The 203,378-nt window shown below is 60.1% G+C and carries 188 protein-coding genes, 4 tRNA genes and 3 pseudogenes (1 of these 195 only partly in view); 108 read left to right on the top strand and 87 right to left on the bottom strand.

Annotation, left to right across the window (positions count from 1 at the left end; translation table 11 throughout):
- Window positions 1–431, bottom strand: the 5' portion of a protein-coding gene (locus ACM6G4_RS24940; RefSeq protein ID WP_414914821.1) for a DNA-3-methyladenine glycosylase. 268 nt of this gene lie to the left of the window's left edge; the window shows 431 of its 699 coding nt (coding positions 1–431); it begins with the start codon at window positions 429–431; its stop codon lies beyond the left edge, outside the window.
- Window positions 432–620: 189 nt separating this feature from the next.
- On the opposite strand from ACM6G4_RS24940, the gene ACM6G4_RS24945 reads away from it, so the two are divergent.
- From ACM6G4_RS24945 to ACM6G4_RS25005, 13 genes are all read left to right on the top strand, one after another.
- On the top strand, window positions 621–1,892 hold the full coding sequence (locus ACM6G4_RS24945) for a glutamate-5-semialdehyde dehydrogenase (RefSeq protein ID WP_414914822.1): 1,272 nt from the start codon (window positions 621–623) through the stop codon (window positions 1,890–1,892).
- 1 nt (window position 1,893) lies between these two features.
- A complete protein-coding gene (nadD, locus tag ACM6G4_RS24950; RefSeq protein WP_056728867.1) occupies window positions 1,894–2,583 on the top strand; it encodes a nicotinate-nucleotide adenylyltransferase in 690 nt (229 codons plus the stop codon).
- Window positions 2,584–2,656: 73 nt separating this feature from the next.
- A complete protein-coding gene (gene rsfS / locus ACM6G4_RS24955; protein WP_007975896.1) occupies window positions 2,657–3,151 on the top strand; it encodes a ribosome silencing factor in 495 nt (164 codons plus the stop codon).
- Window positions 3,152–3,160: 9 nt separating this feature from the next.
- Complete coding sequence (rlmH, locus tag ACM6G4_RS24960; protein WP_008052376.1) at window positions 3,161–3,628, top strand: 23S rRNA (pseudouridine(1915)-N(3))-methyltransferase RlmH; 468 nt, start codon at window positions 3,161–3,163, stop codon at window positions 3,626–3,628.
- Window positions 3,629–3,638: 10 nt separating this feature from the next.
- Window positions 3,639–5,534 carry a penicillin-binding protein 2 gene (gene mrdA / locus ACM6G4_RS24965; RefSeq protein WP_056728865.1) on the top strand — a complete coding sequence of 632 codons (1,896 nt, stop codon included), beginning with the start codon at window positions 3,639–3,641 and terminating at the stop codon, window positions 5,532–5,534.
- A 31-nt stretch (window positions 5,535–5,565) separates the two neighbouring features.
- The gene (rodA, locus tag ACM6G4_RS24970) at window positions 5,566–6,669 is read left to right on the top strand and encodes a rod shape-determining protein RodA (RefSeq protein ID WP_056728863.1); all 1,104 of its coding nucleotides are present in this window, start codon (window positions 5,566–5,568) and stop codon (window positions 6,667–6,669) included.
- Between the two features lie 17 nt (window positions 6,670–6,686).
- Entirely contained in the window at window positions 6,687–7,697 is a 1,011-nt protein-coding gene (gene mltB, locus ACM6G4_RS24975; protein WP_223542019.1) for a lytic murein transglycosylase B, read from the top strand.
- On the top strand, window positions 7,697–8,707 hold the full coding sequence (locus ACM6G4_RS24980) for a septal ring lytic transglycosylase RlpA family protein (RefSeq protein ID WP_056728859.1): 1,011 nt from the start codon (window positions 7,697–7,699) through the stop codon (window positions 8,705–8,707). The genes mltB and ACM6G4_RS24980 overlap by 1 nt, the downstream gene beginning before the upstream one ends.
- A gap of 185 nt (window positions 8,708–8,892) precedes the next feature.
- Window positions 8,893–10,050, top strand: coding sequence for a D-alanyl-D-alanine carboxypeptidase family protein (locus tag ACM6G4_RS24985; protein ID WP_056728857.1), 1,158 nt, complete (start codon window positions 8,893–8,895; stop codon window positions 10,048–10,050).
- An 83-nt stretch (window positions 10,051–10,133) separates the two neighbouring features.
- Window positions 10,134–10,409 carry a DUF493 domain-containing protein gene (locus ACM6G4_RS24990; RefSeq protein ID WP_056728855.1) on the top strand — a complete coding sequence of 92 codons (276 nt, stop codon included), beginning with the start codon at window positions 10,134–10,136 and terminating at the stop codon, window positions 10,407–10,409.
- On the top strand, window positions 10,409–11,056 hold the full coding sequence (gene lipB / locus ACM6G4_RS24995) for a lipoyl(octanoyl) transferase LipB (RefSeq protein ID WP_056728853.1): 648 nt from the start codon (window positions 10,409–10,411) through the stop codon (window positions 11,054–11,056). Before ACM6G4_RS24990 ends, lipB begins: the two co-directional genes overlap by 1 nt.
- A gap of 25 nt (window positions 11,057–11,081) precedes the next feature.
- Entirely contained in the window at window positions 11,082–12,080 is a 999-nt protein-coding gene (gene lipA / locus ACM6G4_RS25000; protein ID WP_414914883.1) for a lipoyl synthase, read from the top strand.
- Between the two features lie 174 nt (window positions 12,081–12,254).
- Complete coding sequence (locus ACM6G4_RS25005; RefSeq protein WP_414914823.1) at window positions 12,255–13,202, top strand: S66 peptidase family protein; 948 nt, start codon at window positions 12,255–12,257, stop codon at window positions 13,200–13,202.
- 95 nt (window positions 13,203–13,297) lie between these two features.
- Here the strand turns inward: ACM6G4_RS25005 and ACM6G4_RS25010 are convergent, their stop codons facing one another.
- The 5 genes from ACM6G4_RS25010 to leuS form a co-directional block, all read right to left on the bottom strand.
- Window positions 13,298–14,620: a lytic murein transglycosylase gene (locus tag ACM6G4_RS25010; RefSeq protein ID WP_414914824.1), complete on the bottom strand. Its 1,323-nt coding sequence runs from the start codon at window positions 14,618–14,620 to the stop codon at window positions 13,298–13,300.
- 61 nt (window positions 14,621–14,681) lie between these two features.
- The gene (gene arfA, locus ACM6G4_RS25015) at window positions 14,682–14,846 is read right to left on the bottom strand and encodes an alternative ribosome rescue factor ArfA (protein WP_414914825.1); all 165 of its coding nucleotides are present in this window, start codon (window positions 14,844–14,846) and stop codon (window positions 14,682–14,684) included.
- 130 nt (window positions 14,847–14,976) lie between these two features.
- Window positions 14,977–16,014 (bottom strand): DNA polymerase III subunit delta, encoded by a 1,038-nt coding sequence (gene holA / locus ACM6G4_RS25020; RefSeq protein WP_414914826.1) that lies wholly within the window; start codon window positions 16,012–16,014, stop codon window positions 14,977–14,979.
- Window positions 16,015–16,053: 39 nt separating this feature from the next.
- Window positions 16,054–16,659, bottom strand: a complete 606-nt coding sequence (gene lptE, locus ACM6G4_RS25025; RefSeq protein ID WP_414914827.1) for an LPS assembly lipoprotein LptE — start codon at window positions 16,657–16,659, stop codon at window positions 16,054–16,056.
- An 87-nt stretch (window positions 16,660–16,746) separates the two neighbouring features.
- On the bottom strand, window positions 16,747–19,353 hold the full coding sequence (gene leuS / locus ACM6G4_RS25030; RefSeq protein ID WP_414914828.1) for a leucine--tRNA ligase: 2,607 nt from the start codon (window positions 19,351–19,353) through the stop codon (window positions 16,747–16,749).
- 281 nt (window positions 19,354–19,634) lie between these two features.
- On the opposite strand from leuS, the gene ACM6G4_RS25035 reads away from it, so the two are divergent.
- On the top strand, window positions 19,635–19,955 hold the full coding sequence (locus ACM6G4_RS25035) for a hypothetical protein (protein ID WP_008052397.1): 321 nt from the start codon (window positions 19,635–19,637) through the stop codon (window positions 19,953–19,955).
- Window positions 19,956–20,060: 105 nt separating this feature from the next.
- Window positions 20,061–20,822, top strand: coding sequence for a YdcF family protein (locus tag ACM6G4_RS25040; protein ID WP_056728841.1), 762 nt, complete (start codon window positions 20,061–20,063; stop codon window positions 20,820–20,822).
- An 82-nt stretch (window positions 20,823–20,904) separates the two neighbouring features.
- Here ACM6G4_RS25040 and lnt read toward each other — a convergent pair whose 3' ends face one another.
- From lnt to miaB, 5 genes are all read right to left on the bottom strand, one after another.
- Window positions 20,905–22,428 carry an apolipoprotein N-acyltransferase gene (lnt, locus tag ACM6G4_RS25045; protein ID WP_056728839.1) on the bottom strand — a complete coding sequence of 508 codons (1,524 nt, stop codon included), beginning with the start codon at window positions 22,426–22,428 and terminating at the stop codon, window positions 20,905–20,907.
- A gap of 8 nt (window positions 22,429–22,436) precedes the next feature.
- Window positions 22,437–23,276 carry an HlyC/CorC family transporter gene (locus ACM6G4_RS25050; protein WP_027924283.1) on the bottom strand — a complete coding sequence of 280 codons (840 nt, stop codon included), beginning with the start codon at window positions 23,274–23,276 and terminating at the stop codon, window positions 22,437–22,439.
- 5 nt (window positions 23,277–23,281) lie between these two features.
- Window positions 23,282–23,776, bottom strand: a complete 495-nt coding sequence (gene ybeY, locus ACM6G4_RS25055) for an rRNA maturation RNase YbeY (protein WP_414914829.1) — start codon at window positions 23,774–23,776, stop codon at window positions 23,282–23,284.
- Window positions 23,769–24,776 carry a PhoH family protein gene (locus ACM6G4_RS25060; protein WP_056728837.1) on the bottom strand — a complete coding sequence of 336 codons (1,008 nt, stop codon included), beginning with the start codon at window positions 24,774–24,776 and terminating at the stop codon, window positions 23,769–23,771. Before ACM6G4_RS25060 ends, ybeY begins: the two co-directional genes overlap by 8 nt.
- 215 nt (window positions 24,777–24,991) lie before the next feature.
- Window positions 24,992–26,320 carry a tRNA (N6-isopentenyl adenosine(37)-C2)-methylthiotransferase MiaB gene (gene miaB, locus ACM6G4_RS25065; RefSeq protein ID WP_056728835.1) on the bottom strand — a complete coding sequence of 443 codons (1,329 nt, stop codon included), beginning with the start codon at window positions 26,318–26,320 and terminating at the stop codon, window positions 24,992–24,994.
- Window positions 26,321–26,456: 136 nt separating this feature from the next.
- Between miaB and ACM6G4_RS25070 the strand changes: the two genes are divergently transcribed.
- Window positions 26,457–26,786, top strand: coding sequence for a DUF1820 family protein (locus tag ACM6G4_RS25070; protein WP_056728833.1), 330 nt, complete (start codon window positions 26,457–26,459; stop codon window positions 26,784–26,786).
- A 198-nt stretch (window positions 26,787–26,984) separates the two neighbouring features.
- Here the strand turns inward: ACM6G4_RS25070 and ACM6G4_RS25075 are convergent, their stop codons facing one another.
- The 4 genes from ACM6G4_RS25075 to ACM6G4_RS25090 form a co-directional block, all read right to left on the bottom strand.
- Window positions 26,985–27,539: a tetratricopeptide repeat protein gene (locus tag ACM6G4_RS25075; protein WP_056728831.1), complete on the bottom strand. Its 555-nt coding sequence runs from the start codon at window positions 27,537–27,539 to the stop codon at window positions 26,985–26,987.
- A 225-nt stretch (window positions 27,540–27,764) separates the two neighbouring features.
- A complete protein-coding gene (hemL, locus tag ACM6G4_RS25080) occupies window positions 27,765–29,048 on the bottom strand; it encodes a glutamate-1-semialdehyde 2,1-aminomutase (RefSeq protein ID WP_056728829.1) in 1,284 nt (427 codons plus the stop codon).
- 28 nt (window positions 29,049–29,076) lie between these two features.
- Window positions 29,077–29,700: a thiamine phosphate synthase gene (gene thiE / locus ACM6G4_RS25085; RefSeq protein WP_150726971.1), complete on the bottom strand. Its 624-nt coding sequence runs from the start codon at window positions 29,698–29,700 to the stop codon at window positions 29,077–29,079.
- A 30-nt stretch (window positions 29,701–29,730) separates the two neighbouring features.
- Window positions 29,731–30,528, bottom strand: a complete 798-nt coding sequence (locus ACM6G4_RS25090) for a hydroxymethylpyrimidine/phosphomethylpyrimidine kinase (RefSeq protein ID WP_008052407.1) — start codon at window positions 30,526–30,528, stop codon at window positions 29,731–29,733.
- Between the two features lie 304 nt (window positions 30,529–30,832).
- Here ACM6G4_RS25090 and ACM6G4_RS25095 point away from each other — a divergent pair, with 304 nt between their 5' ends.
- From ACM6G4_RS25095 to ACM6G4_RS25110, 4 genes are all read left to right on the top strand, one after another.
- The gene (locus ACM6G4_RS25095) at window positions 30,833–33,217 is read left to right on the top strand and encodes a 7TM diverse intracellular signaling domain-containing protein (protein WP_414914830.1); all 2,385 of its coding nucleotides are present in this window, start codon (window positions 30,833–30,835) and stop codon (window positions 33,215–33,217) included.
- Window positions 33,218–33,291: 74 nt separating this feature from the next.
- A complete protein-coding gene (locus ACM6G4_RS25100) occupies window positions 33,292–34,941 on the top strand; it encodes an acyl-CoA dehydrogenase family protein (protein WP_414914831.1) in 1,650 nt (549 codons plus the stop codon).
- Window positions 34,942–35,058: 117 nt separating this feature from the next.
- On the top strand, window positions 35,059–36,558 hold the full coding sequence (gene amn / locus ACM6G4_RS25105; RefSeq protein WP_177336502.1) for an AMP nucleosidase: 1,500 nt from the start codon (window positions 35,059–35,061) through the stop codon (window positions 36,556–36,558).
- Window positions 36,559–36,628: 70 nt separating this feature from the next.
- Window positions 36,629–37,264 carry a pseudouridine synthase gene (locus ACM6G4_RS25110; RefSeq protein WP_223542014.1) on the top strand — a complete coding sequence of 212 codons (636 nt, stop codon included), beginning with the start codon at window positions 36,629–36,631 and terminating at the stop codon, window positions 37,262–37,264.
- On the opposite strand, the gene ACM6G4_RS25115 is transcribed toward ACM6G4_RS25110, so the two are convergent.
- Together ACM6G4_RS25115 and ACM6G4_RS25120 are read right to left on the bottom strand one after the other, a co-directional pair.
- Complete coding sequence (locus ACM6G4_RS25115; RefSeq protein ID WP_007937369.1) at window positions 37,259–37,468, bottom strand: DUF2788 domain-containing protein; 210 nt, start codon at window positions 37,466–37,468, stop codon at window positions 37,259–37,261. The genes ACM6G4_RS25110 and ACM6G4_RS25115 overlap by 6 nt on opposite strands.
- Before the next feature lie 239 nt (window positions 37,469–37,707).
- On the bottom strand, window positions 37,708–38,187 hold the full coding sequence (locus ACM6G4_RS25120) for an Lrp/AsnC family transcriptional regulator (protein ID WP_007937367.1): 480 nt from the start codon (window positions 38,185–38,187) through the stop codon (window positions 37,708–37,710).
- 450 nt (window positions 38,188–38,637) lie between these two features.
- Here ACM6G4_RS25120 and ACM6G4_RS25125 point away from each other — a divergent pair, with 450 nt between their 5' ends.
- The gene (locus ACM6G4_RS25125) at window positions 38,638–39,678 is read left to right on the top strand and encodes a DUF6515 family protein (RefSeq protein ID WP_414914832.1); all 1,041 of its coding nucleotides are present in this window, start codon (window positions 38,638–38,640) and stop codon (window positions 39,676–39,678) included.
- Here the strand turns inward: ACM6G4_RS25125 and ACM6G4_RS25130 are convergent.
- Both ACM6G4_RS25130 and ACM6G4_RS25135 read right to left on the bottom strand, forming a co-directional pair.
- Complete coding sequence (locus ACM6G4_RS25130; RefSeq protein WP_056728817.1) at window positions 39,672–40,568, bottom strand: cation diffusion facilitator family transporter; 897 nt, start codon at window positions 40,566–40,568, stop codon at window positions 39,672–39,674. The two genes, ACM6G4_RS25125 and ACM6G4_RS25130, sit on opposite strands and share 7 nt — an antisense overlap.
- A 40-nt stretch (window positions 40,569–40,608) precedes the next feature.
- Entirely contained in the window at window positions 40,609–41,028 is a 420-nt protein-coding gene (locus ACM6G4_RS25135; protein WP_056728815.1) for a hypothetical protein, read from the bottom strand.
- A gap of 100 nt (window positions 41,029–41,128) precedes the next feature.
- On the opposite strand from ACM6G4_RS25135, the gene hrpB reads away from it, so the two are divergent.
- Complete coding sequence (hrpB, locus tag ACM6G4_RS25140) at window positions 41,129–43,645, top strand: ATP-dependent helicase HrpB (RefSeq protein WP_414914833.1); 2,517 nt, start codon at window positions 41,129–41,131, stop codon at window positions 43,643–43,645.
- Between the two features lie 50 nt (window positions 43,646–43,695).
- On the opposite strand, the gene ACM6G4_RS25145 is transcribed toward hrpB, so the two are convergent.
- On the bottom strand, window positions 43,696–44,043 hold the full coding sequence (locus tag ACM6G4_RS25145) for a DUF6124 family protein (protein WP_223542013.1): 348 nt from the start codon (window positions 44,041–44,043) through the stop codon (window positions 43,696–43,698).
- Between the two features lie 619 nt (window positions 44,044–44,662).
- Between ACM6G4_RS25145 and ACM6G4_RS25150 the strand changes: the two genes are divergently transcribed.
- From ACM6G4_RS25150 to ACM6G4_RS25165, 4 genes and pseudogenes are all read left to right on the top strand, one after another.
- Window positions 44,663–47,425, top strand: coding sequence for a glycoside hydrolase family 19 protein (locus ACM6G4_RS25150; protein WP_414914834.1), 2,763 nt, complete (start codon window positions 44,663–44,665; stop codon window positions 47,423–47,425).
- A complete protein-coding gene (locus tag ACM6G4_RS25155; RefSeq protein ID WP_223542011.1) occupies window positions 47,418–48,194 on the top strand; it encodes a hypothetical protein in 777 nt (258 codons plus the stop codon). The genes ACM6G4_RS25150 and ACM6G4_RS25155 overlap by 8 nt, the downstream gene beginning before the upstream one ends.
- Before the next feature lie 8 nt (window positions 48,195–48,202).
- Window positions 48,203–49,438, top strand: a complete 1,236-nt coding sequence (locus tag ACM6G4_RS25160; RefSeq protein WP_414914835.1) for a hypothetical protein — start codon at window positions 48,203–48,205, stop codon at window positions 49,436–49,438.
- Between the two features lie 20 nt (window positions 49,439–49,458).
- Window positions 49,459–49,590 (top strand): annotated as a pseudogene (locus ACM6G4_RS25165) (helix-turn-helix transcriptional regulator); the annotation flags it as partial.
- A 31-nt stretch (window positions 49,591–49,621) separates the two neighbouring features.
- Here the strand turns inward: ACM6G4_RS25165 and ACM6G4_RS25170 are convergent.
- Window positions 49,622–50,551: a LysR substrate-binding domain-containing protein gene (locus ACM6G4_RS25170; protein WP_414914836.1), complete on the bottom strand. Its 930-nt coding sequence runs from the start codon at window positions 50,549–50,551 to the stop codon at window positions 49,622–49,624.
- 226 nt (window positions 50,552–50,777) lie between these two features.
- On the opposite strand from ACM6G4_RS25170, the gene ACM6G4_RS25175 reads away from it, so the two are divergent.
- From ACM6G4_RS25175 to ACM6G4_RS25195, 5 genes are all read left to right on the top strand, one after another.
- Window positions 50,778–52,268 carry an aldehyde dehydrogenase gene (locus ACM6G4_RS25175; protein ID WP_414914837.1) on the top strand — a complete coding sequence of 497 codons (1,491 nt, stop codon included), beginning with the start codon at window positions 50,778–50,780 and terminating at the stop codon, window positions 52,266–52,268.
- Window positions 52,269–52,289: 21 nt separating this feature from the next.
- Window positions 52,290–53,660, top strand: a complete 1,371-nt coding sequence (locus ACM6G4_RS25180) for an aspartate aminotransferase family protein (RefSeq protein WP_056728808.1) — start codon at window positions 52,290–52,292, stop codon at window positions 53,658–53,660.
- A gap of 464 nt (window positions 53,661–54,124) precedes the next feature.
- A complete protein-coding gene (locus ACM6G4_RS25185) occupies window positions 54,125–55,111 on the top strand; it encodes an ABC transporter substrate-binding protein (RefSeq protein ID WP_056728804.1) in 987 nt (328 codons plus the stop codon).
- A gap of 8 nt (window positions 55,112–55,119) precedes the next feature.
- Window positions 55,120–55,923, top strand: coding sequence for an ABC transporter permease (locus tag ACM6G4_RS25190; protein ID WP_414914838.1), 804 nt, complete (start codon window positions 55,120–55,122; stop codon window positions 55,921–55,923).
- Window positions 55,911–56,744 (top strand): ABC transporter ATP-binding protein, encoded by an 834-nt coding sequence (locus ACM6G4_RS25195; RefSeq protein WP_046041715.1) that lies wholly within the window; start codon window positions 55,911–55,913, stop codon window positions 56,742–56,744. The genes ACM6G4_RS25190 and ACM6G4_RS25195 overlap by 13 nt, the downstream gene beginning before the upstream one ends.
- Window positions 56,745–56,861: 117 nt before the next feature.
- Here the strand turns inward: ACM6G4_RS25195 and ACM6G4_RS25200 are convergent, their stop codons facing one another.
- Both ACM6G4_RS25200 and ACM6G4_RS25205 read right to left on the bottom strand, forming a co-directional pair.
- On the bottom strand, window positions 56,862–57,941 hold the full coding sequence (locus ACM6G4_RS25200) for an endonuclease/exonuclease/phosphatase family protein (protein WP_414914839.1): 1,080 nt from the start codon (window positions 57,939–57,941) through the stop codon (window positions 56,862–56,864).
- Between the two features lie 66 nt (window positions 57,942–58,007).
- Window positions 58,008–58,682, bottom strand: a complete 675-nt coding sequence (locus ACM6G4_RS25205; RefSeq protein ID WP_414914840.1) for a YciC family protein — start codon at window positions 58,680–58,682, stop codon at window positions 58,008–58,010.
- Between the two features lie 178 nt (window positions 58,683–58,860).
- On the opposite strand from ACM6G4_RS25205, the gene ACM6G4_RS25210 reads away from it, so the two are divergent.
- The 3 genes from ACM6G4_RS25210 to ACM6G4_RS25220 all read left to right on the top strand — a co-directional run bounded on the left by ACM6G4_RS25210 (window position 58,861) and on the right by ACM6G4_RS25220 (window position 60,850).
- Complete coding sequence (locus ACM6G4_RS25210) at window positions 58,861–59,622, top strand: DUF2076 domain-containing protein (protein ID WP_414914841.1); 762 nt, start codon at window positions 58,861–58,863, stop codon at window positions 59,620–59,622.
- A gap of 120 nt (window positions 59,623–59,742) precedes the next feature.
- Complete coding sequence (locus ACM6G4_RS25215; RefSeq protein ID WP_007990686.1) at window positions 59,743–60,222, top strand: NYN domain-containing protein; 480 nt, start codon at window positions 59,743–59,745, stop codon at window positions 60,220–60,222.
- A 22-nt stretch (window positions 60,223–60,244) separates the two neighbouring features.
- On the top strand, window positions 60,245–60,850 hold the full coding sequence (locus ACM6G4_RS25220) for a PolC-type DNA polymerase III (RefSeq protein ID WP_056728794.1): 606 nt from the start codon (window positions 60,245–60,247) through the stop codon (window positions 60,848–60,850).
- Window positions 60,851–60,987: 137 nt separating this feature from the next.
- On the opposite strand, the gene ACM6G4_RS25225 is transcribed toward ACM6G4_RS25220, so the two are convergent.
- Window positions 60,988–61,440 (bottom strand): Lrp/AsnC family transcriptional regulator, encoded by a 453-nt coding sequence (locus ACM6G4_RS25225; RefSeq protein WP_007990688.1) that lies wholly within the window; start codon window positions 61,438–61,440, stop codon window positions 60,988–60,990.
- Between the two features lie 165 nt (window positions 61,441–61,605).
- Between ACM6G4_RS25225 and yedA the strand changes: the two genes are divergently transcribed.
- Complete coding sequence (gene yedA / locus ACM6G4_RS25230; RefSeq protein ID WP_223542006.1) at window positions 61,606–62,538, top strand: drug/metabolite exporter YedA; 933 nt, start codon at window positions 61,606–61,608, stop codon at window positions 62,536–62,538.
- Between the two features lie 78 nt (window positions 62,539–62,616).
- On the top strand, window positions 62,617–63,957 hold the full coding sequence (locus ACM6G4_RS25235) for a DEAD/DEAH box helicase (protein WP_150726987.1): 1,341 nt from the start codon (window positions 62,617–62,619) through the stop codon (window positions 63,955–63,957).
- Window positions 63,958–64,074: 117 nt separating this feature from the next.
- Here ACM6G4_RS25235 and ACM6G4_RS25240 read toward each other — a convergent pair whose 3' ends face one another.
- Both ACM6G4_RS25240 and ACM6G4_RS25245 read right to left on the bottom strand, forming a co-directional pair.
- On the bottom strand, window positions 64,075–65,316 hold the full coding sequence (locus ACM6G4_RS25240) for a TIGR03862 family flavoprotein (RefSeq protein ID WP_414914842.1): 1,242 nt from the start codon (window positions 65,314–65,316) through the stop codon (window positions 64,075–64,077).
- Window positions 65,317–65,510: 194 nt separating this feature from the next.
- The gene (locus ACM6G4_RS25245; RefSeq protein ID WP_414914843.1) at window positions 65,511–66,431 is read right to left on the bottom strand and encodes a histone deacetylase; all 921 of its coding nucleotides are present in this window, start codon (window positions 66,429–66,431) and stop codon (window positions 65,511–65,513) included.
- A 78-nt stretch (window positions 66,432–66,509) separates the two neighbouring features.
- Here ACM6G4_RS25245 and ACM6G4_RS25250 point away from each other — a divergent pair, with 78 nt between their 5' ends.
- The 3 genes from ACM6G4_RS25250 to ACM6G4_RS25260 all read left to right on the top strand — a co-directional run bounded on the left by ACM6G4_RS25250 (window position 66,510) and on the right by ACM6G4_RS25260 (window position 68,642).
- Window positions 66,510–67,079: a GNAT family N-acetyltransferase gene (locus tag ACM6G4_RS25250; protein ID WP_056728786.1), complete on the top strand. Its 570-nt coding sequence runs from the start codon at window positions 66,510–66,512 to the stop codon at window positions 67,077–67,079.
- Between the two features lie 103 nt (window positions 67,080–67,182).
- Window positions 67,183–68,052, top strand: a complete 870-nt coding sequence (gene tesB, locus ACM6G4_RS25255) for an acyl-CoA thioesterase II (protein WP_056728784.1) — start codon at window positions 67,183–67,185, stop codon at window positions 68,050–68,052.
- Window positions 68,049–68,642, top strand: coding sequence for an HAD family hydrolase (locus ACM6G4_RS25260; RefSeq protein WP_095942027.1), 594 nt, complete (start codon window positions 68,049–68,051; stop codon window positions 68,640–68,642). Before tesB ends, ACM6G4_RS25260 begins: the two co-directional genes overlap by 4 nt.
- A gap of 54 nt (window positions 68,643–68,696) precedes the next feature.
- Here the strand turns inward: ACM6G4_RS25260 and ACM6G4_RS25265 are convergent, their stop codons facing one another.
- The 4 genes from ACM6G4_RS25265 to ACM6G4_RS25280 all read right to left on the bottom strand — a co-directional run bounded on the left by ACM6G4_RS25265 (window position 68,697) and on the right by ACM6G4_RS25280 (window position 72,940).
- Window positions 68,697–69,656 (bottom strand): alpha/beta hydrolase, encoded by a 960-nt coding sequence (locus tag ACM6G4_RS25265; RefSeq protein ID WP_056728780.1) that lies wholly within the window; start codon window positions 69,654–69,656, stop codon window positions 68,697–68,699.
- Window positions 69,657–70,550 carry a neutral zinc metallopeptidase gene (locus tag ACM6G4_RS25270; RefSeq protein WP_056728778.1) on the bottom strand — a complete coding sequence of 298 codons (894 nt, stop codon included), beginning with the start codon at window positions 70,548–70,550 and terminating at the stop codon, window positions 69,657–69,659.
- Between the two features lie 226 nt (window positions 70,551–70,776).
- A complete protein-coding gene (locus ACM6G4_RS25275; RefSeq protein ID WP_414914844.1) occupies window positions 70,777–71,208 on the bottom strand; it encodes a hypothetical protein in 432 nt (143 codons plus the stop codon).
- Window positions 71,192–72,940, bottom strand: a complete 1,749-nt coding sequence (locus ACM6G4_RS25280; RefSeq protein ID WP_414914845.1) for an FAD-dependent oxidoreductase — start codon at window positions 72,938–72,940, stop codon at window positions 71,192–71,194. The genes ACM6G4_RS25275 and ACM6G4_RS25280 overlap by 17 nt, the downstream gene beginning before the upstream one ends.
- Window positions 72,941–73,115: 175 nt before the next feature.
- Here ACM6G4_RS25280 and ACM6G4_RS25285 point away from each other — a divergent pair, with 175 nt between their 5' ends.
- The 4 genes from ACM6G4_RS25285 to ACM6G4_RS25300 all read left to right on the top strand — a co-directional run bounded on the left by ACM6G4_RS25285 (window position 73,116) and on the right by ACM6G4_RS25300 (window position 76,992).
- Window positions 73,116–73,892, top strand: coding sequence for an IclR family transcriptional regulator (locus ACM6G4_RS25285; protein WP_414914846.1), 777 nt, complete (start codon window positions 73,116–73,118; stop codon window positions 73,890–73,892).
- Between the two features lie 238 nt (window positions 73,893–74,130).
- A complete protein-coding gene (locus ACM6G4_RS25290; RefSeq protein WP_414914847.1) occupies window positions 74,131–75,186 on the top strand; it encodes a Gfo/Idh/MocA family protein in 1,056 nt (351 codons plus the stop codon).
- A 2-nt stretch (window positions 75,187–75,188) separates the two neighbouring features.
- Entirely contained in the window at window positions 75,189–76,004 is an 816-nt protein-coding gene (locus ACM6G4_RS25295; protein WP_414914848.1) for a sugar phosphate isomerase/epimerase family protein, read from the top strand.
- A 109-nt stretch (window positions 76,005–76,113) separates the two neighbouring features.
- Window positions 76,114–76,992, top strand: coding sequence for a DMT family transporter (locus ACM6G4_RS25300; protein ID WP_008052441.1), 879 nt, complete (start codon window positions 76,114–76,116; stop codon window positions 76,990–76,992).
- Between the two features lie 63 nt (window positions 76,993–77,055).
- On the opposite strand, the gene ACM6G4_RS25305 is transcribed toward ACM6G4_RS25300, so the two are convergent.
- On the bottom strand, window positions 77,056–78,393 hold the full coding sequence (locus tag ACM6G4_RS25305) for an MFS transporter (protein ID WP_056728768.1): 1,338 nt from the start codon (window positions 78,391–78,393) through the stop codon (window positions 77,056–77,058).
- A gap of 350 nt (window positions 78,394–78,743) precedes the next feature.
- Here ACM6G4_RS25305 and quiC point away from each other — a divergent pair, with 350 nt between their 5' ends.
- A complete protein-coding gene (quiC, locus tag ACM6G4_RS25310; RefSeq protein ID WP_414914849.1) occupies window positions 78,744–80,645 on the top strand; it encodes a 3-dehydroshikimate dehydratase QuiC in 1,902 nt (633 codons plus the stop codon).
- 102 nt (window positions 80,646–80,747) lie between these two features.
- The gene (locus ACM6G4_RS25315; protein ID WP_056728764.1) at window positions 80,748–81,425 is read left to right on the top strand and encodes a TetR family transcriptional regulator; all 678 of its coding nucleotides are present in this window, start codon (window positions 80,748–80,750) and stop codon (window positions 81,423–81,425) included.
- A gap of 36 nt (window positions 81,426–81,461) precedes the next feature.
- Here ACM6G4_RS25315 and ACM6G4_RS25320 read toward each other — a convergent pair whose 3' ends face one another.
- The 3 genes from ACM6G4_RS25320 to ACM6G4_RS25330 form a co-directional block, all read right to left on the bottom strand.
- Window positions 81,462–82,316, bottom strand: coding sequence for a shikimate dehydrogenase (locus ACM6G4_RS25320; protein ID WP_414914850.1), 855 nt, complete (start codon window positions 82,314–82,316; stop codon window positions 81,462–81,464).
- A gap of 5 nt (window positions 82,317–82,321) precedes the next feature.
- Window positions 82,322–82,762, bottom strand: coding sequence for a type II 3-dehydroquinate dehydratase (gene aroQ / locus ACM6G4_RS25325; protein WP_056728761.1), 441 nt, complete (start codon window positions 82,760–82,762; stop codon window positions 82,322–82,324).
- A gap of 140 nt (window positions 82,763–82,902) precedes the next feature.
- Window positions 82,903–83,814: a LysR substrate-binding domain-containing protein gene (locus ACM6G4_RS25330; RefSeq protein ID WP_414914851.1), complete on the bottom strand. Its 912-nt coding sequence runs from the start codon at window positions 83,812–83,814 to the stop codon at window positions 82,903–82,905.
- 226 nt (window positions 83,815–84,040) lie between these two features.
- Between ACM6G4_RS25330 and ACM6G4_RS25335 the strand changes: the two genes are divergently transcribed.
- Both ACM6G4_RS25335 and ACM6G4_RS25340 read left to right on the top strand, forming a co-directional pair.
- Window positions 84,041–84,469 carry a hypothetical protein gene (locus tag ACM6G4_RS25335; protein WP_046041741.1) on the top strand — a complete coding sequence of 143 codons (429 nt, stop codon included), beginning with the start codon at window positions 84,041–84,043 and terminating at the stop codon, window positions 84,467–84,469.
- Window positions 84,466–84,912, top strand: coding sequence for a DUF2442 domain-containing protein (locus ACM6G4_RS25340; protein ID WP_414914852.1), 447 nt, complete (start codon window positions 84,466–84,468; stop codon window positions 84,910–84,912). Before ACM6G4_RS25335 ends, ACM6G4_RS25340 begins: the two co-directional genes overlap by 4 nt.
- Window positions 84,913–84,965: 53 nt before the next feature.
- Here ACM6G4_RS25340 and trmA read toward each other — a convergent pair whose 3' ends face one another.
- Entirely contained in the window at window positions 84,966–86,045 is a 1,080-nt protein-coding gene (gene trmA, locus ACM6G4_RS25345; protein WP_414914853.1) for a tRNA (uridine(54)-C5)-methyltransferase TrmA, read from the bottom strand.
- On the bottom strand, window positions 86,042–87,337 hold the full coding sequence (locus ACM6G4_RS25350; protein WP_056728755.1) for an NCS2 family permease: 1,296 nt from the start codon (window positions 87,335–87,337) through the stop codon (window positions 86,042–86,044). The genes trmA and ACM6G4_RS25350 overlap by 4 nt, the downstream gene beginning before the upstream one ends.
- Before the next feature lie 222 nt (window positions 87,338–87,559).
- Here ACM6G4_RS25350 and ACM6G4_RS25355 point away from each other — a divergent pair, with 222 nt between their 5' ends.
- Together ACM6G4_RS25355 and ACM6G4_RS25360 are read left to right on the top strand one after the other, a co-directional pair.
- Window positions 87,560–88,006: a DUF4879 domain-containing protein gene (locus tag ACM6G4_RS25355; RefSeq protein WP_056728990.1), complete on the top strand. Its 447-nt coding sequence runs from the start codon at window positions 87,560–87,562 to the stop codon at window positions 88,004–88,006.
- A 68-nt stretch (window positions 88,007–88,074) separates the two neighbouring features.
- Window positions 88,075–88,626, top strand: coding sequence for a DJ-1 family glyoxalase III (locus ACM6G4_RS25360; protein WP_414914854.1), 552 nt, complete (start codon window positions 88,075–88,077; stop codon window positions 88,624–88,626).
- 6 nt (window positions 88,627–88,632) lie between these two features.
- Here ACM6G4_RS25360 and ACM6G4_RS25365 read toward each other — a convergent pair whose 3' ends face one another.
- Complete coding sequence (locus tag ACM6G4_RS25365) at window positions 88,633–89,883, bottom strand: MFS transporter (RefSeq protein WP_414914855.1); 1,251 nt, start codon at window positions 89,881–89,883, stop codon at window positions 88,633–88,635.
- A 393-nt stretch (window positions 89,884–90,276) separates the two neighbouring features.
- On the opposite strand from ACM6G4_RS25365, the gene ACM6G4_RS25370 reads away from it, so the two are divergent.
- The 3 genes from ACM6G4_RS25370 (at window position 90,277) to ACM6G4_RS25380 (ending at window position 92,991) form a co-directional block, all read left to right on the top strand.
- The gene (locus tag ACM6G4_RS25370) at window positions 90,277–91,713 is read left to right on the top strand and encodes a cytochrome ubiquinol oxidase subunit I (protein WP_056728752.1); all 1,437 of its coding nucleotides are present in this window, start codon (window positions 90,277–90,279) and stop codon (window positions 91,711–91,713) included.
- Window positions 91,714–91,716: 3 nt separating this feature from the next.
- Window positions 91,717–92,724, top strand: a complete 1,008-nt coding sequence (gene cydB, locus ACM6G4_RS25375) for a cytochrome d ubiquinol oxidase subunit II (protein ID WP_056728750.1) — start codon at window positions 91,717–91,719, stop codon at window positions 92,722–92,724.
- 99 nt (window positions 92,725–92,823) lie between these two features.
- A complete protein-coding gene (locus tag ACM6G4_RS25380) occupies window positions 92,824–92,991 on the top strand; it encodes a DUF2474 domain-containing protein (protein ID WP_082563037.1) in 168 nt (55 codons plus the stop codon).
- Between the two features lie 64 nt (window positions 92,992–93,055).
- On the opposite strand, the gene ACM6G4_RS25385 is transcribed toward ACM6G4_RS25380, so the two are convergent.
- On the bottom strand, window positions 93,056–94,180 hold the full coding sequence (locus ACM6G4_RS25385; protein ID WP_056728749.1) for a methyltransferase: 1,125 nt from the start codon (window positions 94,178–94,180) through the stop codon (window positions 93,056–93,058).
- 175 nt (window positions 94,181–94,355) lie between these two features.
- Window positions 94,356–95,069, bottom strand: coding sequence for a helix-turn-helix transcriptional regulator (locus ACM6G4_RS25390; RefSeq protein ID WP_056728747.1), 714 nt, complete (start codon window positions 95,067–95,069; stop codon window positions 94,356–94,358).
- Between the two features lie 303 nt (window positions 95,070–95,372).
- Here ACM6G4_RS25390 and ACM6G4_RS25395 point away from each other — a divergent pair, with 303 nt between their 5' ends.
- Window positions 95,373–96,149 carry a ferredoxin--NADP reductase gene (locus tag ACM6G4_RS25395; protein ID WP_056728745.1) on the top strand — a complete coding sequence of 259 codons (777 nt, stop codon included), beginning with the start codon at window positions 95,373–95,375 and terminating at the stop codon, window positions 96,147–96,149.
- Between the two features lie 44 nt (window positions 96,150–96,193).
- Here the strand turns inward: ACM6G4_RS25395 and mscL are convergent, their stop codons facing one another.
- A complete protein-coding gene (gene mscL / locus ACM6G4_RS25400) occupies window positions 96,194–96,607 on the bottom strand; it encodes a large-conductance mechanosensitive channel protein MscL (protein WP_056728743.1) in 414 nt (137 codons plus the stop codon).
- 610 nt (window positions 96,608–97,217) lie between these two features.
- On the opposite strand from mscL, the gene radA reads away from it, so the two are divergent.
- Window positions 97,218–98,585: a DNA repair protein RadA gene (radA, locus tag ACM6G4_RS25405; protein WP_223541998.1), complete on the top strand. Its 1,368-nt coding sequence runs from the start codon at window positions 97,218–97,220 to the stop codon at window positions 98,583–98,585.
- Window positions 98,586–98,624: 39 nt separating this feature from the next.
- Here the strand turns inward: radA and ACM6G4_RS25410 are convergent, their stop codons facing one another.
- Window positions 98,625–98,993: a PilZ domain-containing protein gene (locus ACM6G4_RS25410; protein WP_414914856.1), complete on the bottom strand. Its 369-nt coding sequence runs from the start codon at window positions 98,991–98,993 to the stop codon at window positions 98,625–98,627.
- Window positions 98,994–99,153: 160 nt separating this feature from the next.
- Here ACM6G4_RS25410 and ACM6G4_RS25415 point away from each other — a divergent pair, with 160 nt between their 5' ends.
- The 3 genes from ACM6G4_RS25415 (at window position 99,154) to yjiA (ending at window position 102,570) form a co-directional block, all read left to right on the top strand.
- Entirely contained in the window at window positions 99,154–101,220 is a 2,067-nt protein-coding gene (locus ACM6G4_RS25415) for a carbon starvation CstA family protein (RefSeq protein WP_090451508.1), read from the top strand.
- 15 nt (window positions 101,221–101,235) lie between these two features.
- Window positions 101,236–101,433, top strand: coding sequence for a YbdD/YjiX family protein (locus ACM6G4_RS25420; protein ID WP_007895266.1), 198 nt, complete (start codon window positions 101,236–101,238; stop codon window positions 101,431–101,433).
- A gap of 162 nt (window positions 101,434–101,595) precedes the next feature.
- Window positions 101,596–102,570 (top strand): GTPase, encoded by a 975-nt coding sequence (yjiA, locus tag ACM6G4_RS25425; protein ID WP_414914857.1) that lies wholly within the window; start codon window positions 101,596–101,598, stop codon window positions 102,568–102,570.
- Window positions 102,571–102,686: 116 nt separating this feature from the next.
- On the opposite strand, the gene ACM6G4_RS25430 is transcribed toward yjiA, so the two are convergent.
- The 4 genes from ACM6G4_RS25430 to glyA form a co-directional block, all read right to left on the bottom strand.
- Window positions 102,687–103,370 carry a GntR family transcriptional regulator gene (locus ACM6G4_RS25430; RefSeq protein ID WP_414914858.1) on the bottom strand — a complete coding sequence of 228 codons (684 nt, stop codon included), beginning with the start codon at window positions 103,368–103,370 and terminating at the stop codon, window positions 102,687–102,689.
- A gap of 25 nt (window positions 103,371–103,395) precedes the next feature.
- Window positions 103,396–104,100, bottom strand: coding sequence for a FadR/GntR family transcriptional regulator (locus ACM6G4_RS25435; protein ID WP_414914859.1), 705 nt, complete (start codon window positions 104,098–104,100; stop codon window positions 103,396–103,398).
- Between the two features lie 69 nt (window positions 104,101–104,169).
- Window positions 104,170–105,483, bottom strand: a complete 1,314-nt coding sequence (locus ACM6G4_RS25440) for a C4-dicarboxylate transporter DctA (protein ID WP_056728732.1) — start codon at window positions 105,481–105,483, stop codon at window positions 104,170–104,172.
- 273 nt (window positions 105,484–105,756) lie between these two features.
- A complete protein-coding gene (glyA, locus tag ACM6G4_RS25445; protein ID WP_056728729.1) occupies window positions 105,757–107,010 on the bottom strand; it encodes a serine hydroxymethyltransferase in 1,254 nt (417 codons plus the stop codon).
- Window positions 107,011–107,269: 259 nt separating this feature from the next.
- Here glyA and ACM6G4_RS25450 point away from each other — a divergent pair, with 259 nt between their 5' ends.
- A complete protein-coding gene (locus ACM6G4_RS25450; RefSeq protein WP_414914860.1) occupies window positions 107,270–109,621 on the top strand; it encodes a glycoside hydrolase in 2,352 nt (783 codons plus the stop codon).
- Window positions 109,622–109,632: 11 nt separating this feature from the next.
- On the opposite strand, the gene ACM6G4_RS25455 is transcribed toward ACM6G4_RS25450, so the two are convergent.
- Window positions 109,633–113,481 (bottom strand): EAL and GGDEF domain-containing protein, encoded by a 3,849-nt coding sequence (locus ACM6G4_RS25455; protein WP_414914861.1) that lies wholly within the window; start codon window positions 113,479–113,481, stop codon window positions 109,633–109,635.
- A 276-nt stretch (window positions 113,482–113,757) separates the two neighbouring features.
- Between ACM6G4_RS25455 and ettA the strand changes: the two genes are divergently transcribed.
- Both ettA and gdhA read left to right on the top strand, forming a co-directional pair.
- Complete coding sequence (gene ettA / locus ACM6G4_RS25460; RefSeq protein ID WP_223541993.1) at window positions 113,758–115,422, top strand: energy-dependent translational throttle protein EttA; 1,665 nt, start codon at window positions 113,758–113,760, stop codon at window positions 115,420–115,422.
- A gap of 378 nt (window positions 115,423–115,800) precedes the next feature.
- Window positions 115,801–117,138, top strand: a complete 1,338-nt coding sequence (gene gdhA / locus ACM6G4_RS25465; RefSeq protein WP_414914862.1) for an NADP-specific glutamate dehydrogenase — start codon at window positions 115,801–115,803, stop codon at window positions 117,136–117,138.
- Here gdhA and ACM6G4_RS25470 read toward each other — a convergent pair.
- The 3 genes from ACM6G4_RS25470 to ACM6G4_RS25480 form a co-directional block, all read right to left on the bottom strand.
- Window positions 117,135–117,629 carry a GreA/GreB family elongation factor gene (locus ACM6G4_RS25470; RefSeq protein WP_056728721.1) on the bottom strand — a complete coding sequence of 165 codons (495 nt, stop codon included), beginning with the start codon at window positions 117,627–117,629 and terminating at the stop codon, window positions 117,135–117,137. The genes gdhA and ACM6G4_RS25470 overlap by 4 nt on opposite strands.
- 355 nt (window positions 117,630–117,984) lie before the next feature.
- Window positions 117,985–119,838: a DUF4105 domain-containing protein gene (locus tag ACM6G4_RS25475; protein WP_414914863.1), complete on the bottom strand. Its 1,854-nt coding sequence runs from the start codon at window positions 119,836–119,838 to the stop codon at window positions 117,985–117,987.
- Window positions 119,839–119,931: 93 nt separating this feature from the next.
- Window positions 119,932–120,420: a DUF3015 domain-containing protein gene (locus tag ACM6G4_RS25480; RefSeq protein WP_008052053.1), complete on the bottom strand. Its 489-nt coding sequence runs from the start codon at window positions 120,418–120,420 to the stop codon at window positions 119,932–119,934.
- 278 nt (window positions 120,421–120,698) lie between these two features.
- Between ACM6G4_RS25480 and ACM6G4_RS25485 the strand changes: the two genes are divergently transcribed.
- Both ACM6G4_RS25485 and ACM6G4_RS25490 read left to right on the top strand, forming a co-directional pair.
- Window positions 120,699–123,137 carry a Lon protease family protein gene (locus ACM6G4_RS25485; protein ID WP_056728717.1) on the top strand — a complete coding sequence of 813 codons (2,439 nt, stop codon included), beginning with the start codon at window positions 120,699–120,701 and terminating at the stop codon, window positions 123,135–123,137.
- Window positions 123,138–123,378: 241 nt separating this feature from the next.
- The gene (locus tag ACM6G4_RS25490) at window positions 123,379–123,720 is read left to right on the top strand and encodes a hypothetical protein (RefSeq protein ID WP_008052055.1); all 342 of its coding nucleotides are present in this window, start codon (window positions 123,379–123,381) and stop codon (window positions 123,718–123,720) included.
- 6 nt (window positions 123,721–123,726) lie between these two features.
- Here ACM6G4_RS25490 and ACM6G4_RS25495 read toward each other — a convergent pair whose 3' ends face one another.
- Complete coding sequence (locus ACM6G4_RS25495) at window positions 123,727–125,556, bottom strand: hypothetical protein (RefSeq protein WP_056728715.1); 1,830 nt, start codon at window positions 125,554–125,556, stop codon at window positions 123,727–123,729.
- 172 nt (window positions 125,557–125,728) lie between these two features.
- Between ACM6G4_RS25495 and ACM6G4_RS25500 the strand changes: the two genes are divergently transcribed.
- The 3 genes from ACM6G4_RS25500 (at window position 125,729) to ACM6G4_RS25510 (ending at window position 127,459) form a co-directional block, all read left to right on the top strand.
- On the top strand, window positions 125,729–126,217 hold the full coding sequence (locus tag ACM6G4_RS25500) for a TIGR00645 family protein (protein ID WP_007970904.1): 489 nt from the start codon (window positions 125,729–125,731) through the stop codon (window positions 126,215–126,217).
- Window positions 126,218–126,429: 212 nt separating this feature from the next.
- Window positions 126,430–126,720 (top strand): DUF6482 family protein, encoded by a 291-nt coding sequence (locus tag ACM6G4_RS25505; protein ID WP_046041769.1) that lies wholly within the window; start codon window positions 126,430–126,432, stop codon window positions 126,718–126,720.
- A gap of 121 nt (window positions 126,721–126,841) precedes the next feature.
- Complete coding sequence (locus ACM6G4_RS25510) at window positions 126,842–127,459, top strand: FKBP-type peptidyl-prolyl cis-trans isomerase (protein WP_008052058.1); 618 nt, start codon at window positions 126,842–126,844, stop codon at window positions 127,457–127,459.
- A gap of 134 nt (window positions 127,460–127,593) precedes the next feature.
- Here the strand turns inward: ACM6G4_RS25510 and ACM6G4_RS25515 are convergent, their stop codons facing one another.
- From ACM6G4_RS25515 to ACM6G4_RS25525, 3 genes are all read right to left on the bottom strand, one after another.
- Entirely contained in the window at window positions 127,594–127,851 is a 258-nt protein-coding gene (locus tag ACM6G4_RS25515) for a hypothetical protein (RefSeq protein WP_008052059.1), read from the bottom strand.
- A 204-nt stretch (window positions 127,852–128,055) separates the two neighbouring features.
- Window positions 128,056–128,397: a zinc ribbon domain-containing protein YjdM gene (locus ACM6G4_RS25520; RefSeq protein ID WP_008028840.1), complete on the bottom strand. Its 342-nt coding sequence runs from the start codon at window positions 128,395–128,397 to the stop codon at window positions 128,056–128,058.
- Between the two features lie 166 nt (window positions 128,398–128,563).
- A complete protein-coding gene (locus tag ACM6G4_RS25525; RefSeq protein WP_056728713.1) occupies window positions 128,564–129,532 on the bottom strand; it encodes a polyprenyl synthetase family protein in 969 nt (322 codons plus the stop codon).
- A 239-nt stretch (window positions 129,533–129,771) separates the two neighbouring features.
- Here ACM6G4_RS25525 and rplU point away from each other — a divergent pair, with 239 nt between their 5' ends.
- The 5 genes from rplU (at window position 129,772) to ACM6G4_RS25550 (ending at window position 133,531) form a co-directional block, all read left to right on the top strand.
- The gene (gene rplU, locus ACM6G4_RS25530; protein WP_003176051.1) at window positions 129,772–130,086 is read left to right on the top strand and encodes a 50S ribosomal protein L21; all 315 of its coding nucleotides are present in this window, start codon (window positions 129,772–129,774) and stop codon (window positions 130,084–130,086) included.
- Window positions 130,087–130,121: 35 nt separating this feature from the next.
- Complete coding sequence (gene rpmA / locus ACM6G4_RS25535) at window positions 130,122–130,379, top strand: 50S ribosomal protein L27 (RefSeq protein WP_003281574.1); 258 nt, start codon at window positions 130,122–130,124, stop codon at window positions 130,377–130,379.
- A gap of 195 nt (window positions 130,380–130,574) precedes the next feature.
- Window positions 130,575–131,798 (top strand): Obg family GTPase CgtA, encoded by a 1,224-nt coding sequence (cgtA, locus tag ACM6G4_RS25540; protein WP_008052064.1) that lies wholly within the window; start codon window positions 130,575–130,577, stop codon window positions 131,796–131,798.
- Between the two features lie 137 nt (window positions 131,799–131,935).
- Complete coding sequence (proB, locus tag ACM6G4_RS25545) at window positions 131,936–133,054, top strand: glutamate 5-kinase (protein ID WP_056728709.1); 1,119 nt, start codon at window positions 131,936–131,938, stop codon at window positions 133,052–133,054.
- 12 nt (window positions 133,055–133,066) lie between these two features.
- Window positions 133,067–133,531, top strand: coding sequence for a CreA family protein (locus tag ACM6G4_RS25550; RefSeq protein ID WP_056728707.1), 465 nt, complete (start codon window positions 133,067–133,069; stop codon window positions 133,529–133,531).
- Between the two features lie 122 nt (window positions 133,532–133,653).
- On the opposite strand, the gene rpsT is transcribed toward ACM6G4_RS25550, so the two are convergent.
- Entirely contained in the window at window positions 133,654–133,932 is a 279-nt protein-coding gene (rpsT, locus tag ACM6G4_RS25555) for a 30S ribosomal protein S20 (RefSeq protein WP_020798646.1), read from the bottom strand.
- A 252-nt stretch (window positions 133,933–134,184) separates the two neighbouring features.
- On the opposite strand from rpsT, the gene murJ reads away from it, so the two are divergent.
- The 6 genes from murJ to ispH all read left to right on the top strand — a co-directional run bounded on the left by murJ (window position 134,185) and on the right by ispH (window position 141,635).
- Window positions 134,185–135,723, top strand: coding sequence for a murein biosynthesis integral membrane protein MurJ (murJ, locus tag ACM6G4_RS25560; protein ID WP_414914864.1), 1,539 nt, complete (start codon window positions 134,185–134,187; stop codon window positions 135,721–135,723).
- A gap of 129 nt (window positions 135,724–135,852) precedes the next feature.
- Window positions 135,853–136,791 (top strand): bifunctional riboflavin kinase/FAD synthetase, encoded by a 939-nt coding sequence (gene ribF / locus ACM6G4_RS25565; RefSeq protein ID WP_056728703.1) that lies wholly within the window; start codon window positions 135,853–135,855, stop codon window positions 136,789–136,791.
- 13 nt (window positions 136,792–136,804) lie between these two features.
- The gene (ileS, locus tag ACM6G4_RS25570) at window positions 136,805–139,636 is read left to right on the top strand and encodes an isoleucine--tRNA ligase (protein ID WP_414914865.1); all 2,832 of its coding nucleotides are present in this window, start codon (window positions 136,805–136,807) and stop codon (window positions 139,634–139,636) included.
- Window positions 139,629–140,141, top strand: a complete 513-nt coding sequence (gene lspA, locus ACM6G4_RS25575) for a signal peptidase II (RefSeq protein ID WP_056728699.1) — start codon at window positions 139,629–139,631, stop codon at window positions 140,139–140,141. The genes ileS and lspA overlap by 8 nt, the downstream gene beginning before the upstream one ends.
- A 7-nt stretch (window positions 140,142–140,148) precedes the next feature.
- The gene (gene fkpB, locus ACM6G4_RS25580) at window positions 140,149–140,586 is read left to right on the top strand and encodes an FKBP-type peptidyl-prolyl cis-trans isomerase (RefSeq protein ID WP_172435403.1); all 438 of its coding nucleotides are present in this window, start codon (window positions 140,149–140,151) and stop codon (window positions 140,584–140,586) included.
- 101 nt (window positions 140,587–140,687) lie between these two features.
- Window positions 140,688–141,635: a 4-hydroxy-3-methylbut-2-enyl diphosphate reductase gene (ispH, locus tag ACM6G4_RS25585; protein ID WP_056728697.1), complete on the top strand. Its 948-nt coding sequence runs from the start codon at window positions 140,688–140,690 to the stop codon at window positions 141,633–141,635.
- On the opposite strand, the gene ACM6G4_RS25590 is transcribed toward ispH, so the two are convergent.
- Window positions 141,604–142,143, bottom strand: a complete 540-nt coding sequence (locus ACM6G4_RS25590; protein WP_056728695.1) for a GspH/FimT family protein — start codon at window positions 142,141–142,143, stop codon at window positions 141,604–141,606. The genes ispH and ACM6G4_RS25590 overlap by 32 nt on opposite strands.
- A gap of 130 nt (window positions 142,144–142,273) precedes the next feature.
- On the opposite strand from ACM6G4_RS25590, the gene ACM6G4_RS25595 reads away from it, so the two are divergent.
- Genes ACM6G4_RS25595 through thiO form a run of 7 tightly spaced genes read left to right on the top strand, consistent with a single transcriptional unit; the run spans window position 142,274 to window position 146,356 of the window.
- Window positions 142,274–142,747: a GspH/FimT family protein gene (locus tag ACM6G4_RS25595; protein WP_056728693.1), complete on the top strand. Its 474-nt coding sequence runs from the start codon at window positions 142,274–142,276 to the stop codon at window positions 142,745–142,747.
- Window positions 142,744–143,193 (top strand): type IV pilus modification protein PilV, encoded by a 450-nt coding sequence (gene pilV / locus ACM6G4_RS25600; protein WP_056728691.1) that lies wholly within the window; start codon window positions 142,744–142,746, stop codon window positions 143,191–143,193. Before ACM6G4_RS25595 ends, pilV begins: the two co-directional genes overlap by 4 nt.
- On the top strand, window positions 143,190–143,897 hold the full coding sequence (locus tag ACM6G4_RS25605; RefSeq protein WP_056728689.1) for a PilW family protein: 708 nt from the start codon (window positions 143,190–143,192) through the stop codon (window positions 143,895–143,897). The genes pilV and ACM6G4_RS25605 overlap by 4 nt, the downstream gene beginning before the upstream one ends.
- Before the next feature lie 10 nt (window positions 143,898–143,907).
- Entirely contained in the window at window positions 143,908–144,387 is a 480-nt protein-coding gene (locus tag ACM6G4_RS25610; protein ID WP_056728687.1) for a PilX N-terminal domain-containing pilus assembly protein, read from the top strand.
- Entirely contained in the window at window positions 144,374–144,784 is a 411-nt protein-coding gene (locus ACM6G4_RS25615; protein WP_414914866.1) for a hypothetical protein, read from the top strand. The genes ACM6G4_RS25610 and ACM6G4_RS25615 overlap by 14 nt, the downstream gene beginning before the upstream one ends.
- Window positions 144,785–144,798: 14 nt before the next feature.
- Window positions 144,799–145,200 (top strand): type IV pilin protein, encoded by a 402-nt coding sequence (locus tag ACM6G4_RS25620; RefSeq protein WP_414914867.1) that lies wholly within the window; start codon window positions 144,799–144,801, stop codon window positions 145,198–145,200.
- Window positions 145,201–145,255: 55 nt separating this feature from the next.
- On the top strand, window positions 145,256–146,356 hold the full coding sequence (gene thiO, locus ACM6G4_RS25625; protein ID WP_056728681.1) for a glycine oxidase ThiO: 1,101 nt from the start codon (window positions 145,256–145,258) through the stop codon (window positions 146,354–146,356).
- Between the two features lie 81 nt (window positions 146,357–146,437).
- Here thiO and ACM6G4_RS25630 read toward each other — a convergent pair whose 3' ends face one another.
- From ACM6G4_RS25630 to ACM6G4_RS25645, 4 genes and pseudogenes are all read right to left on the bottom strand, one after another.
- Window positions 146,438–147,775, bottom strand: coding sequence for a sigma-54-dependent transcriptional regulator (locus ACM6G4_RS25630; protein WP_056728679.1), 1,338 nt, complete (start codon window positions 147,773–147,775; stop codon window positions 146,438–146,440).
- Window positions 147,772–148,074, bottom strand: a pseudogene (locus tag ACM6G4_RS25635) (hypothetical protein); the annotation flags it as partial. The gene ACM6G4_RS25630 and the pseudogene ACM6G4_RS25635, both read right to left, overlap by 4 nt.
- A 46-nt stretch (window positions 148,075–148,120) precedes the next feature.
- Entirely contained in the window at window positions 148,121–148,354 is a 234-nt protein-coding gene (locus ACM6G4_RS25640) for a PP0621 family protein (RefSeq protein WP_056728677.1), read from the bottom strand.
- A 126-nt stretch (window positions 148,355–148,480) separates the two neighbouring features.
- A complete protein-coding gene (locus tag ACM6G4_RS25645; protein WP_056728675.1) occupies window positions 148,481–149,503 on the bottom strand; it encodes an outer membrane protein assembly factor BamD in 1,023 nt (340 codons plus the stop codon).
- Between the two features lie 151 nt (window positions 149,504–149,654).
- Between ACM6G4_RS25645 and rluD the strand changes: the two genes are divergently transcribed.
- The 7 genes from rluD to ACM6G4_RS25680 all read left to right on the top strand — a co-directional run bounded on the left by rluD (window position 149,655) and on the right by ACM6G4_RS25680 (window position 154,749).
- Window positions 149,655–150,617, top strand: a complete 963-nt coding sequence (rluD, locus tag ACM6G4_RS25650; protein WP_008052092.1) for a 23S rRNA pseudouridine(1911/1915/1917) synthase RluD — start codon at window positions 149,655–149,657, stop codon at window positions 150,615–150,617.
- On the top strand, window positions 150,614–151,339 hold the full coding sequence (gene pgeF, locus ACM6G4_RS25655; RefSeq protein ID WP_414914868.1) for a peptidoglycan editing factor PgeF: 726 nt from the start codon (window positions 150,614–150,616) through the stop codon (window positions 151,337–151,339). The genes rluD and pgeF overlap by 4 nt, the downstream gene beginning before the upstream one ends.
- Before the next feature lie 130 nt (window positions 151,340–151,469).
- Window positions 151,470–154,034 (top strand): ATP-dependent chaperone ClpB, encoded by a 2,565-nt coding sequence (gene clpB, locus ACM6G4_RS25660; protein WP_223541988.1) that lies wholly within the window; start codon window positions 151,470–151,472, stop codon window positions 154,032–154,034.
- A gap of 301 nt (window positions 154,035–154,335) precedes the next feature.
- Window positions 154,336–154,411 (top strand) — tRNA-Asn (locus ACM6G4_RS25665).
- Between the two features lie 9 nt (window positions 154,412–154,420).
- Window positions 154,421–154,497: transfer RNA gene (locus tag ACM6G4_RS25670), tRNA-Pro, on the top strand.
- Window positions 154,498–154,502: 5 nt separating this feature from the next.
- Window positions 154,503–154,578: transfer RNA gene (locus tag ACM6G4_RS25675), tRNA-Lys, on the top strand.
- A gap of 94 nt (window positions 154,579–154,672) precedes the next feature.
- Window positions 154,673–154,749 (top strand) — tRNA-Pro (locus ACM6G4_RS25680).
- Between the two features lie 115 nt (window positions 154,750–154,864).
- Here ACM6G4_RS25680 and ACM6G4_RS25685 read toward each other — a convergent pair.
- From ACM6G4_RS25685 to ACM6G4_RS25700, 4 genes are read right to left on the bottom strand one after another with little or no spacing between them, the layout of a single operon-like run.
- Window positions 154,865–156,163 (bottom strand): NAD(P)/FAD-dependent oxidoreductase, encoded by a 1,299-nt coding sequence (locus ACM6G4_RS25685; RefSeq protein ID WP_056728670.1) that lies wholly within the window; start codon window positions 156,161–156,163, stop codon window positions 154,865–154,867.
- Between the two features lie 60 nt (window positions 156,164–156,223).
- Window positions 156,224–156,397 carry a DUF3094 domain-containing protein gene (locus ACM6G4_RS25690; protein WP_007970531.1) on the bottom strand — a complete coding sequence of 58 codons (174 nt, stop codon included), beginning with the start codon at window positions 156,395–156,397 and terminating at the stop codon, window positions 156,224–156,226.
- A gap of 53 nt (window positions 156,398–156,450) precedes the next feature.
- Window positions 156,451–156,978 carry an MOSC domain-containing protein gene (locus tag ACM6G4_RS25695; RefSeq protein ID WP_056728668.1) on the bottom strand — a complete coding sequence of 176 codons (528 nt, stop codon included), beginning with the start codon at window positions 156,976–156,978 and terminating at the stop codon, window positions 156,451–156,453.
- Window positions 156,975–157,601: a DUF1780 domain-containing protein gene (locus ACM6G4_RS25700; RefSeq protein ID WP_007970534.1), complete on the bottom strand. Its 627-nt coding sequence runs from the start codon at window positions 157,599–157,601 to the stop codon at window positions 156,975–156,977. Before ACM6G4_RS25700 ends, ACM6G4_RS25695 begins: the two co-directional genes overlap by 4 nt.
- A gap of 219 nt (window positions 157,602–157,820) precedes the next feature.
- Between ACM6G4_RS25700 and ACM6G4_RS25705 the strand changes: the two genes are divergently transcribed.
- Genes ACM6G4_RS25705 through ACM6G4_RS25715 form a run of 3 tightly spaced genes read left to right on the top strand, consistent with a single transcriptional unit; the run spans window position 157,821 to window position 161,673 of the window.
- A complete protein-coding gene (locus ACM6G4_RS25705; RefSeq protein WP_414914869.1) occupies window positions 157,821–159,164 on the top strand; it encodes an aromatic acid/H+ symport family MFS transporter in 1,344 nt (447 codons plus the stop codon).
- A 3-nt stretch (window positions 159,165–159,167) separates the two neighbouring features.
- Window positions 159,168–160,388, top strand: coding sequence for a benzoate/H(+) symporter BenE family transporter (locus ACM6G4_RS25710; RefSeq protein ID WP_414914870.1), 1,221 nt, complete (start codon window positions 159,168–159,170; stop codon window positions 160,386–160,388).
- A 16-nt stretch (window positions 160,389–160,404) separates the two neighbouring features.
- Window positions 160,405–161,673: an OprD family porin gene (locus ACM6G4_RS25715; protein ID WP_414914871.1), complete on the top strand. Its 1,269-nt coding sequence runs from the start codon at window positions 160,405–160,407 to the stop codon at window positions 161,671–161,673.
- A 9-nt stretch (window positions 161,674–161,682) separates the two neighbouring features.
- On the opposite strand, the gene ACM6G4_RS25720 is transcribed toward ACM6G4_RS25715, so the two are convergent.
- Window positions 161,683–161,925: a DUF2790 domain-containing protein gene (locus tag ACM6G4_RS25720; protein WP_056728659.1), complete on the bottom strand. Its 243-nt coding sequence runs from the start codon at window positions 161,923–161,925 to the stop codon at window positions 161,683–161,685.
- A gap of 110 nt (window positions 161,926–162,035) precedes the next feature.
- Between ACM6G4_RS25720 and ACM6G4_RS25725 the strand changes: the two are divergent.
- A pseudogene (locus ACM6G4_RS25725) lies at window positions 162,036–162,158 on the top strand (LysR family transcriptional regulator); the annotation flags it as partial.
- Between the two features lie 71 nt (window positions 162,159–162,229).
- Window positions 162,230–162,919 carry an energy-coupling factor ABC transporter permease gene (locus ACM6G4_RS25730; RefSeq protein ID WP_414914884.1) on the top strand — a complete coding sequence of 230 codons (690 nt, stop codon included), beginning with the start codon at window positions 162,230–162,232 and terminating at the stop codon, window positions 162,917–162,919.
- A gap of 35 nt (window positions 162,920–162,954) precedes the next feature.
- On the opposite strand, the gene yacG is transcribed toward ACM6G4_RS25730, so the two are convergent.
- The 4 genes from yacG to ACM6G4_RS25750 are packed head-to-tail and all read right to left on the bottom strand — an operon-like array spanning window position 162,955 to window position 165,863.
- The gene (gene yacG / locus ACM6G4_RS25735) at window positions 162,955–163,155 is read right to left on the bottom strand and encodes a DNA gyrase inhibitor YacG (protein WP_007970539.1); all 201 of its coding nucleotides are present in this window, start codon (window positions 163,153–163,155) and stop codon (window positions 162,955–162,957) included.
- Window positions 163,152–163,775 (bottom strand): dephospho-CoA kinase, encoded by a 624-nt coding sequence (gene coaE / locus ACM6G4_RS25740; RefSeq protein WP_046041800.1) that lies wholly within the window; start codon window positions 163,773–163,775, stop codon window positions 163,152–163,154. The genes yacG and coaE overlap by 4 nt, the downstream gene beginning before the upstream one ends.
- Window positions 163,772–164,644, bottom strand: coding sequence for a prepilin peptidase (locus tag ACM6G4_RS25745; protein ID WP_414914872.1), 873 nt, complete (start codon window positions 164,642–164,644; stop codon window positions 163,772–163,774). The genes coaE and ACM6G4_RS25745 overlap by 4 nt, the downstream gene beginning before the upstream one ends.
- A 1-nt stretch (window position 164,645) precedes the next feature.
- Window positions 164,646–165,863 (bottom strand): type II secretion system F family protein, encoded by a 1,218-nt coding sequence (locus tag ACM6G4_RS25750; RefSeq protein ID WP_056728653.1) that lies wholly within the window; start codon window positions 165,861–165,863, stop codon window positions 164,646–164,648.
- A 226-nt stretch (window positions 165,864–166,089) separates the two neighbouring features.
- Here ACM6G4_RS25750 and ACM6G4_RS25755 point away from each other — a divergent pair, with 226 nt between their 5' ends.
- Window positions 166,090–166,512 (top strand): pilin, encoded by a 423-nt coding sequence (locus ACM6G4_RS25755; protein WP_414914873.1) that lies wholly within the window; start codon window positions 166,090–166,092, stop codon window positions 166,510–166,512.
- A gap of 300 nt (window positions 166,513–166,812) precedes the next feature.
- A complete protein-coding gene (locus ACM6G4_RS25760; protein ID WP_056728649.1) occupies window positions 166,813–167,169 on the top strand; it encodes a BON domain-containing protein in 357 nt (118 codons plus the stop codon).
- A gap of 271 nt (window positions 167,170–167,440) precedes the next feature.
- Here the strand turns inward: ACM6G4_RS25760 and ACM6G4_RS25765 are convergent, their stop codons facing one another.
- From ACM6G4_RS25765 to dksA, 15 genes are all read right to left on the bottom strand, one after another.
- A complete protein-coding gene (locus tag ACM6G4_RS25765) occupies window positions 167,441–170,431 on the bottom strand; it encodes a DUF748 domain-containing protein (RefSeq protein WP_414914874.1) in 2,991 nt (996 codons plus the stop codon).
- Between the two features lie 60 nt (window positions 170,432–170,491).
- The gene (locus tag ACM6G4_RS25770; protein ID WP_414914875.1) at window positions 170,492–171,508 is read right to left on the bottom strand and encodes a class I SAM-dependent rRNA methyltransferase; all 1,017 of its coding nucleotides are present in this window, start codon (window positions 171,506–171,508) and stop codon (window positions 170,492–170,494) included.
- Window positions 171,509–171,602: 94 nt separating this feature from the next.
- Window positions 171,603–172,472: an oxygenase MpaB family protein gene (locus ACM6G4_RS25775; protein ID WP_414914876.1), complete on the bottom strand. Its 870-nt coding sequence runs from the start codon at window positions 172,470–172,472 to the stop codon at window positions 171,603–171,605.
- Window positions 172,473–172,523: 51 nt separating this feature from the next.
- Window positions 172,524–174,461, bottom strand: coding sequence for an acetate--CoA ligase (gene acs / locus ACM6G4_RS25780; protein WP_056728642.1), 1,938 nt, complete (start codon window positions 174,459–174,461; stop codon window positions 172,524–172,526).
- A 237-nt stretch (window positions 174,462–174,698) separates the two neighbouring features.
- The gene (pgi, locus tag ACM6G4_RS25785; RefSeq protein WP_056728640.1) at window positions 174,699–176,363 is read right to left on the bottom strand and encodes a glucose-6-phosphate isomerase; all 1,665 of its coding nucleotides are present in this window, start codon (window positions 176,361–176,363) and stop codon (window positions 174,699–174,701) included.
- 224 nt (window positions 176,364–176,587) lie between these two features.
- Complete coding sequence (gene panD / locus ACM6G4_RS25790; RefSeq protein WP_003228271.1) at window positions 176,588–176,968, bottom strand: aspartate 1-decarboxylase; 381 nt, start codon at window positions 176,966–176,968, stop codon at window positions 176,588–176,590.
- 194 nt (window positions 176,969–177,162) lie between these two features.
- A complete protein-coding gene (gene panC, locus ACM6G4_RS25795) occupies window positions 177,163–178,023 on the bottom strand; it encodes a pantoate--beta-alanine ligase (protein WP_056728637.1) in 861 nt (286 codons plus the stop codon).
- Window positions 178,020–178,820: a 3-methyl-2-oxobutanoate hydroxymethyltransferase gene (gene panB / locus ACM6G4_RS25800; RefSeq protein WP_056728635.1), complete on the bottom strand. Its 801-nt coding sequence runs from the start codon at window positions 178,818–178,820 to the stop codon at window positions 178,020–178,022. Before panB ends, panC begins: the two co-directional genes overlap by 4 nt.
- 276 nt (window positions 178,821–179,096) lie before the next feature.
- A complete protein-coding gene (folK, locus tag ACM6G4_RS25805; protein WP_414914877.1) occupies window positions 179,097–179,582 on the bottom strand; it encodes a 2-amino-4-hydroxy-6-hydroxymethyldihydropteridine diphosphokinase in 486 nt (161 codons plus the stop codon).
- A 3-nt stretch (window positions 179,583–179,585) separates the two neighbouring features.
- The gene (locus ACM6G4_RS25810) at window positions 179,586–180,986 is read right to left on the bottom strand and encodes a polynucleotide adenylyltransferase PcnB (RefSeq protein ID WP_056728631.1); all 1,401 of its coding nucleotides are present in this window, start codon (window positions 180,984–180,986) and stop codon (window positions 179,586–179,588) included.
- 735 nt (window positions 180,987–181,721) lie between these two features.
- Entirely contained in the window at window positions 181,722–183,161 is a 1,440-nt protein-coding gene (locus ACM6G4_RS25815; protein WP_056728629.1) for a sigma-54-dependent transcriptional regulator, read from the bottom strand.
- Between the two features lie 22 nt (window positions 183,162–183,183).
- Window positions 183,184–186,138 (bottom strand): sensor histidine kinase, encoded by a 2,955-nt coding sequence (locus tag ACM6G4_RS25820; protein ID WP_162252433.1) that lies wholly within the window; start codon window positions 186,136–186,138, stop codon window positions 183,184–183,186.
- Complete coding sequence (locus ACM6G4_RS25825) at window positions 186,122–186,298, bottom strand: hypothetical protein (protein WP_003176118.1); 177 nt, start codon at window positions 186,296–186,298, stop codon at window positions 186,122–186,124. Before ACM6G4_RS25825 ends, ACM6G4_RS25820 begins: the two co-directional genes overlap by 17 nt.
- Window positions 186,299–186,375: 77 nt before the next feature.
- Window positions 186,376–187,269, bottom strand: a complete 894-nt coding sequence (gene gluQRS / locus ACM6G4_RS25830) for a tRNA glutamyl-Q(34) synthetase GluQRS (protein WP_056728625.1) — start codon at window positions 187,267–187,269, stop codon at window positions 186,376–186,378.
- 121 nt (window positions 187,270–187,390) lie between these two features.
- The gene (dksA, locus tag ACM6G4_RS25835; RefSeq protein ID WP_008053890.1) at window positions 187,391–187,831 is read right to left on the bottom strand and encodes an RNA polymerase-binding protein DksA; all 441 of its coding nucleotides are present in this window, start codon (window positions 187,829–187,831) and stop codon (window positions 187,391–187,393) included.
- Between the two features lie 334 nt (window positions 187,832–188,165).
- Here dksA and ACM6G4_RS25840 point away from each other — a divergent pair, with 334 nt between their 5' ends.
- The gene (locus ACM6G4_RS25840; RefSeq protein WP_056728623.1) at window positions 188,166–189,338 is read left to right on the top strand and encodes a pyridoxal phosphate-dependent aminotransferase; all 1,173 of its coding nucleotides are present in this window, start codon (window positions 188,166–188,168) and stop codon (window positions 189,336–189,338) included.
- Entirely contained in the window at window positions 189,338–190,057 is a 720-nt protein-coding gene (gene sfsA, locus ACM6G4_RS25845; RefSeq protein ID WP_056728622.1) for a DNA/RNA nuclease SfsA, read from the top strand. The genes ACM6G4_RS25840 and sfsA overlap by 1 nt, the downstream gene beginning before the upstream one ends.
- On the opposite strand, the gene ACM6G4_RS25850 is transcribed toward sfsA, so the two are convergent.
- The 4 genes from ACM6G4_RS25850 to ACM6G4_RS25865 all read right to left on the bottom strand — a co-directional run bounded on the left by ACM6G4_RS25850 (window position 190,047) and on the right by ACM6G4_RS25865 (window position 193,245).
- Window positions 190,047–190,364, bottom strand: a complete 318-nt coding sequence (locus ACM6G4_RS25850) for a Rieske (2Fe-2S) protein (protein WP_056728620.1) — start codon at window positions 190,362–190,364, stop codon at window positions 190,047–190,049. The two genes, sfsA and ACM6G4_RS25850, sit on opposite strands and share 11 nt — an antisense overlap.
- A gap of 370 nt (window positions 190,365–190,734) precedes the next feature.
- A complete protein-coding gene (locus ACM6G4_RS25855) occupies window positions 190,735–191,007 on the bottom strand; it encodes a TfoX/Sxy family protein (RefSeq protein ID WP_008053897.1) in 273 nt (90 codons plus the stop codon).
- Window positions 191,008–191,252: 245 nt separating this feature from the next.
- Complete coding sequence (locus ACM6G4_RS25860) at window positions 191,253–191,597, bottom strand: pentapeptide repeat-containing protein (RefSeq protein ID WP_056728618.1); 345 nt, start codon at window positions 191,595–191,597, stop codon at window positions 191,253–191,255.
- Between the two features lie 91 nt (window positions 191,598–191,688).
- Complete coding sequence (locus tag ACM6G4_RS25865; RefSeq protein WP_414914878.1) at window positions 191,689–193,245, bottom strand: AAA family ATPase; 1,557 nt, start codon at window positions 193,243–193,245, stop codon at window positions 191,689–191,691.
- 116 nt (window positions 193,246–193,361) lie between these two features.
- On the opposite strand from ACM6G4_RS25865, the gene mrcB reads away from it, so the two are divergent.
- The 9 genes from mrcB to msrQ all read left to right on the top strand — a co-directional run bounded on the left by mrcB (window position 193,362) and on the right by msrQ (window position 203,232).
- A complete protein-coding gene (gene mrcB, locus ACM6G4_RS25870) occupies window positions 193,362–195,680 on the top strand; it encodes a penicillin-binding protein 1B (RefSeq protein ID WP_056728615.1) in 2,319 nt (772 codons plus the stop codon).
- Window positions 195,681–195,696: 16 nt separating this feature from the next.
- Window positions 195,697–196,434 (top strand): hypothetical protein, encoded by a 738-nt coding sequence (locus ACM6G4_RS25875; protein WP_056728613.1) that lies wholly within the window; start codon window positions 195,697–195,699, stop codon window positions 196,432–196,434.
- Complete coding sequence (locus ACM6G4_RS25880) at window positions 196,434–196,769, top strand: YqcC family protein (protein WP_056728612.1); 336 nt, start codon at window positions 196,434–196,436, stop codon at window positions 196,767–196,769. The genes ACM6G4_RS25875 and ACM6G4_RS25880 overlap by 1 nt, the downstream gene beginning before the upstream one ends.
- Window positions 196,770–197,252: 483 nt before the next feature.
- Window positions 197,253–198,977, top strand: coding sequence for an acetolactate synthase 3 large subunit (locus ACM6G4_RS25885; protein ID WP_414914879.1), 1,725 nt, complete (start codon window positions 197,253–197,255; stop codon window positions 198,975–198,977).
- Between the two features lie 2 nt (window positions 198,978–198,979).
- Window positions 198,980–199,471: an acetolactate synthase small subunit gene (ilvN, locus tag ACM6G4_RS25890; RefSeq protein ID WP_003176102.1), complete on the top strand. Its 492-nt coding sequence runs from the start codon at window positions 198,980–198,982 to the stop codon at window positions 199,469–199,471.
- A gap of 45 nt (window positions 199,472–199,516) precedes the next feature.
- A complete protein-coding gene (gene ilvC, locus ACM6G4_RS25895; protein ID WP_003228216.1) occupies window positions 199,517–200,533 on the top strand; it encodes a ketol-acid reductoisomerase in 1,017 nt (338 codons plus the stop codon).
- Window positions 200,534–200,677: 144 nt separating this feature from the next.
- The gene (pssA, locus tag ACM6G4_RS25900) at window positions 200,678–201,535 is read left to right on the top strand and encodes a CDP-diacylglycerol--serine O-phosphatidyltransferase (protein ID WP_414914880.1); all 858 of its coding nucleotides are present in this window, start codon (window positions 200,678–200,680) and stop codon (window positions 201,533–201,535) included.
- Between the two features lie 63 nt (window positions 201,536–201,598).
- Window positions 201,599–202,612 (top strand): protein-methionine-sulfoxide reductase catalytic subunit MsrP, encoded by a 1,014-nt coding sequence (gene msrP, locus ACM6G4_RS25905; RefSeq protein WP_414914881.1) that lies wholly within the window; start codon window positions 201,599–201,601, stop codon window positions 202,610–202,612.
- On the top strand, window positions 202,612–203,232 hold the full coding sequence (gene msrQ / locus ACM6G4_RS25910; RefSeq protein ID WP_414914882.1) for a protein-methionine-sulfoxide reductase heme-binding subunit MsrQ: 621 nt from the start codon (window positions 202,612–202,614) through the stop codon (window positions 203,230–203,232). Before msrP ends, msrQ begins: the two co-directional genes overlap by 1 nt.
- Window positions 203,233–203,378 lie beyond the last annotated feature (146 nt).

The raw sequence follows: 203,378 nt of genomic DNA on the forward strand, positions 1-203,378 counted from the left end.
AGTTTTTGTGACGGGCGAGGGCGGCCCTGGGCATCGGGATTGTTCAATAGCATCTGTGCAAGGCTGGCAGGCCCGCTCAATTGATCGACCCACGGGTAGGCGGATTTGATCAGCACGGCGTTACCTGGACCCTGGGCACTGAAGTTCAGTGAATCGCCGCCCCGGGCGTAATACATATAGATGTGGCCGCCATCCAGAAACAAAGCCTTACGTTTTTCTGTGTAGCCGAGGGACGCGTGGCTACCCTTTTCTGCACAGTAATAGGCTTCGGTCTCGATGATCCTGGCGCTGAGCCACAGGTCACCAACCCGATGGCGAATGACTTTGCCCAGTAAGTCCCGGGCCAGAATTTTCGCGTCACGGTCGAAAAACGCGTCCGGGAGGCCCGTGGGCAGGCTCACGGCGGACGTTCGAACAGTCAGGTTGGACATGATGACCGGCATTTGTCAGGGCTGAATGAGTCGTGATGATAACAATTTGCAGCTTAATCCCGGCTGAACATCGGCAAATTGCCCTCCATTTCGACCATCCGCCTGTCACCGCTGTTAGTCAGTGGGCGCGACAGCTATAATCTGTCGCTTTACTCTTTACCAAGACCTAATCAAAGACCACGCCAGACCATGACTGAGTCCGTTCTTGACTATATGACCCGCCTGGGTCGCGCTGCCCGCGAAGCTTCCCGCGTGATCGGCCGTGCCAGTACCGCGCAGAAGAACCGCGCCCTGCAGGCCACCGCCAACGCGCTGGACGCTGCCCGCGCCGAGCTGACGGCGGCCAATGAACAGGATTTGGCCGCCGGTCGTGCCAATGGTCTTGAGCCGGCCCTGCTCGAACGCCTGGCGCTGACCCCGGCGCGTATCGACGGCATGATCGTCGGCCTGCGTCAGGTAGCGGCCCTGCCGGACCCGGTAGGCGCGATCCGCGACATGAGCTTCCGTCCGTCCGGTATTCAGGTCGGCAAGATGCGTGTGCCGTTGGGCGTGATCGGAATCATCTACGAGTCGCGGCCGAACGTGACCATCGATGCCGCGAGCCTGTGCCTGAAGTCCGGTAACGCAACCATCCTGCGTGGCGGTTCCGAGGCGATTCATTCCAATCGCGCCATCGCCGCCTGCATTCAGCGTGGCCTGGCCGAGGCCGATCTGCCGGCCGCGGTGGTGCAAGTGGTCGAAACCACCGATCGCGCTGCCGTCGGCGCGCTGATCACCATGCCTGAGTACGTCGATGTCATCGTACCGCGCGGCGGCCGTGGCCTGATCGAGCGCGTCAGCCGTGATGCCCGTGTCCCGGTGATCAAGCACCTGGACGGCATCTGCCATGTTTACGTGAGTGAGCATGCCGACCTGGCCAAGGCCCAGCGCATCGCGTTCAACGCCAAGACTTACCGTTATGGCATCTGCGGAGCCATGGAAACGCTGCTGGTGGATCAAACCGTCGCCAAGGAGTTCCTGCCGGCGATGGCTGCCCAGTTCCGCGAAAAAGGCGTCGAGCTGCGCGGTTGCGAGCGCACCCGGGCGATCATCGAGGCCGTGCCGGCCACCGAGCAAGACTGGAGCACCGAGTACCTGGCGGCAATTCTGTCGATCCGCGTGGTCGACGGACTGGACCAGGCCATCGAGCACATCAATCATTACGGCTCCCATCACACCGATTCGATTGTCAGCGAACACCAGGGCGACACCCGGCGTTTCGTGGCTGAAGTCGATTCCTCGTCGGTGATGATCAATACCCCGACATGCTTCGCCGATGGCTTCGAATACGGATTGGGTGCCGAGATCGGCATTTCTACTGATAAGCTGCACGCCCGCGGCCCGGTGGGCCTCGAAGGACTGACCTGCGAGAAGTACATCGTGGTCGGCGACGGGCAGCTGCGCGGACAGGAGCCGGTCTGACTTGGGCGACTTCGACCCGTCAGCCCCGGTCACTGCCAGCGAGCCAGCCCCTCGCCGCATTGGCGTGCTGGGCGGAACGTTCGACCCGGTGCACATCGGCCATTTGCGCGGTGCGCTGGAAGTCGCCGAAACCCTGGCCCTCGATGAGTTGCGCCTGACACCCAGTGCCAGGCCGCCCCATCGGGACAAGCCGCAGGTGTCGGCAAAAGACCGTCTGGCGATGGTCGAGTGCGCGGTGGCCGGTGTGGCGCCGTTGGTGGTGGACGCCCGCGAATTGCAGCGGGACAAACCGTCCTACACCATTGATACCCTGGAACTGATGCGCGCCGAACTGGCCGAATCCGACCAGGTTTTTCTGCTTTTGGGCTGGGACGCTTTTTGCGGCCTGCCCACTTGGCACCGCTGGGAAGAGTTGCTCCAGCATTGCCATATCCTGGTGTTGCAACGCCCGGATGCCGACAGCGAACCGCCGGATGCCTTGCGCAACCTGCTGGCAGCGCGCTCGGTGAGCGACCCGCTGGCCCTCAAAGGGCCGAGCGGACAGATTGCATTCGTCTGGCAGACACCGCTCGCGGTATCCGCCACCCAGATCCGTCAACTGCTGGCCAGCGGTAAGTCGGTACGTTTCCTGGTGCCCGACGCGGTCCTGGCCTACATCGATGCGCACGGTCTGTACCGTGCGTCGAACTGAATAGGAGTGCCTCAAGGCACGTGGCAACAACGTGTATTGAAGCGCCCGAACATACGAGCAAAACGAGTTTTATATGACGAGCAACAACGAAAGCAAAGTAAAACGCAAAGGCACATTCAAGAGTGCCCCGTTGCCGGAAAAGGTCCTCGCCGCCGAGCCGCCTAAAGGCGACGAGCTGGTCAAGATCGCCGTAGCCGCCCTGGAAGACGTCAAGGCCCAGGACGTGCTGGTGATTGATGTTCGCGACAAGCAGAGCATCACTGACTACATGATCATCGCCACCGGTACCTCCAACCGCCAGATCGGCGCGATGCTGGACAAGGTTCGCGAGGCCGTCAAAGCCCTGGGTATCAAGCCGCTGGGTGAAGAAGGCAAGGGCGACAGCGACTGGGTGCTGTTGGACATGGACGACGTGATCGTTCATATGATGACCTCCAACGCCCGTCAGTTCTACGACCTGGAGCGCCTGTGGAAAGGTGCCGAGCAGAGCCGTGCAGCCGATGGCAAGCACCACAGCCCTGAAGTTGGTCACGAGCACTTCAACAAGCTCAACAAAGACCAGGAATAAGGGACCGCTGTGCGACTGCGACTGATCGCCGTCGGTTCACGCATGCCCAAATGGGTGGAAGAAGGCTGGCATGAATATGCCAAGCGTCTTCCGTCCGAGCTGGCGCTGGAACTGGTGGAAATTCCGCTCAATACCCGTGGCAAGAACGCCGACGTGGCCCGTTTCATCCGCCAGGAAGGCGAAGCCATGCTGGCCAAGGTCGGGCCGAACGAGCGGATTGTCACTCTCGAAGTCCATGGCAAGCCCTGGAGCACCGAGCAACTGGCGGTCGAACTCGATCGCTGGCGGCTGGACTCACGCACCGTCAACTTCATGGTCGGTGGCCCCGAAGGGCTGGCGCCGGAAGTCTGTGCGCGGGCTGACCAGCGCTGGTCGTTGTCGCCGCTGACCTTGCCGCACCCGCTGGTGCGGATCCTGATCGGCGAACAGATGTACCGTGCCTGGACCGTGCTGTCCGGTCACCCTTACCACAAGTAGTTCTGCCCCCATGTCCCAGCCGATCCGCATCAAGGACCACGAAAAAGACGCCCGTCTGGTGCGTGGGCGCGTCGTGTTCGGGGCAATTGCGGTGGTAGCGCTGATTGGCGTACTGATCGCTCGCCTGTATTTCTTGCAAGTGATCCAGTACGAGTACCATTCGACCCTGTCGGAAAACAACCGCGTCCATGTGCAGCCGATTCCACCCACTCGCGGGCTGATTTTCGACCGCAATGGCGTTGTGATTGCCGACAACCGGCCCAGTTTCAGCCTGAGCATGACCCGCGAGCGTTCTGGCGATTGGCAGCAAGTACTCGACGTGATCGTCGAAGTGCTGGAACTGACACCCGAGGACCGGGTGATCTTTGAGAAGCGCATGCGTCAGGGGCGTCGGCCGTTCGAGCCGGTGCCGATCCTGTTTGAGCTGACTGAAGAGCAGATCGCGCGAATTGCCGTGAACCAGTTCAGGCTGCCGGGGGTGGAAGTGGTCGCGCAACTGGTTCGTCACTATCCCCAGGGCGCGCATTTTGCGCACTCGGTGGGCTACATGGGGCGGATCAACGAGAAAGAGCTCAAGTCTCTGGACCCGGTCAGTTATAGCGGCACCCATCAGATCGGCAAAACCGGCATCGAGCGCTTTTATGAGCCGGAGCTGCATGGTCAGGTGGGTTACGAGGAGGTCGAGACCAACGCTCGGGGCCGTGTATTGCGGGTGCTCAAGCGCACCGAACCGGTTTCCGGCAAAGACATCGTCCTGAGCCTGGACATCAAATTGCAGGAAGCCGCCGAAGCCGCGCTCGGCGGTCGTCGTGGTGCGGTGGTGGCCCTGAACCCGAAAACCGGCGAGGTGCTGGCGATGGTCAGTCAGCCGAGCTTCGATCCGAACCTGTTCGTCACCGGCATCAGCTCCAAGGCCTATTCCGAACTGCGCGACTCCATCGACCGGCCGCTGTTCAACCGCGTATTGCGCGGTCTGTACCCGCCGGGTTCGACCATCAAGCCTGCTGTGGCGATTGCCGGTCTGGATTCGGGCGTGGTGACGGCCTCGACCCGGGTGTTCGACCCCGGTTACTACATGCTGCCCAACTACGATCACAAGTACCGCAACTGGAACCGCACCGGTGATGGTTTTGTCGACCTCGACACGGCGATCATGCGTTCCAACGACACTTACTTCTATGACCTTGCCCACAAGCTGGGGATCGATCGGTTGTCGTCGTATCTGTCCAAGTTCGGTATCGGTCAGAAGGTTTCCCTGGACATGTTCGAGGAATCGCCGGGTCTGATGCCGACCCGCGAATGGAAGCGCGCGACCCGTCGCCAGGCATGGTTCCCGGGCGAAACGCTGATTCTCGGGATCGGTCAGGGCTACATGCAGTCGACCCCACTGCAACTGGCCCAGGCCACGGCGCTGGTGGCCAACAAAGGCATCTGGAACCGTCCTCACCTGGCCAAGACCATCGAAGGCGAGAAACCGGTGGATCAGAACCCGATGCCGGACATTATCCTGCGCGATCCGTCTGACTGGACCAAGGTCAACCACGGCATGCAGCAGGTGATGCACGGCGCCCGCGGGACCGCACGCAAGGCTTCGATCGGTGCGCAGTACCGTATCGCGGGCAAGAGTGGTACGGCCCAGGTGGTCGCGATCAAGCAGGGCGAGAAGTACGACCGCTCCAAGGTTCAGGAGCGCCACCGCGACCACGCCTTGTTCGTGGGCTTCGCCCCGGCGGACGATCCGCAGATTGTGGTGTCGGTGATGGTCGAGAACGGTGAGTCCGGCTCCGGCGTCGCCGCGCCAGTGGTGCGTCAGATCATGGACGCCTGGTTGCTCGACCAGAACGGGCACCTCAAAGCCGAATACGCCAGCCCTACTAGCGCGGAGGCCACGGCCCGTGATGAATAATTTTGATCGCATGCTCTCCAGTGAGGATGTGATGCGTCGCCGTGCGACGCTGCTACAACGCCTGCACATTGACGGCCCGCTGCTGATCCTGCTGCTGACCCTCGCCGCCGGCAGCCTGTTCGTGCTGTATTCGGCCAGCGGCAAGAGCTGGGATCTGCTGGGCAAGCAAGCCACTTCGTTTGGCATCGGCCTGGTGTCGATGATCGTCATCGCCCAGTTCGAGCCGCGATTCATGGCACGCTGGGTGCCACTGGGCTACGTGGTCGGGGTGATGCTGTTGCTGGTGGTGGACATCATGGGCCACAACGCCATGGGCGCTACCCGCTGGATCAATATTCCCGGGGTGATTCGCTTCCAGCCCTCGGAATTCATGAAGATCCTGATGCCGGCGACCATTGCCTGGTATTTGTCCAAACGCACATTGCCGCCCCAGCTCAAACATGTGGGCGTCAGCCTGATGCTGATCGGCGTGCCGTTCATTCTGATCGTGCGGCAACCGGACCTGGGCACTTCGCTGCTGATCCTGGCCGGCGGCGCATTCGTGCTGTTCATGGGTGGCCTGCGCTGGCGCTGGATCCTCAGCGTGCTGGCCGCCGCCGTTCCCGTGGCGATTGCCATGTGGTTCTTCATCATGCACGACTACCAGAAGCAGCGAATCCTGACGTTCCTCGACCCGGAGAGCGATCCGCTCGGTACCGGCTGGAACATCATCCAGTCCAAGGCCGCCATCGGCTCCGGTGGTGTGTTCGGCAAGGGCTGGTTGCTGGGTACCCAGTCGCACCTGGACTTCCTGCCGGAAAGCCATACCGACTTCATCATTGCGGTACTGGGTGAAGAGTTCGGCCTGGTGGGGATCTGCGCGCTGTTGCTGATCTACCTGCTGTTGATCGGCCGCGGCCTGGTGATTACTGCCCAAGCGCAGACATTGTTCGGCAAGTTGCTCGCGGGCAGCCTGACCATGACGTTTTTTGTTTATGTTTTCGTCAACATCGGTATGGTCAGTGGCCTGTTGCCGGTGGTGGGGGTGCCGTTGCCTTTCATTAGCTACGGAGGAACTTCGCTGGTAACGCTACTGTCAGCGTTTGGGGTTTTGATGTCGATCCATACCCATCGCAAGTGGATCGCGCAGGTTTGAATAAGGTGAAATTTTCAATGCAAGTAATGCGTGGCTGGGCGACTCGATACGCGCCATGGGTCGGCCTGGTAAGCATCCTTGGCACCATGCAGGAAGCGTTGGCCGGCGACTACGAAGGCTCACCCCAGGTGGCCGAATTCGTCGGTGAAATGACCCGCGACTACGGTTTCGCCGGTGAGCAATTGATGGGCGTGTTCCGCGAGGCCGAGCGCAAGCAGTCGATTCTGGACGCCATCTCGAAACCCGCCGAACGGGTTAAGCAGTGGAGCGAATATCGCCCGATGTTCATCACCGATGCGCGCATCGCCCGGGGTGTGGATTTCTGGCGTCAGCACGAAGCGGTGCTGGCCCGTGCCGAGCAGGAATACGGCGTGCCGGCCCAGGTGATTGTCTCGATCATCGGCGTTGAAACCTTTTTCGGCCGTAATACCGGAAATTTCCGGGTGATCGATGCCTTGTCGACCCTGGGTTTCGACTATCCTCCCCGTGCCGAGTTTTTCCGCAAGGAGTTGCGTGAGTTCCTGCTGCTGGCCCGTGAAGAGCAGGTCGATCCATTGACGCTCAAAGGCTCCTACGCCGGCGCAATGGGATTGCCGCAATTCATGCCGAGCAGTTTCCGCGCCTATGCGGTGGATTTCGACGGTGATGGCCATATCAACATCTGGACCAACCCGGACGATGCCATCGGCAGTGTCGCCAGTTACTTCAAGCGTCATGGCTGGGTTGCAGGCGAACCGGTGGTCAGCCGCGCCGATGTCCGTGGCGATCAGGTCGACGAAGGTCTGACCACAGGAATCGAACCGACGAAAACCGTCGGGGAGTTGCGAGCCCTGGGGTGGTCAAGTCATGATGCGCTGCGCGATGATATGCCGGTTACTGCGTTCCGCCTGGAAGGCGACAATGGCCCCGAGTACTGGATGGGCCTGAAGAATTTTTACGCGATCACGCGATATAACCGCAGCGTGATGTACGCCATGGCCGTACATCAACTGTCTGAACAGCTGGTCCAAGCACGGGGCGTCAAGTAATGCGGGCATTGCCTATCAATAAACCCCTGAAGCTGATGGCATTCGCCGCGCTGGCAGTGCTGGTCGCCAGTTGTTCGACCAGCCGCGCGCCAGCCCAGAAGACCAGCACCGCCGCCGTGCGCACGACGCCGGGGCTGGACATCAACCGCGCCCACAAGGATGGCGCGCCATGGTGGGATGTCGATGTTTCGCGCATCCCGGACGCCACGCCGACCCTGCATACCGGCCCGTACAAGGCCAACCCGTACACCGTGCTGGGCAAGACATACTTTCCGCTGCAAGAGTCCAAGACCTACGTGCAGTCGGGCACGGCGTCCTGGTACGGCACCAAGTTCCACGGTCAGAACACTGCCAACGGCGAAGTGTATGACCTGTACGGCATGAGTGCCGCGCACAAGACATTGCCACTGCCAAGCTACGTCCGGGTGACCAACCTGGACAACAACAAGAGCGTGATTCTGCGAGTCAACGACCGCGGTCCGTTCTACTCGGACCGGATCATCGACTTGTCCTACGCTGCCGCCAAGAAGCTCGGTTACGCCGAAACCGGCACGGCGCGGGTCAAGGTCGAAGGCATCGACCCGCAGCAATGGTGGGCCGCCAAGGGCCGTCCGGCACCATTAATGCTCAACGAACCGAAAGTCGCGCAGAATAGCGCCCCGGTGATTACGGCTTCGGCCGGTACCGTTGAGCAATGGACACCGCCGCCGCAGCAACACGCCGCCGCGGTGGTGCCTGTGCAGCTTGATGCAAAAAAAAACGCTTCTGCATCAGCCTCTGGCCAGTATCTGCAGGTGGGCGCGTTCGCCAACCCGGACGCTGCAGAACTCCTGAGATCGAAGCTCAGCGGGATGGTGAGCGCTCCGGTGTTCATCAGCTCGATCGTGCGCAATCAGCAGACCCTGCATCGGGTTCGCCTGGGCCCGATCGGATCGCCGGGTGAAATCCAGCAGGTGCAGAACAGTGTCCGGCTGGCCAATCTCGGTTCGCCAAGCGTTGTGACTGAGTAATACGTAGGACTTGATTGACGGTTCATCTGCGGTTTTGGGGGGTGAACCAGGTTGTTGGCTCTTCGAAGAACAAAAGCCCGGCAAAGGGTGATTGGAGTGAGCAACTGAACACGCGATGACTCGTTAGAAAGTCATCTGATTAGTTTTGCCCTTGGGCAGTTTCCATTAGCGATTTCGAGAGACGGATGAACATCACCACCTTTGCCAAACGCCTGTTCCTGCTAGTCCCGCTGCTTCTCTCACCCGCCGCATTCGCGGTCGAGATGATGCCTTCGCCACCACAACTGGCCGCCAAGGCCTATGTGCTCATGGATGCCAGCAGCGGCAACGTGCTGGTCGAGAACAATGGTGACCAGCGTCTGCCACCGGCCAGCCTGACCAAGCTGATGACCGCGTACATCGCGACCCTGGAAATCCGTCGTGGCCAGATCGGCGAAAACGACCCGGTAACCGTCAGCGAAAACGCCTGGCGTACCGGCGGTTCGCGGATGTTCATCAAGGTCGGCTCTCAGGTCACCGTCAGCGACCTGCTGCACGGCATCATCATCCAGTCGGGCAACGACGCCAGTGTTGCGCTCTCCGAGCACATCGCCGGCAGCGAAGACGCGTTCGCCGACATGATGAACAAAACCGTTGGCGACCTGGGCATGACCAACAGCCACTTCATGAACCCGACCGGACTGCCGAACCCGGAGCACTATTCGTCGGCTCACGACATGGCTGTGCTGGCTCGCGCGATCATCCACGAAGACCCGGCTCACTACGCGATCTACTCGCAGAAAGAGTTCTTCTGGAACGGCATCAAGCAGCCGAACCGCAACCTGCTGTTGTGGCGTGACAAGACCGTCGACGGTCTGAAAACCGGCCACACCGACGAAGCCGGCTACTGCATGGTGTCCTCGGCCGTACGTGATGGCATGCGCCTGATCGCCGTGGTCTTCGGCACCAATAGCGAAGTGGCCCGTGCCGCCGAAACCCAGAAGCTGCTGACCTACGGTTTCCGTTTCTTCGAAACCCAGACCTTCTACCAGAAGGGCACCGAGCTGGCTCAGGCTCCAGTCTGGAAAGGTTCCACCAACCAGGTCAAGGCTGGCCTGGCGCAAGACCTGACCATGACCCTGCCAAAAGGCCAGCTGAAAAAGCTCGCTGCCAGCATGACCATGAACCCGCAGCTGATCGCGCCAATCGCCAAAGGCGACGTGATCGGTAAAGTCGAAGTCAAACTGGACGACAAGGTGGTGCACAGCGCCGATCTGATCGCCCTGGATGGCGTCGAAGAGGGTGGTATCTTCCGCCGCATGTGGGATAGCATCCGTCTATTCTTCTACGGCTTGTTCAACTGATAGTGTGCACCTGCATGGCCCTGCGCTGATCCGGCGCGGGGCTTTGCCGTCGCCACGGCTTACGCTTACGAGGCCGTTACGCCATGACCGATACCGAAGTAAAGGCGCCAAAGATCGAGTTCCCTGCCAATGATTACCCGGTTAAGGTGATCAGCGACACCGGCGTGGGCAACAAGGACAGAATCATCGACATCGTCAGCAAGTACGCCAAGATCAATGATGAGCGTATTGACGAGCGCCAGAGCAGCAACGGCAAATACACCACGATTCAGTTGCACATCGTCGCGACGGACCAGGACCAGCTGTACAACATCAACAGCGAACTGCGGGCAACCGGTTTCGTGCACATGGTGTTGTGATGTCAGGCACGCTGGGCTTTCGTGAACTTGGCCAGATGGCTTACGAGCCGGTCTGGCACGCCATGCAACGCTTCACCAACGAACGCGGCAGCGATGCCGCCGACGAGATCTGGCTGGTGGAACACCCTGCGGTGTTCACACAGGGCCAGGCCGGCAAGGCCGAGCACCTGCTGCTTCCCGGTGATATCCCGGTGGTGCAGGTTGACCGTGGTGGTCAGGTGACCTACCACGGCCCCGGCCAGTTGGTGGCTTATCTGCTGCTGGACGTGCGCAAGCTCGGATTTGGCGTGCGCGATCTGGTCAGCCGGATGGAGCTCTGCCTGATCGAGCTACTGGCCAGTTACGGTGTCACCGCCGTGGCCAAGCCCGATGCACCGGGTGTCTACGTCGACGGGGCGAAAATCGCCTCCCTGGGTCTACGGATCCGCCACGGCTGTTCCTTTCATGGCCTGGCCTTGAACGTGGACATGAACCTGGAACCGTTTCGACGGATTAATCCCTGCGGCTATGCCGGGCTGGCGATGACCCAGCTGAGCGATCACGCAGGATCGATTGAATTTGCCGAGGTAAGTGCCCGGCTGCGCGCGCAGCTCGTCAAACACCTCGACTATGCTGAGCAGACGACCCTGACGGGCGGAATCGACTGATATGACTACTGATGCAGTGCAAACCATGATCCCGACGCTCGATGTCTCCGAGCGCCCGGCCCCGCGTCCCAAGGTTGAAGCGGGCGTCAAGCTGCGCGGCGCCGAAAAGGTTGCACGCATCCCGGTAAAGATCATTCCCACCACCGAACTGCCGAAGAAACCAGACTGGATTCGTGTACGCATCCCGGTTTCGCCGGAAGTCGACCGCATCAAGGCCCTGCTGCGCAAACATAAGCTGCACAGTGTGTGCGAAGAGGCGTCCTGCCCGAACCTGGGCGAGTGCTTCTCCGGTGGCACCGCGACTTTCATGATCATGGGTGACATCTGCACCCGTCGCTGCCCGTTCTGCGATGTTGGCCACGGTCGTCCGAAGCCACTGGACGTCAACGAGCCGGAAAGCCTGGCCATTGCCATTGCCGACCTGCGCCTGAAGTACGTGGTGATCACCTCGGTGGACCGCGACGACCTGCGTGACGGCGGTGCCCAGCACTTTGCCGACTGCATCCGTGAAATCCGCAAACTGTCGCCGAACGTGCAGCTCGAGACCCTGGTCCCGGACTACCGTGGTCGCATGGACGTCGCACTGGAAATCACCGCTGCCGAGCCGCCGGATGTGTTCAACCACAACCTGGAAACCGTGCCGCGCCTGTACAAGGCTGCGCGTCCGGGTTCGGACTACCAGTGGTCGCTGACCCTGCTGCAACGCTTCAAGCAGATGATGCCGCACATTCCGACCAAGTCCGGCCTGATGCTGGGCCTGGGCGAGACCGACGAAGAAGTCATCGAAGTCATGAAGCGCATGCGCGAGCACGACATCGACATGCTGACCCTGGGCCAGTACCTGCAGCCGTCCCGCAGCCACTTGCCGGTGCAGCGCTTCGTGCACCCGGACACCTTCGCCTGGTTCGCCGAGGAAGGCTACAAGATGGGCTTCAAGAACGTTGCCTCGGGTCCGCTGGTACGCTCCTCGTATCACGCTGACGAACAGGCCAAGCTGGTCAAGGCCGAGCTGATGTCGTCCTGATCGACGCAATGAAATGAAAAGCGCCCGCACGGCATCCAGCCTCGCGGGCGTTTTTTTGCCTGGCCTACGGCAATGGCTGTTTTTTCCTGCAACCTGCGGGGCAACGGTTCCTCTTCTGTTTGTCCCCGTTCCTGACTACTGTGTGCTGAAGATTTCACGCAGGGAGATTCACGGATGACCGCTCGACCGACCCACACCCTTTGCCCTCATGCTCCCGTCCCGGCACTGCCGTCGGAAGGCATGATCGGCGTTATCGCACCCGCCGGTCCCGCGCCGCTGGACACCGACAAGGCGGTGCAATGGATGCGTGCCCGGGGTTATTCACTGAAATTGTTTCCCGGGGTCTACGAAAAAAACGGCTACCTGGCCGGGAGCGACGAAGTGCGACTGGGCGACCTGCATGCAGCGTTCGCCGACAGCGAGGTGGATGCCATCATCTGCCTGCGCGGTGGTTACGGCACGCCGCGGCTGCTCGATCGTATCGATTTTGATTTGCTGCGTGACAACGCCAAGCCGTTCGTCGGCTACAGCGACATCACCGCTTTGCATTTGGCGATCAGTCGTTATGCCGGCTTCGTGACCTTTCATGGTCCGTTGCTCAATGCCGATCTGCTGGGGGGCAAGCAAATACCTACCGAGTCTTCGTTCTTCAACATGCTGCGCGGGCAGGTGAGGGCGGGCGCGGTGCTGGCTCATCCAGTGGCTTACCCGCTGACCACGATCGAGCCGGGCGTGGCTCATGGGCGCTTGCTCGGAGGCAATCTGGCCATGATCGCCGCGACCATGGGCACGCCCTACGAGATTGATGCCGAGGGCGTCATTCTGGTGATCGAGGACATCAACGAGCCGCTGTACCGCATCGACCGGTTGCTGACCCAGCTGCGGCTGGCTGGCACCTTGCACAAGCTGCGCGGCGTATTGGTCGGGGACGTGGCGGGGGTTGAGGTGGCAGCGCTGGACAGGTTGCTCAAGCAGACCTTCGAGCCATTGAAAATTCCTGTGCTGTCCGGGTGGCGCAGTGGGCATTGCGACCCGAACCTGACGCTGCCCATGGGCGCATTGGTCAGGCTGGATGCCGGGAACAAGGAATTGGTGCTGGAGCAGGATGTGGTAATCAGGTAAGTCGCGAATATCTTGAAAAGATCGCAGCCTGCGGCAGCTCCTACGGGGTTTTGTGTACACCCGTAGGAGCTGCCGCAGGCTGCGATCTTTTGCTTTTAACGGTTACGCAATCCTTCCAGCAGCTTGTGCGTCGGATACCCGTCCGCCGGCCAGCCAAACGACTGCTGGGCACTGCGGATCGCCTTGCGGGTATTGGCGCCGATGATCCCGTCGGCGGTACCGGCGTCATAGTTTTGCGCGCTCAGCAGGTTCTGCAGCTCGATCCGCTCGGTGCGGCTCAGAGGCAGGTCATCCTTTGGCCAGGTGCCGCTGATCAGGCCTGCGCCATTGAAGCGTTCCGACAGCAGGCTAACCCCCAAGGCGTAGGACGACGAATTGTTGTACTTGAGGATCGCGCGGAAGTTATCGAGCACCAGGAAGGCCGGGCCACGGTAGCCAGCCGGCAGCAGCAGGGCCGCGGACAACTGCTCGGAGCCTGCCGGGACCTGGCCACCGTTGGGCAGCGTAACGCCCAGTTGGCGCCACTCGGCGACACTCTTGCGAATCGTGCCATCGGCCAGCACGTAGTTGAAGCCGCCCGGCAGCTGGACTTCAAAGCCCCACGGCTGACCTCTCTGCCAGCCGGAGCTTTGCAGGTAATGCGCGGTCGAGGCCAGGGCGTCAGCCGAGCTGCCCCAGATATCGCGACGGCCGTCGCCGTCGAAATCGACGGCGTGGGTGTTGTAGGTGGTCGGGATGAACTGGGTCTGGCCCATGGCGCCGGCCCAGGATCCGAGCATCTTCTCGGGTTCGATGTCGCCTTGTTGCAGAATTTGCAGGGCCGCGATCAACTGCGCGTGGGCGAAGCCGGGGCGGCGGCCTTCATAGGCCAGGGTCGCCAGTGAGTTGATCACCGACTTGCTGCCCTGGAACTGCCCAAAGTTGCTTTCCATGCCCCACACCGCCACCAGCGCCTGGCGATCGACGCCGTAGCGCTGCTCGATGCCTTGCAAGATGTCGGCGTACTGGTCGATCAGCGACTGGCCTTTGCGTACCCGCAGCGGCGACAAGGCGCCGTCCAGGTATTCCCACACCGGTTTTGCGAATTCCGGTTGGCTGCGATCGGCACGAATCACACTGGGATCGAAGCTGACATTGGCGAAAGCGCGATCAAACAGATCGGCGCGGATACCGGCGGCCAGGGCATCCTTGCGGAAACCCGCCTGCCATTCGGCGAAAGTCTGGGTCGGCTGGATGTCGAGGTTCTCACCGGTCGGAATCACTGGCGGAACAACCGCCGGGGCGGTGGCGACAGGAAGTGTCTGAAGCGGCTGAGCGTCGGCTGCGGTCGGTTTTTCCGCACAGGCGACAAGCAAAACTAGGCTGGAGGCAGCGATCAATTGGCGCAGGTGCCAACGACGGGAAAGACAAAAGGGCATGCACGGGTCCAGGGAATACGAATCAGGTACAGACCTTAACATGTCGAAGGGGTGTTCTGCTTTACGCAGCCAGAAAGTAAGAAGCCTCCCAGTTGTCAGACTGGAAGGCTTCGCGGCGGTAACTGCCTTTGCCCTTGGCCGGGCGTTCCTTGCGGCTGCGGAACAATGGCTGGGCGATGATGGATTTGGCCTTGTTGGGGCCATGCGTTGATGGCTTTTTGCTCATGATGATGCCTCGCAAGTGAGTGGTTTTTGCGGGGCAAATCATCGGCCGAAGTTCGGGATCTGTCTAGTCCCTACATTGTGTAGGACCTTTCATTGATCTTGATAGCGATGTGGTTTCTGTGGCGAGGGGGCTATTCAGCGGGCAATGTCAGACGCTGCCCGGCCATCAACAACGTCAACCGGCTCAAACTCATCCACGGCGAACCGGCCGCCTGGCCTTTGATCTGCGCATCAATGCGTTGCGCTTCGAGCAGCAGTTGCGCCCAGCGTTGGGCCGAGTAGCGTTGCAGGGCCTTGTTCACCAACGGTTTACGTTTGTCCCAGACTGGCGGTTTGGCCTGGCTGAAGGCCTTGTCCAGGGGGGTGCCCTGGCTGTATTGCAGGGAAATATTGGCCAGCAGGCGCAACTCCCGGGCCAGGGCCCAAAGAATCACCGGCGGCTCGACGCCTTCACCGCGCAACCCTTCGAGCATGCGCAAGGCGTGGGCGGCTTCGCCATTGAGCACCGCATCGGTCAGGCCAAAGACATCGAAGCGCGCACTGTCTGCCACCGCAGCCTGCACGGTTTCAACGGTGATCTGACCGCCTTCGGCCATCAGCTTGAGCTTTTCGATTTCCTGGGCGGCGGCCAGCAAGTTGCCCTCGACCCGTGCCGCGATCAGCTCAACGGCGTCCTGGCTGGCGGAAAGCCCGGCCTGGGACAAACGTTGGCGGATCCAGCTTGGCAACTGGGCGACATCGACCGGCCAAATCTGCACGAACTGGGTCTGCGGCCCTTCGACCAGCGCTTTGCCCCACTTGGTTTTCTGCGCGCTGCCATCGAGCTTCGGCAAGCTGATCAGCAGCACGGTGTCCTCGGCCGGGCGCGAGCAGTACTCAATCAGCGCGGCAGCGCCCTTGTCGCCGGGTTTGCCGGAAGGCAGGCGCAGCTCCAGCAGGCGCTTTTCGGCGAACAGCGACATGCTGGCACCGGCTTGCAACAGAGTCCCCCAGTCGAAACTGGCGTCGGCGGCAAATACCTGGCGTTCATCGAATCCCTGCTGACGGGCGGCAGCGCGAACAGCGTCGGCCGCCTCCTGGCACAACAACGGGTCATCGCCGCTGATGATATAGACCGGCGCAAGGGCGCCTTGCAGGTGTTTGGCGAGTTGGGCGGGAGCGAGCTTCATAATAGAGGGCGAACGGGGCGCCTGGGCGCCCCGTAAGTCTTACTGCTGCGGCAGTTCGACAGGCGACTGACGCGGGGTTTGCGCCTCAGCCTTCTTTGCCGCTTCCAGTGCAGCGGCGTCAGCCTTGGCCCTGGCTTCGGCAGTCTGCTGCAACTGATCCAGTTGGCCTGGGGTCAGTTGTTCCAGGCGCAGCATCATGCGCTGGACCATCTCCCGACGGCCTTCTGTCCGGGCCGTTGCGGCTTCCTGGTCAGAGCCCACCAGGTTGTTGCCGTCGTGCATATAGATCTTCTGCACTTCAAGCTTGTCACTCAACAGGGGCAGATCGCCGCGACCGCGGATGTCGTAGCTCAGCACGGTGGTGACCTGGTACTCGCCAGCACGACCGGCGCCTGCGTAGCTGATGATACGCTGGCTTTCCTGCTCATTGGTCAGCACCAGTTTGTACGGAGCGCCGGTATAGACCTTGACGCCGCTGCCCTCCAGTGCCTGGCGCAACTGGGTAACGGTTGGGCCATAAGCGTTACGGGCGCTCAGGTCGAGCTCCTTGATCGCCAGTACATTGGTGCCGGTGCCGCGCAGCTGGAAACCGCAGGCGCTCAGCAGAACCGCGAGGCCTATCACCAGCAGATTGCGTTTGATCATCTTGTTGCTCCCCTTGAAACCATGTGGGCCGATCAGGCGGCCCGAAAGGTTTTACTCGGCGCCAGGCTCACCTGGCGCCTGATCCAATTAGCTGGCGACGATATTGACCAGTTTCCCGGGCACTACGATCACTTTACGAATGGTCAGACCGTCGACGAAGCGCAACACGTTCTCGTTGGCACGGGCGGCGGCTTCGACTTCTTCACGGCTGGCACTGGCCGGCATTTCGATGTGGCCACGCAGCTTGCCGTTGACCTGAATCACCAGTTGCAGGCTGTCCTGTACCAACGCGCTGTCATCCACCACCGGCCAGCCGGCGTCGATCACAGGTTCAGCGTGCCCCAGTTGATTCCACAGCTCGTGGCTGATGTGCGGCGTGATCGGAGCCAGCAGCAGAGTCACGGTTTCCAGACCTTCGTGAATCAGGGCGCGATCCTGGTCGGTGCCTTGCGCGGCTTTTTCCAGTACGTTCATCAGCGTCATCACCTGAGCGATGGCGGTGTTGAACTTGTGGTTCTGGCCAACATCCTGGCTGGCTTGCTTGATGGCCAGGTGGATCGAGCGACGAGCGGCTTTCTGCTCGTCATTCAGGCTGGCGACGTCCAGTTTGCCCGGCAGGCCCTGAGTGACGTGGGCTTGAGCCAGGCGCCAGACGCGCTTGAGGAAACGGTGCGAACCCTCTACGCCGGAGTCGGACCATTCCGCGCTCATGTCAGGTGGCGAAGCGAACATCATGAACAGGCGGCAGGTGTCTGCGCCGAACTGGTCGATCATCGACTGTGGGTCGACGCCGTTGTTCTTCGACTTGGCCATCTTCTCGGTGCCGCCGATTTCCACCGGCAGGCCGTCGGATTTCAACTTGGCGCTGATAACCTTGGCTTTGCTGTCACGCTCAAGCTCGACGTCCGCCGGGTTGAACCAGGTGTAAGCGCCATTGGCTTCGCGGCGATAGTAAGTCTCGGCGATCACCATGCCCTGGGTCAGCAGGTTCTTGAACGGCTCGTTGGAGCTCACCAGGCCTTCGTCGCGCATCAGCTTGTGGAAGAAGCGCGCGTAGAGCAGGTGAAGAATCGCGTGTTCGATCCCGCCGATGTATTGATCCACCGGCAGCCAGTGGTCGGCGGCCGATTTTTCCACCAGGCCGCCTTCAAAGTGCGGCGAGGCATAGCGGGCGTAGTACCACGAGGACTCGACGAAGGTGTCCATGGTGTCGGTTTCACGCTTGGCAGGCTGGCCGCATTTAGGGCAGCTGCACTCGTAGAACTCGGGCATGCGCGCCAGTGGCGAACCGGCGCCGTCGGGTACGACGTCTTCCGGCAGCACGACAGGCAGTTGATCTTCCGGTACCGGCACGTCACCGCAAGTGTTGCAGTGGATGATCGGGATCGGGCAGCCCCAGTAACGCTGGCGGCTGATGCCCCAGTCGCGCAGGCGGAACTGGGTACGCGAGGCGCCCAGCTCTTTCTTGATCAGCGCGACTTCGATGGCGTCGAAGGCGCCTGCGAAGTCGAGGCCGTCGAACTCGCCGGAATTGATCAGCGTGCCGTGCTCGCCGTAGGCGTCTTGCCATGGCGCCGGGTTGCTGTCACCGGAACTGGTCTGCACCACGGATTTGACCGGCAGGTTGTACTTGTGGGCGAATTCGAAATCGCGCTCATCGTGGGCCGGAACCGCCATCACCGCGCCGTCGCCGTAGTGCATCAGCACATAGTTGGCGACCCAGACCGGCAGTTTTTCCCCGGTCAGCGGATGTTCGACGAACAGGCCGGTCGGCAGGCCTTTTTTCTCCTGGGTGGCGACGTCGGCTTCGGCCACGCTGCCGCCCTTGCATTCAGCGATGAACGCTTGCAGCTCTGGATTGTTCTGTGCGGCCAGGGTAGCCAGGTGGTGTTCGGCGGCCACGGCGACGTAGGTCGCGCCCATCAGGGTGTCCGGACGGGTGGTGAAGACCTTCAGCGCGCCGGTTTCGCCGATGGAATCGACGTTGTACGGGAACTGCACTTCCATGCCGCGGGATTTGCCGATCCAGTTGCGCTGCATGGTCTTGACCTGTTCAGGCCAGCCAGTCAGCTCGTCGAGGCTCTCCAGCAACTCATCCGCGTAGGCGGTGATCTTGAAGTAGTACATCGGGATTTCGCGCTTTTCGATCAGCGCGCCGGAACGCCAGCCGCGACCGTCGATCACCTGTTCGTTGGCCAGGACGGTCTGGTCGACCGGGTCCCAGTTCACGGTGCCGCTTTTCTTGTAGATCACGCCTTTTTCGAACAGGCGGGTGAACAGCCACTGTTCCCAGCGGTAGTAATCGGGCTTGCAGGTGGTCACTTCGCGCGACCAGTCCACCGCAAGGCCCAGGCTACGCAGCTGGGACTTCATGTAGGCGATGTTTTCGTAGGTCCACTTGGCGGGCGCTACGTTGTTCTTCATCGCGGCGTTTTCCGCCGGCATGCCGAAGGCGTCCCAACCCATGGGTTGCAGAACGTTCTTGCCCTGCATGCGCTGATAGCGGGAGATCACGTCGCCGATGGTGTAGTTGCGCACGTGCCCCATGTGTAGCTTGCCGCTGGGGTAAGGGAACATCGACAGGCAGTAGTAAGTCTCCTTGCCTGGCTGTTCACTGACTTCAAAGGACTTTTGCTCGTCCCAGAACGACTGGGCGGCGGCTTCGATTTCACGGGGCTGATATTGTTCGTGCATGGCTACTTTTGAACTGAATAGGGGTGGCCTAATCCTCTTCAATGCAACGCTGGACGCTGATCACGCCGCATTGGCGTTTTCGATGTCCAGCCGAGCTGGAAGTGGAGTTACAGGAAGCGCCGTAGCATACATGACCGCGCTCTACCGAGGGAAACCCTGATTGCTGCCGCGCGTCTCGCGAAAACCGCCGCGAGGGCCGTTGGTCGCGGCGCTCAGCCGGTTTGTTCATGGAGGCTAAGCTCTAACTGGGGAGTTGGTCTTATCTTCCAATGAGGTGAGGGATGGTTGAGTCACAGCAAAAAGCTACGAAACCGGAGCTGTACGAAAGACTGATCGATCGTTTGGCCCTGGCCCTGGAAGCGGCAAGAACTGCTGGCCGGTTGCGTGACGTACGCCCTCTGGAGCTGGAACTGCGTGGCCTCAGCCCCGCAGAGTTTGCACTGGTCAAGGCGTATCTGGATCGCAGTGAGCGTGAGACGCACGGATGCTTGTCAGAGGCGGTAAAGCAACTCGACGCACCACGTTCGGCCAAGATCATCTGGCTCAAGGACAAGGTTCCCGGCAGAGACGCGGTAAAGGTCCGGTCTTTGCAGTTCAAGTAAGACGCAGAGCCATGCTCCATGGTTTTTTTGAAGCATAGTCCTCCTGTATTGATTGTCGCATCGCGCCAACCCACTTAGGCTTCGGGCATCTCCAGGAGATGCTCGATGCCTTTTCGTTATTTTTTAAAACAACTTCTTTTGCCCCCCGGCATTCTATTGCTGCTGCTTTTACTTGCCTGGTGGTTGCGCCGCTCAAGGCCAAGGCTCGCCGGTGTGTGCTTTGCACTGGGGTTGGGTGGCCTTTGGCTGATGAGCCTGCCGGTGGTGGTGCAGTGGAGTGCCGGCCTGCTCGAGCGTGAGCCACCGCTGGCTCGCGGCGAATGGGCGGTGCTGGGGCAGCGCGCGGACGCCATCGTTGTCCTTGGTTCCGGGCGCGAGCGCGGTGACGCGGCCTGGGGCGCCGACCAGCCCACGGGTGTCGGCCTGGAACGCCAGCGGTTTGCCGCGCGGCTGGCCAAGGCTTCCGGCCTGCCGGTACTGACCAGCGGCGGCTTGCATTACGGCACCCCGCCAAGCGAAGCGCAGATGATGGCTGACTCCTTGCGCGACGATTTTGGCGTGACCGTGCGCTGGCAGGAAGGACGCAGTCGCACGACTTGGGAAAATGCCCGGTTCAGCGCCGAGGTATTGCTGCCACAGGGCATCAAGCGCGTGGTGCTCGTGACTCATGCCGGGCATATGCCGCGAGCGGTCTGGAGTTTCCGCAAGGCCGGGTTTGAGGTGGTGCCGGCGCCGGTAGGGTTTCTGGGCGGCGACAATGCGCGGCCACTGGGTGGCTGGATGCCGGAGTACAAGGCGATCTGGCAGAACGGGCAATTGATGAACGAGGCGGTGGGGCAGGTCGGTTATTCGTTGTTTTACCGGTAAAGATCAAAAGATCGCAGCCTGCGGCAGCTCCTACAGTTGGAATGCAATCCCCTGTAGGAGCTGCCGCAGGCTGCGATCTTTTCTAGACAGTCTTGGCCATCCGGCTCGCAATCAGCGCCCAGCCAAACAACAACACGCAGAGAATGAGCAATGGCCACGAGCGCCATTCCAGGTACGGCGTGAGGTTGTGCATCGGCACCACTTCGCCATACAGGATGCCGCGTTCGAACTGCGGGATCTGATCGGTAATCTGACCGAACGGGTTGATCAGGCCGGATACGCCGTTGTTGGTGGCGCGGATCATCCAGCGGCCGGCCTCCAGCGCACGCATCTGCGCCATCTGCAGGTGTTGCAGCGGACCGATGGAGGTGCCGAACCAGGTGTCGTTGCTGATGGTCAGCAACAGGTCACTGCGGGCGGCAAGGCTCGCGGCGAATTCCGGGTAAACCACTTCATAACAGATGTATGGCGCGATCTGATAACCCTTGGCTTGCAGCAGCGGCTGGTCAGCCGGGCCGCGAGCGAAGTCCGACATTGGCAGGTCGAAGAAGGCGATCAGCCCGCGCAGCACATCCTGCAGCGGAACATATTCCCCAAACGGCACCAGTTTTTGCTTGAGGTAAGTGCCGTCGCCTTCGCCGACAACGGTGATGCCATTGAAGAAGCGCTTCTCGTGGTGGACCTCCATGCGGACCGGGACGCCGGTAATCAGCGCCGATTTACGCTCGGCCGCGAAGCTGCCCATCATGTTCAGGTAACCCTCGGCGGACTCCTTGAGCACCGGGATTGCCGTTTCCGGCCAGATGAGAAGATCGGCGCGCCTGGAGCTGAAACTCATGTCGCGGTACAGCGCCAGTTGCGCGTTGAGCTGCGCCGGATCCCACTTCATGCTTTGTTCGATGTTGCCCTGAATGGCGGCGACGCTCAGTGGCGGGCCCGACGGGCTGGTCCAGGCGTGGTGCTTGAGCGCCATGCCGAGCAGCCATGGACCGACCAGCAGCAATGCACCGGCAGCGATGAAGCCTTTGCGCCCCGTGCGAACCAGGCGCAAGCCGTTGTAGATCAACGCTGCTGTCAGGGCCAGGGTGAAGGAAATCAGCCACATTCCGCCGATAGGCGCGAGCCCGGCCAGGGGGCCGTCGAGCTGACTGTACCCGGAATACAGCCACGGGAAGCCTGTCAGGAACCAGCCGCGGAAGGCTTCCTGGCCGACCCACAGCGCTGCGAAAGCCAGAGCGTCGGCCAGCGGCGCTTCATTTCGGCGCAGCCAACGCGCCCAGATCCAGGCGGGCAGGGCAAAGAACCAGGCAATCGCCGCCGTGAAGAGCAGCATCAGGAAACCGGCCAGCAATACCGAGGCGCCGCCGAAGTGGTGAATGCTGTAGTAGATCCAGCTGGTGCCGGCACCGAACAGGCCGAAACCGAAACACCAGCCGCGACCCAGTGCCTGACGTGGGCTCAGCTCGCGCAGGCCGGCATAGAACAGGCCGACGGCGAGCAGTGCCAGTGGCCAGATATCGAACGGCGCCAGGGCCAGTGTGGTGATTGCACCGGCCGCCACGGCCAGCAGGTTACCGGGCCAGCCGGGGCGGGTTGTCCAGCGCATTTCAATCCTTAGCGAGCAATGGGCGTCAGGCGAAGCAAGTGAATCCGACGGCTGTCGGCGTTCAGGATGCGGAAGCGGTAGGGGCCGATTTCAGTGATTTCGTTACGTTTTGGCAAATGCCCGAACGCGCTCATCACCAGGCCGCCAACGGTGTCGAACTCGTCGTCGGAGAATTCGCTGTCGAAGAATTCGTTGAAGTTCTCGATTGGCGTCAGGGCCTTGATCAGGAAATCACCGCTGGGCAGCGGCTTGATGTAGCTGTCTTCTTCGACGTCGTGTTCGTCTTCGATGTCGCCGACGATCTGTTCCAGCACGTCTTCGATGGTCACCAAACCAGCCACGCCGCCGTATTCGTCGATGACGATGGCCATGTGGTTGTGGTTGGCGCGAAACTCGCGCAGCAGCACGTTGAGGCGCTTGGATTCCGGCACGAAGGTGGCCGGGCGCAACAGGTCCTTGATGTTGAAGCTGTCGCCGTTTTCCTTGAGGATCAACGGCAGCAAGTCTTTGGCCAGCAACACGCCCATCACGTCATCGTGGCTTTCGCCGATCACCGGGTAGCGGGAGTGGGCCGAGTCGACCACGGCAGGCAGGAACTCGCGGGGTGTCTGGGTCGCCTTGATGCTGACCATCTGCGAGCGCGGGACCATGATGTCCCGGACCTGCAAGTCAGCCACCTGGATGGCGCCTTCGACGATGGCCAGCGCTTCGCTGTCCAGCAGTTTGTTCTGGTGTGCATCGCGCAGCAACTCCAGCAGCTCCTGGCGGTTTTTCGGCTCGTGGGCAAAAGCCTGGGTGAGCTTACCCAGCCATGACTTCTGCCCGTTGCTCGATCGATCTTCGCTCATAGCGATTACTCTGAATCCTTTGTTGTTTCGGTAGGGAGTGCGTCAGTTTCGTCGTCCGCGTACGGATCGGGAAAGCCCAGTTCTGCAAGCAACGTTCGTTCCAGTGCTTCCATTTCTTCGGCTTCCTCGTCATCAATATGGTCGTAACCAAGCAGATGCAAGCAGCCGTGAATCACCAGGTGTGCCCAGTGGGCCTTGAGTTCCTTGCCCTGTTCAGCGGCTTCGCGCTCGACCACGGCCACGCAGATCACCAGATCGCCCAGCAGCGGGATGTCGAGGAACTCATCCGGCACGTCGGCCGGGAATGACAAGACGTTAGTTGCGTAGTCTTTTTGCCGCCAGGTGTGGTTCAGCTCGCGTCCTTCGGCTTCGTCGACCAGACGAATGGTCATCTCCGAGTCGGCGGTGCGCTGGCGCAAAGCCAGCTCGCACCACTGGCGGAATTCGGCTTCGCCGGGGGCGTCGGCTTCGGTGGCGATTTGCAGGTCAAGCTCAAGCATCGCGGCGGCTGTCCTTGGCGGCGGCATCATCGGCCGCTTTGGTTTCGAAGCGCTCATAGGCTTCGACAATCCGCTGCACCAGTGGATGGCGCACGACGTCCTTGGGCTGGAAATGGGTGAAGCTGATCCCTGGCACATCCTTGAGCACTTCAATGACGTGGTGCAGGCCGGACTTGGTGCCGCGTGGCAGGTCGACCTGGGTGATGTCCCCGGTGATGACGGCCGTGGAGCCGAAGCCGATCCGGGTCAGGAACATCTTCATTTGCTCGACCGTAGTGTTCTGGCTTTCGTCGAGAATGATGAAGCTGTTGTTCAGTGTACGGCCGCGCATGTAGGCCAGCGGCGCGACTTCGATCACCTGGCGCTCGATCAGCTTGGCGACGTATTCGAAGCCGAGCATTTCGTAGAGCGCGTCGTAGAGCGGGCGCAGGTACGGGTCGATTTTTTGCGACAGGTCGCCGGGCAGGAAGCCGAGTTTTTCACCCGCTTCGACTGCTGGGCGAACCAGCAGGATGCGGCGAATCTGCTCGCGCTCCAGTGCATCCACCGCGCAGGCCACGGCCAGGTAAGTCTTGCCGGTACCGGCCGGGCCGATGCCGAAGTTGATATCGTTACCGAGGATTTCCTTCACGTAGCGCACTTGATTCAAGCCGCGTGGGCGAATCATGCCTTTCTTGGTGCGCAGGGCCACGGAGGGTTCGGCGGGGGAGTGGTTGTCCAACTGCTCGACGGCCGATTCCTGCAGGAACAGGTGCACCATGTCCGGCGACAGCTCGGTACCCTTGGTTTCCCGGTACAGGCGGCGCAGGAGATTTTCCGCGGAGGTGGTGTGTTTGGGTTCGCCGATCAGCTCGAACTGGTTTCCGCGATTGCGGATCTCGATGGTCAGGCGCTGTTCGATCAAGCGCAGGTGCTCGTCGAATTGCCCGCACAGATTGGCGAAGCGACGAGCTTCAAAAGGCTCGAGGATGAAGCGATGTGGTTCTATAGGTGCGTTCAAGGTCGTATTTAGCCGCCCTGGGGCAATAGTGATGAATCAAGGATAGCGCCAGTGAGCTGGGTGCGAAAGCTCTTATATAGACCAAGTTAATTCACTGGCCTGGCGCTGTTCCTGTGGGAGCTGGCTTGCTCGCGAAGAGGGTGTCTCAGTCGACAATCATTTAACTGACACAGCGTTTTCGCGAGCAAGCCCGCTCCCACAAGGGGGATGCGGTGTTACTGGATCAGCGAGCCCCGCAGCGAGTGCGGCTGCGCGGCATCGATGTGCACATCCGCGAACTGGCCGATCAGGGTCGGATTGTCGCAGCGGAAGTTGACGATACGATTATTCTCGGTCCGGCCCTGCAGCTCGCCCGGGTCCTTTTTCGAGTAATCGGTCACCAGGATCCGCTGGATCGAACCGACCATTTGTCGGCTGATCTCGAAACCTTGCTGGTTCAAGCGATGTTGCAGTGCGTTCAGGCGTTCTTTTTTCAGCTCTTCCGGAGTGTCATCGGCCAGGTCGGCGGCCGGAGTGCCCGGGCGCTGGCTGTAGACGAACGAGTAGGAAAAGTCGAAACCCACGTCGGCAATCAGCTTCATGGTTTGTTCGAAATCTTTCTCGGTCTCGCCCGGGAAGCCGACGATGAAGTCCGAACTGATGCAGATCCCCGGTACGGCGGCGCGCAGCTTGCGCAGTTTGGATTTGTATTCCAGCGCGGTGTGGTTGCGCTTCATCGCCGCGAGAATGCGGTCCGAGCCCGATTGCACCGGCAAGTGCAGGTGTTTGACCAGCTCCGGCACGTCAGCGTGGGCCTGGATCAGGCTGTCGGAGAACTCCAGCGGGTGTGACGTGGTGTAGCGGATGCGGTCGATGCCGTCGACCGCGGCGACCACGCGGATCAGCTCGGCCAGATCCGCCAGGCGCCCATCATGAGTCGTCCCACGATAGCCGTTGACGTTCTGCCCCAGCAGCGTCACTTCGCGCACGCCGTTTTCGGCCAGGTGAATGATCTCGGCAAGCACGTCGTCGAACGGCCGGCTGACTTCTTCGCCGCGGGTGTAGGGCACCACGCAGAACGTGCAGTACTTGCTGCAACCTTCCATCACCGACACGTAAGCGCTCGGGCCGTCGATGCGGGGCTCGGGCAAATGGTCGAATTTTTCGATTTCCGGGAACGAGACGTCAACTTGCGGCAGCTTGCTGCTGCGCGCGGCGTCGATCATTTCCGGCAGGCGGTGCAGGGTCTGCGGGCCGAAGACCACGTCGACGTACGGCGCGCGATCACGAATGGCCGCGCCTTCCTGGCTGGCCACGCAACCGCCGACGGCGATCACCATGTCCGGGTTGGCCAGCTTCAGTTCGCGCCAGCGACCGAGTTGGGAATAGACCCGGTCCTGTGCACGTTCGCGGATCGAGCAGGTGTTGAGCAGGATCACGTCGGCGTCTTCAGCGCGGGCGGTGACTTCCAGGGCCTGATGTTCGCCCAGCAGATCGACCATGCGCGAGCTGTCGTACTCGTTCATCTGGCAACCGTGGGTTTCGATGTAAAGCTTCTTGGCCATGGAATAGAGTCATCACGTGATTCAAAGAACCGCGCATTATAGGGAACATGTACCCAGGTTCCTACCGCTGCGCGTCCGATGGCTATGCTATAGTTCGCGCCCTCATTTTTATCCCCCGATGTGTTGCTCGCCTGCCATGACCAAACGTGAAGCTCCAATCTACAAGGTGATTTTCCTCAACCAGGGCCAGGTGTTCGAAATGTATGCCAAGCAGATCTATCAAAGTGATCTGTGGGGCTTTCTGGAAGTGGAAGAGTTCGTCTTTGGCGAGCGCACGCAAATGGTCGTCGATCCGAGCGAAGAAAAGCTCAAGGCTCAGTTCGAAGGCGTGGTGCGCAGTTTTGTGCCAATGCATTCGATCGTGCGCATCGATGAAGTCGAGCGTATGGGCACACCAAAAATCAGCGAAGCCCGTGGCGCGGTCGGCAATGTCATGCCGTTTCCGATGCCGATGCCTGAGAAGTAAGCAGCTAGGGCTAGAGAGGCTTGTTGTGGCGAGGGAGCTTGCTCCCGCTCGGCTGCGAAGCAGTCGCAAGACCGAAATGCGCGGTGTGCCAGGCAGAGTGTGATTGCAGGATTTAGGGCCGCTTCGCGCCCCAGCGGGACGGTGCGGCGGTCCGACAAGCTCCCTCGCCACAACAAGCCACCCCGCAGTCAGAAGTGCTCAGGGCAGTGGCGCGAAAGGCGTACGCCCGTCAGCGCTTTGCAATTCCATCAAATATTTACGGAAAATTTGCCCGAGCACCTGGGTCGCAAGCTCCAGTTCTTCGCGGGGCATTTTCTCGGTGACTTCGTCGGCGGTGTCCAGGGCGTCTTCGGCGCCGTTGACCGCTGCCATCTTCAGCAGGATGTACGCCTGAACGTTATTGGCCGGCACGCCTTCGCCGTGGAAGAACATGGTGCCGAGTTTGAATTGTGCCTGGGCGTGGCCTTGCAGCGAGGCTTTTTCGAAATAGCTCAGGGCCTGATTGAGGTCGCGCGGCGTGTTTTTGCCTTCGTAGTAGAACTCACCCAACTCGTATTGCGCTTGCGCATCCCCTTCTTCCGACGCTTTCTGGCAGGCGGCGAGCGCCTGTTCCAGGTCTTGCGGCTGGGTATTGAGGGTGCAGCGACCCATCGCTGGGATTAACAACGAGTTGCCGCCTGCTTGTGCGTGCGTGAGCAGGGGCTGAAGAAGCAACAGGCAGCCCAGTGCAAGGGTGCGGCCGGTGCGGTTCATGGGAATCGACTTACCTCTGAAGGGCGCGCGGACCCATCGAGGGGATCCAATAAGCGCGCATTATGAAATAAGCAGGGCCAACCTTACAAAGTCTTTACTCGTTTTTCTGCTGCGCGGGAAATTTATCGCCCACTTTGCGGGGGATTATTGGCAGACGAGCAGGAAAAATCGTGGGAATGCCGGCGAAAGCTGACGCTGGCAAGGGCCAGCGTCAGCATTTGAGCGTTACTTCAAGGCCGCGAAGGCGCGCTCGGCGGCGTCCAGGGTCAGCTTCAGTTCAGCTTCGCCGTGGGCGATCGAAGTGAAACCGGCTTCGAATGCGCTCGGAGCCAGGTACACGCCACCTTCGAGCATCAGGTGGAAGAAGCGACCGAACAGGGCTGCGTCGCTGGCCATGACGTCATCGAAGGTGACGATGTCGTCGGCACCGCTGAAGTACAGGCCGAACATGCCGCCGGCCTGGGTGGTCACGAACGGAATGCCGGCCGCATCGGCGCGCTGTTGCAGGCCGTCGAGCAGGCGAGTGGTGTAGTCGGTCAGCTCGGCGTGGAAGCCCGGGCGGCTGATCAGGCGCAGGGTGGTCAGGCCGGCTGCCATCGCCAGCGGGTTACCGGACAGGGTGCCGGCCTGGTAGACCGGGCCCAGCGGGGCGATGCGCTGCATGATTTCGCGCTTGCCGCCAAAGCAGCCGACCGGCATGCCGCCACCGATGATCTTGCCGAAGGTGGTCAGGTCTGGCGTCACGCCGTAGTACGCCTGGGCACCGCCGAGGGCGACACGGAAGCCGGTCATGACTTCGTCGAAAATCAGCACCACGCCGTGCTTGTCGCACAGGGTCCGCAGGCCTTCGAGGAAGCCCGGTGCCGGCGGTACGCAGTTCATGTTGCCGGCCACTGGCTCGACGATGATGCAGGCCACGTCCTGGCCGACTTCGGCGAGCATGGTTTCTACCGCGTCGATGTCGTTGAACGGCAGGGTCAGGGTGTGTTTGGCGAATGCCGCCGGTACACCGGCCGAGCTCGGTACGCCTTGGGTCAGTGCGCCGGAGCCGGCCTTGACCAGCAGGCTGTCGGAGTGACCGTGGTAGCAGCCTTCGAACTTGATAATGCTGTCGCGACCGGTGAAGCCGCGGGCCAGGCGAATGGCGCTCATGGTCGCTTCGGTGCCGGAGCTGACCATGCGCACCATTTCCATCGACGGCACGAGGGAGCAGACCAGGTCGGCCATCTGCGTTTCCATCTCGGTCGGGGCGCCGTAGGACAGACCGTGCTCAAGCTGTTTACGCACCGCGTCCAGTACGTCCGGGTGACTGTGGCCGAGAATCATCGGACCCCAGGAACCGACGTAATCCACATAGCGCTTGTCGTCTTCGTCGGTGACGTAGGCGCCTTCGGCGTGCTTGAAGAACAGCGGCGTGCCGCCGACGCTCTTGAACGCGCGAACCGGCGAGTTCACGCCACCGGGAATGTGTTTCTGGGCATTGGCAAACAGGGTTTCGGAACGAGACATGATCGGGCTCTCAAATCAGATTTAAAGCTTAAATAGAAAACAATTCGTTGAAGGCGCGGGCGCGGCGGGTCACTTCAGCCGTGCTCTCGGCGCCGAACAGGCCATGCACCACCGCCAGCAGATCGACGCCATGGGCCACCAGTGGGGCGGCGTTATCCAGGGTGATACCGCCGATCGCGCAGATCGGCAGGTGCAGCTGTTTGCGGGCCTGGTCGAGCAGGTCGAGGCTGCAGGTCGGTGCACCGGGCTTGGTGTTCGAATTGAAGAAGCGGCCGAAGGCGACATAGCTGGCGCCTTCCTTGGCGGCCTGTTCGGCCAGTTCGAGCTGCGCGTGGCAGGTCGAGCCGATGATCGCCTGGCGCCCGAGCAGTGCACGGGCCGGGGTCAGCGGGCCGTCGGTCTGGCCCAAGTGCACGCCCACGTTCAGGCGTGCCGCCAACTCGGCGTCGTCATTGATGATCAACTGCGTCTTGTAACGTTCGCACAGCCCGCGCAAGGCTTCGGCCTCACGCAGACGGCGGGCTTCGTCGCTGCTCTTGTCGCGGTATTGCAGCAAGGTGACGCCGCCTTCCAGCGCCGCCTCCACGTACTTGAGCAACTTACCGTCCAGCAAATGGCTATCGGTAATGGCGTACAGGCCACGTAGTTTCATCGGACAAGCCTCACCGCATACGAATAGAAGTTACGAACAGAAATCCAGCGGCAAACGGCGCGGCACGAACTGGCCTTTGCCCAGTTGCTCGGCATCACGCAGGGTGCGCCACGTGTAGTTAAGCGCGGTCTGCACGGCGCTGGCGAGGTTTTCGCCCTGGGCCAGACGACCGGCCAAGGCACTGGCCAGGGTGCAACCGGAACCGTGATAACTGCCCGGCAAACGCTGGCAGGTATAGGTTTCGCGCAGGCCATCGCGGCTATACAGGCGGTTGTGGATTTCGGTTTCGTCGCCGTGGCCGCCGGTGATCAGCAGGTGTTTGACGAACGGCAAGAGTTTTTCAGCGCACTCGTCCGCGGTGCCTTCGGGCAGTTCGGCGAGGATGCGGGCTTCGGGAAGGTTGGGGGTCGCAATGATCGACAAGGGCAGCAGACGCTCGCGCATGGCGTAGCCGACTTCGTCCTTGCCCAGGCGTCCGCCGCCGCCGGCGCGCAGCACCGGATCGCAAACCACCGGCAAATGCGGGTGCGCCGAAAGCAGTTCGACCACGGTGTCGACCATTTCCAGGGAACCGAGCATGCCCAGTTTGACCGCCGCGACTTCGGAGTCGTTGAGCACGGCATTGGCCTGGGCCAATACCCACTCACGGTCAAGGACGCGGAAGTCCGTGACATTGACGGTGTCTTGCACGGTCAGGGCGGTGACGGCCGGAGCCGCATGGCAACCCTGAGCGAGCAGGGCTTCGATATCTGCCTGCAAGCCGGCGCCACCACTTGGGTCGTGGCCGGAGAGACAGAGGACAACGGGGCGAGAGCTGTAGATATTCATGGTGCGCGAGCTTACCACCAAACCTGTTTTCCGGGTGTTGTGGCGGTGTGTTTGGTCGATACATTGTGGCGAAGGGGACAGCACCCTTGCCTGGATGATTTTCCTGCCATTGATAATCGTTCAGTTATGTCGCTGAAATGCCCGTCCTAGAGCCTTTTCAGGAAAAATTTCAATGGTGTTTAATGGCCATCAACGGCTATGCTAGAGTGGATCCAAACCAATAACAGGTGATGCCGGTTTTACGTCTGCTCAAAAGGAATGGGGGGCTTCCTGACAGAACCGGACAGGCCACGCTGGGGCTTCAATGCGCTATTTGCTGATGTTGCTGTTGTGTTTGCCCCTCCTGGCAAACGCCGTCGAGTTCGATGAGTTCACTCAAAGCCTCCCCTTGGGCCGAACCCTGCAGGTCTATGAGGACGCAACTGGTCAGGCGACCATCGCGGATATCCGTGCGCAAGCGGCGGCCGGCAACTTCAAACCGCACCACAAGGACACGCTCAACGCCGGGTACTCGCGTTCGGTGTTCTGGCTGAAAATCGACCTGCATTACCGTCCGGCCAATCCGGCGGCGCAAAGGACCTGGCTGCTGGAACTGGCCTATCCGCCCCTCGATCGCCTCGATCTCTATTTGCCCGATGCGGCCGGCAACTATCAGTTGGTCAGTCAGACCGGCGATGCCTTGCCCTTCACCAGCCGCGAGATTCGTCAGAACAATTATCTGTTCGACCTGACGTTCAAGCCCGATCAGGCCGAAACCGTATTCATGCGCTTGCAAAGCGAAGGCTCGATCCAGGCGCCGGTCACCTTGTGGTCGAGCACCGCCTACCTCGAGGAGCAGCCCGTGCGCCTCTATGTACTGGGGCTGATCTACGGCGTACTGCTGGGGATGCTGGTCTACAACCTGTTCATCTACCTCAGCGTGCGCGACACCAGTTACCTCTACTACATCTTCTATATCGCCTCGTTCGGCTTGTATCAGCTGTCGGTAAACGGTGCGGCCGTGCAGTATTTCTGGCCGGACAATCCATGGTGGGCCAACGCCGCAACGCCGTTTTTCATCGGCTGTGCCGGGCTGTTCGGCAGTCAGTTCGCCCGCAGTTTCCTGCAAATGGCAACCCACAGTCGCTGGCTCGACCGCCTGTTGCTGGCGCTGGTTGGCTTCGGTGCGCTGGTGGTCGGCCTGTCATTGATGACCAGCTACGCCCTGGCCTTGCGCCTGGCCACGGCCCTGGCGCTGACGTTCACCGTGGTGATTTTTGCCGCCGGGATCTTTGCCTGGTTGCGCGGCCTGCGGGTGGCGCGGTATTTCATCATTGCCTGGTCGGCGTTTTTGCTCGGCGGCATCGTCAATACGCTGATGGTGCTGGGTTACCTGCCGAACGTGTTCCTGACCATGTACTCCAGCCAGATCGGTTCGGCCATTGAAGTGGCGCTGCTGTCCCTGGCGCTGGCCGACCGCATCAACGCCATGCGCGAGCAGCAGGCTCAGACCCTGTTCGACGCCAGCCAGAAGCTTGAAGTCCTCAACCAGCAACTGGCCCGCAGTAACAAACTCAAGGACGAGTTCCTTGCCACCCTGACCCACGAATTGCGCACGCCCATGAACGGTGTGATCGGTTCGCTGGAACTGATGCAAACGGTCGAGATGGACCCGGAGCTCGAGCAGTACCAGCAGACGGCGTCTGGATCGGCGCGGGACATGATGCGCATGGTCAACGGCATCCTCACCCTCACCGAATTGCAGGCCGGCAAACTCAAGGCCTCGGCCGACACCTTCAGCTTGCGTGGCATGGTCGAGGCACTGCGCACGCAGTTCGAGGGCAATGCGTCGGGCAAGTCGCTGGACTTCAAGGTCGATGTCGCGCCAGGTGTGCCGGATCGTTTGCGCGGCGACAACGTCAAGATCGCGCAGTGCCTGGAATGCCTGCTGGATAACGCCATCAAGTTCACCAAGGTCGGCGGCCTGGCCCTGCGGGTGACCGGCAAGACCATTGAGCCCGACCGGCTGGCGTTGACCTTTGCGGTGATTGACACGGGCATTGGTTTCACCGATTTGGGGGAGGCCACGATGTATCAACGGTTCTTCCAGCTCGATGGCTCGATGACCCGTGAATACGGCGGCCTGGGTGTTGGCCTGGCGATTTGCCGACAGTTGGTCGAGTTGCTCGGTGGACGCCTGACACACCGCTCCGAGCCAGGACGCGGCAGCCGGTTTCAGCTGGATGTGGAAGTCGGGCTGCCGGTAGTCGAGCGTCCGGTGACGCCATTGATGACCCGGGACTTTCCGCGCCTGCGCTTGCCTCAGGATTGTGCCGTGCTGTTGGTGGATGACAACGACATCAGCCAGTTGGTGATGCGCGGCATGTTGCTCAAGCTGGGCTTTCGCGTACGTACGGCCGACAGCGTCGATGCTGCTCTCGATCTCCTGCAGCGCGAAGTGTTCGACGCGGTGCTGGTCGATTGTCAGTTGCCGCTATTGGGCGGTGAGTCGGTGTGCTGCCGGATCCGCGCGTTACCTGGTTATGCCGAACTGCCGTTGTTCTTGATCGCCCTGAACGGTGACCGTGAGCGCTGCCCGACCGGCGCGGTGATTGATCACTTGAACAAGCCGGTGAAATTCGAGGAATTGCAGGCCGCGCTCTACCGCCGTGTACTTTGTTTGCAGCAGGGCGAAAGCGCCGGAAGTTAGGCGGATATGACACTTTGATCGGCCGAGGGGCGGTGATTAACTGATGTCAGTTGGCCGACCAAAGGAGCCCTGTCATGAACCTGCATCAGTTCGCCGAAACCCACGAAGTCACCAACCAGCCACCGTCACTGGACGGCGCCAACCTGTACCGCATCGATTTGCCGTTGCAGGAGTGGTCGCGGCGGTTCGGGGCCGGTTGGGCCGAGTCGCGGATCGACGCCTATGGCGCACTGGCCGGTGGCCCGTTGATGGAAGCCGGGTTCCTGGCCAATCAGAACAAGCCGGTGTTCAACAGCCATGACCGGTTTGGTCATCGCATTGACCTGGTGGAGTTTCACCCGGCTTATCACGAACTGATGCGTACGGCGGTTGAGCATGGCTTGACCTCTTTGCCCTGGGCTCATCCGCAGTCCGGCGCCCACGTGGCCCGCGCTTCCATGACTTACCTGCACAGCCAGGCCGAGGCCGGCAGCGGCTGCCCGTTGACCATGACCTTCGCCAGCGTTCCGGCCATGCGCCTGCAACCGGACCTGGCGCAAAAGTGGCTGCCGAAAATCCTCGCCACCGAATACGACCCGCGTAATGTCGGCATGGCCCACAAGGCCGGGGTCACCATCGGCATGGCCATGACCGAGAAGCAGGGCGGCACCGATGTGCGGGCCAATACCACCAAGGCGTATCCGGTCGGTGCCAGCGGTCCGGGCCAGGCCTATGAACTGGTTGGGCACAAATGGTTTTGCTCGGCGCCGATGTGCGACGCCTTCCTGACTCTGGCGCAGACCGACAAGGGCCTGACCTGTTTCCTGTTGCCGCGCCATCGTCCGGACGACACGCGCAATCAGTTCTATATCCAGCGCCTGAAGAACAAGCTCGGCAATTGTTCCAACGCCTCCAGCGAAGTGGAGTTCCGTGGCGCACTGGCGTGGATGGTCGGTGAAGAGGGCCGTGGCGTTCCGACGATCATCGAGATGGTGGCCATGACCCGCTTCGATTGCATGGTCGGCTCCAGTTCACTGATGCGCCAGGCGCTGACCCAGGCCAGCCATCACTGCGCTCATCGTTCGGTTGGCGGCAAACTGCTCAGCGAACAGCCATTGATGCAGAACGTGCTGGCGGATCTGGCGCTGGAAAGCGAAGCCGCCCTGGCCTTGAGCCTGCGCATGGGCCGGGCGCTGGATCATCTGGACGACTCGCAGGAAGCCAAATTCGCCCGGCTGGTGACGGCGGTGGGCAAGTACTGGATCTGCAAACGGGCGCCGGCGATGATCAACGAAGCGGCCGAATGCATGGGCGGTGCGGGTTATGTCGAAGACAGCATCCTGCCGCGCCTCTACCGTGAGGCACCGGTGAATTCGACCTGGGAAGGCTCCGGCAACGTGCAGTGCCTCGATGTGCTGCGTGCCCTGTCGAAAGAACCGGGTGTGCTCGATGCACTGTTCAGCGAGTTGGGCGATGGCCATGGCGACAAGCGCCTGGCTTCACACATCAATCAATTGCAGGCGGCCTTCAAGGACACCAGCGACATTCAGTACCGTGCCCGGCAACTGACTGAGGACATTGCCTTGGGGCTGCAGGCGAAGTTGTTGCTGGAAGCCGGGAATGCGGTGGTCAGTGATGCGTTTATTGCCAGTCGACTGAATGGTGGCGGCCGGGTGTACGGTGCATTGCCACGCGGGCTGGATGTGGAAGCGATTGTCGCTCGTTCGACTCCACAAGGCTTCTGATCGGTCAGAAGATCGCAGCCTGCGGCAGCTCCTACGGGTGCACGACGAGCCCTTGTAGGAGCTGCCGCAGGCTGCGATTTTTTTTGGCTGTTCCCGTGAAGCGACGATGCAGGCAAGATGAAGGTCTGCAAGTCAGAACACAGGATGCTGATCGTGACCGAAGCTTTTATTGTCGTTCAAACCGCCGAGCAAGCCGTGGACCGGCTCGCACACTTGCACAATCGTGCAACCACCGCGTTGAGCCAGGCGCTCAAGCGTTACCTCAAGGATCGCGTCGAGCCCGATGCCGAACAGCGCTCGATGTTCCGCTATCCCGAATTGCGCCTGACCTACCACTGCCAGGGCGAAGTCCCGCAGACCACCCGTGCCTACGCCAAGGTTCAGTTGCCTGGCACCTACAGCGTCACCGTCACCCATCCCTCGGCTTTTCGTAAATACCTGCTGGAGCAGCTCGTTCCGTTGATGCACGACTTCACCGTGACTGTGGAAGTCGGTGTCAGCCAGCAGAACATTCCGTATCCGTATGTGGTCGAGCAGGGCGATGAGCTGGCGGGTTCCGGTGTCACTGCCCCCGTGTTGGCGCGGGTGTTCCCGAGCACTGACCTGTCGGCGGCGACCGATGGCATTGCCGATGGTCTGTACGATTGGGAAAACACCGATCCGCTGCCCCTGGCGCTGTTCGATGCCGCGCGGGTGGATTTCTCCCTGCGCCGACTGGTGCATTACACCGGCAGCGACTGGCGGCACGTGCAGCCGTGGATTTTGCTGACCAACTATCACCGCTACGTCGACCAGTTCATCGTCCATGGCCTGGAGCAACTACGCAGCGATCCGCGTTTTGTGCGCATGGTCCTGCCGGGCAACGTGATCATCGAAAAGAGCATGGATCACGGCGAAGCCTCGGCGATTGCCGCCGGGGTGGTCTGGCACCGCTACCAGATGCCGGCCTATCACCTGATCGCCAGCGATGGCCACGGCGTGACCCTGGTCAACATCGGTGTCGGCCCGTCCAACGCCAAGAACATCACCGACCACCTGGCTGTATTGCGTCCGCATTGCTGGCTGATGATCGGTCACTGCGGCGGCCTGCGTCAGTCGCAGACCATTGGCGATTACGTGCTGGCCCACGCCTACATGCGTCGCGACGGCATTCTCGACCGGGTGGTGCCGCCGAACATTCCGATTCCGGCGTTGGCCGAAGTGCAACTCGCGCTTCAGCAGGCGGCGGCCAACGTCACCGGCGAGAAGGGCGACGAACTGAAGAAGCGCCTGCGTACCGGTACTGTGCTGACCTACGACGACCGTAACTGGGAGCTGCGCTGGGCGCAGGAACGGCCGCTTATCAACCTGTCCCGCGCCGTGGCGGTGGACATGGAAAGCGGCACGATTGCCGCGCAGGGTTATCGTTTGCGGGTGCCATACGGCACGTTGCTGTGCGTTTCGGACAAGCCGCTGCACAGCGAAATCAAGCTGCCGGGCTCGGCCAACGCCTTCTACGAGCGCGCGGTCAGCCAGCACCTGAAGATCGGTATCGAGGCGGTGGATCTGTTGCGCACCGAACTCAACTCGCTGCACTCGCGCAAGCTGCGCAGCTTCGACGAGCCGCCGTTCCGCTGATTTGTCGATGGTCATTTAACGGTCGGGCTACTAGCATTAGCAGCCCTGACCGTTAGATGTTGTTTTGCCCATGTCGCGTCCATCTCGTCCACCTTCCCGCCGCTCTGGCGCGAAACCCTCTCCTTCAGCCCCGCGCCGTGTCGCCAAGGCACCACCGGCCGAGCCGAAGCTGATCCTGTTTAACAAACCTTTCGATGTGCTGACGCAATTCAGCGACGGCGAAGGGCGCGCGACCCTCAAGGATTACATTGATGTACCGGGAATCTATCCGGCCGGACGGCTGGACCGCGACAGCGAAGGCTTGTTGCTGCTGACCAACGACGGCCAGCTTCAGGCGCGGATCGCCGACCCGAAACACAAGCTGGCCAAGACCTATTGGGTACAGGTCGAGGGCGAGCCGAGCGCCGAGCAGTTGCAGCGCTTGCGTGACGGCGTCGAATTGAATGATGGCATGACCTTGCCCGCCGAGGCGCGGCAACTGGACGAGCCCGAGCTGTGGCCGCGCAATCCGCCGGTGCGTTTTCGTAAAAGCGTGCCGACCAGCTGGCTGGAGTTGGTGATTCGCGAAGGGCGCAACCGACAGGTGCGGCGCATGACCGCTGCGGTCGGGTTGCCGACCTTGCGTCTGGTGCGGGTCAGGATCGGTGACTGGACGATCGAGGGGCTCGATCAGGGCCAGTGGAAGGAAGTGCCGGCGCGCTTATAACGTGCCGGATTCGATCAGGCCGATCACCACGCTCTTGATCACGAACGCCGCCACGCCCAGGCCCAGCACGAAGAACAAAATGAACGAGCCGAAGCGCCCGGCCTTGGACTTCTTCGCCAGATCCCAGACGATGAAACCCATGAAAATGATCAGGATGCTGACCAGTCCGGTCATCATCCATTCTTCGAATACGGCAGGATCCATCGAACATCTCCAGCGCGGGCGTGGCTAAAAGGGCGCGGGGAGTATACGCCTCAGCGAGTACGCACTGTATTGACCTGCGTCGGTGTGTCGCAGTCATTCGTCGCCCGGTCTGACAACCGACCTGCTCTTGTAGGAGCTGCCGAAGGCTGCGATCTTTTGATTTTGCTGCTAAGAAAAGATCAAAGGATCGCAGCCTCGTTTCACTCGACAGCTCCTACAGGCGCCTACAGAAGTGCTACTCAGCTACGCAGATGAGTCAAAGGCAGTTCGGTGCTGTTCAAAACCTGATTCAACACAAAACTCGAGCGCACGCTGGTCACGCCTTCAATCCGCGTCAGATGCCCCAGCAACAGTTTCTGGTAGTGATCCATGTCCGGCACCACGACCTTGAGTTGATAGTCGGCATCCATCCCGGTCACCAGGCTGCATTCGAGCACTTGGGGCAGGGTGCGGATGGCCGCTTCGAAATTCTCGAAACGCTCCGGCGTGTGACGGTCCATGCCGATCAGCACGTAAGCGGTCAGGCTCAGGCCGAGCATCTTGCGGTCGAGCAGGGCTACCTGGCGGGAAATGTAGCCGTCGTCTTCCAGTTGCTTGACCCGCCGCGAACACGGCGAAGGCGACAGGCCGATGCGCTCGGCCAGCTCCTGGTTGGAGATGCGTGCGTCGCGCTGCAATTCCGCCAGAATACTCAGGTCGTAACGGTCGAGCTTGCTCATCAAACGGTCCTTTGTCGTAACTATTGCGGAGGATTATGTATCCGGGGTTAAAAATTGCGCAAGTGATGTTTAATTCAGCAATCTTCGCAATCCTCTGCCGGCGCTCCCGGCCTATTCTTATCACTAGAATCACTGCTCGGACAAACAGTCCAGTGCGGCTCGCCGAATCAGGCCCGCCGCGGTCGCCACCCCCACCGGGGATGTGCCGACCCCCGAGCTACACACTGTCCAGAAGACGGCGTGAGGTGAGCCGACGCCACAAGTGTCGAGCCAGGACGAAGTTCTCTAAGGGGAGGCCGACGGGTCTCCCCTTTTTCTTGCGTGGAATTTGCTGCCGTGAATTAAAGAGCAGGCCTCAATAAATAAGTTGCGTGACTGATAACCTGTCGCAGAACCGGCCACTGCTTTCCCAGTCTTATGTACAGGCCCTTACCCGCAATGAGGAACAGCATGAAATCGCGCATCTGGCGTTTGGCCGGTGTTGGTTTGTTGTGTGTCAGTGTCTCTGCGCAAACGATGGCTGATGAGCAGCAAAATCGTGGCCATGATGGCGGGCAACACGGCCAGGGTGGGCATCAGGGCGATAACCAGGGCCATGGCGGCAACCAGCCACATCCGCAAAACGGCCAGCAGCAGAATCAGCCCCGTGCGCAGAACAACGACAATCGCCAGTACGAGCACAGCGGCCAGGATCAACGTCAGGACAATGACCAGAGGCAGAGCCGCCCAGCACCGGACTACAACAGCCGGGTGCGCTCGCCGCCGCCTCCGCCGCAGATGCCGGCCACTGACATGCCGATCCAGCCACGCCCCGACACCGTGGGCCAGACCCGGGAGCCGCCGCACGGTTACGACCAGAATCAACCGCGTCGCAACGATTACAACAAGCACTGGAATGGCTACATAGGCGCGCCGTCCAATGACACGCATTGGGAGGGGCGTCCGAGTGGGCGCGGCAACGGCTGGGGGCCTGGTCCCAAGTATCGTCCCGGCCATGTGATCGACCGCTTCCCCGAGCGCGACTACCGCGTGCCTTACCGTGGCATGGATTATTACTATTCCGGTGGCTACTGGTATCGCCCGCTGGGCCCGCGTTACGTGGTGGTGGAGCCACCGCGGGGGATTCGTGTCAGGTACCTGCCTGATTACGCCGAGCAGGTGTGGATCGGTGGGGCGCTGCTGTTCCTGGCGGCAGGTTCCTATTACGCCTATCAGCAAAGCACTCAGGACTACGTCGTGGTCGAACCGCCGGTTGGCCAATCGCAACCTCCAGCCGGCAACAGTGGTTATGACGTGGAGGCGTATCCAGCCAACGGTCAGTCGCCGGAACAGGTCAGTCGGGATGGTTACGAGTGTTATCAATACGCGGTGCAGCAGAGTGGATTCGATCCACGAACCGCCACCTACCAGCCAGACCCGTCGGTGGTGCAAGCCTACCGACAGGCCCAGGGTGACTGCCTGAGCAGTCGCGGTTATCAGGTGACTTACTGATCCCGGGCGGCTTTTACCACTTCCTGCGGGTCGGCGTGCACCAGCACTTCGGCCCGCGGGTAGGCGGTGTGAATCGCCGCGGCAGCCTGATCGCTGATGCCGTGGGCCACTGACAGCGTCAGTTCCCCCGGCAGCTCCAGATGCAACTGCACGAACCACTGGTTGCCGGAGATCCGTGTGCGCAGGTCATGGGCCCCCAACACGCCGGGCACGCTGCACGCCAGTTCCAGCATGTGCTGGCTGACCTCCGGCGGCAGTTCTTCATCCATCAACACCGCAAAGCTTTCCCGGGCGATCTGCACTGCGCTCCAGAGAATGTAGGCAGCGATGCCCAGACCGAACCAGGGGTCGACCTGGTGCAGTCCAAACCCGGCGAACACCAGTGCGATCAGAATGCTGCCGTTGAGCAACAGGTCCGAACGGTAGTGCAGCGAGTCGGCCCGCACGGCGTTGGAGCCCGTGGCCTTGATCACCCGATGTTGCAGCGACAGCAAGGCCAAGGTCAGGACGAGGGAGAAGACAATCACGCCGATACTGATCCACGGCGCGCCGACCGGTTCGGGATGTTTGAGTCGATCATAGGCCTGCAACGCGATCAGTACCGCACTGCCGCCAATGAACAGCGCCTGGGCCATGCCCGCCAATGACTCGGCCTTGCCGTGTCCGTAGCGATGATCATTGTCGGCGGGGCGCAGGGCGTAATGCACCGCCAGCAGGTTGAGCAATGACGTGACACCGTCGAGTGTCGAGTCGGTGAGCCCGGCGAGCATGCTCACTGAGCCGCTCAGCCACCAGGCGATGGCTTTGGCGACGATCAGGATGCACGCCACCGCCACCGAGGCACGGGTCGCCAGCCGCAGCAGGCGGGCGTGTTCGGAGCTGGAGGTCATAGGGGCCATCGTTCCTTGAGAGTCCTTTCGTGCGTAGGGATTACGCGGCGGGTTGCAGGCCGAACATCGCCAGTTGTTGAGAGCTGCCTTTACTCTGGATCAGGCGTGGATCGTCCAGCGGGAAGCTGCGGCCCAGTTCGCTTTCCAGAATAGTCTGCAACTTGCGGTTATCGACCTTGCCGTCGGGACCGATAGCGTCCTTGAGCTTTTGCGGGTCGACCTGGGCGGTCTTGCCTGGCTCGAAGTAAATCGCGCCGGTGGCGAAGTCCACGGCAAACGCAATCAGGCCGGGGATGATGTAGAACAACAGGCCCACGGCGTCGAGCGCGGCGATGGCCGGGTCGATCTTGCCTTCGATCTGGCCACGTCGATCAGGGTAGAAGATCGACCCGCAGGCGGTCACTTGAGTCAGCAAGGTTGCGACCAGAACACCGCCAATCAGGCGAAAGGGAGCACGCATATGAAATCTCCTGAGTAGAACGCCAAGAACGTTACTGGTTAGAGCCCAGACTACGCCAAACAGTTCGCCGTTATACTCGCCGCTCTGTTTTGGAGCCAGCATGATTTCTTTGCCGATCGATGAAGTTTTACCCGCCCTGCGTGAAGCCCTCGCTACACGCCACGAAGCCGTGCTCGAAGCGCCGCCCGGCGCCGGTAAAACCACCCGCGTGCCTTTGGCCTTGCTCAACGAGTCGTGGCTGGCCGGTCAGACCATCCTGATGCTCGAACCCCGCCGGTTGGCCGCGCGCGCAGCGGCTGAACGGCTGGCCAGTGAGCTGGGGGAGAAGGTCGGCGAAACCGTGGGTTATCGCATTCGGCTCGACAGCAAGGTCGGCCCCAACACCCGTATCGAAGTGGTCACCGAAGGCATCCTCACCCGGCGTTTGCAGGATGACCCGGCGCTCGAAGGCGTGGGTCTGCTGATCTTCGATGAATTTCACGAACGCAGTCTCGACGCTGATCTGGCGCTGGCCCTGAGCCTCAATGGCCGCGAACTGTTCCGTGACGATCAGCCGCTGAAAATCCTCTTGATGTCTGCCACGCTCGAAGGCGAACGCTTGGCCGGGTTGCTCGACGACGCGCCGATCCTGCGCAGCGAAGGGCGCATGTACCCGGTGGCGATGCGCTGGGGGCGGCCGTTCCAGGCCGGTGAATTCATCGAGCCGCGTCTGGTGCAGACCATCCTCGAAGCCTTGGACGACGAGACCGGCAGTGTGCTGGTGTTCCTGCCGGGGCAAGCAGAAATCCGCCGCGTGCATCAGCAACTGGCCGATGCCTTGGGCGAAAACACTCAGGTCCTACTGTGCCCGTTGCACGGTGAACTGGACCTCGCGGCGCAACGGGCAGCCATCGATCCGGCACCGGCGGGCAAGCGCAAAGTGGTGCTGGCCACCAACATCGCCGAGACCAGTTTGACCATCAATGGCGTGAGGGTCGTGATCGATGCCGGGCTGGCGCGGGTGCCGCGTTTCGACCCCGGCAGCGGCATGACCCGTCTCGATACCCAGCGCATTTCCAAGGCCAGTGCCACCCAGCGCGCTGGCCGGGCCGGGCGACTGGAACCGGGCGTGTGTTATCGCTTGTGGTCCCAGGACCAGCACGAGCAACTGGCGGCCTATGGCAGTGCGGAAATACTCTCGGCGGACCTCGCCGGGCTGGCCTTGCAGCTTGGTCGTTGGGGCGTGACGCCCGGGCAACTGGTGTGGCTCGACGTGCCGCCGGCCGCCGCTTATGCACAGGCTCAGGATTTGCTCGAACGCCTGGGGGCGCTGGAAGGGGAAGTGCTGACCCGCCATGGTCAGGCCATGGCCGAACTGCCGGCGCATCCGCGCATCGCGCATTTACTGTTGCGTGGCCAGGCGCTGGGGCTGGCGGACATGGCCTGCGACGTCGCGGCACTGCTCGGCGAGCGCGATATCTTGCGCGGTGCCGGGGCGGACCTGCACAGCCGACTGGCGCTGCTGTCCGGCGAAGAGCGTGCTGCACGCGGCGCGCAGGGCGGGGTGCAGCGCGCACGGCAACTGGCGCGGCAATATCGTGGTTACCTGCGTGGCAAAGCCTCGGAGCCGGTCAGCGATCCCGACCATCCACGCTGGCTCGGCGCCTTGCTGGCGCTGGCCTATCCCGACCGGGTCGCCCAACAACGGCGTGCCGGTGGCGCGGAATACCGTTTGGCCAACGGTCGTGCGGCACTATTCGCCGAAGCCGACAGCCTGATGAAGCAAGCGTGGCTGGTGATCGCCGATCTGGGCAGTCGCCAGGGCCAGCGTGAGGAGCGGATTTACCTGGCGACGGACTTCGATCCGGCGCTCTTCGATTCAGTGCTGGCCGAGCAGGTGCGCTGCGTCGATCAACTGGATTGGGATGAGCGCGAGGGCGTGCTGCGGGCCGAGCGTCAGCGCAAGGTTGGCGAACTGATCCTCAGCCGCGAGCCACTGACCGGCCTCGACGAAACCGCCCGTAGCCAGGCGCTGGTTAACCTGGTGCGGCGCAAAGGCCTGGAGCTGTTGCCGTGGACCCCGGAACTGCGTCAGTGGCAGGCGCGGGTCGCCTTGTTGCGGCAACTGGACCTCGCCGCCAAGGGCGAGAGCGAGTGGCCGGATGTCAGCGACGCGGCATTGCTCAAGAATCTGGAACACTGGCTGATGCCGTATCTGGGCAAGGTTTCTCGGCTCAGTCACTTCGCCAACCTGGACTTGTCGAGCATCGTCCACAACCTGCTGCCGTGGCCGCTGCCGCAACGGCTGGACGAGCTGGCGCCGCATCATTTGAGCGTGCCCTCGGGGTCGTCGATTCGTCTGGACTACAGCGAACAGCCGCCGATTCTGGCGGTGCGATTGCAGGAGTTATTCGGTCTGGCCGAAACCCCGCGCATCGCCGGCGGCCGGCAGGTGGTCAAGCTGCACCTGTTGTCCCCGGCAAGGCGACCGGTGCAGGTGACTCAGGACCTGGCCAACTTCTGGCGCAGCACCTATGCCGAGGTGAAGAAGGATTTGAAGGGGCGGTACCCGAAGCACTACTGGCCGGATGATCCGCTGGTGGCGGAGGCGACTGCGCGGATAAAACCGCGCAAGTAATCGCAGCGCGATAACGTATGAGCTGCCGCAGGCTGCGATCTTTTGCTCTTCTACTCAGGCGGATCGACCCGGTCCAGCACCCGGTTTACCGCCAACTCGCCCAGCATGATGACTTGCGCGATACCCAACAGCGTATTGCGACTCGATCCCTCTGTCCGGTCCGCCAGATCCATCGTCATGACATTGGCCGAGGCCAGTGATTCGCAGGCGTGAGCCAGCAGGGTTTCACTATCGAGTTCCGGATTGACGATGAACATCGTGCAGAGTTTGCGCGGAGTGGCCTGGATGTCGGCGGCAGAGGGGATGCGTTCGGACCGCTCGTGGGTATTGTTTGAGTCGAGTGCTTCTGAAAGTTTTGCCGGATCTGCGTCCGGGGGATTCGGTGTTGGTTTGTTCATAAGTGCTTCCCTTTAGTAGTTGGGCCGCACCATCTCGCTACTACACGAAAGGGTGGCAGCTGTGCGCAAGTTAGTAGACCGGCAAGGGTAAGCAAAAACCGGCGCGCCCGAGGACGCCATGCGCACAGCTACCATCAAGTGCAGGCGAATACCTGACTGATAATGCTCATGCGACCGCTATAACCTTGGCCGGGCTACTAAACCCGATCACTGACCATCAGTGACGCGAATCAAGTTACCGAGCGACCCCAGGGCGCACAAGCCGGCGGATTCTGGCGTAACCGTAGGCAACGACGCAAGGTGATGTAGCTTTCTTGAAATGACCTTGAAGGCGTTTAAAAAAGTAGTTGCTCGCGCGCAAAACCGCTGCGAACAAAAGCCGAAAGCCCCTCGCCACATCCAGTCGACAAGTCCATACAAAACCTGACAGACCAGGCGCGCCGCCATCCCGGACCCATCCTACGTGCTTTCGGGACATTTCCTATTTCAACGTTTACCAGCTTCCAGAAAGCTGTCGGACCGTCATCGCTCTGAATTGATCGAGCATAAAATCCGATGTTCTGGGACGTACGCATTTCTCTGGTTGACCCCTTTTGGAAAACAAGGAGCGACATACAACATGGCCAGCGTTCTTTCTCGACTTTTTGGACTCCACAAGTACGACGCTACTTCGCGGTCTGATGCACCGCAGATCCCAAACTCGCCGGTGCCTGATATACGTCCTCTCCTCACATCGACGGCGGCAGAGCCCACCACCCATACACTGCGACCCTTGGAAAACTGGAGCCATCCGTTCCAGGACACGCGCGATTCCCTGAGGCAACTGACCCACCTGGCCAACGCGGTGGCCGGCTACTACCCACTCGGACGCGGCGGCCTGTGGCACGGCGGCGTGCACTTCGACAGCGGCACCGCCGGTACCCTGGAGCAATCCAGCGTGCATTGCCTGGCCGACGGCGAAGTGGTGGCCTACCGCATCGATACGCAGTCGCCGAAAACCGCTTACTTCGCCAACGATCGAACGGTCGAGAAGCCCTTTTCGCGCAACTTCGTGTTGGTTCGCCATCACCTTCAACCGCCGAAGATCGAAGGCAGCCCGGACACTCCACCAAGCCTGATTTTTTATAGCCTCTACATGCATCTGCAGGATTGGGCGACGTACCAGAAGGATTCCACTCTCGCTCGCCCAAGATTCTGGCCCGAGCGTCCGACCTTTCGCGTCAAGCAGACGGCGAAGGACGTCTTTCCCGACCGGCCTGAACAGCGTGGTCTGAACGTGCGCAATAAGTTGAATGGCCAGGTAATCGATGTTCTGCCGAGAGGCGCCGAAGTGGCTATCAGCGGCACCGGACAATTTCGCGAGTTGGAGAGCAGCCTGGGACCGGCCAAACTGCTCAACCCCGATGGCTCTATCAAGGGCTATCTCTCTACTCAGGTGCTCAAACACCCAGACCGCAAAGAAACCCGCATCAGTTCGTCGAAGCAGACAGTCAACGTCCGGGCCGAACCGGTGATTGCCGATAACGTAATTTTCGATTTACCGGTTGAATCGGAAGTCACGGTCAGTGGCGAAGGCGAGTTTCGCAAGCTTGAACGCATCAACCAGTATGTGCATTTTGACTCGCTGGAAGGTGCCATTGAGCCGGTAGCGACAGATCAGATCGTGGTGCTTGACCAGCCTGTCGCAATCAAGGCCGGTGACCTCATCGGCCATCTCGGCCTGTATCAGGACGGCGGCGCGAATCAGCCGGATAAGAAGCTACACCTGGAAACCTTCAGTGGTGATGACGTCGAGGAATTCATCGAAGCCAGTCGATTGTGGGCCCAACGCCTGCCGGAGAAAGACAGAACCTGGCTGAAGTTCGCCAAGGGCGCACCCGTGGTGGCGCACGAAGGAAATGTCACCGCTGCACAATTGCAGGCGTCGAGTACTTCCAGCCCGGTCAGTGCTGCCGATTTGTTGGTCCCCAGGAAGTTGCTCGATGATCTGCCGGCGGACCGAAAAATCCAGGTGCCCGCGACTCCGACGCGCAAAGCTCGTACCTGGTATCACCTGAAACATTTGCTTCACGACGCCGACAACAACCTTCTTGATGGCTGGGTGTGTGAAGAGCCAGGCGTAACGCCTTGGGTCAGTCCTTGGGCTTGGGAAGGCTATGGCGTCATCATCGACTACAGCAGACCCAAACATTTGCTGGCCTCTTTTCTCAACGCCATTGGCCGTTTCAGCGACGAGGAACGCGAGCGCTATCGTTCCATTGCCGAAAAAGACGACAAGGGCCCGATGAAAAGCCGGTTGTACGAAATCATCGGTCGCAACCCCGACGGCACGCTAATGGTCTCTGAATTGCTGGCGGCCCTTGAGCGACCGGCTCATGCTCAGTCGATTTCGCAGATGGTCCTTTACAAGGAAAGCGAGTGGTTTCAGCAGCCCAAGATATGGGACGCACTGGATGAATTGCTCGGCCATAGCGGCTCGACACCGCATTTGAATTGGCTGGCGGAAAAGCAGCGGATTGCGCAGATGGGGTGGTGGCGGGAAGTTGCGGAGAAAGTGGGGTTGCCTTCTTGGGGGAGTGCATATCACTTTCATCCGATTGGGTTGTTTGGTCACTTCGCGAACACTGTAAACGGAATGCTGAACTGCAAAATATGCGGCACTACGCTCACATTAACGAAAGATTTTTTGAGCGAAATATGCGGCAGCGAAGTGAACCCGCTTTTCATCAGTGCAATGGTCGAAGCATCTAAAAAACTATTCAATAAATACGGGCTAGATAGCTGTGAGCAAATCACGCATCTGCTAGCGCAAGCAAAGAAGGAGACTGGCGGGTTTTTACATTTTCGAGAGTCGTTGAACTACTCTAGGCGAACATACACTGCCGCCAAACTTTATAGGTTATCTCCGACTGTAATTAATGCGGGTTTTTCTAGAAAAGGGCTTTCCTTCGCAAGTGATGAAGAAAAACTGAATTGGATAGATGAACATCTTATAGGTAACGATGCAGCTTACGGCTTGCACTGTTATGGCAATGCTGAACAGCCAGGGAAAGATTTTAGAGGGCGAGGGTTGATCCATCTCACTCATTATGAAACCTATAAGAAATGTGCCAGAGATACAGGGCTGCCGATTGACTCTAACCCAGAGCTCATGGAGAAAGATTTCGCCGTTGCTATAGAAACAGCACTGTGGTTCTGGAAGGTAAGTCGTATAGCAGCGATTGCGGAAGATCCGTCCCTAAATGGGGACGTCGGCGTTACCGCGGTGACTCGCCCCATAAATATCGGATTGGCAGGTTTGCCTGATCGTCAAAAATACAAGCGGGAGATTACTAAAAAATTCAATGCTCATTTTGATAGTAGGTGTAAAAGAAATGATTAAGTTAATTATATTTTTTGGTTGTTTGCTTGGGTCGACGGCAATAGCGAGTAATGAAGAGTGCAGTGCAATTGGCCTTCGGGAAGCTTATAGCTCTATAGATGTACATGGGGTGAAAGCATGTTTCGTCTACACAAAAGCAGAGGTGCAACCCGAGGGGCAGTTGTCCCGTGATCCTGATGAAATATCCCTTTATTCAGTTATTCCATCTGAAAGCCCAAAGTTTATTTATGAGTTTCCATACGCGGGTACGGAAGGAACAATCACCGACGCTTTTTTTCTTCCAGTTGGTGGGGGTGGCGAAGAAATGCTGTTCGTTATCCATCGCATGGAAACGCCAAGAGCCTGGGATCCGGTAAGTGATATTTACGACGTAAGTGTTATTAGGTTGGAGGACGAAACTTTACTTCTTGACCGAAAGCGTACACGTTTTTTTGATCTGGGTGGGGATTCTGTCGATGAACAAGGACGATCAACGTATATATATCCGTACAAAGACAAGAAAAGTGTTGAGGCGGTAGTTGGTTCGCCATTGTTTAACACCATCATTGCTGACAAAGAAATAACAGGTACCATTATAGAGAAAACATTTCTTTTTGATGGCGGTTCTGAGCCGGAGCAGCAGAGTCAAACTAAGATGTACTTAATCGATGGCGACAGAGTCGTGGTGACGGATTCGACTGCCGGATGGTGCAAGATTTCCTACCAAGCAAAGATAAAGACAATTACTAAATGGGCACAGTGTAAGTCGATAAACTTTTCGGCGACCTAGGTGAATCCATGCCAATTAGACTGGATAAAATGCCTCCTCCTGCCGTACGTCCTCAACCACCTCAATTTTTGATTTGGATGGGCCTGTTGTTGCTGTGTTGTTTGCTGGGCGTCGGAGGAACACTGTTGTTCGGCGACGAAACCTTATCCCAGCGGCCTTCGGATTTCTGGAGCCTGGCCTTGGGCATTCCAATCCTGGGTTGGTGCGTGCTGGGATTCGGGCGAGTGCTGTTGTACGCCGGTGAACAGGGGGCCGCCGATGGCTGGGATAACGCTCGCGAAGAAGACTTGAGTCGGAAGATGCGTCAGGGGCGCCGCTCGCAACAGGTGCTGGGCGTGAGCGTGCAGACTGCTCTTGAAGAGCCTGCGGATGATCCGGAAATACAACTGGATGCTCTGCTGAGTGGGACGACGGCGCTGAGATCACAAGCGTCCAGGGTGGATGGAGCAACATTGCGCCATAGTTGTTTATCCTGCGATGCAGATGAAAATCCGGAAGAAATATTGCTGAGTATATGGGCGCAGACGCTCGCCGACCTGGCACCCACTTTGGCGCAGTTGCCCGCCGATCAACCATTGGCCCTGTTGCTGGACGTCGATACCGCTTTGCCGGAGCACCAATGGCGCCGAGTGTGGCGACAGGCATGGCGCGAATCCGGCATTCGCCAGCCTGCAACCCCCGTCGAGGGTCGCGGGTTGGCCGCACTGGACCACTGGCTGGACCAGCGTATCGGTGATCGGGCGTTACTATTGGTGTTGGCCGTGCAGTTTGCGCCGCAGCAGCCGGATGGCACGGCGGAAGTTGCGGTCGGGTTGTTGTTTGGCAACCGTCTGACGCAGGCCACGTTATCGCCGATTGCTTTTCTGCACCGCCCGGAGCAGGCGCGCGAGCCCACCTCCGATGACCTGCTTTACGCTACGCGCCAGGCGATTGGGTGGGTGCCGCTTGAATCGAGATCAGTCGAGCAGGTTTGGCGAGCGGGTGTTGATGCGCGAGGGGCGGGCGCCATTGCAGGCGTGATGTCTGAAATACCCATGTCAGTGAATAGGCCGGGATTGTGCAACCTCGATGCAATGCTGGGTCATCCAGGCTGCGCTTCGCCTTGGTTGGCTGTCGCTGCCGGGACGCAGGCGATTCGGTGCGGTGCCGGGTCGCAGTTCATTTACAGTGGCGGCGCGGCTGCGGCGGGTCTATGGGGTACGGTGTTGATTCCGGTGTCACCACTTTTGAAGCAGGCGTCTTGAACGTCGTTCTGCCAGTCAGTTCTTTTGCCTGCCAGATGAACATCTCACCGGAAAGCGTGCGCATGTACCGCAAAAACCGGTACCTGAAACTGGAAGTGGGATCGCAGTCGGAGTTGTTTGCGCTGTTTATCGGGTGGTTGTGCTGGCATTAAAAAGTCAAAAGATCGCAGCCTGCGGCAGCTCCTACACGGACGGCGTTGAGCTTTCGGATTTGGCGGTCAGTTGTTCGCGGCAGTAGTCGGCGAACAACTGCGCCGGCTTGGTCAGTTGCCCACGCTTGAGCCATGCCGCCACCAGCCCGGAACCGGTGACGTCCTCGGCGATGTCCACGCACACCACTTTCTGCCCGTCGTAGGTGCACTCCGAATGCGGCTTGGTCACCAGGATCGAGAACCCGAATCCCTGGCCAACCATGCCCCGCACCATCTCGATCGATGGCGAGCTGAAGGCGATGCGCGGGGTCAGGTCCAGCTCTTCGAACAGGCTGACGAAGTAGGTCCGGCTCGGCTGCACGTCCAAAAGAATCATCGGTTCCAGGCACAGGTCCCGCAATGACACCTGCGCCTGATGGGCAAAGCGGTGATCCGCCGGCAACAACGCATAAGGTCGTTGCGCCGGCATCAGCGGTTCGGTCGCGATGGTGCCGTCCAGGTCGTGTTCGTAGAGGATCGCCAGATCGAAGGCCCCGGAGGTCAGGCCCTGCACCAGCTCTTGTTGCTCACCATCGCGAATGCGGATTTCTACCCCCGGGTACAACGCCGAAAATCCTGCGATCAATTGCGGCAGGTACAGCGGCGCGACGGTTTCGAAACAGCCGATATCAATCTGCCCGGAGACCACGTCGTTGTCGGCCAGGGCGTTCTGCTCGAACTCCTTGGCCATGCGCAGCAGTTCCTGTGCCTTGCGGTAGAAGCGTGCACCGCTGGGGGTCAATGACACGCCCTGTGCATGATGGCGGATCAGCAGTTGCACGCCGAAACTGTCTTCCAGCCCTTTGATGGCCGTGGAGATCGAAGGCTGGGCGATGTACAGCTTGCGCGAGGCCTCGGCAACGCTGCCGCACTCGACTGTTGTGATGAAGTATTTCAGTTGACGCAGATTGTAGGCAGCCACAGCAAACCTCGGGGGAGAACGGATCAGGCATCCTGGCAATTTGCGCGCCACCCCTATCCGCTCGGGTGGCGATTTGTTGTGTTTGAACAATAACCACATGCTGCGCCAGAAGGGAGATTGGCTACGTAGTTTTTTCTTGGCCTGCGAACACATTTTTACTGGTTTTCCACCGCTCGGGCCTGAGCGACTATCCAATACACAAGAATGTCCTCTGGAGCATCTGAACGTGTTCGAGCTTGAGTATTGGCAACGCAAGGCCGCTTCCCTGCGGTTTCCCGACCAGGCCGTGATCGGCGGCCAGCGCCGCGCGGCGCAGTCGGGGCAGACCTTCGCCGCGATCAACCCCGCCACCGGGCAATGCCTGGCCAACGTTGCCGCCTGTGGTGAAGAAGATGTGAACGCGGCGGTGCACAATGCGCGGCAGGTCTTCGAGGCTGGCACCTGGGCTGCGCGCTCGCCGACCGAACGCAAGCAAGTGCTGTTGCGCCTGGCCGACTTGATCCTGGAAAACCGTGAAGAATTGGCGCTGCTCGATTCGCTGAACATGGGCAAGCCCGTCACCGATGCCTACAACATCGACGTGCCGGGTGCCGCAGGCGTGTTCCGCTGGTACGCCGAAAGCCTCGACAAACTCTACGACCAGATCGCCCCCAGCGCGCAGAACGTGCTGGCAACCATTACTCGCGAAGCCCTCGGCGTGGTGGCTGCCGTGGTGCCGTGGAATTTCCCTCTGGACATGGCGGCGTGGAAACTCGCCCCGGCCCTGGCCGCCGGTAACTCGGTAATCCTCAAACCGGCCGAGCAGTCGCCGTTTTCCGCCCTGCGCCTGGCTGAGCTGGCGCTGGAGGCGGGGATTCCGGCAGGCGTCCTCAACGTACTGCCGGGCCTCGGCGAGCAGACCGGCAAAGCCCTCGGCCTGCACCCGGACGTCGATTGCCTGGTGTTCACCGGCTCCACCGAAGTCGGCAAATATTTCATGCAGTACTCGGCCCAGTCGAACCTCAAGCAGGTGTGGCTGGAGTGCGGCGGAAAGAGTGCCAACCTGGTGTTCGCCGATTGTCAGGACCTGGATCTGGCCGCGGAAAAAGCCGCGTTCGGCATCTTCTTCAATCAGGGCGAAGTCTGCTCGGCCAACTCGCGGTTGCTGGTGCAGCGCTCGATCCATGACGAGTTCGTCGAGCGCCTCAAGGCCCAGGCCGAACGCTGGTTGCCGGGCGATCCTCTGGACCCGTCGAGCGCCGCCGGGGCCATCGTCGACAGCCGGCAGACCGCGCGGATCATGAAGTTCATCCAGCAGGCCGAACAGCAAGGCGCGACTAAGGTTTGTGGCGGTCGGCAGTCGATCTTCAACGGCTCGGACAACTTCATCCAGCCGACGATTTTCACCGGTGTGACCCCGGACATGCCGCTGTTTCGCGATGAAGTGTTCGGCCCGGTGCTGGCGATTACGCCATTCGACGACGAGGCCCACGCCTTGCAACTGGCCAACGACAGCGTCTACGGTCTGGCGGCTTCGCTGTGGACCGACGACCTCAACCGCGCCCACCGTGTGGCGCGACAATTGCGGGCCGGTACGGTGTCGGTCAACAGCGTCGATGCGCTGGACGTGACCGTGCCTTTTGGCGGCGGCAAGCAGTCGGGTTTCGGCCGCGACCTGTCCCTGCATTCATTCGATAAATACACCCAGTTGAAGACCACCTGGTTTCAATTGCGCTGATAACAAAACGGAGAACTGGCGATGACCACACCACGTGACACCCGCGACTACCAGGCCGCCGACGCTGCGCACCACATCCATGCATTCGTCGATCAAAAAGCCCTCAACGACGAGGGGCCACGGGTGATGGTCCGTGGCGAACGCCTGCACCTGTGGGACAACGATGGCCGGCGTTACCTCGACGGCATGTCCGGGCTGTGGTGCACCAACCTCGGTTACGGGCGCAAGGACCTGGCCTTTGCTGCGAGCCAGCAACTGGAGCAACTGCCGTACTACAACATGTTTTTCCACACCACCCACCCGCAGGTGATCGAGCTGTCCGAGCTGCTGTTCAGCCTGCTGCCGGCTCACTACAGCCACGCGATCTACACCAACTCCGGCTCCGAGGCCAACGAGGTGTTGATCCGCACGGTGCGTCGTTACTGGCAGGTGCTCGGCAAGCCCGAGAAGAAAATCATGATCGGTCGCTGGAACGGTTACCACGGTTCGACCCTGGCCGCGACGGCGCTGGGCGGCATGAAATTCATGCACGAAATGGGCGGCATGATTCCGGACATCGAGCACATCGACGAGCCGTACTTCTTCGCCCACGAAGGCAACCTGACACCGGCGGAATTCGGTCTGCGCGCGGCCCAGCAACTGGAAGCGAAGATCCTCGAACTGGGTGCGGACAAGGTCGCGGGCTTTATCGCCGAACCGTTCCAGGGCGCCGGCGGCATGATCTTCCCGCCAGAAAGCTACTGGCCGGAAATCCAGCGCATCTGCCGCAAGTACGACGTGCTGCTGTGCGCCGATGAAGTGATCGGCGGCTTCGGTCGCACCGGCGAATGGTTCGCCCACGAGTACTTCGGTTTCGAGCCGGACACCCTGTCCATCGCCAAGGGCCTGACCTCGGGCTACATCCCCATGGGCGGTTTGATCCTGTCGAAGAAAATGGCTTCGGTGCTGGTGGAGCAGGGCGGCGTGTTCGCCCACGGCCTGACCTATTCCGGGCACCCGGTGGCGGCGGCGGTGGCGATTGCCAACCTCAAGGCATTGCGTGACGAAGGCGTGGTGACGCGGGTCAAGGACGACATCGGCCCGTACCTGCAACAGTGCCTGCGCGAAGTGTTCGGCAAGCACCCGTTGGTGGGTGACATCCAGGGCACCGGCATGGTCGCGGCGTTGCAACTGGCCGAAGACAAATCCACTCGCAAGCGCTTTGCCAACGAGAACGACATCGCCTGGCGCTGCCGCACGATCGGTTTCGAGGAGGGGGTGATCATTCGCTCTACCCTTGGCCGGATGATCATGGCGCCGGCGTTGATTGCCAGTCGTGAAGAGATTGATGAGCTGATCGCCAAGACCCTGAAAGCGGTGGATCGTACGGCGCAGGAATACGGCCGGCTCTGATCTTGCTGGAAGGTCCTGCGGACCTTATCGCGAGCAGGCTCGCTCCTACATTGGATTTGTGTCGATCATCGGAAACGAGGGCGACATAGACCCCTGTAGGAGCGAGCCTGCTCGCGATTGCGACAGACATAAAAGATCGCAGCCTTCGGCAGCTCCTACAGGGGATCGCATTCCAATGTAGGAGCTGCCGAAGGCTGCGATCTTTTGCTGTTCTCAAGCTTTGCACCCACCTCGGGCATCCCCGCCCACAGCGCCCTTTCGCGGTGCGCGCTAACCAGTTTTTTCATCACTCGCATCCACATATTTCCTCGTTTTCCTAAGCCCTCCCATGGGCCAACATCGATCTCGCCAGCCCGCCGAATGCTGCCCGCCGAAGGGTCCCACAGAGACCACAGGTCGCAGCCGATTCAGGGCTCGCCGTACTGCCCATGACAAAACTAAATCAACAGCTTTGGGAGTGCTCCATGACCAAGTCCTTGCTCACCCGCTTCACTTATCCGCTGGCGGTCACCGCCATCGCCGCGACGGTTGCCACCAGCGTCCAGGCCGGCACTCTGTCCATCGGTCATACCACCTGGGTCGGCTACGGCACCCTGTACCTGGCCCAGGACCTTGGCTACTTCAAGGAAAACGGTTTGACCGTCGAATTGCCGGTGGTCGAGGAAGCGGCGATGTACATGGCTGCACAAGCGTCCGGCGAGTTGTCGGGCTCGGCGTCGACCATCGACGAGGTGCTCAAGTACCGTCCGCAATTCTGCTTCAAGGCCGTGGCCGCGCTGGACGACAGCCATGGTGGCGACGGCGTGCTGGTAGGCAAGGACATCAAGAGCCTGCAGGAACTCAAGGGCAAGGCCGTTGCGGTCAACGAAGGTTCGACCTCGCAGTTCTGGCTGTCCTATCTGCTGAAAAAACACGGCATGAGCATGAGCGACATCACCGTGCAGAACATGACGGCCGACGACGCCGCCACCGCGTTCATCGCCGGTCGCGTACCCGCCGCCGTGACCTGGGAGCCGCACCTGTCGATGGTTCGCGACAAAAAGCAGGGCAAGGTGCTGATCGACAGCAGCAGCACACCGGGGGTGATCGTCGATGTGGTCGCACTGAATTGCAGCGTGATCGAAAAACAGCCGGAAGACGTCAAGGCCCTGGTGGCCGGTTTGTACAAAGCCGTGCAGTACACCAAGGATCATCCGCAGGAAGCCTACAAAATCATGGCCAAGGGTGTCGGCGGTTACCTGGCCGATCCGAAGGAGCTGGAAGCCGCAGCGCAAGGCGTGCGTTTCTACGATCAGGCCATGAGCGAAAAACTGCTGGGCTCGCCGGGCAAGCCGGGTGACAGCGCACCGCTGATCAAACTGGCCAACGAGACCGCCAGCGAGCTGCAGGGCAAGCCCTACAACGTCAGCAATGACGACCTGATCGACAACCGTTTCGTCACCCCGCTCTAGGAGGCTGCATGTTCAAGCGCAATTCATGGCTGAGCCGTTGCATTACGCCCAAGACCGGTTTGCCGGTCTCGGTGATCTGGAGCGCGAACGGCCTGGCCTGGGTGCTGCTGGTCGGTCTGTGGGCCGGCTTGTCCTACGGTGGCGTGGTGCCAGGCATGTTCCTGCCGACGCCGGGCGCGGTGGTCGAGGCCGCCGTGCGGTTAGGCCGCGACGGCACCCTTGGCCAACATGTGTGGGCCAGCGTTGAAGTGGTGATGGTCGGTTTCATCGTGTCGTCCCTGGTGGCGGTGCCGCTGGGACTGTTGATGGGCAGCTTCCGCATCGTCCAGGCCTTTCTTGAGCCACTGGTGAACTTCATTCGCTATCTGCCGGTGACCTCCTTCGTGCCGCTGTTCATCCTGTGGATCGGCATCGGTCTGGAGCAGCGGGTGTCGGTGATCATCTTCGGCGTGTTCTTCCAGCAACTGGTGATGATCGCGGACGTGTCCAAAGGCATCTCCAAGGACCTGATCAACGCCTCCTACACCCTCGGTTCCAATCGCCGCGATGCAGTGCTGCATGTGATCGCTCCGGCTTCCCTGCCAGGTGTGCTCGACACCTTGCGCGTGACCATGGGCTGGGCCTGGACTTACCTGGTAGTGGCTGAACTGGTCGCCGCTTCCAGTGGCCTGGGTTACCTGAGCCTCAAGGCCATGCGTGGCTTCCAGGTGGATGTGATTTTCCTCGCCATCGCGATCATCGGCCTGCTGGGCCTGGTCACCGATCAACTGTTCCGTTTCCTACGCCTGAGGATCACCGCATGGGCTCAGTAACCGCCGCCACTCATCGTTTTACCGCGCCTCATGCTGCCCCAGTGAACGCGCCTCGGCTGAAGGTGGACAAGGTCAGCCTGAGTTACAAGAAACCCGATGGCGGTACCTTTACCGCCTTGGAGGAAGTGTCGTTCGAGGTGCCGGACCAGCAATTTGCGGTACTGGTCGGACCTTCGGGTTGCGGCAAGTCGAGCCTGCTGTACCTCACCGCCGGCCTGGCCGAACCGACCTCGGGCGAGATCTACGTCGGCGGCCAACAGGTGGAAGGCCCCGGTGCGGACCGTGGCATGGTGTTCCAGAGCTACACGCTGTTCCCGTGGCTGACGGTGCGGCAGAACGTCGAGTTCGGCCTCAAGCGCCGCGGCATGCCGGCGGCGCAACGCAAGGACATCGTCGACTACTACGTCAATGAAGTGGGCTTGAGCGGCTTTGCCGACAACTACGCCAAGCAGTTGTCCGGCGGCATGATGCAGCGCGTCGCCATTGCCCGCGCGCTGGCCAATGATCCGCAGATCCTGCTGATGGACGAACCCTTCGGCGCCCTCGACAGCCAGACGCGCCTGCAAATGCAGCAGTTGTTGCTGCGGGTGTGGGGCAACAGCAAAAAGACCGTGTTGTTCGTGACCCACGACATCGACGAGGCGATTCTGCTGGGTGACCGGGTGTATGTGATGGGCGCCAGGCCAGGGCGGATCAAGCAGATTCTGGATGTGCCGATCGAACGTCCACGCAACCTCGATATGGTCATGGAGCGCTCGTTCATCGAGATGAAGCGCGAGATCTTCGGGCTGCTGCATGATGATCTGGAGGAGGTGCATTAAGTCGCAAATGCACACCCCCTGTAGGAGCTGCCGCAGGCTGCGATCCTTTGATTTTGATTGCTGGTATGGCTGAAGATCAAAAGATCGCAGCCTGCGGCAGCTCCTACAGGTTATGCGTTAAGGTGCAGCCGGCAATAGGAAGCGGGCAATCACCGGCAGATGATCGGAGATACGCAATGTATCGTCCTGCCGCACCATGGCCTCGACCCTTTTGATCCGCGGACTGTAGAACAGGTAATCAACGGTCCGGTCCGGTCCGTTCAGCCCGGGATCGTTCGGGTAATGGGTCAGCCAGCGTTCGCGGTCGATACCACTGGCTTCGTTGTTGGTCGGGATCATCGGATACTTGTCCCACAGGATGTGCAACGGGCTGTCGGCGGAGTAGGGCGCGCGTTGTGCGTCGGACAGGCGTCGATACTGGCCCAGCGGCAACAGGTTGAAATCCCCACCGATCAGCCACGGCGTGCCACGGCTTTCGAGTTTATCGAGGGCCCTGGCCACGGCGTTCACCTGGTTTTGCAAGGTGTTGTCGGCTCGATTGGCGCGGTCCAAATGGGTATTGAGCACCGCTATTTGCCCGCCATCACTCAAGGGCAAGTAGCTCACCAGCAAGGCGTCTTTGGGTTTGAATTGGCGGCTGAGCGGATTGCCCGAGGCGACGGGTAGTTGCAGGCGTTCGGCATGTTCGATCCGGTAACGGCTCAGGGTCGCCAGTTGCCGGCCGACACTGCCGAAGATGTGCGGGTTCGGTACGAAGTCGGCCTTCCAATCGAACGCGCTGGCGCCACAGGGATACAAGTCGGCAAGCCGTTCCTGCAGCAGTTTGAACTGCTGCTGGTAATCGCTGGCCTTGGCGCCGTCGTCCAGTTCCTGCAACAGCACGATGTCCGGTTGTTCGTCGCGAATCACCCGCGCCACTTCGTCGAGGCTGAAGGCCATGTCTTCCGCTGTGGGACGTTCGTCGGCACCGGCGGCCAGGTCATTCCAGAATACGTAGCGCTTGCCGGCCAGGTACTGGACGTTCCAGGTCATCACCTTCAACGCCTGCCCGGGGACCAGGGAAGGGGCCTGGGCACTGCAACTGACTGGCAACACTTCTTTGGCGTCGGGGCGCCAGGTCAGGCTGTATATCATCGCGGTGATCAGGCCGGTCACGATCAGCAGGCCCAGCAGGGTGTAGCGCAGTAGACGGGTCATGGCTCGGCTTATTAGCGTTACAGGATTGCTCCCGAGCATACCCGAGAGCGATGGTCGCGCCCAAGGTCAGAGCGAGCTGTCATTTCTCTCGGGCAACGGGTTGATCAGCATGAACAATCGGAACAGCACCACGCTGGTAAACAGCTGCAGGAAGCTGTGGGCGCTGTCGATCAATAGTGAGACCACCGGGTTCTGAGGTTCCGGGTACGCCGCCAGCGTCACGCCCTTGAGCAGCCACAACGGTCCCATCACACACAGAATGCACAGCAGAATGCGCAGGAAGTGACCGCTGGTCAGGCGCAGGCTTTCCTTCATGGCCGCCAGCGGCGCCAGGCCGCGCAACACCAGCAGGTATTCGCCAAACGCCAGGGTCACCATCAGGTAGATACCCGGCAGGAAATACAGCGACAGGCCCAGCAGAATCAGCACGGTATTGAGCGCCGTCAGCAGGGCGAAGCGCGGCCACAGGTAGGCGGACCTGGACAGCAGCTCGCGGTTGCTCGGCGATTCGCCTCGGCTGCGGGCGTCGAGAAACAGAATCAGCGCGGCGGTGTACAGCGGATACACCAGCAAGCCGACAATCACGCTGATGCCGGGGAAACTGTCCGGCTCGGTGGAATGGTCGACCACTTGTTGCAGCAGTGCCTCAAGCATCACCAGCGGCAGGCACAGTTGCACGATCTGGCCCAGATTGCGCTTGAAGAAATACAGGGAGTCACGCAGCACATCTAACGGATTCATCAGTTGGTATCGCAGGTTGGAAGCAGTGGCCCACTTTAACCGATCAAGCGCAGGGGGAAGCAAACGTAAACGTTCGGTAAAGGACATTGAAACATCTTGTTTCAGCCTCCATTAAGGTCGAGCACCTTATCCTCATTGGATAAAGGCAACGATTTCCCCGGCAATCTACGAGGTCGCCATGAACAGCGAAGAACAAACCCTGATCGATGGACTGTTTTCCCGGCTGCAACAGGCCGAAACGGACTCAGCCCCGCGCGACGCCCAGGCCGAGGCGCGGATCAAGGAACACCTGACGCGCCAGCCCGCGGCAGGTTATTTCATGACCCAGGCGATTCTGGTGCAAGAGGCGGCGATCAAGAGCCTCGATGAGCAGAACAAACAACTGACCCGGCAAGTCCAGCAATTGCAGGCCGAACTGCAACAGGCCAAGGCCCAGGCGACCCCGGCTCCTGCGCCGAGTGGCGGTGGCTTTTTGTCGAGCATCTTTGGCGGCAACTCCCGCGAGCCACAGCCCGCATCAACCCAGAGCGCACCGCCGTCGAACGGTGGCTGGCGTGAGCCGGGACGCTCGTCGTTCGGTTCGCAGCCGCCACAGCAGAACATTCCACAACAGGGCTATGCACCCCAGCAGCAGGCTCCGGCAGCGGCCGGCAGCAGTTTTCTCGGTGGCGCGCTGAAAACCGCCGCCGGCGTGGCGGGTGGCGTGATGCTGGCACAAGGCATCAGCAGCCTGTTCCATCACAATCAGCAACCGGAAGTCGTCGAAGTCATCAAGGAAGAGCCGGCCCAGGTCAACGACCAGGGCAACAGTGGCTGGGGCGATGACCAGCGCATGGCCGGTAACGATTCCAGGAGCAACGATCAGGGCGGATTCAGCGACGCCGACTACAGCGATGACAGCTCATCGTTCTTCGGCGGCGACGACGATTCCTTCGTCTGACCTGTGGCGAGGGAGCTTGCTCCCTCGCCACATAGCTGATTATTCGCGGAACAATCCTTCGGGCTGGCATACTGGGCGACTTTTCGGGCCTGGTGCCTGATTCAGCCTCGAGGAAAGCCGGTGAAAAAAATCGCAGTGTTCGCCGATGTCCAGAACCTCTACTACACCGTGCGTCAGGCCTATGGTTGCCACTTCAACTACGCCGCACTGTGGGCTGACATCAGCAAACAGGGCGAGATCGTCGAAGCCTACGCCTACGCCATCGACCGTGGCGACAGCAAACAGCAGCAGTTCCAGCAGATCCTGCGCAACCTCGGTTTCACCGTGAAGCTCAAGCCGTACATCCAGCGCAGCGATGGTTCGGCCAAGGGCGACTGGGACGTGGGCATCACCCTCGACATCATGGATGCCGCCGACCATGTCGATGAAATCGTCCTGGCCTCCGGCGACGGTGATTTCGACATGCTGCTCGAACGCATCATCAGCAAACATGGGGTGCAAGCGGTGGCCTACGGGGTACCGGGCCTGACGGCCAACTCGCTGATCCGCGCCGCCAGCCGCTACGTGCCGATCGAAGGCGCGTTGCTGCTCAAGAATTGATTTTTACGGAGTTGAAACAGGTTTGGAACGCATAGCAGTCATCGACTTTGAAACCACCGGGATCTCCCCGAGCAGCAGCTGCCGGGCTACGGAAATCGCCGTGGTGATCCTTGAACAGGGGCGCATCGTCGAGCGTTACCAAAGCCTGATGAATGCCGGCGTGCGCGTCCCGGCCTTCATCGAACAACTCACCGGCATCAGCAACGCCATGCTGCGCACCGCGCCGTCGGCGGAGCAGGTGATGAATGAAGTGAATGAATTCGTCGGTACCACGCCATTGCTGGCGCACAACGCCGCGTTCGACCAGAAGTTCTGGGACTTCGAGCTCGGACGAATCAAACGCACCCGCTTGCAGAACTTTGCCTGCTCGCTGCTATTGGCCCGACGCCTGATGCCCGCCGCGCCGAACCACAAACTCGGCACCCTCACCACGTTCGCCAACTTGCCCCACACCGGCAAGGCCCACCGGGCGATGGCCGATGCCGAGATGGCGGCCAACCTGACGGCGCACCTGGCGGACGAACTGCGGCACAAGCATGGCTTGCGCGAGCTGTCCCATGATTTGCTGTGCAAGTTGCAGAAAGTGCCGGCGGCGAAAGTGGGCGAGCACCTAAAGCGTTATCGCTGATCCCGAAAACACCGCATAACCCCTGTAGGAGCTGCCGAGTGAAACGAGGCTGCGATCTCTTGATCTTGATCTTTAAAATCAAAGTCAAAAGATCGCAGCCTCGTTTCACTCGGCAGCTCCTACGGTCCCAAAGAAAGCTATTTGCCATTGCCTTCGATGTGCCCCAATGGCACCCGCTTCTCTATCGCACTCGACAACACAATCGACGTCTTGCTGAAGCCAAACGTGGCGATCCGGTTGATCAGTTCTTCCAGCTCCGGCATTGAGCCCACCGCCGCTTGCATGATCACGCACGGGTCGCCGGTCACCCGATGGCACTCGGTCAATTGCGGGATTTTGATCAGGTCGTCGTAGGCTTTCTGGTTACCGTGCTGGTTCAGGCGCAGTTCGATCACGCACTGGATCGGCAGGCCGAGCTTGGCCATGTCGACCTTCGCCTGATAACCGGTGATCACGCCGCTGGCTTCGAGCTTGGCCACGCGCTCGGCCACGGCCGGGGCAGACAGGTTGACCTTGCGCGCCAGGTCCGCGTAGGACGCACGACCGTTTTCCAGCAGGGCGCTGAGCAGCATGCGGTCGTACTTATCCATCGGGGTGACTCCTGAAAATGGCCAGCTTTCGAAAACATGGTTTATAGCGCTGAACTCCGTGTTTTGAAAAGTGTACTGGCGCTTTAAACAGGTTTTGTAACTTATTTTCCGACGCTGGCCTTTCTAGAATAGCCGTTCACTTGTCCTTGCCTGTGAGCTGCCCCCATGTCCGGCCTTCGTCGCTTTCCCTTACCCTTGATCGCTGCCTTCTTCGCCTTGTATGTGATTTGGGGCTCGACTTACCTGGTGATCCGCATCGGCGTGGAGTATTGGCCGCCACTGCTGCTCGCCGGCATCCGTTTCGTCATCGCCGGGACCTTGATGTATGCCTTCCTGCGCTGGCGCGGGGCGCCGGCACCGACCTGGGCGCAGTGGAAAGCTGCCGGGATCATCGGGATCTTGTTGCTGGCGTGCGGCAACGGCGCGGTGAGCGTGGCCGAACACACCGGCGTTGCTTCCGGTGTCGCGGCACTGGCAGTGGCGACGGTGCCGCTGTTTACCTTGCTCTGCGGATATTTCTGGGGCGCACGTAATACCCGTCTCGAATGGGCCGGGATTGTGCTCGGGCTGATCGGCATCGGCATGCTCAACCTCGGTTCCAACCTGCAATCGAGCCCGCTGGGTGCGGCGTTGCTGATTTTTGCGGCGGCGACCTGGGCCTTTGGCTCGGTGTGGAGCAAACATTTGCCATTGCCTCAGGGCGCGATGGCCAGTGCTGTGGAAATGCTGGTGGGCGGTGTGGTGTTGCTGATTGCCAGCGCAGTCAGTGGTGAGCAGCTGGAAAAGGTGCCGCCGATCGAAGGCTGGGCCGCGTTGGCGTATCTGACCGTGTTCGGTTCGATCATCGCCTTCAACGCCTACATGTATCTGTTGAAGCATGTGCGTCCGGCGGCGGCCACCAGTTATGCCTACGTCAACCCGGCGGTGGCGGTGTTGCTGGGGATCGTGTTCGTTGGCGAGACCATCGGCATCGAAGAAGCCCTGGCGATGGCGGTGATCATCAGTGCCGTGGTGTTGATCGGCTTGCCACAATGGCGCCGCACGCCAGAACGGCCAGTGGTGGTGACGGCAGTACCGACAGAATCCCGTGTGAATTAGGGTAAACTGCGCGGTATTGCATCTTGTTTTGCACACTTGTTTTGAACAACCCGCGCTGAATTTTCCTACGGTACTCCCATGACTTTCGCCACCCTTGGCCTGATCGAACCCTTGCTGCGCTCCCTCGAGACGCTCGGCTACCAGACACCGACGCCGGTTCAGGCGCAAGCCATTCCGGCAGTGCTGGCCGGTCGCGACCTGATGGCCGCCGCCCAGACCGGCACCGGCAAGACCGCCGGTTTCGCCCTGCCGCTGTTGCAACTGCTGGCCATGGAAGGGCCGAAAGTCACCGCCAACTCGGTTCGCGCGCTGATCCTGGTACCGACCCGCGAGCTGGCCGAGCAGGTTCACGAAGCCGTGCGCCAGTACGCCGAAAACCTGCCGCTGCGCACCTACGCGGTATACGGCGGCGTCAGCATCAACCCACAGATGATGAAACTGCGCAGCGGTGTCGACCTGTTGGTGGCGACCCCGGGCCGCTTGCTCGACCTGTTCCGCCAGAACGCGCTGAAGTTCAACCAACTGCAGACCCTGGTGCTGGACGAAGCCGACCGCATGCTCGACCTGGGCTTTTCCGAGGAGTTGGCGAACATTTACCGCGCTCTTCCAAAGAAACGTCAGACGCTGCTGTTCTCCGCGACCTTCTCCGACGACATCCGCCTGCTGGCCGGGCAAATGCTCAACGATCCGCTGACCATCGAGGTCAGCCCGCGCAACGTTGCGGCCAATACGGTCAAGCAATGGATCGTGACGGTGGACAAGAAGCGCAAGCCGGAACTGTTCGTGCACCTGATGCGCAAGGGCAAGTGGAAGCAGGTGCTGGTGTTCGCCAAGACCCGCAACGGCGTGGATGCGCTGGTGGATAAACTCCAGGGCCTGGGCATCAACGCAGACGGCATCCACGGCGACAAACCCCAGGCGACTCGTCAGCGCGCACTGGATCGTTTCAAGGCCAGTGAAGTGCAGATCCTGGTCGCTACCGACGTGGCGGCCCGTGGCCTGGACATCGAAGACCTGCCGTTGGTGGTCAACTTCGATTTGCCGATTGTCGCTGAGGACTACATCCACCGTATCGGTCGTACCGGCCGCGCGGGCTCGACCGGCGAGGCGATTTCCCTGGTCTGCGCCGATGAAGTGAATCTGCTGTCGGCCATCGAGATGCTGACCCGCCAGACCTTGAAGCGGCAGAACGAGCCGGACTTCGAACCTGAACACCGCGTGCCGGACACCGATGCCAGTGGCCAGGTCGTCAAGAAGCCGAAAAAACCGAAGAAGCCCAAGGCTTCCGGTGGTGGCGGTGGTAAACGCAATCTGGGGCGGTGGGTTGATAGCGGAGAGGTTGCGCCAGCGGAACCTTCGATCAAGCCTGTGCGCAAAGTGCCGGTGTTCAATACCGGGCCGCGCAAGCGTAAGCCTTGATTTACCTCTGCGTCTGTTAGGCCGCCTTCGCGAGCAAGCCCGCTCCCACACTGGATCTGTGTTGTTCACAAATCCCCTGTGGGAGCGGGCTTGCTCGCGAAGGGCGCGCCTCGGTCTTCAGCCCTTGCGCTGCAACCATTCCACCATCCCCAACCCCGCCGCTCGCCCGCTGGCGAAACACGCGGTCAGCAGATAGCCGCCGGTCGGCGCTTCCCAATCGAGCATTTCCCCGGCGCAAAACACGCCAGGCAGTTGCTTGAGCATCAATCGCTCATCCATCGACTCGAACAACACACCGCCAGCACTGCTGATGGCCTCATCCAGTGGTCGGGTTTTCACCAGCGTCAGTGGCAATGCCTTGATCGATTTGGCCAGCAAGGCCATGTCGGCAAAGCAATCGGCGCTGGCCAGTTCACGCAATAGCGCCGCTTTTAGGCCATCGATGCCCAACTGACTGTGCAAGTGCTTGGCCATGGAACGCGATCCCCGCGGCTTGCTCAACGCCGCTTGAACTTTATCCACAGGCCGGCCGGGCAACAGGTCCAGATGAATGGTTGCCGAGCCGTGCCGGTTGATTGCCTCGCGGATCGGTGCCGACAGGGCGTAGATCAGACTGCCTTCGATTCCGGTGGCGGTAATCACACATTCGCCAAGTCGCGGCACGTCATCGTTAAGGCCGATGGCGATGTTTTTCAGCGGCGCACCGGCGAATTTGCTGACCATCAATTCGCTCCAGGCCTGCACCTCGAAGCCGCAATTGCTCGGTTGCAATGGCGCCAATCCTACAGCCAGTTGCTCCAGTGCCAGCATCCATGCGCCGTCCGAACCCAGGCGCGACCAACTGCCGCCACCGAGGGCGAGCAGGGTGGCATCGGCTTGCACGGTTTTTTCGCCTTCCGGGCTGTCGATGCGCAGTCCGCCACGCTCGTCCCAGCCGAGCCAGCGGTGGCGGGTGTGGATAACTACGCCGCTGTCGCGCAGGCGCTTGAGCCAGGCGCGCAGTAGTGGCGCGGCCTTCATGTCGGTGGGGAATACCCGGCCGGAACTGCCGACGAAGGTCTCGATGCCCAGGTCATGAATCCACTGGCACAGCGCTTCGGCACCGAAGCCACGCAGCAGCGGGGCAATCTGCGGGGCGCGTTCGGCGTAGCGCGAGAGAAACGCCGGGTAGGCTTCGGAGTGGGTGATGTTCATGCCGCCAACGCCGGCCAGCAGGAATTTTCGTCCGACCGAGGGCATGCCGTCGTACAGGTCGACCTTGATCCCGGCCTGACTCAACACTTCGGCCGCCATCAGACCGGCGGGGCCGCCGCCGATGATGGCGACGTGAGGGGGAAGGGGTGACGAGAATTGGGTCATGGGATGCGCTGCGGTCTGACGGGATAAGCCGGGCATTCTACCAGCCCCGTCCCCACAGGGATGATCGGTGTATTGGAGGGCTGGTTAAAAAACAACCACCGTTCTGTAGCCTATACGCAGCATGGGCTACAGGCCCTTTCACTCAGGTTATCCACAGGCAGTTCCACAGGCATTGTGGGTAACGCATCCACAGCTCAGTGACAACCTGATGACTGCCAGACGCGCTGCGCGCTGTGATGGAGGATGCCGTGACGGCGGGCCAGGGCCTGGCGATCCTTGCTGTAGCCGCCGCCGATCACCCCGACCAGCGGAATGTCGCGGCCCAGGCAATGGCGCATCACGCTTTCATCGCGGGCGGCGACGCCTTCGTCTGTCAGATTCAGATAACCCAGGGCGTCGTCCTTGTGCACATCGACTCCGGCGTCATACAACACCAAGTCCGGCTGGTAGAGCGGCAACAGGTAGTTGAGTGCATCGTCCACCACCTTCAGGTAGTCGACATCGCCCATGCCGTTGGGCAGCGGAATGTCCCAGTCACTTTCGGCCTTGCGTGCGGGAAAGTTCTTCTCGCAGTGCAGGGAAACGGTCACCGCTTCCGGAGTGTTGTGCAGTATTCGCGCGGTCCCGTCGCCCTGATGCACATCGCAATCGAAGATCAGCACCCGATTCACCCGACCACTTTCCAGCAGGTAATGGCTGATCACCGCCAGGTCATTGAAGATGCAGAACCCGGCCGGGTAGTCGTAGTGCGCATGGTGGGTGCCGCCCGCCAGGTGGCAGGCCAGGCCATGCTCCAGCGCCTGCTCGGCTGCCAGCAACGAGCCGCCCACCGCCCGCACCGTACGCCGGGCCAGGGCTTCGTTCCAGGGCAGGCCGAGGCGGCGCTGGTCTTCGCGGGATAATTCGCCACTCATGTAGCGCTCGATGTATGAAGGGTCATGGGCGAGGGCGAGAATCTCTGCGGGACACAGTTCCGGGCGCAACAGGTCGGCATCGCGGGTCAGGCCGCTGTCCACCAGGTGATCGCGCAACAGGCGGAACTTGTCCATGGGGAAGCGGTGATCCGCCGGAAACTCGGGGCTGTAGTCTTCGTGATAAATCAGCGGGAGCGGCATGATGATTTCATTCAGGAATGAGAGAAGAATCCTACCAGCGTTGTAGACTTGCGGCATGCAAACGGAGGGCGGGGAGCAATGGAGCCAATACTGGAACTTGAAAGCGCCCGGCTGCTGTTGCGCCAGTGGCGCGATGAAGATTTACCTGACTTTGCGGCGATGTGTGCCGATCCGCAGGTGATGCGCTATTTCCCGGCAACCTTGAGCCGACTGGAAAGCGCATCATTGATCGGGCGAATCCGTGGTCATTTCGCCGAGCACGGTTATGGTCTCTGGGCTTTGCAGCGCAAGGACTCTGGCCAGTTCATCGGGTTTACCGGGCTTGGCGTAGTCGGTTTCGATGCACCCTTTACCCCGGCCACGGAAATCGGCTGGCGCCTGGCCCGCGAGCACTGGGGGTTGGGTTACGCCAGTGAAGCGGCGTGGACCGCTCTGCGCTGCGGGTTCGACCGCTTACCGCTGAAAGAGGTCGTGGCCTTCACTACGCAAACCAACCTGCCGTCAGAGAAAGTCATGCAGGCCATCGGCATGCACCATGATCCGGAAAATGACTTCGATCACCCGCGACTCGACGTCGATCATCCGTTGCGTCGGCATGTGCTGTATCGCATCAGCCGGGAGCAATGGCTGCAAACCTTACATGGATAACCTGGCACGGACGTTTACAATGGCCCCATGGGTAGAGTCCAGAAACTGAATCGAGCGTTGCAGCCAAGGCTGCGCGGCAATGTTTTGCGTGAGGAGCATCTGAATGAGCCAAGTGTTGGATGATCTGGTCGACCTGCTGACCCTGGAACCGATCGAAGAAAACCTGTTCCGTGGCCGTAGCCAGGATCTGGGCTTTCGTCAGCTGTTCGGTGGTCAGGTACTCGGTCAGTCGCTGTCGGCGGCCAGTCAGACGGTGGAAGAGGCGCGCCATGTGCATTCGATGCACGGCTATTTCCTGCGACCGGGCGATGCCGGGTTGCCGGTGGTGTATCAAGTTGACCGGGTGCGTGACGGTGGCAGTTTCAGCACGCGCCGGGTGACGGCGATCCAGAAGGGCCACCCGATCTTCACCTGTAGTGCGTCGTTCCAGTACGACGAAGAAGGCTTCCAGCACCAGTCCGAAATGCCGCAAGTGGTCGGTCCGGAAAACCTGCCATCGGAGCTGGAGATCACCCAGCAGCGCGCGCACCTGATCCCCGAGAAAATGCGCGAAAAATTGCTGTGCCCTAAGCCGATCGAATTTCGCCCGGTGACCGAGAAAGATCCCTACAACCCGCTGCCCTCCGATCCGGTCAAGTACGTCTGGTTCCGCGCCGACGGGGCGTTGGCCGATTCGCCGGCGCTGCATAAATACCTGCTGGCCTATGCCTCGGACTTCGGTCTGCTGGTCACCTCGATGCAGCCCCATGGCAAAACGGTCTGGAACAAGGACATGCAGGTGGCCAGCCTCGATCACGCGTTGTGGTTCCACCAGGATTTGCGTGCCGATGACTGGTTGCTTTACGCAATGGATAGTCCATGGGCCGGCAACTCCCGTGGATTCTCCCGTGGCAGCGTGTTCAACCGTGCCGGACAATTGGTGGCCTCGGTCACCCAGGAAGGCTTGATCCGTCATCGCAAGGATTGGGCATGAGCCTGGCCGACGTGCGTCACTGGGTGTTCGACATGGACGGCACCCTGACGGTGGCCGTGCACGACTTCGCGGCGATTCGCGTGGCATTGGCGATCCCTGCCGAACACGACATCCTGACCCACCTCGCCGCACTGCCGGCCGATGAAGCCGCAGCCAAACATGCGTGGCTGCTGGAGCATGAGCGGGACCTGGCCCTCGGTTCGCAACCGGCACCGGGTGCGGTGGAATTGGTGCGCGAACTGGCCGGGCGCGGTTATCGCCTGGGCATTCTCACGCGCAATGCCCGGGAGCTGGCACATGTCACGCTGGAGGCCATTGGCCTGGCCGACTGCTTTGCGCTGGAAGATGTATTGGGCCGCGATGATGCGCCGCCCAAGCCGCATCCGGGCGGGTTGCTGAAACTGGCCGAAGCGTGGAAGGTCCCGGCGAGCGAGATGGTGATGGTTGGCGACTACCGCTTCGATCTTGATTGTGGGCGGGCGGCGGGAGCGCGGACTGTATTGGTGAATCTGCCGGATAATCCATGGCCGGAATTGACTGATTGGCATGCGGCGGATTGTGTCGAGTTGCGGCAGATGCTGTTGGCTTGAGTGCTTCGTTGCCTGGTCAACCGCTTTCGCGAGCAAGCCCAGGCACTACAAGAGTCATTGCCCAAACAACGCCTTCTGCCCCTCCGGCGATGTAAACATCCCATCCCCATCATGTCCGACCCCGGGCACTTCAATCAGTTGCTGCTTCAACCCTTGCGGTTGCAACCGCTTCAGATAATCGAAGTAGTAACGCCCGCGGGCCAATCGAGACGGTCCTTGCGCTTTGGCCTCACAACTCTTGTCCAGCGCCGGATGGTTCGGATCGATGTCCTGCTGCCCCAGCAGGTAAACGACTTCACGCTTGAGGTAACTTTCCTGCAACTGCGCGGCGGTTTGTCCTTCGGCGTAGGCCGGTAAATCCGCCAGCCCGTACTTCCAGCGATTGAAATTCGGGCAACCGGCGTGGCTGAACGCTACCGGTCGACGCTCATCGAAATAAGCGTAGGAGGACGGATTGGCGATCACGTAGCGCACCTGCACGCCGGCCGCATCGAGCTCGGATTGCGCGTGGCCGAGCAACGCATAGCGCTGAACCACCTGCGCGCCACCGGAGTGCCCGGCGATGACGATTTGCTTCACATCCGGAAACTGCTGATGGTCACCCAAGCGGGCGATGATTTCGTCGAGCGCCGCGTAGGAGCTCAGCCGAAACGGTGCCGTGGATTCGCCGCCGGCCATCCATTCATTGCCTTGCCAGCGCAAAACGGTGTCGGCCACCGGATGGACCGCAACGTCAGTTTCATTGAGGAATTGCGGGGCGATCACCAGGGTCGTTGCGCTTTGCCCGGCCAGTTCGGCGGCGTGCTCACCGCTCTGCAGGTAGGTTTGCGCGTTGCGCAAGCGACCATGGAGGATGATCAGCACCCGTTCGATTTTTGCCGGGGCGGGGCTGATGCCCACCGCGATTTCACCTGACTTCAACAGCAGGCGCCCTGAGCTGAGTTCCTTGACCCCAGGCTCGGCGGCCTGGGACGTTGCGCAAGTAAACAGAACAACCAACAACCACTTCTTCATTTACAGATTTTTCGCCGCAAAGGTATCGCACTGGCCAACCTGGCCTTGGGCGAAACCGGTTTTGAACCAGCGCACCCGTTGCGCTGACGTACCGTGGGTGAACGAGTCCGGGACTACACGGCCCTGACCCTGCTGCTGCAAACGATCGTCACCAATGGCGTTCGCGGCATTCAGTGCTTCTTCGATGTCGCCCGGCTCCAGCCAGTTCAGGCGCTTCTGCGCATTGTTGGCCCAGACGCCGGCCAGGCAATCGGCCTGAAGTTCCTGGCGAACCAGCAAACCACCGTCGCCCTCCATCTGCCGGCCTTGCTGGCGTGCGGCCTGAATTTTCGCGGACACCCCGAGCAAGGTCTGCACATGGTGTCCGACTTCGTGAGCGATCACGTAGGCCTGGGCGAAGTCGCCCGCAGCGGAAAAGCGTTGGGACATTTCCTGGAAGAACGCCATGTCCAGGTAGACCTTCTGGTCGGCCGGGCAATAGAAGGGGCCGGTCGCCGAGGTGGCCAGACCGCAGGCCGAATTCACGCGGTTGCTGAACAACACCAGGGTCGGGTCCTTATATTGGCGGCCGGCCTGCTGGAATATCGCGCCCCAGGTGTCTTCGGTGTCGCCGAGGATCGAGCGCACGAATTCAGCGCTCTCATCATTGGCCGGCGGTGCCTGGCGACTCTGGTTGGTGGCGGGCGCCGATTGCTGCTCCATTTGCCCGGTCAGTTGTCCGAGGATTTGCAACGGATCCTGGCCGGTGATCCAGCCGATGCCGACAATCAAGAGGATCGCCGTCAGGCTCAGGCCCTTGCCACCGCCAAAACGCATGCCGCCGCCACCGCCGCCAACATCATCGCCCCGGGCGTCGACCACGTTGTCGCTGCGTCGGCCTTTTTTCCATAGCATGTGGGAATCCTCTTCTGTTCCGGGTAAAGCTCTGTGCGATGAGTGTTGCTGCCAAGTGGGAGGGGCGCCAGTCCGGCCGTCCGTCTTTTTTCCGCGCACAGGTCAATTCCCGGCTACCCGTGAAGGGCTGCCGAGAAGGTTTCAGGCTTGTATTGAACACGGATAACCCATCGAATTCCGTAGGACGATGGTTTTTTATCGTGAGGGCGATCGCCGGTCTTGCGGATTATTCGTCGAACGCATCCCATCCCGGCGCAAAGTCGGGGCTGACCTGACGCTGGCGTTTGGACAGGCTGGCGATCAAGGCACGGTCTTCATCATCCAGTCGCACATCCATCGCCGCGAGATTGGCCAATTGATTGGACTCGCTGCTGGCCTTGGGCGCCAGGCCTTGCTCCCTGAACGACACCAGGGTTTCTATGGTGCGCGGCAAATCCCAATCGGTGGATGGCCAATGGAGCATGAACAGGTCGACGTATTCGCTGCGCAGGCTTTGAGGCAGGTCTTCGTTGTTGTAGGCCGCTGCCGTGTCGATGTGCCGGTAACCCAGAGCCAGAGCCTGCTCCACGGCACGGGTGCATTCCTCGCCGAGCATTGGCCAGGTGCCGAGGCCGAGTTTCGGCATGTTCAAACCCTGTGCGTTAACGATGTGCTGCATGGTCGATCTCCTTTTCATAAGCCGTGACGCCTGCGATGTGGCGCGCGGCGATGTAGCCGAACGTCAGCGCCGGGCCGAGATTGATGCCGCCAGCGGGGTAGTGACCGCCCATGATGCTGGCCATGTCGCCGCCCGCCGCGTACAGGCCGGCGATGGGTTGTGCCGCGCTATCCAGGACCTGGGCATGTTGGTTGACCTTGAGCCCGGCGAAGGTGCCGAAGCAGCCCGGCTGGACTTTCACGGCATAGAAGGGGCCTTGTTCGATCGGCGCGACGCATGGGTTGGGTCGTTGCAGTGCGTCACCCTGCTTGCGGTTGTAAGGCGTGGAACCACGACCGAACTGCGGGTCCTCACCGTTGCGCGCGTGGCGGTTGTAGTCCGACACGGTGCTGCGCAAGCCAACCGGGTCGATGCCGCAGGCTGCAGCCAATTCCTCAAGGGTGTTGCCGGTTTTCAGATAGCCGCTGCGGATGAAGGATGACAGCGGCACCGGAAATGGCCGAGAGATGCCCAGGCCATATCGACGCTGAAAGCCATGGGTGCAGATCAGCCACGACGCCACTTCTTCACCCGGCGGGGCGGCGGCGACCATGGCCGTGACGTAGTCGTAGTAGCCGTTGGCTTCATTGACGAAGCGCTGGCCGTTGCTCAGCACACCGATGATGCCGGGTTTGCCCCGCTCGATGATGTGCGGGAAGTGTCCCGTGCTGCCGTCGCTGTGCGGCACTTGCGAAACCGGCGCCCAAGCGACGGCGGACGCCATGTCGCTATTGACCCGGGCACCGGCACTTTCGCCCAGGCGCAGGCCATCGCCGCAAACGCCGAGGGGCGGCAAGGCCAGATGTTCATGCCCGGTCGGTGTGCGGGGGAACAGTGCCTTGCGGCGTTGGATGTCATTGGCGAAACCACCCGCGGCGAGCACCACGGCCTTGCGTGCATGGATGCGCACCGAGCCTTTGGCGGTGATGACCACTGCACCTCGTACCTGATCATTCTCGCGCAGCAATCGGCTCACGGGCGCTGATTCCCAGAGCAACACGCCGAGGTCATCGGCGGATTTCGCCAGGCGTGCCACCAAGGCCACGCCGTTGACCAGCTGCATCGCCCGGCCATGCATGGCGAGATCGAACAGGTGCCGGCTGAAACGCCGCGTAACGTGCCAGGCCGCCGACAGCGAACGGGTCAGGTTGAGGAATGCCGTGAGGTCCGCCCCCGCCATGATCGGCATGCCCATGAACGATGTTTCCCGCATGGTTTTGCGCAGGCGCTTGAGTAGCGCGCCGACTTTTCGTGCGTCGTAAGGGGCGGCGATCACCGATCGTCCTCCGGTGCCGGCCCCGGGCGTGTCGCCATGAATGTCGGCGATGGCGTTGCCGTCGGCGAACTGCAGCGAGGTGTGCTGCTCGAAGAACGACACCATCCGGGGGCCGGCTTCCAGGAAAGCGCCGATCATCGCCGGATCAAAGCGCTCGCCCAGTTCGTGTTTCAGGTAAGTGCGCGGCAGTTCAACGTCTTCGACAATGCCCGCGCGCCGGGCCAGCGGGTTGCAAGGGACCCAGGCCCAGCCACCGGACCAGGCCGTGGCACCGCCGAACACCGGGTCTTTTTCCACCACTATGACTTTCAGCCCATGCCACGCGGCGGTCACGGCCGTCGACAGTCCCGCCGCACCGGAGCCAACAATCAGCACATCGCAGTCGATGTCGGGAAGAAAGTGCGCTTCGGCAGGCATTGTTTGAGCTCCGGTGTTCTATTATTTTGGAATCTGGTTCCAGAAAATATAAGAATCGGGTGAGGTCGAACAAGTCTGGAGGGTGTAAAGCGGGCGGTTATCGAACGCTCAGTTCCAGATTTCGCATTCGTGTGGTTGTCTTCTAGAATCGAGCAAATTTTGCGTGGAAGCGACCATGGCTGGCAGTCAGATCGAACGTGTTTTCAGTGTGCTCGAAAGCCTCACCAGCGATCCCCGTGGCCTGCCGATGCAGACCCTGGCGGAGCAACTGGACATCCCCAAGAGCGCGACCCATCGCCTGCTGGCCGAGCTGATCCGCCTCGGTTATGTGCGGCAGAATCCGGATAATTTGCGTTATCACCTTTCGACCAAACTGGTGGCGATGGGCTTCCGTTACCTGTCGAGCAGCGGTGCCGACATTGTGCAGCCGGTGCTTGACCGCCTGGCGCAGGAAACCGGCGAACTGGTGCGCCTGGGCGTGATCGACGGCGAGCGTCAGATCTGGATCGCCAAATCCCAGGGCGCGCGCTCCGGTCTGCGTTACGACCCGGACATGGGCCGCGACGCGCCGTTGTTCTACACCGCCTCGGGGCATGCGTGGCTGGCGTGCATGAGCGATGCCGAAGCCTTGTCGCTGGTGGAGCGGCAGGGCGCGCAGGTGCCGGAACATGTGGGGCCGAACGCGCCGCGCTCGAACATCGAATTGCTCGAACGCCTGCGTCTGGCGCGGGAGCAGGGCTATGCCTGGGTCGAGGAGAGTTCGGCGGTGGGCACTTCGGCGATTGCGGCAGTGGTGCGCCATCCCGCCGATGGGCGGGTGATCGGGGTGCTCAGCATCGCCGGGCCGAGCGCGCGGATGCCGGGAGCGCGGTTGCATGAGCTGGCGCCGTTGTTGCTGGCTTACACCGAGGAGTTGTCGGCGGCGAGTCTGGCGTCGGAGTTGTTCAACTAAGGCCTGCGCAAATCGACTGTGGGAGGCTTGCTCGCGAATGCAGTGGGTCATGCGATCTGGATGGCGACTGACACACCGCATTCGCGAGCAAGCCCGCTCCCACATTTTGAACAGTGTTCAGCCTGAGAAGCTGTGCGCTGTTCGAACACTTTCAGGACAGGTCTGTGTAAGAATCTGGAACCAGGTTCTAAATTATTGGAATTCATCGCTCCAATAACACTCACAAGAGGACCGTATCTTGAATTCGCCACTTCGTATCGCCCTGATCGGTGCTGGCAACATGGGCCAGCAGCACTACCAGCATCTGCAATCCCTGACTGAAGCGACGTTGTGCGCCATGGCGGATCCCGGACCGCAGGCGGCCAGTCTTGCGGCGCAATGGGGCGTAGCCTGTTTCGCCGATCATCGTCAGATGCTGGAGCAGGCGAAGCCAGACGCTGCCATCGTCGCCAATCCGAACACGCAGCACGTCAGCACGGCCCTCGATTGCCTCGCGGCCGGCGTGCCGGTATTGCTGGAAAAACCGGTGGGCGTGCACCTGGATGAAGCCAGGGAACTGGTGGCTGCCTCGAAGGCCAGTGGTGTTCCGGTACTGGTCGGACATCACCGCCGGCACAATCCGCTGATCGTCCGCGCCCACGAACTTGTCCACAGCGGCGCACTGGGTCGGTTGACCACGGTCACGGCGCTCTGGCAGTTGCGCAAGCCCGACAGCTATTTTGAAACACCCTGGCGCCGCGAGGCGGGTGCGGGGATGTTGTTGACCAACCTGATCCACGACCTCGATCTGCTGCGGCACTTGTGCGGTGAAGTGCGTCAGGTTCAGGCCATCACCAGCAATGCCATTCGCGGGTTTGCCAACGAGGATTGCGCGGCGGTGTTGCTGCAATTCGACAGCGGCGCACTGGGCAGCCTGACCGGCTCCGATGCGGTGGCTTCGCCCTGGAACTGGGAGCTGGATTCGGGGGAGAACCCGGTGTATCCGCGTCATCCTGATCAACCGTGCTACTTGCTGGCCGGAACGGGTGGGGCGCTGAGCATTCCGCAGCTTAAACGCTGGCACTACAGCGAAGTAGACGGCGGCTGGCATCAACCGTTGCTGGCAACCCAGGAAAGCTTCAGTGCCGATGAAGCCCTGCGTTTGCAGTTGCAGCACTTCGTGCGCGTTGCGCGGCGGGAGGTCGAGCCGCTGGTGAGTGCCGCCGATGCCGCGCGAACATTGGCGCTGATCGAGGCTATCCGCGAAGCCGCCGAAACCGGGCGTGCCTGCGCGCCATCCTTGATCGAGGGTTGAGCATGAGCGAGCGCATCTTCTCCCTGGCCAGCCTGACCGTGCTGGAGTTGTCACCGCCCGACATGGTCGAGGTCGCCGCGCGGGCCGGCTACAGCCATGTCGGCTTGCGTCTGGTACCGGCGACCCCGGAGGAGCACCATTTTGCCCTGGTGGCCGACCACGAATTGCGGCGCCAGACCCTGGCGCGTCTGCGCGATACCGGTATTCGGGTGCTGGACGTCGAAATCCTGCGGCTCAAGCCGGAAACAGTCGTCGCCGATTTCGAAAAAATCCTCGCGGTGGGTGCCGAGTTCGGCGCCAGTGAGTTGTTGGTAGCCGGCAACGATCCTGACGAACAGCGGCTGACGGAGCGTTTTGCCGAGCTCTGTGATCTGGCGGCAACCTATGGGCTGCACCCGCATCTGGAGTTCATGCCCTGGACCGATGCGCGCAATCTTCAACAGGCCACGCGGATCGTGGAAAACGGCGGGCGTGAAAACGGCGGCGTATTGGTCGACGCCTTTCACTTCGACCGCTCTGGATCGCGGCTGGAAGAACTGGTCAAAGTTGCCCCCTCACGGTTACGGTATGCACAGTTGTGTGACGTCGCAGGACCGCGACCAGCCGACATGGCGGAGATCTTGCGTCAGGCGCGTAACGAACGGCGTTTCCCTGGTGACGGCGATTGTGACCTGCAAGGGTTGTTGCGCGGTTTGCCGGCTGACATTCCATTGAGCCTGGAGATTCCCACCGTACAGTTGCTGGAGCAGGGCGTGAGTGGATTGGACCGGGCGCAGATGGCGCTGGATAAAACCCGGGAATTGTTGGCGCGGTTGTAAGCGCTGCTGTGTATTGATCGCGGGCAGGCGACGCCTTCCACATGCTCTAGGCTGACTGTGTGGAAGCGTCGCTTGCCTGCGATGTTTTGACTTCAAGTAAGGAAACCCCATGACCGTCAGCACCCCGCTTTCCGGCGTCAATCAGCCCTTCAAAGGGATCCTGCTGATCGTTGTCGCAACCTTCCTGTTTTCCAGCCACGACGCCTTTTCCAAATACCTCTCCGGCTTCTATCCCATCGTCATGGTTGTCTGGGCGCGCTACGTGGTTCACACCTTGTTGATGGCCGGGATTTTCCTGCCGCAGTCCGGGCTGCGGGTGCTGCGTACCAAACGGCCATTACTGCAGGTGATCCGGGCGCTGTGCCTGTTGGGCACCAGTCTGTTTTTCACCACGGGGCTGATGTACATCCCGTTGGCCGAGGCCACGTCGGTCAACTTCCTGGCTCCGGTATTGGTCACCGCGCTGTCGGTACCGCTGCTTGGCGAGCGGGTGACGCGGGGACAATGGCTGGCGGTGATTTTCGGTTTCAGCGGGGTGCTGATCATCGTTCACCCCGGGGGCGATCTGTTTACCCCAGCGGTGTTGCTGCCGTTCTGCTCGGCGCTGTTTTTCTGCTTCTATCAACTGCTGACGCGCAAGCTCAGCGAGATCGACAGCCCGACCACCAGCAACTTTTTCGCAGGCCTGTGCAACACGCTGGTGATGAGTGCGCTGGTGCCGTTCTTCTGGCAGACGCCGAACCTGGTGCATGGCGCGATGATGCTGGCGCTGGGGGCCTGCGGGATGACGGCTCACCTGTTCCTGACCCAGGCTTTCCGCCTCGCGGCACCGGCACTGCTGGCACCGTTCAGCTATTGCCAGATCATCTTCGCCGGCCTCTTGGGCTGGCTGCTGTTTTCCCACACGCCGACACTGACCACCGTGCTCGGCATTGCCGTGATCTGCTGCAGCGGGTTGGCGGCGGCCTGGCAGCAAAGCCGCCGCTAAGCGGCGGCAAAACGCAGGCAAAAAAAAGCGCAGACCCGAGATCGGGCCTGCGCCGAGGGAACATCAGTCTTCTACTTTCGGAATCTTGCGCGGTGCCATGAAGTACATCCAGGTCAGCGCAATGAAGTACATCGCTGGAATCATGGTGAACAGCACGGTGTAGTTGTTGTTGGTGATGGTCAGGATGTGGCCGACCAGTTGGGTCATGAACATCCCGCCAATCGCCGCACACATGCCGCCGAAGCCGAACACCGTACTCATCATGTGCTTGGGCGTGTAGTCCATCACCAGGCTCCAGATGTTCGCGGTCCAGGCTTGGTGCGCGCCGATGGCCAGGGAGATGGCGGCCACCGCGACCCACAGGTTGCTGGAACCGGCCGCCATGATCACGCCGATGATGCAGCAGGCGAACAGGAACATGGACATCAGTCGCGCCTTGATCGGGTTGACGCCGCGACCGATCAGGAACGAAGAGAGAATGCCGCCGCCAACGCTACCGAAGTCGGCAGTGAGGTAGATGATGATCAGCGGGATACCCATCTGGGTGACGTTGATGCCCAGGTTGTATTGCTGGTTGAGGAACGGCGGCAGCCAATACAGGTAGAACCAGAACACCGGCGCGGTGATCGAGTAGGCGAGGGCGAAGGCCCAGGTGCCACGCATGCGCAGGATTTTCGAGAACGGTACGCGGGTTTGTTCCGGTTCGACTTCGTTCTGGATGTAGTCCAGCTCCGACTGTTTGACGCTTGGGTGATCTTCCGGGTTGAAGTACTTCAGGCCCCAGAACAGCAACCAGATCCCGCCCAGTGCCGACATGCACAGGAACGCGGCCTGCCAGCCCCAGACGTGCAGGATCAGCGGCAGCAGCATCGGGGTGAACATCGCACCGACGTTGGTGCCGGCGTTGAAAATGCCGGTGGCCACGGCGCGCTCGCCGGCCGGGAACCACAGGCGCGTGGTTTTCACGCAGGCCGGGTAGTTGGCCGCTTCGGTCAGGCCGAGGATGAATCGGCAAACCATGAAGCCGACCGCCGAAGTGGCCAGGCCGTGGGCGCCGGTTGCCAAGCTCCAGAGCAGTACCGCGCAGAAGAACACACGCTTGACGCCAACCCGGTCGATCAGGCGGCCTTGCAGCACGAAGCCGATGGCGTAACCGACCTGGAACCAGAAGTTGATGTTGGCGTAGTCCATCGCCGTCCAGCTCATTTCCTTGGCCAGGATAGGCTGCATCACGCCCAGGGCGGCGCGGTCGATGTAGTTCAGGGTGGTGGCGAAAAACACCAATGCCAGCATTCCCCAACGGGTTTTGCCGACCGCCATGGCGCCGCGGATTTTGTCGCCGATGCCACCGGCAGTGGTGTTCATGGCCGGAGCCATGCGTGAGCTTTGGGAAGGAATCATCTGTACCACCCGTTTTTTGAATTTGTTATTTGGTGTTTTGGACATCGCGGCCGGTGCTGCGTGTCCGGACTTAATGTGAGGACGATGTTGGGCAGTGGACAAAAAATCGTCAATTCGCCAATCACCATTTTGTTCGATAATCGAACACAAAACTAACTGGGTAGTACACTTTAAATTGCTGTGTAAGTCTGTCGGCCCAATAATTCTCGCAAGACAAACGCTACCCACGTAGGAGCTGCCGAAGGCTGCGATCTTTTCCTCGATCAACATCAAAAGATCGCAGCCTTCGGCAGCTCCTACACAAGCGTGCAACGCCCCTAACAAGATTGCCTCCACCGGGAGCCGAAAACATGCAGCGTTCCATTGCCACCGTATCCTTGAGCGGTACCCTGCCGGAAAAACTCGAAGCCATTGCCGCCGCCGGTTTCGACGGCGTCGAGATTTTCGAGAACGACCTTCTCTACTACGACGGTAGTCCGCGGGAAATTAAACAGATGTGCGCCGATCTCGGGATCGCCATCACCCTGTTTCAACCGTTCCGCGATTTCGAAGGTTGCCGCCGCGATCGTCTGTCGCGCAACCTGGAACGCGCCGAGCGCAAGTTCGACCTGATGCAGGAGCTGGGCACTGACCTGGTGCTGGTGTGCAGCAACGCCTCGGCCGAGTCCATCGGTGATGAGCAGATTCTGGTCGATGACTTGCGACTGCTGGCTGAGCACGCCGGGGCACGTGGCCTGCGCATCGGTTACGAAGCGCTGGCCTGGGGCCGGCACGTGAACACCTGGCAACAGGTGTGGAACATCGTGCGTCAGGCCGATCACCCAAGCCTCGGCGTGTTGCTGGATAGCTTTCACACCCTGTCGCTCAAGGGCAATCCAAGTGCTATCGCCGAGATTCCCGGCGACAAGATTTTCTTCGTGCAAATGGCTGACGCGCCGATCCTGGCCATGGACGTGCTGGAGTGGAGCCGGCATTTTCGCTGCTTCCCGGGCCAGGGTGAATTCGATTTGCCGGGGTTCCTCGCGCCGATCATCAAGAGCGGCTACACCGGACCGCTGTCGCTGGAAATCTTCAACGACGGTTTCCGCGCCGCACCACCACGGGCCAACGCCGCCGACGGCTTGCGTTCGTTGCTGTACCTGGAAGAGAAAACCCGCGAGCGCCTGGCCCGGGAAGCCAAGCCCGCGGCCAACGCCGGGATTCTGTTCGAAACGCCCAAGGCCAGCGAGTACAACGGCATTGAGTTCCTGGAGTTTGCCGTGGACGAAAGCCTCGGCGCCAAGCTCGCCCATTGGCTGGAGCGACTGGGTTTCGTCAAGGCCGGGCAGCATCGTTCCAAGAGCGTTAGCTTGATGCGTCAGGGCGATATCAACCTGATCCTCAACTCCGAGCCTTACTCGTTCGGTCACAGTTTCTTCGAGGCCCACGGCCCTTCGTTGTGCGCTACCGCCGTGCGGGTCAAGGACAGTGCCAGCGCGCTGGCCCGTGCCGTGGCCTACAAGGGCCAGCCCTATCGCGGGCTGGTCGGCCCCAATGAACTGGAACTGGCGGCGGTGCGTGCGCCGGATGGCAGCCTGATCTATCTGGTGGACCAGGATGCCGACGTCTACGGCACAGACTTCAATCTGCTGGCGGATGCGCCGGTCAGTGGTGGCCTCAAGCGCATCGACCACATGGCCATGGCGCTGCCGGCCGACAGCCTCGACAGCTGGGTGCTGTTCTATAAGAGCCTGCTGGATTTCGAGGCCGACGATGAAGTCGTGCTGCCGGATCCTTATGGTCTGGTGAAGAGCCGTGCCTTACGCAGCCGGGACAGTTCGATCCGTCTGCCACTGAACATTTCCGAGAACCGCAACACCGCAATCTCACACGCGCTGTCGAGTTATCGCGGCTCTGGCGTGCATCACATCGCGTTTGATTGTGATGACATCTTTGCCCAGGTCAGCCGTGCAAAAGAGGCAGGCGTGCCGCTGCTGGATATCCCGCTCAACTACTACGATGATCTGGCGGCGCGGTTCGATTTCGACGACGAGTTCCTCAGCGAACTGGCCTACTACAATGTGTTGTACGACCGCGACGCCCAGGGCGGTGAGCTGTTTCATGTGTACACCGAGCCGTTCGAAGGGCGCTTCTTCTTCGAGATCATCCAGCGTAAAAACGGTTATGCCGGCTACGGCGCGGCCAACGTCGCGGTGCGCCTGGCGGCCATGGCCAAATCCCGTAGCGGCGCATTGCGCCAGGCGAAGTTGTAGGTAATTCGTAAACGCGGGATTAAACGTGGGCCGCGCGGCTTCCTTCACCGTGCCGCGCGGCCCATAATCGCCAGCCTGTGCAGTGATGGCCGTGAGCCCGCAATGACAATGACTTCAGAACTCCCCGCAGCCTCCGTAGAACCTGGTGCCGAGCCGCGCAAGAGTCGCAAGAACAACCCGGAAAAGACCCGCGAAAACATCCTGCAGGAGGCGATTGTCGAATTCGTCCAGCAGGGGCTTTCCGGGGCTCGTGTCGATGCCATCGCCGAGCGCATCCACACCTCCAAGCGCATGATCTATTACTACTTCGGCAGTAAGGAGCAGCTCTACGTCGAGGTGCTGGAGAAACTCTACGGCGATATCCGCAACACTGAAAATCGCCTGCACCTGGCAGAACTGGCGCCGGTCGAAGCCATTCGGCGGCTGGTGGAGTTCACCTTCGATCACCATGATCGCAACGTCGATTTCGTGCGCATCGTCAGCATCGAGAACATTCACAACGCCGAGTATGTGAAGCGCTCCGATGCGATCAAGGCGATGAACAACACCATCCTCGACTCACTGGGCGAGATTCTGCGTCGCGGCGCCGAGCAGGGGGTGTTCCGTACCGGTCTTGATCCGCTGGATGTGCATCTGCTGATCAGTTCGTTCTGCTTCTATCGCGTCTCGAACCGCCACACCTTTGGTGAGATTTTTCAGATCGACCTGCCGGACGAACACATCAAGCAGCGTCATCGGGAGATGATTTGCGAGTCGGTTCTGCGGTACCTGCAAGCCTGAGGCGAGGTGAGGGGGTTGCCCCCTCACTTCACTCATTCAGTCATTCATGCTCTGGAAATGCTCAAGCATCCGCTGGGCATCCGGCACCACGCCGCTGAACAACTCGAACGCCTTCACTGCCTGAAACACCGCCATGTTGCCGCCGTCCAGCGTCCGGCAACCAAGGGCGCGGGCGTTGCGCAGCAGTTCGGTTTCCAGCGGGAAGTAGACGATCTCCGCTACCCACAGTTCGGCTCGCAGCAACTCTACCGGCACTGGCATGCCCGGCAGCTTTTTCATGCCCATCGGCGTGGTGTTCACCAGGCCATCAGCCTGGGCCATGGCCTTGGCCAGGTCATACCCGGCCACCGCTCGAGCGACGCCGAAATGCTGATTGAGATTGTCAGCCAGATCCTGGGCGCGGCGGATGTCCACGTCAAAAATGCTCAGCTGTTGTACGCCCTCGCTCAACAACGCGTGGGCCACCGCCGCACCTGCGCCACCGGCGCCCATCTGTACGACACGTTCAACGGCAACACCCTTCAAGCCCCGACGAAAACCTTCGGCAAAGCCCAGGCAATCGGTGTTGTGGCCAATGCGTTTGCCATCCTTGAGCACTACCGTGTTGACCGCACCGATACCGCGGGCCTGCGGCGAGAGTTCGTCGAGCAGCGGGATGATCGCCTGCTTGCATGGAAAGGTGATGTTCAGCCCGGTGTAGTTCATGCGCTCGGCAGCCATCAACAGGTCGGGCAGGGCGTTGCTGTCGAGCTTCAACTGATCAAGATCAATCAGGCGATACAGGTAGCGCAGCCCCTGGGCATCGCCTTCATGTTCGTGCATGGCTGGTGTGCGGGAAGCCTGGATGCCGGCGCCAATCAGCCCGGCGAGTATCACGTGGTTCTGAGTCACGGCGATCACCCCTTCAAACGATGACTGAAGTGTTCCAGCGCCAGGCGATAGCCATGACTGCCAAAACCGGCCATCACCGCCGTTGCAATGGCGGATACGAACGAGTGGTGGCGGAAGGGTTCGCGGGCGTGGACGTTGGACAGGTGGACTTCGATCACCGGCAGTTCGCTGGCGACCAGGGCGTCGCGGATGGCGACCGAGGTGTGGGTCCACGCGGCAGGATTGATGATGATCCCGGCACAGCGACCGCGGGCGGCGTGAATCCAGTCGAGCAATTCGCCTTCATGGTTGGTTTGGCGAAACTCCACTGCCAGGCCGAACTCTTCGGCGCTACGTGCGCACAGGGCCGAAACGTCTGCCAGGGTTTCGTGGCCGTAAGTCGCCGGTTCACGGGTGCCGAGCAGGTTCAGGTTCGGGCCGTTGAGCACCAGAACGATAGGGGACATCGCAATCTCTCCGCTTATTATTTTTGGAATCGGCCGAGAATTTCGGCCTGTGGAGATAAATTGTACTAACTAGTTAATTTGGTCAATTGGAGTGAGGGCACGCGGGCGGGTTGTGGGCGGTGATCGGACACTTTCGCTGTTCAGCGCGGCAAATGCTCCACCAGAAAATCAATGAACGCCCTCAAGCGCAGCGGTACATGGCGACTTTGCGGGTACAGCAAGGTAAACGGCCGCGAACGCCCGCCATAGGGCTTGAGTACCTCCACCAGCGAGCCGTCGGCCAGTTCCTTTTCCACGATAAAACGATAGGTCTGAAACAACCCCGCCCCGTGTTTGGCCAAGGTGACGCCACCCAATACATCGTCAGAGCAACTGAGGCTGCCCTCGGCCAGAATCTCCCGGGGCACGCCCTCATCGTTGAACAACCAGGCAATGCGCCGACCGCTGCTGGGCAATTCGTATTGAATGCACTCGTGGTGTTCGAGGTCGTCGAGGGTTTGTGGAGTGCCGGCCCGTTTCAGGTAGTCAGGTCTGGCGATCATCACCAGGGCGGCATCTTCCAGCGGGCGGGCGATCAGGCCGGAATCCGGGATGGCTCGCACGCGAATTGCCATGTCGTAGCCTTCGCCGACGAAATCGATGTTGCGATTGCTGATGTGCGATTCGACCTTCACCGCCGGATAACGCGCCCGAAATTCGGGCAGCAAAGGCAGGATTCGATGATGCGCGTAGGTGGTTGGAATACTGATGCGCAAAGTACCGGACGGCACTTGCTGCTGGCCCATCACCTCGCGCTGGGCCTCGATCAGTTGCGCCAGGGCCAGGCGGCACTCCTCGTAATAGCGGCGGCCACTGTCAGTCAGCTTCACGCTGCGGGTGGTGCGCGCGAACAGGCGCACGCCCAGGCGTTCCTCCATGCGCGACACCGAACGGCTCACGGCCGCTGGGGTGACACCCGCCACCAGCGCCGCGGCAGTAAAACTGCCGGCCTCGGCGGCCAGGCAAAACAGCTCAATGCTGCCCAACTGAAGATCGTCGAATTGTCGCTGCATGATTGATTACACCGGGGATCAGATGAAGGGGCTTGATCAGTATTTATCAGGTGCCAGCGCCGTAATGAAAGGATTTCTTACCATTGCGCGCGGTGTTCCGCAGGGCTGGGTAACGGCAGGACACTAGTCTGAGGACGGAAGAAGTGATTCGACGGCCATTGCCAACGGTCGGATTTTCCAGAGAATGTCGAATCCTCGGATTCATTAACCTAACGGATGGGTTAGCATGAAGGTATGCAATTACAAAGGACTGTCGGTAGTGATCATGTTGCGAGACGAGCATTGTCCGCCTCATGCGCATGTGGAGGCCGGTACGTGGAGTGCGAGATTCAGGTTCTGCTTTTGGCACAACGGTGTCGAGCTCTGGGATGTAGTTCCGCTTTCGCGTCGGCCACCGTTGGCGGTGCTTGAGGGATTGCGCCAATCGCTCCAGCAACCTGCCCATTTGCGGCGCGCCCGGGGCATCTGGTGGCGAAAGTTACAAACGGCCTGTCTTGATAATCAATTGTGGGACTGGCAAAGCAACGAAGTCGTTGTGGTGAAAAGGGTTGTCAGTACCACCAACATGATTGGATCGGCTTGCTACGAACCCGAATCGAACAAGACGTTGCTGTCCCTGATAGGCACACAGGAAGGTGTGGAGATCGAGTTATGAAAACGATAAAAGCCAAGGTTCAGGCCGATAATCCCGTAACGGAAAGTAGCCTGGACAAAGCCATTGAACGTGGCGAATTACGTAGAAAAAATAGCCTGCAGGCGACAGCGGTTACCTACCAGCCCCCCTGCCTGGCTGTCAGCTTCGAAGACGGCAGCGGCGTATTGTTGCCCGTGGCCAACTATCCGGAGTTCGATGATTTTGAGGGCGGGGACTTCGCCAGTCTGACTGTCGGCTATGCGGGTACTGCCCTATGCCATGAAGGCAAGGACCTGCATGTATCGATCGCCGGGATGATTTCAGCGAGCAAGCCGCTGATGGCCATGGCGGCCTCGGTCGTCGCTTCGCGCAATGGTCGCCAGAGCAGCGCTGCAAAGTCTGAAGCCGCGCGGGCCAATGGCAGGAAGGGCGGGCGCCCGCGCAAGGTCGATGTTGTCTTGTAGGTACCCACAAAAAAGCCGTCGTGAAGACGGCTTTTTTGTACCTGGCAGGAGCATCAACGCCGGGTCAGCATCACCCCGGATTCCATGTGATGAGTCCACGGGAACTGGTCGAACATCGCGCATCGGGTGATGCGGTGGGTGTCGTGCAGTTGGGCGATGTTGGCTGCCAGGGTCTCCGGGTTGCAGGAGATGTACAGGATGTTGTCGAAGCGCCGGGTCAGCTCGCAGGTGTCCGGGTCCATGCCGGCGCGGGGCGGGTCGACGAACACGCTGCCGAACTCGTAGCTCTTGAGGTCGATGCCGTGCAGGCGGCGGAACGGACGCACTTCGTTCAGGGCTTCGGTCAGCTCTTCGGCGGACAAGCGCACCAGGGTGACGTTATCCACCGCGTTTTCGCTGAGGTTGCTCAAGGCCGCGTTGACCGAGGTCTTGCTGATTTCGGTGGCCAGCACTTTGCGCACGCGGGTGGCGAGGGGCAGGGTGAAGTTGCCGTTGCCGCAATACAGTTCCAGTAAGTCGTCGCTGCGATCGCCAAGCGCGTCGTATGCCCAGTTGAGCATCTTCTGGTTCACCGTGCCGTTGGGCTGGGTGAATGCACCTTCGGGCTGGCGATAGCTGAAGGTGCGGCCGCCGACTTCCAGCTTCTCGACCACGTAATCGTGACCGATGACTTCGCGCTTGCCCTTGGAACGGCCGATGATGCTGACGTTCAGGTCCGCCGCCAGTTTCGACGCCGCCGCATGCCAGTGCTCGTCCAGCGGGCGGTGATAGCACAGGGTGATCATCGCGTCGCCGGCCAGGGTGGTCAGGAACTCCACCTGGAACAGCTTGTGGCTCAGGGGCGCACTGGCTTGCCACGCTGCCTTGAGCTTGGGCATCAATTCATTGATGCGCAGGCTGGCAATCGGGAACTCTTCGATCAGGATCGGCGTGCGTTTGTCTTCCTGGGAAAACATCGCGTAGTGACGCTCGCCGGCTTCACGCCACAGGCGGAACTCGGCGCGCAGGCGAAAGTTTTTCAGCGGCGAATCGAATACGGCTGGCTCCGGTGCATCGAACGGGGCCAGCAGGTCACGCAAGCGCGTGACCTTTTCTTCGAGCTGAACGGCGTAGGCCTGGGAATCAAAAGTCATGCGTTGAACCAACCCAGCTTGATCACGAACAGAATCGACAGGATCACCAGCGCCGGGTTCAGCTCACGGCCGCGACCGGACATCAGCTTGATGGCGGTCCAGGAAATGAAACCGAAGGCGATGCCATTGGCGATGGAGTAAGTGAACGGCATTGCCAGCGCGGTGATCACCACCGGCGCGGCGACGGTAATGTCGTCCCAGTCTATTTCGGCCAGGCCGGATGTCATCAGCACGGCGACGAACAGCAGTGCCGGTGCGGTGGCGAAGGCCGGAACGCTGGCGGCCAGTGGCGAGAAGAACAGCGCCAGCAGGAACAGGATCGCCACCACGACGGCAGTCAGGCCGGTGCGGCCGCCGGCACTTACGCCCGCGGCGGATTCGATGTAGCTGGTGGTGGTCGAGGTGCCCAGCAGGGAACCGGCCATGGCGGCGGTGCTGTCAGCGATCAGCGCGCGGCCCATTTTAGGCATATGGCCGTCCTTGCCCATCAGGCCGGCGCGCTTGGCTACACCGATCAGGGTGCCGGAGTTGTCGAACAGATCGACGAACAGGAAGGCGAAGATCACGCTGACCAGACCTATGTCCAGCGCACCCTTGATGTCCAGTTGCAGGAAGGTCGGGGCCAGGGACGGTGGCATCGACATCACGCCGCCGAACGGGGTGAAGCCCATCACGATGGAAATGATGGTCACCACCAGAATGCCGATCAGCACCGCGCCGCGTACGGCAAGGGCTTCGAGGGCGACGATCAGGGCAAAACCGAGGGTAGCGAGGATCGGAGCCGGTTGTTTCAGGTCACCGAGGCCGACCATGGTCGCCGGGTTGCTGACCACGATGCCGGCGTTGTGCAGGGCGATCAACGCCAGGAACAGACCGATACCGGCGGCAATCGCCGAGCGCAGCGGCAGCGGGATGCTGTTGATGATCCATTCACGGATGCGGAAGATCGACAGCAGGAAGAAGCACACCGCCGAGATGAACACCGCACCCAGCGCCACTTGCCAGGTGTGACCCATGTGCAGGACCACGGTGTAGGTGAAGAAGGCGTTAAGGCCCATACCCGGTGCGAGGGCGATCGGGTAGTTGGCGATCAGGCCCATGGTCGTCGAGCCGATGGCGGCGGCCAGGCAGGTGGCGACGAACACCGCGCCCTTGTCCATGCCGGTCTCGCCGAGGATGCTCGGGTTGACGAACAGGATGTAGGCCATGGCCAAAAAGGTCGTGACGCCCGCCAGAATCTCGGTCCGCACGTTGGTGTTGTGTGCCTTGAGTTGAAACAGCCTTTCCAGCATGTCTGCTCCCCGTGGCGCGCCGGGCGCCGTGAATGTATCGACCTCAACAGCAAAGCACAGGCAGCAGAACGCGCCTGGAAATTACTGTGGGCCGGAAAAAGCCGCGCATCATACCAGTAGCTTGGGAATATGGCTGCTTTGGCGGTGATCGTCGTCGATGTTTTGCGACAAGGCCAAGTGCGCCATACTGCGCGCTGGTTTTTTTGGGGGGATGGGTCCTGCATGAAAAAGTGTCTGGTTGCCGCCTCCGGTGCATGGATGGCATTGATTCTTGGGGTCCAAATGGCCGTGGCGGCCTCGGCGCCACCGCTGACGCAATTGAAAGTGCTCAAGGTCGCGTCGCCGTCCTGTGGTGTCGAGAACATCGACGAAGGGCAAACCCGGACGCGCTGCGATCACAATGGCCCGAACATCATGGTGTACGTGCTGGAAGTGGGTTACGGGCGTGAGGCCCATGTCGCCCTCGACGGTTTCGACGTGAACGGCACACGGACAGCGGTTTGCGCGTTCAAGAACGGCAACCTGACCAGTTGCACCGCCGGGGAAAAAACCGTCGGCTATTTGTATGCCCTCGATCTGGCGGGCAAGCAGGAAGGCACGCTGACCTTCAGCGATACCTCGATCAATGCCCCCGGCAACACGATGTCGACGCAGCTTTACATCAAGTAATCACAGGTCTCGAACACGGGGCGGGAAAGCTGACTACGCTTAAATGATCATTCCGTGGACAGCGCCTGATGACCTTTAGAGCCTTGATTGCCCTCGCCGAGGGCACCGACGACCTGCAAACCGTGACCCTGATCGACGTACTGCGCCGTGCCAAGATAGAAGTGGTGGTGGCCAGTATCGAAGGGCGGCGCATGCTCACCTGCGCCCGGGGCACTCGCCTGACGTCCGATGCGATGCTGGTGGATTTGCTGGCACAACCCTTCGACCTGATTGCCTTACCCGGTGGTGCGGTGGGTTCGCAGCACCTGGCAGCACACCAGCCCCTGCAGCAATTGATCAAGGATCAGGCGGCGGCCGGTCGCCTGTTCGCCGGCATCGCCGAAGCGCCCGCCGTGGCACTGCAGGCCTTTGGCGTATTGCGTCAACGGCGCATGACCTGCCTGCCCACAGCCAGCCATCAACTGTCCGGTTGTACCTTTGTCGATCAACCGGTGGTGGTCGACGGCAATTGCATCACGGCCCAGGGCTCGGCTGCCGCATTGGCATTTGCCCTGGCGCTGGTAGAGCAACTCTGCGGTAAAGCCATACGTACGGCGTTGGAGGGGGAGTTGCTCGTTTAGAGAGCGTCAGACTTTCGCCTCTTCCTTCTCTTCATCTTTAGCCACGTGCATGCGATCGCGGCTCGCCAGAGTCGGGAACAGTTTGACCCACATCCCGGTCACCACCAGCGTACCGATCCCGCCCATGACCACCGCTGGCACAGTGCCGAACCAGTGGGCGGTCAGGCCCGATTCGAATTCGCCCAACTGGTTCGAGGCACCGATGAACAGACCATTGACGGCGCTGACCCGGCCACGCATTTCGTCCGGGGTTTCCAGTTGAACGAACGAGGCGCGGATCACCATGCTGATCATGTCTGCCGCGCCCAGCACCACCAACACCGCCAGGGAAAACCAGAACGAGGTCGACAGGCCGAAGGCGATGGTTGCCACGCCGAAGATGCCTACGGCAGTGAACATCACCCGCCCGACGTTGCGTTCCACGGCAAACCGCGCCAGGAACAGCGACATCAGCAGCGCGCCCACCGCCGGTGCCGAGCGCAGCAGGCCCAGCCCCCACGGGCCGGTCAGCAGAATGTCCTTGGCGAACACCGGCAGCAGCGCCGTGGCGCCACCTAATAGCACCGCAAACAGATCGAGGGAGATCGCCCCGAGAATGTCCGGACGACTGCGGATGAAGCGAATACCCGCCAGCAGCGAATCCAGAGTGGCCTTGCCCTTGTTGAGCGGGGTTTGCCGGGCCGGCAGGTTGAGCATCAGCGAACAGGCGATGACATACAGCAGCACCGTCGGGCCATACACCCAGACGCTGCCGAAGGCGTAGAGCAAACCGCCGAGGGCCGGGGCGACGATGGTGGCCGATTGCTGAGCCGATTGCGCGGCGGCGACCGCTCGGGGAAACAGCGCGCTGGGCACGATACTGGGCAGCAGGGCCTGGGTGGTGGGCATTTCAAAGGAGCGAGCCGCACCGAGCAGGAAGGCCAGGATAAAGATCATTTCCCGGGTGACATGGTCGGTGGCGCTGCCGATGGCCAGCGACAGGGCGATCAATGCCTGCAAGGACTGGCAGATCGCCGCGACCTTGCGCCTGTCATAGCGGTCGGCGACGTGCCCGGTGTGCAGCATGAACAGTACGCGCGGGGCGAACTCGACCAGGCCGACCAGACCCAGGTCGAGCACGTTGCCGGTCAATTGGTACAGGTTCCAGCCGATGGCTACGGTGAGCATCTGGAAGCCGCTGGCGGTAAATACCCGGGCCAGCCAGAACGCGAGAAAAGGGCGATGGTGACGTAACAGCAAGGGCTCTTGGCTGGGCATCTGCGGGGAAATCTGGGGAGAGGGGAACGGCGAGATTATCACCAACCTGTAACAAAAAGTTGCCGTGACAAAAAAATTAGTTAGCCAGACATCGATTTTCTCCAGGTTCCCACGGGGAATGTGTTGCTGGCGATGACAAAAGCCGTGAGGCAACTTGTCACGCGGCAAAAGACCACGCGGTTCATCCCCGAAATTGGGACTACTCTTTCAACGTTGATTGATCCAGGTCAAGACCCACAAAAGGAATTGATCCGGCGGCCGCAAGGCCAGACTCCCTGCGTTGTGATGCGTGCAAAAAGAAGAACAAACAGAGATTCGCCACACTCCATATCCGTGGGGGCCGTGGGTGCAGGCTTCCAGCCAGCAGCCGTACTACCTGACAGAGGAAGACTTATGTTCGGTTTAGAGGCACTTGATCTCGCCCGAATTCAGTTCGCGTTCACCATCTCGTTCCACATCCTGTTTCCGGCCATCACCATCGGCCTGGCGAGTTACCTGGCGGTACTCGAAGGCCTGTGGCTGAAAACCCATAACGACACCTACCGTGACCTCTACCATTTCTGGTCGAAGATCTTTGCCGTCAACTTCGGCATGGGAGTGGTTTCGGGCCTGGTAATGGCCTATCAGTTCGGCACCAACTGGAGCCGCTTCTCGGATTTCGCCGGTTCCGTGACCGGGCCGTTGCTGACCTATGAAGTACTCACGGCATTCTTCCTCGAGGCCGGGTTCCTGGGCGTCATGCTGTTTGGCTGGAACAAGGTCGGGCGTGGCCTGCACTTCTTCGCCACCGTGATGGTGGCCATCGGTACGTTGATCTCCACGTTCTGGATTCTCGCGTCCAACAGCTGGATGCAGACCCCACAGGGCTTCGAAATCGTCAACGGTCAGGTCATCCCCACCGACTGGCTGGCGATTATCTTCAACCCTTCGTTCCCGTATCGCCTGATGCACATGGCCACGGCAGCCTTCGTCGCCACGGCATTCTTCGTCGGTTCTTCCGCGGCCTGGCATTTGCTGCGCGGCAAGGACAACCCGGCGATCCGCAAAATGCTCTCGATGGCCATGTGGATGGCATTGATCGTCGCGCCGATCCAGGCGGTCATCGGTGATTTCCACGGTCTCAATACGCTCAAGCATCAGCCGGCGAAAATCGCCGCGATCGAGGGGCATTGGGAAAACAAGGGCAACGAGGCGACGCCGCTGATCCTGTTCGGCTGGCCGGACATGAAGGAGGAAAAAACCAGATTCGCTGTCGAGATCCCGTACCTGGGCAGCCTGATCCTCACGCACTCCCTGGACAAACAGGTGCCGGCGCTCAAGGAGTTCCCGCCTGAAGACCGGCCGAATTCGACCATCGTGTTCTGGTCGTTCCGGGTCATGGTAGGCCTGGGCATGCTGATGATCTTCACCGGTTTGTGGAGCCTGTGGCTGCGCAAGCGCGACACCCTCTATACCTCGCGGCCGTTCCTGTACCTGGCATTGTGGATGGGGCCGTCCGGCCTGATCGCGATCCTCGCCGGCTGGTTCACCACGGAAATCGGCCGTCAACCATGGGTGGTCTATGGCCTGATGCGTACGGCGGATGCGTCGTCCAACCATAGCTTCATGCAGATGAGCATCACCCTGATCCTGTTCGTCGTGGTTTATTTCGCGCTGTTTGGCGCCGGTCTTGGCTACATGATGCGCCTGGTGCGCAAGGGGCCGAAGATCGACGAAGGCAAGGAAACCAACGACGGTGGCCCCGGCCAGAAACGCACACCGGCCCGTCCGCTGTCGGCCGCCGACGACGATCACGCCGATGCCGGCCAAAGCCTGACCAAGGAGATTTGAATCATGGGTATTGATCTTCCGCTGATCTGGGCCGTGATCATCATCTTCGGCATCATGATGTACGTGGTCATGGACGGTTTCGACCTGGGCATCGGCATTCTCTTCCCGTTCATTCCGGGCAAGACCGATCGCGATGTGATGATGAACACCGTCGCCCCGGTCTGGGACGGCAACGAGACCTGGCTGGTGTTGGGGGGCGCGGCGTTGTTCGGCGCGTTTCCTCTGGCCTATTCAGTGGTGCTCTCGGCGTTGTACCTGCCGCTGATCCTGATGTTGATCGGGTTGATCTTCCGCGGCGTGGCCTTCGAGTTCCGCTTCAAGGCCAGGGACGACAAGCGTCACCTGTGGGACAAGGCGTTCATCGGTGGTTCGGTCACCGCGACGTTCTTCCAGGGCGTTGCGCTTGGCGCGTTCATCGATGGGCTGCCGGTGGTCAACCGGCAGTTCGCCGGTGGTTCGCTGGACTGGCTGACACCGTTCACGATGTTCTGTGGTGCGGCGCTGGTGGTGGCGTATGCCTTGCTCGGATGTACCTGGCTGATCATGAAGACCGAAGGCAAATTGCAGGAACAGATGCATGACCTGGCACGACCATTGGCCTTCGTGCTGCTGGCGGTGATCGGCATCGTCAGTATCTGGACTCCGTTGGCCCACACGGATATCGCCGCTCGCTGGTTCACCATGCCGAATCTGTTCTGGTTCATGCCGGTGCCAATCCTGGTGCTGGTGACAATGTACGGCCTGATCCGCGCCGTGGCCCGCAACGCGCACTACACGCCGTTCCTGCTGACCCTGGTGCTGATCTTCCTCGGTTACAGCGGGCTGGGCATCAGCCTGTGGCCGAACATCATCCCGCCTTCGATCTCGATCTGGGACGCCGCCGCGCCGCCGCAAAGCCAGGGCTTCATGCTGGTGGGCACGCTGTTCATCATCCCGTTCATCCTGGGCTACACCTTCTGGAGCTATTACGTGTTCCGCGGCAAGGTCACCCATGAAGACGGCTATCACTAGTCTGCTGCACAACGAACCTGTGGGAGCGAGCTTACTCCGGGCGGCGTTCCGACGATGGCGTCGGATGCGACGCCATCAATCTTGAAGAGGATTGACGTTATGGCTGCAAAACATTCCCTGCACGACATTGAAGAAGCCGAAAAAAAGCCGCTGTGGCAGCGGCTCGGCTGGTTGGCCCTTATCTGGGTCGGCAGCGTGGGCGCCTTGTTCATCGTCGCCAGCCTGATGCGTATGTTCATGAACGCAGCCGGCCTGACCACGCACTGACATCTCTCCCGTGGCCTAAGGGCACGGATTTACGACCCTCCGACCGGAGGGTTTTTTTTGCCTGTTACTTGCGTGCCTTGAGGATCACGAATTTCGGGTTGGCCGCCACTTGCTCGACCCCCCGGAACAATCGCGCCAGCTTGCTGTGGTAGCCCAGGTGACGATTGCCGACGATGTACAGCGCGCCGCCCACGACCAGCGCTTCGCGGGCCTGCTGGAACATCCGCCACGCCAGGAAGTCGCCCACCACCTGTTGCTGGTGAAACGGTGGATTGCACAGTACGACGTCGAGCGATTGCGGTTCCTGGCCGGCCAGGCCATCGCCGGCGCGCACGATCACTTCCCGTTCACCCAAGGCTGCGCGCCAGTTCTCGGACGCCGATTGCACCGCCATGAATGACTCGTCCACCAGCGTGTAGTGGGCCTCGGGGTTTTGCAGGGCGCTGGCGATGGCCAGGACGCCGTTACCGCAACCGAGATCGGCGACTTGCGCCGAGCCGAGGTTTTTCGGCAGGTGTGGCAAAAATGCCCGGGTGCCGATGTCCAGGCCTTCGCGGCAAAACACATTGGCGTGGTTGAGCAGTTCGATAGCCGGTTCATCGAGTCTGTATCGCGTTGGGTAAGGCGACACTGCTGGCGTTTTGTCCTGAGCCGTGGCAATCAATAACCGCGCCTTCTTCACCGCCAACGAGGCTTGCACGGGGCCGATGTAACGCTCCAGCAAGTCGCCCGCCGCCCGGGGCAGATGCTTGATCATGGCTGCGGCGACCACTTGGGCGCCGGGTGCCAGTTGGCCTTGCAGGCGAATCAGTTGTTCTTCCAGCAGGGCCAGGGTTTTCGGTACACGGATCAGAACGCAGTCGAACGGCCCGGCAATGGCTTCGCTGGCGGGTATGCTCGGCACCGCATCAAAGGCCAGGCCGTTGCGCACCAGGTTCTTTTCCAGACCCTGCGTGGCCAGGAACGAATCACCGCTGCTGACCACTCGCACCTTGCCCGCCAGGCTGGCCGCCAGCGCGCCGAAACTGTCATTGAGCACCAATACCCGGGTGTCCGACGCCGGCTGCTGTTCGGCCAGGTGATTGAGCAGGTATTCATCGGCCGCATCGAAAGCTTGCAGCGGTTCGTTCTGCTGTTCGGGCTGGCGGATCAGGTCGAGGCTGGCGAAGGGTGTTTCGAGCAAAGGCATGGGGCGGGGCTCTGGGTAATCTACGGATGTCCCGCTGCCCGAAGGCGTTGGAGCGGGCGGAGCCGTCCGAGTGAACTGCGTCGTGACGGTCTACACGCCATCACTCAGGAAGGACCGCAAATGGTACGTTTTTTTTGCCTGGATTACCCGCAGGTTTTCTCGCGGGCGGGCGCTTTCAGATGGCTCCGGACCGGGCCGCGGCGATGACTGCCGCAATCTTGTTATTGACGCCGAACTTCTCGATAGCCCTGTGCACATGAAAATTGACGGTGCGTTCACTCAAACTGAGAATCCTGGCAATTTCATAGGCCGTCTTGCCATCGGCTGAGAGTTTCAATACTTCGAGTTCCCTCCGTGACAAGGGGGGAGCCTGGGGGCGAGCCGGTTTTTCCGGGTGCATTGCGAGCGCCAGTGCGTGCAAATGGCGGCTGATGAATACCGAGAATCCAAGATGCTCGTACAGCTCATAGGCTGAAATCGGGCAGTGGCTTCTGGCCAGGCTGAGAATACTGCGCAGGCCGGTTTCCTCATCGTGGATCCCCTGGGACCAGCCATGCTGCAAACCTTGTTGCTGCAGCAACTGCCATAGCCATGGCGTCCTGGAAAAAAGCTCTTCGCTCCAGAGAACGGGCAGCGTTGAGTGATTGCAATGCGCTATTACCGGGTCTATTTGCGTGACGTTGTTTTTTTCATATTGAACGTTCCACTCATGGGGAAAATTGTTCAGGTTCACCGTACTGGCGTCGGCTCCGACTGAGTTAGAAGTAACTGAAAATCCACAAAATTTATATCCAAGGTTTCTAACGAAGTTGAGCGCGATTCGATAGGCCGTATTGATCTCTTGCGTGTGCGCCAAATGATTGAGCTGTGACTCCTTCCAAATCTCCATAGTATTTTCTCCATGTGCGTATTGTCCGTTGGCAGTATTGGATCCGAAATGCGGCACGTCACGGAGTGTAGGACAGTTCTTACAGAAATGGTCCGACAATTTTGCTCTTTTGACTGTTGGGAAAGTGTGTTGAAGGTTCTTAGACAATGGAGGTGTTATAAGATGTCGTGTGGCATTTTGTAATCATTGATGTATGTCGCATTTGGTAAACAGTCTTTGGTATGGATTAATGTCACTACAAATTGTCGGTGGTTACGCCGCTTTCTTTGCGGGACACTGGGGCATCTTCGATTGGAGCCTTCCATGTCCGTCAGTGAAGAAAAATTTACCCGTCAGACCCTGCTTGAGGTTCATCCCCTGACCCAGAGCCTGTTTACCTTGCGTGCCACCCGGGACGCAGGGTTTCGGTTTCGGGCGGGGCAGTTTGCCCGATTGGGTGTCACCAAGGCTGACGGCAGCACGGTATGGCGCGCCTACTCCATGGTGTCCTCGCCCTATGACGAGTTCCTCGAGTTCTTTTCAATTGTCGTACCGGGCGGTGAGTTCACCAGCGAGCTCAGCCGCCTGGGGGTTGGCGATGCATTGCTGGTCGACCGCCAGGCGTTCGGTTACCTGACGCTGGACCGTTTTGTCGATGGGCGCGATCTGTGGCTGTTATCCACAGGCACGGGCATCGCGCCGTTCCTGTCGATACTCCAGGACTTCGAAGTCTGGGAGCGATTCGAGCGGATCATCCTGGTCTACAGCGTTCGCGAAGCCCGGGAACTGGCTTATCAGGAGCTGATCGCCGGGCTGGCCCAGCGTGATTATCTGGCAGAGTACGCACACAAACTGCAATTCATCACCACGGTCACTCGTGAGCAGCATCCCGGTTCATTGAACGGGCGGATCACTACGCTGATTGAAAACGGCGAACTGGAGCGCGCGGCGGGTGTTGCGCTGACCCCTGAGCATTCTCGGGTCATGTTGTGTGGCAACCCGCAGATGATCGATGACACGCGCAAGCTGCTTAAACAGCGGGACATGCACTTGAGCCTCAGCCGGCGCCCCGGCCAGGTGGCGGTAGAAAATTTCTGGTAAAAAAAACGGCGCCTCGAAGGCGCCGTACTTTTTTGCCAATGCCGTCAAGGCCGGTTGTTCTGGGCCTTGAGCAAGTCGCGGATCTCGCCCAGCAACTCTTCTTCCTTGGTTGGAACCGGCGGCAGGCTAGGGGCCACGGCCTCTTCGCGCTTCAGGCGGTTGATGGCCTTGACGCCCATGAAGATCGCGAAGGCGACAATGACAAAGTCGATGATGGTCTGGAAGAATTTGCCATAAGCCAGGACTACCGCCGGAGTCGCGCCGTCCGCTGCCTTGAGCGTTACGACCAGATCAGTGAAGTCCACGCCACCGATCAGCATCCCGATTGGCGGCATGATCAGGTCACCGACAAACGAGGTAACGATCTTGCCGAAGGCCGCACCGATAATGATGCCGACGGCCATGTCGACCACGTTGCCTTTGACCGCGAAGGCCTTGAACTCATTTAGCACGCCCATAGGTTATTTCCTTGTTACAGATGAGATTGATGAGCGCAGTGTAAATCAGCAAATCGCATTCTGCTCGAATCAACTGCCTGCCGTGCTTGCAGCAATCGACGGCGGGTGATGTTGAAAAACGCACCGATTGATCTCAACTGTGGGGTGGCCAGGCCTTTTGCGGTGTTTTGCATACGACGTTTTTCAGCGATATGGCTTCTATGTGTGAGCGAGCCAGGGTCAAGGGACTATCCCTGGATCGGGACGTTAAGTTAATCGGGTAGTTAGAAGTCGGCGGGTGGAATGTGGACTGTTTGGTTAGTTTCGGGGTTGGCAAGTTGCGTATTTTTCTTGGTTAATAACCGCGCATTATGTAGGTGTATTTGAGGTTGTGTTTTAAATGTGTAAATGAATAAGGTTTGTATAGGTTTTCAAGTTGCGCAATAGAGCTTGTCTCTAGAGTTTGTTGGTTATATTGAACAAAAAACTTATACAAGGCTTGTAAGTGAGTGTGTATCAATCTGTCTGAGTTTAATGAGGCTGTTTGAAGTCACCAAAAGGGTTGCGAAGTATCCGGCCGCACTCGCGCGCTTCAGCTGAGCTATCATCGCGTTTTTTTCCGGGAGTTCCGATGGCCAAGGCCAAGCGCATGTACGGCTGCACCGAGTGCGGCTCAACCTTCCCCAAATGGGCCGGCCAGTGCGGTGAGTGCGGAGCCTGGAACACGCTCACCGAAACCATGGTGGAAAGCGGCGGGGCAGCCGCCCCCAGCGGTCGTACCGGGTGGACCGGCCAGCAGGCGCAGATCAAGACCCTGGCCGAAGTCAGTGTCGAAGAAATTCCGCGCTTCTCCACCGCTTCCAGCGAGCTCGACCGGGTTCTGGGTGGCGGTCTGGTGGATGGCTCGGTGGTGCTGATCGGTGGCGACCCCGGCATCGGCAAGTCGACCATTCTGTTGCAAACCTTGTGCAACCTCGCCAAGAGCATGCCGGCGCTGTACGTCACCGGCGAAGAATCCCAGCAACAAGTGGCCATGCGTGCGCGGCGCCTGGGGTTGCCCCAGGATCAACTGCGGGTCATGACCGAAACCTGCATCGAAACCATCATTGCCACGGCTCGTCAGGAAAAGCCCAAGGTGATGGTGATCGATTCGATCCAGACGATCTTTACCGAGCAACTGCAATCGGCACCGGGGGGCGTATCCCAGGTGCGTGAAAGCGCGGCGTTGCTGGTGCGTTACGCCAAACAGAGCGGCACAGCGATTTTCCTGGTGGGCCACGTCACCAAGGAAGGCGCGCTGGCTGGCCCTCGGGTGCTGGAACACATGGTCGACACCGTGCTGTATTTCGAAGGCGAGTCCGACGGGCGCCTACGTTTGTTGCGGGCAGTGAAGAACCGTTTCGGTGCGGTCAATGAACTGGGTGTGTTCGGCATGACCGACAAGGGCCTGAAAGAAGTCTCCAACCCCTCGGCGATTTTTCTGACCCGTGCCCAGGAAGAAGTCCCGGGTAGCGTGGTGATGGCAACCTGGGAAGGCACGCGGCCGATGCTGGTGGAGGTTCAGGCGCTGGTGGACGACAGCCACCTGGCCAACCCCCGTCGGGTCACGCTGGGGCTGGATCAGAACCGGCTGGCAATGTTGCTGGCGGTGCTGCACCGCCACGGTGGCATTCCGACCCACGACCAGGACGTGTTTCTCAACGTGGTCGGCGGAGTCAAGGTGCTGGAAACGGCGTCCGACCTGGCATTGATGGCGGCGGTGATGTCCAGTTTGCGCAACCGGCCGTTGCCCCATGATCTGCTGGTATTCGGTGAGGTCGGGCTTTCCGGTGAGGTGCGTCCGGTGCCGAGCGGTCAGGAGCGCTTGAAGGAAGCCGCCAAGCACGGGTTCAAGCGGGCCATCGTGCCCAAGGGCAATGCGCCGAAGGAGGCGCCGGCTGGGTTGCAGATTATTGCTGTTACGCGTCTGGAGCAGGCGTTGGATGCATTGTTCGAATAGTTTCTGGTCAATACACAACCCCGTGGGAGCCCGCGGCTTCTAGATTTCGATCAGCGCACCCAACTCTCGCTCCAGCTCCCGCGGATCAGCGAGATTGAGCTCGATCAATCGCCGCAGGCGTTCGATGGACTCCAGACTGATGTGCAGGCAGACAAAGCCGAGTTGGCCATGGTCGTCGTGGGCCAGTTGCACATCCATGGTGATGTCGGCCTCTTCGCTCAGATGAATGTCGACCAGGAAATCCTGCTGTGGATTGCCCAGCCAGGGATCGGGTCGCTCGATCAGCAAGCCCTTGAGCGACAGGTCGATCAACTTCACCGGCCACGTTGACTCACCCTGGCTCAGCTCGGTTCGGGCATCGAACGCAATACGTTTGAAGCGGCGACGTTCGGCAGGGTGCTCGCTCATGGCGCGATCCTCGGAAATGTACGCTGACTATAGACCCGCATGATCAGAGGCTGCCAGCGCGTGCAGGTGTCTAGACCAATGTCGGGGTATGGTCTTTGCCGTCAGGAGCGCTAAACTCGGGGTGGCTGTCTTTCTTGTCCACTCTGGCTGGAATAATAAAATGAAAAATAATAATAGCCCGCTACGCCATTTGCCTTGGCTGGTGCTGGCAATCGTAGGTGCGTGCGCCCTGGGTGTCGTGGCATTGCGCCGAGGCGAGGCAATCAACGCCTTGTGGATTGTGGTCGCTGCCGTGGCCATCTATCTGGTCGCCTACCGCTACTACAGTCTGTTCATCGCTAACAATGTCATGCAACTCGATGCGCGACGGGCCACTCCCGCTGTGCTCAATAATGACGGTCTGGACTACGTTCCAACCAACAAGCACATTCTTTTTGGTCACCACTTTGCGGCCATCGCTGGCGCGGGACCTCTGGTCGGCCCGGTATTGGCGGCGCAGATGGGCTACCTGCCCGGCACGCTGTGGCTGATCGCCGGCGTGGTGCTGGCCGGTGCCGTTCAGGACTTCATGGTCCTGTTCATGTCCACCCGCCGCAACGGGCGTTCCCTGGGGGACATGGTCCGTGAGGAAATGGGCCGCATCCCCGGCACCATCGCGCTGTTCGGCTGCTTCCTGATCATGATCATCATCCTCGCGGTGCTGGCACTGATCGTGGTCAAAGCCCTGGCCGAAAGCCCTTGGGGGATTTTCACGGTGATGGCGACCATCCCGATCGCGATGTTCATGGGCATCTACATGCGCTACATCCGCCCGGGTCGTATCGGTGAGATCTCGGTGATCGGCGTATTGCTGCTGCTGGGTTCGATCTGGCTCGGCGGGCAGATTGCCGCGGATCCGGTGTGGGCCAAGGCGTTCAGCTTTACCGGTATCCAGATCACCTGGATGCTGATCGGCTACGGTTTTGTCGCGGCGGTACTGCCGGTGTGGCTGATCCTGGCACCGCGTGACTATCTGTCGACCTTCCTGAAAATCGGCACCATCGTCGCCCTGGCCATCGGCATCCTGGTGACCATGCCCGAGCTGAAAATGCCGGCCCTGACCCAGTTTGTCGACGGCACTGGCCCGGTATGGAAGGGCGGTCTGTTCCCGTTCCTGTTCATCACCATCGCTTGTGGTGCGGTATCAGGTTTCCACGCGCTGATTTCCTCCGGCACTACGCCGAAGCTGCTGGATAACGAAACCAACGCCCGCTACATCGGCTACGGCGGCATGCTGATGGAATCGTTCGTGGCGATCATGGCCATGGTTGCCGCTTCAGTGATCGAGCCTGGCGTGTACTTCGCCATGAACAGCCCGGCGGCCGTGGTCGGCGGTGATGTGGTGGCCGTTGCGACAGCCGTCAGCAACTGGGGCTTTGCGATTACCCCGGAAGCCCTGCAAGCGGTGGCCCACGATATTGGTGAAACCACCATCCTGGCCCGTGCCGGTGGTGCGCCGACCCTGGCGGTCGGTATCGCGCAGATCCTGCACAGTGTTCTGCCGGGCGAGAACACCATGGCGTTCTGGTACCACTTCGCGATCCTGTTCGAAGCGCTGTTCATCCTGACTGCCGTGGATGCCGGCACCCGTGCCGGGCGTTTCATGCTGCAGGACTTGCTCGGCTCCTTCGTTCCGGCGCTCAAGCGCACCGAATCCTGGACCGCCAACCTGATCGCCACCGCCGGTTGCGTGGCCATGTGGGGCTGGTTGCTGTACCAGGGCGTGATCGATCCGTTGGGTGGCATCAATACCCTGTGGCCACTGTTCGGTATCTCCAACCAGATGCTGGCCGGTATCGCGCTGATGCTCGGCACCGTCGTGCTGATCAAGATGAAACGCCAGCGTTATGTCTGGGTCACCATGTTGCCAGCCGTATGGCTGTTGATCTGCACCACGACAGCGGGCTTCATCAAGCTGTTCGATGCCAACCCGGCGATCGGCTTCCTGGCCCTGGCGAAGAAATACAGCGATGCCCTGGCCAACGGCCAGATCCTCGCCCCGGCCAAGGACATCACCCAGATGCAGCACGTGATCTTCAACGCCTACACCAACGCAACGCTGACCGCGCTGTTCCTGTTCGTGGTGTTCAGCATCCTGTTCTATGCACTCAAGGTCGGTATTGCCGCCTGGGGTAAAAAAGAGCGTACGGATAAAGAGTCGCCATTCCAGGCGCTGCCGGATGCGTAACCAGAGGATTGCAGCATGTTCAATGACTTGAGTCGCCTCGGTAAATACCTCGGACAGGCCGCGCGCCTGATGGTCGGGATGCCCGACTACGACAACTATGTCGAGCATATGCAGACCAAGCACCCGGATAAACCGGTGATGAGCTATGAGATGTTCTTTCGGGAGCGTCAGGAAGCCCGTTACGGTGGCAAGGGTGGGCCGAAGTGCTGTTGATCCGGATTGCGGGTTAACAGCAAAACCTGTGGGAGCGAGCCTGCTCGCGAAAGCGGTGTCCCAGTCAGCCTATTTGTTGAAGCTGACGGCCCCTTCGCGAGCAGGCTCGCTCCCACATTTGTTTTGTGTTGTTTATCAGTTTTGTGAAACTGGAGATCAATTTTGTCCTCTCCCATCCCCGTAACAATCCTCAGCGGCTTCCTCGGCGCCGGCAAGACTACCCTGTTGCGTCACCTGCTCAAGGCCGAGCACGGTCTGAAAATTGCCGTGATCGAGAATGAATTCAGCGATGCCGGTATCGATACCCAGTTGTTGGGCGATGAGCCGGTACAAGTGATGACGCTGTCCAACGGCTGCGTCTGCTGCACCATCCACACCGACCTGACTAAAGCGCTTTATCTGTTGCTCGAGCGTCTGGACCGGGGCGACATCGCCTTCGACCGCCTGGTGATCGAATGCACCGGCCTGGCTGATCCGGCACCGGTGGCGCAAACCTTTTTCATCGACGAAGAGTTGCGTGAGCGCTATATCCTCGACGGCATCATTACCCTGGTCGACGCGGCACATGCAGACCTGCACCTGACCCAGACCATCGCCCAGGCGCAGGTCGGATTCGCCGACCGCTTGCTGGTGAGCAAGCGCGACCTGGTGGACGAAGCGACCTTCACCGCGTTGAGCGAACGCCTGACCCGCATCAACCGGCGTGCGCCGATCCGCATGGTTGACCACGGCAAGATCGACCTGGCCGAGTTGCTCGATGTGCGCGGTTTCAACCTCAACGCCGACCTCGGTGGCGGCGTGAGTTTGCGCCCGGTCAGCCAGGCAGCTCCGTCTATCGACCGCATTTCCAGTCTGGTGCTGCGCACTGAAAAACCGCTGGATATCGACAAGCTCAGCGAGTTCATGAACGAACTGCTGGAGGAGCATGGCAAGCAGTTGCTGCGCTACAAAGGCGTGTTGAGCATTCTTGGTGAATCCCGTCGCATGGTGTTTCAGGGGGTGCTGAAGCTTTATGGTTTTGACTGGGATACCGAGTGGGCGGAAGACGACGTGCGCGAAAGCGTGATCGTGTTCATTGCCGATGACTTGCCGGAAAAAAAGATCCGCGAGGGGTTTGCGCGGGTGGCTGCGCAGTAACGTCAAAAATTGCAGTGAGCCCTGAGCCGCCATCGCGAGCAGGCACGCTCCCACACTTGAAGTGCAGTTCCCTGTGGGGGCGAGCCTGCTCCGGGCGGCGTTCCGCCGAAAGCGGACTAACCTGCGGCACAGTTTTGGCCCAGTACTGATGCAGGACTCAGCAACAAATCTTCCAGGTAATCCAGATACCGGTTGAGCGCGACTTGGGCCGTCGCGGCATCGCCTCGCTCCAGCGCATCCAGAATCTCCATGTGCTCCACGCAATATTCCTTCTGCTGCAGATCAATCTGCGCAATCGCCAAGGAAGTCAGCGGTACCAGGCTCTCAAGGAAATGCGCTAGCGGTGCATTCCCCGCCATTTGTGCCAACTGCAGATGAAACTCTCCCGACAAGCGAATCGCCCGGCCACGCTCGGTGCACTGATGCTCGTTATCGACCAGTGTCCGCAGGCGCTTCAAGTCTTGCGCGCAGGGTCGCTGACACGCCAGCCGCACCAGCATGATCTCGGCCAGGCGCCGGGCGTGCAGTGTCTGCCGGGTCTGCTCGGCATCAAGCTCGGCGACGCGGGGACGATGGTTGACCCGAAGGATGATGATCTGCTGGTGGGACAGCCGCGTCAGCACATCACGCATGTCGCTGCGCCTTGCACCGAACATCTGCGCCAGGCTTTCTTCGGTAAAGCGACTGGCCGAATGGATGCGCTGTTCGAAAATGGCATCGAGGACACGCGAATACAGATCATCCACCGAAGGGCGGACGGGCAGGGTAGCGAGCGTTTGTGGCGAGGCGAAGCTGTTCATGGCCAATCTCCAGTTCGAAGAGGTTTCAACTGCCGAGGTTGTCTTCCGGGATGTTCAGTTCGATGCCCATGCGCTGGCCTTCGCACAAAATGTGCCGGCGCATCTCGGCGCTGGCCTGGGCGCTGTTCTTATTGCGGATCGCGCGCACCACGGCTTCGTTTTCTTCAAGGCGTTCAGCCAGATGCTCCGGGGAGTTGCGCAACACTTCGGCGCTTTGCTTGAGGGCATTGCTGGTTTGCTGGACCACGCTCTGGAAGATCGGGTTCGACGTCAGCGTGAACAGCTCTTCGTGGAACGCGATGTAGGCGCTTACGCCAGCTTCACTGTCATTGGCCTCCAGGGCTTCGCGCATGTCCATCAGGGTCAGGCGCAGTTGCCCGACCTCCTTGCTGCTGATGGACTGCGCCACGAGGCCGACGATGAACGGTTCGAGCGTGTAGCGCAGTTGCAGCACGTCTTCCAGGCTCGCTGCGGCCACTGCACTGTCATGCGCCTGGTTGTCAGCGAGATTGGCTTCGAGCACCACCACGCCTTTGCCCGGCATCGAACGCACCAGGCCAAGGGTTTCCAGGACGATGACGGCTTCACGCAGGCTCGGGCGGCTGATACCCAGCTGTTCGGCCAGTTCACGTTGCCCCGGCAGCATTTCGCCGGAGCGCCACTGACCTCGGGCCAAGGCGGCCCGTAGTTTTTCCACGACTGAAGTTACGACGGTCGACGAGGTAATCACTGTTCGCTCCATGAGCATTTAAAAGTGGTGAAGATGTGCCGGCCAAGGCGAGGCCGGCACACCGTTGATTCAGAATTCCTGCTGATGTGCCGGTGCAATCGGTTTTCTTGGCTGGAAGGTATAACCCGCCTGGCCCGAAAGTACCTTGTTCGCCCGCTGCACATCGATGTCCTTTTCCCATCGCGCGATGGCGACGGTCGCCACGCAGTTACCGATCAGGTTGGTCAGCGCCCGGCCGATCCCCATGAACCAGTCCACGGCCAGCACCAGCACCAGGCCCACCACCGGAATGGCCGGAATGGCTGTCAGGGTGGCCGCCAGAATCACCAGCGCCGAGCCCGGAATACCGTGGGCCCCCTTGGAGGTGATCAACGATACCAACAGAATCGTCAGCAGGTCGGTCATTGCCAGCGGCGTGCCGGTGGCATTGGCGATGAACACGATGGCCAGGGTCAGGTAGATCGAGAAACCGTCGAGGTTGAACGAGTAACCCGTTGGAATCACCAGCCCGACCGTCGAACTGCCGATGCCCAGGTGCTCAAGCTTGCGCATGATTTGAGGCAGCACAGCGTCGGACGAAGCGGTGCCCATGACGATCAGCAGTTCTTCGCGCAGGTACTTGAGCAACGGCCACATCTTCAAGCCGGAGAGGCGCATCACCAGGCCGAGAATCAGCGTCACGAAAGCCACGCAGGTCAGGTAGAACAGGCCGACCAGGCTGCCCAGGTGTTGCAGCGAGTCCAGGCCATACTTGCTGGTGGTGAAGGCGATCGCACCGAACACACCGATCGGCGCCAGGCGCACGATCATGCCCATGATGCGGAAAATCACGTGGCTGAGTTCATTGATCAGCCGCGAAATGCCCGATGCCGCCTCGCCCACCAGATTCAGCGCACTGCCGAACAGCACAGAGAACAGGAGGACTTGCAGGATGTTGTTATCGGCAAAGGCACCGATCACCGACGTCGGAATCAGGTCCATCAGGAACTGTGTGGTGGTGTGCATGTGCTGGCCGCGCTGGGCAATGTCGCCCATGTCGGCTGCGGAAAGCTGCTCCAGGTGAATGTTCGCGCCGCTGCCGATACCGGTGCTGAAGGCAAACACCAGACCGATCACCAGAGCGATGGTGGTCAGGATTTCAAAGTAGATCACCGATTTTAGGCCGATACGGCCGACCTTCTTCAGGTCGCCGGCACCGCTGATGCCGCTGACCACTACGCAAAATACAATCAAGCCAATGAGCATTTTGATCAGCTTGATAAAACCGTCACCGAGCGGTTTGAGCTGAGCGGAGTATTCGGGAAGGGTCAGCCCACAGACGATGCCGAGCACCAGTCCGAGAACCACTTGGAGGAAGATTGAACGCGAGCACCATCTGAGCATGGGAGGAATCCTGGTCGGTGTCCTGGCTGCCGTGTGCGGAGCACATCAGATTCAGGACTTAATTATTGTGGTCTTACCGGTATGTCCAGTGCAGGCGCAGTCTAGGCGCTATTTTTGGGTGTTCGCAAGTAAAAATTAGAGAATTGGCATGACCGGTCTTACCAGTTGGTGAGTGAGCCCGGTTTAGAGCCTTTCCCCCGACTGAATAAAAAACGGGCGAAAAAAAACCGGCCATCTCTGGCCGGTTTTTATAGCTACGGTTTAACGGGCTGATTAAGCGCCGTACACCGGCAGCTTCTTGCAGATGGCCTTGACCTTCTCACGAACGGCATCGATCACCGCTTCGTTGTTCAGGTCAGCCAGGATGTCGCAGATCCAGCCGGCCAGTTCCTTGCACTCTGCTTCCTTGAAGCCACGAGTGGTCACAGCCGGGGTGCCGAAGCGCAGGCCGGAGGTGACGAACGGGGAACGTGGATCGTTTGGCACGGAGTTCTTGTTCACGGTGATGAACGCTTTGCCCAGCGCGGCATCGGCGTCTTTACCGGAGATTTCCTGCTTGATCAGCGACAGCAGGAACAGGTGGTTCTGAGTACCACCGGAAACCACGTCGAAACCGCGCTCGATGAACACGCTGGCCATGGCCTGGGCGTTCTTCACCACTTGCTGCTGGTAAACCTTGAACTCAGGCTGCAGCGCTTCCTTGAAACAGATCGCCTTGGCCGCGATCACGTGCTCCAGAGGACCACCCTGAGCGCCCGGGAATACGGCGGAGTTCAGCTTCTTCTCGATATCGGCGTTGGCGCGAGCCAGGATCAGGCCACCACGTGGACCGCGCAGGGTCTTGTGGGTGGTGGTGGTCACGACGTCAGCGAATGGAACCGGGTTCGGGTAGACGCCAGCGGCGACCAGACCGGCCACGTGGGCCATGTCGACGAACAGGTAGGCACCTACTTTGTCGGCGATTGCACGGAAGCGCGGGAAGTCGAGGATCTGCGAGTAGGCAGAGAAACCGGCCACGATCATTTTCGGCTTGTGCTCAACGGCCAGGCGCTCGACTTCGTCGTAGTCGATCAGGCCGTTGGCGTCGATGCCGTACTGGATGGCGTTGTACAGCTTGCCCGAAGACGAAACGCTGGCACCGTGGGTCAGGTGACCGCCGTGGGCCAGGCTCATGCCCAGGATGGTGTCGCCGGCCGACAGCAGGGCCAGGTAAACGGCGCTGTTGGCTTGCGAACCGGCGTGCGGCTGAACGTTGGCGTAGTCGGCGCCGAACAGCTCTTTGGCGCGGTCGATAGCCAGCTGCTCGACGATGTCTACGTACTCGCAACCACCGTAGTAGCGCTTGCCCGGGTAACCTTCGGCGTACTTGTTGGTCAGTACCGAGCCTTGGGCTTCCATCACAGCAGGGCTGGTGTAGTTTTCCGAAGCGATCAGCTCAATGTGCTCTTCCTGGCGCTGAGCTTCTTGCTCCATGGCGGCAAAGAGATCGGCGTCGTACTTGGCAATAGTCAAATCACGGCTGAACATGGCGGTCCTCAAGGATCGGGGGCGGAAAAGGGGGGCATTCTAACCCAATGGGTTTTAGATGGCATATGAAACGGCATCATGTCGCAGACAAGTGGCATTCACGGTGCGCGGCTGAATATTCGGACACAAATTATCCCTGAAGCACGGAGTCGCATTGGGCATCCTTGTTTTTTGCGGGGCACACCTTGTTCTGGAAGCCTGGATAAAGACTTGAGCTGACGAGCGTCTTGCCCCTGAACGCTGGACAGGAGGCCGATGGATGATGCCCGTAACCGATCTGATGCCCACCACGCCCGTTTCTGCGCAGGCTTGCCCATTTCGTCGGATAGCCCTTGCATGGGCCATCCTGTTGGCTTGCATGGTGCCCGGCACGACGTACGCCCTGGCCAATGATCCTGTGCTGCTGGACAGTCCCGCCGGGCAGTTTGCAATCGATCCGGACACGCTGGCCATTTCCCTCACGACTTCACAGGGCAAGCGCCTGGCGCTGGCGTCCCCGGCGTTCAGCGGTAGCAGGGTCGAGCGGCTGTCGGATCACGAATGGCAAGTGGCGGCAGGTACGGCCCGGTACAAGGTCGCGGCCAATATCGAGTTCGGTGCCTTACGGGTGTCAGTCCGGTCGCAAGGTCCATCGGTGTTGAACTGGCCACGGACCGCGGATCCCGGGGCCATCAGGGCTTATGCATTTCCTTTTGGCGAGGGCAGTTATGTGCCGGCGGACGACCCCGGGTGGCTTGACTGGATGGTGCGTCGTTACGAGCCGGAAAGTGTGCTGAGTATTCTTTCCATGCCGTTCTGGACGGAGTTGCGAGAGGGGCTTTCCGTGACCTGGCTGTTGGAAACACCCCTGGATACAACGTTTGATGTCGAACGCAGGGAAGATCGGGCACGACCTGGTTTTACTCACCGCTTCTCCTCTTTATCACCCGATGCCGCTTATACCCTGCGTATTGTGCCCGGTCCGCAGGACCCGTTGGCCGGGGCGCGTGGATACCGGCAGTGGCTGCAAGCAAGCGGCCAGTTTGTCTCCTTGAACGACAAGATCGCTACGACGCCCGAAGTCGCCCGGTTAGGAGGGGCATCTCATATCTATCTGTGGGGCAGCGATCCGCTGAAAGTCGCGGACATCGTTCAATGGAGAGCGTTTCTGGAACAGTTTCGGCGCCAGCGAGGCGATGACACGCAACTGGCGGGCCGTCTGTGGAAGGTGCTTGATGATGAAAAGCGCAAAACCGTCGAGAAGGCGTTCAAGGCGGCAGCCAGGAACCCGGGTGATATCGAGCCGTGGCTGAAAAGAGAGGTGATTCGAGCGCTCAACGCGGCACTGTTGAAGGTGATTGCCCGTCCCGAAGTGACACCGCTGCCGGGCGGGCATGACCCTGGCGGTGAAGTGGCATGGGCACGGGATATGAGCGTCGCCATGGAACAGGCCTTCGGTCCGCTGTTGGCTCCCGCCCGAGGTTGGGGAGGCGGTCTCTCGACCGACTTGGTCAGCGCGCTGCAATCGGCAGGTTTGCGCCGTGCCTGGCTGGGCGTCAGTGAGTGGCGAACGGCGCTTTGGCATCCTGAAGCCATTGAACAGGCCAAGGCGGCGGGTTACCTGGTCGGCGTCTATGACAGCTATGGCAGCGCTCACCCCTCGAACCTTGCGGCAACCTGGTCTACCGCGCAGATGGGCGATGAATTGGCGAATGCCGGTTACCGGGATCAAAACGGCCAACCCGCCACAGGTTTTGCCGGACGGGGGGTGTATGTCAGCGCTCGTGCAGCCCATGACTATGCTCGAAAACGCATCGATGCGATTGCACAAAACGCTGGGCTCAACAGCTATTTCCTGGATGTGGATGGCGCCGGCCCACCGCGTGAGGACCATACGCCCGGGCGCGAGACCAGTGAGTCGCAGGACAGTCAGAGCGTGCGCCAGAGGCTGGCTTATCCTGCCCGGGCATTTGGCCTGGTGACCGGGACGGAAGGCGGGTTGTCCTGGTACGCCCCACAGTTCGCGTTTGCCCAGGGCATGACGACGCAGCCCTTCGCCTGGATGGATCCTGACATGAAGGATTCACGCTCGTCGTACTATCGGGGCCGTTACTGGCCCGACGAAACGCCCAGTCTTTACTTCAAGCCTGTACCGCTCAAGTCTTCGATCGCCCGTTATGTGCGCTCGCCATGGTTTCGCCTGCCGCTTTATCAAATCGCCTTGCATGACAGCGTCGTGACAACCCATCACTGGGAGTACGGCTCATTGAAATTCAGCAATGAGTGGGAGGCGACGGCGCTCCTGCAGCTGTTGTACATGGTGCCACCGCTTTATCACCTGGCCGATGAAGTGCTCGATCGCGATCTGCCGGTGATCGCGGCCTATGACCGAATCCTCCGCCCGCTGCACGAGCGGCTGTTCAACGTGGCGATGGTGGATTTCAAGGTGTTGTCGACAGATCGCGCGCTCCAGCAATCAAGCTTTGCCGATGGAACGCGCATCACCGTGAACTTCAGCAGCGAGCCGATGGTGGCACAAGGTACGACGGTGCCTGCGCTGGCTGCGCGTGTCGAAGAACCTGACCAGCCTGTGCGAGTGCATGAGATGAGTACGGTGTTCAAGGCACGTTGAGACGGCAGTGGTCAATCAAACATGAACAATGCATCGTTACTGTATTGGGCCTCGAACCGATTGGCCGGCATCGGCCGACCGAACAGATAACCCTGTACCTCGTCGCAACCGTGCTCCCTCAGGAAATCCAGCTGCTCTTGGGTTTCCACGCCTTCGGCGATCACCGCCAGGTTCAGGCTGTGGGCCATGGCAATGATTGCCCGGGCAATCTGTGCATCCTGCTCGCCGCTGGGCAGGCCATCGACAAAGGTGCGGTCGATCTTCAGAACATCGATCGGGAATTGCTTGAGGTAGTTGAGCGATGAGTAACCGGTACCGAAATCGTCGACCGCAATGCTCAGGCCGAGGTTTTTCAGGCCGTCGAGGATCTGCATCGCCTCGCTGACTTCACGCATCAGGATACTTTCGGTCAGCTCCAGTTCCAGGCACGCCGGTGGCAGGCCGGTTTCCTTGAGGATGGTGGCGATTCGCGTACCGAGTTGGCCGTCGGAGAACTGCCGCGCCGAGATGTTCACCGACACCTTCGGCACCCGCACCCTGGCCTGATGCCAGGCCTTGAGTTGGCGGCAGGCTTCGCTGATCACCCAGTCGCCGACATCCACCACCAGCCCGAGCTCCTCGAGCACCGGAATGAAATCCCCCGGCGGCACCAGCCCGCGGCGTGGATGACGCCAGCGCAACAGCGCCTCGGCACCGGTCAGGCGCTTGCCGTCACCGCTGAACTGCGGCTGGTAATACAGCACGAATTCGTTCTGTTCCAGGGCATGGCGCAAGTCGCTTTCCAGCTCCAGACGTTCCAGCGCACTGGCGTTCATGTCCGCCTGATAGAACTGGAAGTTGTTCTTGCCACGCTCCTTGGCGTGGTACATCGCGGTGTCGGCGTTCTTCATCAGCTGGCTGAGTTCGTTGCCGTCCTGTGGACTCAGGGCGATGCCGATACTGGCCGTGACGAAGAACTCGCGGCCTTCGAGCACGAAGGGTTTCACCAGGCTGGCGAGAATCTGTTCGGCCACATGGATCGCCCGGTTCAGGGCGATTTCACGGTTGGCTCGCGGTTGCAGGAGCAAAGTGAATTCGTCACCGCCCATGCGCGCCACGGTGTCGTCATCGGCGACGCAACCGAGCAGGCGCGTGGCCATTTCCTTGAGCATGCGGTCGCCGGCGGCGTGGCCCAGGGAGTCGTTGATCGGCTTGAAACGGTCGAGGTCGAGGAACATCAGCACCACCCACGACTTCTGCCGCTCGGCCGATTGCAGTGCCGTGTACAGGCGATCCTGGAACAGCGAACGGTTGGGCAGGTGGGTCAGGGCGTCGTAGTAGGCGAGGCGGTGAATCCGCTGCTCGCTGGCCTTGCGCTCGCTGATGTCGCTGAAGAAACACACATAGCTGGCCAGGTCGCCTTCATCGTCGAGCACGGCGGTGATCCCGACCCAGGCCGGGTAATGCTCGCCATTACGGCGCTTGAGCCAGACTTCGCCCTCCCAGGTACTGTGCTGGCCCAATTGCTTGAGCACGTAACGCAGATGGGCTTCCTGCTGGTCGTCGACCGTCAGCATGTTCGGCAGCTGGTCGAGGACCTGCTCCACGGCATAACCGCTGACACGACTGAAGGCTTCGTTGGCCTGGACGATGTAGCCGGCCGGGTCGGTGATCAGGATCGCCGAGGTCGAGTGTTCGAATACCGTGGCCGCCATGCGCAGGTCTTTTTCGGCCCGGCGTTGCTGGCTGATGTCGCGGCCGACGCCGAGCACGCCTTCGAAGGTGCCGTGTTCGTCCCAGACCAATACCAGGCGCAGTTCGATCGGGATCTTGCGCCCGTCGGCCCGCAGGCAATCGAACAGGAACAGTTGGGTTTGCACCTGGCTGCGCAACAGCGCCAGTTGGTCCGGCTGATCCAGCGCTTTGCTGACCCGGTCCATCAGGTGGTAGATGCCGGTCAGTTGTTGCGGGTTGGCGATGGTCGATTGCCAGCCGTTCTGGAAAATCCACTCGACGCCGTAACCCAGCACCGCTTGCACCGAGGGGCTGACGTAATTGAGGTTAAGGCGGCTGTCGGTGGAGAAGATCACGTCACTGATGCTTTCGGCGAGCATCCGGTAGCGCTGCTCGCTGTCGCGCAGGGATTCGCTGGCTTCGATCTGGTCGGTGATGTCCTTGGCCACGCCGATGATCCGCGTGACCTGGTCTTCCTTGTCCCGCGCCAGCGCCTGCTCGCGAATCTCGAAGCGTCGCCACTGGCCGTCCCGATGGCGGAAGCGCAATTGGCACTGCATCAACTGGCGATAACCGGCCTGGCGCTGGATCTGGCGGGAGCGGTGGTAATAGTCGGCGTCTTCGGGATGCAGGAGGATTTCCCAGAAGTATTCGCCCATCTGGTGCAGTTCGGTGCGGTTGTAACCCAGGGTCTGGCCCAGATGGTGGTTGCTGTAGATCATCCGCTGGCTGATCACATCCTGCACATACAGGTGATCTGGCACGGTGCGCACCACGTCCGACCAGAACCCTTCGCGCTCCTGCAGCGACAGTTCGATGAGCTTGCGGCTGGTGATGTCGGTGATGCTCAGGATCACCGCTTTATAGTCGTCCTGGGTTTGCGGCAGGCGCAGCACCAGCCACAGGTGCTGGTCGCGGCCGCTGGCGTCCTGGAGCTTGATTTCCAGTTCAAGCTGTTGCTGCCGGTTGAGCATCGCGTCGAGCACCTGGTTGCCGATGGCGGTGCCGTCCTGTGGGTTTCCGTCGATCAGCAGTTTCCAGGCTTTGTCGGCGCTATCGACATTAAGCAGTTGCAGCGCAACCTGGTTGACCTCGGTGATCCGCAGTTCCTTGAGCAATGGCCGTCGTTGCTCCGGGATCGCCAGCCACGCTTGCAGTTGCTCGCTGCCCTGCAGTTGCGCCTTGTCGAAAAAGACCTTGAGCCCGGACATGTCGAGGACGCACAAGGCCACGCCGGTGCCTTCGAAAATGTCCTGGTAACGCCGGCGGCCTTCATTCAACTGGCGCTGACGCCGGCGCATGTTCAGCAAGGCGAGGAACGGCAGCATGGAAAACGCCAGGCCCAGCAGGCATTTGCCGATGAACGCCGGCAGCAGCTCTTCCAGTACGCGCTGACGGTCAAACAGACCGCGCAGTTGCCAATCGCTGCTGCTCAGCGGGACGGTCAGCACGCTGTTGGCGACATCGTCCGCGGTCAACGTTCCCGGATTGACCGAGGGCAGCGCTTCGTCGCGGCTGATGATCTGATGATTGATGCGGTTCTCCACCAGCCACAACGGGCGGCCGCCGGCCTCGCCTTGTTTGGTCAGGGACGAAAAGAAGGTGGGTGTCAGGCGCAAGACCCAATAGCCTCGGGAACTGCCGCTGGCCTGGTGCAACAGTAAGTGCACCACGGAACCGTCGGTGGCATTGCTGAAATAGTGCGCCTGTGCGTGGCTGCGGCGTACCAGTTCACCCAGGTAGTCGCTGTCATCGCTGTCGGGAGCGCTGTCACTGATGACTCTTCCCGAGGGGCTGAGCAACGCCAGGCTGCGCAGATCAGACAGCGATTGTTGCAGTTTGCGCAACAGGGCCTGCAATTCATCGGCGTCCTGCGGTTGCTCGACGATCGGCAGCAGGTTGAGGGCGATCTGCGCATTGAGCGCCATGTTCAGGCTGACCTGCGCGGCCAGATCGGCGGTGTAGTCGATGGTGTACTGGCGCTGGTTTTTCTGGGTTTCCCGCAACTGGTCGAGCAACTGCCAGAACAGCAGGGCCAACAGCAATAATACGAGTGTCGCCAAGGTGCCCTTCAAGGTTCCGCGCAGGGGGGAGCCGGGCGCTGTGGCCGGCGCACTGGAAGTCAGAGGCGGAGGGACAATGGACAAGCTGTAATCCTGCGGTTTGGCTGGACTGGCGCGACGTGCACTATAAGCCGGACGCCCGAAGGGCGGCTAGCATGCCTTGAGTTGTGGCGAAGTGCCAGCCCCTGTCCGTCGGCTGGACTGCCATCTGTCATTAAGGTAGCTTTGCCGGTTACGCGGGAGCGTTCCAGCTCCTAGACTCAGACTTTTTCAGCGTCGCCTCTTACGGACGACGCGCACGGTCTGGCCGGGCATTGCCTGCGCTCCAATCATTCATCAGTCACTGACCCTAGGTTCTCCATGGCTCAATACGTATTCACCATGCATCGGCTGGGCAAAGTTGTTCCGCCGAAGCGGGAAATCCTGAAAAACATTTCTCTGTCGTTCTTCCCTGGCGCCAAGATCGGCGTACTTGGCCTCAACGGTTCGGGTAAGTCCACGCTGCTGAAAATCATGGCCGGCGTCGACACCGAGTTCGAAGGCGAAGCCCGTCCGATGCCAGAGCTGAACATCGGCTACCTGCCACAGGAACCGATTCTGGACCCGACCAAAACCGTGCGTGAAGTGGTTGAGGAAGCGGTCAGCGTCATCAAGAACGCTCAGGCACGTCTGGACGAGGTCTACGCCGCGTACGCCGAACCGGATGCCGACTTCGACAAGCTGGCGGCTGAACAGGCCAAGCTCGAAGCTATCCTGCAAGCCGGCGACGGTCACAACCTTGAGCGTCAACTGGAAGTCGCCGCCGATGCGCTGCGTCTGCCAGCCTGGGATGCCAAGGTCGAAGTTCTGTCCGGTGGTGAAAAGCGTCGTGTGGCCCTGTGCCGCCTGCTGCTGTCCGCTCCGGACATGCTGCTGCTCGACGAACCGACCAACCACCTGGACGCCGATTCCGTTGCGTGGCTTGAGCACTTCCTGCACGACTTCCCGGGCACCGTGGTCGCGATCACGCACGACCGTTACTTCCTGGACAACGTTGCCGGCTGGATCCTGGAACTCGACCGCGGCGCGGGCATTCCTTACGAGGGCAACTATTCGGGTTGGCTGGAAGCCAAGTCCGATCGTCTGGCTGCCGAATCCAAGCAGCAGTCGGCCCACGAAAAAGCCATGAAGGAAGAACTGGAGTGGGTGCGCAAAGGCGCCAAGGCCCGCCAGTCCAAATCCAAGGCTCGTCTGCAGCGCTTCGAAGAAATGCAGTCGCAGGAATTCCAGAAGCGCAGCGAAACCAACGAGATCTATATCCCGGCCGGTCCGCGCCTGGGCGACAAGGTCATCGAATTCAAGAACGTCACCAAGGGCTATGGCGACCGCGTGCTGATCGACAACCTGTCGTTCTCCATGCCTAAAGGCGCCATCGTCGGCGTGATCGGCGGTAACGGTGCCGGTAAATCGACCCTGTTCCGCATGCTGATGGGCAAGGAAACGCCGGATTCTGGCAGCATCGAAGTCGGTGAAACCGTGCAGTTGGCTTGCGTTGACCAGAGCCGCGAAGACCTGGACGGCAGCAAGACCGTGTTCCAGCAGATCTCCGACGGTTCCGACCAGATCCGCATCGGCAACTACGAGATCCCGTCGCGTACCTACGTCGGTCGCTTCAACTTCAAGGGCGGCGATCAGCAGAAGTTCGTCAAGGACCTGTCCGGTGGTGAGCGCGGTCGCTTGCACCTGGCCCTGACCCTGAAGGAGGGCGGCAACGTCCTGCTGCTCGACGAACCGTCCAACGACCTCGACGTTGAAACCCTGCGTTCCCTGGAAGAGGCCCTGCTGGACTTCCCGGGCGCCGCCATTGTGATCTCCCACGACCGGTGGTTCCTTGACCGCGTCGCGACTCACATCCTGGCGTACGAAGACGACTCGCAAGCGGTGTTCTTCGAAGGCAACTACACCGAGTACGAAGCCGACCGTAAAAAGCGTCTCGGCGAAGCGGCTGCCCAGCCGCATCGTGTACGCCACAAGAAGCTGGCCTGATTTCAGGTTGGTTGCATAAAGAGCGGAGCCTTCGGGCTCCGTTTTTTTTTGCCTGTGTTTTTTCAATGACACCGAGCCGCGCCATTCGCGAGTTCAAGCCCGTTCCCACAGGGTTTTGTGAAAGGCACAAATCTCAATTCAGAAGAAGATCCCCTGTGGGAGCGGGCTTGCTCGCGAAGGCGGTGTTCCTGATGGTGCATTGCTCGAATGGTGAATCCCTATTCAGGTGCAGAATGAGTCCAAAAAGCGGACTTATTTATATCCTGTGCACCATTTAATTTCATAAGTGCGACATTTTGCGCTGTTCCTGTGCGCGATTCGTTTGTTACAGTCCGGCCCAATCTCCTCCAACGACAACAAATTTGCCGAGACTTTTTCATGATCGAATCCGTCGAATCCTTCCTTGCGCGCCTGAAAAAACGCGACCCGGATCAACCCGAGTTTCACCAGGCTGTCGAAGAAGTCCTGCGTACCCTGTGGCCGTTTCTTGAAGCCAATCCGCATTACCTGACCTCCGGCATCCTGGAGCGCATCTGCGAGCCGGAGCGTGCGGTGGTGTTTCGCGTGTCGTGGGTCGACGATCAGGGCAAGGTCCAGGTCAATCGTGGTTTCCGCATCCAGATGAACAGCGCAATCGGCCCGTACAAGGGTGGCCTGCGTTTCCACCCGTCGGTGAACATGGGCGTCCTGAAGTTCCTCGCCTTCGAGCAGACCTTCAAAAACTCCCTGACTTCATTGCCCATGGGCGGCGGCAAGGGCGGGTCGGACTTCGATCCGAAGGGTAAGAGCGACGCGGAAGTCATGCGCTTCTGCCAGGCTTTCATGAGCGAGTTGTACCGCCACATCGGTGCCGACGTTGACGTGCCGGCCGGTGACATCGGTGTCGGTGCGCGGGAAATCGGTTTCCTGTTCGGCCAGTACAAGCGCCTGAGCAACCAGTTCACCAGCGTGCTGACCGGCAAAGGCCCGAGCTACGGCGGTAGCCTGATTCGCCCGGAAGCCACCGGTTTCGGTTGCGTGTACTTCGCCGAAGAAATGCTCAAGCGTCGCGGTCTGGCCGTGGAGGGTAAACGCGTAGCGATCTCCGGCTCCGGCAACGTCGCGCAATACGCGGCGCGCAAGGTCATGGACCTGGGCGGCAAAGTGATTTCGCTGTCCGACTCCGAAGGCACGCTGTATTGCGAAAGCGGCCTGACCGAGGAGCAATGGCTGGCGGTGCTGGAGCTGAAAAACGTACAGCGCGGGCGCATCCGTGAGCTGGCCAGCCGTTTTGGTCTGGAATTTCGCGCCGGTGAACTGCCATGGAGCCTGAGCTGCGACATCGCACTGCCGTGCGCGACGCAAAACGAACTGGATGCCGACGCCGCTCGCACCTTGCTGCGCAACGGTTGCATCTGCGTGGCCGAAGGCGCGAACATGCCGACCACCCTTGAGGCGGTGGATCTGTTCATCGAGGCCGACATTCTGTTCGCGCCGGGCAAGGCGTCCAACGCCGGTGGTGTGGCGGTGAGCGGGCTGGAAATGTCGCAGAACGCCATGCGCCTGGCATGGACCGGTGGCGAAGTGGACAGCAAGCTGCACGCGATCATGCAGTCGATTCACCACGCTTGCGTGAATTACGGTGAGGAGAACGGCCGGGTCAACTACGTCAAGGGCGCGAACATCGCCGGCTTCGTCAAAGTCGCCGATGCCATGCTCGCCCAAGGTGTGGTCTAAGCCGGTTCGATACGGATCACCTCAATCAATTGATCCCCGGCAGGGCGCTGCCACAGCACTTCATCGTTGAGTCGTGCGCCGAGCAGTGCCCGTCCCAACGGTGAACCCCAATTGATCAGGTCGTGGGCGGCATCGGCCTGATCTTCGCCCACCAGTTGTACCCGGCGTTCGGTGGCGTGTTCATCGGCGTAGGTCACCCAGCTGCCGATCTGCACTTTCTCGGTCGAAGTCGCGGCGGGTACCACCTGAGCGCTGCCCAGGCGCTGCTTGAAGTAACGCAAATCACGTTCGAGATCCGCCAGGCGCTGCTTGTCGGCCTGCTCGCCTTTGGCCGATTGTTCGGCGTGCAGGGTTTGCAGTTCGGTGACTTTTCCCTGCAACAGGTCCAGGCCTTGCGGCGTGACGTAATTGGGCTGCGCGCTGACCTGCCGTTCGACTGGCTGATCGGCTTGCGCGGCGGCGTTATCTTCATTGACGAAGGCACGGCTCATGGAATTCTCCCGGTATAGGGTTTGGGCCATGGTCGCAGGCATTTGGTTTCACCGGATGTCTGAAAACGACTTATGGCGAGTGATAGGCCCGGGCGGCGTCCTGATCTTTCTGCTGCTGCCAGGCTTTACACCCGGCCATCCGTCTCACTCTCCCAAGCCGATGGCCCATAGATAAAGTCTAGAAGTGGATTTGTCGGGTGTATGTGAAAGGAGTGCATGCATTTTGTCGAACACCACATAACCCCCTGTGGGAGCGGGCTTGCTCGCGAAAAGGGCGTGTCAGCCAGCATCAATGTTGAGTGGCATATCGCATTCGCGAGCAAGCCCGCTCCCACAGGGTAAGTGGTGTGTCAGGTCAGTAGTAATACCACTTCAGCTCAAGCATCACTTCGTTCTCGGCCGTTGCCAAATGGCTGAACTCACGCTGGGCGCTCAAGCGCAGTCCGAGATTGCGGGATATTTCCCACTGTTGATTCAGGCTCAGGCTGCGGCGCACTTCACCATTGGTGAAAAAGTCGCCCTTGGCTTCCAGGCTCAAATTGCCCAGAGGGTTTTTCCACAGCACACCACTGTTGAACCCGGCGGCCGGGGCAATGAACGCGGCGAAGTCGCTGTTGTGCTCGATACGCACGGTGCCCAGGGCAAAACCGAGCAGGTCATCGCCCAGTTGCCAGGTGCCGCCGCCACCGCCGTTGACATGGCTGACCAGGGTCTGGTCATCGTGCTTGCCCGGCACCCGCTCCAGGCCACCAGTGACTTGCCATGACAGCGGTTGCAGCAATTCGTTACGCGGGGTCAGGGAGCGAATGGTCGCCAGGTCCAGTTGCTGCACTTGCCAGTCATTGCCTTCGTACTGACGCAGTTTCAATTGCAGGATTTCGATCTGCGCGCCAAGGGGAAAGCTTTCGTTGTTGTCATTGAGGTCGTGATAAGCCATGCGCAAGCCGTACTCGCCAAAGGCTTTATCTCCACGGGTGCCGAGGCCGAGCTGCCAGGTGCGGGACTCGTGACCGTCTTCAGGCAGGCCCGGTTGCGGAATCTCCAGCTCCGGCGCCGGGTTCTGGTTGATTGCCCGCAGCAGTTCGAAGCTGCGCTGGGCGCGCGCCGGGTCGCGCTCCTGGCCATTGGCGCGGTAGCGCTCCAGACGATAGGCCGCATCGATGATCAGCGCCTGGCGGTCGCGGGGTTGCGCCTTGAATGCCGGGTCCTGCAATTGTTTCTGATCGGCGCTGACTTTCAGCACCCATTGCTGCTCTTCAGGGTTCAACGGCTCGGCGCGGCTGAGCAACTCGCGCTCCCGGGACGGACGATACTGGATCGATTCCACCAGCCCAGCCGCTTTCACGGCTTTGACGGTGTCGGTCGGGATGGCCGTGAGCGGGAATTGCTCGGTCAGGCGCAGGCCCGGGCGGGCCACTTGCAGCAGTTCCAGCAAGCGGTACGAGCAGTTTTCGTCGAAGAAGAAATAGTCGAACTTGATCTGCTTGAGCTCCCAGACATGCTCGACCATGCGCGCGGTTTCCTGCCGGGTCAGGTTCAGGCGGTACTCCCACAGGTCGCGGTTTTCCAGGCTGCGGTATTCCGAGAGTTTTTCCTGGTAGGGCACCATCGCGAACAGGCCGGGATAGCCGCCCATCAGGCCTTTCCAGGCATAGATGATGCTGTTGTCCGAGCCCTCGATGTAGGCGCCGAAGTTGATCGCGTAACTGAGCAGCGAAGTCTTGTCGCTCTTCACTTCGGCCTGGTCAATGCGCAACAGGGTATGGCCGAACATCGAGGACGGGCTGTTCAAGTAGGCCGCCGGGAAGATCATCACCGCGCTGTCGGGCGAGACGTCCTTGAACCATTGCTTGAATTCGGCGCAGTCCGGCGTTGGCAGGCCGGTCAGGCCGAGTTGTTCTTTCAGCCAGCGGGTGCGGGCCGGGTAGACGCATTGAGCGTGTGTTTCACCGGCACTGGCCGGGGCGTACAAGGCTTGTACAGTCGCCGCCAGTTCATGGTCCGGATGTTCATTGCCGTCAGCGGCGAGGAAAAATTTCCGGTCACTGACATAGCTGCGCCAGCCACCGAGCTTGGCGGTTTCGTAATGGCCCAGGGAGATCCAGAAAGGGTCGTTGGCCAGTTGCTGCAAACGTTGTGGATCGATGTGAGGCGCGGCGGACAGCGGGGCGCAGACACACAGCGCCAGCCAGGCAAGGCGTTTGAGCATAGAGGGCAACTTAAATACTTGAGAAAAAGACCCAAAGAGGGGCAGGTCCAAAAAATAAAACCCGCTTCCCGAAAGAAGCGGGGCGGGTCGAGCTTAAGCCTGAGTCGCGTACTTGGCCAGACGAGGGTCGGCTTTGAGCACGGCCAGGGTGTTGGTATGCACGTCTTCTGCAGTCACGTCAGCCTTGCTGAAGATCTGCTGGAAGTGTTCGTGAGTGACGGCGGCGAAGTGCGCACGGTCTTCCGGCGCCACGCCCAGTACCACGGCATAGGTGGTCAGCGCTTCGCCCTGACCCTTGGCCATGTCTTCGGACAGCTCGTTCATCATGCCATTCATGGCAAACCAGGATTTGCCGCCATAGGTCAGCGCCGAATTGGTTGCGCAACCGTTGGTGCCTGAGGTCATGCCGAAGGTTGCGTTGCCGGAGGTGCCGTTGGTGGTGGATGCCAGGAAGTGAGCTGGAGTACCACGCTGGCCTTCGAACAGCATGTTGCCCCAACCGCAATCCGGACCGCCTGGCGCTTGCGCCATGGCATTGATGGATACAGCGGTGAAGAGAGTACCAAGAAGAATCCGTTTCATAGCTTTGTTCTCTTTGTGTGCATACCAATAGACAAGGGAGTCTGGCCCGTTCCGGTGCCAGTGGGCCGGGCATTAGCCCAGCCGCGCAGTTTGGAGTTTAGGCACGATCACGGGGTTCCGTGATTTTTTGCAAAACATTCATGGGAAACACCGGCGCAAGCCCGGCCCGCCTGGGGTTGGCCGATTGACAATGCTCAGGCCTGCGGCGCTCCTTGCCAGTCGGGCATGGGCAGCGCCAGAATGCTGCCATCTGCCCCGCCTGATTGTAAGGAAGCCCGATGCCTGATCCTGTTGCTGCCAGCTTGCGTCTAGCGCCCGAAGCGCTGACCCGTCCGTTTTCCGCTGAACAGTTCAGCTTCTCTACCACCAATGATCTGGAGCCCTTTCGCGGTGTGCTTGGCCAGGAACGTGCGGTCGAAGCCTTGCAGTTCGGTGTGGCCATGCCACGCCCCGGTTACAACGTATTCGTCATGGGCGAGCCCGGCACCGGCCGGTTCTCGTTCGTCAAACGCTACCTCAAGGCCGAAGGCAAGCGCCTGCAGACCCCGGCGGACTGGGTCTATGTCAACAACTTCGATGAACCGCGCGAACCACGTGCCCTGGAGTTGCCGTCGGGCACTGCCGGTAACTTCATTGGCGATATCAACGTTTTGATCGACAACCTGCTGGCGACATTTCCGGCAGTCTTCGAGCATCCGTCCTACCAGCAGAAGAAAAGCAGCATCGACCGCGCTTTCAACCAGCGCTACGACAAGGCCCTTGACGTCATCGAGCGTCTGGCCCTGGAAAAGGAAGTCGCGCTCTACCGCGACGCCAGCAATATTGCCTTCACCCCGATGAGCGATGGCAAGGCGTTGGACGAGGCTGAATTCGCCCAATTGCCGGAAGCCGAGCGCGAGCGCTTTCACGAAGATATTTCGGCACTGGAGGAGCGCCTGAACGAAGAGCTCGCCAGCCTGCCGCAATGGAAGCGCGAATCGAGCAACCAACTGCGTCATCTGAACGAAGAAACCATCACCCTGGCCTTGCAGCCATTGTTGTCGCCACTGTCGGAGAAGTACGCCGAGAACGCGGCGGTCTGCGGTTATCTGCAAGCGATGCAGGTGTACTTGCTCAAGACCGTGGTCGAGCAACTGGTGGACGACAGCAAGACCGACGCTGTCGCCCGCAAGTTGCTGGAAGAACAATACGCGCCGAGCCTGGTGGTCGGTCACTCGGCCAGCGGCGGTGCGCCGGTGGTGTTCGAGCCGCACCCGACCTATGAAAACCTTTTCGGTCGCATCGAATACAGCACCGATCAGGGCGCGCTGTACACCACCTACCGCCAACTGCGACCGGGTGCCTTGCACCGGGCCAATGGCGGTTTCCTGATCCTTGAAGCGGACAAAATGCTCAGCGAGCCGTTCGTGTGGGACGCGCTGAAACGCGCCCTGCAATCGCGCAAGCTGAAAATGGAGTCACCGCTGGGTGAACTGGGGCGTCTGGCCACCGTGACCCTGACACCGCAACACATACCGTTGCAGGTCAAGGTCGTCATCATCGGTGCCCGTCAGCTGTATTACACGCTGCAAGACCTCGATCCGGACTTCCAGGAGATGTTCCGCGTCCTGGTGGATTTCGACGAAGACATCCCGATGGTCGACGAGAGCCTGGAGCAGTTCGCCCAGTTGCTCAAGACCCGTACTTCCGAGGAAGGCATGGCACCGCTGACAGCCGATGCGGTGGCACGCCTGGCGACCTACAGTGCGCGTCTGGCCGAGCATCAGGGGCGCTTGTCGGCGCGTATCGGTGATTTGTTTCAACTGGTCAGCGAGGCGGATTTCATTCGTCACCTGGCTGGCGATGAAATGACCGACGCCGGGCACATCGAACGTGCGCTCAAGGCCAAGGCCACGCGGACCGGGCGGGTGTCGGCGCGGATTCTCGACGACATGCTGGCCGGGATCATCCTGATCGACACCGACGGCGCGGCGGTCGGCAAGTGCAACGGCTTGACCGTTCTGGAGGTCGGTGACTCGGCCTTCGGCGTGCCGGCGCGGATTTCCGCCACGGTGTACCCCGGCGGCAGCGGTATTGTCGACATCGAGCGTGAGGTCAACCTCGGCCAGCCAATCCACTCCAAAGGCGTGATGATCCTTACCGGTTATCTGGGCAGCCGCTACGCCCAGGAGTTTCCGCTGGCGATTTCCGCGAGCATCGCCCTGGAGCAATCCTACGGTTATGTCGATGGCGACAGTGCTTCCCTGGGCGAGGCCTGCACCCTGATCTCGGCCTTGTCGAAAACCCCGCTCAAGCAGTGCTTCGCCATCACCGGTTCGATCAACCAGTTCGGCGAAGTGCAGGCGGTTGGCGGGGTCAACGAGAAGATCGAGGGCTTCTTCCGTCTGTGCGAAGCCCGCGGCTTGACCGGCGAGCAGGGGGCAATCATTCCTCACGCCAACGTCGCGACCCTGATGCTCGACGAGAAGGTGCTGACGGCAGTGCGTGCGGGGCAGTTCCATGTCTACGCGGTCCGTCAGGCCGACGAAGCCTTGAGCTTGCTGGTCGGCGAACCGGCCGGCGAGCCGGACGAAAATGGCGAGTTTCCTGAAGGCAGCGTGAACGCGCGAGTCGTGGAGCGCCTGCGGGTTATCGCGGAAATGATCAGTGAGGATGATCTCAAGGAAGCCGAGAAGGAGTTGGCGCAAGAGGCATTGGCGGAAACCAAACCGGCTTGATGCAGTAACCCATGTGGGAGCGGCGCACCGCCGCTCCCACATTTGTTTGTGTGAATACTGGAAAAGCGTCGTCGAAATGACGTCAATATTCACACTATGACCATTCGGCGCCTTTCGGTCTCGCCCTGGCCTGCAAGCCGGACTTTTCTTCTATTCTCTGCTCAAGGATATCGACGTAATCACAGGATCGAAACAGCCTTCCCATGGGGGCTGAATACCGGATCTACCGAGGGTCGCCGCCATGTCGCGCAACCTCTGCCTTACCCGTCAATGCCTGGGCCTTGTGACCCGTATCGAATGTGCCATCCGTCCATTGGCGGGAGATACGGGCATGTGGACTCTGCTGTTCGCCGCCGGAATGGCCGGTGAGCAACCTTCGGCCATCAAGGCCCAAGGCCCGTTTCACGGTCCGTTCGTCGCTGAATCAATCCTCGACACCATCGTTGAAAGCCTGACCCTGCACGGCTACGAATTGGCCGACGATCCGCAAATCTGGTGCCTGCACCTGCAAGCCCAACTGCGGGAAATCAATGGTGGTCGCTGCCGGAACATGGGCGGTTTCGAGTTTCACCCTGAGCACTGAGTGGCACTATTGATCAAGGCGCGTCATGTCGGCCTTGTCGAGTTTGACTTCGAAACCATATTGCACGGTGGCGAGGTCAGTGCGCTGGTAGGTTTCCAGGCGCGTAGGCTGCCCATAGAAATAATGCACGGCAAACTGCGCCGGACCCTGTGTGCTCGCGCCATGGCTGACCGATAGAATCTCCTTCAAGTAATTACCGCTGTCGTCCTTGGCGAAAAAGCGCCAGTCCTGTGCGGGAAATGCCTTCAGGTCCACCACCAGTGCATTGTCTTTGAGCGCGAGGCCCTTGGGCAGTTGACGGGCATCGACGGTTTGCTTGTCGACCGCGGCCAGGAACAGCGGCATCGAGCCCACCGCATAGGCCGGAGTCTGCGGAAACAGATTCAGGTCGTAAGTGATGGTGCCGCGCAGGGGATCGATCTGGTACGCCTCTGACGGCAGTTCGATCGGCTCGTCGCGTTTTCCAAGCGTGTCTTCGGTAAAGAAGCTCACCGGACTTTCGCCGGGGTTGAACGATGTGCCGAGCAGTTCATCGTTGAAGGTGCGCAGGTGAGTGAATTCGATTCGCGCAGCGCTGGGGTCGTCGACCGACTGACTGATGCTGACGTTCTTTTTCAGTTGATCCTCACTCAGCGTTGCCCCTTTCAGCCAGCTCGCCGCCTGGTCGTCATAGACCACCACGGACAGGTTCAAGGGCTGGATGGACTTGTCCGTGGTATTGGCATCGAAGCGCCGGATCGGCAGGTCGAGGTCCTTTCGGGTGACCGTGACGGCGGAAAAATCCAGCATGCTGACTTCGAGGGTTTCGATTGTCCCGTTGAAGTACACCTTCGAATAATGTCGTGCCTGCTGTTTCTCAAAGTTGCGTTGTTCTTCGTCGAGCTGTTTTTCCAGGGCTTCGCTCCAGCTCTTTTGCTGCTGCATCTTGGCCAGTTGCTGCTGATAGAAGGCAATTTGTACTGAGGTTTCGTTGATTGAGCCGGCGCGCGCGATGAATTGCCCGGTGCTGTCCCTGGCCTGGACGATCAGCGGGTTGAGCGGAGTTTCACTGACTTCAGGGGCCAGCGGCGCGCTGTTGTTGTATTCGATTTCTGCGTAGCTGTTCGTCAATGCCAGCAGGGTGACGCTCAGGTTGTCATTGGTGCGGGTCTGGCCTACGTCCTTTTTCGTCAGGTCGAAGCTGTACAGGCGACGTGGCGCGATGACTTCGACCTTGCCTTGCAGGCTCACCGGTTGCGGTTGTTGCTTTCTGTCGATGTCGAGGCCTTCGATGAAGGGGTAGGCCACGGTCAGGTCATCGGGGTTGGTCAGGTTGGAACTTGATGGGCTGAGCTGAATGCCAGGGTCGGTTTCCGACCATTCCGGCTGGAACGCAATCACCCGTTTGTTGCTCAGCGTGACCGACTGCCATTCCAGGCCATGGGGAAACAAAAACGCTGCAGGAACGCTGAAAGTGAAGGGGAACACTGGTTGCAGATCGGTCAGGTAGTCGGAACTGGAGTCCTTTTGCAGCACGAACAATCCGTTGATGTAGGTGTCGACCAGGGCCTGCGGGTTCGGGTAGTGCTTGAGCATGGCGAGGGCGTCTTCGCCGTATTCGGTTTCCATCGGCTTGCTGTCGAGCTTGAGTTGCGCGCGTTCGAGCAGCAGCAGCGAGCCGCCCAGCTCCGACACGGCATCCTTGAGCTTCGGATCCTGGATGGCGTCCAGCGACTTTTCGAATTGCGCGGTTTTTTCTTCGAGGCTGACCTGGCGTTTTTCGTCGCTGGGCGAGCAGCCGCTCAGCAGCAACGCCAGGCAAATTCCGGCACTCGTCAAAGGCAATCGCACATCCATTTTCCAGTCTTCCTGTCCGACATCACTGAGCAATCAATGATTTGGACACTAGCAGAAAAACTTTGATACACAGGCGCAGGTGACGGATTTTTCGACGGTTTCTGGCAGCTTCTGGCTATAGTCGGGCGGCTGGTATACTCGCCGCCGTTTTCAGCCCTACTTGTGAGATTCAATGGAACGCTTTATCGAAAATGCAATGTACGCCTCGCGCTGGCTGTTGGCGCCGATCTATTTCGGTCTGTCCCTCGGGCTGTTGGCGCTGGCACTGAAATTCTTCCAGGAAGTCTTCCACGTCATCCCGAACGTGTTTTCGATGGCCGAATCGGACTTGATCCTGGTGCTGCTGTCTTTGATCGACATGGCCCTGGTGGGCGGTTTGCTGGTGATGGTGATGATTTCCGGCTACGAGAACTTCGTCTCGCAACTGGATATCGACGACAGCAAGGAGAAGCTCAACTGGCTGGGCACCATGGACTCTTCGTCGCTGAAGATGAAGGTGGCGGCATCGATCGTGGCGATCTCGTCCATTCACCTGCTGCGCATCTTCATGGACGCCAAGAACGTCGATCCCGAGCATCTGCAGTGGTACGTGATCATCCACATGACCTTCGTGGTCTCGGCATTTGCCATGGGTTACCTGGATAAAGTCACCAAGCACTGATCCGGATCGGCTCCCTTTGTGGCGAGGGAGCTTGCTCCCGCTGGATGGCGAAGTGATCCCGCTTTTTTGGGGCCGCTACGCAGCCCGGCGCGAGCAAGCTCGCTCGCCACAAGCTCCTGCAGTAACAGACAAACGGTCTGGCCAGTGGCTTGTGCTTTGATGCGCCGAAGCCTATCCCTGTAAAGAGGCTCGCTACTGCGTGAGGTGCGCTCATGAACCTGCAAGAGTTGAATGCGTATGCCGTCGCCGGGAAGGTCGATGAGCTGAACCTGATCTCGATGGAGGGAGGCATCTACCTGCTGGAGGCGCGGATGCATGGCACGGCGTATCCCTTGAGCGATACGCACGGGCACATGATGAGCCTGCGTTCGGTGGAGCATGCCCGTGATGTGCTGCGCTCCTTTCCAAAGTTGCACTTCAATCTTGTGCACACGGTCGTGCATGACGAAATGTGCGGCCTGGTTGCCGATGTGGAGGAAAACCTGAAGGTGCCGATCGCCTGAGGCCCCTCATCAATGGCATGACATCTGTGCTAGTCTGCTGGCCCTTTTGGTTCCGGGCGCTCCGGGACGCGCTGTGCACGCATGGCAAGTTCCCGAGCCGTCCGCACAGCGGAGCAGTGTCATGTCCGAAGTAAATCTGTCCACCGACGAAACCCGCGTCAGCTACGGCATTGGCCGTCAGCTGGGCGACCAACTGCGCGACAACCCGCCACCGGGCGTAAGCCTGGACGCGATCCTGGCAGGTCTGACCGACGCGTTCGCCGGTAAGCCAAGCCGTGTGGGTCAGGAAGAAATGTCCGCCAGCTTCAAAGTCATCCGCGAAATCATGCAGGCCGAAGCTGCAGCCAAGGCTGAAGCGGCTGCTGGCGAAGGCCTGGCCTTCCTGGCTGAAAACGCCAAGCGTGACGGCATCACCACTCTGGCTTCCGGCCTGCAGTTCGAAGTCCTGACCGCTGGTGAAGGCGCCAAGCCATCCCGTGAAGATTCCGTGCGTACTCACTACCACGGCACCCTGATCGACGGCACTGTGTTCGATAGCTCCTACGAGCGCGGCGAGCCTGCGGAATTCCCGGTTGGCGGCGTGATCGCCGGCTGGACCGAAGCCCTGCAACTGATGAACGCCGGCAGCAAATGGCGCCTGTACGTGCCGAGCGAACTGGCTTACGGCGCTCAAGGCGTTGGCAGCATCCCGCCGCACAGCGTACTGGTGTTCGACGTCGAGTTGCTGGACGTTCTGTAATACCCGGCCCGATATGACGTCGGGCTAATGTGGGGGCGAGCCTGCTCGCGAAGACGGAGTGTCAGTCAGCATAAGTGTTGAATGTCAGATCGCTTTCGCGAGCAGGCTCGCTCCCACAGTTTCTTCGGTGATTTTCATATTTCGATCTTGTGGTGCAGTTCACTGTGCGGGCGCAACGCCCGGGCATAGCAGAACAGAAACAGATTACGCACCAGTTCCTTGAGCACCACCGGCTCGCTGGAACTCAGGCCATTGAGATCAAGATCTCCCTGGTCCTGCAGTTCACTCAAGGCTTCTTCTTCAAGCACCGCACAGACTTCCCCGGTTTCCCGATGCAGGATCCTGAGGTAAGGGTGTGGGCGGTCCAGCCAGGCATCGATCAAGTAAGTCATGGTTCTCATCTCCATTGAAGGGCTTTATGAGAATAATTCTTATTCACCAAATAGCAAGGGTCTATTGGCGGTTTGCGCTTTTTTCCGGGTAAAGATTGCGTCAGGTCAAATCGACTGGCGTTTGGCTATTGCGAGGATTTACTGGGTGAAGCGGGGAGGGTGAGACGCCATCCCACGCCGGGCGCGGGATGGGTAACAGCAGGCTCAGACTTTTCTGACGAACTCGGACTTGAGTTTCATCGGGCCGATGCCGTCGATCTTGCAATCGATGTCGTGATCACCATCGCACAAGCGGATGTTCTTGACCTTGGTGCCGACCTTGACCACCAAAGACGTACCCTTGACCTTGAGGTCCTTGATTACGGTGATGGTGTCGCCGTCCTGCAGGACGTTGCCGACCGAATCCTTTTTCACTGCGTCATCGGACGCAGCTTCGGCTTCACCGCTGGCGGACCATTCGTGGGCGCACTCGGGGCAGATCAGCTGGGCGCCGTCTTCATAGGTGTATTCGGAATTGCATTTTGGGCAGGGTGGCAACGTGCTCACTAAGGCTCCTTGGATTCAGGATCGTTAAAAGCGCACATTATATAGGGTTTTTCAGGCGCGGGGAGCTGAAAGCAAAAGATCGCAGCCTTCGGCAGCTCCTACAGGGGATTTGTGTACACCTGTAGGAGCTGCCGAAGGCTGCGATCTTTTGATTTTTATTTTGCGATTAATGCGTACGCGCGACCGCGAACTCGCTCAGTTCAACCAGTGCATCGCGGTACTCGCTGGCAGGCAGCGCTTCGAGGCACTTGATCGCACGGGCCACATAGTCACGGGCCAGTTGCGCGGTGTACTCCAGCGAGCCCGAGGCTTCCACGGCTTCGCGGATGCTTTCCAGGTCTTCGATCCCGCCTTTCTGGATCGCCTTGCGCACCAAGGCGGCCTGTTCCGGCGTACCTTCGCGCATGGTGTAGATCAGCGGCAGGGTCGGCTTGCCTTCGGCCAGGTCGTCACCGACGTTCTTGCCCAGGGTTTCGGCGTCGCCTTTGTAGTCGAGCAGGTCATCGACCAGCTGGAAGGCCACGCCCAGGTGATCACCGAATGTACGCAGGGCTTCGGACTGTTCCGGCGAGGCCTGGCACAGGGCGGCGGCACTGTGGGTCGAGGCTTCGAAGAGCATCGCGGTCTTGCCGCGGATGACTTCCATGTAGGTTTCTTCGGTGGTGCTGGCGTCACGAACCTTCGACAGCTGCAACACTTCGCCTTCGGCGATGATGCGCGTGGCTTGCGAAAGGATCTTCATCACCGGCATCGAGCCCAGTTCGACCATCATTTCGAACGAGCGCGAATACAGGAAGTCGCCGACCAATACGCTTGGCGCGTTGCCCCACATGGCATTGGCGGTCGAGCGGCCACGGCGCATGCCGGACATGTCGACCACGTCGTCATGCAGCAGGGTAGCGGTGTGCAGGAACTCGATGGTCGCGGCCAGCAGGCGCAGTTCGTCGCCCTCACGGCCAAGAGCCTTGCCACACAACAGCACCAATAAAGGACGCAGGCGTTTGCCGCCGGCCGAGGTAATGTAATCGCCGATTTTCGATACCAGCGGCACTCGGGAAGTCAGCTGCTTCTTGATGATGCCGTCGACGGCGCTAAAATCGTCCGCGACCGCGCGGTAGAAAGCTTGGGGTTGCATCAGCGACAGTCGCTCCAGAAGGGTTGCGCGGCATGCTAGGACCCACGCTTGCAGGTGTCAAGGCGCGATGGACGGCCCCTTGCAAGGCGCTCGTGCCTTGCGTACAATCGCGCACCCTGAACTTCCTGGGCAGCACCTGCCTTACGCAATTGCAAGCGGGCCTCCAGCCCCATGCAGCCATGCCAGCCAATACCTCTTCTTATAAAGAGCTGGGTGAGCAGGATTATCGGAGAAATACCATGTCTTATGCAGTAATCGTTACTGGCGGCAAGCAGTACAAAGTCGCCCCAGGTGAATACCTGAAGATCGAAAAACTGGAAATCGCTACCGGCGAATCCGTTACCTTTGATCGCGTTCTGTTGGTTGCCAATGGCGACGACGTGAATATCGGCGCTCCAGTTGTTGCTGGCGCTACCGTTGTGGCTGAAGTGATCTCCCAAGGTCGTCACGATAAAGTCCGCATCATCAAGTTCCGTCGCCGTAAGCACCACATGAAGCGTATGGGCCACCGCCAGTGGTACACCGAGATCAAAATCACCGGTATTCAGGCTTAATTACAGCCTAATTCCTCACTAGGAGAATTGAACTCATGGCACACAAAAAAGCTGGTGGTAGTACCCGTAACGGTCGCGACTCAGAAGCCAAACGCCTTGGCGTGAAGATGTATGGCGGCCAGGCTATCAAAGCAGGCAACATCATCGTGCGTCAGCGCGGCACCCAATTCCACGCTGGCTACGGCGTTGGCATGGGTAAAGATCACACCCTCTTCGCTAAAGTCGAAGGCGTGATCAAGTTCGAAGTAAAAGGCGCCTTCGGTCGTCGTTACGTGAGCGTAGTCGCAGCTTAATTGCGCGATCGCTGGAAAAGCCCTGTCTCGCGACGGGGCTTTTTCGTTTGTGGGGTGAGTCTCTTGCAAAGCTGTTTGTATGGGCTGTCGGCGTACGATGTAGGTATCGTGGTTCAGGGTCGCTGCGCTCATTTTTGCAAGAGTCTTATGTCTTGATTGTTTTTCGGCTCGTCCGTATGGCGAGAGGCGTTTGTTATGAAGTTTGTTGATGAAGTATCGATTCGCGTAAAGGCTGGTGATGGCGGCAATGGCGCCATGAGTTTCCGTCGGGAAAAATTTATCGAGAACGGTGGCCCGAACGGCGGTGATGGCGGTGACGGCGGTTCCATCTACATGATGGCCGACGAAAACCTCAACACCCTGGTGGACTACCGTTACACCCGGCACTTCGATGCCGAGCGTGGCTCCAACGGCGGCAGCACCGACTGCACCGGCAAGAAGGGTGAAGACCTGATCCTGCGCGTTCCGGTCGGCACCACGGTGATCGACTCCGCGACTCAGGAAGTCATCGGCGACCTGACCAAGGCCGGTCAGAAGTTGATGGTAGTGCAGGGCGGCTGGCACGGTCTGGGTAACACCCGTTTCAAATCCAGTACCAACCGCGCGCCGCGCCAGACCACTCCGGGCAAGCCGGGTGAGCAGCGCGACCTGAAGCTGGAAATGAAAGTACTGGCTGATGTCGGTCTGCTGGGCTTGCCGAACGCTGGTAAAAGTACCTTTATTCGTTCGGTTTCGGCTGCCAAGCCGAAAGTTGCCGACTACCCGTTCACCACGCTGGTGCCGAACCTGGGTGTGGTCAGCGTCGATCGCTGGAAGAGCTTCGTCATTGCCGATATTCCGGGTTTGATCGAGGGTGCTTCCGAAGGTGCTGGCCTGGGCATTCGCTTCCTCAAGCACTTGGCGCGCACGCGTCTGCTGCTGCACCTCGTGGACATGGCGCCGCTGGATGACGCCAGCGCACCGGATGCCGCTGAAGTGATCGTCAACGAGTTGATCAAGTTCAGCCCGTCCCTGGCGGAGCGTGATCGCTGGCTGGTCCTGAACAAGTGCGACCAGATTCTTGATGAAGAGCACGATGCTCGCGTCAAGGAAATCGTTGATCGCCTGGAATGGACGGGTCCGGTCTACGTGATTTCGGCCATCTCCAAGCTTGGTACCGAGCGTCTGTGCCACGACATCATGCGTTACATGGAAGATCGTGCTGATCGCCTGGCCAATGACCCGGCCTACAAGGAAGAGCTGGCCGATCTCGATCAGCGCATCGAAGATGAAGCTCGCGCGCAGCTGCAGGCGCTGGATGACAAGCGTGCCCTGCGTCGCAGCGGCGTGAAGTCGGTCCACGACATCGGCGACGATGATTGGGACGAAGAAGATGTGGATGACGAAGACGGTCCGGAAATCATTTACGTGCGTGACTGATTCGTTGCGATAAACTTAAGCGCCGCTCAATCGAGCGGCGTTTTGGTATCTGGAAATCGATTGTTGGTCACGAGTAACCACGAATAACGTCACGGGCAGTGCTAGGTCGCGTTGCCCTCAAGCTAAGGTTGAAGATGATGCGGAGCAAGGTGACAGGTGCGCAGCGTTGGGTCGTGAAGATCGGCAGCGCTTTGCTGACGGCGGACGGCAAAGGCCTGGATCGCGCGGCAATGGGTGTCTGGGTTGAGCAGATGGTGGCCTTGCATGAGGCGGGTGTCGAACTGGTGCTGGTGTCCTCCGGGGCGGTGGCGGCCGGCATGAGCCGTTTGGGCTGGACCTCGCGACCCAGTGCGATGCACGAGCTTCAGGCAGCTGCCGCAATCGGTCAGATGGGGTTGGTGCAGGCCTGGGAGTCGAGCTTTGCCGAGCATGGCCGGCATACCGCGCAGATTCTCCTGACTCACGACGACTTGTCCGATCGCAAGCGCTATCTGAACGCCCGCAGCACCTTGCGTGCGCTGGTCGAGCTGAAGGTTATTCCGGTGATCAACGAGAATGACACCGTGGTCACCGACGAAATCCGTTTTGGCGACAACGACACGCTCGCGGCGCTGGTGGCGAATCTGGTCGAGGCTGACCTGTTGGTGATCCTGACGGATCGCGACGGCATGTTCGACGCCGATCCGCGCAATAATCCGGATGCCCAGCTGATTTACGAGGCGCGTGCCGATGATCCGGCGCTCGATGCGGTGGCGGGCGGCACTGGTGGTGCGCTGGGGCGTGGCGGCATGCAGACCAAGTTGCGTGCTGCGCGTCTGGCGGCCCGTTCCGGCGCTCACACCATCATCGTTGGTGGGCGCATCGAGCGTGTGCTGGATCGCCTCAAGGCGGGCGAGCGCATCGGCACCTTGCTGTCGCCGGAGCGCGGCATGCTGGCGGCGCGCAAGCAGTGGCTGGCCGGTCATCTGCAAACCCGTGGCACCCTGGTGCTGGATGCGGGTGCAGTGATGGCGTTGTCCCAGGGCAATAAAAGTTTGCTGCCGGTCGGCGTCAAGTTGGTTCAGGGCAGTTTCCGTCGCGGTGAGATGGTGGTCTGCGTGGCGCCTGACGGTCGTGAAATTGCCCGTGGCCTGGCCAACTACAGTGCGCTGGAAGCGCAAAAAATCATCGGTCAGTCGTCCGAGGCGATTGTCGGTCTGTTGGGTTACATGGCGGAACCGGAACTGGTTCACCGCGATAACCTGATCCTGGTCTGAAGGAATACCTGAATGCGCGTGGCAAAAGGATTGTTGGGGTTGCTGTTGGCGATGCCGCTGTTGGCTTCGGCCGAAGAGATTGGTCAGGTGTCGACGGTGTTCAAGTTCGTCGGGCCGAATGACCGGATCGTGGTCGAGGCCTTTGATGATCCCAAGGTCGATGGTGTGACCTGCTATCTGTCGCGCGCCAAGACCGGTGGGGTGAAGGGGGGTCTTGGTTTGGCCGAGGATCGTGCCGAAGCGTCTATCGCTTGTCGGCAGGTCGGGCCTATCAGCTTCAAGGGTGAGCTCAAGGATGGCGACGAGGTGTTCAAGGAGCGCACGTCCCTGGTGTTCAAGACCATGCAGGTGGTGCGTTTCCTCGACAAGAAGCGTAATACGCTGGTGTATCTGGTGTACAGCGATCGCCTGATCGAGGGCAGTCCGCAGAATGCGGTGACGGCGATTCCGATTTTGCCGTGGGCCCACACTCAGTAATTTCACACAATCAGAGCTGTGGGGGCGAGCAGGCTCGCTCCCACATTTTTTTGCGTCGAATTCACTGAATCGCAGGCAATAAAAAACCGACCCTGAGGTCGGTTTTTTAATGAACGAGTCGCTTAGGCAGCAGCGGCAACGTTCAGGGCCTTAACGTGGCCATTCAAACGGCTCTTATGGCGAGCAGCCTTGTTCTTGTGGATGATGCCTTTATCGGCCATACGGTCGATAACTGGCACAGCCAGAACGTATGCAGCTTGAGCTTTTTCAGCGTCTTTTGCGTCGATGGCCTTAACTACATTCTTGATGTAGGTACGAACCATGGAACGCAGGCTGGCGTTGTGGCTGCGACGCTTCTCAGCCTGTTTTGCACGTTTTTTGGCGGAAGGTGAGTTGGCCACCGTCGAGCTCCTCGAAAGACTTTTTAGGAAATAGCAAACAAAATAGGCCGCGAATCATGCCGATGAGTTGAGGTCTTGTCAAGGGCGGTTGAGACGTTCCGCTAAGTGGTAGGTGAAGCAAGCTTGGAGATTTCTTTCCAGCGTGCGACCTGTAAACTCGCGAGCTTTGGCTCTGTGCTGTTGCGGCGCGGAGTATCGCATAAGTAGGCGCGTAGTTCGCCTGCTGTTTATCGACAGGCACAAACTCTTTCCATGAATCTGCTCAAATCGTTGGCCGCCGTCAGCTCTATCACGATGCTTTCCCGGGTTCTGGGGTTTGTTCGCGACACCCTCATTGCGCGAACATTTGGCGCGGGAATGGCTACCGACGCCTTCTTTATCGCCTTCAAATTGCCCAATCTGTTGCGGCGGATCTTTGCCGAAGGGGCGTTTTCCCAGGCATTCGTGCCGATTCTTGCGGAATACAAAAGCCAGAAGGGTGAAGAGGCGACCCGCACATTCATTGCCTATGTCTCGGGCCTGCTGACGCTGGTACTGGCGCTGGTCACGGTGTTGGGCATGATCGCCGCGCCGTGGGTCATCTGGGTCACTGCGCCGGGTTTTACCGATACCCCGGAAAAATTCGAGCTCACTTCCAGCCTGTTGCGGGTGACCTTTCCCTACATATTGCTGATTTCCCTGTCGTCGCTGGCGGGCGCGATCCTCAACACCTGGAACCGTTTTTCGGTCCCGGCATTCGTGCCGACGCTGCTCAACGTCAGCATGATTATTTTTGCGTTGTTCCTCACGCCGTACTTCGATCCGCCCGTAATGGCGCTCGGCTGGGCGGTTCTGGCAGGTGGCCTGGCGCAGTTGCTCTACCAGCTGCCGCACCTGAAAAAAATCGGCATGCTGGTGCTGCCGCGCCTGAGCCTGCGCGACACCGGCGTCTGGCGCGTAATGAAGCAGATGCTGCCAGCCATCCTCGGTGTCTCGGTGAGTCAGATCTCGCTGATCATCAACACCATCTTCGCTTCGTTCCTGGTTGCCGGGTCCGTGTCCTGGATGTACTACGCCGACCGCTTGATGGAACTGCCTTCCGGCGTGCTGGGCGTGGCGTTGGGGACGATTCTGTTGCCGACCCTGGCCAAGACCTACGCCAGCAAGGATCGTCACGAATACTCGCGCATCCTCGATTGGGGCCTGCGCCTATGCTTCGTGCTGGTATTGCCTTGCGCCCTGGCGCTGGGGATTCTGGCCGAGCCGTTGACGGTTTCGCTGTTCCAGTACGGTCAGTTCGATGCCCATGATGCGGAGATGACCCAGCGCGCGTTGATCGCCTATTCCGTCGGTTTGCTCGGGATTATCGTGATCAAAGTGCTGGCGCCGGGCTTTTATGCGCAACAAAACATCCGCACGCCGGTAAAAATCGCGATTTTCACCCTGGTGGTCACCCAGCTGTTCAACCTGATGTTGATCGGACCGCTGGCCCACGCCGGCCTGGCTCTGGCTATCAGCGCTGGTGCCTGCTTGAATGCGGGGTTGCTGTTCTATCAACTGCGCAAGCAGCAGATGTACCAGCCACAACCGGGCTGGGCGAAGTTCGGCTTGAAACTGGTGATCGCGGTATCGGTGATGTCGGGCGTATTGCTGGCCGGGATGCATTTCATGCCGGCCTGGGGCGAGGGGCAGATGCTTGAGCGTTTCCTGCGCCTGGGTGCCTTGGTCGTTGCCGGTGTGGTGGCTTATTTCGGCATGTTAGTGTTGATGGGCTTTCGTTTGCGCGACTTCAATCGCAAGGCGCTGGGCTGAGGTTCTGGCCTCGATAAACACGGGCGAGCCGGCGGTTTTGTCGGCTTGATCACTTTGGGTTACGGTGTTGCCTGTCGTCGGCCGCCGGGTGTGGTTATAATCGACCACTTTATGAGCAAGAAGCGCGTTATGCAGCTGGTTCGAGGCCTCCACAATCTGCGCCCCCAGCATCGGGGCTGTGTCGCCACTATTGGCAACTTTGACGGTGTTCACCGTGGCCACCAGGCTATCCTGGCGCGCCTGCGTGAGCGTGCGCTCGAGTTGGGCGTGCCCAGCTGCGTGGTGATTTTCGAGCCGCAGCCGCGGGAGTTCTTCGCTCCGGACACCGCGCCGGCCCGTCTGGCCCGCCTGCGGGACAAGCTGCAATTGTTGGCCGCCGAAGGCGTCGACCGTGTGCTTTGCCTGGCTTTCAACCAGCGCCTGAGCAAGCTCAGTGCCAGTGAATTCGTCGATACCATTCTGGTGGATGGCCTTGGCGTGCAGCATCTGGAGGTCGGTGACGACTTCCGTTTCGGCTGTGACCGCGCGGGAGATTTCGATTTCCTGCTACAGGCAGGCACCCTTCAGGGTTTTACCGTCGAAGCGGCACAAACCGTCGAACTCGATGGCATCCGGGTCAGCAGCACGCAAGTTCGAAATGCCCTGGCCGCCGCGGATTTCGCCCTGGCCGAACGCCTGCTCGGGCGGCCGTACCGGATCGCCGGTCGCGTATTGCATGGCCAGAAGCTGGCCCGGCAGTTGGGTACGCCCACTGCCAATATTCAACTCAAGCGCCGTCGCGTGCCGCTCACCGGGGTTTACCTGGTGGATGTCGAGATCGACGGCAAGACCTGGCCCGGCGTCGCCAACATTGGCGTGCGGCCCACGGTTCAAGGTGATGGCAAAGCCCACCTGGAAGTGCATCTTTTAGATTTTGCCGGCGATCTGTATGACCGGCGTTTAACGGTGGTTTTCCACCACAAGCTGCGCGAAGAGCAGCGTTTCGCCTCTCTGGAGGCGTTGAAAACGGCGATCAACGCGGATGTCGCCGCCGCCCGTGCACTAGCCGCACCTAGCGCCCATCGCTAATGAAGAGCCTTAAATGACCGACTATAAAGCCACGCTAAACCTTCCGGACACCGCCTTCCCAATGAAGGCCGGCCTGCCACAGCGCGAACCGCAGATCCTGCAGCGCTGGGACAGTATTGGCCTGTACGGAAAGTTGCGCGAGATTGGCAAGGATCGTCCGAAGTTCGTATTGCACGACGGCCCTCCGTACGCCAACGGCTCGATTCACATCGGTCATGCGCTGAACAAGATTCTCAAGGACATGATCATCCGTTCGAAGACCCTGTCGGGCTTCGACGCGCCTTATGTTCCGGGCTGGGACTGCCACGGCCTGCCGATCGAGCACAAGGTCGAAGTGACCCACGGCAAGAACCTGGGCGCGGACAAGACCCGCGAACTGTGCCGGGCCTACGCCACCGAGCAGATCGAAGGGCAGAAGTCCGAGTTCATCCGTCTCGGCGTGCTGGGCGACTTCGCCAACCCGTACAAGACCATGGACTTCAAGAACGAGGCCGGTGAAATCCGTGCCTTGGCCGAAATCGTCAAGGGTGGTTTCGTGTTCAAGGGCCTGAAGCCTGTGAACTGGTGTTTCGACTGCGGTTCGGCCCTGGCCGAAGCGGAAGTCGAGTACGAGAACAAGAAGTCCTCGACCATCGACGTGGCGTTCCCGATTGCCGATGAAGCCCAACTGGCTGCCGCCTTCGGCCTGCCATCGCTGGCCAAGCCTGCCTCGATCGTGATCTGGACCACCACCCCGTGGACCATCCCGGCCAACCAGGCGTTGAACGTTCACCCGGAATTCAACTACGCCCTGGTCGACGTCGGCGACAAGCTGCTGGTACTGGCTGAAGAGCTGGTCGAGTCGTGCCTGGCGCGCTACTCGCTGGAAGGTTCGGTCATTGCGACCACCACCGGTAAAGCGCTGGAGCTGATCAACTTCCGTCACCCGTTCTACGACCGTCTGTCGCCAGTTTACCTGGCCGACTACGTTGAACTGGGCGCCGGCACCGGTGTGGTTCACTCCGCTCCGGCCTACGGTGTGGACGACTTCGTGACCTGCAAGAAGTACGGCATGGTCAACGATGACATCCTCAATCCGGTCCAAAGCAACGGCGTGTACGCGACCTCGCTGGAATTCTTCGGCGGCCAGTTCATCTGGAAGGCCAACCCGGCCATCGTCGACAAGCTGACCGAAGTCGGTGCGCTGCTGCACACCACTATTATCGAACACAGCTACATGCACTGCTGGCGCCACAAGACCCCACTGATCTACCGCGCCACCGCGCAGTGGTTCATCGGTATGGACAAGCAGCCGACCACCGGCGACACCCTGCGTCAGCGCTCGCTCAAAGCCATCGAAGAAACACAGTTCGTTCCGGCCTGGGGTCAGGCGCGCCTGCACTCGATGATCGCCAACCGCCCGGACTGGTGCATTTCCCGCCAGCGCAACTGGGGCGTGCCGATCCCGTTCTTCCTGAACAAGGAAAGCGGCGAGCTGCACCCACGTACCGTCGAGCTGATGGAAATCGTGGCCAAGCGCGTTGAAGTCGAAGGCATCGAGGCCTGGTTCAAGCTGGACGCCGCCGAGTTGCTGGGCGATGAAGCGCCGCAGTACGACAAGATCAGCGACACCCTGGACGTCTGGTTCGACTCGGGCACCACGCACTGGCACGTCCTGCGCGGTTCGCACCCGATGGGCCACGAAACCGGCCCGCGCGCCGACCTGTACCTGGAAGGTTCGGACCAACACCGTGGCTGGTTCCACTCGTCGCTGCTGACCGGTTGCGCCATCGATAATCACGCGCCGTATCGCGAGCTGCTGACCCACGGCTTCACCGTCGACGAGTCCGGCCGCAAGATGTCCAAGTCCCTGGGCAACGTGATTGCTCCGCAGAAAGTCAACGACACCCTGGGCGCCGACATTATGCGTCTGTGGGTCGCTTCGACCGACTACTCGGGCGAAATGGCGGTTTCCGAGCAGATCCTGCAACGCAGTGCGGACGCCTACCGGCGTATCCGTAATACCGCGCGCTTCCTGCTTTCGAACCTGACCGGCTTCAACCCGGCCACCGACCTGCTGCCGGCCGAAGAAATGCTGGCTCTGGACCGTTGGGCCGTGGACCGTACCCTGCTGCTGCAGCGCGAGCTGCAAGAGCACTACGGCGAATACCGCTTCTGGAACGTGTACTCGAAGATCCACAACTTCTGCGTGCAGGAACTGGGCGGCTTCTACCTCGACATCATCAAGGACCGTCAGTACACCACTGGCGCGAACAGCAAGGCCCGCCGTTCGGCGCAAACCGCGCTGTTTCACATCTGCGAAGCGCTGGTTCGCTGGATTGCACCGATCCTGGCCTTCACCGCTGACGAGCTGTGGCAATACCTGCCGGGTGAGCGTAACGAGTCGGTGATGCTCAACACCTGGTACGAAGGCCTGACCGAATTGCCGGAAGGCTTCGAACTGGGTCGCGCGTATTGGGACCGGATCATGGCCGTGAAGGTTGCGGTCAACAAGGAAATGGAAATCCAGCGTGCCGCCAAGGCCGTCGGTGGCAACCTGCAGGCCGAAGTGACGCTGTTCGCCGAAGACGCACTGATCGCCGACCTGGCCAAACTGAGCAACGAACTGCGCTTCGTACTGATCACTTCGACCGCTGCTGTTGCACCGCTGGTGCAAGCACCGGCCGATGCCGTGGTCACCGAAGTCAGCGGCCTGAAGCTGAAGATCGTCAAGTCGAGCCACGCCAAGTGCGCTCGTTGCTGGCACTGCCGTGAAGACGTCGGCGTGAACCCGGAGCACCCGGAAATCTGCGGCCGTTGCGTCGACAACATCAGCGGCGCTGGCGAGGTCCGTCATTATGCCTAATGCCGTTGGCCGTTTCGGACGGCTGAGCTGGCTTTGGTTGAGTCTGCTGGTCCTGGTCATCGACCAGGCCAGCAAGTTCTACTTTGAAGGCAAGCTCGAGATGTATCAGCAAATCGTGGTGATTCCCGATTTGTTCAGCTGGACCCTGGCCTACAACACTGGCGCGGCGTTCAGCTTCCTGGCTGACAGCTCCGGCTGGCAGCGCTGGCTGTTCGCGTTGATCGCTATCGTGGTCAGTGCGGTGCTGGTGGTGTGGCTCAAGCGTCTGGGCCGCAACGAGACCTGGCTGGCGGTTGCGCTGGCACTGGTGCTCGGTGGCGCGCTGGGCAATCTGTATGACCGCATTGCCCTGGGCCATGTGATCGATTTCATTCTGGTGCATTGGCAGAACCGCTGGCACTTCCCGGCGTTCAACTTTGCCGACAGTGCCATTACTGTTGGTGCTGTCATGCTGGCACTGGATATGTTCAAAAGTAAAAAGACCGGAGAAACCGTTCATGACTGAACAGGTATTGGCTGAACAACGCATCGGCCAGAACACGGAAGTCACCTTGCATTTCGCATTGCGCCTGGAGAACGGCGACACGGTGGACAGCACTTTCGACAAGGCCCCGGCGACCTTCAAGGTCGGTGATGGCAACCTGTTGCCAGGTTTCGAAGCGGCGCTGTTCGGTTTCAAGGCCGGTGACAAGCGTACGCTGAGCATCGAGCCGGAAAACGCTTTCGGCCAGCCGAACCCGCAAAACGTGCAGATCATCCCGCGCTCCCAGTTCCAGGACATGGAACTGTCGCCTGGTTTGCTGGTGATCTTCAACGATGCGGCCAATACTGAATTGCCGGGCGTGGTCAAAGAGTTCGATGACGCGCAAGTGACCATCGACTTCAACCACCCGCTGGCGGGCAAGACCTTGACCTTTGACGTGGAAATCATTTCCGTCAAAGCGCTGTAACTGACCGGACACGGTCAAAAATGTGGGAGCGGGCTTGCTCGCTCCCACAGTTAGTTTCTACAGTTTTCGCTATTTCTTGCGCGCAAGACACGAGGCACAGCATGCAAATCAAACTCGCCAACCCCCGTGGCTTCTGCGCCGGTGTGGACCGTGCGATCGAAATCGTCAACCGCGCCCTGGAAGTCTTCGGGCCGCCGATCTATGTGCGCCACGAAGTGGTCCACAACAAATTTGTCGTCGAGGACCTGCGCTCCCGTGGAGCGATCTTCGTTGAAGAACTGGATCAGGTGCCGGACGACGTCATCGTGATCTTCAGTGCCCACGGCGTTTCCCAGGCCGTGCGCAGCGAAGCGGCTGGTCGTGGGCTGAAAGTGTTCGACGCCACGTGCCCGCTGGTGACCAAAGTCCACATCGAAGTGGCGCGCTACAGCCGTGACGGCCGAGAGTGCATTCTGATCGGCCACGCCGGTCACCCGGAAGTCGAAGGCACCATGGGCCAGTACGATGGCGGCAATGGCGGCGCGATCTACCTGGTCGAAGACGAGAAGGATGTCGCGGCGTTGCAGGTGAACAACCCTGAAAAGCTCGCCTTCGTGACCCAGACCACGCTGTCGATGGACGATACCAGTCGTGTTATCGACGCCCTGCGTTCACGCTTTCCGGCCATCGGTGGACCGCGCAAGGACGACATTTGCTACGCCACGCAAAACCGTCAGGATGCGGTCAAGCAACTGGCGGACGAGTGCGACGTGGTGCTGGTGGTCGGCAGCCCGAACAGCTCCAACTCCAATCGCTTGCGCGAATTGGCAGAACGCATGTCCACTCCTGCCTACCTGATCGACGGTGCCGAAGACCTGCAAAAGAGCTGGTTCGACGGCGTTGAGCGTATCGGTATCACCGCCGGTGCATCCGCCCCGGAAGTCCTGGTGCGCGGCGTGATCCAGCAGTTGCAGGCCTGGGGTGCAACCGGTGCCGATGAACTGGCCGGTCGCGAGGAAAACATCACGTTCTCGATGCCTAAAGAACTGCGCGTTCGCTCGTTGACCTGAATGTTCTCCTTTTTTCGCATAACGGATGCTCAGCCTTGTCGCTGCGCAGGCTGACGCGACCGGTCCGAGCCAGCACCACTTGATGTTGGCTCACCGGTTCGCGAACGGCGCAAATGTGTAAAGTCCCTCCTAACAGTGACTCGCCCTGACCTCTGAACCGTATGGAGCTTTCGACCGTACTGTTCCCCACAATCGACACGCGTGGGCCGCTCTGGCGTTCGGTCAGTAGTGGATTGTCGCTGTCCATTTCCCCTTTGCCGCTGATATCCAGAATGATCCGCCAGCCTTGGCCCCAGTCGCCATTGATGCCGTGAATCACCACGGCCTGGTTGCGGGTGATGGCTTCGCTCCGGGCGGTACGAATACCGCTGGACAGAGCCTGTGCCGCTTGCTGTCTTTGGTTCGATTCGATCAGCGTTGCGAACGCCGGACTGACCAAATGCAGAACAATTCCTGTAATTGCCAGTCCCATGAGCAGTTCGATCAGGCTGAAGCCTTGTTGCCGCATGACATCTCCCTCCGTGGCGTGCTGTGGCTCGCGCAATCCCTGCGCGAGAAATGGCAACGCAAACGCACCGCATCGCTCGAATGTGGTGCCGCGCAAGAGCAGGTATAGCCGAAGGAAACAGAAGGCCCCGATGGATCATCCTACAAAAGGTTTCACGCTGATCGAGTTGCTGGTCGCGATCGCGATCCTTCTGATTCTGCTGACTCTGGCTGTGCCGGCGTTTACCCGCTCGACGCAAACAACCAGGGCTGATACTGAAATCGCTGACCTGCGACGAGCCTTGAATTTTGCCCGGTTAGAAGCCATCGATCGGGGCAATACCACACGGGTGCGCCCGACGGCCGGCGGGGATGTCTGGAGCGGGGAGCTGACGATTTACGACGGTACTGGCGCTTTGGCCAATGTATTGCGGGTTGTTCCGGCGATGAGCGGCGGCGCAACTCTGGCGCTAACCTCTGGCATCACTGCCATCGATTTCAACAGTATGGGCGGATTGTCATCACCGTCCTCAGAGGTGGTGATCAGCTATGGGCGGGGCACACAAAGCAGGACGCTGACGGTGTGTTTGAACGGACGAATTCTAATGGGTGGAAGTTGCGGATGAGGGCCGGGAGGCAAAGAGCGCAGGAGGGTATGACGCTGGTCGAAGTCCTGGTGGCGTTAGTCATTCTGGGAGTGGGCTTGCTGGGGGCGGCGGCGTTTCAGCTCAATGCGCTGAAGTACACGGACAGCGCGCGCATGACCAGTCAGGCCAGTTTTATCGCCTACGACCTGATGGACCGCATTCGCGCCAATGCCGCAGCGGATTACACCATTGCGCCGCCGACTTCGGGCAACCCCGACGTTACCCGGGATCAGGACCTGTTTGACTTCAACACCAACATCGTCAGTTCACTCGGGGCCTCCGCGACGGGCAGTGTCACTGTCAGCCAGAAGGTGTACACCATCACGATTACCTGGGACGACTCGCGGGCTGCGAAGGCTGCCGACTCGCGGCGCAATTTCGTCCTGAGCAGTCGCGCGGACATTGATCCGACGGTGATCCCGTGAGTCGGCGCAGCAGGGGTTTTAGCCTGGTCGAGTTGCTGATCGCCCTGGCATTGAGCCTGATCGTGGTGCTGGGCGTGGTGCAGGTTTTCATCGCAGCCAAGAACACTTATCTCAGCCAGAACGCGGCCGCGAACATGCAGGAGGACGCACGTTTTGTGTTGAGCAAAATGATTCAGGAAGTCCGCATGGTCGGGATGTTCGGTTGTCTGGAAACGATCACCGATTCAAGTCAGAAAGGTGATTTCCATGCCAGTCAGCTAGCACCGATCCGTTGGGACAGCGGCGGCCGTAAGTTGACGCTGGTTACGGCGGATGTCGGCGTTAATGGTGACAAGCCGGACTGGACCGTACTTTCCGATTGTCGAACCCATTCGACGGCCTACAGTGAAGGTCGGAAGCCAGTGGCAGGGCAGCTGGCATTTCCGATCCGGCGGCTGACTTATAGCTACAGCAACGACCAACTGCTGATGAAGAGCGGGGCTGCAGCACCACAGGTGCTGGTGGATAACGTCAGCGCTTTTGACGTGAGCTTCGGCCTGGCCAGCACGGCCACTGATCTGGCAGCTTCGCGTTACAGCAGCAACCCGCCGGACCCCGCGCTGATTCGTAGTGTTCGCCTGAGCCTGACTCTCTTCGATCCGAACCACCGGGTGGCCGATCAAACCTTCAACGTGGTTGCCGCCCTGCGCAACCGCTTGCCATGAGGGAGTGCCAATGAATCGTGCTCCCAAGACGTATTTCGCCCAACGCGGCATGGCCCTGTTGGTCAGCCTGGTGTTCTTGCTCTTGCTGACGTTGATTGGTCTTTCATCGATGCAGAGCGCCACCCTGCAGGAAAAAATGGCCGCTAGCGTCGCCTTGCGCAACCAGTCGTTCCAGAGTGCCGAAGCCGCATTGCGGGTCGGCGAGGGTACGGTGCAGCGGGACAGTTATGCGCTGCCTGTTTGCAGCGGCATCGTGCAATGTGCACCACCGTCCGAGTCTTCGACAATTACCGCTGCCGGTTTCAACGCCTCTTCCGGCGTGACCTGGATTGCATCGGACAAGGGTTTTTATGGCGTGCAAAACATCGGTATCAGCCAAAATGCGGTGAATGTGCCAATCAATACCCCGGCAACCTTGTATCGGGTAACGGCAGTCGGCATCGCGGGGCACTCGCGCAGTGTGGTGGAGAGCATCTATGCGAAGTACTGAGCGACCTGCCAGGTTATGGTCGCAACTATTTGTTGTCGTCGCGCTTGACCTGTCGATGTCGGCGCACGCTGCCACATCAGTGGATTCGCCAGCGCTGAACCGGCCAACCTGTCTGGCCAATGGCAACTGGTACGGTTTTTATCACAGCAATCAGGGGTTGAAGGCCGTCTGCCTGAAGCTGCCCGCTGCGATCAGCGTTAAGATGCTCGACAGCAACGCCGATGGAGTGGTCGACAACAGCGACACACTATCCGATGGCGTGATCTTTATCGGAGAACATTCGACCCGGGACGCCAGCGACAACGGCGGGGTCGTGAACGATTCCACTGGCGACGGTACTGCGGGGATGGAAAAATCCGGCGGCAGCCGTCGCATCATGTGGCGACAAATACAGTGAGTGAGAGTTGATGCATGCGTAGTTCCAACCGCGGTTTTACCCTGATCGAAATCATGATCGTAATTGCGATCATCGGTATTGTCATGACCATTGCTGCCCCGAGTCTCACCGAATACATGAACAAGGGCCGTCGCGCAGAAGCAGCCGGTCTGCTCTCGGAGCAGGCGCAACTCCTGGAGCGCTTCTACTCGCAGAAAAATGCCTACACCGATGCGACGGGCCTCAGTGTCGGCAATGATTACTACAGCATCACACCGACCCTGACCGACCAGACCTTTCTGCTGACGGCGGTGCGCAAGGCTGATTCGAGCATGGCCACTGACAAGTGCGGTGATCTGACCATCACCAACACCGGTGTGCTCGGTATGGTCAACGCGGAATCCGGCCTGACCAGCAAAGACTGCTGGGGGCGCTGAGTTTTTTTTCGGGTGCCTTTTGTACCCTCTGTCTATTTAACGATTGGATCAGAACATGACCAGGCAACAGCAAGTGGTGATTGTCGGCGGCGGGGTGATTGGTTTGCTGACGGCGTTCAATCTCGCCTCCGAAGTGCAAAGCGTTGTGCTGCTGGATCGCTCGAGCGTCGGCCAGGAATCGTCCTGGGCCGGTGGCGGCATCGTTTCGCCGCTTTACCCGTGGCGCTACAGCCCGGCGGTCACCGCATTGGCTCACTGGTCCCAGGACTTTTATCCACAGCTGGGCGAGCGCTTGTTTGCCGCCACTGGGGTTGATCCTGAAGTGCACACCACCGGTCTGTACTGGCTGGATCTGGATGACGAGGCTGAAGCCCTGGCATGGGCCGCCCGGGAAAATCGCCCGCTCAGCGCGGTGGATATATCGGCCGCACACGACGCCGTGCCGGTGCTGGGCAGTGGTTTTGCCCGGGCGATCTACATGGCCGACGTCGCCAACGTGCGCAACCCGCGTCTGGTGAAGTCACTCAAGGCCGCATTGCTGGCACTGCCGAACGTGACGATCCATGAGCAGTGCGAAGTCAGCGGGTTTGTTCGTGACGGCAACAAAGTGGTCGGCGTGCAGACCTCCACAGGTACTGTCCCGGGCGATCAAGTTGTCCTGACGGCGGGGGCCTGGAGCGGTGATTTGCTCAAGCTGCTTGATCTGACGCTGCCGGTCGAGCCGGTGAAAGGGCAGATGATTCTCTACAAGTGTGCGGCGGATTTCCTGCCGAGCATGGTCCTGGCCAAGGGCCGTTATGCGATTCCCCGGCGCGACGGGCACATACTGATCGGCAGTACGTTGGAGCATGAGGGCTATGACAAGACGCCGACCGGGTCGGCACTGGAAAGCCTGAAGGCGTCCGCGGTGGAATTGATCCCGGCACTGGCCAATGCCGAAGTGGTGGGGCATTGGGCCGGATTGCGTCCGGGATCACCCGAGGGCATTCCTTACATCGGCCCGGTGCCGGGGTTTGACGGGCTCTGGCTCAACTGCGGGCACTACCGTAACGGGCTGGTGCTGGCGCCGGCGTCATGCCAGCTGTTTGCCGATGTGATGCTGGGCCGGGCACCGATTATCGATCCGGCGCCTTATGCGCCTGCCGGAAGACTTTGACAAGATCGCAGCCTGCGGCAGCTCCTACAGTAGGCACGCTCTCATGTAGGAGCTGCCGAAGGCTGCGATCTTTTTAAAGCCTCAATCCAATCCCAACTTCTTGAGCCTGTAGCGCATCGACCTGAATGACAGGTTCAACCGCTGGGCCGCCGCCGTGCGGTTCCAGCGGGTTTCCTCCAGGGCCTGGAGCAGCAGTTGGCGTTCGACGTTTTCCAGGTAGGCTTCCAGGTTGTCGATCCGGGTCAGGTCTGGCACGCCAACTTCAGCCCCACAGTTGCCTTCAGCCAAGCGCAGGTCACCGGCTTCAATCTGTTTGTTCTCACACAAGGTGTGTGCCCGTTCGAGCATGTTTTCCAGTTCCCGCACATTGCCCGGGAAGCGATAGCTTTTCAGTGCATCGAGGGCCTGGGGGTGGAGTCTCGCCGCAGGTTGAGCGGTATCGGCAGCCAGACGCTTGAGAATGTGGCTAGCTAGCATTTCGATATCGTCGCGACGTTCACGCAAGGGCGGCACCCGGAGTTCGATTACGTTCAAGCGGTAGTAAAGATCATGACGAAAACGTCCGGCGGCGACTTCGGCACCAAGGTCTTTGTGCGTGGCGCAGAGAATGCGCACATCCACAGCCACTTCCTGCTGCCCGCCGACGCTGCGTACGGATTTCTCCTGAATTGCGCGCAGCAGTTTGACTTGCATGGCCAGCGGCAGGTCGGCCACTTCGTCAAGGAGCAGGGTGCCACTGTGGGCTGTCTGGAACAGGCCGGGTTTGTCTTCGATGGCACCGCTGAAACTGCCTTTGCGATGGCCGAAAAACTCGCTCTCCAACAGCTCCGAGGGAATCGCCGCGCAGTTGATCGCAATGAACGGCTGATGGGCGCGGGGGCTTTGATCGTGGATCAGGCGCGCGACCAACTCCTTGCCGCTGCCGGACTCTCCGCTGATGTAGACCGTCGCATGGCTGCTGGCCAGTTTGGTGATGTGCTTGCGCAGGTTGCGCATGGGCAATGAATCGCCCAGCAAGCGTCGTTCGATGCCGACCCCGTGGGCAGGAACCAGCAGGGCGTTGGTGACCAGTTCACGCAGGCGCGCAAGGTCCACCGGTTTGGTCAGGAAGTCGAAGGCCCCGGCCTTGAGCACATTGATCGCGTTTTCGAGGCTGTCATAGGCGGTGATCATCGCCACCTGGACCTGGGGGTGGCGTTGCTGGATGTGTTGCACCAACTCCAGGCCGGTGCCGTCCGGCAATTGCATGTCGGTCAGGCATAGATCGAAGGTTTCGCGTTTGAGCAGGGATTGCGCTTCGCCAACGTTGCGGGCGTTGAACGTCTCCAGATTCATCCTGCCCAAGGTGATTTCCAGGAGTTCTCGAATGTCCGGTTCGTCATCGACGATCAGGACTTTTTGTCGTGGTCTGGTGTTCAATGTGGGGTTCGTCCGTGTGCATAGGTCCTGCAAAAGCAGCCGCTTTCCTGGCGTACCTTGAAGTCTAGGCGGGACAAAATGCTTTCGCCCGGCTGGCCGGACAGATTAAACCCCAGGCCCTTGGTATGGCGGGCTGGGGCTTCATTTTCGAGTATTTCCAGTGATTTCAGGTCGAGCCGTAGCGGAGGGATTTGCACGCGGCGCTGTAGGTGCAGGACGTTTTCGATTACCCGGTTCATTCGCACAGAGAGGTCTTGAATAATCTGCGTCAGACGTCGATCAACACCTTTCAGTTCCTTGGGTACGCGCGATAGTCCTTGAACGGTTGCCATTTCTGCTCAAGTGTCAGTGACCACTGGAGCCCTTGCCTTGCTCGAGATGAGCCTGGCTGCAATACCATTGCTGGTCGAGGCTCAGCGCGCGGTCACGGGGCAGGTGAACGCCGCAATGGGCACAACGGACCATGGGCGCCGCTTCCCGCTCGGCAGGGGGCTTGGGGGTGGAGGCCTGCCCCTTGAACTTGCGCCAGAACCATACTGCAGCGGCAATCAGGGCAATCCAGAACAATAAACGAAGCATGGTGAGCTGCTTTTTGATTGATGAAGCGGCAGTTTAGCCAAGGACTTGGCAGGCGCACAGTGTAATAAAGTGCTTGAAATAAAAAAGGGAGACTCGAAAGTCTCCCTTTTTGCACAACCTGGGGTGTCAGTCGAACACACCGAGGGTCATGTAGCTGAACCACGAACGGTCGTCGTTGTTGCCTTGCGCTTCGTGATTTTCTTCTTCGATCACATCGCCTTCGGCATCTTTAGGCTTGAGCTCGCTCGGGATGGCGTCCTTGGCTTCCTGGAATTGCTTCTGTACGTCCTGGTTGGCGCGGGTTTCACCCGGCGGCAGCGGCGGACGGGATTCGATCAGGCCCAGGGTCGCCTTGCTCAGCCACGAACGGTTGTCGGCTTCGGCCACGGTCGGTACGAACTGACCATCTACCAGTGTCGGGTGGTTCGGGTAGTTGAGCTTCAGGGTTTCCAGGCTGGTGGCAGCCAGTTCGTCCAGGTGCATGCGCTGGTAGGCCTCGGTCATCACCGCCAGGCCGTCGCCGACCGAAGGGGTTTCCTGGAAGTTTTCCACCACGTAACGACCGCGGTTCGCGGCGGCGACATAAGCCTGACGGGTCAGGTAGTAGTCGGCCACGTGAATTTCATAGGCTGCCAACAGGTTGCGCAGATAGATCATGCGCTGCTTGGCGTCTGGCGCGTAGCGGCTGTTCGGGAAGCGGCTGGTCAGCTGGGCGAACTCGTTATAGGAGTCGCGGGCGGCGCCCGGGTCACGCTTGGTCATGTCCAGCGGCAGGAAACGCGCCAGCAGGCCGACGTCCTGGTCGAAAGAAGTCAGGCCCTTGAGGTAGTAGGCATAATCGACGTTCGGATGCTGTGGGTGCAGGCGAATGAAGCGTTCAGCAGCGGACTTGGCCGCTTCTGGCTCGGTGTTCTTGTAGTTGGCGTAGATGAGTTCGAGTTGCGCCTGATCGGCATAGCGACCGAACGGATAACGCGATTCCAGAGCCTTCAGCTTGGCGATGGCGCTGGTGTAGCTGCTATTGTCCAGGTCGGCTTGAGCCTGTTGGTACAGCTCGACTTCACTGAGGTTTTCGTCTACGACTTCCTTCGATGAGCAAGCAGCGGTCAATGCGAGGATGGCGATCAGCAGCAGGTGTTTCACTTGCATGGCGGCTTGCGTCCCTATGACGGCCGCTGTCTTGGGCGTGGCCGTCCTGTTATGATGAGCGCCCCGTTGAATAGCCTCGGGGCAAAAGACGCCGTATTTAACCACAAGCGCGCAGCCGAAACCAAAGGCTGTGCCGACGCCTAGTCTGAGCATGTCCGATAAAATTGAACTTCGCGCAGAGGTGCCGTCCGAATTGGGCGGCCAACGCCTCGATCAAGTCGCCGCACAATTATTCGCTGAGCACTCGCGCTCGCGCCTTTCCGCCTGGATCAAAGACGGCCGCCTGACTGTGGATGGGGCGGTTATCCGCCCGCGAGACATCGTCCACGGCGGCGCCATCCTTGAGCTGACTGCCGAGCAGGAAGCTCAGGGCGAATGGGTCGCTCAAGACATAGCCCTGGATATCGTCTATGAAGACGACGACATCCTGGTGATCAACAAGCCTGCGGGCCTGGTGGTGCACCCGGCTGCCGGTCATGCCGACGGCACCTTGCTCAACGCCTTGCTGCACCACGTGCCGGACATCATCAATGTGCCCCGCGCCGGTATCGTGCATCGCCTGGACAAGGACACCACCGGTCTGATGGTGGTGGCCAAGACCATTCAAGCGCAGACGCAGCTGGTTACACAGTTGCAGAGCCGCAGCGTCAGCCGGATCTACGAGTGCATCGTGATCGGGGTGGTGACAGCCGGTGGCAAGATCAATGCGCCGATCGGTCGCCACGGCCAGCAACGCCAGCGCATGGCCGTGATGGAAGGTGGCAAGCAAGCCGTCAGCCATTACCGCGTGCTCGAGCGCTTCCGCTCCCACACTCACGTGCGGGTGAAGCTGGAAACCGGTCGTACGCACCAGATTCGCGTGCACATGGCGCACATCAACTACCCGTTGGTCGGAGATCCTGCCTACGGCGGTCGTTTCCGTATCCCGCCGGCCGCCAACCCGACCATGGTCGAGTCGCTGAAAAATTTCCCGCGTCAGGCGCTGCATGCGCGTTTCCTGGAACTGGATCATCCGACCACCGGTCAGCGCATGAGCTGGGAATCGCCGTTGCCGGAGGATTTCGTCTGGTTGCTGACCCTGCTCAAGCAAGACCGCGAGGCGTTCATCGGATGAGTGACTGGCTGATTCCTGACTGGCCCGCGCCGGCCGGAGTCAAAGCCTGCGTCACCACCCGTGCGGGCGGCGTCAGTCTGGCGCCGTTCGACAGCCTCAACCTCGGCGATCACGTCGACGACAGCCCTGTAGCTGTTGCCGAGAATCGTCGTCGTCTTACCGATCATTTCTCCATTCAACCGGCCTGGTTGCAGCAGGTTCACGGCATCGTCGTGGCCCATGCCGATCCTGACCGGGTGGATACGGCTGATGCCAGCTGGACATCAACGCCGGGCGTCGCCTGCGCTGCGATGACCGCCGATTGCCTGCCTGCGCTGTTTTGCGACCGTGCCGGCACCCGCGTTGCTGCAGCCCATGCCGGTTGGCGCGGGTTGGCGGCGGGCGTGCTGGAAGCCACCCTCGACAGTCTGGCGGTGCCACCGGCCGAAGTATTGGTCTGGCTCGGCCCGGCCATCGGCCCGCAAGCCTTTGAAGTCGGCCCGGAAGTGCGCGAAACCTTCGTGCAGCAGTTGCCGCAAGCGGCTGAAGCCTTCGTGCCGAGTCAAAACCCCGGCAAGTTCATGGCCGACATCTATAGGCTGGCGCGTCTGCGCCTGGCCGCTCGTGGCGTCACCGCTGTCTACGGTGGAGGTTTCTGCACCGTGACCGACCCACGTTTCTTTTCCTACCGCTGTGCCCCTCGCACCGGTCGCTTTGCCTCCCTGATCTGGCTCGCCCGCTAAGCTTCTCTGATCTGCATCAATGTCTTGATGCTTGAAACTCCCAGAATCGACCGCATCTATAACGGTATCTGGCAGGTTTCTTCATTCAGGATGTTTTATAGGTCCGGCCTGCTCAAAAGGAAGGTGACCCATGCGTATAGACCGTTTAACCAGCAAATTGCAGTTAGCGTTGTCCGATGCCCAATCCCTGGCTGTCGGCCTTGATCATCCGGCCATCGAGCCGGCGCACTTGATGCAGGCCTTGCTCGAACAGCAGGGCGGCTCGATCAAGCCTCTGTTGATGCAGGTGGGCTTTGACGTCAACAGCCTGCGTAAAGAGCTGACCAAAGAGCTCGACCAGCTCCCAAAAATCCAGAACCCGACCGGCGACGTGAACATGTCGCAGGATCTGGCGCGCCTGCTCAACCAGGCCGACCGCCTGGCCCAGCAGAAGGGCGACCAGTTCATCTCCAGTGAGCTGGTGCTGCTCGCCGCCATGGACGAGAACAGCAAGCTCGGCAAGCTGTTGCTCGGTCAGGGCGTGAGCAAGAAAGCCCTGGAGAACGCGATCAACAACCTGCGTGGTGGCGAGGCCGTCAACGACCCGAACCACGAAGAAGCGCGACAGGCCCTGGACAAATACACCGTCGACCTGACCAAGCGAGCCGAAGACGGCAAGCTTGATCCGGTGATCGGCCGTGACGATGAAATTCGTCGGACCATCCAGGTGCTGCAACGTCGCACCAAGAACAACCCGGTGCTGATCGGTGAGCCTGGCGTGGGTAAAACCGCGATCGCCGAAGGCCTGGCCCAGCGCATCATCAACGGCGAAGTGCCGGATGGTTTGAAGGGCAAGCGCCTGTTGTCCCTGGACATGGGGGCGCTGATCGCCGGTGCCAAGTATCGCGGTGAGTTCGAAGAACGCCTGAAATCCCTGCTCAATGAACTGTCGAAGCAGGAAGGGCAGATCATCCTGTTCATCGACGAACTGCACACCATGGTCGGCGCCGGTAAGGGCGAAGGCTCGATGGATGCGGGCAACATGCTTAAGCCGGCCCTGGCCCGCGGTGAGCTGCACTGTGTCGGTGCGACCACGCTCAACGAGTACCGCCAATATATAGAGAAGGACGCCGCTCTCGAGCGACGTTTCCAGAAAGTACTGGTGGACGAGCCGAGTGAGGAAGACACCATCGCTATCCTGCGTGGCCTCAAGGAGCGTTATGAGGTGCACCACAAGGTGGCGATTACCGACGGCGCGATCATTGCCGCAGCCAAGCTCAGCCATCGCTACATCACTGACCGGCAGTTGCCGGACAAGGCCATCGACCTGATCGATGAGGCCGCCAGTCGCATCCGCATGGAGATCGACTCCAAGCCGGAAGTGCTGGACCGTCTGGAGCGTCGCCTGATTCAGCTGAAGGTGGAGTCCCAGGCGCTGAAGAAAGAAAGCGACGACGCGGCGAAGAAGCGTCTGGAGAAACTGCAGGAAGAAATCGCTCGTCATGAGCGTGAGTACTCGGATCTCGAAGAAATCTGGAACTCGGAAAAAGCCGAAGTCCAGGGTTCTGCGCAGATCCAGCAGAAAATCGAGCAGTCCCGTCAGGAATTGGAAACCGCTCGCCGCAAAGGCGACCTGAACCGCATGGCCGAGTTGCAGTACGGGGTGATCCCGGATCTGGAGCGTAGCCTGCAAATGGTCGACCAGCATGGCAAACCCGAAAACCAGTTGCTGCGCAGCAAGGTGACTGAAGAAGAGATCGCCGAAGTCGTGTCGAAGTGGACCGGTATTCCGGTGTCGAAGATGCTCGAAGGCGAGCGCGACAAGCTTATGAAGATGGAAAGCCTGTTGCACCAGCGTGTGATCGGTCAGGACGAAGCGGTGGTGGCGGTTTCCAACGCGGTACGGCGTTCCCGTGCCGGGTTGTCCGACCCTAATCGCCCAAGCGGCTCGTTCATGTTCCTCGGCCCGACCGGTGTCGGTAAAACCGAGCTGTGCAAGGCATTGGCCGAATTCCTCTTTGACACCGAAGAGGCGATGGTGCGGATCGACATGTCCGAGTTCATGGAGAAACATTCCGTGGCTCGCTTGATCGGTGCGCCACCAGGCTACGTGGGCTACGAAGAGGGCGGTTACCTGACCGAGGCCGTACGTCGCAAACCGTATTCGGTGATCCTCATGGACGAAGTCGAGAAGGCGCACCCGGATGTGTTCAACATCTTGTTGCAAGTGCTCGAGGATGGTCGTCTGACCGACAGCCATGGCCGCACGGTGGATTTCAAGAACACCGTGATTGTCATGACCTCCAACCTGGGGTCGGTACAGATCCAGGAGCTGGTCGGTGACCGTGAGGCGCAGCGCGCGGCGGTGATGGATGCGATTTCCAGCCACTTCCGGCCGGAGTTCATCAACCGGGTCGACGAAGTGGTGATCTTCGAGCCGTTGGCGCGGGATCAGATCGCCGGCATTACCGAGATCCAGCTGGGTCGCCTGCGCAGCCGCCTGACCGAGCGCGAGCTGAAGCTTGAGCTCAGCCCGGAAGCCATGGACAAGCTGATCGCGGTCGGCTACGACCCGGTGTACGGCGCACGGCCGCTCAAGCGCGCCATCCAGCGCTGGATCGAGAACCCGCTGGCGCAGTTGATACTGTCCGGTCGATTCATGCCGGGCGATACCGCTCACGGTGTGGTGGAGAACGACGAAATCGTCTTCGTCTGATCCATAACGGCAGCAAAATCGAAAAGGCCTCGCATAACGAGGCCTTTTTTTCGTTAGGCTGTTGAACTCAAAGGAAAAGGCTTGTAAAGTGCGCCCCGCAGTAAGTCACCCGCCAGGGTTTCCGCTCCCCAAGCAGGAATCCAAAATAAGTTGCAAATCATTAACTTGAAAGCAATTTAGGGGGTTGACAGAGGTGCTGAAGATTGTAGAATAGCGCGCCTCAGACACACGAACGCAGCGATGCGAACGGGTCGAAGAGAACGCAGTAAAAGCTTCAAAGTTGTAAATTGAAATGTGTAGTTCCGTGATAGCTCAGTCGGTAGAGCAAATGACTGTTAATCATTGGGTCCCAGGTTCGAGTCCTGGTCACGGAGCCAATTTCAAACCGGGGTATAGCGCAGTCCGGTAGCGCGCCTGCTTTGGGAGCAGGATGTCAGGAGTTCGAATCCCCTTACCCCGACCATTTTTGGGTCGTTAGCTCAGTTGGTAGAGCAGTTGGCTTTTAACCAATTGGTCGTAGGTTCGAATCCCACACGACCCACCATTTTTGAAACCAGTTAGCGCTGGAATCGAATCTTAAGATCAGAGGCCAAAAGCGCTGATCGAGGAAGGCGCCTTCAAGGGTGCCTTTTTTTTACCGGGGTATAGCGCAGTCCGGTAGCGCGCCTGCTTTGGGAGCAGGATGTCAGGAGTTCGAATCCCCTTACCCCGACCATATTAAAAATCCTCGTATCGAAAGATACGGGGATTTTTTTTGTCCACAGGAAACTCAGGAACGCCGCAAAGCCAATGTGGGAGCGAGCAAGCTCGCTCCCACAGTGGTTGAGGTGTTAGTGCAGTTTCAGCCGTGGCTCAGTCCCACGTCCGATCTTGCTGCCCAGCATCAGCATCGCCGTGCGGAACGGCCCGTACAGCGCCATCTGGTGCATGCGGTACAGCGACACGTAGAACATCCGCGCCAGCCAGCCTTCGAGCATCACGCTGCCTGTGAGGTTGCCCATCAAGTTACCCACAGCCGAAAAGCGCGACAGCGAAATCAGCGAGCCGTAGTCGGTGTACTTGTACTCCGGCAGTGCCTTGCCTTCGATGCGCAGTTTCAGCGATTTGGCCAGCAACGAAGCCTGTTGGTGAGCGGCTTGGGCGCGTGGTGGCACATTGCGGTCGCTGCCCGGTTGCGGACAGGCGGCGCAGTCACCGAAGGCGAAGATGTTCTCGTCACGGGTGGTTTGCAGGGTCGGCAGCACTTGCAGCTGGTTGATGCGGTTGGTTTCCAGGCCATCGATGTCCTTGAGGAAACCCGGTGCGCGAATCCCGGCGGCCCAGACTTTCAGGCTGGCCTTGATTTCGTTGCCGTCGGCGGTGATCAGGCTGTCGGCCGTCACTTCGCTGACAGCGGCATTGGTCATGACGTTGACCCCGAGTTTCTCCAGGGTTTTATGCACAGGCCCGCCAATCCGCTCCGGCAGTGCCGGCAGCACCCGTGGACCGGCTTCGATCAGGGTGATGTGCATGTTTTCCGGTTTGATCCGGTCCAGGCCATAGGCTGCCAATTCGTGGGCGGCGTTGTGCAGTTCGGCGGCCAGTTCGACCCCGGTGGCACCGGCGCCGACGATGGCCACGCTGATTTGCTCGATCGCGTCGGTCTGGCCGGCGTGAGCGCGCAGATAGTGATTGAGCAGTTGCTGGTGGAAGCGCTCGGCCTGTTTGCGGGTGTCGAGGAACAGGCAATGCTGCGCCGCGCCCTGAGTGCCGAAATCATTGGTGGTGCTGCCGACGGAAATCACCAGCGAGTCGTAAGGCACTTCACGCGCGGGTACCAATTCCACACCGGCTTCGTCATAGGTGGCGGCCAGCTGGATTTTTTTCTGCGCACGATCAAGCCCGCTCATGCGCCCCAGTTGGAACTCGAAGTGGTTCCATTTGGCCTGGGCAACATAGTTGAGTTCATCTTCGGAGGAGTTCAGGGAACCGGCCGCCACTTCGTGCAACAAGGGTTTCCAGATGTGGGTCAGGTTCGCGTCGACCAGCATCACGCTGGCTGTGCCGCGCTTGCCCAGAGTCTTACCCAGGCGGGTAGCCAACTCCAGACCGCCGGCGCCACCGCCGACAATGACAATACGATGGGACATGGGGATAACTCGCAAGGCTAAAGGAAATCGGTGTCAGTACCTTCGCGAGCGCAAGGCAGCTCATAGCGTCAGGTAACTGATAAGTCGGCTCAACAGGCCCAGACCAATGGTCACTGCCAATACCAGTACAAGGAGCATCCACGGCCGGAAGGGCCGGCGCTCGACTTGGTGCTGGGACAACTGCAGGTACTCTTCGACATGCTTTTGGTCGTCGGGGTTCAGGCGGCTGGTCATATCGGGCCTCGTCAGGGGTAGACGTTGCTGAATGTGTAGAAGCTACAGTGTTTTTACCCAGGGTTGAACGCAGCATAGCCGCTGTCTGGAATGGGTTCGACGCTTACGGTGTCGTCCAGGCGAATGATGCCACTTTGTAACACCCGGGCAGTGATTCCGCCATGTCCGCGCACGGCCTGGAAGGTGCCGATGCCCAGGTTGCTTTCCAGGCGCGCGCAGGGCTGGCACCAGCCTGTGGTTTCGAACGTTGCCTGGCCGATCCGGAAGCGGCGGCCCTTGAGGCTGAACAGATTGATGCCACTGATAACGAGGTTGCGCCGCAGATCTTCAGGCCGGACCGGATGATCGAGTGCGCGCCCCATCAGTGAACTGATGACCGCCAGGTGCTCCCACTGAATCAGCGTTACCTGCCGCGCATTGCGCACGCCGGGGCGGGCGTGGTCGCCGGTCAGGCCAGCTTCCAGGCGCGCTTCCACGGCATCGAGTTCAAGCATCGCCGAACGTGATTGCGGGCGCACGCCGATCCAGCGTACCCGACCTTGTTGCGGCACCTCGGCGATCAGCTCCTGCAGCGGGCTCACAGGCTGATCCCGACGTCGAACACAATGCTGCGCCCCAGGTTGCTGCGCAAGAAGTCCGGAGCATCCGGGTGAGCGAACAGCACGCGGGCGAAAGTCGGCCCAACCAATGACAGCGAACGCCAGCCCTGGCGCAGGTATTCGGTTGGTGGCGGGAAATGGCTGTTGAGGTCCAGCACTTCGCGTTTGAGGCTGGCGAAGGCAATGATGTCCAACTCACCCAGATCCATGCCGCGCTCTTTGTAGTTGTGCGCTTTTTTGCGCAAGGTCGGCGCCAATCGCAGCAAGAACTCGTTGGCGGGGATGCGTCGTGGCTTGGCCTCGCGGCGCACCAGTTGGCTCAGGGAGAACGCGCTGCGTCGGCGTTGCAGCTCGTCGCGCCATTCATCGTTGAGGCGCCGGCCCTCGTCGAGCACGAAGAACACCTCGAAACTGGCATCGCGAAACAACACATCCGGCGGCTCCCCGGCGGGGGCGAACTCATCGGCGCGATAGGGAATGTTCAAGCCTTGCAGCAGGCGCTGGCAGACCCAACGCTCACGCTCCCATTTGCGGGCATTGGACAGAAACGCGTTGGCTTGCTCGGCCGCGATGGTCAGCAGGCGTAAATAATCTGAGTCATCCATAGGCCCAAGCTTAGCGTTCAAATGTGATCGCAAAGAAGACAATTTGTCGAAGAGGCTCATAGCCTTCCGTTCCCATGCCCGTTCCAGGGCCCTGCACAAAACGGATAGTGGTCTGCGCTCACTGGCTATTGCCACGTATCGGACGGCTCTACCCTCGGCTGTACGGACGTAAGCCGTGTTACCGCCGCTCTAAAAAAACAACAACAAGAGATAAATGCCATGCGCAAGATCGACGTACATGAGGTTATCGACAACGCTCGCTTCAACCGCTTTCACTGGATGGTGCTGTTCTGGTGTGCCCTGATCATCATCTTCGACGGTTACGATCTGGTGATCTACGGCGTGGTCTTGCCGATGCTGATGAAAGAGTGGGGGCTCAGTCCTCTGCAAGCCGGTGCACTGGGCAGTTATGCACTGTTCGGCATGATGTTCGGCGCGCTGTTCTTCGGTCCGCTGTCGGACAGGATCGGCCGCAAGAAAGCCATCACCATCTGCGTGATGCTCTTCAGCGGTTTCACCGTGCTCAATGGTTTCGCCCGTAACCCCACCGAGTTCGGCCTGTGTCGCTTCATTGCCGGGCTCGGCATTGGCGGCGTGATGCCTAACGTCGTGGCGCTGATGAACGAGTACGCGCCGAAAAAAATCCGCAGCACGCTGGTCGCGATCATGTTCAGCGGTTACTCGGTGGGCGGCATGCTGTCCGCCGGGCTGGGCATTGTGCTGATCCCGAGTTTCGGCTGGCAGTCGGTGTTTTACGTGGCGGTCCTGCCGCTGCTGTTGTTGCCGCTGATCATGTACTTCCTGCCCGAATCGGTGGGCTTCATGTTGCGTCAGGGGCGCAATGAAGACGCACGCAACATTCTGCAGCGCATCGACCCGGCCTACGTCGCACAAACCTCTGACCAATTGTACATGGCCGAAGTGAAAGGCACGGGCACCCCGGTGTTGCAGCTGTTCCGTGACGGCCGTGCGCTGCGCACGCTGATGCTGTGGCTGGCGTTTTTCTGCTGCCTGTTGATGGTGTATGCGCTGAGTTCCTGGCTGCCGAAACTGATGGCCAACGCCGGTTACAGCCTGGGTTCGAGCCTGTCGTTCCTGCTGGTGTTGAACTTCGGGGCGATCTTCGGCGCGGTCGGGGGCGGGGTGCTGGGCGACAAACTCAATCTGCCGCGGGTGCTGTCGGTGTTTTTCGCCATGGCGGCGGTGTCGATCACCCTGTTGGGCTTCAACAGCCCGATGCCGGTGTTGTACCTGCTGATCGCCATTGCCGGTGCCACCACCATTGGCTCGCAGATTCTCTTGTACGCCTGCGCCGCGCAGTTCTACTCCATGACGATTCGTTCGACCGGCCTGGGCTGGGCCTCGGGCATTGGGCGCAACGGGGCCATCGTCGGTCCGCTGCTGGGTGGCGCCTTGCTCGGGATCAGCCTGCCCCTGCAGCTGAACTTCATGGCGTTTGCCTTGCCCGGTGCGGTGGCGGCCCTGGCCATGACCGTGTTCGCCATCAGCAGCCGACGTAGCGCTGCTGGCGTCAACCCAGCGTTGTCAGCGACCGGTGCCTGAATCATGAAAGCGTTTTTCCAGGACTTCTCGTTGTCAGCCGCCGTGGCTGGATTCATTGCCACGGTGATTTCCTACGCTGGCCCGTTGGTGATCATCTTTCAGGCGGCAGAAGCGGCACATCTTTCGCGGGAAGTGTTGTCATCCTGGATCTGGGCGATCTCCATCGGCAGCGCCGTGCTCGGCATCGGTTTGAGCCTGCGCTACCGCGTTCCGGTGATCATCGCCTGGTCGGCGCCGGGTTCGGCGTTGCTGGTGACACTGTTGCCGGACATTTCCATGGCAGAGGCGGTGGGGGCTTATCTGGTCAGCAGCCTGATCATTTTCGTGGTCGGCATCTCGGGGGCTTTCGACCGGATCATCAGCAAGCTGCCCGCCGCCATCGCGGCGGCGATGCTGGCGGGGATCCTGTTCAGTTTCGGCACCGGGCTGTTCGTGTCGATGCAACACAAGCCGCTGCTGGTCCTGGCGATGTTTGCCACGTACCTGATCTGCAAGCGTGTGATGCCGCGTTATGCAGTGATGATGGTGCTGCTGGTGGGCTGTTCGATTGCCGCGTTCACCGGTGATTTGCATCGTGAAGCGCTGGTGATCGGCCTGGCCACGCCGGTGTGGATCACGCCTGAATTCAGCCTGGGCGCGATCCTGAACATCGCCTTGCCGCTGGTGATGGTGGCGCTGACCGGTCAGTTCGTGCCCGGCATGGCGGTGCTGCGAGCCAGTGGATATCCGACGCCGGCGAGCCCGATCATCGCCAGCAGCGCGCTGGGCACGGCACTGCTGGCGCCGTTCGGTTGCCATGGACTGAATCTGGCGGCGATCACCGCGGCGATCTGCACCGGTCGCGAAGCCCACGAGGATCCTCGCAAGCGCTATGTGGCCGGGGTCGTCGGCGGCCTGTGCTACCTGCTGTTGGGGATCTTCGGCGCCACGCTGGTCTCGCTGTTTTCAGCGTTCCCCAAAGAGTTGATCGCGGCGCTGGCCGGGCCAGCCCTGTTCGCAGCCATTGCCGGCGCGTTAACGGGCGCGATGGCGGTGCCGAGCGATCGTGAAGCCGCGCTGGTGACCTTCCTGGTCACGGCTTCGGGCATGTCGTTGTTCGGTTTGTCCGCAGCGTTCTGGGGGCTGATTTTCGGCATGGTCACCCATGTGCTGTTGAGCGCCCGTCGTCCCTTTCCCCGTCGCAAATCCACTGCAACTGAAGTCCTTCAACCAGTCGATCAATAACAATAAGAGAAAAACGATGAATCAGATTCTCCCAACAACCGGTTCGGCGTTGTCCCTGGCTGTCGTCTCGAGTTTATCCACAGGTGCGATGGCCGCTGAAAAAGGCTTTATCGAAGACACCACCGCGACGTTGCAGGCGCGCAATTATTACTTCAGTCGCGACTATTCCGACATCGTCGGCGCCAACCAGCAATCGAAGGCTGAAGAGTGGGCACAGGGTTTCATCCTCAATGTGAAGTCCGGATACACCCAGGGCACCGTCGGGTTTGGGGTGGACGTCATTGGCTTGCTCGGCCTCAAGCTCGACAGTGCCCCGGACCGGACCAATACCGGTTTGCTGCCGGTGCAGGGCGACGGCCGCGCGGCGGACAACTACAGCCGCCTGGAGGGCGCGTTGAAGATGCGCTATTCCAAAACCGAACTGAAAGTCGGTGAGCTGCAACCCAATCTGCCGGTGTTGGTATTCAGTGATATTCGTCTGCTGCCACCCAGTTATCAGGGCGCAAGCATCACCGCCAACGAGATCAATGGCCTGACGCTGCAGGGTGGTCACTTGAGTTCAACCAGCCTGCGCAACGAGGCTGGCGACGAAAAGATGCAAGCAATGCTGGGGCACGTGCCGCAGCGCCAGGTCAGCAGTGACGGTTTCAATTTTGCCGGCGCTGATTATGTCTTCAACGACAAGCGCAGCTCGATCAGCGCCTGGTACGGGCAACTGGAAGATATCTACAACCAGCGTTTTCTGGGTTTAAAGCACAGTGAGCCGGTGGGCGACTGGATCCTCGGCGCCAACCTCGGTTACTACGACTCGCGCGAGGACGGCAACAAACTGCTGGGTAACATCGACAACCAGGCGTTCTTCTCGTTGCTGTCGGCCAAGCGTGGCGGCCATACGTTTTACGTCGGCTATCAGGGCATGTTCGGTGACAGTGCGTTCCCACGGGTGTTTGCCAACATCTCGCCGTTGGGCAACGAAGTGCCGACCTATGAGTTCGCCTTCACCGATGAACGTTCCTGGCAGGCGCGCTACGACTACGACTTCGCGGCGCTCGGCGTACCGGGGCTGACCAGCACCGTGCGCTACATCAGCGGCAATAACGTCGATACCGGCAAGGGCTATGAAGGCAAGGATCGCGAGCGTGACCTGGATATCGGCTATGTGTTGCAGAGCGGCAGCCTCAAAGGCCTTGGCATCCGTGTGCGCAACGCGATGGCACGTTCCAACTACCGCAGTGATATCGACGAGAACCGCTTGATCCTCAGCTACACATGGACCTTGCTGTGAGCCTGGCGATCACAGGTTGCTGGTGCAATCACCCATGACGTTGTAGGTCACGCGATGGGCCTGTCCTTGATGATCAATGTATTCCATGGTCGCCGGTACAACCCCGCACGCAGTCGCCGTGTCGGACACCGAAACCACCTTGGCGATGTCCAGTGGCTGCGCCGGGTTGTACAGGACCGCGAGGGGCTCGTTGTCGGCGGCCATGGCCGAGGTGGCGATGACGGTCAGCAACAGGCTGATCAACGTTTTCATATTGGCATGCTCCGTGTCGGATTCGATGTCTGAATTTTAGTCTTTGCCACCGACGGATAAAGGGGCGAACCAGGGATGCAGCCTTACATAAAACGTAACAGTCATCGCCCTATCCTTCGCGACGTTTTCTCGATGGCAAGGTCCGTACCCGGGTGGACTTTCTCAAGTCAGAGCTACCGAAGCTGTTCGCCGAAGATGACGCGGTGATGAGCGATCCGCGGCATTGGGCTTGAAGTCGAAGGGCGGGCGAGTGGCGGTGTAGACTGAAGGTCTGTTGTTCTTCGCCTGGGAGGCGCGCGTAGCCATGATCGGTGCAGAGTTGCTGTCATCGCAAACCCTTGCGGTCGGCTGGCTGATCTATGTGCCGGTGTTGATCTGGGCGATCTGTCGCGCGCCGTGGGTTGAGCTGTTCACCGACAGCCGTCGTCAGCATCTGCTGTTCGGAACGGTGTTTGCGCTGTTTCTGTTGTGGCTGGTGCGGCGCGACTTTGATACCGGCGTGTCTTACCACTTCATCGGCATGACAGCGGTGACGCTGCTGCTGGACTGGCCGTTGGCGCTGGTTGGCGGGTTGGTTGCACAAACGGGGTTGGTGTTGCTCGGTCGACAGGACTTGGCGGCGGCCGGGGTCAATGGCGCGCTGTTGATTGCGCTGCCGGTGCTGGTCACCGAGTGCTGCGCCATTCTGGTGGAGCGGGCGCAGCCACGAAATCCCTTCGTGTATATCTTCGTTTCCGGATTTTTTGCGGCGGCGCTGTCGGCGTTGCTGTGCCTGCTGCTGGCGCTTTGGTTGCTGTGGTTCGACGAGCGTTTCGAGATGCCGTACTGGCTTGAGGATTTTGTCGGTTACCTGTGGCTGATCATTTTCCCCGAAGCGTTTATCAACGGCATGATCGTCAGTGCGCTGGTGGTGTTCTGCCCGGAGTGGCTGGAAACGTTCAACCGCACCCGTTACCTCTCGGCTCCCTGGAAGGACGACGATCCCAAGTCCTGATCCGCATCAAGACCTGGAATCGCCCATTCGATGGATCAGTGACGCGGGTCGAAGTCACCGCTGAACATCTCGTCCTCGGCATCGGGAGCCACCGGAATCTTGTGCTCTTCGGACGCCCAGGCACCCAGGTCGATCAGTTTGCAGCGGTCGGAGCAGAATGGCCGGAACTTGCTTTCGGCGGTCCATTCCACGGGGGCGCCACAGGTTGGGCATTCGACGGTTGTTGGTTGGCTCATGACTGGCCTCCACGCAAAGATAGATAAAAGTGATGCAGGCGTTCGACCTCGCTGTGCAGCCAGGCAAGGTCGCGGTCATTGACCACGACGTCGTCTGCATGGCTCACGCGATCCTGGCGGCTGGACTGGGCCTTGAGGATCGCCTGGACTTGCTGCTCGCTGGTCTGGTCACGTTGCAGGGTGCGTTCGATCTGCAATTGTTCGGGGGCATCGATCACCAGCACCCGTTGGGTCATGGCGTATTGTCCGGACTCGATCAGCAGCGGCGAAACAAGAATCGCATAAGGCGATTTTGCCAGCGCCAGGTGGTGAGCGATTTCCTCGCCGATCAGCGGATGCAGGAGGGCCTCCAGCCAGCGGCGCTCTTCAGGCACTTCGAAGATCAATTTGCGTAGCGCCGCGCGGTCCAGTTGCCCGTCGGCCTGCAACACGCCGGGGCCGAAGTGTTCGGCGATTTGTGCCAGTGCCGGGCGGCCGGGTTCCACTACCCAGCGAGCGGCATGATCAGCGTCGACCACATGCACGCCCAGGTCGATGAAGTGTTGGGCGGCCGCGCTTTTGCCGCTGCCGATGCCGCCGGTCAGGCCGAGAATCCAGGGTTTTTCCACAGGGCTATTCATTTCAAACCGACAAACTGCCAATAGAGGTCGGTTATTTGACCACCCCAGAGCAACGCAATCCAGCCGGCAATGGCCAGATAGGGGCCGAAAGGGATCGGCGTCGAGGTTTTTGCGTTGCGCCAGCGCAGCAGTATCAGCCCGATAATGGCACCCACCAGCGAGGACAGCAGGATGGTCAGGGGCAAAATCTGCCAGCCACCCCAGGCGCCCAGCATCGCCAGCAGCTTGAAATCGCCGTAGCCCATGCCGTCCTTGCCTGTGACCAGCTTGAACAGCCAGAACACCGACCACAGCAGGCCGTAGCCGGCAATCGCCCCCCAAAGCGCCTCGTGCAACGACACGAACAGGCCGAAGCTGTTGACGATCAACCCCAGCCATATCAACGGCAGCACCAGTACGTCCGGCAATATCTGATGTTCGGCGTCGATCAGGCTCATCGCCAGCAACCCCCAGCTCAGGATCAGCACCAGGGCGGCTGGCCAACCGAAGCCAAAGTGCCAGGCCACAAACGCCGACAACAGACCGCAGGCCAGTTCGGTCAACGGATAGCGCGGGCTGATCGCTGCCGCACAGGCTGAGCAGCGGCCGCGTAAAAACAAATAACTGAGCAGCGGGATGTTTTCCCAGGCGCGGATGCGGTGACCGCAGTGCGGGCACTGGGAGTGGGGCAGCAACAGGTTGTAAGTCGGCAGTGGCGTTTCGCCACGCAGGCCGAGAATGTCATGGGCCTGCTCGCGCCAGTCGCGTTCGAGCATTTTCGGCAGGCGCCAAATCACGACATTGAGAAAACTGCCGACCAGCAGACCGGTGATGCCTGCGAGAACGACAAAGGCCAGCGCAGAGTGAATCAGGATTTCATTCAAGGGCATGTCAGATCGCTGAGCCAAGTTGGAAGATCGGCAGGTACATGGCAACTACCAGTCCACCGACGATAACACCCAGCACCACCATGATGAACGGCTCCATCAGACTGGTGAGGTTATCGACCATGTTATCGACGTTGTCTTCGTAGAACCCCGCGACTTTGTCGAGCATAGCGTCCAGGGTGCCGGACTCTTCGCCGATTGCAGTCATTTGTATCGCCATGTTCGGAAAGACGCCGCAGGTGCGCATGGCGAAGTGCAATTGCATGCCGGTCGAGATGTCCTGCCGGATGCGCAATACCGCGTGCTTGAACACGACATTGCCGGTCGCACCGGCCACTGATTCCAGGGCCTCCACCAGCGGCACGCCGGCAGCGAAAGTGGTCGACAGTGTACGGGCGAACCGGGCCACGGCGGACTTGTGCATCAGGGTGCCCACCAGCGGCAGTTTCAGCAGCCAGGTGTCCATCCGGTCACGGAAGGCCGGGGATGTCCTGAGGGCGTGGCGCACGCCGAAGGCCGTTGTGACCAGCGCGCCAAGGACCACCCACCACCAGGCCTGCATGAATTGCGACAGGCCAATGACCATCACGGTGAAGGCCGGCAGTTCGGCGCCAAAGCCTTTGAACACGGATTCGAACTGCGGCACGACATTGACCAGCAGAATCCCGGTGACAATCGCCGCGACGAACACCACCACCAGCGGGTAGGTCATGGCTTTCCTGATCCTGGCCTTGAGGCTTTCGCTTTTTTCCTTGTAGGTTGCGACCCGCTCCAAAAGGGTGTCGAGGGCACCGGCCTGCTCGCCGGCATCCACCAGGTTGCAATACAGCTCATCGAAATACCGGGGCTTCTTGCGCAGGGCGGCGGCGAAACTGCTGCCTGCCGCAACTTCCTGTTTCAGTTCGTCCACCAGCTTGCGCATGGCCGGATTGTCGAAGCCTTCGCCGATGATGTCGAACGACTGCAACAACGGCACGCCGGCCTTCATCATCGTCGCCATTTGCCGGGTGAACAGGGCAATGTCCTGGGCCTTGATGCGCTTGCCCATGTCGAAAACCGAAGGGTTTTTCTTGCGCACCTTGCCGGGACTGATGCCTTGCTTGCGCAGTTTCGCCTTGATCAGCGCCGGGTTTTGAGCGCTGAGTTCGCCGGTCACTTTTGTGCCTTTGCGGTCGATGCCTTCCCATGCATACACGCTGATTTTCGCTGCCTTGACCGCCATGTTCAGTCCTGGGTATTCCGATTGAACTGCTCTTATAGCCTAGTCAAGGGACGGGGCCAAACCCACTCGGTGAGGTGACAAAAAACGTCATATAGTGCTGATCCTGGTAGTAGGTAATGGCTTTGCGGGCCACCAAGCCCCTGCCAACAGGGGCTTCTGGCCTTGGCACAGGCTGTGCTGCCATGGGGCAGGTCATGAGCCTTCGACTCATGCATGGAGCTTGTACATGAACAATCAGAAAGGTTTTACCCTGATCGAGTTGCTCGTCGTGGTGGCGATCATCGGGATCCTGGCAACACTGGGCCTGCCGATGTATTCCAAGTACCAGGCCCGGGCCAAGGTCACGGCGGCACTGGCCGAGCTGACTGCAATGAAGGTGCCGTTCGAGGATGTGATCAACCAGGGGGAAAACCCGACAATTGCCAATGTGGCACCCGCTGGCAAGGCATCGACCAACCACTGCGCCCTGTCTGTGACGGCTACAACGCAGGCGGGAGCGGGATCAATCGTTTGTACGTTGCGCAATGCCCCGGGGGTGGTCCAGGACAAAACCGTTACCCTGACACGGGACGAAACCAAAGGTTGGTCATGCAAGAGCAGCGTTTCCGAGGACTACTTGCCTAAAGGTTGTTCCGGGTCTGCGGCATGAAGTGCTGAATCAAGTCCCCGCTTTTGCGGGGTTTTTTCTGTTTGTCGACCTGTCGTCAAATGCTGCAGATAAAGCTCAGAAATTTCAGCATCTTAGGAACTTTCCATAAACCCGCAACTTGCATGCAGAGTTTGTGCTTCTCGTGCATTTTGCATGATTTCGAAATTTGGCTGATTTTATAACTTGTTGATTTATAAAGCTTTGTTCTTTGTTTCAAAGTTGGCATAGCGTTCGCAATATCCCAGATAACCCTGCCGGCAAGACACCCGGCAGACTTTCCGAAAAACAGGAGTTACTCGTATGAAGAAGTTCGCTATCACTGCCGCTGCTGCTACCGCGCTGACCCTGACCATGGCCAACGCCGCGTTTGCTCAAACCACCCAGGCAACCCAGTCGCCAATGGTGCTGGCTGCCGGTGAAATGACCGAAGCGAAAGAAGCTACTTCCGATACCTGGATCACCACCAAAGTCAAAGCTGACCTGATGACCGAAAAAGGCATTCCAGGTAGCGACATCAAGGTTGAAACCAACAAAGGCGTGGTATCGCTGTCGTCGACCACCGCCGTGACCGATTCGCAAAAAGAAATGGCTGTGGCCATCACCAAGAAAATCAAAGGCGTCAAGGCGGTCTCCGCTGACGGCCTCAAAGCCGAGTAAGGCAAGACTTCTCGCCTGGACCGGGAGAAGGCGCGACAGACGGGCAGAGTCATACGCCTGTTGCAACCTGAGAGTTCATGCGAAAGGCCATAAGGATGTGGCCGTCACAGGCCCCGTGCATTTTTGCCGGGGCCTGTTCTATGTGTGGCGCTGAAAATCAATTGTGGGAGCGAGCTTGCTCCGGGCGGCGTTCCGACGATGACAGCCTTTCAGGCGACATCGATGTCGACTGTTTGGTCGCCATCGCGAGCAGACTCCAGCCGCCGATACATCACTCGGCATCCAGATGCATCGGCGTCACCACGCGGCCGTCGCTTTGCGCTTCGCCCAGATTGGCGTCGATGAAGTACACCCGGTCATCTTCCAACTGGGCCTTGTCGACCAGGTAATCCTTGATGCTGCTGGCGCGTTCCTGGCCCAGTTGACGCAACAGCACGTCGCTGGAGCTCCAGAACTTGATCACCTCGGCACGCATTTTCGCGGTGCGCTCTTCCTTGCCCAGATCCTTCCATTCGGCGGGGGGCTGGGTTTTCAGGCGGGTGCGGTAGATACCTTCGAGCAGCGGGCCTTTTTCCCCGTCCGGCACTTCCAGCAACGAAGCCTGGGCCGGGACCTTGTCACCGCGGCGCTGGAGCATTTTGTAGTAGTTGTACTGGTATTCACGTTCCAGGCGTTGTTCGGCGATCAGCGGGCCATCGCTGCTCTGGGCGGCGGTGCCTTCGATTTCCAGGCGCAGGGTCGGACGCTCCTTGAGCGCCTTGGACAGTTTGTCCAGGGCGCCTTCGGCGTCCTTGCCCAATTCGCTGGAACCCGCTGCAAATGAAACGCTGCCCAGGTCTTCCGAGCCACCACCGTTGACCAGCCCGCCAATCAGTTTGAACGGTGCTGCCGCGGCTTTGACGACCAGGTTGCGCAGGGTCTGCCAGATAATCGGCATGACGCTGAACTGAGGGTTGTTCAGATCGCCGCTGACCGGCAGTTCGATGGAGATCTTGCCGTCGACGTCCTTGAGCAAGGCAACGGCCAGTTTCAACGGCAGGCTCACGGCATCCGGGCTGTCGACTTTTTCACCCAGTTCCAGTTGTTCGACCACCACTTTGTTTTCGGCTTTGAGCTGACCCTTGGTGATCTGGTAGTGCAGGTCGAGATTAAGCCGGCCCTTGCGGATACGGTAGCCGGCGAACTTGCCGGAGTAGGGCGTCAGCGTGGTCAGTTCCACGCGTTTGAAGCTGGTGGCGATGTCGAGGCTGGCCATCGGGTCGAACGGATTGACCGAGCCCTTGATGGTCACCGGCGCGTAGCGATCGACCTTGCCCTTGACGTCGACACTGGCCGGTTTCGGCTGACGGCTGTCGATGGTGCCGATCTGCCCGTTGAGTTGCTGGATGGCGGTGGCGAAGTTCGGGGTCAGGCTGAAGTCGGCGAAGTTGGCCGAACCGTCATTGATGAAAATGCCGCCGATGTGGATGCCCAAGGGTTTTTCGTTGCTGGCCGGTTTGTTCGCTGCCGGTTTTGCCGCGGAGTCCGCCGGCTGGGGAACCAGCAGGTCATCGATGTTGGTGGTGCGATCATCGTTGATCATGAAGCGCGCATAGGGCTGGAACAGGTTGATCTTGTCGATCGACAGGCTGTCCCCATGCTGATAGTTCAGGCCTTCGACCACGACCTGTTGCCACTTGAGGAAGTCGCGGGTTTTCAGGGTATCCAGGGTATGGAGCTGATCGACCTGGGCGCGGCCGGTGACGTTGAACGCCAGGGGTTCGGTGCTTTTCAGGTCGACCGCCAGATCGCTGCCGAGCATGCCGCTGCGCAGTTCCAGGCGAATGAACGGTGTGATGTAGGACTGGGCAACCCGCAAGTCGATGTCCTTGGTCTGTACCTTCAGTCTGGCGCTGACCGGAGCCAGGTTGACCTCGCCGTCGGCCATGATCTTGCCTTGCTTGCCCACGCCGCTATCGAGCTTGAGGGTAAAGGGTGAACCGTTGAGGCTGTCGAAGTTTTGCAGGTCAAGGTTCAGCGGACCCAGTTCCAGGGCGACAGCAGGTTGTGCCTTGCGGTCCGCCAGATGCACCTGGTAGTCGCGCAGTTGCACATCCTTGAGCAGCACCTGCCAGGGTTTGTCTGGGGTGGCCGGTTCAGGTTTCGGTGAGTCTGCCGCCGCCGGAGTGCTGGTCGGTTCGACATCTGCCTTGGCTTTGGCGGTGGGTTTTGACGGTTGGCTGGCGAACAGTTTCTGCCAGTCGAGTTGGCCGTCCGACTCCAGCGCGGCCCAGGTTTCCAGTTTGTGGCTGCGGATCTTGCCGACCACCACTTGCTGTTTGGCCAGGTCCACGGTGGTTTCGCTGACGTCCAGGCGCTCAAGCTTTACCAGCGGTCGGCCATCCGGCGCCTTGATCGCGAAGGGGGCGATGCTGACCGCTACATTGCTTAGCAGCAGCTCGGTTTCCTTGGTCAGGTTGAGTTTGTAGTCGGTGCTGATGCTCATGACGCCGTTTTCGAGATCCAGTGGCACGGCATCGCGCACATAGGGCCAAAAGGCTTTCATCTTGCCATCAGTGATTTTCAGCTTACCTTCGGAGGCGATCGGGATCAGGCTGAAGTTGCCGGTCCAGTCGATCTGTCCGCCATTGGGGCCGACGGCCACCAGGGTCATGTCGGCGCTGTCATCGGGCAGGGTGCTGAGGTTCTTCAGCTCGAAATCGAGTGTGTCGTAGAGAAACTCGATGGGTTCGCTGGGCCGGGCATCTTCAAAGTGTACGGCGCCGCCCGCCAGTTTGATCCGCTCGATGCGCAGCGGAAACGGCTTGGCATCAGGGTCGGCCGGCGTGGGTTCGCTCTCTGGTAGCTTGAACAGCCCGAGCAGGTTGAGTTTGCCGTCCTTGCTGAACAGGATTTCGGTCTTGGGCTTGGTCAGCTCGACATCAGACAGGTGCACCGCCTTGGTCCACAGGCTGTCGAATTGCAGATTGGCGTACAGGCGCTCGAAACCGACCTGTTCCTTGCCGGGTTCGCCGATGTTCAAGCCCCAAAGGGTCAGTTCAAGGCTGAACGGATTGAATTCGATCCGCTGGATGGTCGCGGGTGTAGTGGCGTAGCTGGCCAGTTGCTGGTTGGCAACGCGCAACGCGACACCCGGTAAAATCAGAAAACCCAGCAAGCTGTAGAGGGCCAGAGCAGTCAACAAGGCGCCAATGGCGCGAATCAATCCTTTGTACATGTGCGGCTTCATCTGTCTGAATCGGAGAGCCTTGGAGTATGGCATGCGTTTCCGGTTCCGAAGTGATCGGCCTGTTCAGGAAATTTCAGATTTCTCCGAGGACGGTCAGAGCTGAAGAATCAGGGTTTTCAGCGGTGGCTGTTGATCCAACGACGGAAAATCGGCGCCTGGCTTCATCACGGTCCATTCACGCACCGGCCGTCCGGCCTTTTCCGCGCAACGCAAAACCTGTTCGCGCCAGTCGTCCATGCTGACTTTTGCCAGGTTGTTGCAGCAGATCAGCACGCCGTTGTCGGCGGTGGTCAACAAGGCGGGTTTGAGCAGGCTTTGGTAGTCGCGCAGCAGGTCGACGGTGCCGAACGCGCTCTTGGCCCAGGCTGGAGGGTCCAGCAGCACCAGATCGTACTGGCGCTGTTCCAGGCGCTGATAGCTCGGCAGCTTTTGCCCGCGGCGCTGGCTGATCGGCAGCCCGGCCAGTTGGCGAATGGCCGGGAAGTAGTCGGACTGGATAAATTCCATGGTCGGCAACTGCGGGTTGAGTTGGCCGTTCTCCCGACCGACCGCCAGGTTGCCTTCGGCGAAGTCCAGGTTGCACACCTCGCGCGCGCCACCGGCGGCAGCACTGAGGCCGACACCACAGGTGTAGGCGAACAGGTTCAGCACGCTTTTGTTCTTGCTGTGATCCTTGACCCAGCCGCGGGTGTTGCGCAGGTCGAGGAACAGCAGCGGGTCCTGTCCGGCATGGCGCCCTCGCACCCGATACTTCAGGCCCCACTCGTGGCCGACCAGGTCTTGCAGGGCGGCTTCGTCGGCGCGGTAGACGATGTCTTCGCGATCGATGCGCGAGTTGCCACGGGAGCGGTCGTTGTAGACCAGCAGGGTTTCAAAACCCAGGTATTGATTGATCGCTTCGTGCAGTTGCAGCAGCGTCTCGCGCTCCAACGCCTGGTGGAAACTTTGCACCAGCAATTGCGGGCCGTAGCGGTCGATGGTCAGGCCACCGGCGCCTTCCTGGCTGCCGTGGAACAGGCGATAGCAATCGGTACCTTGCTGGTGCAGTTCGGCGAGCAGGTCCTGGCGTTGATCGAGGGCGGCGCGCAGCGCCTGATTCAAGGAAGACATGCTGGGCGCCTTGCAGGAGGGAATTGGGCGCGGGAGTTTAACAGTTTTGGCGCGGGACTCGACTTGCTCGCGAAGCTTTTGATCTTTGTTCTTTCTAAGTAATCCCCATCCGCCGTTTAGCCCGCTGCACTGACCCGTTACGCACCGCCCAGCGCAGCATCGGCGCACTGCGATTGACACTGGCGCGGATCAGCTTGCGTTGCAGCGGGTTCTGGCTGACGCCGAGCATGTCGCTGGCCCAGTCCGGCAGCAGGTCGATCCCGGCCTGCATCATCAGGCCGCCGAAGGGCTTGGCCAGACGGCTGGGGGCGGGGGCGTTCAATAGCAGGCGCAGCACTTCGCGACTGCGTTCATCGCACAACAATTGCGGGCGAACACGCTCAAGGTAATCGGAAATTTCCTGCCGTGAACGGGGCACATCACGCGCCCCAAGACGTTCGGCAACCAAGGCAATCTCGGCGTAATAACGATCCTGATCCGCGAGGGGCAAATGTGGATTGCGATAGCGCAAATGCGCGGCGAGGAAGTTGCTGACTTCCGCGACGTGCACCCAGGTCAGCAGATCAGGATCGCTGGCTGCGTAAGGGCGCCCATCCGGTGCCGTGCCGGTCACTTGCAGGTGAATGGTGCGGACTTTTTCGATCAACCAGTCGGCATCCTGTCGAGAACCGAAGGTGGTGCCGGAGATGAACTGCCCGGTGCGGCGCAACCGGCCGAGCATGTCTTCACGAAAGTTCGAATGGTCCCAGACCCCGGCCAATGCCAGCGGGTGCAGGGCCTGCAGCATCAGGGCGCTGATGCCACCGATCAGCATGCTGCTGAAATCGCCATGGACTTGCCAGCTCACCGAGTCCGGCCCGAACAGCCCGGGGTCGCCCTTGGGGTTTTCCAGGTCGAGTTTGCCCAAAGACAAACCGGTCAGGCTCATGATCTGGGTTTCGATGCGGGTGCGGATGAATTCCATGGCCACTCAGTGATGAAAGAGGAGGGCGCGGCCACTGGCCGCGCCTGTAGGTTACTGATTCAAGCGCTTGTCGATCAGCCCTTGCACCACGCTCGGGTCTGCCAGGGTCGAAGTATCACCCAGACTGTCCAGTTCATTGCAGGCGATCTTGCGCAGGATGCGCCGCATGATCTTGCCTGAGCGGGTTTTCGGCAAGGCCGGGGCCCACTGGATCAAGTCCGGTTTGGCGAAACTGCCGATTTCCTTGCTGACCAGGGCCAGCAATTGCTTCTTCAGTTCATCGTTGGTTTCGACGCCGTTCATGGGCGTGACGAAGACATAGATGCCCTGGCCCTTGATGTCGTGGGGATATCCGACCGCAGCGGCTTCGGCGATGCTCTCGTGCAGCACCAGGGCGCTTTCCACTTCGGCGGTGCCGATACGGTGGCCGGACACGTTGATCACATCGTCGATGCGCCCGGTGATCCAGTAGTCGCCATCTTCATCGCGCCGTGCGCCGTCACCGGTGAAGTAGTAGCCGGGGTAGGGTTTGAAGTAGGTGTCGACCATGCGTTGCGGGTCGCGATAGACACTGCGGATCTGCGCCGGCCAGCTGGATTTTATGGCCAGTACGCCGCTGCCGGCGCCCTTGATTTCCTTGCCTTGCTCGTCGAGCAGCACCGGTTGCACGCCGAACATCGGTTGTGTCGCACAACCGGGCTTGATCCGCTGGGCACTGACCAGCGGGCTGAGCATGATGCCGCCGGTTTCGGTCTGCCACCAGGTATCGACGATCGGGCAACGCTCTTGGCCGACCTCATGGAAATACCATTCCCAGGCTTCCGGGTTGATCGGCTCGCCGACCGTGCCGAGTAGCCTGACGCTGGCGCGGGATGTTTGCTTCAACGGTTCCGGGCCTTCGCGCATCAGTGCGCGCAGGGCCGTCGGGGCGGTGTAGAAAATGTTCACCTTGTGCTTGTCGATCACCTGCCAGAAGCGCGAGGTGCTCGGGTAGTTCGGCACGCCTTCGAAGATCAGCGTGGTCGCGCCGTTGGCCAGCGGGCCGTAGACGATGTAACTGTGGCCAGTGACCCAGCCGACGTCGGCGGTGCACCAGAAGACTTCGCCGTCGCGGTAGTCCAGCACGTACTTGAAGGTCATCGCTGCTTGCAGCAGGTAACCGCCGGTGGTGTGCAGCACGCCTTTGGGTTTGCCGGTGCTGCCGGAGGTGTAGAGGATGAACAGCGGGTCTTCGGCGTCCATCGGCTCGGGCGGGCAATCGGCGCTGGCTTCGCTCAGTGCCTGCTGGTACTTGATGTCTCGTCCTTCGACCCGGTTCGCCGACCCCTTGCTGCGCTCGACCACCAGCACGGTGCTCACGTCCGGGCAGCTTTGCAGCGCCTTGTCGACGTTCTGCTTGAGTGGCACGACCTTGCCGCCGCGCACACCTTCATCGGCAGTGATCACGGTGCGGCAGTCGGCGTCGAGAATGCGGTCGCGCAACGAGTCCGGGGAGAAACCGCCGAACACCACCGAGTGCACCGCGCCGATGCGGGTACAGGCCAGCATGGCGTAGGCCGCCTCGGGAATCATCGGCATATAGATGCACACACGGTCGCCTTTTTTCACGCCACGGCTTTTCAGCACGTTGGCCAGGCGACAGACGTTTTCATGCAGTTTTTTGTAGGTGATCGATGTCGAGTCGGCAGGGTCGTCGCCTTCCCAGATGATGGCGACCTGATCGCCGCGTTTCTCCAGGTGCCGGTCGATGCAGTTATAGCTGACGTTCAACTGCGCGCCGGCAAACCAGGTGGCTTCACCGGTTTTCAGGTTGTAGCGCTGGACGGTTTCCCAGGGGGCGCTCCAGTCGAGAAAACGCGTGGCCTGTTCGGCCCAGAAGGTGCTGGGGTGTTCGATGGATTGGCGGTACAGGCGCTGATAGTCGTCTTGACTCAATTGCGCGGCCCGGCGGACGGCATCGGCTTTGGGGAACGTGCTGATATCGAACATGACGGTTCCTTATTCTTGTTTTGCGACAAAGATAAAGATGCGCCGAGAGGTCAAAGGGTTCAAGAGGGGAGCTGTGCGACCCTCGTAGGAGCTGCCGAAGGCTGCGATCTTTTGACGTTGCTTTGAAGATCAAAAGATCGCAGCCTTCGGCAGCTCCTACAGTGATAGTGCACGCCACCGTTTTTGCAGTAAACCCGGTGCCGTTTGAAGGGGCGGGCTAACCGCCCCTTCAGCCGATCACCCGCGGTGACGACCACGGAAGTAATTGATCAGCCCTTGGGTCGAGGCGTCCTCGGCCGGGGTTTCTTCGCTGCCGACCAGGCGGTTGTAGACGCCTTTGCCCAGCTCTTTGCCCAGCTCAACACCCCACTGGTCGAAAGCATTGATGCCCCAGATCACGCTTTGCACGAAGACTTTGTGCTCGTACATCGCCACCAGAGCGCCGAGGCGACGCGGGCTGATGCGCTCGACCACCAGGGTGTTGCTCGGACGGTTGCCCGGGATCACCTTGTGTGGCGCGAGTTTTTGCACTTCGGCGTCACTCATGCCTTTGTCGCGCAGTTCGGTTTCGGCCTCGCCAAGGGTCTTGCCGAGCATCAGCGCCTGGCTCTGCGACAGGCAGTTGGCGTACAGCCACTGGTGGTGGTCGGACACCGGGTTGAAGCTGACGATCGGCACGATGAAGTCAGCCGGGATCAGTTGGGTGCCCTGGTGCAGCAACTGGTGGTAGGCGTGCTGACCGTTGCAGCCGACACCGCCCCAGATCACCGGCCCGGTGTCGGTGGACACGGGCTTGCCGTCCTGGCGCACGCTCTTGCCGTTGGATTCCATGTCCAGCTGTTGCAGGTGCTTGGTGATGTTGCGCAGGTAGTGATCGTACGGCAGGATCGCGTGGCTTTGCGCGCCCCAGAAGTTGCCGTACCACACGCCGAGCAAGGCCAGCAGCACCGGCATGTTCTGTTCGAACGGCGCGGTCTGGAAGTGCTGGTCCATGGTGTAGGCACCGGACAGCAACTCCTTGAAGTTCGACATGCCGATGGCCAGGGCAATCGGCAAACCGATGGCCGACCACAGCGAGTAGCGCCCGCCGACCCAGTCCCACATCGGGAAAATGTTTTCTTCGCGGATGCCGAACGCCACGGCGGCGGCGTTGTTGCTCGAAACCGCGATGAAGTGGCGATACAGCTCGGCTTCCGAACCACCCTGGGCCAGGTACCAGGCACGGGCGGCCTGGGCGTTCTTCAGGGTTTCAAGGGTGTTGAAGGATTTCGACGAGACGATGAACAGCGTGGTCTCGGCGCGCAGCTTCATGGCCAGTTCGTGGAATTCGCTGCCGTCGATGTTCGCCAGGTAATGGCAACGCACGCCTTTCTGGGCGTAGGACAGCAAGGCTTCGGACACCAGCTCCGGGCCGAGGAAGGAGCCGCCGATGCCGATGTTCACCACGTCGGTGATCGGCTTTTCGGTGTAGCCGCGCCACAGACCGTCGTGGATACGGCCGACGAGGTCGGTGATCTGGTTCAGCACCTTGTGCACTTCGGGCATCACGTTGACGCCATTGACCGACAGCTTGTCGCCGACCGGGCGGCGCAGGGCTGTGTGCAGGGCCGGACGACCTTCGGAAGAGTTGACGATTTCGCCATCGAACAGCGACTTGATCGCGCCCTTGAGGTCGACTTCGTTGGCCAGGCCCACCAGCAGATTGCGGGTCTCGGCGTTGATCAGGTTTTTCGAATAGTCGAGAAACAGGCCGCAGCTGCTGAGGGTGAATTGAGTAAAACGCTGCGGATCGGCATTGAAAGCTTCGCGCATGCTGAAATCCTGCATGGCTTGGCGGTGGTCATTCAGCGCTTGCCAGGCAGGCAGAGCGGTAACGTCGTGAGGAGTGCGGTAATACGCCATCGCTGCGGGTTTCCTTATTACTTGAACGGCCTTTTGAACACTAAAAATCCCGGAGCGCTGTGGGTGGGCGTTCCGGTCAACTGCGTCGACACGATTTCATGGCGCAGGGCGACTACAGTAAACCCCGCGCAATGATCTGTCTTGACTTTGTCTGACCTGTTTCCGGTACTTTTTTAACATCGAAGTTAGGAATGGTCCGACAAACGGAAGAGACAGGGATCGGATCAGGCGACCTGGACCGGAATGGCGTTGCTGGTGTGGCTCAGTTCATTGCCCGGTGCCATGTAGAGCATGCGCGGCTTGAAGTTGAGCAGTTCGGCTTCGCTGTAATGAGCGTAAGCGCAGATGATCACGCGATCGCCAACCTTGGCCTTGTGCGCGGCGGCGCCGTTGACCGAAATCATGCGCGAACCTTCTTCGCCACGGATGGCATAGGTGGTGAAGCGCTCGCCGTTGTCGACGTTGTAGATCTGGATCTGCTCGTACTCACGAATGCCGGACAGGTCCAGCCATTCGCCGTCGATGGCGCAGGAGCCTTCGTAATCGAGTACAGCGTGGGTGACTTCGGCGCGATGCAGCTTGGCTTTGAGCATGATGGCGTGCATGAGTATTTCCCAGGTCGGAATCGAACGGCGGGCAGTTTGCCCGATGGCTTGAGAGGCAGCAATAAGGTGTGGAAACTGCCGCAGATCGAATGTGGGAGCGGGCTTGCTCGCGAAGGCGTTGCGTCAGTCGACGTATGTGTCAGCTGACAGACCGTATTCGCGAGCAAGCCCGCTCCCACAGGGTATTGCAGTGTTTAGATTGGCGCGTCGAGGTTCAGGTGCAGGTTGTCGATCAACCGCGTCGTACCGAGGAACGCCGCCACCAGAATCACCAGGTCACGATCCTGCGCCGTCGCAGGGCGCAAGGTCAGGGCATGGCGGATTTCCAGATAGTCGGGACGCAGGCCGGCGGCTTCGAGCTGTTTGATCTGGGTGCCGATCAGCGCCGGGTAGTCGCGTTCGCCCTGCCTGATCGCTTCGCCGATCGCATTCAGCGTGCGATAAACCACTGGTGCCACAGCGCGTTGCTCTTCGCTGAGGAAACCATTGCGCGACGACAGCGCCAGGCCATCGGTAGCGCGCACAGTGGGCTCGCCGATGATCTGGATCGGCATGTTCAGGTCATGAACCAGCGCGCGAATCACCGCCAGTTGCTGGAAGTCTTTCTCGCCGAAAATCGCCAGGTCCGGCTGGACCATGTTGAACAGCTTGCTGACCACCGTCGCCACGCCTTCGAAATGCCCCGGACGGCTGGCACCGCACAGGCCTTCGGACAATTGCGGGACGCTGACGCGGGTCTGGCCGGCCATGCCGTCGGGGTACATCTCTTCAACGGTGGGGGCAAACAGCAGATGGCAACCGGCCTGGAGCAGTTTTTCCTGGTCGGCGGCAAGGGTGCGCGGGTACTTGTCGAGGTCTTCGCCAGCACCGAATTGCAGCGGGTTGACGAAAACGCTCGCCACCACGAAGTCCGCCCGTTGGGAGGCTTTGGTCACCAGCGCCACGTGGCCGCTGTGCAGGTTGCCCATGGTTGGCACAAAGGCGATGCGCTTGCCTTCGCCACGGGCACGGGCCACGGCGGCCCGCAGTTCGCGTACGGTTTTTACGGTGTTCATGCAGAGAATCCGTGTTCGATCCCAGGGAATGTTGCCGCTTTGACTTCAGTCACGTAGGCAATCAATGCAGCTTCAATGCTGGTTTGGCCAGTCATGAAGTTTTTCACGAATTTCGGCATGCGGCCGGTAATGGACAGGCCCAGCATGTCGTGCAGAACCAGCACCTGGCCATCGGTGCGATTACCGGCGCCAATACCAATCACCGGAATCTTCACCGCCTGGGTGATTTCTTCCGCCAGTTCGCTCGGGACGCACTCGAGCAGCAGCATTGCCGCGCCAGCCTGTTCCAGGGCGATCGCGTCGGCACGCATTTGCCGCGCCTGGTTTTCATTGCGACCCTGGACCTTGTAGCCGCCAAGGATGTTCACCGATTGCGGCGTCAGGCCCATGTGCGCACAGACAGGGATGCCGCGCTCGGCCAGCAGGCGGATCGAATCGGCCAGCCACAACGCTCCTTCGACCTTGACCATGTGCGCGCCGGCCTGCATCAACAGAGCGCTGTTGGTCATGGCTTGCTCGGTGGTGGCGTAGGCCATGAAAGGCAGGTCGGCGAGGATCAGGGCATCGCTGTTACCGCGTTTGACGGCGGCCACGTGATAAGCCATTTCGGAGGTAGTGACAGGCAAGGTGCTGTCGTGGCCCTGCAAAACCATGCCGAGGGAGTCGCCCACCAGCAGCACTTCGACGCCGGCCTGGTTGCAGGCGTGGGCGAAGGTTGCGTCGTAGCAGGTCAGCATGGTGATTTTTTCACCTTTTTGCTTCAGACCTTGCAGGGTGGTCAGGGTGATGGCTGGCATGAAAAGTTCCTCATTCAGGCGCTGTGGAAACTACTGCGAGTAACGCGCGTGATTCTTCGTTGAATACAGGCGCACGCTCTTTCGTCGTGCTTTTAAGGCCTGGATTGCGCCCTTGAACGCCGTGTAGGCGGCAGCGGGACGCCTATAGTCGTGAGGAGAACGAGGGAAGTCAATTGCGTGTGTTACCGCATTGTTACGGGTGGGGTGTTACCGGGGTAACTGATGCGATTCAGCAGCAGATATTGTGATCGACGCAAAACCAATGTGGGAGTGGTGTCACGCCGGGAGCAGGCGTTCCAACCCGACGAACGGGCAGGCTGCGAGTAATTCACTTAGCTCGCGGCCATCGGCCAGGCGCAGATCCGCAGGGGCCAGTTCCGCCAGTGGATACAGCACGAAGGCCCGTTCCTGCATGTGGTAATGGGGAACCTTGAGGCGTGGTTCGTCGATCAGGCGATCACCGAACAGCACGATGTCGAGGTCAAGCGTGCGCGGCCCCCAGCGCACAAGGCGCTCGCGACCCTGGCCGTTTTCAATGGCCTGTAAGGCATCGAGCAAATCCAGTGGCGCCAGCGTGCTATCGAGAGCGGCCACCGCGTTGGTGTAGCGCGGTTGTCCAGGCAGCAGCGAGTCGCTTTGATAAAACGCGGATACCCCGACCAGTTCCGTTTGCGGCAAGTGCGCCAGCGCCTCGACGGCGCTGCGCAATTGTTCGGCGGGGTCAGCCAGATTGCTGCCCATGCCGATGTAGATGCGTTCCATGGATTACTCGCCCGTGGTGCTCGAAGCGCCGGCAGCGCGTTTGCGCTTGGAACCACCGCTGCGGCGACGCTTGCGCGGGGCGCCGGTGCCTTCATCCTTGCCGCTGAGGTCGCGAATCATGTCGCGACGCTCGCTTTCATTGGCGTCCTGATAGTCAGTCCACCATTCACCCAGGCCATCGGTCTGCTCGCCGGCGCTTTCGCGTAGCAGCAGGAAGTCGTAGCCGGCGCGGAAACGCGGATTGTCCAGCAACAGATCGGCACGCTTGCCGCTGCGGCGGGGCAGGCGTTCCTGCATGTCCCAGATTTCGCGGATCGGCATGGTGAAGCGTTTCGGAATCGCGATGCGCTGGCACTGTTCGGCAATCAGCTCGTGCGCCGCTTCCTGCATCGCCGGAATCGGCGGCATGCCACGCTCCTGCAGGCGCAGGACGCGGGCCGGCAGGGCAGGCCAGAGCAGGGCTGCAAAGAGGAACGCCGGGGTTACCGGTTTGTTCTGCTTGATCCGCAGGTCGGTGTTGATCAGGGCTTCGCTGATCAGGGTGTGGGTGTACGTCGGGTTGTATTCCAGTGCTTCGGCGCTGGCCGGAAACAGTGGATCGAACAATTGCAGGTCGACCAGCATTTCAAACGTATCGGCGGCATGGCCGGAGAGGAACAGCTTGAGCACCTCTTCGAACAGGCGGGCCGACGGGATCTCGCGCAGCATCGGCGCCAGGCCGCGGATCGGCAGGGCGCTGTGTTTTTCGATGCCGAAGTTCAGCTTGGCGGCGAAACGCACGGCCCGCAGCATCCGTACCGGGTCTTCCTGGTAGCGTTGCGTCGGATCGCCGATCAGGCGGATCAGGTGATTGCGGATGTCGTGTACGCCGTTGGCGTAGTCGAGGATGCGTTCGCTGACCGGATCGTAATACAGGGCATTGATGGTGAAGTCGCGACGTTGCGCGTCTTCTTCCAGGGTGCCGTAGACGTTATCGCGCAAAATGCGCCCGCTCTCGTTGCGCGAAGACTGGTTGCTGTCTTCCTCGTCTTCGTTTTGCGGGTGATTGGCGCGGAAGGTCGCGACTTCGATGATTTCGCGGCCGAAGTGGATGTGCACCAGCTTGAACCGGCGCCCGATGATTCGCGCGTTACGGAATTCGGCCCGTACCTGTTCCGGTGTGGCGCTGGTGGCAACGTCGAAATCTTTCGGTGTGATACCCAGCAGCATGTCGCGCACGCAACCGCCAACCAGGTAAGCCTGATAACCGGCGTTCTGCAGGCGTTCAACGATATTCACCGCGTAGCGGCTGAATTGCGCCTTCTGCAGCGAGTGTTGGCCGCTGTTGAGCACTTCAGGCGTGCTGCGAATGTGTTGCGTAGGACGCTTGGGAGAACGGAATGACTGGAACAGCTTCTTCAGCATGGGATGCACTGTTTGAAGGAATATTCGGCCATAACAGAAGAATGACCGCATGATGGGCGGGGATTCTAGCATTTAGTCGGGGGATGGTGTAGGACACAGCAGATATGAGCTGTAGGCCGCAGGCTTAAAGGCCGGAACGAGCCGATTTACGGGGATTTGCGAATCGCGCAAACCACAAGGGGAGCCGAAGCTCCCCAAGAAGTAGTTGCATGCTCTATTTTTATTTTTGGTTTCGGGCTTCTTGTTTTTGTTGAGTGCCCTCGCCATGAAGCTTTCCTTCATGACCCTCCCAATCGGGAGCCAAGAGCAAACGGATTGCTTTGGTCGCTGAATTGCAGTGATCTTTCGATCCAACCAGTACAGGCTCTGTCTTAGGACAGTTTTTGTTGTTCTCGGCCTGGTCGTGGGGCAAGCCCCAAATACAACGCCTCTCCAAAAGAATCAGTTAGCTGCGCCTCTCGCCGTCTTGTTTTTATTGTGCGTGAGTCGATTCGTCTTATTTTTATTGTCTTGTGCATTGCTTGTTATTGTTCTTGTACCAAACATATAGCAGGGTGCGTGCCAACTTTTTCGAAACCCAATAAAACAAGGGGTTAGGCCGGTTGGCAGGCATTTCGAGGGCCAAAAAAAGCCGGGGCTTCGTTACCGTAAGCCCCGGCTTCTGTTACGTGAAAAAGCTGAGGTAACAGTTTTTTCACAAAGTCACGTGTTACCCGCACATACGACAGGTGCGATTCAGCTTTCGCTGGCCACCCCGGTCTTGCGGCGCGGGATGCCCAGGCGCTGACGGCGCTCCCATAGGCATTTGCGGCTGACCCCGAGCTTGCGGGCCAGCTCGGTTTCGGTCATGTGGTCCTGATGTTCGAGGACGAAATGCTGGAAGTAGTCTTCCAGGGAGAGGTCTTCGGTCGGTTCGTGGTTGCTGTTACTAGTGTTGCCGTTGCCCTGTTGGGGCGCCAGGCCAATGAACTCGTCGTCTTCCAGGTCGCCCAGTTCGATGTCGATGCCCAACAGCTCGGCGGAAATTTCCGGGCTTTCGCACAGGATGACGGCGCGCTCGACGGCGTTTTCCAGTTCGCGAACGTTGCCCGGCCAGGCGTAGTGACGAATGGCTTGCTCGGCATCCGCGGCGAATTTCAGGTCGGTGCGGTTGACGCGCGCACTTTGCCGCGCCAGAAACGCATTGGCGATTTCGTTGACGTCCGCACCGCGTTCGCGCAGGGCTGGCAGCTTCAGCGCGATAACGTGGAGGCGGTAATACAAGTCTTCACGGAACTGGCCGATTTTCGCCAGGCTCTTGAGGTCGCGGTGAGTCGCCGCGATCAGGCGCACATCGACTTTTTGCGACTGCACCGAGCCCACGCGACGAATTTCGCCTTCTTGCAACACACGCAACAGGCGAGCCTGGGCTTCCAGTGGCAGTTCGCCGATTTCGTCGAGGAACAAGGTGCCGCCGTCCGCCGCTTCCACCAGGCCGGCGCGCCCGGCGCTGGCGCCGGTGAATGCGCCTTTTTCGTGGCCGAACAGTTCGGACTCGATCAGGCTTTCCGGAATGGCCGCGCAGTTCACCGAAATCATCGGCGCCTTGGCGCGTTTGGACAGATTGTGCAGGGCGCGTGCCACCAGTTCTTTACCGGTACCCGATTCGCCCTGGATCAGAACGTTGGAGTCGGTCGGTGCCACTTTGCGGATCTTGCCGTACAGGTCCTGCATCGGTGGGCACGAGCCGATAATGCCGATTTCACCGTTGCTGTTGTCGGTACCGGATTTCGCCGCACCGTTGGTGACTTTGCCGGCAACGGCTTCACCACCGGCTTGTACCGTTTGTCGGTCACGCAGGATTCGTGCGGCCGCTTGTAGCATTTCGTCATGGTCGAATGGCTTGGCAATGTAGTCCACCGCGCCCATTTTCATCGAGTCGACCGCCGAGCGCAGGCTGGCATAGCTGGTCATGATCAGCACCGGCGTGCCCTGGGCGAGCTTGATCAACTCCGTGCCAGGCGCGCCCGGCAGGCGCAGGTCACTGATGATCAGGTCGAACGAGGGAATGGTGAAGCGTTCTTGTGCTTCCTGCACTGATCCGGCTTCGCTGACCTGGTACTGGTTACGTTCCAGCAGGCGGCGCAAGGCGGAGCGGATGATGGTTTCGTCTTCGACGATCAAAATGTGCGGCATTGATTCGATACTCTCGACGGTCTCAGTTCACAGCGGACGTCGCTTCGACATGACGCGGCAAGGTAACCCTGATTCGGGTACCGCGTTGGCTTTGAACATCAGCCGGGCTGTCGATGGTGATTTGTCCATAATGCTCTTCAACGATGGAATAGACCAGTGCAAGGCCCAGACCGGTGCCTTCGCCAGGGTCCTTGGTGGTGAAGAATGGTTCGAACAATCGGTCCATGATGCTCGACGGAATACCGCTGCCTTCGTCTTCCACGATCAGGTCGACCGTGTGTTCGCCGGCTTCGCTCTTGACCCGTACCGCGCTGCCGGGAGGCGAGGCGTCACGGGCGTTTGACAGTAGGTTGATCAGTACCTGGGCCAACCGTTGCGGGTCGCCTTCGACCCAGTGATCGGGGTCGCACAGGTTGTAGAACTGCACTTCGAAATTGCGTCGGTTCAGGGCCAGCAGGCCGATGGCATCCTGAGCCACTTCGGCCAGACAGACGGGCTCGTCGCTGTGTTGATGGCTGCCGGCATGGGCAAAGCTCATCAGCGACTGGACGATGCGCGACACGCGTTTGGTCTGCTCGAGGATCTGGCCGCTGATTTCCTTCAGCTCGCCGTCTTCTTCACGTTCTTCGCGCAGGTTCTGCGCCAGGCACGCGATACCGGTAATCGGGTTGCCGATTTCATGGGCCACGCCGGCCGCCAGTCGACCGATGCTGGCCAGGCGCTCGGAGTGCACCAGTTTGTCTTCGAGCATCTGGGTTTCGGTCAGGTCTTCCACCAGTAATACCAGGCCACTGTTGCCCGGCGCGAGGGGTTCGTCGATCGCCGCTTTGTGCAGGTTCAGCCAGCGTGTCTGGCCGTCGAGTGCCAGGTGCTGTTTGTGCAAGTGCTCGTCCGGCAGATTGATGAAACCTTGCAGCAGGTCTTTCCATGGGTCGGCAATGGTACTCAGGCGCGAACCGACCACGCGCTGCGCGGCGATGCCGGTCAGTTCCTCCATGGCCTTGTTCCACATGAGGATCTCCTGATCCTTGGCCAGCGAGCAAACGCCCATCGGCAATTCCTGCAGGGTCTGGCGGTGGTAGCGGCGCAGGGCATCGAGTTCGGCGGCCAGGCCGGTCAGGCGCGAGTGGTAATCCTCGAGGCGGCTTTCGATGAAGTGAATGTCTTCGGTGACGTAGTTTTCGCCGCCGGCCTTGTATGGCAGGAACGTCTCGACCATGTCCTGGGCCACGCTCGGGCCCATCAGGCCGGAGAGGTTGGCCTCGATGCGGTCACGCAGGCGGCGCAGGGCATAGGGGCGGCGTTCGTCGAAAGGCAGATAGAGGTCGCGCAGTGCCTGTTCCACCTCTTTCTGCGCCGCCTTTGCACCCAGTGGCTTGGCCAGTTGCGTAGCGAATTCCTGGGGCGAGGCGGCGTGCAGTTCCCGGCGTTGCGGGCGGCGAACGTTATCCACGGCGCAGGCTTCGGCAGCGCTTGCCTCTTCGGTGCTGGCATTGGTGAACAACGAGATCAGGGTGAACATCAGCACGTTGGCCGCCAGCGAGGCAATCGCCGCCATGTGCCAGCTGGTGTCGTCCAGCACGTAGATCATGTTCAGCAGCGGAATGTAGAAGCCTTGCAGGTTGCCGACCAGCGGCAACAGCATGGTCACCAGCCACACCAGGATCCCTGCCAGCAAGCCGGCGATGAAGCCGCGACGGTTGGCGGTCGGCCAATACAGGACCGAGAGCACGCCCGGCAGGAACTGCAACGTGGCGACGAAAGCGACAATGCCGAGGTTGGCCAGGTCCTGTTCGGCACCGAGCATCAGGTAGAAGCCGTAGCCGGCCATGATGATCGCGACAATCAGCGCCCGGCGGGTCCACTTCAGCCAGCGGTAGATGTTGCCTTCGGCCGGTGGTTGATACAGCGGCAGCACCAGGTGGTTCAAGGCCATCCCGGACAGCGCCAGCGTGGTGACGATGATCAGGCCACTGGCGGCGGACAGTCCGCCGACATAGGCCAGCAACGCCAAGGCCTTGCTGTTGGCGGCTATGCCGATGCCCAGGGTGAAGTATTCCGGGTTGGTGGTGGCGCCGAGCTTCAGGCCGGCCCAGAGAATCAGCGGTACCGCCAGGCTCATCAGCAACAGGAACAGCGGCAGGCCCCAGCTCGCACTGACCAGCGAACGCGGGTTGAGGTTCTCGGTAAAGGTCATGTGATACATGTGCGGCATCACGATCGCCGAGGCGAAGAACACCAGCAACAGCGTACGCCACGGGCCTTCCTGCAAAGGGGTGTGCAGGGCAGCGAGCGCGGTCTGGTTTTGCAGCAGCCACAGTTCAAGCTGTTGTGGGCCGTCGAACACGCCGTAAAGTGCATACAGCCCGACACCGCCGAGGGCGATCAGCTTGATCACCGACTCGAAGGCAATCGCGAACACCAGGCCTTCATGCTTTTCGCGGGTGGCGATGTGGCGGGAGCCGAAGAAAATCGTGAACAGCGTAATCAGTGCGCAGAAACTCAGGGCCACACGATGCTGTACCGGCTCTCGGGTGAGGATACTGATGGAGTCGGCGACCGCCTGAATCTGCAAGGCCAGTAGCGGCAATACGCCGACCAGCATGAAAATCGTGGTCAGCGCACCGGCCCAGGTACTGCGGAAGCGGAAGGCAAACAGGTCTGCCAGCGACGACAGCTGATAGGTGCGGGTGATCTTCAGGATCGGGTAGAGCAGCACCGGCGCCAGCAGGAATGCCCCGGAAACGCCCAGGTAGCTGGACAAAAAGCCGTAGCCGTACTGATAGGCCAGGCCCACGGTGCCGTAAAACGCCCAGGCGCTGGCGTAGACGCCCAGCGACAGGGTGTAAGTCAGCGGGTGGCGAATGATCGCCCGGGGAATCATGCCCCGTTCGCTGATCCAGGCCACACCGAACAGCACCGCCAGGTACGCGGCGCTGATCAGGATCATCTGGGTCAGGCTAAAGCTCATCGGCATCTTTTTGGCTCTGCAGGATGAAGGTCACGACGATCAGGATCAGCCAGAGCAGATAAGGGCGATACCAGGCGCCAGTGGCGTCGATCCACCAATCCATGATGGCCGGGGAAAACAGGTAAATCCCCACTACCAAAAGCAGGACCAAGCGATAGATGTACATCCCGGCCTCTCTTTCTTATGCGTGTGCCCGTAAACGTGCGGCGATGGTAACGGATGGGCGCGCCACTGCAAGTACGATCACAGTAGCTGTGCCTCGGGCAGGCTCAGTGTGCGCGGGATCAGCGAGGCATCCCAGTGGGCAATGCCCCAATTCAGCACTTCCCGTGGGGTGGCGTACGTCAGTTCGGTTCCCGGGTTCTGTCCCAGCGCCCGAAGCGCGCGCAGCAGCAGGGGCGTTGCCTGATCCTCGGTCAAGGGCGGCGAACGGTAGGACTTGCCGAGTTTGTTGCCATCCGGCTGGGTAATCAGCGGGATGTGCAGGTAACGCGGTTGAGGCAGGCCGAGCAGTTCTTGCAGATAGAGCTGGCGGGGCGTGGAGTCCAGCAGGTCGGCACCGCGAACGATATCGGTGATGCCTTGCCAGGCATCGTCCAGGACCACGGCCAATTGATAAGCGTAGAGCCCGTCGCGGCGGCGGATCACGAAATCGCCGACTTCCCGCCCCAGATGCTGTCGGTATTGGCCCTGCACCCGGTCGATGAAATGGTATTCCAGCTCCGGTACGCGCAGGCGGATGGCCGCATCGTCAGTGCCATGGCCGGCATTGCGGCACAGCCCCGGATAAATCCCGTGAAACGGCTCCAGCTGTTTGCGCGAGCAGGTGCAGGCGTAGGCCAGTCCTTGATTGAACAGGCGATTGAGCACCTCGGCGTAGGCATCGTGCCGCTCGCTTTGGCGAACCAGGTCGCCATCCCACTCGAAGCCATAGCTTTCCAGTGCCTTGAGGATGGCGGCCTGGGCGCCGGGTTCCTCGCGAGGTGGATCAAGGTCTTCCATGCGCATCAGCCAGCGTCCGCCCACCGAGCGTGCGTCGAGGTAGGAGGCCAGTGCGGCGACCAGCGAGCCGAAGTGCAGATGGCCACTGGGCGTGGGGGCGAAGCGCCCGATGTAGGGGGAAACGTCAGCGGTCATGGGGTGATGTTACTTTATCTGGACTGGCGCCAACCCCCTGTGGGAGCGGGCTTGCTACCGAGGTGAATCCTGGAAACAAAAACGGAGCGTTCGCACGCTCCGTTCTTCGTTCAAGTCGCAATTATTTGCCGACTTGCTTTTCCTTGATTTCCGCCAGGGTCTTGCAGTCGATGCACAGGTCGGCGGTAGGGCGCGCTTCGAGGCGCTTGACGCCAATCTCGATGCCGCAGGATTCGCACCAGCCGTACTCTTCGTCTTCGATCAACTGGAGTGTCTTGTCGATCTTCTTGATCAACTTGCGTTCACGGTCGCGGGCACGCAGTTCTAGGGCGAATTCCTCTTCCTGGCTGGCACGGTCTGCCGGATCAGGAAAGTTGGCCGCTTCGTCCTTCATGTGGTCCACGGTCTTGTCGACACCTTCCATCAGCTCTTTTTTCCACTGATTCAGGACCTTGGTGAAGTGCTTGCGCATGGGCTCGCCCATGTACTCTTCGCCGGTTTTCTGAACATAGGGCTCGAAGCCGCTGATCGTCTGGTTTTGCTGCTTTGCTTGGGTGGACATGAAATAGACCGCCTCTACTCTTGTAATCCATCTGCGCAGGATTGCTCCATCACCGACACCTGCCGGCCCTGCGGCTGCAAGCGGGCGAACTTACCAGATCAATTCGGGCCGCGCTACTCCCGGATGTCGAGCTCGCGGCACATGGTGCTTGCGAATGACGACAAACCGTTGTCTGGTGGCTCTGGAACCCTGCTCAATTATTGATTTTAGCCAAACCTTGCGCGCGCGCTTGAGTCATTCGTGATCGGAGTTACAAGGCCTCTGACCGCTTTAGGTTCTCGCTCGTTCCTGCGCTTGGGTAGAATCGGTTTTTTATTCCGTTGAAGGAAGGCCAATGGCTCAGCCCTACAGTGCCCGCAGTCGCGCGATCGAACCTTTCCATGTCATGGCGCTGTTGGCGCGGGCCAATGAATTGCAGGCGGCCGGCCACGATGTGATCCACCTGGAAATCGGCGAGCCGGACTTCACCACCGCCGAACCGATCATCCAGGCCGGCCAGGCTGCGCTGACAGCGGGGAAGACCCGTTACACCGCCGCGCGTGGCATTCCCGAGCTGCGTGAGGCCATTTCGGGCTTTTATCAGCAACGTTATGGCTTGAACATCGACCCACGGCGCATCCTCATCACGCCGGGTGGCTCCGGCGCGCTGCTGCTGGCCAGCGCTTTGCTGGTCGACCCCGGCAAGCACTGGCTGCTGGCGGACCCGGGCTATCCGTGTAACCGGCATTTCCTGCGATTGGTCGAAGGCGCGGCACAGTTGGTGCCGGTCGGCCCGGATGTGCGTTATCAATTGACGCCGGGCCTGATCGAGCGTCATTGGGACCACGACAGCGTCGGCGCACTGGTGGCGTCGCCAGCCAATCCGACCGGCACGATCCTGACCCGCGACGAGCTGGCGAAGCTGTCTGTCGCGATCAAGGAGCGCCACGGTCATCTGGTGGTCGACGAGATTTATCATGGCCTGACCTATGGCACCGATGCGGCCAGCGTGCTGGAAGTCGACGACAGTGCATTCGTTCTGAACAGCTTTTCGAAGTACTTCGGGATGACCGGTTGGCGGCTCGGCTGGCTGGTGGCACCCGACGCGGCCGTCGGTGAGCTGGAAAAGCTTGCCCAGAACCTCTACATCAGTGCACCAAGCATGGCACAGCACGCTGCTCTGGCCTGTTTCGAGCCGGCGACCATCAGCATTCTCGAAGAGCGTCGCGCCGAATTTGGCCGGCGTCGGGACTACCTGCTGCCGGCCTTGCGTGAATTGGGCTTCGGGATTGCCGTGGAGCCGGAAGGGGCGTTCTACTTGTATGCCGATATCAGCAAGTTCGGCGGCGATGCCTTCGCGTTTTGTAAGTATTTTCTGGAAACCGAACATGTGGCATTCACCCCGGGGCTGGATTTCGGGCGTTATCAGGCCGGGCATCATGTGCGGTTCGCCTACACGCAAAATCTCGAGCGGTTGCAGGAAGCGGTCGAGCGCATTGCCCGTGGATTGCGGAGCTGGCAAGGCTGATGCGTTTTCATCCTCCCCTCGAAGAAGGGCGCCTGATCCGACGTTACAAGCGTTTTCTCGCCGATATCGAAACCGTTGGCGGCGAATTGCTGACCATTCACTGCCCGAACACAGGCTCGATGCTCAATTGTCAGGTCGAAGGCGGGCAGGTCTGGTTCAGTCGCTCCAACGATCCGAAACGCAAGTTGCCCGGCACCTGGGAGATCGGCGAAACCCCGCAAGGGCGGCTGTTTTGCGTGAACACCGCCCGCGCCAACGGTTTGATTGAAGAGGCGCTGCGAGCGGGCGTCATCACGGAGCTGAACGGGTTTACCGGGCTCAAGCGCGAAGTGGCTTATGGTCAGGAAAACAGTCGTATCGATTTCCGCCTCGATTACCCCGAAGGGCCGGCCTACGTCGAAGTCAAAAGCGTGACCCTGGGGTTCGACGGTACGGCGGTGGCGGCGTTTCCCGATGCGGTTACCCAGCGTGGCGCCAAGCATCTGCGGGAGCTGGCCCACTTGGCCAGGGACGGTATTCGCGCGGTGCAGTTGTACTGTGTTTGCCTTTCCGACATCGAGGCTGTGCGCCCGGCGCAGGAAATCGATCCGGCTTATGCGCAGGCCTTGCGTGAGGCTATTGCCTGTGGGGTCGAGGTGCTGGCCTACGGTGTGCGGTTGAGCCACGAAGAAATGCTGGTCGACCGGTGCCTGGACGTATTGCCGGGTGCTAGAGGCTGATCCAGATACCTTGTTCGTCCTCGCGGCAGGCCACGCTGGTCAAGGCTTGCCCCGCGCAAGGGCCGGCGACGCATTCACCGTCTTCGATCAGGAACAGTGCGCCATGGGTGGCGCACTGGATCAGGCTGTTGCTGGGGTCGAGAAACTGGTCGGGATGCCACTCCAGGGCAACGCCCCGGTGCGGGCAGCGATTGATATAGACGTAAACCTGTCCGCTGCGGCGCACTGCAAAAAACTTTTGGCCATCGATGTCGAACCCGCGGCTGCTGTCATTGACCAACCCGGCGCCAGCGCAAAGCAACTTCATGTCTATCCTCGGTCCCGCAGCTCGTGACTGGATATGTCCGAGCTTGAAGTTTGAATGCTATCAAATGGCTGCCCTGTCCGTCGGGTGCAAGTGCCTTCATCCTGCCAATACTTTTCCACAGGCAAAAAAAGACCCGGCAAGAGCCGGGTCAAATAACCGTGATTAGCCTGATGAGGAGATAATCCGAGAGTCCGAACCAAGGGCTTTTCAGAATATCGACCAGTCTCGCGACCAGTTGTGATAATCATATCGATTCTCATTACCAAGTCAACCGCTGTTTTTCGATTTCTTTGCGATTCGCCGGATTTGTGTCTGCAGGCCTCGTAATCATTGGGTTTCAGGCTGTAAAGCTTCGCAAGCATGTATCAGATCAGTTCTTGTGGCGTGTAGAGATGGCTTCCAGTTGTTTGTTCAGGGCTTCCTTGCGCTCGGCAGGAATGTCATTCCAGTGAACGTCCATCAGTGCGCCTTCAATTGCGTACAACAACACCTTGGACGCCCGAAAACCGCGCGTGCGCACGGCCCGATAAGCATCCACCGCCCCGAGGCGACGCAAGTCCGAAGCGCTATGGATGCCCACGGCATGCAGCCATTGCGCTGACGTCTTGCCAAGATTCTTCAGGTGTTGCAGTTCATCATTCATCAAGCCTCCTTGCGATGGCCGAATGGAGAGCGTGGGCAATCTTCTGAGGAGTGTAGCCATCAGTAGGAAAAGCGTGATTGTTTGCTCGATTACGACGCAAATGCTTCTAAGAAACGAGTATTGGCAGGGCGTGAAAAGTCTATGCGCGCGGGAGGAAGAGTGGGGGAGAGCAAGGATTTAGGGGCGAATATCCCAGCAGTCCAGCGCAGCGCAGGCGCTGGACGTGTAAGGCGGCGAGACGGTGATTATCGGGTGCGATAACGCAATCGCGTGCCGAAGTTCATCGACATCAGGATTTCGTCGGCACTGAGTTCGACCGGAAAGTACGTACCGGAGATCTGCGCGTGAGCCAGGCTCGCGCCTTCCAGGTTCGCTTTGCGAAAATCGATGCCGCGCAAGTCGGCGGAACGGAAGTAGGCGTCGCTGAAATCCACGCCGTCGGCATTCAGCTCGCGCAGGTCCAGCCCCCGGAAATCTCCACCTGCCATGTCGATGGGACCATCCTTGGGGCGTTCACTGTTGAAGCCTTTGATGTCGTCTTTGTGCAGCAGGGCATATAGCGATGTGTCGAGAAGTTTAGGCTGGCTCATGTCGCATCACCTGATGGTTTTATGACGCCAGTATAGTGCCACCATTTGAAGGTCGTGAAGCCAGCGCGGACTTCACGACCGAAATAGTTTCTTACAGGCCTGGCAGGCGCTGGCGAATCTGTTCCACAACGGTATCGAGCGTCCCGCTTTCATTGGTCTGGACGCGCTTGCTGCAGAGGATTTCCGCAGGCGTCAGCGCTTCACGGCTGGTTTGCTGGGCTGCGATAACGGCCAGGGTGGCATCGGACGGGTCTTTCTTGTCTGCCTGGCGCATGGCCAGCCAGCTTTCGATCACGGCCTGTGGCGCATTGCAGTCGAGGATCAGGAAGGGCGCGCCGGTGGCTTCGGCAACCTTCGCTGCACTGTCACGCTGATCATGCTTGAGGTAAGTGGCATCCACCACCACCGGGAAACCCGCACGCAGAATGACGCCGGCGATTTCGTGCAGGCGGGCATAGGTCGCTGCACTGGCGTCGGCGCTATAGATGCCGGCCTGTACGTCGTTCTCGATGGTTTGCTCGCCGAACAGGCGCTTGCGCTCGACATCGGAACGCAGGCGGATCGCACCCAGGGCTTCGACCAGGCGCATGGCGACGTGGCTCTTGCCGACAGCGGAAACACCGTGGGTAATGGCCATGAAACGCGAAGGAATGGTGCTATAGCTTTCCGCCAGGTTGGCGTAGTTGCGGTACTGGCGCAGGGTGGTGGCGCGCTGCACCGCAGTGGCGTCGGCCGGCATGCTGAACAGGGCAACCTTGGCGCGAACCAGTGCGCGGTAGGCTTTATAGAAGTTCAGCAGTTCGAGGCCGCGATAGTCGCCGGTCAGCTCCAGGTACTGGCTGATGAAGCGACGCGCCAGGCACTTCAAGCCGCGATCTTCCAGGTCCATCGCCAGGAAGCCGGTGTCGGCGTAAACGTCGGTAAAGCGAAACGGTTCGTTGAATTCGATGCAGTCGAAGATCACGACCTTGCCGTCGATCACGGTGGCGTTACCCAGGTGGATATCACCGTGGCATTCACGAATGAAACCTTCGGCCTTGCGCTGGGCGAGCAGCGGCTTTAGGCGCTCGAAGCTGCTTTCTGCCCAGGCTTGCAGGGCGTCGAGTTGCAACAGGTCGGCTTTATCGCTGAGGAACGGACGGATCTGTTCGAAGTTCTGCCGCACCGGCGCCATGACGCTGTCCGGGGTGCCGGCTTCGTGCCCGGTCGGCACCTTCGGTGCGTTGAGGTGGAAGCGGGCGATTTGCTCGGCCATCTCGTCGATGTGCGCGGTGGTCAGTTCGCCATTGGCTTGCAGGGTGCTGAGCAAGCCGGTTTGCGGGAACTGGCGCATCTTCAGTACGTATTCGATGGCCGGGCCTTCGCCGCCCAGTTGCGGAGCTTCGGCGCTGCCGGTGACGGGCAGCACTTCGAGGTACAGATCGTCGGTCAGGCGCTGGTTCAGGCGCAGTTCTTCAGCGCAAAAGTGTTCGCGAGCCTCAAGGCTGGTGAAGTCAAGAAAACCGAAATTGACCGGCTTCTTCACTTTATAGGCATAGGGGCCGGTGAGCAGTACCCAGGAAATATGGGTCTCGATGACCTGGAATCCCTCTACAGGATGCGGGTAGAGGGCAGGGTTTTGCAGGGCAGCGATCAGGGACTGGCTCACAGGCGATCCTTCAGAGTCTGGGAAATTCAAGGCCGTCATTATGGCTGCAAGTCCGCCTGACGCAAACCTCGGAGCGCTCCTGTTGAGGATGAATAAAGTGCGTATAATCCGCCGCCATGACTCGTACTCGAACTCCCCGCACCCCAAAAAAACCACCCTCCAAGGGCCTGCGCCCGTGGCTGGGCTGGGCCATTAAACTCAGTCTGGTCGCCCTTGTGGTGCTGGCCGGATTCGCCGTTTACCTTGATGCAATCGTCCAGGAGAAGTTCTCCGGCAAGCGCTGGACCATCCCGGCCAAGGTTTACGCGCGCCCGCTCGAACTGTTCGTCGGACAGAAGCTGAGCCGGGATGATTTCCTGACCGAACTCGATGCCCTGGGTTATCGCCGTGAAAGCGTGGCCAATGGTCCGGGGGCGGCGTCGGTCAATGGCAATACCGTTGACCTGAACACCCGCGGCTTCCAGTTCTATGAAGGCATGGAGCAAGCACAACCGGTGCGGGTGCGTTTCTCCGGCGATTACGTGGCCGAGTTGGCGGGGGCAAAAGGCTCGAAGCTGTCGGTGGTGCGCCTGGAGCCGCTGTTGATCGGTGGCCTGTACCCGAAAAACCTCGAAGACCGGATTCTGATCAAGATCGATCAGGTGCCGCCGTACCTGCTTGAAACGCTGGTGGCGGTCGAGGATCGTGATTTTTATCATCACTTTGGTGTTTCGCCGAAGTCGATCGCCCGTGCAATCTGGGTCAACGGTTCGTCCGGGCGCATGCGTCAGGGCGGCAGTACCCTGACGCAACAGTTGGTCAAGAACTTCTACCTGACCAACGAGCGCAGCCTGAGCCGCAAACTCACCGAAGCGATGATGGCGCTGCTGCTTGAACTGCATTACGACAAGCCCGAAATTCTCGAGGCTTACCTCAACGAAGTGTTTATCGGGCAGGACGGTCAGCGCGCGGTGCATGGTTTCGGCCTGGCCAGCCAGTTCTTCTTCAGCCAGCCGCTGGCCGAGCTCAAGCTGCATCAAGTCGCGCTGCTGGTGGGCATGGTCAAGGGGCCTTCTTCCTATAACCCCCGTCGTTATCCGGAGCGTGCCCTCGAGCGGCGCAATCTGGTGCTCGATGTGCTGCAAGAGCAGGGCGTCGCGACTGCCGAGCAGGTTGAGGCGGCGAAGAAAATGCCTTTGGGCGTGACCAAGCGCGGCAGTCTGGCGGACAGTTCGTTCCCCGGCTTCCTCGATCTGGTCAAGCGTCAGCTGCGCGAAGACTATCGCGACGAAGACTTGACCGAAGAAGGGCTGCGCATCTTCACCAGCTTCGATCCGATCCTGCAGATGAAGGCTGAAGCTTCGGTCAACGACACCTTCAAGCGCCTGGCTGGGCGCAAGGGTTCCGATGACGTCGAAGCGGCAATGGTCGTGACCAACCCGGAGACGGGGGAGGTGCAGGCCATGATCGGCAGTCGCCAGGCCAGTTTTGCCGGGTTCAACCGGGCGCTGGATGCGGTACGGCCGATCGGGTCGCTGATCAAGCCGGCGGTTTACCTGACCGCACTGGAGAAACCAAGCCAGTACACACTGACCAGTTGGCTGTCGGACGAATCCTTTTCGGTCAAAGGCGCGGACGGTCAGGTCTGGAAGCCGCAGAACTATGATCGTCGTTCTCACGGTACAGTGTTCCTCTATCAAGGCCTGGCGCATTCCTACAACCTGTCGACCGCGCGTCTCGGTTTGGCGGTGGGTGTGCCGAACGTCCTGAAAACGGTGGAGCGCCTGGGTGTGACTCGTGAATTCCCGGCCTTCCCGTCGATGTTGCTCGGGGCCGGCGGCATGACGCCAATCGAAGTGGCGACCATGTACCAGACCCTCGCCAACGGCGGCTTCAATACGCCGATGCGCGGGATTCGCAGCGTGCTGACTGCCGAGGGCGAGCCGCTCAAGCGTTATCCATTCCAGATCCAGCAACGTTTCGATCCGGCCTCCATTTACCTGATCCAGAGCGCCATGCAGCGGGTGATGCGTGAAGGTACCGGCAGCTCGGTCTATAACGTGCTGCCAAGGACCCTGACCCTGGCGGGCAAGACCGGTACCAGTAACGACTCGCGGGACAGTTGGTTTGCCGGTTTCAGCCAGGACTTGCTGGCGGTGGTCTGGCTGGGTCGCGACGACAACGGCAAGACGCCATTCACCGGCGCCACCGGGGCCTTGCAGGTCTGGACCAGTTTCATGCGCAAGGCCGACCCGTTGCCGCTGGACATGCCGCAGCCGGATAATATCGTTCAGGCCTGGGTGGACTCGCGAACCGGGCAAGGTTCTGATGCTGGTTGCCCGGGTGCCGTGCAGATGCCGTATATTCGCGGCAGTGAACCACCTCCCGGTGCCGCTTGCGGTGGTGAAAACCCTGCAGAGTCGGTGATGGACTGGGTCAAAGGCTGGATGAATTAAGCAAAGAGGGTTTCAAGTGAACAAGTGGTTGATTCCAGCGGTTGCCGCCGTAGCTTTGCTCAGCGGTTGTTCCAGCGTACAACGTGGCTCGATTCCGGTTGTGGACTCCGGCACCGCCGTGTCCAACAGTGAGCGGATCTCGGCCAATGGCGGTTTCCGCCAGACGACCGTCAAGCGCCCAGCGCAGGGGCAGTCGCAGACCCAGGCGATTGCGCAGGGTGACAGCGGCGTAGTGGTGATGGTGCCAGGCGCGGCAACGACTTCGACGCCGATCAGCACCACGCCGATCACGCCGGGTCCGATCACGCCGGGGCCGATTGACACGTCGCCGGTCCAATCGGCGCCGATCAATCAGGGCAGCTACAGCATGCCGTCGTCGCCAAGCGGGATTCCATCGGCCAGTTCGGGCGGACTTTCTGCCGACGAGCAGTTGGACGGCCCGGTATTGGCTTTGCTGACCACCGCTCAACAGCAACAGGCGAGCGGTGATCTTAATGGTGCCTCCTCCAGCCTCGAACGCGCCCAGCGCGTTGCACCGCGTGAGCCGCAGGTGCTTTACCGGCTAGCCCAGGTGCGCATGTCTCAGGGCGATGCCGCCCAGGCCGAACAGTTCGCTCGCCGTGGGCTGACCCTTGCCAATGGCCGTCCAGCCCTTCAGGCCAACTTGTGGGAGCTGATTGGCCAGGCGCGCGAAAAGCAGGGTGACTCCCAGGGCGCGGCATTGGCTCGTCAGAAGGCCAAGGTAACGCTGTGATGGATGCGCGCTTTCTGAAAATCGCCGATCAACTGTTGTTGATCGAGCGCGAGTTGCGGGTGCAAGGATGGTGGGATGAGGTCTCGCCCTCTGCCGAAGCGCTTTCCAGTGTCGAGCCGTTTTCGGTCGACACACTGGATTTCGAGCAATGGCTGCAATGGATCTTCCTGCCACGCATGAAGATGATCCTCGAGCAGGATTTGCCGCTACCCAACGCTTCGGGCATTCAGGAAATGGCTGAAATGGTCTTTGCCGGGCGCAATGTCCAGGGTAGGGATCGGCAGTTGCAGGTGCTGCTCAAAGAATTCGATCAGCTGATTACCGCGTCCCGCTGAGCCAGAAGCTGCCAGCGTCCGCTGGCAGTTGTTCACAATATCTGTCTATTTTGTCGGCCGTTGCTGGGTAAGTGCATTCGCGTGCCAATTTTTTGCTAAAAGTTGCGCAATCGAAGCTAACACAGGGCTGATTTACGGGTTTTTTCTTGCGTTCTCATGCGCTTAGTAGAATAAAGCACATAGACGACTTGACTTGCGAAGGACGAAACAGAAGAATCCAAAGTCCGCTGTACAGGGACTGCCAGAAGCAGACCCTCTCAGCAGATCATGAGGCGCATATCCGCGTCGACCTGTTACACCCGCAACGCGTTACCTCGCGCTGGGTGGGAAAGCCCCGCAACACTTGGGACGATCCCAATACTTGCTCAGTCAGTGCTGACGTAGTCGGCGACCACCGTCGCTCATGCTCTGCCGAGAAGTAAACCTATTAAGACCCGTTCCATTTTTCGTGGGCGGTATTCTGGCGTTTTAGAGGTGAGCAACGTGGAGCTTTTATCTGGCGGTGAGATGCTCGTCCGCTTCTTGCGTGACGAAGGCGTCAAGTATATCTACGGGTACCCGGGTGGTGCTCTTCTTCATGTCTACGATGCCCTGTTCAAAGAACCGGAAGTGACCCACATCCTGGTTCGTCACGAGCAAGCGGCTACCCATATGGCTGACGGCTACGCCCGTGCCACCGGTAAAGCCGGTGTGGTACTGGTGACTTCCGGTCCTGGCGCAACAAACGCCATCACCGGTATCGCCACCGCCTACATGGACTCCATTCCGATGGTGATCATTTCCGGCCAGGTGCCTAGCACCATGGTGGGTACCGATGCGTTCCAGGAAACCGACATGATCGGTATCTCCCGGCCGATCGTGAAGCACAGCTTCATGATCAAGCACGCGTCGGAAATCCCGGAAGTCATGAAGAAGGCGTTCTACCTGGCACAATCCGGTCGTCCTGGTCCGGTCGTCGTCGATATTCCGAAAGACATGACCAACCCGGCCGAGAAGTTCGAATACATCTTCCCGAAAAAAGCCAAGTTGCGCTCCTACAGCCCGGCTGTTCGCGGTCACTCCGGTCAAATCCGCAAGGCGGCAGAAATGCTCCTGGCGGCCAAGCGTCCTGTGTTGTATTCGGGCGGCGGCGTGATCCTCGGCGGTGGTTCCGCACCACTGACCGAACTGGCGAAGATGCTCAACCTGCCAGTGACCAATACCCTGATGGGCCTCGGTGGCTTCCCTGGCACCGACCGTCAGTTCATCGGCATGCTCGGCATGCACGGCAGCTACACCGCCAACCTGGCGATGCACCATGCTGACGTGATCCTCGCTGTCGGCGCACGTTTCGACGACCGTGTCATCAACGGCGCGTCGAAGTTCTGCCCGAACGCCAAGATCATTCACATCGACATCGACCCGGCTTCGATCTCCAAGACCATCAAGGCCGACGTGCCTATCGTGGGTCCGGTTGAGAGTGTCCTGACCGAAATGGTCGCGATCCTCAAGGAAATCGGCGAGACCCCGAACAAGGAATCCGTTGCCAGCTGGTGGAAGCAGGTTGACGAGTGGCGCGGTGATCGCGGCCTGTTCCCGTATGACAAGGGCGACGGCAGCAAGATCAAGCCGCAGACCGTGATCGAAACCCTGTGCGAAGTGACCAATGGCGACGCCTTTGTGACCTCCGACGTGGGCCAGCACCAGATGTTTGCTGCGCAGTACTACAAGTTCAACAAGCCGAACCGCTGGATCAACTCCGGTGGTCTGGGCACCATGGGCTTCGGTTTTCCGGCGGCCATGGGCATTCAGTTGAGCTACCCGGATGCCGACGTCGCCTGTGTAACGGGCGAAGGCAGTATCCAGATGAACATCCAGGAACTGTCCACCTGTCTGCAATACGGGTTGCCGGTAAAAATCGTCATTCTGAACAACGGCGTTCTGGGTATGGTTCGCCAGTGGCAGGACATGAGCTATGGCAGCCGTCACTCGCACTCCTACATGGAGTCGTTGCCTGACTTCGTCAAGCTGGCTGAAGCCTATGGCCATGTTGGCGTGCGCATCACTGAATCGAAAGATTTGAAGTCGAAGATGGAAGAAGCGTTCGCCATGAAAGATCGCCTGGTGGTGATCGATATTTCGGTCGATACCAGCGAGCACGTCTACCCGATGCAGATCAAAGACGGCTCCATGCGCGATATGTGGCTGAGCAAGACGGAGCGTACCTAATCATGCGGCACATTATTTCCTTGCTTCTGGAAAACGAACCCGGTGCTCTGTCTCGTGTGGTTGGCCTGTTCTCGCAGCGCAACTACAACATCGAAAGCCTGACCGTGGCCCCGACCGAAGACCCGACACTGTCGCGTCTGACGCTCACCACGGTTGGTCACGATGAAGTCATCGAGCAGATCACCAAGAACCTGAACAAGCTGATCGAAGTGGTAAAACTGGTCGACCTGTCGGAGAGTGCTCACATCGAGCGCGAACTGATGCTGGTCAAGGTCAAGGCCACCGGCGCCCAGCGTGCCGAGATCAAGCGCACTACCGATATTTACCGTGGACAGATCGTCGATGTCAGCGCCAGCGTGTATACCGTTCAACTGACCGGTACCAGCGACAAGCTCGACAGCTTCATTCAGTCCATTGGCACCGCCTCGATTCTGGAGACCGTCCGTAGCGGCGTGACCGGCATTGCCCGCGGCGACAAAGTACTCAGCATCTAAACCAAATTAGCGAACGGCCTGAACGGCCTGATATAGGGGAAATTCATGAAAGTTTTCTACGATAAAGACTGCGACCTGTCGATCATCCAGGGCAAGAAAGTTGCCATCATCGGTTACGGTTCCCAGGGCCACGCTCAAGCGTGCAACCTGAAAGACTCCGGCGTTGACGTGACTGTCGGTCTGCGTAAAGGCTCGGCTACCGTTGCCAAGGCTGAAGCCCACGGCCTGAAAGTGACCGACGTTGCTTCCGCTGTTGCGGCTGCCGACCTGGTCATGATCCTGACCCCGGACGAATTCCAGTCCTCCCTGTACAAGAACGAAATCGAGCCGAACATCAAGAAAGGCGCCACCCTGGCCTTCTCCCACGGCTTCGCGATCCATTACAACCAGGTTGTGCCGCGCGCTGACCTCGACGTGATCATGATCGCGCCGAAGGCTCCAGGCCACACCGTACGTTCCGAGTTCGTGAAAGGCGGCGGTATCCCTGACCTGATCGCTATCTACCAGGACGCCTCGGGCAACGCCAAGAACGTCGCTCTGTCCTACGCTGCCGGTGTTGGCGGCGGTCGTACCGGCATCATCGAAACCACCTTCAAGGACGAGACTGAAACCGACCTGTTCGGCGAACAAGCCGTTCTGTGCGGCGGTACCGTTGAGCTGGTCAAGGCCGGTTTCGAAACCCTGGTTGAAGCTGGCTACGCGCCGGAAATGGCCTACTTCGAGTGCCTGCACGAACTGAAGCTGATCGTTGACCTCATGTACGAAGGCGGTATCGCCAACATGAACTACTCGATCTCCAACAATGCCGAATACGGCGAGTACGTGACCGGCCCTGAAGTCATCAACGCCGAATCCCGTCAGGCCATGCGCAACGCCCTGAAACGTATTCAGGACGGCGAATACGCCAAGATGTTCATCAGCGAAGGCGCTACCGGCTATCCTTCGATGACCGCCAAGCGTCGTAACAACGCCGCTCACGGTATCGAAATCATCGGCGAGCAACTGCGCTCCATGATGCCGTGGATCGGTGCCAACAAGATCGTCGACAAAGCCAAGAACTAAGTCACGCACTTGTACGAAAAACGCGGCTTAGGCCGCGTTTTTTCGTTTGGGGGGCCGGTTCTGGTATAAAGCTGCATCGTTTGCGGCCGAACCGTCGTCCCAGACACCTGTCCAAACTTTCCACCCCGTTGCAAGGTAATGTCCATGAGCGAACGCCCCGAAGAGCCAAACCAGGCTTCTGACGCCGAAAGCCTGCTGCCCATCGATGAGCATGTCGAAGAAGGGCATGACGCGGAAGGTCGTAAAGTCCGGCATCGTGGTATCTATCTTCTGCCGAATCTGTTCACTACTGCGAACCTGTTCGCAGGGTTCTATTCCATCATCAACTCGATGAGTGCCCAGGCGGCCTTGAGTGCTGGTGACTCGGGCAATGCGAGCAAGTATTTCGCGTTCGCGGCCATCGCGATTTTTGTCGCCATGGTGCTCGATGGTCTTGATGGGCGCGTGGCTCGCATGACCAATACCCAGAGTGCCTTCGGTGCCGAGTACGACTCGTTGTCGGACATGGTTGCCTTTGGTGTTGCCCCTGCATTGCTGGCTTTCGGTTGGGCCTTGGGTGACATGGGCAAGGTTGGCTGGATGGTCGCCTTCATCTATGTGGCGGGCGCGGCATTACGTCTCGCACGCTTCAACACCCAGGTCGGCACCGCGGACAAGCGCTACTTCATCGGTCTGGCCAGTCCTGCCGCTGCAGGTGTGGTTGCAGGTATCGTCTGGGCGTTCAGCGACTACGGCATCCAGGGTTCCAAGATGTCTTTCCTGGTTGCGCTGATGGTGGCGGCGGCCGGCATGCTGATGGTCAGCAACATCAAGTACAACAGCTTCAAGGAACTGGACCTGAAGGGGCGAGTGCCTTTCGTGGCGATCCTCGCAGTAGTGTTGGTGTTCGCGGTTGTTTTCAGTGATCCGCCGCGCATCCTGCTGCTGGTCTTCCTCGCCTATGCCGCGTCCGGTCCGGTTCAATACCTGTTACATCTTCGTCGGCGTAAAAGCGTCGAGTGATGTAATTTCCCCCATACTCCGCAGTCTGTTGGTGCATCTGTTCTCCAATACTGCGGAGTAGCCATGCTGATCAAAGTCACTAAAGCATCCGACTGCCATGAGTCGGATGTCACGCCTGAATCCATCTATCTTTCTCGACGCAATGTATTGAGTGTTGCTGTTACCGGTTTGGCCGTGAGCGGTCTTCCTCGGTGGGCGGCTGCCGACAATGTGGCGCGTTATGCGGATGTCGAGCCAGGCAAGGCGCCTGTCTGGTTCAGCGAAAAACTTTCCTCGGTCAAGTGGGGGGCAGTTGTCGTCAAGGATGAGGCGATCACGCCGTTCAAGGACGCGACCCACTACAACAACTTCTACGAGTTCGGCACTGATAAAGGTGATCCGGCTGCGAATGCCGGCACACTGAAGACTGAACCGTGGTCTGTGGTGGTGGATGGGGAGGTGGGCAAGCCCGGGCGGTATGCCCTCGAAGACTTCATGAAGCCGTATCAGCTGGAGGAGCGAATCTACCGACTGCGCTGCGTGGAAGCCTGGTCGATGGTCATTCCCTGGATCGGTTTCCCGCTCTCGGCTTTGCTCAAGGAGGTAGAGCCGACCTCGAAAGCCAGATTCATCCGCTTCGAAACCCTGCAGGATCCCAAAAGCATGCCGGGCCAGCGCTCCGGTTTTGCCTTGATCGACTGGCCTTATATAGAGGGGCTGCGACTGGATGAGGCGATGAACCCGTTGGCGATTCTTGCTGTGGGGATGTACGGGCGTGTATTGCCAAATCAGAACGGCGCGCCGTTGCGTCTGGTCGTGCCCTGGAAGTACGGGTTCAAAAGTATCAAGTCCATCGTGCGCATCAGTCTGGTCGGCGAGCAGCCGAAAACCACCTGGCAGAGCATTGCGGCGGATGAATATGGCTTTTATGCGAACGTGAATCCCACCGTTGATCATCCTCGCTGGACTCAGGCCCGTGAGCGCCGCCTGCCTAGTGGCTTGTTCAAGCCCAATGTGCGCGACACGCAATTGTTCAACGGCTATTCAGAGGAAGTCGCCTCTCTATATACGGGGCTCGACCTGAGGAAGAACTACTGATGCGCTATCCGTTTTGGCGTGTCGGTGTCTTTGTCGTGGTGCTGGTGTGGCCGCTGCTGTGGTTGTACCAGGCCCTGGAGGATGTTCTCGGGCCGGATCCGGGCAAGGTGCTGGTCGACCGGCTGGGTTTGGGGGCGCTTGTTCTGCTGCTCGTCATCTTGAGTTTGACGCCTTTGCAGAAACTCACGGGTTGGGCAGGGTGGAATGTCGTGCGACGACAGTTGGGATTGTGGTGCTTTGCCTATGTGCTGCTCCACCTCAGTAGTTATTGCGCATTCATACTTGGGTTTGATTGGTCGCAGCTGGGTGTCGAGTTGCGCAAGCGGCCTTACATTATTGTAGGGGGGGTGGGTTTTCTTGGTTTGCTGGCATTGGCGGTGACTTCCAATCGATACAGTCAGCGACGATTGGGTGCCCGCTGGAAGAAGTTGCATCGCTTGGCGTATGTCATTCTCGGGCTTGGATTACTGCATATGCTCTGGATTGTGCGCGCCGACCTGAAGGAGTGGGTGATCTATGCATCTACAGGTGCATTACTGTTAGTGCTGCGGCTACCGCCTTTGGCGCGTCGAATCCCGCGTCTAATGGCTAAAAAGGGCTCTTCTGCCAAAAAGGCGTAAATAGTGGTTGACGGCAGATTCTGGAAGCCTATAATTCGCCCCACTTCCGGCGCAGTCGAAACGGAAAACTCCTTGGCAAACAATGAGTTACGCAGTTTTCGGCAGCAGGTTGCTTCAGTTCATCGAAGCCGAAAGGGAGTTGAAAG

Origin of the sequence: Pseudomonas sp. IT-P258 (assembly GCF_949767825.1) — a bacterium.
Taxonomy (GTDB): Bacteria; Pseudomonadota; Gammaproteobacteria; order Pseudomonadales; family Pseudomonadaceae; genus Aquipseudomonas; species Aquipseudomonas monachiensis.

Excerpts from the sequence above, each read along its gene's own strand:
- ACM6G4_RS24945 (WP_414914822.1), top strand. The coding sequence starts at position 621 with ATGACTGAGTCCGTTCTTGACTATATGACCCGCCTGGGTCGCGCTGCC.
- rsfS (WP_007975896.1), top strand. The coding sequence starts at position 2,657 with ATGACGAGCAACAACGAAAGCAAAGTAAAACGCAAAGGCACATTCAAG.
- mrdA (WP_056728865.1), top strand. The coding sequence starts at position 3,639 with ATGTCCCAGCCGATCCGCATCAAGGACCACGAAAAAGACGCCCGTCTG.
- rodA (WP_056728863.1), top strand. The coding sequence starts at position 5,566 with ATGCGTCGCCGTGCGACGCTGCTACAACGCCTGCACATTGACGGCCCG.
- mltB (WP_223542019.1), top strand. The coding sequence starts at position 6,687 with ATGCAAGTAATGCGTGGCTGGGCGACTCGATACGCGCCATGGGTCGGC.
- ACM6G4_RS24980 (WP_056728859.1), top strand. The coding sequence starts at position 7,697 with ATGCGGGCATTGCCTATCAATAAACCCCTGAAGCTGATGGCATTCGCC.
- ACM6G4_RS24985 (WP_056728857.1), top strand. The coding sequence starts at position 8,893 with ATGAACATCACCACCTTTGCCAAACGCCTGTTCCTGCTAGTCCCGCTG.
- ACM6G4_RS24990 (WP_056728855.1), top strand. The coding sequence starts at position 10,134 with ATGACCGATACCGAAGTAAAGGCGCCAAAGATCGAGTTCCCTGCCAAT.
- lipB (WP_056728853.1), top strand. The coding sequence starts at position 10,409 with ATGTCAGGCACGCTGGGCTTTCGTGAACTTGGCCAGATGGCTTACGAG.
- lipA (WP_414914883.1), top strand. The coding sequence starts at position 11,082 with ATGATCCCGACGCTCGATGTCTCCGAGCGCCCGGCCCCGCGTCCCAAG.
- ACM6G4_RS25005 (WP_414914823.1), top strand. The coding sequence starts at position 12,255 with ATGACCGCTCGACCGACCCACACCCTTTGCCCTCATGCTCCCGTCCCG.
- ACM6G4_RS25010 (WP_414914824.1), bottom strand. The coding sequence starts at position 14,620 with ATGCCCTTTTGTCTTTCCCGTCGTTGGCACCTGCGCCAATTGATCGCT.
- arfA (WP_414914825.1), bottom strand. The coding sequence starts at position 14,846 with ATGAGCAAAAAGCCATCAACGCATGGCCCCAACAAGGCCAAATCCATC.
- holA (WP_414914826.1), bottom strand. The coding sequence starts at position 16,014 with ATGAAGCTCGCTCCCGCCCAACTCGCCAAACACCTGCAAGGCGCCCTT.
- lptE (WP_414914827.1), bottom strand. The coding sequence starts at position 16,659 with ATGATCAAACGCAATCTGCTGGTGATAGGCCTCGCGGTTCTGCTGAGC.
- leuS (WP_414914828.1), bottom strand. The coding sequence starts at position 19,353 with ATGCACGAACAATATCAGCCCCGTGAAATCGAAGCCGCCGCCCAGTCG.
- ACM6G4_RS25035 (WP_008052397.1), top strand. The coding sequence starts at position 19,635 with ATGGTTGAGTCACAGCAAAAAGCTACGAAACCGGAGCTGTACGAAAGA.
- ACM6G4_RS25040 (WP_056728841.1), top strand. The coding sequence starts at position 20,061 with ATGCCTTTTCGTTATTTTTTAAAACAACTTCTTTTGCCCCCCGGCATT.
- lnt (WP_056728839.1), bottom strand. The coding sequence starts at position 22,428 with ATGCGCTGGACAACCCGCCCCGGCTGGCCCGGTAACCTGCTGGCCGTG.
- ACM6G4_RS25050 (WP_027924283.1), bottom strand. The coding sequence starts at position 23,276 with ATGAGCGAAGATCGATCGAGCAACGGGCAGAAGTCATGGCTGGGTAAG.
- ybeY (WP_414914829.1), bottom strand. The coding sequence starts at position 23,776 with ATGCTTGAGCTTGACCTGCAAATCGCCACCGAAGCCGACGCCCCCGGC.
- miaB (WP_056728835.1), bottom strand. The coding sequence starts at position 26,320 with ATGGCCAAGAAGCTTTACATCGAAACCCACGGTTGCCAGATGAACGAG.
- ACM6G4_RS25070 (WP_056728833.1), top strand. The coding sequence starts at position 26,457 with ATGACCAAACGTGAAGCTCCAATCTACAAGGTGATTTTCCTCAACCAG.
- ACM6G4_RS25075 (WP_056728831.1), bottom strand. The coding sequence starts at position 27,539 with ATGAACCGCACCGGCCGCACCCTTGCACTGGGCTGCCTGTTGCTTCTT.
- hemL (WP_056728829.1), bottom strand. The coding sequence starts at position 29,048 with ATGTCTCGTTCCGAAACCCTGTTTGCCAATGCCCAGAAACACATTCCC.
- thiE (WP_150726971.1), bottom strand. The coding sequence starts at position 29,700 with ATGAAACTACGTGGCCTGTACGCCATTACCGATAGCCATTTGCTGGAC.
- ACM6G4_RS25090 (WP_008052407.1), bottom strand. The coding sequence starts at position 30,528 with ATGAATATCTACAGCTCTCGCCCCGTTGTCCTCTGTCTCTCCGGCCAC.
- ACM6G4_RS25095 (WP_414914830.1), top strand. The coding sequence starts at position 30,833 with ATGCGCTATTTGCTGATGTTGCTGTTGTGTTTGCCCCTCCTGGCAAAC.
- ACM6G4_RS25100 (WP_414914831.1), top strand. The coding sequence starts at position 33,292 with ATGAACCTGCATCAGTTCGCCGAAACCCACGAAGTCACCAACCAGCCA.
- amn (WP_177336502.1), top strand. The coding sequence starts at position 35,059 with ATGAAGGTCTGCAAGTCAGAACACAGGATGCTGATCGTGACCGAAGCT.
- ACM6G4_RS25110 (WP_223542014.1), top strand. The coding sequence starts at position 36,629 with ATGTCGCGTCCATCTCGTCCACCTTCCCGCCGCTCTGGCGCGAAACCC.
- ACM6G4_RS25115 (WP_007937369.1), bottom strand. The coding sequence starts at position 37,468 with ATGGATCCTGCCGTATTCGAAGAATGGATGATGACCGGACTGGTCAGC.
- ACM6G4_RS25120 (WP_007937367.1), bottom strand. The coding sequence starts at position 38,187 with ATGAGCAAGCTCGACCGTTACGACCTGAGTATTCTGGCGGAATTGCAG.
- ACM6G4_RS25125 (WP_414914832.1), top strand. The coding sequence starts at position 38,638 with ATGAAATCGCGCATCTGGCGTTTGGCCGGTGTTGGTTTGTTGTGTGTC.
- ACM6G4_RS25130 (WP_056728817.1), bottom strand. The coding sequence starts at position 40,568 with ATGACCTCCAGCTCCGAACACGCCCGCCTGCTGCGGCTGGCGACCCGT.
- ACM6G4_RS25135 (WP_056728815.1), bottom strand. The coding sequence starts at position 41,028 with ATGCGTGCTCCCTTTCGCCTGATTGGCGGTGTTCTGGTCGCAACCTTG.
- hrpB (WP_414914833.1), top strand. The coding sequence starts at position 41,129 with ATGATTTCTTTGCCGATCGATGAAGTTTTACCCGCCCTGCGTGAAGCC.
- ACM6G4_RS25145 (WP_223542013.1), bottom strand. The coding sequence starts at position 44,043 with ATGAACAAACCAACACCGAATCCCCCGGACGCAGATCCGGCAAAACTT.
- ACM6G4_RS25150 (WP_414914834.1), top strand. The coding sequence starts at position 44,663 with ATGGCCAGCGTTCTTTCTCGACTTTTTGGACTCCACAAGTACGACGCT.
- ACM6G4_RS25155 (WP_223542011.1), top strand. The coding sequence starts at position 47,418 with ATGATTAAGTTAATTATATTTTTTGGTTGTTTGCTTGGGTCGACGGCA.
- ACM6G4_RS25160 (WP_414914835.1), top strand. The coding sequence starts at position 48,203 with ATGCCAATTAGACTGGATAAAATGCCTCCTCCTGCCGTACGTCCTCAA.
- ACM6G4_RS25180 (WP_056728808.1), top strand. The coding sequence starts at position 52,290 with ATGACCACACCACGTGACACCCGCGACTACCAGGCCGCCGACGCTGCG.
- ACM6G4_RS25185 (WP_056728804.1), top strand. The coding sequence starts at position 54,125 with ATGACCAAGTCCTTGCTCACCCGCTTCACTTATCCGCTGGCGGTCACC.
- ACM6G4_RS25190 (WP_414914838.1), top strand. The coding sequence starts at position 55,120 with ATGTTCAAGCGCAATTCATGGCTGAGCCGTTGCATTACGCCCAAGACC.
- ACM6G4_RS25195 (WP_046041715.1), top strand. The coding sequence starts at position 55,911 with ATGGGCTCAGTAACCGCCGCCACTCATCGTTTTACCGCGCCTCATGCT.
- ACM6G4_RS25200 (WP_414914839.1), bottom strand. The coding sequence starts at position 57,941 with ATGACCCGTCTACTGCGCTACACCCTGCTGGGCCTGCTGATCGTGACC.
- ACM6G4_RS25205 (WP_414914840.1), bottom strand. The coding sequence starts at position 58,682 with ATGAATCCGTTAGATGTGCTGCGTGACTCCCTGTATTTCTTCAAGCGC.
- ACM6G4_RS25210 (WP_414914841.1), top strand. The coding sequence starts at position 58,861 with ATGAACAGCGAAGAACAAACCCTGATCGATGGACTGTTTTCCCGGCTG.
- ACM6G4_RS25225 (WP_007990688.1), bottom strand. The coding sequence starts at position 61,440 with ATGGATAAGTACGACCGCATGCTGCTCAGCGCCCTGCTGGAAAACGGT.
- yedA (WP_223542006.1), top strand. The coding sequence starts at position 61,606 with ATGTCCGGCCTTCGTCGCTTTCCCTTACCCTTGATCGCTGCCTTCTTC.
- ACM6G4_RS25235 (WP_150726987.1), top strand. The coding sequence starts at position 62,617 with ATGACTTTCGCCACCCTTGGCCTGATCGAACCCTTGCTGCGCTCCCTC.
- ACM6G4_RS25240 (WP_414914842.1), bottom strand. The coding sequence starts at position 65,316 with ATGACCCAATTCTCGTCACCCCTTCCCCCTCACGTCGCCATCATCGGC.
- ACM6G4_RS25245 (WP_414914843.1), bottom strand. The coding sequence starts at position 66,431 with ATGCCGCTCCCGCTGATTTATCACGAAGACTACAGCCCCGAGTTTCCG.
- ACM6G4_RS25250 (WP_056728786.1), top strand. The coding sequence starts at position 66,510 with ATGGAGCCAATACTGGAACTTGAAAGCGCCCGGCTGCTGTTGCGCCAG.
- tesB (WP_056728784.1), top strand. The coding sequence starts at position 67,183 with ATGAGCCAAGTGTTGGATGATCTGGTCGACCTGCTGACCCTGGAACCG.
- ACM6G4_RS25260 (WP_095942027.1), top strand. The coding sequence starts at position 68,049 with ATGAGCCTGGCCGACGTGCGTCACTGGGTGTTCGACATGGACGGCACC.
- ACM6G4_RS25265 (WP_056728780.1), bottom strand. The coding sequence starts at position 69,656 with ATGAAGAAGTGGTTGTTGGTTGTTCTGTTTACTTGCGCAACGTCCCAG.
- ACM6G4_RS25270 (WP_056728778.1), bottom strand. The coding sequence starts at position 70,550 with ATGCTATGGAAAAAAGGCCGACGCAGCGACAACGTGGTCGACGCCCGG.
- ACM6G4_RS25275 (WP_414914844.1), bottom strand. The coding sequence starts at position 71,208 with ATGCAGCACATCGTTAACGCACAGGGTTTGAACATGCCGAAACTCGGC.
- ACM6G4_RS25280 (WP_414914845.1), bottom strand. The coding sequence starts at position 72,940 with ATGCCTGCCGAAGCGCACTTTCTTCCCGACATCGACTGCGATGTGCTG.
- ACM6G4_RS25285 (WP_414914846.1), top strand. The coding sequence starts at position 73,116 with ATGGCTGGCAGTCAGATCGAACGTGTTTTCAGTGTGCTCGAAAGCCTC.
- ACM6G4_RS25295 (WP_414914848.1), top strand. The coding sequence starts at position 75,189 with ATGAGCGAGCGCATCTTCTCCCTGGCCAGCCTGACCGTGCTGGAGTTG.
- ACM6G4_RS25300 (WP_008052441.1), top strand. The coding sequence starts at position 76,114 with ATGACCGTCAGCACCCCGCTTTCCGGCGTCAATCAGCCCTTCAAAGGG.
- ACM6G4_RS25305 (WP_056728768.1), bottom strand. The coding sequence starts at position 78,393 with ATGATTCCTTCCCAAAGCTCACGCATGGCTCCGGCCATGAACACCACT.
- quiC (WP_414914849.1), top strand. The coding sequence starts at position 78,744 with ATGCAGCGTTCCATTGCCACCGTATCCTTGAGCGGTACCCTGCCGGAA.
- ACM6G4_RS25315 (WP_056728764.1), top strand. The coding sequence starts at position 80,748 with ATGACAATGACTTCAGAACTCCCCGCAGCCTCCGTAGAACCTGGTGCC.
- aroQ (WP_056728761.1), bottom strand. The coding sequence starts at position 82,762 with ATGTCCCCTATCGTTCTGGTGCTCAACGGCCCGAACCTGAACCTGCTC.
- ACM6G4_RS25330 (WP_414914851.1), bottom strand. The coding sequence starts at position 83,814 with ATGCAGCGACAATTCGACGATCTTCAGTTGGGCAGCATTGAGCTGTTT.
- ACM6G4_RS25335 (WP_046041741.1), top strand. The coding sequence starts at position 84,041 with ATGAAGGTATGCAATTACAAAGGACTGTCGGTAGTGATCATGTTGCGA.
- ACM6G4_RS25340 (WP_414914852.1), top strand. The coding sequence starts at position 84,466 with ATGAAAACGATAAAAGCCAAGGTTCAGGCCGATAATCCCGTAACGGAA.
- trmA (WP_414914853.1), bottom strand. The coding sequence starts at position 86,045 with ATGACTTTTGATTCCCAGGCCTACGCCGTTCAGCTCGAAGAAAAGGTC.
- ACM6G4_RS25350 (WP_056728755.1), bottom strand. The coding sequence starts at position 87,337 with ATGCTGGAAAGGCTGTTTCAACTCAAGGCACACAACACCAACGTGCGG.
- ACM6G4_RS25355 (WP_056728990.1), top strand. The coding sequence starts at position 87,560 with ATGAAAAAGTGTCTGGTTGCCGCCTCCGGTGCATGGATGGCATTGATT.
- ACM6G4_RS25360 (WP_414914854.1), top strand. The coding sequence starts at position 88,075 with ATGACCTTTAGAGCCTTGATTGCCCTCGCCGAGGGCACCGACGACCTG.
- ACM6G4_RS25365 (WP_414914855.1), bottom strand. The coding sequence starts at position 89,883 with ATGCCCAGCCAAGAGCCCTTGCTGTTACGTCACCATCGCCCTTTTCTC.
- ACM6G4_RS25370 (WP_056728752.1), top strand. The coding sequence starts at position 90,277 with ATGTTCGGTTTAGAGGCACTTGATCTCGCCCGAATTCAGTTCGCGTTC.
- cydB (WP_056728750.1), top strand. The coding sequence starts at position 91,717 with ATGGGTATTGATCTTCCGCTGATCTGGGCCGTGATCATCATCTTCGGC.
- ACM6G4_RS25380 (WP_082563037.1), top strand. The coding sequence starts at position 92,824 with ATGGCTGCAAAACATTCCCTGCACGACATTGAAGAAGCCGAAAAAAAG.
- ACM6G4_RS25385 (WP_056728749.1), bottom strand. The coding sequence starts at position 94,180 with ATGCCTTTGCTCGAAACACCCTTCGCCAGCCTCGACCTGATCCGCCAG.
- ACM6G4_RS25390 (WP_056728747.1), bottom strand. The coding sequence starts at position 95,069 with ATGGAGATTTGGAAGGAGTCACAGCTCAATCATTTGGCGCACACGCAA.
- ACM6G4_RS25395 (WP_056728745.1), top strand. The coding sequence starts at position 95,373 with ATGTCCGTCAGTGAAGAAAAATTTACCCGTCAGACCCTGCTTGAGGTT.
- mscL (WP_056728743.1), bottom strand. The coding sequence starts at position 96,607 with ATGGGCGTGCTAAATGAGTTCAAGGCCTTCGCGGTCAAAGGCAACGTG.
- radA (WP_223541998.1), top strand. The coding sequence starts at position 97,218 with ATGGCCAAGGCCAAGCGCATGTACGGCTGCACCGAGTGCGGCTCAACC.
- ACM6G4_RS25410 (WP_414914856.1), bottom strand. The coding sequence starts at position 98,993 with ATGAGCGAGCACCCTGCCGAACGTCGCCGCTTCAAACGTATTGCGTTC.
- ACM6G4_RS25415 (WP_090451508.1), top strand. The coding sequence starts at position 99,154 with ATGAAAAATAATAATAGCCCGCTACGCCATTTGCCTTGGCTGGTGCTG.
- ACM6G4_RS25420 (WP_007895266.1), top strand. The coding sequence starts at position 101,236 with ATGTTCAATGACTTGAGTCGCCTCGGTAAATACCTCGGACAGGCCGCG.
- ACM6G4_RS25430 (WP_414914858.1), bottom strand. The coding sequence starts at position 103,370 with ATGAACAGCTTCGCCTCGCCACAAACGCTCGCTACCCTGCCCGTCCGC.
- ACM6G4_RS25440 (WP_056728732.1), bottom strand. The coding sequence starts at position 105,483 with ATGCTCAGATGGTGCTCGCGTTCAATCTTCCTCCAAGTGGTTCTCGGA.
- glyA (WP_056728729.1), bottom strand. The coding sequence starts at position 107,010 with ATGTTCAGCCGTGATTTGACTATTGCCAAGTACGACGCCGATCTCTTT.
- ACM6G4_RS25450 (WP_414914860.1), top strand. The coding sequence starts at position 107,270 with ATGATGCCCGTAACCGATCTGATGCCCACCACGCCCGTTTCTGCGCAG.
- ettA (WP_223541993.1), top strand. The coding sequence starts at position 113,758 with ATGGCTCAATACGTATTCACCATGCATCGGCTGGGCAAAGTTGTTCCG.
- gdhA (WP_414914862.1), top strand. The coding sequence starts at position 115,801 with ATGATCGAATCCGTCGAATCCTTCCTTGCGCGCCTGAAAAAACGCGAC.
- ACM6G4_RS25470 (WP_056728721.1), bottom strand. The coding sequence starts at position 117,629 with ATGAGCCGTGCCTTCGTCAATGAAGATAACGCCGCCGCGCAAGCCGAT.
- ACM6G4_RS25475 (WP_414914863.1), bottom strand. The coding sequence starts at position 119,838 with ATGCTCAAACGCCTTGCCTGGCTGGCGCTGTGTGTCTGCGCCCCGCTG.
- ACM6G4_RS25480 (WP_008052053.1), bottom strand. The coding sequence starts at position 120,420 with ATGAAACGGATTCTTCTTGGTACTCTCTTCACCGCTGTATCCATCAAT.
- ACM6G4_RS25485 (WP_056728717.1), top strand. The coding sequence starts at position 120,699 with ATGCCTGATCCTGTTGCTGCCAGCTTGCGTCTAGCGCCCGAAGCGCTG.
- ACM6G4_RS25490 (WP_008052055.1), top strand. The coding sequence starts at position 123,379 with ATGTCGCGCAACCTCTGCCTTACCCGTCAATGCCTGGGCCTTGTGACC.
- ACM6G4_RS25495 (WP_056728715.1), bottom strand. The coding sequence starts at position 125,556 with ATGGATGTGCGATTGCCTTTGACGAGTGCCGGAATTTGCCTGGCGTTG.
- ACM6G4_RS25500 (WP_007970904.1), top strand. The coding sequence starts at position 125,729 with ATGGAACGCTTTATCGAAAATGCAATGTACGCCTCGCGCTGGCTGTTG.
- ACM6G4_RS25505 (WP_046041769.1), top strand. The coding sequence starts at position 126,430 with ATGAACCTGCAAGAGTTGAATGCGTATGCCGTCGCCGGGAAGGTCGAT.
- ACM6G4_RS25510 (WP_008052058.1), top strand. The coding sequence starts at position 126,842 with ATGTCCGAAGTAAATCTGTCCACCGACGAAACCCGCGTCAGCTACGGC.
- ACM6G4_RS25515 (WP_008052059.1), bottom strand. The coding sequence starts at position 127,851 with ATGACTTACTTGATCGATGCCTGGCTGGACCGCCCACACCCTTACCTC.
- ACM6G4_RS25525 (WP_056728713.1), bottom strand. The coding sequence starts at position 129,532 with ATGCAACCCCAAGCTTTCTACCGCGCGGTCGCGGACGATTTTAGCGCC.
- rplU (WP_003176051.1), top strand. The coding sequence starts at position 129,772 with ATGTCTTATGCAGTAATCGTTACTGGCGGCAAGCAGTACAAAGTCGCC.
- rpmA (WP_003281574.1), top strand. The coding sequence starts at position 130,122 with ATGGCACACAAAAAAGCTGGTGGTAGTACCCGTAACGGTCGCGACTCA.
- cgtA (WP_008052064.1), top strand. The coding sequence starts at position 130,575 with ATGAAGTTTGTTGATGAAGTATCGATTCGCGTAAAGGCTGGTGATGGC.
- proB (WP_056728709.1), top strand. The coding sequence starts at position 131,936 with ATGCGGAGCAAGGTGACAGGTGCGCAGCGTTGGGTCGTGAAGATCGGC.
- ACM6G4_RS25550 (WP_056728707.1), top strand. The coding sequence starts at position 133,067 with ATGCGCGTGGCAAAAGGATTGTTGGGGTTGCTGTTGGCGATGCCGCTG.
- murJ (WP_414914864.1), top strand. The coding sequence starts at position 134,185 with ATGAATCTGCTCAAATCGTTGGCCGCCGTCAGCTCTATCACGATGCTT.
- ribF (WP_056728703.1), top strand. The coding sequence starts at position 135,853 with ATGCAGCTGGTTCGAGGCCTCCACAATCTGCGCCCCCAGCATCGGGGC.
- ileS (WP_414914865.1), top strand. The coding sequence starts at position 136,805 with ATGACCGACTATAAAGCCACGCTAAACCTTCCGGACACCGCCTTCCCA.
- lspA (WP_056728699.1), top strand. The coding sequence starts at position 139,629 with ATGCCTAATGCCGTTGGCCGTTTCGGACGGCTGAGCTGGCTTTGGTTG.
- ispH (WP_056728697.1), top strand. The coding sequence starts at position 140,688 with ATGCAAATCAAACTCGCCAACCCCCGTGGCTTCTGCGCCGGTGTGGAC.
- ACM6G4_RS25590 (WP_056728695.1), bottom strand. The coding sequence starts at position 142,143 with ATGCGGCAACAAGGCTTCAGCCTGATCGAACTGCTCATGGGACTGGCA.
- ACM6G4_RS25595 (WP_056728693.1), top strand. The coding sequence starts at position 142,274 with ATGGATCATCCTACAAAAGGTTTCACGCTGATCGAGTTGCTGGTCGCG.
- pilV (WP_056728691.1), top strand. The coding sequence starts at position 142,744 with ATGAGGGCCGGGAGGCAAAGAGCGCAGGAGGGTATGACGCTGGTCGAA.
- ACM6G4_RS25610 (WP_056728687.1), top strand. The coding sequence starts at position 143,908 with ATGAATCGTGCTCCCAAGACGTATTTCGCCCAACGCGGCATGGCCCTG.
- ACM6G4_RS25615 (WP_414914866.1), top strand. The coding sequence starts at position 144,374 with ATGCGAAGTACTGAGCGACCTGCCAGGTTATGGTCGCAACTATTTGTT.
- ACM6G4_RS25620 (WP_414914867.1), top strand. The coding sequence starts at position 144,799 with ATGCGTAGTTCCAACCGCGGTTTTACCCTGATCGAAATCATGATCGTA.
- thiO (WP_056728681.1), top strand. The coding sequence starts at position 145,256 with ATGACCAGGCAACAGCAAGTGGTGATTGTCGGCGGCGGGGTGATTGGT.
- ACM6G4_RS25640 (WP_056728677.1), bottom strand. The coding sequence starts at position 148,354 with ATGCTTCGTTTATTGTTCTGGATTGCCCTGATTGCCGCTGCAGTATGG.
- ACM6G4_RS25645 (WP_056728675.1), bottom strand. The coding sequence starts at position 149,503 with ATGCAAGTGAAACACCTGCTGCTGATCGCCATCCTCGCATTGACCGCT.
- rluD (WP_008052092.1), top strand. The coding sequence starts at position 149,655 with ATGTCCGATAAAATTGAACTTCGCGCAGAGGTGCCGTCCGAATTGGGC.
- pgeF (WP_414914868.1), top strand. The coding sequence starts at position 150,614 with ATGAGTGACTGGCTGATTCCTGACTGGCCCGCGCCGGCCGGAGTCAAA.
- clpB (WP_223541988.1), top strand. The coding sequence starts at position 151,470 with ATGCGTATAGACCGTTTAACCAGCAAATTGCAGTTAGCGTTGTCCGAT.
- ACM6G4_RS25685 (WP_056728670.1), bottom strand. The coding sequence starts at position 156,163 with ATGTCCCATCGTATTGTCATTGTCGGCGGTGGCGCCGGCGGTCTGGAG.
- ACM6G4_RS25690 (WP_007970531.1), bottom strand. The coding sequence starts at position 156,397 with ATGACCAGCCGCCTGAACCCCGACGACCAAAAGCATGTCGAAGAGTAC.
- ACM6G4_RS25700 (WP_007970534.1), bottom strand. The coding sequence starts at position 157,601 with ATGGATGACTCAGATTATTTACGCCTGCTGACCATCGCGGCCGAGCAA.
- ACM6G4_RS25705 (WP_414914869.1), top strand. The coding sequence starts at position 157,821 with ATGCGCAAGATCGACGTACATGAGGTTATCGACAACGCTCGCTTCAAC.
- ACM6G4_RS25710 (WP_414914870.1), top strand. The coding sequence starts at position 159,168 with ATGAAAGCGTTTTTCCAGGACTTCTCGTTGTCAGCCGCCGTGGCTGGA.
- ACM6G4_RS25715 (WP_414914871.1), top strand. The coding sequence starts at position 160,405 with ATGAATCAGATTCTCCCAACAACCGGTTCGGCGTTGTCCCTGGCTGTC.
- ACM6G4_RS25720 (WP_056728659.1), bottom strand. The coding sequence starts at position 161,925 with ATGAAAACGTTGATCAGCCTGTTGCTGACCGTCATCGCCACCTCGGCC.
- ACM6G4_RS25730 (WP_414914884.1), top strand. The coding sequence starts at position 162,230 with ATGATCGGTGCAGAGTTGCTGTCATCGCAAACCCTTGCGGTCGGCTGG.
- yacG (WP_007970539.1), bottom strand. The coding sequence starts at position 163,155 with ATGAGCCAACCAACAACCGTCGAATGCCCAACCTGTGGCGCCCCCGTG.
- coaE (WP_046041800.1), bottom strand. The coding sequence starts at position 163,775 with ATGAATAGCCCTGTGGAAAAACCCTGGATTCTCGGCCTGACCGGCGGC.
- ACM6G4_RS25745 (WP_414914872.1), bottom strand. The coding sequence starts at position 164,644 with ATGCCCTTGAATGAAATCCTGATTCACTCTGCGCTGGCCTTTGTCGTT.
- ACM6G4_RS25750 (WP_056728653.1), bottom strand. The coding sequence starts at position 165,863 with ATGGCGGTCAAGGCAGCGAAAATCAGCGTGTATGCATGGGAAGGCATC.
- ACM6G4_RS25755 (WP_414914873.1), top strand. The coding sequence starts at position 166,090 with ATGAACAATCAGAAAGGTTTTACCCTGATCGAGTTGCTCGTCGTGGTG.
- ACM6G4_RS25760 (WP_056728649.1), top strand. The coding sequence starts at position 166,813 with ATGAAGAAGTTCGCTATCACTGCCGCTGCTGCTACCGCGCTGACCCTG.
- ACM6G4_RS25765 (WP_414914874.1), bottom strand. The coding sequence starts at position 170,431 with ATGCCATACTCCAAGGCTCTCCGATTCAGACAGATGAAGCCGCACATG.
- ACM6G4_RS25770 (WP_414914875.1), bottom strand. The coding sequence starts at position 171,508 with ATGTCTTCCTTGAATCAGGCGCTGCGCGCCGCCCTCGATCAACGCCAG.
- ACM6G4_RS25775 (WP_414914876.1), bottom strand. The coding sequence starts at position 172,472 with ATGGAATTCATCCGCACCCGCATCGAAACCCAGATCATGAGCCTGACC.
- acs (WP_056728642.1), bottom strand. The coding sequence starts at position 174,461 with ATGTTCGATATCAGCACGTTCCCCAAAGCCGATGCCGTCCGCCGGGCC.
- pgi (WP_056728640.1), bottom strand. The coding sequence starts at position 176,363 with ATGGCGTATTACCGCACTCCTCACGACGTTACCGCTCTGCCTGCCTGG.
- panD (WP_003228271.1), bottom strand. The coding sequence starts at position 176,968 with ATGCACGCCATCATGCTCAAAGCCAAGCTGCATCGCGCCGAAGTCACC.
- panC (WP_056728637.1), bottom strand. The coding sequence starts at position 178,023 with ATGAACACCGTAAAAACCGTACGCGAACTGCGGGCCGCCGTGGCCCGT.
- panB (WP_056728635.1), bottom strand. The coding sequence starts at position 178,820 with ATGCCAGCCATCACCCTGACCACCCTGCAAGGTCTGAAGCAAAAAGGT.
- folK (WP_414914877.1), bottom strand. The coding sequence starts at position 179,582 with ATGGAACGCATCTACATCGGCATGGGCAGCAATCTGGCTGACCCCGCC.
- ACM6G4_RS25810 (WP_056728631.1), bottom strand. The coding sequence starts at position 180,986 with ATGCTGAAGAAGCTGTTCCAGTCATTCCGTTCTCCCAAGCGTCCTACG.
- ACM6G4_RS25815 (WP_056728629.1), bottom strand. The coding sequence starts at position 183,161 with ATGCCGCACATTTTGATCGTCGAAGACGAAACCATCATCCGCTCCGCC.
- ACM6G4_RS25820 (WP_162252433.1), bottom strand. The coding sequence starts at position 186,138 with ATGCCGATGAGCTTTAGCCTGACCCAGATGATCCTGATCAGCGCCGCG.
- ACM6G4_RS25825 (WP_003176118.1), bottom strand. The coding sequence starts at position 186,298 with ATGTACATCTATCGCTTGGTCCTGCTTTTGGTAGTGGGGATTTACCTG.
- gluQRS (WP_056728625.1), bottom strand. The coding sequence starts at position 187,269 with ATGACCGCTGACGTTTCCCCCTACATCGGGCGCTTCGCCCCCACGCCC.
- dksA (WP_008053890.1), bottom strand. The coding sequence starts at position 187,831 with ATGTCCACCCAAGCAAAGCAGCAAAACCAGACGATCAGCGGCTTCGAG.
- ACM6G4_RS25840 (WP_056728623.1), top strand. The coding sequence starts at position 188,166 with ATGGCTCAGCCCTACAGTGCCCGCAGTCGCGCGATCGAACCTTTCCAT.
- sfsA (WP_056728622.1), top strand. The coding sequence starts at position 189,338 with ATGCGTTTTCATCCTCCCCTCGAAGAAGGGCGCCTGATCCGACGTTAC.
- ACM6G4_RS25850 (WP_056728620.1), bottom strand. The coding sequence starts at position 190,364 with ATGAAGTTGCTTTGCGCTGGCGCCGGGTTGGTCAATGACAGCAGCCGC.
- ACM6G4_RS25855 (WP_008053897.1), bottom strand. The coding sequence starts at position 191,007 with ATGAATGATGAACTGCAACACCTGAAGAATCTTGGCAAGACGTCAGCG.
- ACM6G4_RS25860 (WP_056728618.1), bottom strand. The coding sequence starts at position 191,597 with ATGAGCCAGCCTAAACTTCTCGACACATCGCTATATGCCCTGCTGCAC.
- mrcB (WP_056728615.1), top strand. The coding sequence starts at position 193,362 with ATGACTCGTACTCGAACTCCCCGCACCCCAAAAAAACCACCCTCCAAG.
- ACM6G4_RS25880 (WP_056728612.1), top strand. The coding sequence starts at position 196,434 with ATGGATGCGCGCTTTCTGAAAATCGCCGATCAACTGTTGTTGATCGAG.
- ilvN (WP_003176102.1), top strand. The coding sequence starts at position 198,980 with ATGCGGCACATTATTTCCTTGCTTCTGGAAAACGAACCCGGTGCTCTG.
- ilvC (WP_003228216.1), top strand. The coding sequence starts at position 199,517 with ATGAAAGTTTTCTACGATAAAGACTGCGACCTGTCGATCATCCAGGGC.
- pssA (WP_414914880.1), top strand. The coding sequence starts at position 200,678 with ATGAGCGAACGCCCCGAAGAGCCAAACCAGGCTTCTGACGCCGAAAGC.
- msrP (WP_414914881.1), top strand. The coding sequence starts at position 201,599 with ATGCTGATCAAAGTCACTAAAGCATCCGACTGCCATGAGTCGGATGTC.
- msrQ (WP_414914882.1), top strand. The coding sequence starts at position 202,612 with ATGCGCTATCCGTTTTGGCGTGTCGGTGTCTTTGTCGTGGTGCTGGTG.